Source organism: Asaia krungthepensis NRIC 0535, from assembly GCF_025995175.1.
GTDB lineage: Bacteria > Pseudomonadota > Alphaproteobacteria > Acetobacterales > Acetobacteraceae > Asaia > Asaia krungthepensis.
This window is the reverse complement of sequence record NZ_BAPV01000061.1, coordinates 57,672-288,357: the sequence shown is the minus strand read 5'-3', so window position 1 is coordinate 288,357 and position 230,686 is coordinate 57,672. Positions and strand designations below refer to the sequence as shown.

General features: G+C 60.5%; 170 protein-coding genes and 2 pseudogenes (1 of these 172 running past the window's edge). 86 read left to right on the top strand and 86 right to left on the bottom strand.

Going from position 1 to position 230,686, the window contains the following annotated elements; all coding sequences use genetic code 11:
- Window positions 1-13: 13 nt before the first annotated feature.
- Window positions 14-421, bottom strand: coding sequence for a VOC family protein (locus AA0535_RS15430; RefSeq protein ID WP_264817564.1), 408 nt, complete (start codon window positions 419-421; stop codon window positions 14-16).
- A 521-nt stretch (window positions 422-942) separates the two neighbouring features.
- Between AA0535_RS15430 and AA0535_RS15425 the strand changes: the two genes are divergently transcribed.
- Window positions 943-1,686 (top strand): hypothetical protein, encoded by a 744-nt coding sequence (locus tag AA0535_RS15425; RefSeq protein ID WP_264817563.1) that lies wholly within the window; start codon window positions 943-945, stop codon window positions 1,684-1,686.
- Window positions 1,687-1,813: 127 nt separating this feature from the next.
- Here AA0535_RS15425 and AA0535_RS15420 read toward each other — a convergent pair whose 3' ends face one another.
- The 3 genes from AA0535_RS15420 to AA0535_RS15410 all read right to left on the bottom strand — a co-directional run bounded on the left by AA0535_RS15420 (window position 1,814) and on the right by AA0535_RS15410 (window position 5,087).
- Window positions 1,814-3,079: a cytochrome-c peroxidase gene (locus AA0535_RS15420; protein ID WP_264817562.1), complete on the bottom strand. Its 1,266-nt coding sequence runs from the start codon at window positions 3,077-3,079 to the stop codon at window positions 1,814-1,816.
- Between the two features lie 64 nt (window positions 3,080-3,143).
- Window positions 3,144-4,826 carry a phospholipase C gene (locus AA0535_RS15415; RefSeq protein WP_264817561.1) on the bottom strand — a complete coding sequence of 561 codons (1,683 nt, stop codon included), beginning with the start codon at window positions 4,824-4,826 and terminating at the stop codon, window positions 3,144-3,146.
- A gap of 90 nt (window positions 4,827-4,916) precedes the next feature.
- The gene (locus tag AA0535_RS15410; protein ID WP_264817560.1) at window positions 4,917-5,087 is read right to left on the bottom strand and encodes a hypothetical protein; all 171 of its coding nucleotides are present in this window, start codon (window positions 5,085-5,087) and stop codon (window positions 4,917-4,919) included.
- 324 nt (window positions 5,088-5,411) lie between these two features.
- Between AA0535_RS15410 and AA0535_RS15405 the strand changes: the two genes are divergently transcribed.
- On the top strand, window positions 5,412-6,731 hold the full coding sequence (locus AA0535_RS15405) for a hypothetical protein (protein ID WP_264817559.1): 1,320 nt from the start codon (window positions 5,412-5,414) through the stop codon (window positions 6,729-6,731).
- Window positions 6,732-6,762: 31 nt separating this feature from the next.
- On the opposite strand, the gene AA0535_RS15400 is transcribed toward AA0535_RS15405, so the two are convergent.
- From AA0535_RS15400 to AA0535_RS15375, 6 genes are all read right to left on the bottom strand, one after another.
- The gene (locus tag AA0535_RS15400) at window positions 6,763-9,027 is read right to left on the bottom strand and encodes a TonB-dependent receptor family protein (protein ID WP_264817557.1); all 2,265 of its coding nucleotides are present in this window, start codon (window positions 9,025-9,027) and stop codon (window positions 6,763-6,765) included.
- A gap of 218 nt (window positions 9,028-9,245) precedes the next feature.
- Window positions 9,246-10,733 (bottom strand): MFS transporter, encoded by a 1,488-nt coding sequence (locus AA0535_RS15395; RefSeq protein WP_264817556.1) that lies wholly within the window; start codon window positions 10,731-10,733, stop codon window positions 9,246-9,248.
- Window positions 10,730-12,160 carry an FAD/NAD(P)-binding protein gene (locus AA0535_RS15390; protein WP_264817555.1) on the bottom strand — a complete coding sequence of 477 codons (1,431 nt, stop codon included), beginning with the start codon at window positions 12,158-12,160 and terminating at the stop codon, window positions 10,730-10,732. Before AA0535_RS15390 ends, AA0535_RS15395 begins: the two co-directional genes overlap by 4 nt.
- A complete protein-coding gene (ssuD, locus tag AA0535_RS15385) occupies window positions 12,160-13,413 on the bottom strand; it encodes an FMNH2-dependent alkanesulfonate monooxygenase (protein WP_264817553.1) in 1,254 nt (417 codons plus the stop codon). Before ssuD ends, AA0535_RS15390 begins: the two co-directional genes overlap by 1 nt.
- Window positions 13,410-14,810: an NtaA/DmoA family FMN-dependent monooxygenase gene (locus AA0535_RS15380; protein WP_373319363.1), complete on the bottom strand. Its 1,401-nt coding sequence runs from the start codon at window positions 14,808-14,810 to the stop codon at window positions 13,410-13,412. Before AA0535_RS15380 ends, ssuD begins: the two co-directional genes overlap by 4 nt.
- Before the next feature lie 80 nt (window positions 14,811-14,890).
- Window positions 14,891-16,084 (bottom strand): acyl-CoA dehydrogenase family protein, encoded by a 1,194-nt coding sequence (locus tag AA0535_RS15375; RefSeq protein ID WP_264817551.1) that lies wholly within the window; start codon window positions 16,082-16,084, stop codon window positions 14,891-14,893.
- A 275-nt stretch (window positions 16,085-16,359) separates the two neighbouring features.
- Here AA0535_RS15375 and AA0535_RS15370 point away from each other — a divergent pair, with 275 nt between their 5' ends.
- Both AA0535_RS15370 and AA0535_RS15365 read left to right on the top strand, forming a co-directional pair.
- The gene (locus tag AA0535_RS15370; RefSeq protein ID WP_264817652.1) at window positions 16,360-17,763 is read left to right on the top strand and encodes an aminotransferase-like domain-containing protein; all 1,404 of its coding nucleotides are present in this window, start codon (window positions 16,360-16,362) and stop codon (window positions 17,761-17,763) included.
- Window positions 17,764-18,085: 322 nt separating this feature from the next.
- Window positions 18,086-18,322, top strand: coding sequence for a hypothetical protein (locus AA0535_RS15365; protein ID WP_264817550.1), 237 nt, complete (start codon window positions 18,086-18,088; stop codon window positions 18,320-18,322).
- On the opposite strand, the gene AA0535_RS15360 is transcribed toward AA0535_RS15365, so the two are convergent.
- The 8 genes from AA0535_RS15360 to glgA form a co-directional block, all read right to left on the bottom strand.
- Window positions 18,301-19,422: a glycosyltransferase gene (locus tag AA0535_RS15360; RefSeq protein ID WP_264817549.1), complete on the bottom strand. Its 1,122-nt coding sequence runs from the start codon at window positions 19,420-19,422 to the stop codon at window positions 18,301-18,303. The genes AA0535_RS15365 and AA0535_RS15360 overlap by 22 nt on opposite strands.
- Window positions 19,423-19,430: 8 nt before the next feature.
- Entirely contained in the window at window positions 19,431-20,402 is a 972-nt protein-coding gene (locus AA0535_RS15355; protein ID WP_264817548.1) for a glycosyltransferase family 2 protein, read from the bottom strand.
- A complete protein-coding gene (locus AA0535_RS15350) occupies window positions 20,399-21,649 on the bottom strand; it encodes a hypothetical protein (protein WP_264817547.1) in 1,251 nt (416 codons plus the stop codon). Before AA0535_RS15350 ends, AA0535_RS15355 begins: the two co-directional genes overlap by 4 nt.
- Window positions 21,646-23,070, bottom strand: coding sequence for a glycosyltransferase (locus AA0535_RS15345; RefSeq protein WP_264817546.1), 1,425 nt, complete (start codon window positions 23,068-23,070; stop codon window positions 21,646-21,648). Before AA0535_RS15345 ends, AA0535_RS15350 begins: the two co-directional genes overlap by 4 nt.
- Before the next feature lie 218 nt (window positions 23,071-23,288).
- Window positions 23,289-25,925, bottom strand: a complete 2,637-nt coding sequence (gene treY / locus AA0535_RS15340; protein WP_264817545.1) for a malto-oligosyltrehalose synthase — start codon at window positions 25,923-25,925, stop codon at window positions 23,289-23,291.
- On the bottom strand, window positions 25,922-27,685 hold the full coding sequence (treZ, locus tag AA0535_RS15335) for a malto-oligosyltrehalose trehalohydrolase (RefSeq protein ID WP_264817544.1): 1,764 nt from the start codon (window positions 27,683-27,685) through the stop codon (window positions 25,922-25,924). The genes treY and treZ overlap by 4 nt, the downstream gene beginning before the upstream one ends.
- A gap of 23 nt (window positions 27,686-27,708) precedes the next feature.
- On the bottom strand, window positions 27,709-29,940 hold the full coding sequence (glgB, locus tag AA0535_RS15330; RefSeq protein ID WP_264817543.1) for a 1,4-alpha-glucan branching protein GlgB: 2,232 nt from the start codon (window positions 29,938-29,940) through the stop codon (window positions 27,709-27,711).
- A gap of 35 nt (window positions 29,941-29,975) precedes the next feature.
- Window positions 29,976-31,619 carry a glycogen synthase GlgA gene (gene glgA, locus AA0535_RS15325; RefSeq protein WP_264817542.1) on the bottom strand — a complete coding sequence of 548 codons (1,644 nt, stop codon included), beginning with the start codon at window positions 31,617-31,619 and terminating at the stop codon, window positions 29,976-29,978.
- Between the two features lie 201 nt (window positions 31,620-31,820).
- On the opposite strand from glgA, the gene glgX reads away from it, so the two are divergent.
- Window positions 31,821-33,953, top strand: a complete 2,133-nt coding sequence (glgX, locus tag AA0535_RS15320) for a glycogen debranching protein GlgX (protein WP_264817541.1) — start codon at window positions 31,821-31,823, stop codon at window positions 33,951-33,953.
- A 39-nt stretch (window positions 33,954-33,992) separates the two neighbouring features.
- On the opposite strand, the gene AA0535_RS15315 is transcribed toward glgX, so the two are convergent.
- Window positions 33,993-34,442 carry an Lrp/AsnC family transcriptional regulator gene (locus AA0535_RS15315; protein WP_264817651.1) on the bottom strand — a complete coding sequence of 150 codons (450 nt, stop codon included), beginning with the start codon at window positions 34,440-34,442 and terminating at the stop codon, window positions 33,993-33,995.
- Window positions 34,443-34,559: 117 nt separating this feature from the next.
- On the opposite strand from AA0535_RS15315, the gene AA0535_RS15310 reads away from it, so the two are divergent.
- A complete protein-coding gene (locus tag AA0535_RS15310) occupies window positions 34,560-36,017 on the top strand; it encodes an aminotransferase class V-fold PLP-dependent enzyme (RefSeq protein ID WP_264817540.1) in 1,458 nt (485 codons plus the stop codon).
- Window positions 36,018-36,056: 39 nt separating this feature from the next.
- On the opposite strand, the gene crcB is transcribed toward AA0535_RS15310, so the two are convergent.
- Together crcB and AA0535_RS15300 are read right to left on the bottom strand one after the other, a co-directional pair.
- A complete protein-coding gene (crcB, locus tag AA0535_RS15305; protein WP_264817539.1) occupies window positions 36,057-36,491 on the bottom strand; it encodes a fluoride efflux transporter CrcB in 435 nt (144 codons plus the stop codon).
- Between the two features lie 116 nt (window positions 36,492-36,607).
- On the bottom strand, window positions 36,608-38,311 hold the full coding sequence (locus AA0535_RS15300) for a glycoside hydrolase family 32 protein (protein ID WP_264817538.1): 1,704 nt from the start codon (window positions 38,309-38,311) through the stop codon (window positions 36,608-36,610).
- Between the two features lie 623 nt (window positions 38,312-38,934).
- Here AA0535_RS15300 and AA0535_RS15295 point away from each other — a divergent pair.
- The 7 genes from AA0535_RS15295 to AA0535_RS15265 all read left to right on the top strand — a co-directional run bounded on the left by AA0535_RS15295 (window position 38,935) and on the right by AA0535_RS15265 (window position 47,939).
- Window positions 38,935-41,160, top strand: coding sequence for a TonB-dependent receptor domain-containing protein (locus AA0535_RS15295; protein WP_264817650.1), 2,226 nt, complete (start codon window positions 38,935-38,937; stop codon window positions 41,158-41,160).
- Between the two features lie 274 nt (window positions 41,161-41,434).
- Window positions 41,435-42,472 (top strand): NAD(P)-dependent alcohol dehydrogenase, encoded by a 1,038-nt coding sequence (locus tag AA0535_RS15290; protein ID WP_264817537.1) that lies wholly within the window; start codon window positions 41,435-41,437, stop codon window positions 42,470-42,472.
- Window positions 42,473-42,498: 26 nt separating this feature from the next.
- Window positions 42,499-43,497 carry an AraC family transcriptional regulator gene (locus tag AA0535_RS15285; protein ID WP_264817536.1) on the top strand — a complete coding sequence of 333 codons (999 nt, stop codon included), beginning with the start codon at window positions 42,499-42,501 and terminating at the stop codon, window positions 43,495-43,497.
- A gap of 7 nt (window positions 43,498-43,504) precedes the next feature.
- Entirely contained in the window at window positions 43,505-44,275 is a 771-nt protein-coding gene (locus AA0535_RS15280) for an SDR family NAD(P)-dependent oxidoreductase (protein WP_264817535.1), read from the top strand.
- A gap of 131 nt (window positions 44,276-44,406) precedes the next feature.
- The gene (locus AA0535_RS15275) at window positions 44,407-45,330 is read left to right on the top strand and encodes a substrate-binding domain-containing protein (protein ID WP_264817533.1); all 924 of its coding nucleotides are present in this window, start codon (window positions 44,407-44,409) and stop codon (window positions 45,328-45,330) included.
- A gap of 91 nt (window positions 45,331-45,421) precedes the next feature.
- Window positions 45,422-46,996 carry a sugar ABC transporter ATP-binding protein gene (locus AA0535_RS15270; RefSeq protein ID WP_264817532.1) on the top strand — a complete coding sequence of 525 codons (1,575 nt, stop codon included), beginning with the start codon at window positions 45,422-45,424 and terminating at the stop codon, window positions 46,994-46,996.
- On the top strand, window positions 46,989-47,939 hold the full coding sequence (locus AA0535_RS15265) for an ABC transporter permease (protein ID WP_264817531.1): 951 nt from the start codon (window positions 46,989-46,991) through the stop codon (window positions 47,937-47,939). The genes AA0535_RS15270 and AA0535_RS15265 overlap by 8 nt, the downstream gene beginning before the upstream one ends.
- A 22-nt stretch (window positions 47,940-47,961) precedes the next feature.
- Here the strand turns inward: AA0535_RS15265 and AA0535_RS15260 are convergent, their stop codons facing one another.
- The gene (locus AA0535_RS15260) at window positions 47,962-49,230 is read right to left on the bottom strand and encodes a GTP-binding protein (RefSeq protein ID WP_264817530.1); all 1,269 of its coding nucleotides are present in this window, start codon (window positions 49,228-49,230) and stop codon (window positions 47,962-47,964) included.
- A gap of 57 nt (window positions 49,231-49,287) precedes the next feature.
- Between AA0535_RS15260 and AA0535_RS15255 the strand changes: the two genes are divergently transcribed.
- Entirely contained in the window at window positions 49,288-49,971 is a 684-nt protein-coding gene (locus AA0535_RS15255; RefSeq protein ID WP_264817529.1) for a DUF1826 domain-containing protein, read from the top strand.
- Complete coding sequence (locus tag AA0535_RS15250; protein ID WP_264817528.1) at window positions 49,958-50,632, top strand: hypothetical protein; 675 nt, start codon at window positions 49,958-49,960, stop codon at window positions 50,630-50,632. Before AA0535_RS15255 ends, AA0535_RS15250 begins: the two co-directional genes overlap by 14 nt.
- Before the next feature lie 18 nt (window positions 50,633-50,650).
- On the opposite strand, the gene AA0535_RS15245 is transcribed toward AA0535_RS15250, so the two are convergent.
- From AA0535_RS15245 to AA0535_RS15230, 4 genes are read right to left on the bottom strand one after another with little or no spacing between them, the layout of a single operon-like run.
- Window positions 50,651-52,300 carry a GMC family oxidoreductase gene (locus tag AA0535_RS15245; protein WP_264817527.1) on the bottom strand — a complete coding sequence of 550 codons (1,650 nt, stop codon included), beginning with the start codon at window positions 52,298-52,300 and terminating at the stop codon, window positions 50,651-50,653.
- Window positions 52,290-52,955: a gluconate 2-dehydrogenase subunit 3 family protein gene (locus tag AA0535_RS15240; protein WP_264817526.1), complete on the bottom strand. Its 666-nt coding sequence runs from the start codon at window positions 52,953-52,955 to the stop codon at window positions 52,290-52,292. The genes AA0535_RS15245 and AA0535_RS15240 overlap by 11 nt, the downstream gene beginning before the upstream one ends.
- Complete coding sequence (locus AA0535_RS15235; protein ID WP_264817525.1) at window positions 52,948-53,925, bottom strand: hypothetical protein; 978 nt, start codon at window positions 53,923-53,925, stop codon at window positions 52,948-52,950. The genes AA0535_RS15240 and AA0535_RS15235 overlap by 8 nt, the downstream gene beginning before the upstream one ends.
- On the bottom strand, window positions 53,926-55,713 hold the full coding sequence (locus AA0535_RS15230) for a thiamine pyrophosphate-requiring protein (RefSeq protein ID WP_264817649.1): 1,788 nt from the start codon (window positions 55,711-55,713) through the stop codon (window positions 53,926-53,928). It abuts the gene before it with no gap.
- A gap of 290 nt (window positions 55,714-56,003) precedes the next feature.
- Here AA0535_RS15230 and AA0535_RS15225 point away from each other — a divergent pair, with 290 nt between their 5' ends.
- The 3 genes from AA0535_RS15225 to AA0535_RS15215 all read left to right on the top strand — a co-directional run bounded on the left by AA0535_RS15225 (window position 56,004) and on the right by AA0535_RS15215 (window position 60,502).
- On the top strand, window positions 56,004-57,206 hold the full coding sequence (locus tag AA0535_RS15225; RefSeq protein WP_264817524.1) for an alpha-hydroxy acid oxidase: 1,203 nt from the start codon (window positions 56,004-56,006) through the stop codon (window positions 57,204-57,206).
- A 139-nt stretch (window positions 57,207-57,345) separates the two neighbouring features.
- Window positions 57,346-58,398: a catalase family protein gene (locus AA0535_RS15220; RefSeq protein WP_264817523.1), complete on the top strand. Its 1,053-nt coding sequence runs from the start codon at window positions 57,346-57,348 to the stop codon at window positions 58,396-58,398.
- A gap of 214 nt (window positions 58,399-58,612) precedes the next feature.
- The gene (locus AA0535_RS15215) at window positions 58,613-60,502 is read left to right on the top strand and encodes an OprO/OprP family phosphate-selective porin (protein WP_264817522.1); all 1,890 of its coding nucleotides are present in this window, start codon (window positions 58,613-58,615) and stop codon (window positions 60,500-60,502) included.
- Between the two features lie 243 nt (window positions 60,503-60,745).
- Here the strand turns inward: AA0535_RS15215 and AA0535_RS15210 are convergent, their stop codons facing one another.
- From AA0535_RS15210 to exbB, 7 genes are all read right to left on the bottom strand, one after another.
- A complete protein-coding gene (locus tag AA0535_RS15210; protein ID WP_264817521.1) occupies window positions 60,746-61,309 on the bottom strand; it encodes a PqiC family protein in 564 nt (187 codons plus the stop codon).
- The gene (locus AA0535_RS15205) at window positions 61,306-62,268 is read right to left on the bottom strand and encodes an MlaD family protein (RefSeq protein ID WP_264817519.1); all 963 of its coding nucleotides are present in this window, start codon (window positions 62,266-62,268) and stop codon (window positions 61,306-61,308) included. The genes AA0535_RS15210 and AA0535_RS15205 overlap by 4 nt, the downstream gene beginning before the upstream one ends.
- Entirely contained in the window at window positions 62,265-63,035 is a 771-nt protein-coding gene (locus AA0535_RS15200; RefSeq protein ID WP_264817518.1) for an ABC transporter ATP-binding protein, read from the bottom strand. The genes AA0535_RS15205 and AA0535_RS15200 overlap by 4 nt, the downstream gene beginning before the upstream one ends.
- A 3-nt stretch (window positions 63,036-63,038) precedes the next feature.
- A complete protein-coding gene (locus tag AA0535_RS15195; protein WP_264817516.1) occupies window positions 63,039-64,217 on the bottom strand; it encodes an MlaE family ABC transporter permease in 1,179 nt (392 codons plus the stop codon).
- A gap of 306 nt (window positions 64,218-64,523) precedes the next feature.
- On the bottom strand, window positions 64,524-65,408 hold the full coding sequence (locus tag AA0535_RS15190) for an energy transducer TonB (RefSeq protein WP_264817515.1): 885 nt from the start codon (window positions 65,406-65,408) through the stop codon (window positions 64,524-64,526).
- Window positions 65,405-65,839, bottom strand: coding sequence for a TonB system transport protein ExbD (gene exbD / locus AA0535_RS15185; RefSeq protein WP_127103241.1), 435 nt, complete (start codon window positions 65,837-65,839; stop codon window positions 65,405-65,407). Before exbD ends, AA0535_RS15190 begins: the two co-directional genes overlap by 4 nt.
- A gap of 2 nt (window positions 65,840-65,841) precedes the next feature.
- Window positions 65,842-66,594, bottom strand: a complete 753-nt coding sequence (gene exbB, locus AA0535_RS15180) for a tonB-system energizer ExbB (RefSeq protein WP_264817513.1) — start codon at window positions 66,592-66,594, stop codon at window positions 65,842-65,844.
- A gap of 137 nt (window positions 66,595-66,731) precedes the next feature.
- Between exbB and AA0535_RS15175 the strand changes: the two genes are divergently transcribed.
- The 7 genes from AA0535_RS15175 to AA0535_RS15145 all read left to right on the top strand — a co-directional run bounded on the left by AA0535_RS15175 (window position 66,732) and on the right by AA0535_RS15145 (window position 76,391).
- Window positions 66,732-67,415, top strand: a complete 684-nt coding sequence (locus tag AA0535_RS15175; RefSeq protein ID WP_264817512.1) for a Fe2+-dependent dioxygenase — start codon at window positions 66,732-66,734, stop codon at window positions 67,413-67,415.
- Window positions 67,416-67,878: 463 nt separating this feature from the next.
- Window positions 67,879-70,056 carry a TonB-dependent receptor gene (locus AA0535_RS15170; RefSeq protein ID WP_264817511.1) on the top strand — a complete coding sequence of 726 codons (2,178 nt, stop codon included), beginning with the start codon at window positions 67,879-67,881 and terminating at the stop codon, window positions 70,054-70,056.
- Window positions 70,056-71,465 carry an amidase gene (locus tag AA0535_RS15165; protein WP_264817510.1) on the top strand — a complete coding sequence of 470 codons (1,410 nt, stop codon included), beginning with the start codon at window positions 70,056-70,058 and terminating at the stop codon, window positions 71,463-71,465. Before AA0535_RS15170 ends, AA0535_RS15165 begins: the two co-directional genes overlap by 1 nt.
- A 23-nt stretch (window positions 71,466-71,488) precedes the next feature.
- Complete coding sequence (locus AA0535_RS15160; RefSeq protein WP_264817509.1) at window positions 71,489-71,671, top strand: hypothetical protein; 183 nt, start codon at window positions 71,489-71,491, stop codon at window positions 71,669-71,671.
- Window positions 71,668-73,047, top strand: coding sequence for an SLC5/6 family protein (locus AA0535_RS15155; protein ID WP_264817508.1), 1,380 nt, complete (start codon window positions 71,668-71,670; stop codon window positions 73,045-73,047). Before AA0535_RS15160 ends, AA0535_RS15155 begins: the two co-directional genes overlap by 4 nt.
- Before the next feature lie 356 nt (window positions 73,048-73,403).
- Window positions 73,404-75,236 (top strand): dihydroxyacetone kinase subunit DhaL, encoded by a 1,833-nt coding sequence (gene dhaL / locus AA0535_RS15150; RefSeq protein ID WP_264817507.1) that lies wholly within the window; start codon window positions 73,404-73,406, stop codon window positions 75,234-75,236.
- A gap of 27 nt (window positions 75,237-75,263) precedes the next feature.
- Window positions 75,264-76,391, top strand: a complete 1,128-nt coding sequence (locus AA0535_RS15145) for an MDR/zinc-dependent alcohol dehydrogenase-like family protein (RefSeq protein WP_127103249.1) — start codon at window positions 75,264-75,266, stop codon at window positions 76,389-76,391.
- Between the two features lie 72 nt (window positions 76,392-76,463).
- On the opposite strand, the gene AA0535_RS15140 is transcribed toward AA0535_RS15145, so the two are convergent.
- Window positions 76,464-77,306 (bottom strand): PhzF family phenazine biosynthesis protein, encoded by an 843-nt coding sequence (locus tag AA0535_RS15140; protein WP_264817505.1) that lies wholly within the window; start codon window positions 77,304-77,306, stop codon window positions 76,464-76,466.
- A 144-nt stretch (window positions 77,307-77,450) separates the two neighbouring features.
- On the opposite strand from AA0535_RS15140, the gene AA0535_RS15135 reads away from it, so the two are divergent.
- The 3 genes from AA0535_RS15135 to AA0535_RS15125 all read left to right on the top strand — a co-directional run bounded on the left by AA0535_RS15135 (window position 77,451) and on the right by AA0535_RS15125 (window position 82,186).
- On the top strand, window positions 77,451-78,800 hold the full coding sequence (locus AA0535_RS15135; RefSeq protein ID WP_264817503.1) for a carbohydrate porin: 1,350 nt from the start codon (window positions 77,451-77,453) through the stop codon (window positions 78,798-78,800).
- Window positions 78,801-79,091: 291 nt separating this feature from the next.
- Window positions 79,092-81,389: a TonB-dependent receptor gene (locus AA0535_RS15130; RefSeq protein ID WP_373319362.1), complete on the top strand. Its 2,298-nt coding sequence runs from the start codon at window positions 79,092-79,094 to the stop codon at window positions 81,387-81,389.
- 263 nt (window positions 81,390-81,652) lie between these two features.
- Window positions 81,653-82,186 carry a tetratricopeptide repeat protein gene (locus tag AA0535_RS15125; protein WP_264817502.1) on the top strand — a complete coding sequence of 178 codons (534 nt, stop codon included), beginning with the start codon at window positions 81,653-81,655 and terminating at the stop codon, window positions 82,184-82,186.
- Between the two features lie 75 nt (window positions 82,187-82,261).
- Here AA0535_RS15125 and AA0535_RS15120 read toward each other — a convergent pair whose 3' ends face one another.
- The 5 genes from AA0535_RS15120 to AA0535_RS15100 all read right to left on the bottom strand — a co-directional run bounded on the left by AA0535_RS15120 (window position 82,262) and on the right by AA0535_RS15100 (window position 88,240).
- Window positions 82,262-82,546, bottom strand: a complete 285-nt coding sequence (locus AA0535_RS15120; RefSeq protein WP_264817501.1) for a hypothetical protein — start codon at window positions 82,544-82,546, stop codon at window positions 82,262-82,264.
- Window positions 82,547-82,906: 360 nt separating this feature from the next.
- On the bottom strand, window positions 82,907-84,655 hold the full coding sequence (locus tag AA0535_RS15115; RefSeq protein WP_264817499.1) for an AMP-binding protein: 1,749 nt from the start codon (window positions 84,653-84,655) through the stop codon (window positions 82,907-82,909).
- 47 nt (window positions 84,656-84,702) lie between these two features.
- On the bottom strand, window positions 84,703-86,076 hold the full coding sequence (locus AA0535_RS15110) for an autotransporter strand-loop-strand O-heptosyltransferase (RefSeq protein WP_264817498.1): 1,374 nt from the start codon (window positions 86,074-86,076) through the stop codon (window positions 84,703-84,705).
- A gap of 1 nt (window position 86,077) precedes the next feature.
- The gene (locus tag AA0535_RS15105) at window positions 86,078-87,244 is read right to left on the bottom strand and encodes an autotransporter strand-loop-strand O-heptosyltransferase (RefSeq protein ID WP_264817496.1); all 1,167 of its coding nucleotides are present in this window, start codon (window positions 87,242-87,244) and stop codon (window positions 86,078-86,080) included.
- Between the two features lie 15 nt (window positions 87,245-87,259).
- Window positions 87,260-88,240 carry a glycosyltransferase family 4 protein gene (locus AA0535_RS15100; protein ID WP_264817495.1) on the bottom strand — a complete coding sequence of 327 codons (981 nt, stop codon included), beginning with the start codon at window positions 88,238-88,240 and terminating at the stop codon, window positions 87,260-87,262.
- 632 nt (window positions 88,241-88,872) lie between these two features.
- Between AA0535_RS15100 and AA0535_RS15095 the strand changes: the two genes are divergently transcribed.
- The 4 genes from AA0535_RS15095 to AA0535_RS15080 all read left to right on the top strand — a co-directional run bounded on the left by AA0535_RS15095 (window position 88,873) and on the right by AA0535_RS15080 (window position 101,810).
- On the top strand, window positions 88,873-91,122 hold the full coding sequence (locus AA0535_RS15095; RefSeq protein WP_264817494.1) for a Hint domain-containing protein: 2,250 nt from the start codon (window positions 88,873-88,875) through the stop codon (window positions 91,120-91,122).
- Window positions 91,123-91,609: 487 nt separating this feature from the next.
- Entirely contained in the window at window positions 91,610-93,823 is a 2,214-nt protein-coding gene (locus AA0535_RS15090; RefSeq protein WP_264817493.1) for a Hint domain-containing protein, read from the top strand.
- Window positions 93,824-93,910: 87 nt separating this feature from the next.
- Window positions 93,911-95,374, top strand: coding sequence for a class I adenylate-forming enzyme family protein (locus AA0535_RS15085; protein WP_264817492.1), 1,464 nt, complete (start codon window positions 93,911-93,913; stop codon window positions 95,372-95,374).
- Between the two features lie 88 nt (window positions 95,375-95,462).
- Window positions 95,463-101,810 (top strand): type I polyketide synthase, encoded by a 6,348-nt coding sequence (locus AA0535_RS15080; protein ID WP_264817491.1) that lies wholly within the window; start codon window positions 95,463-95,465, stop codon window positions 101,808-101,810.
- Window positions 101,811-101,921: 111 nt separating this feature from the next.
- Here the strand turns inward: AA0535_RS15080 and AA0535_RS15075 are convergent, their stop codons facing one another.
- A complete protein-coding gene (locus tag AA0535_RS15075) occupies window positions 101,922-103,184 on the bottom strand; it encodes an MFS transporter (protein ID WP_127103485.1) in 1,263 nt (420 codons plus the stop codon).
- A 672-nt stretch (window positions 103,185-103,856) separates the two neighbouring features.
- Between AA0535_RS15075 and hemA the strand changes: the two genes are divergently transcribed.
- Window positions 103,857-105,077, top strand: coding sequence for a 5-aminolevulinate synthase (gene hemA, locus AA0535_RS15070; RefSeq protein ID WP_264817490.1), 1,221 nt, complete (start codon window positions 103,857-103,859; stop codon window positions 105,075-105,077).
- A gap of 373 nt (window positions 105,078-105,450) precedes the next feature.
- Window positions 105,451-108,039, top strand: a complete 2,589-nt coding sequence (locus AA0535_RS15065) for a mechanosensitive ion channel family protein (RefSeq protein ID WP_264817489.1) — start codon at window positions 105,451-105,453, stop codon at window positions 108,037-108,039.
- Between the two features lie 257 nt (window positions 108,040-108,296).
- On the opposite strand, the gene AA0535_RS15060 is transcribed toward AA0535_RS15065, so the two are convergent.
- Both AA0535_RS15060 and AA0535_RS15055 read right to left on the bottom strand, forming a co-directional pair.
- Window positions 108,297-111,938 (bottom strand): PAS domain-containing protein, encoded by a 3,642-nt coding sequence (locus tag AA0535_RS15060; protein WP_264817487.1) that lies wholly within the window; start codon window positions 111,936-111,938, stop codon window positions 108,297-108,299.
- Between the two features lie 140 nt (window positions 111,939-112,078).
- Window positions 112,079-112,846 carry an SDR family NAD(P)-dependent oxidoreductase gene (locus AA0535_RS15055; RefSeq protein WP_127103489.1) on the bottom strand — a complete coding sequence of 256 codons (768 nt, stop codon included), beginning with the start codon at window positions 112,844-112,846 and terminating at the stop codon, window positions 112,079-112,081.
- A gap of 293 nt (window positions 112,847-113,139) precedes the next feature.
- Between AA0535_RS15055 and cysG the strand changes: the two genes are divergently transcribed.
- The 6 genes from cysG (at window position 113,140) to AA0535_RS15025 (ending at window position 123,578) form a co-directional block, all read left to right on the top strand.
- A complete protein-coding gene (gene cysG / locus AA0535_RS15050) occupies window positions 113,140-114,540 on the top strand; it encodes a siroheme synthase CysG (protein WP_264817485.1) in 1,401 nt (466 codons plus the stop codon).
- Between the two features lie 93 nt (window positions 114,541-114,633).
- Window positions 114,634-115,317 (top strand): phosphoadenylyl-sulfate reductase, encoded by a 684-nt coding sequence (locus AA0535_RS15045; RefSeq protein ID WP_264817484.1) that lies wholly within the window; start codon window positions 114,634-114,636, stop codon window positions 115,315-115,317.
- A gap of 62 nt (window positions 115,318-115,379) precedes the next feature.
- Window positions 115,380-116,174 (top strand): sulfate adenylyltransferase subunit CysD, encoded by a 795-nt coding sequence (gene cysD / locus AA0535_RS15040; RefSeq protein WP_023979512.1) that lies wholly within the window; start codon window positions 115,380-115,382, stop codon window positions 116,172-116,174.
- A 15-nt stretch (window positions 116,175-116,189) separates the two neighbouring features.
- Complete coding sequence (gene cysC, locus AA0535_RS15035; protein ID WP_373319356.1) at window positions 116,190-118,058, top strand: adenylyl-sulfate kinase; 1,869 nt, start codon at window positions 116,190-116,192, stop codon at window positions 118,056-118,058.
- A 688-nt stretch (window positions 118,059-118,746) separates the two neighbouring features.
- Entirely contained in the window at window positions 118,747-120,837 is a 2,091-nt protein-coding gene (locus AA0535_RS15030) for a Hint domain-containing protein (RefSeq protein ID WP_264817482.1), read from the top strand.
- Between the two features lie 383 nt (window positions 120,838-121,220).
- Window positions 121,221-123,578 (top strand): Hint domain-containing protein, encoded by a 2,358-nt coding sequence (locus AA0535_RS15025; RefSeq protein WP_264817480.1) that lies wholly within the window; start codon window positions 121,221-121,223, stop codon window positions 123,576-123,578.
- Between the two features lie 98 nt (window positions 123,579-123,676).
- On the opposite strand, the gene AA0535_RS15020 is transcribed toward AA0535_RS15025, so the two are convergent.
- The 3 genes from AA0535_RS15020 to AA0535_RS15010 form a co-directional block, all read right to left on the bottom strand.
- Complete coding sequence (locus AA0535_RS15020; RefSeq protein ID WP_264817479.1) at window positions 123,677-124,474, bottom strand: acid phosphatase; 798 nt, start codon at window positions 124,472-124,474, stop codon at window positions 123,677-123,679.
- Between the two features lie 217 nt (window positions 124,475-124,691).
- Window positions 124,692-125,063: an ArsR/SmtB family transcription factor gene (locus AA0535_RS15015; protein ID WP_264817478.1), complete on the bottom strand. Its 372-nt coding sequence runs from the start codon at window positions 125,061-125,063 to the stop codon at window positions 124,692-124,694.
- Window positions 125,060-125,698: a peroxiredoxin gene (locus AA0535_RS15010; RefSeq protein ID WP_264817476.1), complete on the bottom strand. Its 639-nt coding sequence runs from the start codon at window positions 125,696-125,698 to the stop codon at window positions 125,060-125,062. The genes AA0535_RS15015 and AA0535_RS15010 overlap by 4 nt, the downstream gene beginning before the upstream one ends.
- Window positions 125,699-125,806: 108 nt before the next feature.
- On the opposite strand from AA0535_RS15010, the gene AA0535_RS15005 reads away from it, so the two are divergent.
- The 4 genes from AA0535_RS15005 (at window position 125,807) to AA0535_RS14990 (ending at window position 129,818) form a co-directional block, all read left to right on the top strand.
- Complete coding sequence (locus AA0535_RS15005; protein WP_264817475.1) at window positions 125,807-126,733, top strand: MBL fold metallo-hydrolase; 927 nt, start codon at window positions 125,807-125,809, stop codon at window positions 126,731-126,733.
- Window positions 126,734-126,847: 114 nt separating this feature from the next.
- Window positions 126,848-128,449, top strand: a complete 1,602-nt coding sequence (locus AA0535_RS15000; RefSeq protein ID WP_264817474.1) for a bifunctional protein tyrosine phosphatase family protein/NAD(P)/FAD-dependent oxidoreductase — start codon at window positions 126,848-126,850, stop codon at window positions 128,447-128,449.
- Window positions 128,450-128,458: 9 nt separating this feature from the next.
- Window positions 128,459-129,274: a sulfite exporter TauE/SafE family protein gene (locus tag AA0535_RS14995; RefSeq protein ID WP_264817473.1), complete on the top strand. Its 816-nt coding sequence runs from the start codon at window positions 128,459-128,461 to the stop codon at window positions 129,272-129,274.
- A gap of 82 nt (window positions 129,275-129,356) precedes the next feature.
- Window positions 129,357-129,818, top strand: coding sequence for a GAF domain-containing protein (locus tag AA0535_RS14990; protein WP_264817472.1), 462 nt, complete (start codon window positions 129,357-129,359; stop codon window positions 129,816-129,818).
- Window positions 129,819-130,100: 282 nt separating this feature from the next.
- Here the strand turns inward: AA0535_RS14990 and AA0535_RS14985 are convergent, their stop codons facing one another.
- The 4 genes from AA0535_RS14985 to bdcA are packed head-to-tail and all read right to left on the bottom strand — an operon-like array spanning window position 130,101 to window position 132,984.
- On the bottom strand, window positions 130,101-130,961 hold the full coding sequence (locus AA0535_RS14985; protein ID WP_264817471.1) for an NAD(P)-dependent oxidoreductase: 861 nt from the start codon (window positions 130,959-130,961) through the stop codon (window positions 130,101-130,103).
- Entirely contained in the window at window positions 130,958-131,959 is a 1,002-nt protein-coding gene (locus AA0535_RS14980) for an alpha/beta hydrolase (protein ID WP_264817470.1), read from the bottom strand. The genes AA0535_RS14985 and AA0535_RS14980 overlap by 4 nt, the downstream gene beginning before the upstream one ends.
- Before the next feature lie 9 nt (window positions 131,960-131,968).
- Window positions 131,969-132,274: an EthD family reductase gene (locus AA0535_RS14975; protein ID WP_264817469.1), complete on the bottom strand. Its 306-nt coding sequence runs from the start codon at window positions 132,272-132,274 to the stop codon at window positions 131,969-131,971.
- A complete protein-coding gene (gene bdcA, locus AA0535_RS14970) occupies window positions 132,271-132,984 on the bottom strand; it encodes an SDR family oxidoreductase (protein WP_264817468.1) in 714 nt (237 codons plus the stop codon). Before bdcA ends, AA0535_RS14975 begins: the two co-directional genes overlap by 4 nt.
- Before the next feature lie 71 nt (window positions 132,985-133,055).
- Between bdcA and AA0535_RS14965 the strand changes: the two genes are divergently transcribed.
- Complete coding sequence (locus AA0535_RS14965; protein WP_264817466.1) at window positions 133,056-133,688, top strand: TetR/AcrR family transcriptional regulator; 633 nt, start codon at window positions 133,056-133,058, stop codon at window positions 133,686-133,688.
- Window positions 133,689-134,233: 545 nt separating this feature from the next.
- On the opposite strand, the gene AA0535_RS14960 is transcribed toward AA0535_RS14965, so the two are convergent.
- Window positions 134,234-135,007, bottom strand: coding sequence for a class I SAM-dependent methyltransferase (locus tag AA0535_RS14960; RefSeq protein WP_264817465.1), 774 nt, complete (start codon window positions 135,005-135,007; stop codon window positions 134,234-134,236).
- A gap of 89 nt (window positions 135,008-135,096) precedes the next feature.
- Between AA0535_RS14960 and AA0535_RS14955 the strand changes: the two genes are divergently transcribed.
- Window positions 135,097-135,945, top strand: coding sequence for an AraC family transcriptional regulator (locus AA0535_RS14955; protein WP_264817464.1), 849 nt, complete (start codon window positions 135,097-135,099; stop codon window positions 135,943-135,945).
- 100 nt (window positions 135,946-136,045) lie between these two features.
- Here AA0535_RS14955 and AA0535_RS14950 read toward each other — a convergent pair whose 3' ends face one another.
- The 3 genes from AA0535_RS14950 to AA0535_RS14940 form a co-directional block, all read right to left on the bottom strand.
- A complete protein-coding gene (locus tag AA0535_RS14950; protein ID WP_264817463.1) occupies window positions 136,046-137,152 on the bottom strand; it encodes a purine nucleoside permease in 1,107 nt (368 codons plus the stop codon).
- A gap of 14 nt (window positions 137,153-137,166) precedes the next feature.
- Window positions 137,167-138,678, bottom strand: coding sequence for an adenosine deaminase family protein (locus tag AA0535_RS14945; protein ID WP_264817462.1), 1,512 nt, complete (start codon window positions 138,676-138,678; stop codon window positions 137,167-137,169).
- 363 nt (window positions 138,679-139,041) lie between these two features.
- Entirely contained in the window at window positions 139,042-139,320 is a 279-nt protein-coding gene (locus tag AA0535_RS14940) for an HU family DNA-binding protein (RefSeq protein ID WP_025884597.1), read from the bottom strand.
- A gap of 188 nt (window positions 139,321-139,508) precedes the next feature.
- Between AA0535_RS14940 and xdhA the strand changes: the two genes are divergently transcribed.
- From xdhA to AA0535_RS14920, 4 genes are all read left to right on the top strand, one after another.
- Window positions 139,509-141,020, top strand: coding sequence for a xanthine dehydrogenase small subunit (xdhA, locus tag AA0535_RS14935; RefSeq protein WP_264817461.1), 1,512 nt, complete (start codon window positions 139,509-139,511; stop codon window positions 141,018-141,020).
- Between the two features lie 124 nt (window positions 141,021-141,144).
- Window positions 141,145-143,439, top strand: coding sequence for a xanthine dehydrogenase molybdopterin binding subunit (gene xdhB, locus AA0535_RS14930; protein ID WP_264817646.1), 2,295 nt, complete (start codon window positions 141,145-141,147; stop codon window positions 143,437-143,439).
- Window positions 143,440-143,477: 38 nt separating this feature from the next.
- Window positions 143,478-144,314 carry a xanthine dehydrogenase accessory protein XdhC gene (xdhC, locus tag AA0535_RS14925; protein WP_264817459.1) on the top strand — a complete coding sequence of 279 codons (837 nt, stop codon included), beginning with the start codon at window positions 143,478-143,480 and terminating at the stop codon, window positions 144,312-144,314.
- The gene (locus AA0535_RS14920; RefSeq protein ID WP_264817458.1) at window positions 144,311-144,988 is read left to right on the top strand and encodes an HAD family hydrolase; all 678 of its coding nucleotides are present in this window, start codon (window positions 144,311-144,313) and stop codon (window positions 144,986-144,988) included. Before xdhC ends, AA0535_RS14920 begins: the two co-directional genes overlap by 4 nt.
- Window positions 144,989-145,048: 60 nt before the next feature.
- Here AA0535_RS14920 and AA0535_RS14915 read toward each other — a convergent pair whose 3' ends face one another.
- The 4 genes from AA0535_RS14915 to AA0535_RS14900 all read right to left on the bottom strand — a co-directional run bounded on the left by AA0535_RS14915 (window position 145,049) and on the right by AA0535_RS14900 (window position 147,810).
- Complete coding sequence (locus AA0535_RS14915; RefSeq protein WP_264817456.1) at window positions 145,049-145,234, bottom strand: hypothetical protein; 186 nt, start codon at window positions 145,232-145,234, stop codon at window positions 145,049-145,051.
- Window positions 145,235-145,239: 5 nt separating this feature from the next.
- Complete coding sequence (gene feoB, locus AA0535_RS14910; protein ID WP_264817455.1) at window positions 145,240-147,102, bottom strand: ferrous iron transporter B; 1,863 nt, start codon at window positions 147,100-147,102, stop codon at window positions 145,240-145,242.
- A 7-nt stretch (window positions 147,103-147,109) separates the two neighbouring features.
- Complete coding sequence (locus AA0535_RS14905; RefSeq protein ID WP_264817454.1) at window positions 147,110-147,349, bottom strand: FeoA family protein; 240 nt, start codon at window positions 147,347-147,349, stop codon at window positions 147,110-147,112.
- A 167-nt stretch (window positions 147,350-147,516) separates the two neighbouring features.
- Window positions 147,517-147,810, bottom strand: a complete 294-nt coding sequence (locus AA0535_RS14900; protein ID WP_264817452.1) for a helix-hairpin-helix domain-containing protein — start codon at window positions 147,808-147,810, stop codon at window positions 147,517-147,519.
- Window positions 147,811-148,131: 321 nt separating this feature from the next.
- Between AA0535_RS14900 and AA0535_RS14895 the strand changes: the two genes are divergently transcribed.
- Together AA0535_RS14895 and ade are read left to right on the top strand one after the other, a co-directional pair.
- Complete coding sequence (locus AA0535_RS14895) at window positions 148,132-149,685, top strand: NAD(P)/FAD-dependent oxidoreductase (protein WP_264817450.1); 1,554 nt, start codon at window positions 148,132-148,134, stop codon at window positions 149,683-149,685.
- Window positions 149,686-149,798: 113 nt separating this feature from the next.
- Window positions 149,799-151,499 carry an adenine deaminase gene (gene ade / locus AA0535_RS14890; RefSeq protein WP_264817644.1) on the top strand — a complete coding sequence of 567 codons (1,701 nt, stop codon included), beginning with the start codon at window positions 149,799-149,801 and terminating at the stop codon, window positions 151,497-151,499.
- A 54-nt stretch (window positions 151,500-151,553) separates the two neighbouring features.
- Here ade and AA0535_RS14885 read toward each other — a convergent pair whose 3' ends face one another.
- From AA0535_RS14885 to AA0535_RS14870, 4 genes are all read right to left on the bottom strand, one after another.
- A complete protein-coding gene (locus tag AA0535_RS14885) occupies window positions 151,554-152,972 on the bottom strand; it encodes a carbohydrate porin (RefSeq protein ID WP_373319361.1) in 1,419 nt (472 codons plus the stop codon).
- Between the two features lie 260 nt (window positions 152,973-153,232).
- Complete coding sequence (gene nagA, locus AA0535_RS14880; protein WP_264817448.1) at window positions 153,233-154,351, bottom strand: N-acetylglucosamine-6-phosphate deacetylase; 1,119 nt, start codon at window positions 154,349-154,351, stop codon at window positions 153,233-153,235.
- A gap of 3 nt (window positions 154,352-154,354) precedes the next feature.
- Window positions 154,355-155,635, bottom strand: a complete 1,281-nt coding sequence (gene gluP, locus AA0535_RS14875; RefSeq protein ID WP_264817446.1) for a glucose/galactose MFS transporter — start codon at window positions 155,633-155,635, stop codon at window positions 154,355-154,357.
- 60 nt (window positions 155,636-155,695) lie between these two features.
- Window positions 155,696-156,541, bottom strand: a complete 846-nt coding sequence (locus AA0535_RS14870; protein WP_264817444.1) for an ROK family protein — start codon at window positions 156,539-156,541, stop codon at window positions 155,696-155,698.
- Between the two features lie 354 nt (window positions 156,542-156,895).
- Between AA0535_RS14870 and AA0535_RS14865 the strand changes: the two genes are divergently transcribed.
- The 3 genes from AA0535_RS14865 to AA0535_RS14855 all read left to right on the top strand — a co-directional run bounded on the left by AA0535_RS14865 (window position 156,896) and on the right by AA0535_RS14855 (window position 161,105).
- Window positions 156,896-158,032 carry an ROK family transcriptional regulator gene (locus tag AA0535_RS14865; protein WP_264817443.1) on the top strand — a complete coding sequence of 379 codons (1,137 nt, stop codon included), beginning with the start codon at window positions 156,896-156,898 and terminating at the stop codon, window positions 158,030-158,032.
- A gap of 122 nt (window positions 158,033-158,154) precedes the next feature.
- Window positions 158,155-158,895: a copper homeostasis protein CutC gene (locus tag AA0535_RS14860; protein WP_264817442.1), complete on the top strand. Its 741-nt coding sequence runs from the start codon at window positions 158,155-158,157 to the stop codon at window positions 158,893-158,895.
- A 17-nt stretch (window positions 158,896-158,912) separates the two neighbouring features.
- Entirely contained in the window at window positions 158,913-161,105 is a 2,193-nt protein-coding gene (locus AA0535_RS14855; protein WP_264817440.1) for a beta-N-acetylhexosaminidase, read from the top strand.
- Between the two features lie 51 nt (window positions 161,106-161,156).
- Here the strand turns inward: AA0535_RS14855 and nagB are convergent, their stop codons facing one another.
- The gene (gene nagB, locus AA0535_RS14850) at window positions 161,157-161,924 is read right to left on the bottom strand and encodes a glucosamine-6-phosphate deaminase (protein ID WP_264817439.1); all 768 of its coding nucleotides are present in this window, start codon (window positions 161,922-161,924) and stop codon (window positions 161,157-161,159) included.
- Window positions 161,925-162,312: 388 nt separating this feature from the next.
- Between nagB and AA0535_RS14845 the strand changes: the two genes are divergently transcribed.
- The 4 genes from AA0535_RS14845 to exaC all read left to right on the top strand — a co-directional run bounded on the left by AA0535_RS14845 (window position 162,313) and on the right by exaC (window position 168,432).
- The gene (locus tag AA0535_RS14845; RefSeq protein WP_264817438.1) at window positions 162,313-164,691 is read left to right on the top strand and encodes a TonB-dependent receptor; all 2,379 of its coding nucleotides are present in this window, start codon (window positions 162,313-162,315) and stop codon (window positions 164,689-164,691) included.
- A gap of 93 nt (window positions 164,692-164,784) precedes the next feature.
- The gene (locus AA0535_RS14840) at window positions 164,785-165,738 is read left to right on the top strand and encodes an N-acetylglucosamine kinase (RefSeq protein WP_264817437.1); all 954 of its coding nucleotides are present in this window, start codon (window positions 164,785-164,787) and stop codon (window positions 165,736-165,738) included.
- Between the two features lie 107 nt (window positions 165,739-165,845).
- The gene (locus tag AA0535_RS14835; RefSeq protein ID WP_264817436.1) at window positions 165,846-166,634 is read left to right on the top strand and encodes a deaminated glutathione amidase; all 789 of its coding nucleotides are present in this window, start codon (window positions 165,846-165,848) and stop codon (window positions 166,632-166,634) included.
- Window positions 166,635-166,926: 292 nt separating this feature from the next.
- Window positions 166,927-168,432, top strand: coding sequence for an acetaldehyde dehydrogenase ExaC (gene exaC / locus AA0535_RS14830; RefSeq protein ID WP_264817435.1), 1,506 nt, complete (start codon window positions 166,927-166,929; stop codon window positions 168,430-168,432).
- A 90-nt stretch (window positions 168,433-168,522) separates the two neighbouring features.
- Here exaC and AA0535_RS14825 read toward each other — a convergent pair whose 3' ends face one another.
- Complete coding sequence (locus AA0535_RS14825) at window positions 168,523-170,022, bottom strand: S10 family peptidase (RefSeq protein WP_264817434.1); 1,500 nt, start codon at window positions 170,020-170,022, stop codon at window positions 168,523-168,525.
- A gap of 597 nt (window positions 170,023-170,619) precedes the next feature.
- Between AA0535_RS14825 and AA0535_RS14820 the strand changes: the two genes are divergently transcribed.
- Window positions 170,620-172,287: an AIPR family protein gene (locus tag AA0535_RS14820; protein ID WP_264817433.1), complete on the top strand. Its 1,668-nt coding sequence runs from the start codon at window positions 170,620-170,622 to the stop codon at window positions 172,285-172,287.
- Between the two features lie 118 nt (window positions 172,288-172,405).
- On the opposite strand, the gene AA0535_RS14815 is transcribed toward AA0535_RS14820, so the two are convergent.
- From AA0535_RS14815 to AA0535_RS14800, 4 genes are all read right to left on the bottom strand, one after another.
- The gene (locus tag AA0535_RS14815; RefSeq protein WP_264817431.1) at window positions 172,406-173,809 is read right to left on the bottom strand and encodes a class II fumarate hydratase; all 1,404 of its coding nucleotides are present in this window, start codon (window positions 173,807-173,809) and stop codon (window positions 172,406-172,408) included.
- Window position 173,810: 1 nt separating this feature from the next.
- Window positions 173,811-175,463, bottom strand: coding sequence for an NAD-dependent malic enzyme (locus tag AA0535_RS14810; RefSeq protein ID WP_264817429.1), 1,653 nt, complete (start codon window positions 175,461-175,463; stop codon window positions 173,811-173,813).
- A 361-nt stretch (window positions 175,464-175,824) separates the two neighbouring features.
- Window positions 175,825-176,937, bottom strand: a complete 1,113-nt coding sequence (locus AA0535_RS14805) for a P1 family peptidase (protein WP_264817427.1) — start codon at window positions 176,935-176,937, stop codon at window positions 175,825-175,827.
- Window positions 176,938-177,179: 242 nt separating this feature from the next.
- Complete coding sequence (locus AA0535_RS14800) at window positions 177,180-178,313, bottom strand: type III PLP-dependent enzyme (RefSeq protein ID WP_264817425.1); 1,134 nt, start codon at window positions 178,311-178,313, stop codon at window positions 177,180-177,182.
- A 607-nt stretch (window positions 178,314-178,920) separates the two neighbouring features.
- Between AA0535_RS14800 and AA0535_RS14795 the strand changes: the two genes are divergently transcribed.
- On the top strand, window positions 178,921-179,937 hold the full coding sequence (locus AA0535_RS14795) for a YihY/virulence factor BrkB family protein (RefSeq protein ID WP_373319360.1): 1,017 nt from the start codon (window positions 178,921-178,923) through the stop codon (window positions 179,935-179,937).
- Between the two features lie 102 nt (window positions 179,938-180,039).
- Here the strand turns inward: AA0535_RS14795 and AA0535_RS14790 are convergent, their stop codons facing one another.
- Window positions 180,040-180,693 (bottom strand): septal ring lytic transglycosylase RlpA family protein, encoded by a 654-nt coding sequence (locus AA0535_RS14790; RefSeq protein ID WP_264817424.1) that lies wholly within the window; start codon window positions 180,691-180,693, stop codon window positions 180,040-180,042.
- A gap of 326 nt (window positions 180,694-181,019) precedes the next feature.
- Between AA0535_RS14790 and aroQ the strand changes: the two genes are divergently transcribed.
- Genes aroQ through AA0535_RS14770 form a run of 4 tightly spaced genes read left to right on the top strand, consistent with a single transcriptional unit; the run spans window position 181,020 to window position 183,895 of the window.
- Window positions 181,020-181,475: a type II 3-dehydroquinate dehydratase gene (aroQ, locus tag AA0535_RS14785; protein ID WP_023979560.1), complete on the top strand. Its 456-nt coding sequence runs from the start codon at window positions 181,020-181,022 to the stop codon at window positions 181,473-181,475.
- Entirely contained in the window at window positions 181,472-181,927 is a 456-nt protein-coding gene (locus tag AA0535_RS14780; protein ID WP_127102722.1) for an acetyl-CoA carboxylase biotin carboxyl carrier protein, read from the top strand. The genes aroQ and AA0535_RS14780 overlap by 4 nt, the downstream gene beginning before the upstream one ends.
- 26 nt (window positions 181,928-181,953) lie before the next feature.
- A complete protein-coding gene (accC, locus tag AA0535_RS14775; RefSeq protein WP_264817423.1) occupies window positions 181,954-183,300 on the top strand; it encodes an acetyl-CoA carboxylase biotin carboxylase subunit in 1,347 nt (448 codons plus the stop codon).
- A 25-nt stretch (window positions 183,301-183,325) separates the two neighbouring features.
- Complete coding sequence (locus AA0535_RS14770) at window positions 183,326-183,895, top strand: NIPSNAP family protein (protein ID WP_264817422.1); 570 nt, start codon at window positions 183,326-183,328, stop codon at window positions 183,893-183,895.
- A gap of 155 nt (window positions 183,896-184,050) precedes the next feature.
- Here AA0535_RS14770 and AA0535_RS14765 read toward each other — a convergent pair whose 3' ends face one another.
- The 3 genes from AA0535_RS14765 to ccmA all read right to left on the bottom strand — a co-directional run bounded on the left by AA0535_RS14765 (window position 184,051) and on the right by ccmA (window position 188,803).
- Window positions 184,051-187,344, bottom strand: a complete 3,294-nt coding sequence (locus tag AA0535_RS14765) for a S41 family peptidase (protein WP_264817421.1) — start codon at window positions 187,342-187,344, stop codon at window positions 184,051-184,053.
- Between the two features lie 155 nt (window positions 187,345-187,499).
- Entirely contained in the window at window positions 187,500-188,168 is a 669-nt protein-coding gene (gene ccmB / locus AA0535_RS14760) for a heme exporter protein CcmB (RefSeq protein ID WP_264817420.1), read from the bottom strand.
- The gene (gene ccmA, locus AA0535_RS14755) at window positions 188,168-188,803 is read right to left on the bottom strand and encodes a heme ABC exporter ATP-binding protein CcmA (protein WP_264817419.1); all 636 of its coding nucleotides are present in this window, start codon (window positions 188,801-188,803) and stop codon (window positions 188,168-188,170) included. The genes ccmB and ccmA overlap by 1 nt, the downstream gene beginning before the upstream one ends.
- A 132-nt stretch (window positions 188,804-188,935) precedes the next feature.
- Here ccmA and acnA point away from each other — a divergent pair, with 132 nt between their 5' ends.
- The 3 genes from acnA (at window position 188,936) to AA0535_RS14740 (ending at window position 193,987) form a co-directional block, all read left to right on the top strand.
- Window positions 188,936-191,629 (top strand): aconitate hydratase AcnA, encoded by a 2,694-nt coding sequence (gene acnA / locus AA0535_RS14750; protein WP_264817418.1) that lies wholly within the window; start codon window positions 188,936-188,938, stop codon window positions 191,627-191,629.
- A 70-nt stretch (window positions 191,630-191,699) separates the two neighbouring features.
- On the top strand, window positions 191,700-192,392 hold the full coding sequence (locus AA0535_RS14745) for an amino acid ABC transporter ATP-binding protein (RefSeq protein WP_264817642.1): 693 nt from the start codon (window positions 191,700-191,702) through the stop codon (window positions 192,390-192,392).
- Window positions 192,393-192,463: 71 nt separating this feature from the next.
- Entirely contained in the window at window positions 192,464-193,987 is a 1,524-nt protein-coding gene (locus AA0535_RS14740; RefSeq protein ID WP_373319359.1) for an ABC transporter substrate-binding protein/permease, read from the top strand.
- Between the two features lie 41 nt (window positions 193,988-194,028).
- Here the strand turns inward: AA0535_RS14740 and AA0535_RS14735 are convergent, their stop codons facing one another.
- From AA0535_RS14735 to AA0535_RS14715, 5 genes are all read right to left on the bottom strand, one after another.
- Window positions 194,029-194,208, bottom strand: coding sequence for a hypothetical protein (locus tag AA0535_RS14735; protein ID WP_264817415.1), 180 nt, complete (start codon window positions 194,206-194,208; stop codon window positions 194,029-194,031).
- A complete protein-coding gene (locus AA0535_RS14730; protein ID WP_264817413.1) occupies window positions 194,189-194,593 on the bottom strand; it encodes a DUF7010 family protein in 405 nt (134 codons plus the stop codon). Before AA0535_RS14730 ends, AA0535_RS14735 begins: the two co-directional genes overlap by 20 nt.
- Window positions 194,594-194,847: 254 nt before the next feature.
- Window positions 194,848-195,810 (bottom strand): hypothetical protein, encoded by a 963-nt coding sequence (locus AA0535_RS14725; RefSeq protein ID WP_264817411.1) that lies wholly within the window; start codon window positions 195,808-195,810, stop codon window positions 194,848-194,850.
- A 21-nt stretch (window positions 195,811-195,831) separates the two neighbouring features.
- On the bottom strand, window positions 195,832-197,100 hold the full coding sequence (locus AA0535_RS14720) for an AAA family ATPase (RefSeq protein WP_264817409.1): 1,269 nt from the start codon (window positions 197,098-197,100) through the stop codon (window positions 195,832-195,834).
- Window positions 197,097-197,732 carry a hypothetical protein gene (locus AA0535_RS14715; RefSeq protein WP_264817407.1) on the bottom strand — a complete coding sequence of 212 codons (636 nt, stop codon included), beginning with the start codon at window positions 197,730-197,732 and terminating at the stop codon, window positions 197,097-197,099. The genes AA0535_RS14720 and AA0535_RS14715 overlap by 4 nt, the downstream gene beginning before the upstream one ends.
- A 198-nt stretch (window positions 197,733-197,930) precedes the next feature.
- Here AA0535_RS14715 and rimP point away from each other — a divergent pair, with 198 nt between their 5' ends.
- The 11 genes and pseudogenes from rimP to AA0535_RS14665 all read left to right on the top strand — a co-directional run bounded on the left by rimP (window position 197,931) and on the right by AA0535_RS14665 (window position 211,293).
- A complete protein-coding gene (gene rimP / locus AA0535_RS14710) occupies window positions 197,931-198,557 on the top strand; it encodes a ribosome maturation factor RimP (RefSeq protein ID WP_264817406.1) in 627 nt (208 codons plus the stop codon).
- Between the two features lie 111 nt (window positions 198,558-198,668).
- On the top strand, window positions 198,669-200,213 hold the full coding sequence (gene nusA, locus AA0535_RS14705) for a transcription termination factor NusA (protein WP_264817405.1): 1,545 nt from the start codon (window positions 198,669-198,671) through the stop codon (window positions 200,211-200,213).
- Window positions 200,173-200,895, top strand: coding sequence for an RNA-binding protein (locus AA0535_RS14700; protein WP_373319358.1), 723 nt, complete (start codon window positions 200,173-200,175; stop codon window positions 200,893-200,895). Before nusA ends, AA0535_RS14700 begins: the two co-directional genes overlap by 41 nt.
- Window positions 200,892-201,330 (top strand): annotated as a pseudogene (locus AA0535_RS15855) (translation initiation factor IF-2 associated domain-containing protein); the annotation flags it as partial. The gene AA0535_RS14700 and the pseudogene AA0535_RS15855, both read left to right, overlap by 4 nt.
- A gap of 206 nt (window positions 201,331-201,536) precedes the next feature.
- A pseudogene (infB, locus tag AA0535_RS14695) lies at window positions 201,537-203,705 on the top strand (translation initiation factor IF-2); the annotation flags it as partial.
- Window positions 203,702-204,127, top strand: coding sequence for a 30S ribosome-binding factor RbfA (gene rbfA / locus AA0535_RS14690; RefSeq protein WP_127102738.1), 426 nt, complete (start codon window positions 203,702-203,704; stop codon window positions 204,125-204,127). The pseudogene infB and the gene rbfA, both read left to right, overlap by 4 nt.
- A gap of 15 nt (window positions 204,128-204,142) precedes the next feature.
- Window positions 204,143-205,096, top strand: coding sequence for a tRNA pseudouridine(55) synthase TruB (gene truB, locus AA0535_RS14685; RefSeq protein ID WP_264817403.1), 954 nt, complete (start codon window positions 204,143-204,145; stop codon window positions 205,094-205,096).
- Window positions 205,080-205,349, top strand: a complete 270-nt coding sequence (gene rpsO, locus AA0535_RS14680) for a 30S ribosomal protein S15 (RefSeq protein WP_127102740.1) — start codon at window positions 205,080-205,082, stop codon at window positions 205,347-205,349. The genes truB and rpsO overlap by 17 nt, the downstream gene beginning before the upstream one ends.
- 249 nt (window positions 205,350-205,598) lie before the next feature.
- On the top strand, window positions 205,599-207,752 hold the full coding sequence (gene pnp, locus AA0535_RS14675; RefSeq protein WP_127102902.1) for a polyribonucleotide nucleotidyltransferase: 2,154 nt from the start codon (window positions 205,599-205,601) through the stop codon (window positions 207,750-207,752).
- Between the two features lie 60 nt (window positions 207,753-207,812).
- The gene (locus tag AA0535_RS14670) at window positions 207,813-209,243 is read left to right on the top strand and encodes an NAD(P)H-dependent flavin oxidoreductase (protein ID WP_264817402.1); all 1,431 of its coding nucleotides are present in this window, start codon (window positions 207,813-207,815) and stop codon (window positions 209,241-209,243) included.
- A gap of 34 nt (window positions 209,244-209,277) precedes the next feature.
- Complete coding sequence (locus tag AA0535_RS14665; RefSeq protein ID WP_264817400.1) at window positions 209,278-211,293, top strand: FUSC family protein; 2,016 nt, start codon at window positions 209,278-209,280, stop codon at window positions 211,291-211,293.
- Here the strand turns inward: AA0535_RS14665 and AA0535_RS14660 are convergent.
- From AA0535_RS14660 to AA0535_RS14640, 5 genes are all read right to left on the bottom strand, one after another.
- Window positions 211,231-211,653, bottom strand: a complete 423-nt coding sequence (locus tag AA0535_RS14660) for a DUF1489 family protein (RefSeq protein WP_264817398.1) — start codon at window positions 211,651-211,653, stop codon at window positions 211,231-211,233. The two genes, AA0535_RS14665 and AA0535_RS14660, sit on opposite strands and share 63 nt — an antisense overlap.
- Before the next feature lie 3 nt (window positions 211,654-211,656).
- A complete protein-coding gene (locus AA0535_RS14655; RefSeq protein WP_264817397.1) occupies window positions 211,657-212,742 on the bottom strand; it encodes a nucleoside hydrolase in 1,086 nt (361 codons plus the stop codon).
- Window positions 212,743-213,065: 323 nt separating this feature from the next.
- Complete coding sequence (gene hemW / locus AA0535_RS14650) at window positions 213,066-214,223, bottom strand: radical SAM family heme chaperone HemW (protein ID WP_264817640.1); 1,158 nt, start codon at window positions 214,221-214,223, stop codon at window positions 213,066-213,068.
- The gene (locus AA0535_RS14645; protein WP_264817396.1) at window positions 214,220-216,208 is read right to left on the bottom strand and encodes a potassium transporter Kup; all 1,989 of its coding nucleotides are present in this window, start codon (window positions 216,206-216,208) and stop codon (window positions 214,220-214,222) included. The genes hemW and AA0535_RS14645 overlap by 4 nt, the downstream gene beginning before the upstream one ends.
- A gap of 161 nt (window positions 216,209-216,369) precedes the next feature.
- The gene (locus tag AA0535_RS14640) at window positions 216,370-217,041 is read right to left on the bottom strand and encodes a YggS family pyridoxal phosphate-dependent enzyme (protein WP_264817395.1); all 672 of its coding nucleotides are present in this window, start codon (window positions 217,039-217,041) and stop codon (window positions 216,370-216,372) included.
- A gap of 78 nt (window positions 217,042-217,119) precedes the next feature.
- Here AA0535_RS14640 and AA0535_RS14635 point away from each other — a divergent pair, with 78 nt between their 5' ends.
- The 4 genes from AA0535_RS14635 to AA0535_RS14620 are packed head-to-tail and all read left to right on the top strand — an operon-like array spanning window position 217,120 to window position 222,074.
- The gene (locus AA0535_RS14635) at window positions 217,120-218,382 is read left to right on the top strand and encodes an RsmB/NOP family class I SAM-dependent RNA methyltransferase (protein WP_264817394.1); all 1,263 of its coding nucleotides are present in this window, start codon (window positions 217,120-217,122) and stop codon (window positions 218,380-218,382) included.
- A gap of 33 nt (window positions 218,383-218,415) precedes the next feature.
- Window positions 218,416-219,090, top strand: coding sequence for a ribulose-phosphate 3-epimerase (gene rpe, locus AA0535_RS14630; RefSeq protein WP_264817392.1), 675 nt, complete (start codon window positions 218,416-218,418; stop codon window positions 219,088-219,090).
- Between the two features lie 27 nt (window positions 219,091-219,117).
- Entirely contained in the window at window positions 219,118-220,902 is a 1,785-nt protein-coding gene (locus tag AA0535_RS14625) for a heparinase II/III family protein (RefSeq protein WP_264817390.1), read from the top strand.
- Window positions 220,903-220,949: 47 nt separating this feature from the next.
- Window positions 220,950-222,074, top strand: coding sequence for a glycosyltransferase family 4 protein (locus AA0535_RS14620; protein ID WP_264817638.1), 1,125 nt, complete (start codon window positions 220,950-220,952; stop codon window positions 222,072-222,074).
- Here AA0535_RS14620 and AA0535_RS14615 read toward each other — a convergent pair.
- From AA0535_RS14615 to AA0535_RS14605, 3 genes are read right to left on the bottom strand one after another with little or no spacing between them, the layout of a single operon-like run.
- Window positions 222,056-222,670 (bottom strand): response regulator transcription factor, encoded by a 615-nt coding sequence (locus tag AA0535_RS14615; protein WP_264817389.1) that lies wholly within the window; start codon window positions 222,668-222,670, stop codon window positions 222,056-222,058. The two genes, AA0535_RS14620 and AA0535_RS14615, sit on opposite strands and share 19 nt — an antisense overlap.
- Window positions 222,667-223,746: a sensor histidine kinase gene (locus tag AA0535_RS14610; RefSeq protein ID WP_264817388.1), complete on the bottom strand. Its 1,080-nt coding sequence runs from the start codon at window positions 223,744-223,746 to the stop codon at window positions 222,667-222,669. Before AA0535_RS14610 ends, AA0535_RS14615 begins: the two co-directional genes overlap by 4 nt.
- Window positions 223,743-224,312 carry a hypothetical protein gene (locus tag AA0535_RS14605; RefSeq protein ID WP_264817387.1) on the bottom strand — a complete coding sequence of 190 codons (570 nt, stop codon included), beginning with the start codon at window positions 224,310-224,312 and terminating at the stop codon, window positions 223,743-223,745. Before AA0535_RS14605 ends, AA0535_RS14610 begins: the two co-directional genes overlap by 4 nt.
- 381 nt (window positions 224,313-224,693) lie before the next feature.
- Here AA0535_RS14605 and AA0535_RS14600 point away from each other — a divergent pair, with 381 nt between their 5' ends.
- Complete coding sequence (locus AA0535_RS14600) at window positions 224,694-226,019, top strand: hypothetical protein (RefSeq protein WP_264817385.1); 1,326 nt, start codon at window positions 224,694-224,696, stop codon at window positions 226,017-226,019.
- A gap of 470 nt (window positions 226,020-226,489) precedes the next feature.
- Here the strand turns inward: AA0535_RS14600 and tyrS are convergent, their stop codons facing one another.
- Together tyrS and AA0535_RS14590 are read right to left on the bottom strand one after the other, a co-directional pair.
- On the bottom strand, window positions 226,490-227,746 hold the full coding sequence (tyrS, locus tag AA0535_RS14595) for a tyrosine--tRNA ligase (RefSeq protein ID WP_264817384.1): 1,257 nt from the start codon (window positions 227,744-227,746) through the stop codon (window positions 226,490-226,492).
- A 302-nt stretch (window positions 227,747-228,048) separates the two neighbouring features.
- A complete protein-coding gene (locus AA0535_RS14590) occupies window positions 228,049-228,714 on the bottom strand; it encodes an alpha/beta hydrolase (protein WP_264817382.1) in 666 nt (221 codons plus the stop codon).
- Window positions 228,715-229,186: 472 nt separating this feature from the next.
- Here AA0535_RS14590 and AA0535_RS14585 point away from each other — a divergent pair, with 472 nt between their 5' ends.
- Both AA0535_RS14585 and AA0535_RS14580 read left to right on the top strand, forming a co-directional pair.
- The gene (locus AA0535_RS14585; protein WP_264817381.1) at window positions 229,187-230,275 is read left to right on the top strand and encodes a cysteine desulfurase family protein; all 1,089 of its coding nucleotides are present in this window, start codon (window positions 229,187-229,189) and stop codon (window positions 230,273-230,275) included.
- On the top strand, window positions 230,272-230,686 hold the 5' portion of the coding sequence (locus tag AA0535_RS14580; RefSeq protein ID WP_264817380.1) for a cysteine desulfurase family protein. The gene runs 734 nt beyond the window's last position; 415 of the gene's 1,149 nt are visible here — the first part of the coding sequence; its start codon is at window positions 230,272-230,274; the stop codon falls past the right edge of the window. Before AA0535_RS14585 ends, AA0535_RS14580 begins: the two co-directional genes overlap by 4 nt.

Genomic DNA, 230,686 nt, shown 5'->3' with positions numbered 1-230,686 from the left:
ACGGGCTCGCCGTCTACCGTACGACATCGCGGTAGGCTTCCTGAGGTCTGACGGGCGTGCGGGTTGTGACTTCCACGAAATAGCCTCCTCGGGCCCGGAAATAGAAAGCCCAGGCGCCATGGGTCTGACAGGGCGCTTCTACTTCCCAGCCATCGTCACACAGGCGTGCATGCAATGCCTCGACCTCCTCGCGCGTATCGCGGATGAAGCCGATGTGCAGGATGTCCGCCTCTTGCGGGTAAGCGAACCCCTCGAGCTTGCGGCTGAAATGGTTCACGATCAGCACGAGACCGTCATCGTCCTGAAGGATCGCCATTGTTGAGCCCCGCACAACGAGCGTCTGCAGGCCGAAATAGCGCTCGAACATGGCGCGGTCCGCTTCCGTGTCGTGGCTGTAGAGATTGATGTGATTGAGTTTCATGGTCGTGCCTTTGCCGTTGTTCAAACGGACACGAGCCGGTCTCGATGCGGACAGCGACGACCGACCACAAACGAAGCCAATCCTCGTTGTGTCCGGCCATGGCCAAGAGCGGGTTCAGTCGCTCAAGCGTGACTGTCTCCGGAGAGACCGCAGGTTATCACCATACCCGCATCGCTGTCTTTTCAGGCAAGGATCAATCTAGAGGTCAGGCAGGGCACGTCAAGTCTGCGGCATGGCGCGGGTCGACGCGTCGAAAGCCGCCACACAGGATATGCCTGACGGTCCCAGCCTGTGATCAAGGCCTCAGGGGGGCATACGCACTCGATTCCCTGCAGAATTCTCTGCAAGATGCCGTGTCAGTATCATAAGCGAAGCCCCTGCCTGTCGTGACTGACGACGCCTTTTATCGAGGGCGATTCAGGCAGATCGACGGTGCCATAGACCGATTTCACTGGAACCGGAGCGACAGACCATGCGTGATTCAGCCGGAGTTCTGAGAGGCCCATGACAAGGAGAGCCCCATGCCTGCACGACCTGCCCTGAGATCTGTCTTTTTTGGAGGGCTCATGATTGGCGGGTATTTCATCCTGCAGGCTCTCATGATCCTTCTGCACGAGTTCGCTCACAGCACAACGGCCTGGGTCCTCGGCTATACCTCCACGCCTATGACGGTGGTCTGGGGCAACCTGATCACAATGCAAGGCTGGGACGAGGGTGTTCCTTATGATGCCTTGTTTCACGGTCGTGGACATGTCGCCGAGGCGGCTATCGGTGCAGCGCCCTTGGCGATGCATTGCATTTTCGTGGTGGTCCTTACCCTGTGCCTCTGTCGGGTGAGAGCGGCGTCGCATCGGGTATCCTTCTTTGCCCTTTACTGGTTTCTGGTCCTCAATCTTGCCGAACTCGTCGCCTACCTCTGGATGCGTCCGTTCATCGCAACAGGGGATACGGGGCGCTTCAATCAGGGGATGGATTTCTCTCCATGGGGGCTTTTCCTCTTCGGGTCGGCGTTTCTCGTCTGTGCACTCTGGCTGTTGCACCGGCGGGGTCTGCCCGCCCTTGCGGAGGCCTTGAGCGGTTGGCGCCCTGCTCAGATTGCGGTCATCGTCGCAACGGGTTTCGTGCTGTTCCTCTGGGCTAGCGGACTGCGGTTTCTCGTGCTTTATCCGGACCCGCTATGGCGTGTCGGGCTGATCGGTCTGGTACTCTTCACACTATGGCTCGTCATCGAGGTGCCCAGAACAGCCCGACGCAGAGGAGGCTGATCAGCACTTCCCGGTCTTTGCGCTGGTCGCTATGTCTCGCGAAAGCCTGTCACGTGGACCATATCCCTCAACAGCGCACCACATACCCGGATCGTCGGTCCGGGAGGGCCCCCTGGTCTGACAGGGCTTATCGATCTGTCAGGGTACCCAGAAATGCTATGATCTTCTCCCGCTCATCGGGTGTCAAAGCGGGAGAGTGCCGGGGGCCGAAAGGAGCATCGGTCTTGTCGATATTCGCCCAGTAGCGGGGCGGGAGATCATCGTAAAGCGCCAGCGTTCCATCTGCCCGCCGTGGATAAAAGCGCTCAGGCTCGATATCGCGCAAGACGTAAAAATCCATCACCTGACGCAGCGAGGTGAAGACGCCGTTATGAAAAAAGACATGTCTGGTGGCGGCATTGCGCAATGACGGGGTGCGGAAGAAGCCGCAATAGGCAGCATCATGGCCAATATCGGCCCTACCTGCTGCGCAAAGCCCCAGATCGGGGCTCCCCGGCAGGGAAAGTTTCTGTCGAGGGGCGGCGAGCGCTTCATATTGATGGTCTGTGAAGAGTGGGGGGCGACCCTCGCCGTCCACGCCACTCAGATGACACGCGGCGCAATTGCCTTTCGAGGGATTGTTGAAAAGCGCCATTCCCTCAGCTTCCTCCGGGCTGAGACGCGCTTTTCCCTCCAGCCAGTCGTCATAGTGGCTGGAATAGGGATGGAAAGCCTTCGCCTCGATCTGGTAACGCGCAAGAGCGAACAAGGCCTCTGCTGTCAGCATCTTGTCCGAGGCGCCGGCTCCGATCAGACGAAACAGACTGGCGCTATAGGGCGCGTGGCGAAGGCGCTCTGCAACGAGATGCGGAGTGGCCGCCATCTCCCTTGGGTCGAAAAGCGGTCCTTCGGCCTGGCTTTGCAGCGTGTCGGCTCGGCCGTCCCAGAAGAGGCCTCCCTGAGGCACCATTGCCAGAGCAGAGGCCCCGGTATCGCTGGCGGACTTGACATTGCGAATGCCGGGTGGCGGTGGGGCAGGAGGCGCTGCTTCACTGGTGGCGTTGTCCGGTCCCACGCTGAAAGGAGGCTGGCGCTCCCTGTAGGTGAGCGAAGGAACCGCCCGTACGCCGAAGCGGTCCATGTTCTGGCCCCCCTGAGCAAAAACAAGCGCCGTGTCGGGTGCATAATGTGCGGCCGGGACATGGCAGGAAGCACAGGACAGCCTGCCTGACCCAGAGAGCTGGGTATCGAAAAAAAGCGCCTTGCCCAGCATTGCCATGGCAGAAAGCGGTGCCTCTTCGGGCCGGACCAGTCTGACCGGGCAGGGGTTACTGCCATCAATCCGGACCTGACAGGAATGAACCTGGGCGTGGCTGACCGATGGTCCCATGAGCCCGAGGAAGAGAACCGCCATGACCCGGCGGCTCATGGGATGGGAGTTGCCACGAGAAAGCAGGGACAGGGCGGGGTGCGCGTGTTCAGAAAGCGTTCGGCGCTTCACGCAGAACCGCCCCGTCCTTGGGTGCAAGATAGAGCGGCGTCGTATCGGGCGTCCTGGTGAAGTCGAACAGCCCGTCCATGTCACGCGCATCCTGATCGAAAGAACCTCCGCCAAGACGCATGCCATCGAGCCAGTTGTTTTCGATGAAACGCAGCACGGAACTCTGGGTCAGGAGCGTATGGTCGATGGCGTTCTGCCTCGCCCAGGGGGACAGAACCAGAAGCGGTGTGCGTGTGCCCGGTCCGCAACGGCCATTGACAGGTTTGCCCCTGAGCCCGACAGAGGCCGGTGCCTTGCCGCACTGCCCCGCCCCGTCGAGCTGATCTGCGGAGGCGTCATGCGAGCTATGCTGAACCGGTGTGAAGGCATGGTCGTACCAGCCATCCGAATCGTCATAGGCGATGATGATGGCGGTATCCTTCCATTCCGGGCGCGACTGGACGAAATTGACCAGCCGTACCACGCCTTCCTGCTCGTCGAGCGGGTTGGAATAGCCCGCATGAGCATCCTGGAAGGCGGGAAGTTTCAGAAAGGACACGGCAGGCATATGGCCGGACCGTGTGGCTGCCATGAAGTCTTCGAGGTCGTATTGGTGATTGGCCGGGTCTTTTGTCTTGCCATCCACGCCGAGCGTCTGACCGATGGCTTCAACACCTGACGGACGAAGATGTTTCGGGTTCGACGTGCTGGGGTAGTACTGGAACCAGTTGTGATGCGGGATATAATCCACCACGGTCTGGGCAACGACGGTTGAGTAGGTGGCGCGCTGGCATCCGGTCGTGCCATTGCGGTTATGGGTCGAGAGGTCGAACCCGGCCATGAAACCGCCCCAGCTCACGCCCTTAGCGTTCAGCAGGTCTCCGATATTGCGCCCCTCCATCCAGACCTGCTCACCGGGGATCGAGCAGACATCGCCTGTGGGGTCTATATCGTTGATCATGGTCATGCCGCCCTGACCGTCTCCAATGAAGGGAGAAACGATCTGCCGCGTCGAGGGCTTCTGGGATGAGGCGGTGATATGCAATCCGTTGGTCTGGCCAGACACGATTTCCAGCGCCCCCGGGGTCGAAGGGCCGTATGTGTCGGTATAGGCATTGTCGCTCATCGCGAAACGCTGGGCATAACGCCAGAGCGCCGTGACGGTATTGCCATCGAAATACCCCATGACCTGACCACGCGTGGCGAATGCGCCAACGCCACCGGGCGACCCTCTGCCCGTATGCAATGGGAACAGATCGGCCTTGCCGCCATTATAGGCCATCTGCTCGGCCGTATAGCCGTGGTTCTGGTCCGCCGTGCTCGCCTGAGTCCGGTCGAGCCGGAACGGGACGGAGGCGTCTGCGCCATTGGCGGGGTTGGTATTTGGATTGGTGACCAGCAGATTGGAGCGCAGCAGGGTATTGGCTGGGGGTGTTCCGAGTTTCGGCAGGAAGACCGGCTCTCCCTCCGGATTCGCCGCCTGAGGGTAGGTCGCGAAGTAATGGTCGAACGAAACATTCTCATCGAAGATCACGAGCACATGCTTGATGGGCGTTTTCGTCCGCAGGTCTGATGCGGAAAGTGTTTTCACCGGTTCAGGCGCTGCACGTGTTACGGCAGCCGGGCTGAGGCAGGTCAGGGTGAGAAGGGCAGCAGCAAGAGAGCGTATCGGACTAATCATGGTGTGGGGCGACAATACCTGTTCTGAAAGGGGAGCCGCAGCCCCTCTCGCCTGCGACACATGGCCCCAGGCGGAGGAGCCGCTTGGGGCTCAGGTCTGATCATCGTCGCGCAGCGTCTCTTCGTCCAGAGACATCAGCGCGCCGCGACGCGACTGAAAGGAAATCGTGGCCAGACGATGCTCGCGCCAGGCGGCGACGAGCGTCTGACGCCAGCGATCGGACGGGGCGTTGGACGTGTCATACTGAAGCTGAAGTTCCATTGACCTGCTCCTTTTTCCAGAAGAGTGCCGGGGTACGGCGCCTCGATAAAGGATTCATGCAAGGTGGTGTGTGACCGTTCCATGAATTCGCCCGGCCAGAGCGTTTGATCGCGACAAATGTTCCAGAAAGAAAGGGCAGAACAGGGGCTTGGCTCTGTTTTTTGATGTCCGACCTGCTCGGGCTGGTTCTCTGTCGGACAATGGGATTTTGGGGGCGGAATGCCACAATCACGTGACAGGGTTTCCACGCCTCTTGCCTGTTCGCACGGGCCGAGGAAATGCTGGCGTGAAACAAGGTGCGAGCAAGCACCGGGAGATAAACCTATGCCGTTGCCCTGCTATGATCGTCTGCCGCCCCTGAACGCGTTGGCGTCGGCATGTGAACCCTTTTCCTGGGGCTTGCCGAATGGAAGGTTCGGAGTGGTGAGAGGGCCCGAAGCGCAAGCCTTTATCGTCGCGCAGGGACTCGATATCGACCTTGCTGTACGGTCTCCTCTCGAGCGCAGGCTGATGGACACGTCTATCAGGCTCTGCGCCGGCGATCTGGCGCTGCCCGGGAAATTATGGGGGCCCAATGAGGTTTTGCCGCCACGCACTTACCCAAATCTCAGAGCCTCGATGGAGGAGATAAGCGCATATCTCCAAGTGCAACCCGCCACCGTTGCGGCGCTGGTCATTATAAATGATGCGGACCCTCTTCTCGCGCAGGCCTATCTGGATCTCACTGGCAAGAGTATTCCTGTTATCGATCTGCGAAAAATCGATCTGGAGTCGAAAATCATCGAAGCCCGTGAGGCCTTAGGCGCATTACTCGCTCAGAAACTTACCGCCGACGCCTATATTCCTCGGTTCCAGAGCATGGAAGAAGGGAGCTCAGGCATTCAGAACGAAAAGTCGAGCCGTTATTTCGGATCCCCCTTCATGCCGGAAACGATGGCGTGGCCAAATTGGCGCTGGGGAGAAAAGAGCGGACCTTATCTTTTCTACTGTCAATACCAGGTATCTGATCTCCCGGATCCGGTTCGCGCTTGTCTGCCTGAAGATGTCACTTCCTTCCTCGTTTTCGTCAATCCGATCATCGATGTCTGGCCCCATACGCCTGACAATCCGCCTTACAAGCTGCGTTTCGTTCGTGGTGGGGAGAAATGTGCACTGTACACTGCACCCTCATCCTCCGATCAAGAGGCGCCTCCAGGGCGTGACATTGCAAGGTTCTGTCGAACGAGAGATACGGGAAGCGCGAGAGAGTATTCCTCCCGTCCCGACGCAAGGCCAGAGTTTTTCGAGCTTGCGGACATGCCGTATAGCGTCATCGAACCCTTCTTCATGAGCCCTGAGGCTGAACGTCGGTTTGTTCTGGACGAGGTGGCGGGAAAAGTTCCGCCTGAATCTCCACTCCTGAGCTGGGAGGGAGACAAGTTCCTCGGAGAGCCCATATGGATTCAGAGTGCGGAATACCGTTCTAGCTGGGACGGGACACCGATGATTGCTTTTCTGCACATTTTTTATGACGGGGTGCCGGATCTCGATCTTCCGCCTGAAGCCCTGTCGCGGGATGGGGCCGGGATCATCTGGGTACCGAGGCGCTGGGTCAAAAACCGGACCTACGAATCCCAGGTCGAGATGACCTGGGACATGGGTTGAATTGCCTTCCATCCTTTCTCACAGACGGGTTTCAGTTAAAGCCCGCCGAGACACCGGCGAAGACGCCAAAGCCGTCGCCCGGCTGAAACACCGAGAGTTGCTTGCCTGCGGCGATATAGCCCGGCACGACAATCGAGGCGTAATGGGTGTTGGCGAGATTGTTGAAAGACAGGAAGACCTGACGATGCTTGTGCGGCCATTCATATCCGATGGTCGTGTTGAAGATATGGTAGGAGGGCGCGTAATAGGTGTCGTCATAGGAGCCGGAGACCTTGGACGAGACCTGTGTATTGAAATTGGCATAGAGCCCGTTCTTCAGGTCGAGCCGTATTTCCCCCTGATAGAAATGGGCCGGGATGCCGGGCAGGGCATTCTGGCCGAACACCGCGTCATGCTTGAAGTGAAAATCCTGCCAGGTATAGGACTGGCGCAGGCCGAGCTTGCCACCTGACCATTTGACGAGATCGGTTTCCAGCGAGGCCTCGACACCCTGATGCGTCGTCGGGCTGGCATTGGAATAGGTGGCCGCGCCGTAAAGCTGGGAGAGGGGCGTCATGACCGAGAGCAACTCGTTGCGTACGTCCGAATAGTAATAGGAGACGCTCCAGCGATTGTTTTTCCACTCTCCCCGTGTACCGGCTTCATAGGTCGTGGCGGTCTGGTTATCGAGCTTCACCCCCGAGGCATTGAGTCCCTGTGCCGGGCCGGAGGTGTAGAGCGCGCCTGACAGAAGCTGCCAGTCATTGGGCGGCTGGAAGCTGCGGCTGACATTGCCGTAAATCGAAACATGGGGCGAAATCACGTAGCGAAAGCCGCCACGTGGCGTAAAGCCAAGTCCCGAGGTGCCGACAGAGCTCTGCGTGGGATAGGTCACTTCGGTCGAACGCTGCACGAAATCGAGCGCACCGGCCGCCGTCAGCCAGAAATTATGGAAGAGCTCAAAATTGTTCCGGATATGAAAGTAATTATCGGTGCCGCCGTAATTCGAGTGGCGCAGAACGGTGCCGAAGGGGATTTTGGCATAAATGCCGGTATTGGTGCGTGAACGATTGGTCTGCCAGGCTTCCAGGTCGGTATAGGTATCGATGCCGAAAAGCGTCTCGCTCTTATGGCCCCACAGTCTGTCATCGCGACTGTAACGCAGCACGCCCGCGACCGTCTTGTAGCCCCAGCGCTGGGCCGTGGCCGTATTCTGGATATCGATCGGCGCATCCTGATAATCGAAACCGAGTTCGAGTTTGGAGCGGTCATCGATCCGGATCGTGGTCATGTCGCCATAGAATTTGCTGCCGGGCTGGATGCGATGACCATGCAGCGTGGCATAAAGCGCCTGAGCCTGTTTCGGGTTGGTCTCGATCTGGTCGCGGGTCAGATAGCCCGGATAGCCGTTCTGCGTCTGGCGATAGCGGAAGAAAAGGCGCGTCGAGACATTGTCGTTGAAGCGATAGCCGTAATTCGCGTTCACGCCGAAGCTGCTTGCGGCTGTCTGGGCCTGATAGCCGCCGCGATAGGATTTGGTGATGCTGATATAATAATCGGACTTGCCGATGACGGCGCCGGAGCTGATCTGCTGCTTGTTGTAATTGAAGCTGCCCGCCTCGACACGCGCCTGGAAATGATCTGCCGTATAGCCCGTCGGGGCCACGTAATTGATCGCACCCCCAAGCTGCAACCCACCGTAATCGAAGGCATTCGCTCCGCGCAGAACCTCGGTGTACTGAATGCCCAACGTCTCGAAAAGCTCATAGGGCGTGCCTGCCGGGGTGGTGACCGGCAATCCGTCGAACATCAGCAGAATACCGGAGCGGAAATAATTCGTGCCTGTCTGGATGCCCGAGCCACGGATGGACAAACGCAACCCGTCCCCGCCGCCGGAGCTCTGGGCGAACACGCCAGGCTGAAAGGCCAGCAGATCAGCATTGGTCAGATTGCGGCTACGCAAAACCTCTTTCGAATTGATGACCGAGACTCCACCCGGCACCGTATCGAGCTGACGTGCCGCGGCAGCAGCGGGGGAGAGGCGACGCTGTGAGACGGTGATGGATTCCGCCTTGCCTGCCAGATGCGAGGGGCGTTTGGGATGCGCGGCACCGGTACGGGGGGCTCCGACTTGGGTGTGTGCCGTGTCGTTTACAGGCTTTGTGGCGGCATAGGCCGGGGCGACCGACCCAAGGCCGCCCCCGGCCAGAAGGGCAAGAATGGAGGCGCTGGAAAGATGGCGTCGCGCAGAGACGAGGCCCGGCACAGGGCGAGACAGGGGGCGCAGGACGACGTCAGATCGGTGGCGATGTTTCATGGGGTCGATATCCGGAAGATGGGGTCGTGAGCGCGTGAAAAGGGGCGGAGAAGCCTGGTCGGTGAGTCGGTTTTGAGTGTTTGGGCGGGGATGGACATCGCATGGACGGGTGTAATGACTGCATGGGATCGTTCTTCATGAATTCACTCATTTTTGGTCGTTGAATACGGGCGGAGATCGGCCGTTCCCGGTCAGGGCGAGCCCTTTTCCCGGGAAGTTCAGCGCATGGGGTTGGAAGGGCAGAGCCGTTCAGGGGCCGACATACTGCGTGGTTCGGCGCGCACCCGGCGCAAGGCGGGATCGGCATCGGCGTCGTATCCGAAGACTTCCCATCTCAGGACAAGATGAAGAGCGATGCCAAAAACAGGCGCAATCAGGATGACCCAGAAGATCTGCGTCCCAAGGCTCGTATAGAGCCCCGGCAACGCCCACATGGTCAGCGTCCCGCCAAACCCTGCGATGAAATTGGTAAACCCGATGCCCGTCCCGCGCAGTTCTGTCGGGTAGCTCAGGGTTGGATAGACCATCTGCTGGCATCCCGGGCCAAAGCCCTGCGCGAACAGGAACAGGGCAAAACCGGTCATGACCAGCCAGATCCCGGCGACAGAATGTGGCGTGCCGATGACCGCCAGAAGGGCGATGCCTACAACCTGCATCGCGTACCCTGCCAGCGTAATCGGTCGCGAGCCGAAGCTCCGGGTCAGGCGCACGCCAAGCAACCCACCCGTCAGGGCAAAGACTAGATTGAGCAGGATCGAGACACTGAGCACCTCGGTCCGGTTCATGTGTAGCATGGTTGCGAGCAGACTGGGGGCGCCAAAGGCAATCGCGGCATAGGAGGTTGCACTGACCAGCTTCATGCCGATGATCAGTAGCGTGCGCGGCAGGAGTGGCCTGCGGAGCAGGGAGAAGGGGCTTGGAGGGGCCTCGGGTTCAGGAGCCACGGTGATATGAAGCACCGGATCGACCCCATGGGTGACGCGCAGGATGGCGGCGGCCTTTTCCAGATCGCCATGACGCGCGATCCAGAGCGGGGATTCGCTCATATAGCGGCTGCGTACCAGAATGATGATCAACGCCGGTACAGCGCCAAAGCCGAGCGAGGCGCGCCATAGCCAGTCAGGATGGCTGGCCGGGACCACCGCATTCAGCGCAAAGACCAGAAGGAAGCACGCGGATGAGGCCGCATACCAGGTCGGGCACCAGGCCGCGGCGCGCCCCGCCTTGCTGCCCTTGCCGGTGAGCTTGGAGAATTCCGAGAGAAACGCCATGGCGACGGGCAGATCCATCCCCACGCCGAACCCCATGGCGAAGCGGGCCAGAATCAGGATGCTGGCGGTAGGGGCCGCAGCGGCCACGAGGGCTGCGATCACGAAGCAGGCCATATCGGCCATGAACACCGCATAGCGTCCGATCCTGTCGGTCAGCCAACCGCCCGTGATGCTGCCCACGATGGTGCCGGCACTCATGGCGGCGGCGACCATCCCGGTTTGCGAGCCCGTCAGGCCGAAATGCTTTTGCACATCGCCAATGCCGTAGGAGAGGGTGGTCAGGTCGTAGGCATCGAGGAACACGCCCCCAAGAGCGAGCAGGACGATGATATTCGCATGTCCCTTGCCAGAGGGACCACGATTGACCAGGGCAGCAATATCCTCGGCAGAGCGGATGACAGGGCGCTCGGGCGGATGCGGGGGCAGGGCGCTCATGATCGAACCTCGTCGGGAACGCGCTGTTGCGCGGTGTTCAGTTCTGCGGCGAGCTGGCGCGCCACGGATTGGGCGTTCTCGGTCACTTCCGGCAGGCCCATCAACTCCCCGAACGTCCCGCGCGAGAGCGGCCCGGCGATCAGCAGGGGCGCTGTATCCTGAGCGGTTTCTCTGGCGGAGAGGGCGTGGTGATCGGGGGCGGTATGCAGCCCGAGACCGGTCGGGTCCGGGGCGATATGACCTTGCTCTGCCAGAGCGCGCAGGAACGGCGTGTTGTGGATGATACCTGCATGATCGGGACCGGTCGTATTGACCACATGATCGACAATGAGCGTCTCAGGCGCTTCCCCACGGAACTGAAGCGTTAAAGCGATCCCTTCAGGACCTGCCTTTGCCTCGATGACACGCGCCGCCCGGATAGACAGGCGCTTCGAGTCGAGGCGTCGTGTCAGGATCGCGTCGATCTGCGGGGCGATGCGAAAGCGGTGCACATCCCAGAAGGGGCGCAAATGGCGGATGAGCCTTTTGCGCTCGGCAAGATCGAGCGCCGTCCACAATCTACGGCCCTGTTTGCGTGTCGCATCGATGATCTCGTGCCAGGAAAGATCAGGATGGTCGCGCAAAGCCGCTCTGACAGTGCGCAACAGGCCCAGAGCCGTGGGCGCGGATGCGAGATGCAGGATATCCGAAAGCGCCGAGGCCTCCGCGGCATGGGCACGTGGACGCAGGCCGCGTCGCGAAACGGCAAGGATCGGCCCCTGATGGCCGCGGGCCTCAAGGCTCGCCACAATATCGGCCATGGTGAGCCCAGTACCGATAATCGCCACGCGATCCTGCGTTGCGATCCGTGCCAGGGCGTCGTCTCGCCAGGGATTGGCCACGACGCGTCCCTCCTGTGCCAGAGGGCGTAAGGCAGCGGGCAAGGCTGGGGCCGGATGGGTGAGGGCGATCACGACATGGGACGCGGTCAGGCCTCCCCCGTCGCTGAGGGTGAGAACCCAGTTCCCGTCATGTCGCATCACCCCCGTCACGGCGTCACGGTGATGGACGAGCCATCCTGCGTCCAGAAAAGGCGCGATGCGTGCGGTCAGATACTGACCGAATTGCGCCCGTGCCGGGTAGAGATCGCCCGAGGGCAGAAAGGCGTCCGGATCTGTCGCAGCAAGCGCATCGAGATCGAGCCAGGCACGAAAATCGCCGGGTACGGCTGTGTCGAGGCTCATTCGCGCGGCGGGCACATTGATGCGGTGCTGCGTATCGCGTGTGCCATAGGCCAGCCCCGCCCCAAGCTGCGCGCGCGGCTCGATGATCGCTACCGCACCTGCCCCGAGGTCGGGACGCTGGCGCAGCAGGTGAAACGCCACCATGGTGCCGGTCGCGCCGCCGCCGATAATCGCGACGGGATGATGAGGAAGCGTGTCGGACATTATGAGGCCGCTACCCGCCCGGGACGATGGCTGCCTGCAATCGTCTCGCCGAACGGTCCCATATTGCTGCTGGCCTTCTGTGCCCGCACCGGATGGGCTGTCGGCAGAAGTGGCAGCACCAGTTCGCCGAAGCGATAGGCTTCTTCCAGATGCGGATATCCTGAGAGGATGAAACTGTCGCATCCCGCGCTGCGATATTCGTCGATACGCTCGGCAATGGTGGCCGGGTCTCCCACCAGCGCCGTGCCGGCACCGCCGCGTACCAGCCCGACACCGGCCCAGAGGTTGGGGCTGATTTCCAGCTTGTCCCGTCGGCCGCCATGCAGGGCACTCATACGGGCCTGCCCGACGGAATCGAGCCGCGCGAAAACGGATTGCGCTTCCGAAATGGTGGCATCGTCGAGCTTGGAAATCAGCCGGTCGGCCTCGGCCCAGGCCTCCTGAGTGGTCTCGCGCGCAATCACATGAAAGCGTATGCCAAAGCTCACCTCGCGCCCGGTCTTTGCGGCGGCCTCGCGTACGCGGCTGATCTTTTCACGCACGAGAGCGGGAGGCTCGCCCCAGGTAAGATATTTGTCCACGCGCCGTGCCGCGATATCGATCCCGACATCGGAAGAGCCACCGAAATAGAGCGGAGGGCCGTTTTCCTGATGTGGCGGGAAGAGAAGGCGTCCATCGGCGATACGGAAATGGGGGCCTTCATGCTCGACGGTTTCGCCACGCAGCAAGCGGGAATAAATGTCGAGAAACTCGTCCGTAATCGCATAGCGCGTGGCGTGGTCATGAAACAGCCCGTCACCGCCATTCTCGCGCGGATCGCCGCCGGTCACGACATTGATCAGCAGACGCCCGTTCGAGAGCCGGTCGAGCGTCGAGGTCATGCGCGCGGCCAGGGTGGGGGATTGCAGCCCAGGGCGCACGGCCACGAGAAATTTCAGACGTCCCGTCGAGGTGATGAGCGAGGACGCCACCACCCATGAATCCTCGCAGCTCCGCCCTGTGGGCAGAAGGACGCCGTAATAGCCAAGCGAATCTGCCGCGCGCGCAATCTGCTGGAGATAGGGCAGGTCGACCGCGCGACCACCTTCGCTCGTCCCGAGATAGCGGCTATCGCCATGGGTTGGCAGGAACCAGAGCACGTTGATCTTTTCCGGCGCCAAGAGGGCCGCAGAACCGCCGAGGGACGAGACACCTTCGGGAGCATGGGCGATCGGGGAGGCGAAGGAAGACGCGAAGGAAGGCAGGCGGGTCATGGCAGGGCGCTTTCTTTCTGCACGGTCTGTTGCCGACCGCTTGACGCTGAATCAGTTGCGGGGAGGGGGGCGTTCTGGCCGGTCCCGGCAGGGCCGGGCCATGACGCAGGGGCGCTGCGATACAGGGCAGCGGGATGGGTGTCGGGCAACCGGTCGCGTCCCGTGAGCCGATGGCGCAGTGTCTCGCCCTGCACAGGGGCAGGGGGAAGCCTGCCGCGACGGCGCAGTTCCGGTGCGATCAGTGTGGCATAGTCATCGAGGGTTTCGTGGCTGTGATACTGGCGCAGATTGATGCCATCGATCCCGTCCTCATCGAGCCAGGTCTCGATGTCATCCGCAATCTGCTCGGGCGTACCCGCCCGGAAAAACCGCCCCTCATCGAAGCTGGCAATCTGGGCAAGGGCGGCACCGATTGTTTGCTCCGCACCGAAGCGACGGCCCATATTGCCCAGTGCGCGGCCGCTCTGTGCGAGAGCCTCACCCAGAGTCAGCGAGGGATCGAACTGGCGCAGATCGATCTCCGCCTGGGCATGAACCAGAGCGCCCTCAACGGAATAGAGCGCGCGATAACGGGCGAGCTTGGCCTGGGCCTCTTCCTCGGTATGTCCGGCAATCAACCCGGCCATCACGTAGAATTTCAGCTCGGCGGGGTCACGCCCCTGGGCGGCGGCTGCCTCGCGGGTACGGGCGATGGCACGACGCACTTCCTCCTGCGTCCTGCCGCCGATGAAAACGGCCTCGGCATGACGGGCGGCGGTTTTCAGGCCGCGTGGCGAGCCGGTCGCCTGAAACAGCACGGGGGTGCGCTGCGGTGTAGGCTGAACCAGATGGGGGCCTTCGACGCGAAAATGATCGCCATCATGATGGATGTGGCGCACGCGCTCGGGATCGGCGTAGCGGTCACCCTCGCGATCCTCGATGACCGCATCGTCTTCCCAGCTGCCTTCCCAGAGCTTGTAGAGCACTTCGAGATATTCATCCGCCCGGTCATAGCGGCTGTCATGCTCGAGTTCGCCATCGAGGCCGAAATTGCGCGCGGCATTGGGCAGATACGAGGTGACAACATTCCATCCCACCCGTCCCTCGGTCAGCAGATCGAGCGTGCTCATGCGCCGCGCGAAAGCGAAGGGCGGTTCATAGGTGGTCGAAAATGTGGCGGCAAAACCGAGCGTGGTGGTCACGGCTGCCATGGCGGGGATGAGCGAGAGCGGATCGAGATTGGGGATCTGAAGCCCCAGACGCAACGAGGCGTCCAGACCGCCGAAACGATCATAAATTCCGATCACATCGGCAAGAAAGATCGCGTCCATACCGGCCTGTTCGGCCTTGCGCGCCGTGTCGAGCCAGAACGCCATTTCACCGAAGCGTTGGCGGTTATTCCCCTCCTCGCGCCACATGCCGTGCACGATATGGCTCACACAGGCCATTTCAAACAGATTGACGTGCAGGGTCTTGCGGGGGGCGAGCGGGGAATGGGTCATGCGGCGTCTCCCTGTTGGTTGGCCTCGGCGAGGCGACGCAGCCCGTCACGATAGGGCGTCCATAGGCGTGTGCCGTTCAGGGCAACATCGCCAAGCTCGCGCTGGCGTTGGGCTGCTGGATTATGAGAGGCGAGGGTGCGGGCATTGCGCCAATGGCGGTCGAGCCTCAGCGTCTCGGAGGTGGCCGACGCCCCTCCGACCTCGAAGAGAAGGGTGGCCGCCTCGAGCGTCTGCTGGGCGATGATCTGCTGCGCCTTGAAGATCTCCTCCTGAGCGCGCTCGATGGCATCGTCGTCGTGATGGCCTGCAAGGAAGAGCGGCTCGATGGCCTCAAGCGCGCGCGCGCCTTGATCGGCCAGCACTGCAGTCGAATAGGCGAGAGAGGACAGACGCCCTACCACGCCCTGCACCACGGGATCATGTTTCTGCACTGATTTGCCGGGCACGCCGAAAACACGCTCGCGCGGTCGTACGAAAGCCAGCGCATCACGCAGCACGGCCTGGGCGATGCCAGCCAGAGTGGTGTTGTGGAATTGCTGGTAATAGGCGCCGAGAAAAGGCTGGCTGGGCGGCGTGTCGGCGGGGGCACGCTCGACGATCTGGGTGGGGGCGATAGCGACCTGCTCGAAGAGGGTCGTGCCACTGCCCGTCAGGCGCTGGCCGAACCCGTCCCAATCATCCACGCGTGTCACACCCGGTGCATCGGCAGGCACCAGTACGCGGACGCGGTCGCCCGCCAGACTGGCCCAGACGATGATCCAGTCGGCATAAAGCGTGCCGGTAGAGTAGTATTTACGTCCGTTCAGAACGAGACCGTTCGGTCCATCTGTCACCTCGGTGGTCACGCTGGTCTCGTTGCCACGCTCGGCCATGGCCGCACCGAAAATCCGGTTGTCGCGTATCAGACCGCGCCACCGCGCGGCGTCGGGCAAGCCTGCGCGGAGTGTTTCGACAAAGGCGAAATGCGCGCGAAAGATCTGCGGGATGTTGGAATCTGCGCTGGCAAGATCGCGTAACAACCGGAAGAACGCTGTCAGACTCAGCTCTTTGCCACCGTCATCGGCAGATAACCGCAGACGCCCGAAACCTGCCTCGGCAAGCGCCGATACGGCTTGGCTCGCAGGTGCTCGCTCACGGTCGCGCAGCACGGCTGACTCAGAGATAGCGCGAAATATATCTGTGAAATCCATGACCGATCTTCCTGCGTCAGATAAGGGCGTCCGGCTATTTCACGATAGCAAAACGTTATTGATGCAGAATAACAGAATATAATGCTGCCTCATGTCAACGATGAATCTCGTTAAAATATATAATCACTATACATGATAGTGTTTTATGAATTCGCTATGCTCCGTGAACCGCATGCCGGGCAGCGTATCGTCGGCCTCAATCGGCACCGTTTTCCGTTACGCTCAAGACAGGCTACAGAGGACGCCAATATGTCCGGAGCCGGGGGCGCAAGATGATGGCGGAGAACGCCTATCTGGATGAGTGGAAAACCGCGATTGGAAAAGATACAGGCGCGCTTTATCTCGCGATCGTGGAGGCTGTCGCGCGTTCCATACGCAAAGGCGCATTGCAGGAGGGAGAAAAACTGCCGCCTCAACGCATCATCGCGGCAAGGCTCGGCACGAATCTCAGCACGGTCACGCGCGCCATGGCGGAGGCACAGAAGCGCGGCTTGCTCGATGCCACGATCGGTCGGGGAACATTTGTCAGGATCAATGCCGGTGACGGCTCCTGGCGCCAGACCGAGGCAAGCGTCATCGACCTGACCATGAACTCGCCTCCGCTTCCCAGAGAGCCGTCCTTGCAGACTATGATCCAGGGCGAGATTGCTGCGATTTTCCGCCATCAGGATGCGCAATCTCTGATGTCCTATCGTGTGACAGGAGGAACGCAGCAGGACCGGCAACTGGGCGCGCAATGGCTTGCGCCCATGCTGGGGCGCAGACGGGCGAGCGACGTCCTGATCGTGCCCGGCGCACAGGTGGCGCTCTCTGCCATCATGAGCTCGTTGCTGCGCCCGGGAGAGGCGGTCATTACCGACCGCCTGACCTATCCGGGTATGAGATCGCTCGCGGCGCAATTCGGCTATGTTCTGCTCGGGGTGGAACAGGACAGTGAGGGGATGATCCCCGAGGCTCTGGATGCGCTGTGCGCCCGGCACAGACCGCGCGTATTATATTGCACGCCTACTCTGCAAAACCCCACTACCGCGACATGGTCCCTTGCCCGTCGTGAGGCGGTGCTGGCCATCGCCCGACGACATCAGGTGCAGATCGTGGAAGACGACCCGTATAGTCTGCTCCTTAAAGCGCCCCCTCCGGCGCTTGCGATGCTCGACCCGGCGCGTGTGATCTATGTGGCGACGCTCTCCAAGGTTCTCAGTCCAGGCCTGCGTACTGCCTATATCGTTCTGCCCGGTGCGGATGTGACGCGGCGCATCATGTCGGGCGTACGGGCAATCTGTCAGGCCAAGGCAGGTATACTCGACGCGCTCGTGTCCCGCTGGATAGAGACGGGTCTCGCGCAGCAATGTCTGCGCAGTATCAGGGACGAACTGGTCCAGCGGCACAACATCCTGCGTCAGATCATGGGTGAGCGTCTGCCAGAATCCGGTCCAAGTCCGCATGTCTGGCTCTCCCTCCCCGAGTGGTGGAGCAGCGCGGATTTCGTTGCTTTTGCCCGACGGCAAGGACTGGCACTCGTTCCCAGTTCGGTTTTCACGGTCAGTGGCGATCCCCCCGCCGGGGTTCGACTTGCCCTGGGAAGTGCGCCGGATCTGGAGCAGCTCCGCGACTCATTGGTGAACCTGCGTTCGGTCCTCGAATATCGCCCCGCTGCCGGGTTTTCAGATATCGTGTAACCCTACACTTCACGTTCGTTATCACGAAAAAGAGAGAAATTTATCGGGCTGAATCCGAGGGTTATCGGACGAGATCGACATTGTTTGGTCGGGACCAAAAAATTGTCTTGCTTAGTTTTTGCTGTTTTTGTGCCTCAGGATGCATCGCTCACATTGTATGCATTGTGAGGTCATACAATTTTTTGCATTCCTGGTCAGTTTCTACCATTTTCCCATCATGAACCCGCGCAGGACCCAATACCTGGGACGGGATACCAGGCAGGATCCAGGGGCCGTCCTCATCGAAGCTGTCGATGACGTGCCGTACAGTTGGAGTGAAGTAATGAGCGCAGAAATCGCCGCCACCTCCCTCGAGGCGCAGGAAGCTCAGGCTCAGCGCCGCCTGCGCTATCGCATGATTGCCATGGCTGTGGGCGTCCTGATGTTCCATGTCTGTCTTGCCTGGGCCGTCGCCGGAACCTCCGTCGATATGCAGGACCATTTTCACACCAATTACTGGGCGCTGGGCGGAACCCTGTTCTGGGCGCTTTACGCCGTTTACAATATGAGCGTTTCGTAGGGCTGGCTCATAGGCGCGAGGTGGTCCGATGCCGCCCGGACCCGCGCATAAAGCGCTTCATAAGCGTCGATCATGCGCTCCTGGCTGAAACAGGCCTCCACGCGCTTGCGTGGCACATCGCGGCCGATCTGCATGGCATCATGTGCCGCCTGTGCCAAGGCGTTTACATCGTTCGGGCGGGCATAACGACCAGCCTCTTCACCGATGATCTCGCGAGCCGCGCCCTGATCGAAACAGGCGATAGGCAGACCGCTCGCCATAGCCTCGACGGCGACGAGGCCAAAGGGTTCGTCCCAGCACGGTGTGAAGAACAACAGTCGGGCCTGACGCATGGCGCGCGACAGCGTGGTTCCGTCCGCCACGCCGCCATAGAGAATGCGCTCGTCCAGCCAGGGCTGGATTTCCTGGGCAAAATAGTCGCGATCTTCCAGATACCCGTAAAGGCGAAGGCCTAACCCGGCCTTTCTGGCGGCCTGTACCGCGTGATGAGGTCCCTTGTTGCGCGTGATACGCCCGCACCACAGGGCGTGTTCTTCATGCGGTAAGGTCTGTATGTCGTCGGGCGCGGGCCAGAGGTCGAGGTCGATACCATTATGAACCACCACGCTCTCAAGGGGCGGCGCAGCACCCCACCAGGACCAGTTCTGTCGTGCCGAGGTGACGGTCGCGATATGAGTGGCGCAAAGCGTGTCGCGTACAACACCATGGATCGCTTCGAAGGGGGGGACGTGAAGCGAAGTCACGCACGGCATATTCGTGCGATGCGCTTCCTGCATGATGAACCGATGCAGGCAGTTATTATGAACGACATCATAGCGCCCGGAGAAAATGCGATGTTTCGCAGCGCCGAAATGATGATCGAGCATGGTGTAGAGGTCTGGGTGGGGCGTGGTATTTTCCCATGGGTAGTCGCGGTCATAATGGACTGGCATGATAGGATCGATATCGAAACATGAGGCGCTGTCCCCGGCCGCAAAGAGCGTGACGTCATGCCCGCGCGCCATCAAGCCTTTCGCGAGATGATAGCTGTGCGCCTCCATCCCCCCCTTGAATGGCGGGGCGATTGGATGCCGCGGATGCGCAATGAGGGCGATCCGCAAGCCGGGCCTCATTCTGCGGCCACTGAAAGCGACGGCTCATTTGCGGGAAATGGTGCCTCTGCCGCAGCGGGAGCGTTATTGCGTCGTTCCTCCAGCAGGCGGATTGCCGAGGCCGTATTGGCATAGGGCTGATGGCTCTGCTGCCCGGTCAGGGCGAGATCGGCTGCATCGGGTGCGCGAAGGATGCGAATTTTCTGCCCGGCAGAATCGTCGATAAGCCCCATGAGCTTGAAGGCATGCAGCCAGTGGCCCATGGTGCGATATCCCCATTTCCGCTCGAAGAGCTCCGCATTGCGCACAACGCTCTCGAGATGATGGACGGGGGGCATGTGATGCGCATGATGCTGATGATACACCCGTGCCCCATTAACCCAGGCGAGTTCTCCTCCGTTCAGTGTGAAGCCCTTGGCATAATCCGTGTCCTCTCCACCATAGCCGGTATAGGACTCATCGAAGCCCCCGGACTGACGAAAGCTGCTGGCAGTGATGGCGAAGTTGAGTGACCAGAAGCAGCGGTAATCCGTGCAGGCCTCGACTCCGTAGGCAGGCGGACCGCGGCGATCGGAGTGCCGGGCGCAAACGGCTTCGAATGAGCTGTAGCTCCAGTCGCCTTCTGTCGCCCCTGCGGGCAGATACATGACCTCGCCCATCAGCAGACCATTGCATGTCTCGAGCGCATCCCGGTAATCGCGCAGGCAATGGGGCGCGGGGATGCAGTCGATATCCAGAAAGACAAGAACTTCTCCCTGGGCGGCAGCGGCAGCCTGATTGCGCGCGGCTGAGAGGCAGAGATCCTGACGGTTGATCAGGATCTGGCGCATCGGGAATGGCATGTCGGGCAGGTTGACATAGGGTTCGTCCTGCATGACCGCCACAATGAATTCATCCGGCCGAACGCTCTGGCGTGACAAACCATGCATCATGTTGATCAGATGGCTGGCGCGACCCTTTGCAAGGGTCAGAACCGAGATTGTGCTCATGAAGGATGTGTCTCCGTGGCGCCTCGTGCTGCGCCGGGGTCAGGATGAGAGGCAACAATGTCGGCGCTGGCGCCGGGGTGGGCAGAGGCATGGCCGGTCTCGGACGTCAGGCCTGCCTGCGCCGTATCGGGCGCAGATGCAGGGTGATGCTGGTCCCAGAGACGGCTGATCAGCGTCTCGATCCAGAGGGCCACACGTTCCGCAGGCCGGTCGTCAATGGCGGCGCGCTGCAATTGCGGATCATGGGTCGCATAGGTCTCGGCGAGCGCAGTTGTCCATGCCATGCCGGAGGCAGGGAGATGAGGCCGGGTGACCGCCATTCGCGCTGCCGCCAGACACTCGGCCTTACGGTGCTGCTCATCAAAATAGCGCCATTCCGGAACAGCCAGCCAGGGCTTCCCGGCAGCCAGGATCTGCTGACAGGTCGTATTCCCGGTGCTCGCAATGATGCAATCCGCTGCCGCAATGTAGTCTGGGGCATTATCGACCCAGCCGCGAATGGTCAGGTTGCCGGTTCCCGTTGCATGCCAGTCATGCTCCATGGCCCCGATCGTCACCCAGTGCGCGTCTGGCCTGTGCCGTGCCCCCACCGCTATCGGCGCGAGTGTGAAACCCGAACCGCCACCGCCCGACATGACGAGAATCATCTCACGCTCGGGATCGACCCCAATACGTCTTCTGGCGACTTCTTTTTCGGGCAGGACATCCGACTTGCCGAGGCCGCCAGCAAAGAAGATCTGTTTGCGCCGCGCACTGCTCCATTCCGGTTGAGCCAGATGCTCCGAGAACGGCGCGAGGAGACCGACAGCACCGTCATAGGCAGCCTGATGTCCTTCATCCTCGCGGTCGCCATGCTGCACGATCTTGATGTGGGGAACGCTGCATAATCTGCTGAGCTGGGCGATCTCAGCGGATACGTCACAGATCATCAGAGCAGGATCTGCCTGGGCAAACCACTGGGCGATCGCACCCATGGCCTGTCGGATACCGGGCCAGCCCACAGGGGCGCAATGCATGGTTCTGGGTGTCGGCAGATCGGCCATGCTAGCAGCTTCATCGCCGCGTGCCTCGAACAGGGACGGGATGGCACATATACTGACGTGGTCGGGCAGATCAGGGAAGAAATCGGGCCGCGCGCAAAAAATGACCACGGGCCGTGTGGCGGGCAGAGCGTGGATTATGGCGAGGCAACGCTCAGCATGGCCGCGACCCTGATGGTGCACGAAGTAGCCGATGGGACGGTTCATGCGCGCGCCTCCGTCAGACGGTCGGTGGTGGGCACGATGACCGGTGTCATGCCCATTTGCGATGAAGGGATGCCCCGTGCAGTGGAGATCAACTCCAGATTTGCTCCGGATCCGGAACTATATTCCGGCCTGTGTCGGCTTTCGATAAGTTGGCGATAGAAGGACACTGAATGAGCTGCATATTCTTGCCAACCCAGAGCGGGGGAGGAGTCATTGGCTGCATCGGCAAATTTCCGCCAGAGCGCAGGCGTGCCGAGCAAATGGCGGAGCGCCTGGGAGAGATCGGTAAGGGAATCGGGTGAAACCAGAAGCCCATGGCCAATCGACCGGATGATGTCGACGGGTCCCCCGCGATTGGTTGCGATGACAGGCAGCCCTACCGACGCGGCCTCAAGAAGGGTCAATCCGAACGGCTCGTGAAGCGCAGGGTTGACAAAAACGCCGCGCCCCTGGGCGGCAAGACGATAAAGTCCCGCCACATCCGCCGCGCGATGGGAAGGCGGAAGAGCGAAGCAATGATCGAGACCCCCTGAAGCCCTGATCTGCTTCAGTTCGGTCACCACCTCATGTTCCTCAGTGCCGGGCTGGAGGCCCTCGTGCTGTCCGCTGAGTATGACCAGATTGGCTCTTTCCTGCAGGTCCGGACTTTGCGCGTAACTGCGTGCAAGATGAGCGAGGTTCTTTTTGCGCACAGCGCGCGCGATGGCGAGGATGATCGGGCGATCAGGCTCTGCCAGATGCTCGGCCAGAAAGGCTCTTCCCTGTGATGCCTCAGCGGAGGCAAGAGTAGGGACCCCGGGTGTGATCAGCCGCAGGCTTCCGAGCCCGGAAGGAACCCCGTAACGCGGGATCTGCTTGTAGGCCTCATCCCGCGTCGAGACGATGATACCGTCCGAGGAGGCAATGGCCGTGCGTTCACGGCGGATGCGCTCACGCAGGGCAGGGCAGTCAGTGCCTCCAGCATCCAGTTTGTCGATACCCAGCGCATGAGGTGTGTAAATGACAGGGAGGTTGAGCGCCCGACCAAGATCCAGGCCGAGCGCAGCTGCATCGGAGAAATGAGTGTGGATGACATCGAATTGTCTATCCGGGAGGGTGGCGCAGGCATGAAGCGCGACAGCGAGCCCCGGCAAATCTGAAAGGGCCTCGTCTTTTTCGCGGTAGGGGGCATCCTGGGGGCCGATACGGAGGATCGTGACCTTGTCCGTAACAGGTTCGACCGCCTGATCATGGATAGACCCAAGAGATTCATTACGAAAACGTCTCGTAACGATTGTGACATGAGTGACATCAGGGCGCCTGGCCTGTGCCAGGGCGGCCTCGAGCACATACGCAATATGGCCGCCTGTATCGGGTGTGATGCCGTAGATAACGGGTGGAGCGCGGAGACAGCCGCCAAGGGCAATATGGAGGATATGCACGTGTCACCTCGCCTGTGGGGCGATGTAACGTTTTCGGGAGAGAACAGGTTTCTCGCTGAAAACTGCGCTCGTAGCGCAGGGGACAGGTTGTGTCCTGAAAGAGACGATCTGCTATCGACGGGAGAGTCTCGGACTCAGGGGAGGCCCAGAAAGAACGCCGTATCCCGGCCAGGATACGGCGTCCGTTTTCAATAACGTGCTTGCTCCGGGAAGGGCGCTCAGGCCCTGCGGATCAGGAAATCCAATGGCGCACGTCCTATCAGATATCCTAGAGAAAGCGGGCCTCCCTCATGATAAAAATCGTCGTGCAGTAGGCTCCTCCAACTGCCCTTGGCAGGAATGGTCGTCTCCCGCAGGGCCGCATGCGATACACGCAGGCCTTCATCGGGTGACAGCGACAAAGTCAGACGTGGAGCGATGACCAGACAGGCGCCGACAGGGCTTTCTCGCTCGAACGCCACGAAGTGCTCTGCCAAGGGTCCTTCCGGGATGAGGGGGAGGTAGACGCTGCTCTCGTAAAGCGCAGGCCTGTCCATCCTGTCCGTCAGAACGGTCTCGACGAGCGCTTGTTTGACCCGCCCGTCCTTCCAGTTTGCACAGGCTTCATCAAAAACTATGGCCTGCGCAAGCATGGCCTCGTGAGCCGGATAATCGACGGGGCGTCTGTTATCCGGATCGACCAGACTGAAATCCCAGCACTCCCGACCCTGATAAAGATCGGGAACCCCCGGACTGGTCATGCGCAGCAAAGCCTGTGACAGGCTGTTGAGCGCAGCGGCAGGACCGATTTTGGCCAGATAAGCCGCGATGGTCGGTTTGAAAGCGCCGCTCGCACATGAACGGGCGAAACTCAGACAGGCTTCTTCATAGGCTTCATCCGGGTTTGACCAGCTCGTGCGTTCCCCGGCCTCGCGCAATGCCTTGGTCAGATAGTCATCCAGACGTTCCGGATAAGCGGACCATTCGCTTTCATGAAGGGGCCATGACGAAATCAGCGTCTGAAAGATGAAATAGCGATCTGCGGCGACAGGAGAGGGGCCATGAGACGTTTTCTCGAGGTCGCTTTCCGTCTGCTGCGCCCAGGATCGGGCCGTATCGGGCCAGCGCGCGTCGGCCTCACTCAGGACCATCAATCTGGTGCGTCCGTCCTCGCCGCGTTTGTGGTCATGGGTCGCTGTGGTCAGGAGTGCCAGCGGATGGTGGGACAGACGCTCCTTGTTCATGGCATGAAAGGCGCTGGCAGGTGCGGCGAAGCGTGCCGGGCTACAACCGACATCGTTTCGCGACAGCAGACGGGCATAGCGATAGAACGCTGTGTCCTCCCCTGCTTTGGCGGTCAGGGGGGCAGTCAGATGTTCGAACCGCTCGAGAATTTCCTGACGCTCGGTGGTATCAATGCGTGCATCCGCCAAATACTGACAGATTTGATCCAGAACCTCGTGCTGCCAAGGCGGCAGGATCTGCGCGGCTTCATGACGTGCGCGGTCGATAGCCCTGAAATCAGCTCCTGAGTCACCCCCATCAGCAAAGTAGCTGCGATAGACAGGGAAGACCGTCAGAAGAGCGCGTAGAGCCGAGCCGATCGCCTGCCGTGTCAGATCACGACCTTGCGGGAACTCCTGCACAAGCAACGCCGTCAGGGCCGCGAATTCGCCTGTGAAAGAGGTATCCAGCTTTTCATGTCTGGCCACATGTTCCACAGTCTCGAAATCCGCACTGCCTATCTCCGACCAGAGCGCCGTGATCGGCTCCTCTCCCTTCGGATCGTGGAGGAGCAGATCGACCTGTTCGAGGAAATCGTAACCCGTTGTCCCGGTCACCGGCCATTCAAGAGGGAGGATCTCGTTTTTCTGCAGGATCTTCTCGATGAAGAACGGCGCCTGGCCTCGCAGTTCTGTTGGGCGCTCACGCTGAAGCGCATCCAGCCGCGCTCGCAGTCTCGAGCAGTATTCGGCTGGACGTGCTAGGCCATCTACGTGGTCGACACGCAGACCATCGATCAGCCCCTCCCGATAAAGCTCGAAGACAAGCCTGTGCGCGTCATCGAACACGTCCCGACGGTCCATACGCAGGGCGACGAGCGATGTGACGTCGAAGAAGCGACGCCAGTTGATCAGATCGCCCGCGACACGCCACCATGCCAGTCGGTAGTGCTGCTCGTCCAGTAGCGCGCTCATCCGGGCGCGACCGGATTTGGAATGTGGGTCGAGGAGGGTCGTCAGGCGGGAAAGCAGTGCCTTGCCGGGTTCGGAGTTGAGGAAGCCGGGATACAGAACCTGCCCGGACGGTGCGCGGATATCTGCCAGAAGGCGGGCTTCGCTCTCAGGCGAGAGCGGGTAGCGCTGCTCACCATAGGTAAGCTGCGCCGTATTGCTGGCGGAATCGAAATCCACCTTGAGGTCACCAGAGGTGAGGATGTCAGCCAGTGGGGCTCCTAGAAAAGGAAGGAGGACCCTTCCATGGAGGCTCGGCTCGGAGGGCGTCCAGTCAATGTCGAAATGCTGCGCGTAGGCACTCTTTTGCCCATGGCGCAGCACATCCATCCACCAGCGATTATCGGCGCCTAGCCCCATATGATTAGGGACAATATCCAGAATCAGCCCCATTCCCTCCTCACGGAGAGACGAGACCAGACGTCTCAGCCCCTCTATCCCGCCCCGATCCGGGTCGATCAGCTGGCAATCCACCGTGTCATAACCGTGCATCGAGCCCGGTGTGGAGGCGAGAAGCGGAGAGGCGTAAATATGACTGATGCCCAGTTTGCGAAAATAGGGAATCAGCGGGAGGGCATCATCGAAGGTGAATTCACGATGAAACTGCAGGCGCAGTGTGGCTGTCAGGGGCAGGGGGGTCATGCGTTCAACTCCAGTCCGGCCACGAGACTGCCCGGTGGCAGTTCCTCTACCGTCCTGCGCACGGCCGAGCTATAGAGCAGAGTTGCGGGCTCGGTGATCCGGCATGTTTCGTGATCGGAGAGATTGATCGCGATCGACAGGATGGAACCGTCAGTCAGCTTCCAGCGCGCGAGCACGGACTTGTCTCCAATGATCGTTGCGTCCAGGCTATGGGCCTCGGGCAGACGCGGAATAAGATGGCGTTTGCGCAGGGACAGGAGACTGCGCGTTCGGTCCAGCCAGATGCGTCCCTCGATTGTGGCTCGCGCCTCGCGGTCCGGGCGGGAATCGTCGAAGGTGGAAAGGGCATTCGGGTCAGGGATGGTCTTGCGCTTTTCGGGATCCTGAAATGCCGAGAACTTCGCAAATTCCTTGCGCCTTCCCTCTCTCACGGCATTGGCGAGTTCGTCGTGGAAATCGCAGAAAAACAGGAAGGGTGTCGTGCAGCCCCATTCCTCGCCCATGAACAGCATCGGAGTCATGGGACTGAGCAGCAGAAGGGCGTAGGCTGCGTGCAGTGCTTCTGGAGAGGCCAGCGAAATGAGGCGCTCGCCCAGCGCGCGGTTGCCTGTCTGATCATGGTTCTGCAGGAAGAGGATGAATTTCGAAGCGGGCAGATCGCCGCTTGGCATGCCGCGCTTCTTGCCTGAATAAGGATTGATCTCGCCCTGATAGGCAAAACCCTCATGCAGCACCCTTGCGAGGGTGGCTGTGGGGTTTTCGGCGAACATCTCGTAATAGCCCTCGGTTTCTCCGGTCAGCATGACGTGCAGGACATTGTGCCCGTCATCATTCCATTGCGCGGTGAAACCGTCGCGTAGGAGCTCTGCATCGTTGTTTTCGTTCTCGAGAATCAGATGCACATGGCGACCCGGTTCCACAGTCGCGACTACGCGCTCGCGCAGCTTGCCGAACCATGCGTGATCGGTGATGGCTGAAGCAGCATCGATGCGAACGCCATCGAAGCGGAATTCCATGAGCCAGTAGAGAACATTATCAATGAAGAAATCCGCGACCTGGGGACGGGCAAAAGCAATGCCGGTGCCCCAGGTGGAATTATTTTCGTGGTCGAAGAAATCCTCGGCATAGTCATGGAGGAAATTCCCGTCGGGCCCGAAATGATTATAGACCACGTCCAGGATGACCATCATGCCTTTGGCATGGGCAGCATCGATAAGGTGTTTCAGCGCGTCGGGATCGCCATAGGCCTGTGTCGGAGCATAGGGAAGGACGCCGTCATAACCCCAGTTACGCGTTCCGCCGAAACTGTTGACCGGCATGATCTCGATGGCGGTGATACCGAGAGCTGACAGCTCATCCAGGCGCTCACGGACCCCATCGAAACCGCCGAGCAATCCTGCATGAAGCTCATAGATCACAGCTTCTTCCCATGGGCGACCCTGCCATCGACGGCAATGCCATTCATAGGAGGTCGGATCGGTCACCACGCTCGGACCGTGGACGCCTTCAGGCTGACTGCGGCTCGCCGGGTCGGGAACGGCCTGTGCCTCGGAGATTCTGAAGCGGTAGCGTGCCCCGAAGGCGCAGTCTGCTGTCAGCGTGAAGACCCCTTCCGCGTCGCGGGTCATGGGGCGGGGCGGGGCATCCTCGATTTCGAGGCTGACCGTCTGGCAGGAGGGAGCCCAGAGCGCAAAACGGATCGTCCCGTCGCTCTGGGGAGTGGCACCGAAACGGGTCTGATAAAGATACGCTTTCTGCAACGGTGCCTCCTGTCGGGGGATGTTCAGCCGCGTCTCGGGACGAGATACAGCACGGCGAGAGGAGGAAGTGTCAGAACGAGCGAATGTTCCATACCATGCGCTGATTCTTGATCGGCATGACGGGGTTCCTCACGGGTCACGCCAGACCCGCCAAGTTCCCTGCGATCCGTATTGATGGCCTCGACCCATTCGCCCCCGAACGGGACGCCAATGCGGTAGTCATGGTGCACCACGGGGGTCATATTGCAGACCACAAGAACGGGTGCCGCGTCGGGTGCCTGGCGAAGCCAGGCGAACACCGTGTTTTCAGTATCATCGGCAATGACCCAGCGGAACCCGTCATGCTGATAGTCATGCGCGGAGAGCGCTGGCTCATTGCGGTAGATCGCGTTGAGCGCCTGCACCGTGTCATGCATACCGCGCCCGAGCGGGTCATTCAGACGATGCCAGGCAAGCTCGCGATCATTGTGCCATTCCTCCCATTGGGCGAACTCACCTCCCATGAAAAGCAGCTTCTTGCCGGGATAGGCCCACATAAGGGCGTAATAGGCCCTGAGATTGGCATGTCGGCGCCAGTCATCGCCCGGCATGCGCGATAACAGCGAACCCTTCCCATGCACCACCTCGTCATGGGAGAGCGGAAGGATGAAATGCTCGGTATAAGCGTAGATCATCCCGAAGGTGATGTCGGACCCATGATAGCGCCGCCAGAGGGGGTCGTGCTGCATGTAGCGCAGCGTGTCATGCATCCAGCCCATGTTCCATTTGAACCGGAATCCCAGCCCACCGACTTCCGACGGAGACGTGACGCCCGGCCAGGCTGTGGATTCCTCGGCAATCAGCGCGGCATCGTGGCAGTAGTCACGAATGATGCCCGAAAGTTCGCGCATGAAACTGACGGCCTCGAGATTTTCGCGGCCACCATAGATATTGGGGCACCATTCACCGTCCTTGCGGCTGTAGTCGCGATAAAGCATCGACGCGACCGCATCGACACGTAATCCGTCGATATGGAAATTGCGCAGCCAGTACAGCGCGCTACCGGTCAGGAAATTGCGCACTTCCGTCCGACCGAAATTATAGATCAGTGTGTGCCAGTCCTGATGATACCCTTCCTTGGGGTTGGAATGCTCATAAAGATGCGTGCCATCGAACATGGCCAGACCATGGGCATCGGCAGGGAAGTGCGCTGGCACCCAGTCCATGATCACGCCAAGTCCGGCCTGATGACACCGGTCAACGAAATGGGCAAATTCGGCAGGCGTGCCATGGCGCGATGTCGGGGCATACATGCTGAGCGGCTGATAGCCCCACGACCCCGAAAAAGGATATTCCGTGATCGGCATGAGCTCGATATGCGTGAAGCCAAGCTCAGTCACGTAAGGGATGAGCCTGTCGCCCAGATCGTTCCAGCTTACATAGCCGGTTGGACTGTTGATACGTTGCCATGAGGGGACATGCAGCTCGTAGATCGAGACAGGTGCTCCAAGCGCCTGGCGTTCGCCACGCCGGGCCATCCATTCATGATCGTGCCAGTCATGCTCGAGCGGCGGCGCGACGATCGACGCTGTGGCGGGAGGTAGTTCCGCATAGCGTGCATAGGGGTCGGCCTTGGCGGGCAGGATGACTCCGCCCGGTGCCATGATCTCGAACTTGTATCGTTCACCGGAACCGATACCGGGCACGAAGAGCTCCCAGATCCCTGCGCTGTGACGCAGGCGCATGCCATGGCGCCGCCCGTCCCAGATATTGAAGTCGCCAATGACCGATACGCGATGAGCATTGGGCGCCCATACGCTAAACCTCACACCGGAAATTCCATCGACCTCGCAGATATGGGCCCCCATAATCTTGTCGACGTCGCGATGATTCCCCTCGGAGAAGAGGTAAAGATCGAGATCGCCGATCAGTGTTCCGAAGCTGTAGGGGTCATGCGTTTCCTGCCAGCCATCCGCCCAGAGAATACGCAGGCTGTAACGCGGCGACGTCGCGGTGATCGACGCCGTGTAGATACCACGATCGTCGATGCGGTCCATCTTCTTCTCGAGGGGCGCCTTGTTCTTTCGCTCGGCAACCAGACACACCTCGACTGCGTCGGGGTAGAATACTCTGACGACCGTCCCGCGCCCCTCACGATGGCGGCCGAGATAGGAAAAGGGATCATGGGCGCGACCTTCGACAATCTCGTCGATAAGGGCTTGTTCCTGGGGCTTGATGGTCTTGACGGCAGGCGGCAACGTTTCAGTGTCGGTCATGGGGGACGGGGTCTCGCCTCAGGATGGGGGGCAGATCAGGAATTGGTACCGAAGCGGGGCAGGTCGGTGCGTCCCAGCCCCGGATTGCGTGGGCGGCTTTGAGGCATTCTGGCTGTGCGAGTGAATACCGTCCCGGGCGCATGAGGCTGGCCTATATCGCTGAGACGCGGCGCGATATCGCCGTCACCCACGATGCGCACCGGCGCGCGACCCGTCATCTCCAGCAGAAGCCGGGCGTAATGCGCTGCCTTTCCATGCCATGAGACATCATGAAGCGACCCGTTACGCTGCAACCGTGCCCATACGGATTTCTGGCGGAACAGTCTCTTCGCGTGTCTGATCGCCCGAAACAGGGCATCGCCCTGAGTCGGGGAGAACAGAATGCCATTGGCCACGCCTTCCTCGATGGCGGCAGCATTGGCATCGACGATGGTATCGGTCAGTCCGCCTACGCGTGCCGCGATCGGCACGGAGCCATAACGCAAGGCGTGAAGCTGTGTCAGGCCGCAAGGCTCGAAACGCGACGGAATGAGCGAGGCATCTACCGCGGAATGCAGACGATGACCCAGCACCTCGTCATAACGGAGATGGCAGACGAGATTCCGGGGATAGGCAAGTTGCAGGGCACGGAAGGACTGCATGATATCGTTGTCACCCACACCGACGACCGCAAGCTGGATATTCTCCTTGAACAGTCGTGGGGCGATCTCTGCCAGAATGTCGACACCCTTCTGGCGGGTCAAGCGACTCACGATGCCTAGCAGGAGAGCGTTGGGGTCCTGCGGCAGGCCGAATTCAGCCTGAAAAACGCGCTTGTTGGCACGGCGTCCGGCAATATCCCCGATTGCATAGGGAAAGATCACTGCCGGATCGGTCAGGGAGTTCCAGTCGTGCAGATCGATACCATTGAGGATCCCATGCAAATTGGCAGCGCGTGAGCTGAGAAGGCCCTCCAGCCCCATACCGTTTTCGGCTGTCTGGATTTCTTCGGCATAGGTGGGGGACACGGTGATCAGACGATCCGCGATCTGCAGACCGGCCTTGAGATACCCGACCTGACCGTAAAACTCGACGCCGTTCATGTCGAAGGCATGATCGGGAAGCCCGATCCGAGGCAGGAGCTCGCGCGGGAAGAGACCCTGGAAGGCCATGTTATGGATGACATGGGCTACGGGTGGGGCAGGCTGGTTGTCATAACGGAGATAGGCCGCCACCAGTCCCGCCTGCCAGTCATGGGTCATCACCACATCGGGGCACCAGCCCGGTATGCACCCCTGGGCAATGCTGGCAGCAACCCGTGACAGCACCGCAAAGCGCATGTCGTTGTCAGGCCAGTCGCGTCCGTCAGGACCGAGGTAAGGGCCGCCGGCACGGTCGTAGAGCTCGGGCACCTCGATGGCGTAAAGATGCTGCCCGTGAGCTGTGCCTTCCCACACCACCGCGCGGTAACCCAGTACGTCGTTGAAGACATAGGCTTCGACGCGCTGGGTCAGCGCGGCCATCACGGCGCGATAGCCAGGCAGCAATGTGCGTGTTCTCACGCCATGATGCCGCAAGGCCGTCGGGAGCGACGCCGCGACATCGCCAAGCCCGCCTGTTTTCACGAACGGGAACATCTCGGCGGAGACGGAGAGCAGTTGCAGATCTGTCGGAATCGCAACGATCTGGTTTGACGGCATGGGGAGCCTCGTTCGGGGGCGGGGATTCAAGAAAAAGCGGCGCATTTATGATGCTAATACTTATGAAACGTCGCGCACCTTAAATCGTTATCCGCTCGCGTTTATGTTATCCGCTTTTTCCCCCGCCGCGGCGTTAGGGCCCCGAACCCGGGTGCAGACGGGAAAATTGCCGGTCTAACGGGTCAGGATGGAAAGAAAACGATGAGTGATTCTTTTGCTAAACGCCTGAAGGAAGGAAGCCCTGCCGGACGGGGTGCCGTGTATGATGGAACGGGCGTCAATTTCGCCGTTTTCTCCGCCAATGCCGAGGCGGTCGAGATCTGTCTGTTCGACCAGAATGGTGAGCGCGAGACCGACCGGATCCGGCTGCCGGAATACACCGACCAGGTGTTCCATGGATGGGTGCCGGACCTGCGCCCCGGCCAGCTTTATGGCTACCGTGTCCACGGTCCCTACACCCCCGATGAGGGACATCGCTTCAACCCCAACAAGCTCCTGCTCGACCCCTATGCCCGTGAGCATTTTGGTGAGATCGAGTGGAACCCGGCCCTCTTTGGCTACCAGCTCGGCCACGCGGACAAGGATCTGAGCTTCGATGAGCGCGATAGCGCGCCCTTCATGCCCAAATGCGTGATCACCGACCCCGCAGCCCAGCATCTGCAGCCGCTCGGGACACCGTGGTCGGAAACGGTAGTCTATGAGACCCATGTCAGGGGCTACACGCTCAACCATCCTCGTGTTCCAAGGCGTCTGCGCGGCACATATGCGGGGCTCGCCAATCGTCATGTCATCGAGCATCTGAAGTCGCTTGGGGTGACCACCATCGAGTTGCTGCCGATCCAGAGCTTCGTCGCGGACGAGTATCTTGTCGACAAGGGTCTCACCAATTACTGGGGCTACAACACCATCGGCTTCTTCGCCCCCGATACGCGCTATGCCGCAGATCAGGACGATGCGCTCTCCGAGGTGCGCCGGATGGTCAGTGCCTATCACGAGGCGGGCATCGAGGTGATCATGGACGTTGTCTATAATCACACGGCTGAAGGCAACGAGCTGGGCCCGACCCTGTCCTTCAAGGGGCTGGATAACGCGACCTATTACAGGCTGATGCCGGACAATAAGAGATTCTATATTAATGATACTGGTACAGGGAACACGTTTAACCTGACAAAGACCGGGCCTATACAGTTTGTTGTCGACAGTCTGCGTTACTGGGCGAATGAAATCGGCGTCGATGGGTTCCGCTTTGATCTCGGCACTATCCTGGCCCGCGAACTCGATGGATTTGACAGTGAGTCCGGGTTCCTGCGCGTCTGCCAGCAGGACCCTACTCTCACCCATCTCAAGATGATTGCAGAACCCTGGGATATTGGACCCGGCGGCTATCAGGTCGGTCATTTCCCCCCTGGCTGGGCAGAGTGGAACGACAAATACCGTGATACGACGCGCGATTTCTGGCGTGGCGAGGCCAAGGCCGATGCTCTGGCGCCCCGCCTGCTCGGCAGTCCGGACATGTTCAACCATTCCGGTCGTCAGGCCTGGGCCAGCGTGAACTTCCTCACGGCCCATGACGGCTTCACCCTGTGGGATACGGTCTCTTACAACGAGAAGCACAATGAGGCGAATGGCGAGGACAATAAGGACGGCACCTCGGACAATCGCTCCTGCAATTACGGTGTGGAGGGGCCTACCGATGATGAGGAGATCAACGCGGTTCGCTGGCGCCAGTGCCGCAACATGCTCTCGACGCTGATTTTCTCGCAGGGAACGCCGATGATTCTGGCGGGCGACGAGTTCGGTCGCACCCAGGGGGGCAATAACAACGCCTATTGCCAGAACAACGACATTTCATGGGTCAATTGGAGCATCAGTGAGGAGGGAGCGCGGCTCTCCAAGTTCACGACCCGTCTTCTTGCCCTGCGTCGTCGTTTCCCGATCCTGCGCCGCGCCCGTTTTCTGACCGAGGCTTTCAATCCGGAGCTCGACGTCAAGGAACTGAGCTGGATCAGCGCCTCAGGTGGGGTGATGCAGCAGGATGAATGGTCGCTGGCCCAGTGCTTCGGGCTCATGCTCGATGGCCGCGCACAGCCGAGCGGTATCATGCGTCGTGGCGCCGATGCGACGCTGCTGCTCATTTTCAACAGCTGGCACGATGTTGTCGAGTTCACCCTGCCCAAGGCCGAAGGGGAGGAATGGAAGCTTCTGCTCGATACCAACCGCCCCGATGACGGTGCGGCACTGGAAGAAGAGCAGTTTGCGCAGGAGCAGGTCTACACTGTGACAGGCCGGTCGGTTCTGCTCTTTGAACTGATCACCAAGCCAGCCGGAAACTGATCGCATCGGGGAGCCGGAGAACCCCGGCTTCCCAGTCGTCTAGACAGGCATGTCCCGGTTGTTCGCGATGGCCTCCATCGAAAGATAGGAGGTCACCGTGTCCAGTTCGACCTTGCTGATCAGGGTCTGATAAATGCCATCGAAAGCATTCATGTCCCTGGCGACGATCTTCAGCATATAGTCGTAATCCCCCGCCAGACGATGGAAATCGACGATATGGGGAATGGAGAGTACGGCCTCCCGGAACTGGCTGAGCCATTCGCGGGAATGGAACCGCGTCCGCACCATCACGAAGACCGTGACCCCTAATCCCACGGCCTCTTGTGACAGTCTTATTGTCTCCCCCTCGATCACGCCGGCACTCCGCAGGGCATGCAGTCTGCGCCAGCAGGCGTTCTGCGAAAGGCCGATCTTCTCGGCGAGATCGCGCTGCGAAAGCGATGCGTTCTGTTGAAGGGCGCGTAGGAGTGCCTTGTCGATATGATCCATGAAACTCATAAAAACAGATCATTTGATAGAAAGATAGGCGCAATCACGGTGTTAATAGGGAAGGTTTCTCCGGTTTGATCGCTCTATCGTGGGGGACCCCATTCTGGAGCTGCCCCGATGTTCGATCCCGATACCTGCCTTGACGATTTCGCCCGTACGCTGAGTGGCGCTGGCGGTATCGAAGCGCTCCGCAAAGGGGTGATCGGTGAGGGTGTGGCAGTTCCAGGGCCGTTCGGCGATCACCCGCTGCTCTATGCCGACTATGTCGCCTCCGGGCGCGCGCTGCTCCAGGTCGAGAATTTCATGCTCACCCAGGTGCTGCCCTATTACGCCAATAGTCACACGCAGGCTTCCTATTGCGGGCGCATGATGACGCGCCTGCGCACTGCAGCCCGTGGCCAGATCGCCCGGCTTTGCAAGGCTCCTGCGGGGTATAGCGTGGTCTTCACCGGGTCAGGCGCTACGGCAGGGATCAATCGTCTCGTGAGCCTCATGGGGGTTGCCCAAAGCGTGGCAGAGGGGCGTAACCCCCTCGTGATCATCGGCCCCTATGAGCATCATTCCAACATCCTGCCATGGCGCGAGAGTGGAGCCGAGATCGTCGAGATCGAGGAAGGTCAGCAGGGCGGTCCCGATCTGGCTGTACTGGAGTCCGTGCTATCCGCGGCGGGGCGGGACCGGCTGGTTGTGGGGGCTTTTTCTGCGGCGTCGAATGTCACGGGGATACTGACCGATGTCGACGCGGTGACACGCCTGCTGAATGCCTATGGGGCGCGCTCTGTATGGGACTATGCCGGGGGTGGGCCGTATCTGGCCATCGATATGGCGGCGGGCACAGCGGCGCAGAAGGATGCCGTAGTGATTTCACCTCACAAGTTCCTGGGCGGACCGGGTGCCTCAGGCGTGATGATCGTTCGCGATGAGGCTGTCGCGATCACGCGCCCCAGCCTGCCGGGTGGAGGGACTGTACGCTTTGTCTCTCCCTGGGGACATGATTATTCCGACCGAGTAAGCGATCGTGAGGAGGCAGGTACCCCCAATGTGGTGGGCGACATCCGCGCAGCCCTCGCCTTCCTTGTGAAGGAAGCAATCGGGCAGGATTTCATGGATGCCCGCCATGCTGCCCTGCGTGAGCGTGCCCATGCCGCGTGGAGCAAGGTCCCGGAAATCGACCTGATCGGCGCGTCCCCCGCCATGCAGGCGCTGCCGATTTTCTCGATGCGTATCAGGGATTCCCAGCGTGGCGGCCATATTCACCAGCAGCTTTTCACGCGTCTCTTGTCCGATTGTTACGGCATTCAGGCGCGCGGCGGTTGCGCCTGTGCGGGGCCCTACGCCCATCGTCTGCTGTCAATCGATGCCCCCGCTTCGGATATCCTGCGTCGTGCCATTCTGTCTGGCCATGAAATCGACAAGCCGGGCTGGACACGCCTCAATTTCAGCGTGCTCATGAGCGATGAGAAGGTCGATCGCGTGATCGACGCGGTGACCGCTCTGGCGCGCCAGCCCTATCCGATGGCGGATTTCTATCGCTGCGACGAGCAGACGGCGCGCTTTGAGGCGCTCTCCGCCTGAATGCCGGACTGGGGCTGACCGGCGATGTCGGTTCAGGCCTCAGGCGTCTTCCTCAGTCTCATTCTGGGCAATCTGGAATGCAGCGGCATTGAGCTTCGATGCGGCGAGATGGCCAATTGATACCGCACCGACGCAGAGCACAGCGGAGAGCAGGATATTGGCCAGGGCGCGCCCCAGCGCATCGGCACGCAGCAGATCCAGGGTTTGCAGGCTGAAGGATGAGAAGGTGGTATAGCCACCGCAAATGCCCACCATCACAAAAAGGCGCATGTTCTCCGAGACCGGGAAACGGCCGTGGGTCAGCGTCAGCGTGCCGAAAAATCCGATCACGAACGAGCCGAGTGTGTTGATGGCGATGATCGTTCCCCAAGGCATGGCCCGACTATAGGGAGCGGTCGCAACCGACATCAGATAGCGGCCGAGCGTGCCGATTGCGCCGCCAAGCATCACGAGAAGGCAGGTGGTGAAAGACATCGGGGCAGGATACTCCTCTCAAGGGTTTCTGTGCCGCACTAACACAGCCCGGCAGGACGGGGCAGCGTCGAATGAGGGCGACAGGGAACAAAGGCTGATGGCCGGTTACCGCGTTCTTACAGAGCCGACTGACGCGCCATGGCCTTGCGAAGACGAAAGAGGCCGAGCGTGTCGATCGTGGCTCCGGCACCGGTTGCCTCGAGCTTGAGGAAACTCAGCGGATTGGCGGGGAAAACCAGCGCCGTCCCGACCGAGAGCCCGCCATTGGCGAAAACCTCGAGCGTGCAGGCATCGAGCACGAGCCTCACATCGAAATGCCGGTCATCGGGGTTGAGGGGCGTCGAGAATTGCCCGGTGAAGAAAGGCTGCTTGAAACCGTTCAGATCGGCGCGGTCGATCCAGAGCTGTCCGCTGAACGCATCGAAGCCAATGGTCAGGCTCTCCCCCATGTCATTGCCGAACACGATCACGAAGCGCCCGGTGCGCCCCTTGTCGCCCAGGGGGAGGTTCGGCGTCATCTGGTCGACGGTGGCGCTCAGGACAAGTTCGAGCGCAGTGCCCAGCGGCAATTGCACGGAGGCGCTCGCCCCGGCGGCGAGCCTTTTGCAGGTAAAGGCGAGAGGAGCTTCACGAAGGGTTTCCAGCCCTCGTGGCGCCTGGGCGAGGCGCAACCAGCCCGATGAGTCATGGCGAAGCGTCATGAGGCGCGGCAGTGTCATGCAACCGCGCCAGCTTTGTGTCGGGAGTTCCTGACAATATTGCCAGTTGCCCAGCCAGGCGATCGAAACGGCCTGATTGCCCGGCATGTTCTCGTAGACCTGCAGGGCATAGGCATCCTTCGCAAAATCTGTCAGGCCGATCACCGTGTCGTCCGGGGTGAAGTGGCTGCCGTCGAAACTGCCTACAAAATACTGGGTGATACTCCCGCCCGTCGGACCGCCCGGATTGACCGAGATGAACAGCACCCAGCGTGATCCACCCCCCTCGACGGGGATCTCGATCAGGTTCGGGCATTCATAATCCACGCCGAACAGACCTGAGGGGCCGAAATCGCTCAGATGCACCCAGTGCTGCAAGTCGATCGAGGCGTAGAAGGCAATCTGATGCAGCCTCGCCTTTGCCACCACCATGACCCATTGCCCGGTTGGCGTGTGAAAGAACACCTTGGGATCGCGGAATGAGTTGCTGCCGATGTCGAGCACCGGATTACGGGGGATATCCCTGAAGGTCCTGCCGTCATCCTCACTGATGGCGAGAAACTGCGTCTGCTTCTGGGGTGTCGCACGCGTATAGAGGGCAACGAGTCCCCCCTTGCCCTCGGGAAACAGACCCGAACTGTTATGTCCATCCAGAACGGCGCATCCTGTAAAGGCCTCGCCATCTTTTGTCTCGTTCAGCGCAATGGGCTGATCTTCCCAGACAAGCATGTCTTGGCTGGTTGCATGTCCCCAATGCACATGACCGGCATAGGGAGAGAAGGGGTCATACTGATAATAAAGGTGGTAGATGCCCTTGTCGTAAATCAACCCATTGGGATCGTTCAGAAAACCGCTCTCGGGCGAGAAATGGATCGTTGGGCGATAAAATGCATCGCTCTGCGTGCGGATCACGGGGCGCGATGTTGCGCCCGGCTGATCGGCGGGTGAGGGATGAGACGCGTTGGGTTCGCTCTTCCTCTCTCCCTCCGGCGCCCTGGGTGCGGATTGAGGGCCCGGTGCCGCCTGCGCCAGAGCCGCGCCCATCAACCCGCCCCCGGTGGCGGCAAGAGAGGCAAGCGCCCGGCGGCGGCTCAATCCGGGTAGGGCGGGGCGCTCGGTCATGGGAGTCCTTTGGTCTGATGCGGCAGGCAGTTCATACAAAGCTTGGAGCATAGGTCAGGGCGGCCGTGACACCAAACCCGGCAGCGGGCTGCATGCAGGAAAAGCAAGAAGTGACTGACGGGGCATTCCGGGACGCTCAATCAGCGAGATCGATAACGATATGTAACGAGTCTTGCGTTCACAGTTTGACACACATACCGTTATTGCAACGATAAAGCATCTGGCTTTGATCGTGTGACCTCAATTGCGGAAGGAACCTCATCATGCTTCGTGCAAAAAGGGAGGGGCGTTGCGCGGCGTCACGTATGGGGTTGGCCTGTGCCACGTCCCTCACGGGAATGGCCATGACCAGAATGGGAGCGGTGGGGTTGGGCATTGCGGGTCTGGCGATCACAGGCCTGACGGCAGCCGGACTGGCGCCTGCAGGGACGGGAATAAGCGGAACGGCGATTGCAGCCGAAGCCCCGGCTCCTGCCTCGCACAGAGCGGCGAAAGGGCGGCACCGCGCCGGGCGCTCAGTGCCGATCCGTCAACAAGGCCCTGTCGGCGTGGCGCGGCATTCTGGCACGACCACACGCCATTCACGGAGCGGTAATGCGCATATCGTGGATTCCCCTGAGTCGATGGTGATTTCGGCGCATCGTATTGCCTCGCACGGGGCAACAGAAATGGTGACGCGACAGACCATGGATCATTTCACAGCCGGGACAAGCCCGATGCAGATTCTGGCTCTGACGACACCGGGGGCCAATTTCGCCTCTGACGACGCGTTCGGGCTCGATACGCTGGCGAACACGCTGTATATCCGCGGCTTTAACCAGTCTCAGCTCGGCGTCTCCATGGACGGTATCCCGATGGGTGGGCAGGGCTTCCATAACTGGAACGGGCTGGGCGTAGACCAGATGGCGATTCAGGAAAACATCAGTTCCATGACGCTCACACAGGGTGCCGGAGCGGTGGAAATGCCCTCAGCCCAGACGCTGGGCGGCGCGATTACCTTCACGACCGACGACCCGCAGGACAAGGCAGGAGGCCGTATCAGCCAGACATTCGGCAGTTTCGACCTGTTTCGAACCTTCGCTCGTGCCGATAGCGGTATTCTCAATTCGACGGGAACGAAGTTCTACGCTTCCTATGCCCGCACGGCACAGGATCTGTGGAAAGGCTTTGGCGACCAGCAGGAGCACCAGGCCAATTTCAAGCTGGTGCAGCCCGTGGGCAGCCATGGAAAGATCACCGCGATCTTCGATTATTCGAATTTCGACCAGTATAACTTCATGAGCCTCACCAAGAATATGTGGCGATTGCTTGGGCGTAACACGACCTATCTCAAGCCCGATTACGCCAAGGCCAAGGAATATGCCTATTATGCGCAAAATGGCGGCATCCCACCGGGCCTGCCTGCCGGGATCACCAATGACGAGGTCGGCGATTTCGCCTATGACGGAACGCAGGAACAGCGAAATTATCTCTCGGCCCTGCGTGGAGATTTCGACCTTGCCGCGAATGTCACCTCCCATAGCGTGGCTTACGGTCATATCTCCAATGGCGTCTATCAGGGGACCAATCCGTTCCTGATCTCGCCTTCCTCGGGCACATTGATGGCCGATGAGGCAGGGCATCCCGATGTGCGCCGTCTCGGCCTGACGCAGAGTTTCGATATCAAGTTGCGTCGTCACACGATCCAGACCGGGTTGTGGTACGAAAATGACCGCTTCAATTACCCGATGCGCCTTTACGAGGATGGCGCAGATGCAGCCCATAATTCGAAAAGCAACTACTATGCCTATCAGGCAACGACCTGGTTTGCCGATTCCTTTAATACCAACACGTTCCAGTTCTATATCCAGGATGTCTGGCACCTGATGCGGGACATGACCCTCACGGGCGGGTTCAAGTCGCTCACGCAAACCACCCATGGCGGGACGAGCTTCGATCAGACTGCCGCGCTGGCGGATAGCTGGGGCACATATTACAGTCATCCGGCCTCAGGTAGTCTGACGGCCTCCAGCGCCTTCCTGCCGCACTTCAACTGGGACTGGCATTTCGGCGGCCATCACGAACTGTACTGGGACATCGCCGAGAACATGCGCGCCTATGATTTCGGCACGCAATCGGGATCGGGCAATCCCTGGGGCGGGCTCGGCTCGTCGAGCAATTCGGCGCAGTCTGTTTTCGACGCCGGCAAGGCCACGCTCAAGCCCGAGCGAACCTGGAATTATGTGGTGGGATATCGCTTCAATTCCGAATTTTTCAGCGGAAGTGCCGATTTCTATCACACTGATTATATCAATCGTCTTGCCGCAATCACCAGCGGGCCGACCAACAACATTTATGCGGCCTTCCTGAATGTCGGGCACGAAACCATGAATGGCGCAGACGTTCTCGGAGCCATCAGGCCAGTCAAAGGTCTGGAAATCACCAACAGTTTCAGCTGGAATAATGCGACCTATGAGGACTCTGCGCTTCCTTATAACGGTACGACCATCAGCATCAAGGGGAAGCACCAGGTCTATTACCCGAAGTTCATGTACAAGGCCAATCTGACCTATACATGGCATCATGCGAGTTTCAATTTCAATACGACTTACACAAGCCGCCGGGCCATGACCTACACCAATGACGAATACATCCCGTCATATTGGACCTCCAACCTGAACGCGAGTTATGATTTTGGCAGGGTCCTGTTCGCTCATGAAATGAAACTGTCTCTCGGCGTCACCAATCTGTTCAACAGCGATTATATCGGTGGCGTCTATGGGGCGGCCTCGGTTTCGGGAGATGATAACGCCAATCTTTTTGTCGCGGCACCCCGGGAGTTTTTTGGGACCATCGCCGCTCAATTCTGAAACGTCGAGCCTCGACTAGGCCCGGAACATCCGGCCTCACCCTTCGGGGCCGGGGCGGAATCCGGAATGGTGCGGAGGTGGAGGGGGAGCATCGCTGATCGGGGAAAGCGCTCAGGCAGCATGCCCCGATCACGGAGTGGTGTTCATATCACGCAAAAAATCATCAGTTTTTGTTAAGAACCGATCTATTTGATGAGATAGCCTCGTTATATCTAACAGCTCTGTCATGTTCCTGCATTCTGGGATCGTGACGGATCTTCGGAGGAATGACGAGATGGCGCAGGCACTGGTTCTGGAAGAGCGTGGCAAACTGTCCCTGCGGGAGATCGCGCTGGATGACACGCTCGGTCCCGATGATGTGCGTATCGCCATCCATACCGTCGGCATCTGCGGCAGCGATGTGCACTACTATACCCATGGCGCGATCGGCCCCTTCGTGGTGCGTGACCCCATGGTGCTGGGGCATGAGGCGTCAGGGGTGATCACGGCCATTGGCGAGCGCGTGACGACGCTGAAAATCGGCGATCGCGTCTGCATGGAGCCTGGTATTCCCGACCCGCTCTCTCGCGCTGCGCGTCTCGGGTACTACAATATCGATCCGGCCGTACGCTTCTGGGCGACGCCACCCGTGCATGGCTGCCTGACGCCATCGGTCGTGCATCCTGCCGCCTATACGTTCAGATTGCCCGAGAACGTGAGTTTCGCCGAAGGGGCCATGGTCGAGCCTCTGGCCGTGGGCGTCCATGCCTGCGTCAAGGCGAAGATCCAGCCGGGGGATGTCTGTCTCGTCACCGGGGCTGGTCCCATCGGCATCATGACAGCGCTTTCCGCCCTGGCCTCAGGGGCGAGCCAGGTCTTCATCAGCGATTTTTCTGCCCCCAAACTCGCGATAGCCGGGCGCTACGCCAATATCGTCCCGATCAATCTGGCCGAAACGAAACCCGCCGAGCGTATCGCCGCCCGATGCGGTGAGGGCTGGGGCGTGGATGTCACCTTCGAGGCGAGCGGGTTCGAAACTGCCTACCAGGACGCGCTGGATTGCACACGCCCCGGAGGGCGCCTCGTTCTGGTCGGTATGCCGCCCAGGAAGATCGCCTTCGATATCGTCGCGGCGCAGGCCAAGGAACTGAGCATCGAGACGATCTTTCGCTATGCCCATGTCTATGATCGCGCCATTGCGCTCATTGCCTCGGGAAGCATCGACCTCAAGCCCCTGATCTCGGGCAGCTTCCCGCTGAGCGAGGGTATCGCGGCCTTCGAGCGCGCTGCGGAAGGGCGGCCGGAAGACGTCAAACTCCAGATCACGCTCTGACTCCCTGCACAGACGAGGCACGTCTCATGTCGTTTCTCAATGGCATCTCCACGGGTCACACCCCCTCGGGTCAGAATGGTCGAGGCGCGCAGAACCCGGCTATTCTGGAGCTGATACCGGAGCAGAAGACCGGCAGCTTCCGCTGGCACCAGCATGATTATCCGGCAGCTATTGCCTGCTGGAATTACCATCCGGAATATGAGCTGCATCTGATCACGCAGGGTGCAGGCCGGGCGATGATCGGCGACCATATCGGCACGTTTGCGGTGGGTCAGCTTGTTCTCATCGGGCCGGACCTGCCCCATGCGTGGTTCACCCCCCTTTCCGAGGGGGAGGTTCTCCGGGGGCGTGACGTGGTGCTCCAGTTCAGTCAGGGCTGGATCGAGGGATTGATCGCGCTGTGCCCGGAGTTGTCCGGGCTGACGCGTATGCTTGCTGAGTCGGTCCACGGGCTCGAATTTACAGGGGGACAGGCTCTGGCCCATGCCGAGGCGCTTGTCGCGCTCGGGGCGCAAAGCCCCGGACAGAAGCTCGCTTCCTGCATCTCCCTGCTTTCTGCATTGTCGCAGTCGCCCTGGCGGCGTCTTTCCACCGGGCGCGATCGCAGTTTGCCGGGGGGAGCCGGGGTTTCCGGCGCGGCGCGCATCAACCGCCTGGTGCGTCAGCTCCTGACGACCGATCCTGCCACGATCCGGCATGAGACCATCGCCTCCTCCATCGGCATGACGCCCTCGGGATTCTCGCGCCAGTTCCGCGCGGTGACCGGGGAGACGTTCATGAGCTTCGTGCAGAAGCTGCGTATCGGCCATGCCTGTCATCTGCTCGCCACGACCCCCATGGCGGTGACCGATATCTGTCGTGAAGCAGGGTTCAGCAATCTCTCGAATTTCAATCGCGTGTTCCTGAGTTTGCGTGGCTGCACGCCGCGTCAGTTCCGCCAGCAATCGCACCTGATCACCGCGCCGCACTTCATGGTGCGTCCCCTTTCCCTCGGCGCTTCAGAGCGTCGCCTGCAGGAGGCATGAGCCTGTCATGACCGATCTCTCAACCCGTTTCTCGCTTCAGGGCAAGATTGCCGTCGTCACCGGGGCCTCGCGCGGGCTGGGCGTCACCATCTGCGAAACCTTGAGCGCCGCAGGGGCCGATATCGTCGCCATCGCGCGCGATGAAGCGCTCCTCGACGAGACGCGCGCCCTCGTCACCGCGCAGGGCCGGACCTGCCTCGCCATCGCCGCCGATCTGCTCGATGCCCAGGCCGCAGAGCAGGCTGCCGCACGCATACGCAGCGCAATCGGTGCGCCGACGATCCTCGTCAATAATGCGGGGATGAGCATACCGAAATCGCTCACCGAGCAGAGCGTCGAGGAATGGGATTCCATCCTCAATCTCAATCTGCGCGCCCCCTGGCTCATGGCGCGGGCGCTGGTGCCGGGGATGATCGATGCCGGGGGCGGCAAGATCATCAATATCAGCTCCATGGCCAGCAATGTGGCGCTGACCGATCATGGTCCCTATGTGGCCTCCAAGGCCGGTCTGAACGGCCTGACCAAGGTGATGACCGCCGAATGGGCGCCGCATAACATCCAGTCTAATGCCGTCTGTCCCACCGTGGTCTGGACGCCCATGGGCGAGCGCGTCTGGGGTGTGGGTGACAAGCTTCAGCGCTTTCTCGAGAAAATTCCCGCAGGTCGCGTCGCCACGCCTCAGGAAGTGGCCGATCTGGTGCTCTATCTCGCTACCCCTGCCTCGGGGATGATCAACGGGCAGGAGATCTTCGTCGATGGCGGCTATACCGCCATCTGACCCGACAGGACCGGGCGCTTCGACCGGCTGAAACCGGTCAGGAGGCCGTATCACCAGAGCCCATGCCCTGCATGACAAGGCATGGAAAACTGCACCGGGCAGGGAATGCCCTATTTCGATACGAGTTCAAAATGAACAAGTTGCTCAAGACGCTTCTCGCCACAACCCTCATCACCGGGTCTGCGCTCTCTCTGGCCCCCGGCAAGGCTTACGCCGCCGAGCTGCTCAAGATCGGCGTGTCCTTTCAGGAGATGAACAACCCCTATTTCGTGACCATGAAGGACGCGCTGCAGGATGCGGCCAAATCCATCGGGGCTACGCTGATCATCAGCGATGCCCATCATGACGTGTCCAAGCAGGTCAGCGATATCGAGGATATGGTGCAGCAGGGCGCGCAGATTGTCCTCATCAATCCGACAGATTCAGCGGGTGTCGCGTCCATCGTGAAGACCGTGCACGACAAGAATATCCCCATCGTCTCGGTCGATGCCCAGGCCAATGGCCCCATCGATGCCTTTGTGGGATCGAAGAATTACGATGCCGGGTTCAAGGCTTGCACCTATCTGGGCCAGACCATCACCAAGGGCGATGTCGGTATCATAGACGGTATTCCCGTGGTGCCGATCCTGGAGCGCGTGAAAGGATGCAAGGCCGCTCTGGCGAAGTTTCCAGGCATCAAGATCGTGAGCACGCAAAACGGCAAGCAGGAGCGCGATCAGGCCCTGACGGTGGCCGAGAACATGCTGCAGGCCAATCCCGACATGAAGGGCATTTTCAGCGTCAACGATAACGGCTCGCTGGGCGTGTTGTCGGCCATCGATTCAAGCGGGCATGACGTCAAGCTTGTGAGCGTGGATGGTGCGCCCGAGGCGATCAAGGCCATTGCCAAGCCGGGCTCGCATTTTATCGGCACGGCCGCGCAATTCCCGCGCCAGCAGATCCGCCTCGCTCTGGCCATGGCGCTGGCGAAATACTGGGGCGCAGTGCCGCCCGCCACCGTACCGGTGGATGTGGAGTTGGTCGACGCCAATGGGGCAAAGACCTTCAGCTGGTGAGCATCAAGCGGGGCTAAGCCCCCCTTTTTCTTCGATCCTGAACACCCATTCCTGAACACGTATTCCGGGGCGGCAAGGCATCATGACAGAAATGCAGTCTTCTTCTGCCCTGCCGCTCCTGAAGCTGCAGGGCATCACCAAGAGCTTTCCTGGCGTCAAAGCGCTCAAGGGCGTCTCCCTCGAACTCATGCGCGGTGAGATCCATGCGCTTCTGGGTGAAAACGGTGCCGGGAAATCGACCATCATCAAGATCATCGGCGGTATCCAGCGCCAGGATGAGGGCGAGATGGTGCTCGATGGCGAAACCTGCCATTTCACGAGCTATCGCGACGCCATCGCGCGCGGCATCGGCATCGTGTTTCAGGAATTCAGCCTGGTGCCCGATCTCGACGCGGTCGATAATATTTTTCTCGGCCGTGAAAGCCGCAATGCGCTCGGGCTGAGCCGCCGCGCGGCCATGGCGCGTCAAGCGGCTGGCCTGTTCGAGCGCATTGGTGTGCAGATCGACCTGAGCGTCCCGGTCGGGCGGCTGAGCGTTGCCGAACAGCAATTCGTGGAGATTGCCAAGGCGCTCTCGCTCGATGTGCGTATTCTGATCCTGGACGAGCCGACAGCGCCTCTGACGCCCAATGAGGCAGCGCTGCTCTTTCGTGTCATGCGGCAGCTGCGCGTTGAGGGCATCGGGATCATTTTCGTCTCGCATCATCTCGAGGAGATCTTCGAGATCTGCGACCGCATCACCATTCTGCGCGACGGGGCGAATGTCGGCCTGACCCCGGTTGCATCCTGCACCATGGATCATCTGGTCGAGATGATGGTCGGGCGGCGTATCGAGAACAGTTTCCCGCCCAAGGCCGATACGGCAGAGCGCAGTGTGTTGCTGACGGCACGACATCTGCGGAGCCGAAGCGATGCCGCCATGAGCGATTTCGATCTGCACGCGGGCGAAATTCTCGGTTTTGCAGGGCTGGTGGGCTCGGGCCGTACAGAAACCGCTCTTGCCCTGATAGGGGCGCTTCCCTGTCCAGGCAAGAATGTGACCATGCACGGACGTGACGTCACCCTGTCCGATCCGGCGGCGGCGCTGAAGGCGGGGATCGGCCTTCTGCCTGAAAACCGCAAGACGGAAGGACTGATCCTGCCATTCAGCATCCGCGACAATATCTCGATCAATAATCTTGCCCAGTATACGCGGCGCACAGGGCTGATCGACCGGCGCAAGGAGCGTGAAAAGACCGCTACCCTCATGCGCGCCTTGCAGGTCAAGGCCCCGGATGACGAGACGGCAACCGTCACGCTCAGCGGCGGCAACCAGCAAAAGGTGGTCATCGCGCGCTGGCTCAATCGTCGTTGCCCGATCCTGATCTTCGATGAACCGACGCGCGGCATCGATGTCGGGGCCAAAGCGGAAATCTATCGTCTGATGCGGGACCTGACCGGGGAGGGCTATGCGATCATCATGATCTCGTCAGAGCTGCCCGAAATCGTCGGGATGTGTGACCGCGTCGCTGTTTTTTATCGTGGCGCCATCTCGACCATTCTCGAAGGAGACGCGCTTAACGCCGAGGAGATCATGCGTCATGCCACATCAAGCGGTACGAAACCCGTCGGACCGGGATATGCCCCTCATCACCCCATCGGGCCAGGAGCGCCGCTCCATGCGTGACTCCCTCATGGCGCTGTCACGGCGCTCGACTGCGTTTCTGCCGGCCATGGGGCTCATCGTGGTTGTCATCGGCATGATGTTTCTCAACAGCCGGTTCCTGTCGCTGGGCAATCTGGAGAATATCGGTCGCCAGGTCTCGATCAACGCCATTATTTCGGTTGGCATGACATTCGCGATCCTGACCGGCGGCATCGATCTCTCGGTCGGCGCCACCATGGCGCTCACAGGCACGCTGACCGCCGGGCTGCTCGCCAGCGGTGTGTCGGGCGTCGTGGCCATCGTGGCGGGGATCGGGGCGGGCATGGTGTTCGGTCTCGGCAACGGGCTGTGCATTGCCGGTCTGCGTATGCCCCCCATTATCGTGACACTCGCCTCGATGAGCATCGCGCGCGGGCTGGGGCTGATCTACACCAATGGCTATCCGGTGACCGGGCTGCCTGACTGGTTCGGTTTTCTGGGGCGTGGCACCATTCTAGGGGTACAGACCCCTATCGTGATCATGGCGCTCACCTTCGTGGTGGCCTATGTGATGCTCGAGAAAATGCCGATCGGGCGGTATATCTTCGCCATTGGCGGCAATGAAGACGCCGTGCGCCTTTCGGGTATCGATGCGCGTCGCTACAAGGTCATCGTGTATCTTGTCAGCGGCGTGACGGCAGCCATTGCCGGTATCCTGCTCAGCTCGCGCCTGATGAGCGGCCAGCCCAATGCCGGTATGGGGTTCGAACTCGATGCTATTGCCGCCGTGGTGCTGGGCGGGACGGCGATTTCAGGTGGGCGCGGATCGATCATCGGCACGCTTATCGGAGCGCTGCTGTTGGGCGTGCTCAATAACGGGCTCAATCTGATGAATATCTCGCCCTATGTGCAGAATGTCATCAAGGGCGCGATCATCCTGCTCGCCATTTTCATCAGCCGCCAGACCCGTCCCGGCGCACGTTAGACGCGGGGAGAATGGTTTACGTCTATCCCCATGCGGGGAAAGGATCGGGCAGACCGGTATGGGCGCTGGGATCGAACACGCCATCTGTGCCCGGTGCGACAAGGCAGCTATCGAGGCGCAGGCGCAGGGCTGCTTCGTTCAGCCCCGCACCGATAAAGACGAGCTCCTGTCTGCGATCGCCATAGGTCTCGTCCCAATAGCCGTTGAGCGTGTCGCGCCATGCAGCATCCTCTGGCCAATCCTCCTGCGGGATGCTCGCCCACCAGCGCCCCGCGGCCTGATTGCGGGCCAGCGCGCCCGCAATACTCAGTTCTCCTACCCAGTCCGGCCGTGACGCCAGCCAGAAATACCCCTTGGCACGCACAAGGCCGGGCCATGATTCCTCTATGAAACGGGCGAAGGCGAGGGGCTCGAACGGGCGTCGCGCCCGATAGACAAAGCTCCTGACGCCATATTCCTCGGTTTCTGGCGCATGGCTCTCCGGGTGGTAGAGTTCCTGTGCCCATCGGGCATGACGATGGGCGCGATCAAAGTCGAAGAGGCCGGTATTGAGCAATCGCGCCAGATCGACGCGGCTCTCCGTCGTCTCGATCAGCACGGCGTCAGCGTTCAGGGCGCGGATGATGCGTCTTGCCGTCTGTTTCTGGCTCTCGGTCGCCGCATCGATCTTGTTGAGCAGAATCACGTCTGCAAACTCGATCTGATCGGTCAGCAGATCGACAAGAGCACGGCCATCATCCTCCCCGGCTGTTTCCCCCCGGTCACGCAGAAAATCGGTGGAGGAAAAATCAGCCAGCAGATTGGCGGCATCGACCAGAGTCACCATGGTGTCAAGGCGCGCGACATCGCTCAGACTGCGCCCGTCCTCGTCGCGAAATTCGAAGGTCGCGGCGATAGGGAGCGGCTCTGCAATGCCGGTGGACTCGATCAGCAGGTAATCGAAACTCTGCATGGCCGCGAGGCGACCGATCTCGGTAAGCAGATCGTCGCGCAAGGTGCAGCAGATACAGCCATTGGTCATCTCGACCAGCGTTTCCTGCGTCTGGCTCAATGCTCCGCCCCCGGACCGGATCAGGGCAGCATCGATATTCACCTCGCTCATGTCATTGACGATCACCGCAATACGCAGCCCGTCGCGGTTGTTCAGCAGGTGATTCATAAGCGTGGTCTTGCCCGCCCCCAGAAACCCGGACAGGATGGTCACGGGGAGGCGGGGATCACCTCGACCTGTGTTGTTCGGCAGCACTGCAGGAGCGGACTCATCGACTATGGGGGGCAGGGAAGAGGACATCTTGATCTCGGCTCTAAACATGTTATGTTATAACATAACGTAATGAGAGTTCCGACCGTGATCAAGTCCTGCCCGACCCGTCGCATTCTGGCCTTTCGCAGGCAGCCCCTCGATATCACCCTGCCTGTTGGCGATATGACAATCCTGCCGCTCGGGTTGACGCCAGTCGTTCGCAGCGAGGCGCAGCTTTACCTTTCCCAACGCCCGGGCCTGCTCGTCCTGAGGGGAGATCTCGCCTCTCTCGCTGCGGGGATACATGCCTGTCTGGGCGCGCAAACCCCGGCTCTGGCTGAGGATGTCCTGTCTCTCGCGCGGCTCTATGCCGATGTCACCCGTCGTGATGTGCTACGCATCCGGCTCGAGCAGGTGGTGACGGATAGCTGCCGCAAGTTCCACGTGGATCATCTCGCGCTCCGGCTGTTGCGCAGCTATGTCGGCCCGGGAGTCCAATGGACACGCGATGGCGGTGAGAAGGTGCATGACACGCCCCCCGAGGCGCTGGTCATTCTGGCGGGCACTGCACATCCGGAATGGTCTGAGCTTTGTACGGTACGTCACCGCTCGCCGCCCTTGAGCGCGGCGCAAAGACGCGCGGGCGGACGGCTCCTGCTGACCATAGACGAAACCGATCTCGGACCTGACGATCTTGGTACGGCAGACGGCACAGGAAACCCGCTTTCGCCCGAGCAGAGAGCCCTGTGGGATCTGGCCAATTGGGGGGATGGGCGTGTTCGCCATTGAAAGCTGGCCGGATCATGAGGGCATCGGGCTCGATGACCACGCCGCCGGGCTGACACCCATGGGGGCGACGCTCACCGCCGAGAGAGCGCCCGGCCCCTATGCTGCACGAGGCCGCTTCTTCCGAGAGAGAGCGAACGGCCCTCATGTGCGTGCCGGCGGGCTGGAAGATACGCTCGCCCATCTGCCGCGGCAGGATCTGGATATGGTCATCTGGGCGCGTACCCCGCCCGGAAGCTGGGCCGACGCCATGCGGTGTTTCTCGCCCCCCGGCCCGACGCTGCGGCTGAAGGGCACGATAGAGACCGTTTCGCAGGCCATACGGGACCTGCCTCAGGCGCGCGCCTATCCGGATTTCCTGATGGAAGATGTCGTGCAATCGGCGTCTCTGGCCGCCGCGCTCTCCGGGTCCAACCGGCTCAGTCTGAGCCTTGCCTGTGGCAGTGAGGTCGGCATACCGGAACCCGGAGGGCGCATGTCCTTGCTCTGTGCCTATGGCCATGACGCGGTCGGCTGGGAGTCCGGTCCGGCGCTGAGCGGGGGGCAGAGCACCGGATTTGCGCCTTTCAGCCTCGCTTTCATTCCCGGGAGGGAGGAAGCGCGCCTACATCTGTCGGTGGACCATTCGCGATGCGGCCCCGTGCTCTTTCTGCGTGTTGAGTAGAGGCACAGGGGCATAGGGTCAGAGGGTGATCTTGCCCTGACGATGGAGTGTCTGGATACGATCCGCCGTGCGGAGCGCAATGGCGGTAATAGTCAGGGAGGGGTTCACCCCCCCCGTTGTGGGGAAGATCGAGCCGTCGCAGATCCAGAGATTGGGCACGTCCCAGCTTCGGCAATCGGCATCGACAACCGAGCTCTCCGCAGAGAACCCCATGCGCGCCGTCCCGGCGAGATGGTTGGTGTCGTTTTCCTGACGCCAGATATCCTGTGCCCCCACGAGTTCGAGCGAACGCTGCATCTCGCCCAGCGCATGCTGGATCATCGTCTTGTCATTATCCTGCCAGCCATAGGTAATACGCGTGATGGGCAGGCCGTACTGGTCTTTCTCCTCGGCCAGAGTGACGCGGTTCTCCATGCTGGGCAGCATTTCCCCGACCATCTTGAGGCCGACCTGATGGTTGTAATCCATCATCTTCTGACGCAGTGCCTCGCCCCACAGCCCTCGCGAGGAGGACACCGCAGCCGACCATTCGAGCGGCAACGGCCCCTGGGCCATCCAGCAATACCCGCCAAAGAAATCCTTCTTGTCCTCGTAATTCCAGTGCTCGGTGATGGTGAGCGAAGGCGGTCCTTTGTTCCAGCGCACCATCTCCTTCATCCGGCCATAGACGGCCTGATTGGACTGCACCATAAGGTTGCGCCCCAGATAGCCCGAGCGATTGGCCAGCCCGTCGGGAAAGCGGTCTGTGGCTGAATTCAGCAGCAGGCGCGGGGTCTCGATGGCATAACCCGCTACGATGACCTGCTTCGCGCGCTGGAAGTGCCACTGCCCCTCGCGATGGTAATGCACCCCTGTCGCCAGCCCTTGGGCATTGGTTTCGATGCGCCCCACCATGGCGAGATCGCGTATCTCGGCCCCGGCCTTCAGGGCGCGGGGGATATAGGTCACGAGTTGGCTCTGCTTGGCATTGGTCGAGCATCCCACGCGGCAGAAACCGCGATAGACGCAGGAAGGGGAATCCCCCCTCGGTGCCGAGACCGTGGCGAGCGGGGTTTCGGACCATTGATACCCCATGGCTTCGGCACCGCGCGCCAGCCATTCCGCAGCTCCGCCGATCTCATGCGCCCGATAGGGATAGCGGGGGCGTTTGGGTCCCCAGGGGTAGGAAATTGGTCCTGCAATGGCGAGATCGCGCTCGGCCTTGTCGTAGTAGCGCCACATTTCGCGCCAATCGAGCGGCCAGTCCACAGCATAGCCGAGCTTGGTGCGCGACTGGAACCATTCGGGCCTAAAGCGCAGCGAAACCATGGCGAAATGCACGGTCGAGCCCCCAACCGCCTTACCGCTGTTATTGCTGCCCATCTTGATGGGGTTGGCGCCATCGATGAGGCGCTCGTCGGTCCAGTAGAGCTGGCTTTGGCTGGTTTCGTCCGAGGCAAAATCCTCAAGCGGCCTGAAATAGGCCCCGGCATCGAACCCGATCACCGAATAGCCCATCTCGGCCAGACGGGCGATCAGCGGGCCGCCACCCGCGCCGGTCCCGATGACGACAAAATCGACAGCCTCGTTCTGGCTGTACTCGCGCATGGGCACCCAGGCACCCTTACGGAACACATCGGGGGCACGGCCATTCAGCGCGCGAGGCGTGTGCAAGGGATTATCGGACATTACGGTTTTCCTTGCGCGTCTTTTCAACCGTTTCCGGTGTGGCCTCTATCGCCTCCCACGGGTCGCGGCGATCATTCTGCATACGCACATAGCCGCGCGGGCTGGCAGGACCGCCAAAGCCGATTTCGCTCCAGGCGGTAGGATGGGCGTAATAGGCGCCAAGAATGTCGGTCAGCACATGACCATTGAAAAAAAGCTGCATCTGCTCGGCGCTCCACCCCGCATGGCCGAGCCTGCCCGCACCGGCCTCGATCATCAGGGCTTCCTGCTCGGAGGGCGTGAGGGCATGAAAGCTCTGGTCATGGCGCGCCATCGCTTCAGCCTCGAAGACAGCGAGGCCGTTCTTCCAGGTCTCGCGCTGCGGAGGCAGGGCGGCATCACGAAAGCCGGGGCGTGTATCGCTGAGCAGTTTCTGGTCCACATAGGCGGCGAGTGGCACAGGCGGACGATAGGTGGGTTGCGGCATGACCCGATCGCACAGCGCGCTCAGTGTGCGCCATTCCAGCGCATTCAGAAATCGTGCCTCTCGCGGCACCGCAAGACGTGCGTCGATCACGCGCCGCGTGGCGTCGTTCCAGGAGGGGGTGAGGCGCTTGTCGAGCACGTCATAGCCCGGATAACGCTCATCGAGGGGGTTCGGAAGGGTGTCAGACATCGCTGTCATCCTCCATGAGGTCGAGCGCTGCCAGACCGGCCAGCGCCAGACCCGTAAAGGCGGGGGGTGCAGGAATGGGCGGCCCGTTGAGCAGGTTCTGCTGGATATTGCGCCAGCCATCCATGTCACGGCCCACGCCGATGGCATGAAAGACCGTGCCCGACACGCCCATGATGGCGGTGGCACGCAACCACCATCGGGTCAGGCGCCGGTCTGTACGGGCTGCGCCCAGTGAGGCATTGGTGAGCGCTGCCGCCGCGGCGGGTGGCATGGTCACAGGCAGTGCCATGAAGGGATCGTGGAAGCTGCCGCGAAAATGGAGCAATCCGGCCTCCGCGGTCGTGCCGACCATGCCCGCGCCTGAAACCGCCCCGATCACACGCCCGGCAGGCAGGCCGAAGAGGCGTGGCGTCTGTCCGATGGGCGTATCGCGTACGCGCTCCGAAAAAAAGCCGAGCAGCCCAGAGAGCCCGATCGCCATGGGCGCCCCCAGAGGTGCGCCATAGAATAGGTTCTGCCAGATAAATCGCCCTGGCTTCTGAACCACGTTCCATACATGAAAGCCCGTGCCGATCAGCCCCACGACACCGGTCAGCAGATAGACGCCGTCGCGAATCTTATGCGCAGCCGGGCTCTTGTCGAACGTGCCATGGGCCGAGACGGCGAGCGCCAGAGCCGAGGTGACGATGGGGGTGTACATCGCACGGTTTTCGAAATCGCCCCGGTAATGCTCGACCGCAGAGTCGAACAAAACACTGGCCGCCAACGTCCCGGCCGACCGGTTGAGGCGTCGTGCGGCGAGTGTCGCTTTTTCGGGGGAGGGGGGGGGCTCGCTGGCGCGTGGCGGCGTGGCGGGGTGTCGTGCCATGCGGCCGCCGCGTGTTGCGGCGGCAAAACAGGCTGCGGTGAGCGCGCCCGTCAGGCCAAGAGCCCAACCGGCCGCGCCACGCGGACCTTTATACCGCGCCACTCAGGATTTCTTTGTGGGCAGGAAGGTTGCCAGCATTTCCTTGGCGGAGCCACGGATTACGTCGAGCAACTCGGGCTCGGTGGGCAAGGAAGTGAGGAAGGCCTTGGCCTGTTGCAGGGTGATATGCGGTGGGAGCGGGGGGACATCCGGGTCGGTGCGGGCTTCGAGAATGACCGGGCGATCCGCGCTCAGCGCCTCGTCCCAAGCACCGGCGATCTGATCGGGGTGATCGACAAGAATGCCCTTGAGCTCCAGAAGCTCGGCATATTTGTGATAGGGGAAATCCGGAATAGACTGGGTGGCCGTCGTTTTGCCTTCACCGAGCTGGACGCGTTCCTCCCACGTGACCTGATTGAGGTCCCGGTTGTTGAGCACCAGAACGATCAGGCGCGGATTTTCCCACTGCTTCCAGTATTTGGAAATCGTGATCATCACGTTCAGGCCGTTCATCTGCATCGCCCCATCGCCCATACAGGCGATGACGGTGCGTTCCGGGAACGCCATCTTGGCGGCAACGGCATAGGGCGTGCCCGCCCCCAGCGAGGCCAGACCGCCGGAGAGCGACGCCTTCATCCCGCGACGGATTTTGAGATCACGGGCAAACCAGTTGGCAACCGAGCCGGAATCGGCGGTGATGATGGCGTTCTCGGGCAGACGCGGCGACATTTCCCAGAAGACACGCTGCGGATTGATCGGATTGGCATCCGTCATGGCGCGTGCCTCGAGCACCTTCCACCATGTGGCGACTTCCTTCTCGATCTTTTCGCGCCAGCTCCGCTCGGTCTTGCGCTGAAGAAGCGGGATCAGCGCGCGCAGCGTGGCAACGCTGTCGCCTTGCAGACAGACGTCCATAGGGTAGCGCAGAGACAGATTCGACGGGTTGATATCGATCTGCACGCCACGTGCCTGGCCCGGATCGGGCAGAAATTCGCTATAGGGATAGGCCGATCCGACCATCAGGAAGGTATCGCATTCCTTCATCAGATCCCATGACGGCTTGGTACCGAGGAGCCCGAGAGACCCCGTGACATAGGGCAGTTCGTCGGGGACAGCGGCCTTGCCGAGCAGCGCCTTGGCGATGCCCGCACCGAGCAGCTCGGCAATCTCGATCAGTTCATCCGTGGCATCGAGCGCGCCGGCGCCAGCGAGAATGGCGACTTTCTTGCCGGAGTTGAGGAGCGCGGCAGCGTCCTGCAGGCCGCGCATGTCGGGCACCTTGGCCGTGACGGTCTCGCCGATGCCGGTATGGGTATAGCCATGGGCGACAGGACCATCCTTGTAGGGGAGTTCCTGCAGATCATTGGGCACGATCACGATAGTCGGTGCCCGTTTGTCACGAGCGATACGCACGGCGCGATCGATCGCATGACGCATCTGCGACGGCTCGGTGACGGTCACGATATATTCCGAGCCGACATCCTTGCAGAGCGACTGAAGATCGACTTCCTGCTGGTAATTCGACCCCATGCAGGTACGGGCCTGCTGCCCCATGATCGCAACCACGCCCACATGATCGAGCTTGGCGTCATAGAGCCCGTTCAGCAGATGGATGGCGCCGGGACCGGAGGTGGCGAAACATAATCCGACCTGCCCCGTGAATTTGGCATGGGCCGAGGCCATGAAGGCGGCCATTTCCTCATGGCGAACCTGCACATATTCCACACGCCCTGCATCGATTTCGCGCTGAAGCGCCACATCGATGCCACCTGCGCCATCACCAGGATATCCGTAGGCGCGCTTGAGGCCCCATTCCTGGAGGCGTTTCCACATGAATTCGCTGACATTCATGGACATGGCATCGATGCTCCGGCGTTTGGCTGTGTGGCGGAGCAACGTCGCGTCAAGTGCGAATGTTCATCTACATACTTTGTAAAATTATTTTATATTCATGAACCGAAACGACCATTGCAAGGTTTTTCCGTATGTTAGGCGGTGCGAGGGCAATATCTGGTGAGGATCGATCATCCTCACATTAACGTGACGTCAGATCCGGCTGCCGAACGGGCAACGCTTGCCGTTTTGACTGAACAAGAACGGGGTAGCCCCGGGACCCCATGCCACCAGAGCGGAGTTTGACCATGTCCATGACGGCGAAAAGACGCCTCCAAGATATCTATCAGCTCACCGATTTCGAGAAGGCGGTGAAGCGTTATTTGCCCAAGGCCGTCTATGAATATGTACGCAACGGGGCGGGCTCCGAACTCAGCCTGAGACGTAACAGGGCCATTTTCCAACGCTATCTGTGGCGGCCCTACCGCCTGCGCGATGTCTCCTCACTCGATACGAAAATCAGGCTTTTTGGTGAGGAATACGACCAGCCCTTCGGCTTCGCGCCTACGGGTGGCGCCGCCATGACGCGCTATGATGCCGACCGTATCGAAGCGGCGGCGGCACGGCGACACAACCTCTTCTACGCGCTCTCGGCCAACTCGCTTACCCCGCTGGAAGAGATTATCCGCATCAACCCGCGCGCGTGGTTTGCAGCCTATCTGCCGAGCGATCTCGAGATCATCGATGGCATGATCGACCGTGTGCAGAGCGCGGGTTATCCCGTTCTGCTCATCACCTGCGACGTGCCGGTCCCCGCACAACGCATTGCCGAGACACGCGCCGGGTACTCCATGCCCATCCGGCCCAATCTGCGCGCCACTCTGGGGGGCATGACCCATCCCGGCTGGACCTTCGGCACGTTAGGACGAACCATCCTGCGCGACAAAAATCCGAAGATCGTCAATATCCGTCCCCAGGGCGGGCCGGGGCTGTTCTCCAACGAGATCGCCGCTGTGGGGGGATCGCCCCATTTCACCTGGGACCATATCCGTCATATCCGCGCGCGCTGGAAAGGCAAGCTCATCCTCAAAGGCATTCTGCGTCCTGAAGACGCGGAAGAGGCGGCGCGTATCGGTGCGGATGGGATCGGTATTTCGGATCACGGTGCACGTCTTCTGGACTCTACGGTTGCGCCTCTCGAGGTGCTTGGAGAAATCAAAAAGGCTGCAGGGTCGATGAGCGTGGTGATCGATAGCGGGTTCCGCTGCGGGGGTGATGTGCTGAAGGCCATGGCGCTCGGTGCGGATGCGGTCATGCTGGGCCGCCCTTTCCTTCAGGCCTGTGCGCTGGCCGGCGGGGCAGGGCTGGATAAGGCCGTATCCATTCTCAGCACAGAACTCTCTCGCGACCTCGCGCTTCTGGGGGTCACGGATCTCGGCGCGCTCGATACCGCGATGCTGAAGGATCTGGGCGACATGGCATTTGTCGAGCGCGCACCCGAACGGACCTGAGAAAACGCGCGGAAACTTCGTTCAGGGACCTGGGTTGAGAGGGCTGCCAAACTCCTCCCTCTCCGTCGGACGCCCCCTGATGAAGCCTCCTTTGCAATACTCTGAGTCGCTCGAGACACCGCGCCTGGAAGAACGAAATGTGCAAAAAGCATTGCTCCGGGTGTTCGCGCGCATCGTCAGGGCGACGCATCGCGATCTTGGACATGCGTCCCGTGGTGTCCATGCCAAAAGCCATGCGCTGCTCGAGGGCACGCTGACCATCCCGGCCAATCTGCCACCCGAACTGGCGCAGGGGCTTTTTGCGCAGAGCGCACGCTACCGCGTGACGGCGCGCCTCTCGGCCATTCCGGGCGATCCACTGCGTGATGCAGTATCCGGACCGCGCGGTTTCGCACTCAAGATCCACGATGTGCCGGGCACGCTCCTTCCTGATAATCAGGGGGTCGCGGTGCAGGACTTCCTGTTTGCCAATGGTACGGTTTTCGGTGCGCCCGACGCCGAAGGCTTTCTGAAAAACCTGCGCGTTCTGGCGCTGACCACGGACAGGGCAGAGGGGGCAAAGGCGGCCTTGTCACGTGTGCTGCGTGCCATACAGAAAACGCTCGCTCGCTTTGGAAGAGAAAGCGCCGCGCTCGACGCGCTCGGCGGATTCATTCCGACCCATCCTTTGGGGGACAGGTTCCATTCCCAGGTGCCGCTGCGTTACGGCGACCATGTCGCCAAGCTCGATCTCGTGCCGGAATCAGAGAGTTTCAAACGGCTGACGGGCACGCTCATCGCGATCGATCAGGAACCGACGGCCATCAGGCGCGCCGTCGCGCTGGATATGGCCCGCGAAGGCGGGCGTATGAGTCTGCGCGCTCAGCTCTGCCGCGATCTGCACGACCATCCCATCGAGACTGCGGCAACAGAGTGGAATGAGGCGACAAGCCCGTTTCACGTCGTGGCAAGCCTCGAATTTCCGCCCCAGACGAGCTGGAGCGAGGCAAAATCGCGCCAGATTGACGACAGGCTCAGTTTTTCGCCCTGGCATGGTCTGGCGGCCCACAGGCCCTTGGGGAACATCATGCGCGCACGCCGCGTGGCCTATCCGTTTTCAGCAGGGTTGCGGAGTAAGCTGAATGGCTGCCCGATGCGTTTCCTCCCTCTCTCGGAAGAAAAACCTGAAGCAGAGGGCGCAGCTTCTTCCTGAATGCAGCGAGCCGACTGGCCTGTTCTCGTCAGAGGCTCCGCACTTTCGCCCGACGGAAGGTTTTGGGAGAACCGGTCTGAGACAGTCTGGATGTTTGCGGATCACAATTCTCGGGAGGGTGGGTCGTTCTTTGTCATAAAACAGGCGGCCCAATGGGGAAGAGGCTCAGTTATAGCAGCGCGCACCATAGCTTAATTCAGAGTTCGGTCGATTTATGCGCGCGCGTTTACTGGTTCTTTCTCTGCTCCTTGGCAGCACGGCGATTCCTGTTTCTGCCCTGGCGGCAGGTCAGTCAGATGATATTGCGGCCCTGAGACGCGAAATGCTCGAGATGCGCGTGCAGATGCAGGGTCAGATCAGCGATCTGAGGCGCGAGCTCGTCAAAGAGCGCGCCATGAGGCGCAAGTTCGAACTGGCTCAAGCCAAACCGGTCCAAGTGACATCGGCGCCAGCCAAACCTGCCCGATCCGGCATTGCCCAGGGCGAAAACGCCGCGCCGGGTGGGAAAATCCTGCGAGCGCTGCCCTCTTCGGGCGCTTCGGCGGCTACGGCACTGGCAAGCAACAGCGCGATTCAGCAATCCTCGGCTTCGCCTTCCGGCACAGTCTCCTCCGGCGCGCCCCCCGTTCCTGCCTCCGCAGAAACGTCCATGGTGCAGGGCAAGGGGGCTGTCGAGGATGCATTGGTGCAGTTGGCGTCGTCTCCGATCATACGGCGCGCGGGGCGGCCTTCCAATCCACAGGTCGCTTATGACACGCACCTCATTCCGCCGCCCGATCACGGTCTGAACATGTCATTTGCCGATTTCCGTCGCGCGACCCGCTCGGCGGAAACCGTCGATATCGGGGGCATACGGATCGGCTTTCCGGCAGGTCGACCGACCATCGCATCCAGTGACGGGCTCTATGCCTTCTCGGTCGGGCTCGTCATGCATTTCGATATCGGGGGTTTTCCATCATCGGGCGGCGCGGCAGATGGGCAGACGGGTCGCTTCCCGAAAATGAACGAGAATGCGCGACGCCTGCGTCTGCCCCTGACATGGCGCTATGGCAATCTGCTCGCGAATCTCACGCCCGAATGGGGGCGCACGGTCGATGGCACGGCGGGGCTCTATGAAGCCAATATCGTCTATAGCGGCGTTCACAACTCCCAATTCACCTTCGGTTATTATCAGCCGCGCGTGACCATGCAGGACTCTGAATCCTCAAACGGGTTCATTCTCATGGAGCGCGCTTCGATTTCCGAAGTGGTGCGCCAGATTGCGGCGGGTGATGCCCGCATGAGTCTGGGTGGACGCACCCACCAGAATCGCTGGTATCTGGGTGCCTATCTGACCGGCCAGACCTATGGCGATCGGACAACCGATCCGACCCTCTCTGACAGCCATATCGGTGGCCTGTTGCGTGTAGCCGGGCGTCCGATTGCCACCAAGCTGGTCGATTTGCATCTTGGTGTGTCCAGCACAGCCTCATTCAAGCGTAACCAGACCTCCCAGGGGCGTGTTCTGGCCCTGACGGACCGACCGGAAACACGTCTGACCAATGAGCGTCTCGTCTCGACCGGCACGATTGCCGACATTGGAAAGGTCTGGGCAGCAGGGCCGGAAATCGCGTTGCGCTACGACAAGGCACTCATCCAGGCGGAATATTACCATATCGGCGTCACACGCGACGACGATGCACGTCGCAAGGGCCCCGCGCCCAATCTGGGGTTTGACGGCTATTACGTTGCGGGCAGCTATACGCTTTTCGGGCAGACGCGACGCTACAGCCCCAAGGATGCGGCGTTTTCCGCGCCTGCGCCCAAGGAAGATTTCGATCTCTGGAACAACCAGTGGGGTGCGCTTGAGCTGGTCGGCCGCTGGAGCGTGATGGATTTCAACAGCAATATTCTCAAGGATCAGCCCGCATCGGTCACCGGGGGTGTGCGCGGTGGGGTGCAGACCGTGTGGTCAGGCGGGCTCAACTGGTATCTAAACCGTCATTACCGCATTCAGCTCCAATACAGCCATATCGACGCCACGCGCGCGCAGACGGTCGGCACCGTCAACAGTAAGGGCCGGTCGATCAATTCCATCGGGAGTCGCATTCAGGCGGCGTTCTGAGGAAGCTCTCTCCCGGAAAGAGAGAGAAGTTCATGATCTGCCGAGTAGGCTCTTGGCCTCGGGGCGGAGGGGGTGTTCTCCGACCCGGGAGTTCCACCGGGATACAGAGCAGATCTTGTGCCGCGCCTGATTGCCTTCCCGTCATTCGGGAGAGAAAGCAGGGAGTATCTGCTCGCAGCGTTGCCCGATCCCAGGGCCATGCGCCGGCCCGGATGGGCCGGCCTGTCGGCTTGTCCCGTCGGTTCAGCCTGCCGACTCAGTGGCGATACGATCTGCCAGCTTCTCGAAAAGCTGACGCAGCAGGGCGGCCTTCTCCTGATCCGTTGCAACGCTGCCCTGTACGCTTTCCATGCTGCGTCCCTGACGGACAGGACGCGTTTCGTCGCGGGGCAGGCGTGTCCAGCTTGCCAGAACCACAGCCTTGCCATCGCTCGTCATATCCAGACGCTCCATGGTGATGCTGAGTCGTGAGTCGGGTGTCTCCACCGGCGCATAGGCGGTCACCATTGCCTGCGGCCAGTCCCGGGACAGGCGCGCGACAATCAGGTCGGTCGCCGACTGGGAGAGGCGGCTGGCCCAGCGACCATTGCTGCTGCGCAGAAGACGACTATCGTCGCGTACGAGAATATCCTGGGTGTCGAGATAATCCGGCATGACCACGCGCGGAACATAGACCACAGTTGCATTGCGCGGTGGTGTCGCGACTGGCCCCGCCACGGGCGCAAGCGTGTAGAACTGGACCGGTGCGGAAGCACAGGCAGAAAGCAGCCCCAGAGCGATCGCAGGAAAAAAATGGTGCAATCTCATTGGCGGCGTCCTGTCAGGAGAAGTTGCGGGTTGCGCTCGACGTCATTGGCGAAGCCGCGCAAGGCGGCTGCTGCCGAGGCGATGTCACGCAGGGCGGAGTCCAGATTGGCGCGATCCATCGAGCGCGGCGAGGTCATGCTTTGCAGGTTGGTCAGCGTCTTGTTGGCCGTGTCCATGGTGCTGCGGCTGTTCTGAAGCAGCAGATGCAGTTCCTGCCCGCGGGCGGAGAGCTGTTCGGTCCCGGTGCTGGCAAGGCGGTCGACGCTTTGCAGCGTATGGAGCAGTTGCGGCTGGAGCGTGGTGATCATCTGGTGCGCCGCATCCACTGTTTCACGGCTATGGTCGGATGTGGCCTGAACGCTATCAGCCAGGGCCGGCAGGCGCTGATCGAGCGTTTCGGCCAGATGATGGACGATCGCGAGCGTGGCCGAGGCATCGTCGCTGAGCTTGCGCAGAGGGAGATGAGTCAGGGTATTGGTGATGGCCTGGATAGAGGATTGGCGTGTCGGAATCTCGGTCACATCCGTCAGTTCGGGATGGAGCACGGCCGGGGTGCCGGGGGAGATATCGAGATCGATCTGCGAGGTGCCGGTCACGAAGCTCTTGAGGTTCATCTCGCCCCGAAGGCCATGATCGACCAGATCATGCAGGCTGGGCAGATGACCGTGTTTCTCACCAGCTACGAGGATATCGTCGCGTCTGAGTGTCACATAGACCGGGATATAGGCTTCACGGGTCTTGGGATCATACTCGATCGCGATTCGATCGACCGCGCCCACCTGGACACCCCGGAAATTGACCGGCGCCCCCACGGATAGCCCGTTGGTCGACCCCCGGAAAATCAGGACCGCCCGATCCATGTGGGTGAAAGGGTGAAAATTACCGAAAAAGACGAAGGCGCTGATCATGAGCGCCAGGCCTCCGAGAACGAACGCACCGACGAGGGCCTGTCTGTTCATGATGCGCTTCCTTCTTCATTGCGTTGCCTGTTCATGAAGGCATGAACCTGCGGGTCTGTACTGTTGTCGCGCAGATGACGCGGTGATCCGTGGGCGATGGGACGCTTCGTCAGCGCGTCGAGAAAAATTCCGTCATCGGCAATCGTGAACAGGCTCGGCAGCTCGTGGCTCACGATCACGATGGTGGCGCCAAGCCCGTCGCGCAAATTCAGGATCAGATCATCCAGCCGCGCCGAGGTGATGGGATCGAGTCCGGCAGAGGGTTCATCGAAGAACAGGATATCGGGGTCGAGGGCGAGAGCGCGTGCCAGTCCGGCGCGTTTGCGCATGCCGCCGCTGATTTCGGCTGGGGTCAAATCGATGGCATCCTGAAGGTCGACGAGCGCCAGCTTGAGTTCCACCAGACGTCTGATGGCGCGTGCGTCTAGCCTCGTGAACATCTGCAGTGGCAGAGCGACGTTCTCGCCCACTGTCATGGAGCTCCACAGCGCGCCGCTCTGGAACAGGACGCCGAAGCGATGATTGATCTCAGTGCGTTGGGCATCGGAGCCCGCCCAGTAATCCTGCATGCCCACATGAAAACTGCCGGATTTGGGGCGAAGAAGGCCGATCATGCTCTTGAGCAGCGTCGATTTGCCGCAGCCGGAGCCGCCCATCACAGCAAAGATGCTGCCTCGTCGCACGGAGAGATCGATGTCGGACTGGATGATTTTCGGCCCGAAGCCGAGCGTCACCCCCTGCATGGTCATGATCGGATCGTCACTCATGGATCAGATCCCCACGCTATTGGCGATAACGGCAAAGATGGCATCGAGCGCGATCACGCCGACAATGCCGATCACCACGGCACGGGTGGCCGCAATACCGACATCGGCCGCAGAACGCCCCGCCTTGAGGCCGATACGGCAGCTCGTGAGCCCGATAAACGCGCCGAAAACGATGCTCTTGATGAAGCCGAAAAAGAACTGGCTGATGCCGAATGCGATCACGGTCTGGTGGAAATAGCCGAGGCTCGTGATGTCGAGCATCGAAATGGCGACGACATAACCGCCCAGCATGCCGATCAGACAGCCGTAAAGATACAGAAACGGCATGGTGACGACGAGAGAAAGCACGGCAGGGAGGATGAGGTAAGAAGACACGGATATGCCGAAAACCTTCAGCGCATCGATTTCCTCATTACCCTGCATGGTCGAGATGCGCGCGGCATACGCGCCACCGGTGCGTCCTGCCATGATGATGGCGGTCATGACGGCCGCCATCTCACGCACCGTCGCAATCCCCACGAGGCTCGCCACATAGATGCCTGCGGCGAATTTCTGGAGCTGAACCGCGCCGACGAAGGCGAGAATGGCCCCGACAAGAAAATTGACCACGCCTACGATCAGCAGGGCGGAAGGGCCCGCATTGAACAGATCGCTCAGCAGGTCGCTGCTGCGTAGCCCCCCCTTGCGAAACAGGGAGCGATATCCGGCAAGGGTCGTCCGTCCTGCCAGACCGGCGACAATGCCGATCTCGGCCAGAACCGCTTCGGCCCGGATCCCAATCTTCTCCAGAAACGGCGTTCGGGTTCTGCGTGCAGGGATGACCGGTGCGGTCTGCTCAGGCAGCAGATCGAGCAATTGCTGCATGGGATGCGGAAGCGCCGCCATGTCGAAGCGTACTCTCGCTGCATCGCAGCCTCGACGGACATCCCAGAGAAAGGCGACGAGCCCGGTATCCCAATCGGTGATGCCCGATGTGTCGCAGCTTATCATGGTCGCCCCTGCTGCTGAAAGCTCCTTGTCCGACAAGGTCGGGAGGGCAGCATCGTGACTGCGCCATGAGCCGGTCAGCACGAGGCAGAGGGTCTTTTCCTGCAACACAGTCTGATACTGCGCTGCCCCGTTCAGGGCCTTGCCGCTCGACGATGTCGTGCCAGCGGGGGGAGGAGCCTCCGTCAGGACCATGGAAAACTCTCGGGATTCAATGCCATCATGCTGCGGCATTCTGATGGCTCGAGCCCCTGCTTGCAAGAACACGGCAGTCTTCGGGATCGGGTGTACGGCAAGTTGTGATCATATCATGCCAAGATGTGATCAACGCGATAATCGGTGCCTACATGACCGCCTGCTGCGAAGCTGCGGGCAGGAGGCGAGGGATTCCGAGAGACGTCCACGCGCCCCGTGTGTCCATTCCCGGCGCCCCCGTGCTCGGTGTCTTCATGTTCGAGGCCTGGATGCCCAGCGCTGCAGCGTCGTCTAGAGGCTGCGCTCCTAGCGTTCCTCCATATAGAACTCGACCGGCACGGTCAGGGTGAGCGTAGCACCGGTGATCGTATCGGGTGGACTGGGCAATGGCTCGGCGCGGCGCACAAGCGCCAGGGTTTCCTCATCCAGAAGCGCATAGCCGGTCGGGCGGACGAGCACCGCTGAAAGCACATGGCCTTTGCGATCCATGGTGAAGCGCAGCATCACGGTGCCTTCCTGATGCTCCGACTGCGCCTTGGCCGGATAGCGTTTGAAACGCTCCAGCCGTGCCAGCAGGGTGCCTTGCCAGCTCGCTTTCGCTGCCGAAGCCTCGCGTGTCGACGGTTCGCCCTTGGCGTTTGTAGCCGAAACGGTCGAAGGCGGCGCATCCGAGGGGGGCGGTGCCGTATCCGCCGTGGACTGGGTCGGTACGGGCGGCGGAAGATGCTTGGGCACAGGCGGCGAGGGCGTGACCTTGCGGCGCACGGGCTCGACCTTGATCTTTTTCGGAACTGGCACGGGGGGCAGCGGCGCGGGAGAGGGCGGTGCCATCACCTCGGGCGGCTTTTCGGGTGCAGGAGGCTCCGGCGTGGCGATCTGGGGCGGTCCGGGCGGCTTTTGCTCCGGCGGGCTTGGTACACTGGCGGGTTCAGGGGCGAGATCGATGGCAATGGCCGCGGGAGGCGGCGCGTAGGGCGGGGGCGTGGCGGGGCGCAACTGCGCCACCGCCCATAGCCCGAGCCCGGTTGCCACGATGATCGCCGCAGTGGAGCATCCGCCGACCCGACGCTGGCGTTGCGCCTCGATCTGCTGGTGACGCTGATAGACTGCGCGGAAGGAGAGGGACCCTTCCGACAGGGAAGGGCCGGGCAGCGCGGCGGGCAGGGGCGTGCGGAAATCCCTTGCGGTCACGGCGCGTCGCCCTCCTCCTGCCCCTGCAGGTTGACGAGCGCCACCTTGAGGAACCCCGCCTTGCGCAGGAGATCCATGGACTTCATCAGCGTCTCGTAATCCACTGTCTTGTCAGCGCGCAGAAAGATGCGCTCGTCCTTATGCCCGTTGGTGAGCGTCATCAGCTTCGCAGGCAGCGCATCATTGCTGATGTCTTCCTCGCCAAGAGCAAGGCTGTGATCAGCCTTGACGGTCACGAAAATCGGATTGGCAGGGCGTGGCGCTGGTTTCTCGGTCGATGAGGGCAAATCGACAGGAACGTTCACCGTGCTCAGCGGCGCCGTGACCATGAAGATCACGAGCAGCACCAGCATGACGTCGATGAGCGGCGTTACATTCAGCTCATGGGCATCGAGTGCCGTATCATCGGCATGGCGCATGCGCAGCGCCATGGTCAGCGTCCCGCCTGCTCGGCGCGCGGGGTGGCGAAGCGGAGTACCTGTCCGCCCCCACCCTGAACATGCAGTCGGCTGAGATCTCGGGAGACGAGGCGCAGGATGAGCGCCGTCAGGTCTCCTACCTGAGCCTTGCAGCCAAGGCACTGACGCGACAGGAAATTATAGATCACTACGGCGGGAATGGCAGCCACGAGCCCGAGCGCCGTGGCAAGCAGGGCTTCGGCAATGCCGGGGGCCACGACGGCCAGGCTGGTCGCCTTGGTGGCGGCAATGCCCGTGAAGGAGGTCATGATCCCCCAGACCGTCCCGAACAGACCGATAAAAGGTGCGGTTGCGCCGATTGTGGCCAGAATGCCCGTCCCCCTCATGAGGCGGCGGCCTTCTGCAGCTTCAAGGCGCTCGAGATGAAGCATGATGCGCTCCTTGAGCCCCTCTCGGTCTTCCAGCACGTCGGCCGAGCGCGTCCATTCATTCGAGGCGGCCAGAAGCAATGCCCTCACGATGCCGATATCGGGGCAGAGATCATGCGAGGCGGACAGGGTCGGCGCCTCTTCCAGCGTCAGTTCGGCCCGCGCGAGCGCACGCTGGACACGCATCACCTCGACCACCTTGGCGACGAAAACCGCCCAGCTGATGACGCAGGCGATGATGAGGAGCATCATGACGCAGCGCACGACAGGGCCTGCCCCCAGGAACATTTCCCATGGGGTGAAGGGAAGGGAGGCGAGATCGCCAGTGGGCGCAGCCATGGGGCTCTCCTGGTTTCGTCAGGGCTTCCGCCCCTAGGGCGTGACCTGTTCTTGTTACGGGGTGTAACCGTGGGCTTGAGATGTGTTAATCAGATTCATTCTCAATTACAAGAACTCGATTGCACAGGAGAGCGCGCATGCTGGTTCACATTCCCAATGTCCTGACGCCGGAAGAGCTGCGTCACTGCCGTGAAACGCTTGAACGCGCGGCGTGGCTGGACGGCAAGGTGACCGCCGGGCAGCAATCGGCCAAGGCCAAGCATAATCTGCAGGTTCCGCAGGATTCGGAAACCTCGCGCGCGCTTGGCGAGATCGTGCTGAGGGCACTCGGGCGTAATCCCGTTTTCAACAGTGCCGCATTGCCGTTGCGTGTGTTTCCGCCGCTCTTCAACCGCTATGATGTCGGGATGAAATTCGGCGCGCATGTGGATAATGCCATACGGCCGATCCCCGATAGCGGCTTCCGTATCCGGACCGATGTATCTTCCACCCTCTTCATTACCGGGCCGGAGGAATATGATGGGGGCGAACTGGTCGTTCAGGATACCTATGGCGAGCAGCGCGTGAAGCTGCCTGCCGGTGATATGGTGGTCTATCCTTCGACCAGTTTGCACAGTGTCAGTGAAGTGACGCGCGGTTCGCGCTGGGCGTCGTTTTTCTGGAGTCAGTCCATGGTGCGCGATGATACCAGACGCGCCCTGCTTTACGATTTCGACAGATCGATCATCGAGACCCGCAAGACCCTGCCCGATGATCATCCTGGCGTGCTGGGGCTGACCTCCACCTATCACAATCTGCTGCGGCAATGGGCCGAACTCTGAGCCGTGTGCTGACGGAGGTACCGAAGCCAGCCCTGTGCATTCTTCCGCCGGGCCTGCGAGGAACGCTGGGCCGGTTTTGCCAGCAGGGGTGGAGGGAACTCCATTGTCCGGTTGCTGGCCTATTCTCCCAAGACGCGGTTAGAACCTTCTGATGGTCAATGGATCACGGAAGGACCGGTCAGATCGCCTGCATTGCGTATTGTAACTCTGTTTTCCCCTGCCCTATCATTACGAAAACGAATCGTATTGGACGGAGGGAAGCGGCATGAGGCGTATCGGGCCCATTACGGCATATGGACCTCTGATTATCGCAGCCCTCGTCATGAAAGGGGGCGCTGCGCTTGCTTCTGTCCCCCCCGGTGTTTCTGACGGGAGCTCTGACACGCACGGCCCATCGCACTCCTCGCGAGCGTCCTCCTCCACGGCGCACCCTGTGCGGGTGACTCCCCCCGGGTCGCGCCCCGTGAGCGACCGGAAAGCGGCCTCGGCAGTTCGTCAGCCGGGTCTGGAACAGATCACCGTCACCTCCGAGCATCGACGGGAAAACCCGCAGAAGATTGCCACGTCGCTGAGTGTGATCAGCGGTAGGGAGCTGGCTGCGCGCAATGTGAATTCGGTGTTCGATCTGCAATATCTGACGCCCTCCTTGCAGGTGACGCCGCAATTCGGCTCCGGCCAGCCCGATTTCGAGATACGCGGTGTGGGTCACCAGGATTACGGTTCATCGAATGTGTCGCCGGTGGGCGTGACGATGGATGGGGTCGCGATACCCGTGCCCTGGGCCAGTAACGGCCTGATGTTCGATGTTGCCCGTGTCGAGGTGCTGCGCGGCCCTCAGGGCACGCTTTACGGACGCAACACCACGGGCGGTGCAATCAATTACGTGTTCAACCAGCCGACCGATCATCTGGCCGCCGGGGCCGACGTGCAGATCGGCTCCTTCAGTGCTCAGAAATACGATTTCTTCCTTTCAGGTCCGGTCACCGCTCATGTGCGCATGCGCCTCGCGGGTGAGAGCCAGCAGGGCGGCGCCTGGCAATATGACGGGGCGGGCGCCCATCTGGGCGCCACGGACCGCACGGCTCTGCGCTGGCTGACCGACATGCAGGTTACCGACAGGCTCAAGGCGGCGCTCGATCTGCATGGCAGCATCGACCGGTCCGATGGGGCGGGGCTGCACCTCTTTGCGCCGCAGACAACCCAAGCGGTCTATCGTCCGGGGGCACCGGTTTTCCCGCAGGATCATGAGCGCGATATCACGCGCTGGGGAACATCGACGAGCTTCGCGCGCCTGATAGGTATTTCACCCGGCGACAAGCCCTATCATCATATCGATACGGGCGGGACAAGCTTCAAACTCGATCAGAGCCTGTCCTTCGCGACGCTCAGTAACCTCGCGAGTTATGACGTGTCCTCGCGCCGGGAATATGACAATTTCGACGCCTCTGCTCTTGCTCTGGCCGATGTCGCGTTCAACAGCCGCGCCAATGTGTTTCAGGATGAGCTGCGTCTGGTCTCTACCCCCGGCAAGCGCCTCGACTGGGTCGCTGGTGTCTATTACGGCAATGAATATCTGGCCGATCAGTATTATTCCGGGTTTACCGATGCCACGGGCCTTGATCGTGGCGTCTTTTACAGCACCAAGGTCAACACGATCAGCGGGTTCGGTCAGGGTACCCTCAAGCTATTGCACCGATTGCGTCTGGTGGGCGGCGTGCGTGTCGAGCACGAATCACGCGATCTGCATGATTATCAGGCGTTCACCTACGATCTTGCTGGCAATGTGCTCAATCCCGGTAACCGGGTGGCGCGGCGCACGCTGGATTACACCCTTCCGTCATGGAAAGTGGCGCTTCATTATGATCTGGCGCCGCATGACCTGCTGTATGTTTCCGTCTCTCGCGGGATCAACTCAGGCGGCTACACGACCTATAACACGACCAATGCCCAGGCTTCCTCGAATCCTTATCAGCCCGAAAAGCTTCTGGCCTATGAGATCGGCAACAAGCTCGATATTCCTGCCGCCCATCTGCGCCTGAATGTCTCGGCCTTCTATTACGACTATCACGACCAGCAAGTGCTCTCTGCGGCGGTCAATAGTCAGACGGGTCTGATCGGGGCCATCGCCAATGCGCCGCGCTCCCATCTGGCGGGTGGTGAATTCGAGGCTGATTGGTCCCCGCTCAAGGGGCTCATGCTCACCCAGTCTGGCGGGTGGGCCGTCGGCCAGTTCGACAGATTTGACGCCGTCTATGCCGCGACGCGTGTCAATGGCGTGTTCGTGCCGGTCACGCAGAACAAGAAAGGGGTCTCGCTCCCCGCCCCGAAGCTCACCTTCAATGGCTCGGCGGTCTATCGCTGGCGCATGGGAGGCTATGAGGCGAGTCTGGGGCTCAATTACAGCCTGCGTTCGACCTATCGTTCCCTTTTCGGGTCCCTCTACGATGTGGCAGGCTACACGCTGTGGGGCGCAACGGCATCCTTTGCGCCGCATGATGGATGGTGGAGCCTGAGCGCGTTCGGCAATAATATCCTCGACAAGAAATATGACGTGACGCGCAATTTCTTCCTGACAGGAGATAACATCGCCCTGTCAGGCATGCCCGGTGTCTATGGTCTGCGTTTCGGAGCGCATTACTGATGCATGATCTCTCCATCGGCGCGCTGCGCGCAGGGTTCTCCGCGGGTAGTTTCACGCCGCGCGATGCGATCGAAGCCGTTCTGACCCGTATCGCGGCGTGGCAGGCGGCGACGCCCCCTCTGGGCGGGCTTTGGCATCTTGAGCCCGAGATGGCGAGACAGGAGGCCGATCTTTCCACAAAGCGCTGGCGTGATAACAGGCCTATAGGCGCGCTCGACGGGATTCCCGCGACGGTCAAGGAACTGATCGCAACCCAGGGCGTGGCTGTGCCTCAGGGCTCAGCCGCCACAACGCTCGTCCCGGCGAGAGCCGACTCACCGGTCGCGGCACGCCTGCGCGAGGCAGGCGCGCTGATTTTCGCGCGTACCACAGTGCCGGATATCGGAATGTTGTCGTCGGGCATATCCAGTTTTCATGAACTGACACGCAATCCGTGGAATCTGGCAGCCAATCCCGGCGGATCGAGCGCGGGCGCTGCTGCTGCAGCCGCTGCCGGATATGGGCCCGTCCATATCGGCACGGATATTGGTGGGTCGGTGCGTTTGCCCGCCGCCTGGACCGGGCTTATCGGGTTCAAGCCAAGCCAGGGGCGTATTCCCATCGATCCCTATTATCTCGGGCGATGCGCAGGGCCGATGGCGCGTTGCGTAGAGGATGCGGCCGAGATCATGGCGGTGATCACCCGGCCCGACCGACGCGATGCGACAAGCCTGCCCTATCAGGCGATCGACTGGGCACAGCCGATCACGGGTGTGGCCGGATTACGGATTGGCGTGATGATGGAGGCTGGATGCGGCATGGCGCTGGAAGCCCCGGTGGCGGAGGCCGTGGAACGGGCTGCGACGCTTTTTGAAGCGCATGGCGCGCGCCTTGTACCGGTGGGGCCTATTCTCGACCGTTCGCTGCTCGACGGATGCGATGTGTTCTGGCGTGCGCGCGCCTGGGGGGAGTTGAGCCGTCTTTCCCCCGAAGCGCGGGCGCGGGTTCTTCCCGCCATTCTCGCATGGGCACGAACCGGGGCGGAGGTCAGCGGTGTGGAAGCGGTGCGGGGCATGAGCGGGAGCTTTACCCTGCGGCAGAGAGGGGCGGCCCTGTTCGACGGGCTCGACGCGGTGATTTCGCCCGTAACGCCCAATGTTTCCTTTCCGGCGGAATGGTCTTCGCCGCTCGATGATCCGGCAAACAGGCCTTTCGAGCATATTGCCTATACCCTGCCCTGGAATTTTACCGAACAACCTGCCATCTGCCTGAATGCCGGGTTCGGCCCGGGTTTCGACGGCCGGACCATGCCGATCGGGGTGCAGATCGTGACCGATCGCTTCGAGGATCTGAAGGCGATGCAGCTTGCTCGCTGGTTCGAGCGTCATGGGGATGCTGCAATCACCTCCTGGCCGGAACCGGGCATGTGAGAGGGAGGATCAAGCGCCGCAATATGCCCCTGATCGTAGGACTGTTCCTGCCTTTCCTGCTCGTGCTCGGGCCTGTTCCGTTTCTCTATGGGGCTTCCTGGCGGCTGGAGGGCATTCCGGTCGCTGTGATCTGGCTCTTTATCTGTATTCCTCTTGTTGCGCTCTGCCTCCTGATCGCGTCGCGCCTGACGGATGAGGACGCATGATTGTATTCGGTTTCGGGCTCGTCATGCTCGCGGCACTCTGTCTCGCCCTGGTCTCGCGTCGGGGTCATCATGAGGCCGATCCGCGCGCCTTCTTTGCTGCCCATGGGCAGTTTGGTGTCGTGCTGTTCTTTCTGCTTTCGGTGGGGGAAACCTATTCGATCGGCTCGCTGCTCGGTTTCCCCGGTGGCATTGCTGCAACGGGGTCGATCGATATTGTGCTGTGGTTCGTGGGGTATATCCTGCTTGCCTTTCCGGTCGGGTTCTTTCTCTATCCGGCGCTCTGGCGGGCGGGGCGACGCAGCAGTGCCATTACCCTCCCCGATCTGGTGGGTGCCCATTACCGGAGCCGCGTCGCGGAGTCGCTGACCGGCCTTGTTCTGGTCATGCTGATGCTGCCCATGGGCACAATGCAGTTTGTCGGGCTCGCTGGCGTGCTGTCGCGTCTGGGGCTTGGCTTTTCGCCACTGGTCCTTGCGGGTTCCGCGGCCTTCATGGCGTTCCTGTTTGTCGCCATTGCGGGATTACGGGCGGCGGCGCTGATTTCTGTCCTCAAGGACACGCTCGTACTTCTGGCCATTCTTCTGGTGGCAGGGCTCACGCTCTGGCATTTTCCCGCCGAGCAGAGCCGAAGCCTTGCCGAGAGTCTGTCTTCCGGTGGGAGTTCAGCCGGTTCGGCCTGCGCCATGATCATGAGCACGATTATCGTGCAGGCCGTAGGGTTCTGCGTCGCCCCACAGGCGGTGGCCGCCATTTTTTCGGCGCGTAGCCCCGCCGTGATCCGTCGGGCGCAGATCTGGATGCCGCTTTACATGGCACTCTTTCCGTTGCTTTTCGTGGTGGCAGCCTACGGGCTGACCCATGCCGGTTTGGGCGGTACGCCGGATCAGATCTTCCTGGCTGTGACGAGCCGCAGTCTGCCTGGCTGGGTGGCGGGCATCGTCTATGGCGCGGTGGCCCTCACGGCTCTGGTCTGGCTGGGCTCCGTCTGCCTCAGCCTTGCGGCCATCGTCACACGCAATATCGTGCCCCATGTACCGCCTGCACAGCAGAAACGGGTGGGATTACTGGTTATTGCCACCTACCTGGTCTTCGCTGTTGTGACGGCCTCCATGCATCCGGTGCTGCTCGTCTCCCTCAACAAGCTCTTTTATGTCGGGCTGGTCCAGATGCTGCCCGGCGTGCTGGCCTGCGTGGCGGGCTGGCGCGTCGCGCCGCTTTTCTATCTTGGGGGGCTGGGGGCAGGGCTGGCGACGGGCTTCGGCCTCGCAGCCAGTCAGGCGAGTCTCGGCGGCCTCAATCCGAGTGTGCCAGCCCTGGCTGTCAATGCTCTTGTCCTGGCCCTGGGCTGGGGTTTCAGTCGCAGGATCCTGCGCTGAAATCGGATCTTGCCCCCTGACGAGGTCCTCCAGAGGGCGTTCGCGGCTGTGTTAAATCATGTCTGCGCTTCATGTGACGTGCACCATAACATTGTGACATGAAACTGAGCAGTCTCCCCAATGCCCCGGCAAGATAGCGCGGAGAGGGATGTCTGTCAGTAAGTCATTGCAAATACTTCATATTTCTCGGAATGGTGGGGTGTCAGGAAGCCGATTGGCCATTCAGGAGCATTTCAATCCTACATATTAGGTAACGAATATCACTCTCGTTAGTGTGATTTCGTTCAGAATGGCTGTTACGGTTATTGTTCTTGGGCACACAGGGTGTTTTCCCGGCACGCAGTATGGGGCCCATTATGGATCATTCAATCGTTCACGCAGCGCATACCGGCCATGGTGATGGCGCTTCGTCACAGTCTCCCGCAGCACGGCCCAAGCTGGACCGCATTTTCAACGATCCCGATGGCGTAGTCGAAGACGGCGTGCGCGGCGCGCTTCTTGCTCATCCGGATATCATCGTCGAGACGGCCAACCCGCGTGTCGTCAAGCGCGCCAAGACCACGGGCCGCCGCAAGGTCGGCGTGATCACGGGCGGCGGTTCGGGTCACGAGCCCGCCTTCCTCGGCTATGTCGGCACGGGCCTTCTGGACTCCGTTGCCATTGGCGAGATCTTCTCCTCCCCGACGGCTGTGAGCTTCCTCGACGCCATGAAGGAAGCCGATACCGGCGCCGGCGTGGCCTGTCTCTTCGGCAATTATGCCGGTGACACGATGAATGTCCGCATGGCAGCCCGTGACGCGCAGCAGGCAGGCATCAAGGTCGAGACGGTGGTCGCTACCGACGATGTCGCATCGGCCCCGGCCAGCGAAGCAGAGCGTCGTCGTGGCGTGGCTGGCGAGATCCTGATGTGGAAGGCTGCCGGCGCCCGCGCTGAAGAAGGCGCTTCGCTGGATGAGGTGATCGCCGTGGCCCGCAAGGCCATCGCCAATACCCGCTCCATCGGTGTCGGCCTCACGCCCTGCACCATCGTTGCCAACGGCCACCCGAATTTCTCGATCGAACTCGGCACCATGGAAGTCGGCATCGGCCATCATGGCGAGCCCGGCGTGTCCGTTCAGGAACTCGGCCGGTCGCGCGACATCGCCAAGCTGATGCTCGAGCATATCCTGCCCGACCTGCCTTTCACGAAGGGCGACCGCGTGACGGTGCTGCTTTCGGGTCTGGGTGCCACGCCGATCATCGAACTCTACGTGCTCTATGCCGATGTGGCCGATCTCCTGAAGGAGAAGGGCATTGAGGTGGCGCATCGTTTCGTCGGCAATCTCTTCACCTCGCTTGAGATGAAGGGTGCCACCCTGACGATCATGAAGACCGATGAAGAGCTGGACCGCCTGATGGCGGCTCCCGCCGAGTCCATCGGTCTGGTGCGCGTCGGCGCCGGTGCGGCACAGGTTCAGACTGCCGAGGCCCCGACCGCCACGGCCGAACCGGTCGAGGCGCTGGTCAAGACCGCGACGGGCGAGAAATACGTGCCCAAGAGCGGCATTCCCGTTGCCGAAACCACGAAGGTCATCCCGGCCCTGGTCGATGCCATCGTCAAGGCACGCGACTGGCTGAGCGAGATCGACGGCAAGATCGGCGATGGCGATCACGGCATCAACATGGCCAAGGGCTTCGCCCGCTGCGGTGACGCTCTGGGTGCCAATCCGCCGGTCATGGAAAAGGGTCTCGATGCCCTCTCCGACTCTCTGATGGCCGGTATCGGCGGCTCGATGGGCCCGCTCTACGGTCGTTTCTTCGAAGGCATGGCGATCCCGCTGCGCAATGTCGAGTTCCTCGACGGCAAGCTCTTCGCCCAGATGCTCGACGGGGCGCTGGCCGGGATCAACAGCCTTGGCAATGCCCGCGTGGGTGACAAGACCCTTGTCGATACGCTGCAGCCTTCGGTTGAAGCCTTCCACAAGGCGCTGGATGACGGCAAGTCGTTCGAGCAGGCCCTGATCGCGATGTCGGAAGCGGCAGAACGCGGTCGTGACTCCACGATCGATCTGGTGGCCCGTATCGGCCGCGCCAGCCGACTGGGCGAGCGGTCACGCGGCGTGCTCGATGCCGGTGCAACCTCCTGCTGCCTGATCCTGCAGACCATTGCAAAAGAACTTGAGGCCCCGGCGCGCAACCACAACGCCTGATCTGCCTCAATCCAGAAAGACAAGACCATGAACAAGATCGTCACACCTGATCTGGGCGCCCTGCAGAAAGAAGCAGCCAGCGTCGCTCTGCCGGAAAAAATGATGGCCGTCGTCGCCTACGAGCCCGGCGATTATCGCTGGGAAGAGGTGGATGTGCCCCGCGCCGGTCCCGATGACATCATCATCGAAGTCGAGACCGTCGGCATCTGCGCCGGTGACATCAAGTGCTTCCTGGGCGCCCCCTCCTTCTGGGGCGACAAGGAACAGCCCCGCTACGTCAAGCCGCCGATGATCCCGGGCCACGAGTTCATCGGGCGCGCCGTCGAGATCGGCGAGAACCTGCGCGGCCAGTACAAGATCGGTGACCGCCTGATCAGCGAGCAGATCGTCCCCTGCGACGATTGCCGTTACTGCAAGGGCGGGCAGTACTGGATGTGCGAACGTCACGACCTGTACGGCTTCCAGAACAACACGAACGGCGCCATGGCGAAGTATATGCGCTTCCCCAAGACGTCGCGCACCCACCGCGTTCCGGAAGACATGCCCGCCGAGGCGGCTGCCCTGATCGAGCCCTATGCCTGCTCCGTTCACGCTGTGAACCGTGCGAATATCCAGCTCGATGACGTGGTGGTTCTGGCCGGTGCCGGTACGCTGGGTCTGGGCATGGTGGGCGCTGCCCGCCTGAAGAACCCGAGCAAGCTGATCGTGCTCGACACCAAGCAGGACCGTCTGGATCTGGCGAAGAAGTTCGGCGCGGATATCGTGATGAACCCGCTGGAAGAAGACGTGGTGGCCAAGGTCAAGGAACTGACCGGTGGCTATGGCTGCGATGTGTATATCGAAGCAACGGGCCATCCCTCCAGCGTTCGTCAGGGTCTGCACATGATCCGCAAGCTCGGCCGCTTCGTCGAGTTCAGCGTGTTCGGCGATGAAGTGACCTGTGACTGGTCGATCATCTCCGATCGTAAGGAGCTGGACGTGCTCGGTGCCCATCTGGGTCCGTATTGCTACCCCTTCACCATCGCCGCCATTGCCGATGGACGTCTGCCGGTCGAGGGCGTGGTGACCCATTCCCTGCCGCTGGATCAGTGGAAGGAAGGCTTCGACCTGATGAAGAAGGGCGACAAGTCCATCAAGACGGTCCTCGTCCCGTAAGATCGGTTATCTCCGAGACGACCCTGTCTCTGCTTCGAAAGGCGGTTCCCAATGGGGCCGCCTTTCGTCGTTTCAGAGGGTGAGCGTTCCCGCGATACGGGGCGTGACGGTGCCACCCACCCAGATCGTCTCATCGTCCTTGCGGATAGAGACGCGCCCGTTGCGCCCTAGCGCCGTGCCCTGGCTCGCCAGATAGGTTTCGGGGGCCATAGCCTTGCCGATCATCCACTGCGCCATGGCGGCATTGAGACTGCCGGTTACCGGGTCCTCGAAACCCTGGTTCTGACCCACGAAGGCCCTGATCTCGAAAGCGGCGCCTGTTTCATCGCGGTCTTCCTGCCACGGCGCGACGATCCCGTAGAGATTATCGCCCATCTTCGACCAGTTCGGCGTGACGGCCAGCACATCGCGCCGCTCACGCAGGGCGAGGAGCTGCCAGGGCGGCCCGTTATCCCCCCAGGCGGCGTCGAGGATATCGTCCGGGGTCAGGCCGAGTGCGGCACAGGCCGTCTGGCGCTCCTCGGGCGTAAGGGCGCCGCTGCGCCGCTGCGGCGGCGCCGCAAAGGCGTAGCGTCCGGCCTCGACTTTGACCCGAACCAGCCCAACTCCGCATTCCTGCACGATCATGCCGTCATGAGTGTTGCCCGGAAGGGATGCCCAGACGAAAGCCGTGCCGAGTGTAGGATGCCCGGCGAAAGGGAGTTCACCGCCGGGAGTGAAGATGCGTACGCGGTATGAGGCCTCGGGGGTGGTGGGGCGCAACAGGAAGGTCGTCTCGCTCAGATTGGTCCAGTTCGCGATACGGGCCATCAGCGCGTCATCGAGCCCGTCGGCATCGAGAATCACCGCCAGAGGATTGCCGGCAAAGGGGGCAGCGGCAAAGACATCGACCTGCCGGAAGGGATGGTCGCTCATGATCGACCCTTTCAGGAAACGCGTAAGACGGATCACAAGCGTAACAGACAAAACATTGCTCGGGCCAGACAGGCCGAAAATCGCCACAAACCGCCGATTGAAACGACGGGCTGGAAAAGCGGCGATGAAGTCGGGAGAAGAGAAATGCGGCGCTGGGCAAGACACGGAGCGATGTTCGGGCTGGGTCTCGTCGCGGGGTATATCGGGCTGGTGCAGATGAGATTGGCTCATGCCGATTCCGGCACAGTTCTGACAAGCCTCGCTTCCCTGCGTGATCACGGCGTGATGCTTCACGTGCAGCATACCAATGAGATGCAGGCCATGATCAATGCCCCCACCCCGGATCAGGGATTGAAAAAAGGCGTCGGGAACGTTGGTATCGCGACCTATGGGGCTGATATCGACTGGGAGCGTCTGGCGGGTGCAGGCGGCATTTCGACCCATATCGTGCTGGCCAGCGGATATGGCAGCCCGACGAGTCATAAATTTGGCGACTACCTCACCCCCAGTCAGGCCACTTATGGTGGGGTGGGCAATGTGGTCATCCATCTGGTCTCTGCCTATGTCGAGAAATCCATGCTCTATGACCGGGTGAACGCGGCGGTGGGACGCATGACCTTCCTGTCCGATTTCTCGGCCAACCCGCTCTACTGCAATTTTATGAACGCCTCGTTCTGCGGTAATCCGAGAACCGCTGCCGATAACAAGGCGCATGCCGCTTTTCCCATGTCGAACTGGGCGACCCGAGCCCGTGTGCAGATCAGCGATGTTCTGACAGCGCAGGCGGGGGTATACCTGACCGAAACCGAGGCGATCTACACGCATCACCAGACGCGTACCGGCTTCAAGTTCAATGGGGCGACAATCGACGGCATGGCGCTACCGGTTGAACTGGCCTGGTCGCCGCGCTGGGGCGAAAAACGCGAGCTGCCCGGTCGGTACAAGCTCGGATTTGTCTATGATACGGCGCGGCATGACTCGCCTTTCCAGACGGGGAGCGGTCAAAGCCTCTATCTGACCGACGGGACGCCACGGCGCCTTAAGGGATCATGGTCCACATGGGTCATGGCGGATCAGATGGTCTGGCGCTTTCAGGGCAGGGGGCGGGATGCCGGCCTGACCGTACTGGGCGTGGCGTACTGGAATTCGCCCCGCACCCAGTTGCGCAAGGCGCAATATTCCCTCGGTTTTTTGATGCGCGGCATGATGAAGTCGCGCCCCGCGGACGCGATCGGGCTCAATGCGTCATGGGTGCAGGTTTCGCGCTCTGTCGTGCATGCTCAGCGTGAGGCGGTGCGTCGTCATGGCAAACTACCCCGACATGGGCGCTTCCCCCAGGATGGGGGTGGCGTCATCGAGGCCTTCTACCAGATGCATGTGTGGCGTGGGGTCTCCATCGCACCTGACCTCCAATATTACATCAATCCGGGGCTTCAGCCGGGACTGCGCAACCAGCTTTTGCTGGGGGTTAAAACGCATATCGAGTTCATCTGAATCCTGACTGCGGCATCTTGAACTGTGGCGGTGAGAGCACAGTTTTACTGCGAGTTAAGAAAGATTTTAAGAATCGTTTGCATCTCGGCGTTACATGGCAGAAACACGTCGCCGAAGACGGTGCGCCGTGATTCTGAGTATTCCTCCCGGGTGAGGAGGGATGCGACAGAATGATCCCAACGATGATCATGTTATGTCAAAACATTTCAGAGGTCATGCCGGATTGTCTTCGTGATCGAAAACGAATTTGTGGTGGATCATATGCCCGAAGACTGCGCGTTTCCCGGAGAGATGCAGAAGAAAAGCGAGCTTCACTCGAAGCTTTCCCCTGGATACTCAGGGAAACAGAAACGCCTTCTTCTTCTGGCGTTGACCGCCGGCATGGGGCTGGGTGCTGCTGAGGAAGCCGAGGCCCAGGAAACGACGGCTACAGGCACCCAGACTGCCGAGGGGCAATCCATCGCTCTTCCTGCCGTGCGTGTGCATGGCAAGGAGCAGATCAACACGCTCAACACCAACACGACGACCCTCGATATCGGCCGTATGCCGGATAATGTGCGTGAAACGCCCCAGACGGTCAGTGTCGTGCCCAAGCAGTTAATCGAAGAGCAGCGACTCTTCACCCTCGATCAGGCGCTGTCCAACGTTCCGGGCATCACCATGTCTGCGGGTGAGGGCAATGGTGGAATGAACGGCAACCAGTTCCGCATCCGCGGCCAGCAGGCACGCGGCGATATCTATGAGGACGGTCTGCGCGATTTCGGTAATTATGTGCGCGACGTTTACAACACAGAAAGCGTCGAGGTGGTGAAGGGACCGTCCGGCCAGTATTTCGGTGCAGGCAATGTAGGCGGCGTGATCAACCAGACGCTCAAGAAGGCGCATAGCGGCAATGCGTTCGGGGCCGATCAGTCCTTTGGCAGCGGCATGCAGTATCGCGGCTCAGCCGATGCCAATTACGAAATCAACGCCCATACCGCCCTGCGCGTTAACGGCATGTACAACAAGCAGATGGTGGCGGATCGGAACAATGTCCGCAGCGATCGCTATGGTGCTGCTGCCGACCTGGGTGTCGGGCTGGGAACCAAGAATACCTGGCATCTGAATTATCAGTGGCTCGGCAGCCGTGGTCGCCCCGATTACGGCGTGCCGATGATCCAGATCGGCAAGACCTATCGTCCGATCACGGAATATGGTCTGCCGCGCAACACCAATTATTCGCGCAATTTCGACCGCGACATGGGCAATGTGCACATGGTCACCTCGAAATTTGCCTCCGAACTGTCCAAGTGGCTGACGCTCTCGAACGATACGCGTTACTCGCATTACACGCGCAATTTTGCAGCGACGACCCCAGCCGCCTGCTCCGGGGCCTGCGCGACATCGTTCCTAGCGGGCGGCAATCCGACACTGGCCTACGGTGCCGGAGGCGGCATGGGCTACGATCAGGCCGGTTGGGGCGTACAGAACGTGACCATGGGTCATTCCAAGTTCCGGACCGGCTTCATGCATCACGATATTCGCGCTGGTGTGGACATCAACTACACCAAGGATGATCGCCTCTACGGCACCTGGATCAACCGTGTGAACAACCAGCAGATCCGAACGCCGCAATTCGAGTATCCGGGCACGATGCTGACCTTCCCGGCAACGGGCAGCCGTACGGCCGATTTCCGCGATCTCGGCCTGTTTCTGGCTGACAAGATCCATCTGACCAAGCAGATCTCGGTTTATGGCACAGTGCGCTGGGATGACTATCGCTCGACCTACTGGAGCGCAGCCCAGTCGGCGATCGGTGTGCAGAAGCAGAAATCGAACAAGTTCAGCCCGTCGGCCAGCCTGATGTATGAGCCGCTCGAGAACACGACCTTCTACTTCACCTTCTCGCAGTCCTATAAGCCGGTCGGCACGGATGTGTCCTCACTGACCATGAGCTCGACCGGCATTGGCGACGTGGCGGCGAATGGGCGCGATCTCAAGCCGCAGCGCAGCGACCTGTACGAACTGGGCGGTAAGGCCGATTTCTTCAACAAGCGCCTCGGCGTGACTGGCGCGATCTTCCAGATCGAGCAGAACAACTCCTTCACCTATGACGACGATGGCAACATCATCACCGGTTTCCAGGATGCGGGTTCCGGCCGTCGCATTCGTGGCCTTGAAGTCAGCGCCACCGGCAAGCTGACCCGTGACTGGGAGATCTATGGCTCCTATGCCTATATGGGCGGCAAAATCACGAACAGCGCCAATTACAGCGGCAATCGCGCACCACAGCTTCCGGCCAACAGCCTGTCGGTCTGGAGCACCTATGACGTGTCGCGTCTCGTCCTGAAGCCCAATAACGGCAAATTGCAGGCCGGTGGCGGTGTTCAGTACTCGTCGGGTTACTGGTCCAATGAAGGCCGTACCGGACGCATGCCAGATAACATGTCGCTCAACGGCATGATTTCCTACGATATCTCGCATTACCATGTGCAGTTCAACGCCAACAACCTGACCAACCATCGCAATTACGCCTCGGCATTCTCGACGTCGCGTACCGTGCCGCTTTCGGGCCGTACCTTCCTCGGCTCGGTCGGACTGCGCTTCTGATCCGATGATCCGGGCGGGGTTGTGGGGCTCCCGCCCTTCATATGCCTTTCCGTTCCGGGGTGATCCCTGTCCGGAATGGAGGCAGGGGGGGGAAGCAGCCTGATCGCCCTGTTCTGCCTCATGACGAAACCCTCCCGGGTCTCGTCATGAGGTGTTCCTGTTGAGAGTTCTCCTTATGGGTTTCGTTGCCTGATGGCGGCCATCTATCTCTCATGCGCTGTGGTACGCCTGTCGTAATGGGCGCGCCTGTCAGGCCCCCTCCTTTGGATGAGCGCCTCAAGGCCGGTCTCTATCTGGCGCAATGGCATCTCGACCAGGGCGCCATGCACGAGGCTTATCGCCTGTTTACCGAGGCGGCCCGTTCAGGGCACCCCGTCGCCTTGAACATGCTTGGCCGTGTTTTCGAGCGCGGCTGGGGTACGGCACGGGATGTGACACGCGCGCGGGAATTGTTCGAAGCAGCCTCTGAAGGCGGGGATGGCTGGGCATTCTACAATCTCGGTGATCTGTACCTTGTCGGAGAGGGCGTGCCGATCAACAGGGTGTGCGCCTGTCAGGCCTATATCGAGGCCGCACGCCGGGGCGTCGGTCAGGCGTTCAACATGCTGGGGCTGTTGCATGAGGAAGGCTTTGGTGACGTGCTGCCCAGCGTCACACATGCCCGAACCTATTTCGAGGCTGGGTCCGACTGCGGCGACGTATCGGCGCGCGCCAATCTCGCCCGATTGGGAGAGGCGATCCGATCATCCGATCGCCCAGAGGCTACGACAGGGCGGGAAATCGGAACGCGCCCATAATGCGATGCAGCACGAGACAGATAGCGTGATCGGGATGTACGGGGATTGTCCCTTATGTCCCGCCAGTCAGCCAGCTCAGTTGACCGAGGCTTCCTTGCGCTCACCCATGGCAAATGCCTTGAGAATGGACTCAGCCAGAAGTTTCGCGGCCTTCGGGGTAAGCCTGAGATGGGCGGTGGGGGCAATGACGATTTCATTGCCGTAAGGGCGTTCTGCGGCGAGTGTCACGGTGATAATTCCCCCGACATGGCCGTAAACGGGAACATTATCGGCGAAAATGATCGGTGCCGACTCAGCATTGAGTGAGGCGATTCCCTGCGCGATCTGGTTCAAGATCTTGTCTGAGGTATTATCTGCCATTTTGCAGAGTGCCTTTGATTATTGATAAAACGTCGCCGGATCGAACTGACGACGAGGATGTCACAAGGTCGATACCCCTACAAGCGTCGAGGTTCCGGTCAGTCGATTGACTGAGAAGCGCAGTACCGCTCCAGCGGTCATTAACGGACAGCGTGGTCAGGATACAAGGGGTATAACAGGCGATATCTACAATGTGAGCAGTGAAGACGGGTCCATGCGCGCATCGAAACAGTATCGCGTATTAAATTAACGCAATCATCATTCCTGATTATGAGAGCCAATACCGCACAAGGCGTCCAGCACATCTGTCCCGGCAGAATCAATCATGGCTCGTAGTCATAGCCGCTGCGCCGGGGATGATCAGATCATCCGCTCGATACCCGTTGCGACGGGCAGACAGGTGTCTCCCGAGGCGAGAATGGAGGATTTTTCATTCAGGATATTTTCGAGTGTCAGATCGGCCCTGATTTTGCCAGACGGCGTCCGGATCACATAGCCCTTGCGGACGACGTAGAAATCGAAGCGGGCAATTCGGTAGGTTTTCATGACCTCGCCCAGCGTCTCACGCATGGTAGCCAACGGGTCAGGGCTTCCGATTTCGATGATCAGGGTCGGCAGATCACGAACCGGCAGATCGGGCGGCACGACGATACAGAGCGCGCTATCAAGCGCCTGACTGAGCGCAAGGGCGATGTCGTTGGTGTAATAGACATTTCCCTCATACGTGAATTTTTCGCTCAGGCGACCGACATGGAACAATTCGCCCCGATACATGAAACCGAAATCCTGCGTGCGGAGGTAACGAATACCGTCCTTCGTCACGAAACAATGGGCATTGCGCAGGGGATTATTGAGATAGCCTGAGCTCACGCTTGGACTGTCGATCCAGATCTCACCGACATGACCCTCCGGCAGGGGGGTGCGTGCGTCGGGATCGACGATGATGACGCATTGATCTTCATGTGCCGTACCGCAACTGGCGAGTAGGGAAACGTCGTCGCCGTCCGCATCCGGGCGCGGAACGGCTTTCCCGTGGCTCAGAGCTGTACGGTCGAATGAGACGAGGTTGACGCCTGCCCCCTTGCGGCCTGAGGTGACAAGCAGCGCATTTTCGGCAAGGCCGTAACAGGGATAGAAAGAGGACGCTCTGAAGCCCTGCGGTGCAAAGCGTTGGCTGAACTTTCCCAGGGTGTCGGGGCTGATGTTTTCTGATCCGTTAAAGGCAACAGACCAGCGGGACAGATCCCAGCCCGAGGCAATTTCCTTTTCCGGCAGACGGGCGCAATAGCGATAGGCGAAGTCGGGGCCGCCAGAAATGGTCGCCCCGTAACGGCTGATGGCCGCCAGCCAGCGGGACGGCCTCTCGATAAATTTGTCCGGCGCCATGAAGTAGAAGGGATTGCCTGCTGCCAGAGCAGGCAGCACCGCACCGACCAGTCCCATATCATGGGTGAAAGGGAGCCAGCTTAACCCGGTATCGTTGTCCTGATACTGGAAAGAGATAAGCTGAGCATGGATGTTATGGCAGATATTGCGATGAGTCAGGCAGACCCCTTTGGGGTTTTCCGTGGAGCCTGACGTATATTGCACAAGAGCCAGATCTTCTGACTTGAGGGGCACAGGTTCGGCAGGCTTCGGGGCGCTCAGGGCGCTTTCCAGCGGGATCCATTTCACCTTGCTTGCGTCGCGCCCGGCCTGATGAAACAGGGTCAGCGTTTCGCGTTTTCCCAGTACCGCTCTGGCGTCACTGTCATGAAGGATAAAGGTGAAACGCTCCGTCGCCCCGATCGCACTCGGGTAAATGCCCGAAACAGGGACATGCCCTGCGTACAGACAGGCGAAGAACGCTACAATGTACTCAATGCCGTTTTCGAACAGCAGGACAATTCTGGCGGGAGCAGGCAGAATGCGGGTCAGATGCGCAGCGGCAAGACAGGCGCGGTCATGCAACTCGGCCGCGCTCAATGTCTCGGTAACGTTTTCACCATCACCGAGGAAGAGAAAGATCGAGCTCTCATGGCGGGTCAGACGCCTGAAATGCAGCAGATCGACAAGTGTTCTCTGTTTCCAGGCTTCGATGCCGACAAGAGCCTGTTCTTCTTCATACATGGGTCAGGACTCTCAGACCGTTGCGCAGGGGGGGCATGACAGGAATCTCACTGCTGCGCGCTTGATGCAAGCTGCCGATGAAGGGCGTCGCAATAGGCGATCACCTGCTCGGGCATAATCAGCTTGGTGCATTCGAAATGACGCGGCGTGTCCTGGTGGCGGGGGCAGAACAACATATTGCCGTGTTCGAAAGGGGTGCGCACATCGTGCCAGCAGCTGTTGCACACATGAGGATTGAACACGCGATAAGGCGTGTGGAACTCATTGGATGGGTGCGTAAATCCGCTGATCATCACCACCGGAGTGCCTGCAGCCCAGGCCAGCCATGAGAGACCGCTCGACAGCCCTATGAAAAACGATGCGTGTTTAAGCCAGTAGGCGCGCTCGATGAGCGGGCGATGGCCGGTTTCGTCACGAGCCCCATGGGGGATGTAGTTCCAGTGGTTACGATGCCCGGAGACAGATTCCTTGTCGATGCAGACGACCTCGTACCCAAGTCCCTTGAGGTGCTGGATGACGCTCGTCCAGCCATGCGGGTTATTCCAGTACTTGCACTGGCTGGAAGCCTGGGTCGCGATCACGACATAGGGCTTGTCCAGCGGTGGCTCGCTGACAGGCCACTGGTTCAGTCGCGGCGGAATTTCATGATCGTCGACGCCCAGAATATGCGCTGCGGTGCGATGCAGCCCCACAAGCCGGAAATCCGAAGGCTGCCAGTCATGCGCTTCATCCTGGAAAAACAGCCCGATATAATAAGTGGCATAAAACCGGGATCGCTCCGCCTCATAGTCCTCGAAGGTACAGCATCTGATCCCGGGATATTGGCCGGCAAACAGCTTTACGGCATCGGGGCTCATACCGATTGTCAGGTGGCAGCCGTGTTTCTCCTGAAACTTTACCGCATAGGAAAACCAACCGATGGCATCGCCCAGTGTCCCGCCAGGCAGAAGGATGGCCACATCCCGTGCGCCGCAGTCATAGTCATGGGACAGAACGAGCTGATCCGTCTCAAGGCAACGAACCTCGATGCGCGTCGGGATAAAATATTTTTTCGACCCGAGAATCATGCAGTTGCTCGCCTCGTCATTATAGAGGCAAACCGAGCGCTCGGTATCGGTGAGGGTGACCCGCCATCTTCCCGGTGGGATACTGACGCGCGTTCCGCCGTTAAAGTCGAAGGCAATGTTGTGGGCCGTCTGCTGCGTCGGGACGGGAGCAGGATCGGGGAAAGCGCCTTTGTCGGATGATCCTTTGGCTCTGTCAGCAGGTTTCACGAGAGGCTGGCTCGCGAAATCCTTGGTCTCCTGCGGGGTCTCCGTGACCGCCGAGCCAGGCTCAGTGACATCCTGTCTGGGCGAGGCTTCCCCGGAAGACGGATCGAAATTCAGGATTGAATCGATGATGGCGTCAATCTTGCTCATATCAGCCCTGGCCTCCGATATCGGCAATGACGCGATCAACGGTTCCGATAACCTGTTCCGGTGAGATCATCTTGGTACATTCGAAATCGCGCTCTGAGTCTCCATGGCGTGGACACCACATGTAATTGACGCGCTCAAATTCGATCGTCACGTCATTCGAGCAGCTATTGCAGACATTGCGGTTGATCACGCGATAAGGCGTTTCGAATTCGTTGAACGGCTCGGTAAAGCCGCTGATCATGACAACCGGGCATCCTGCGGCCCAGGCAAGCCATGACAACCCGCTGGATAATCCTACGAAAAAATCGGCATGGCGTAGCCATCGAGCGCGTTCACTCAGCGGGTGAGGGCCGGTCATGTCCTCGGCACCATGGGGAATATGGTGCCAGATGGTCCCGTTGCCCGCCACGCGATCACGGTCGATGCAGATGACACGATACCCCTTCTCCTTGAGATGGCTGACAAGCCTCTGCCAGCCTACGGGGTTATTCCAGTATTTGTTGTGCCCGGTAGCCTGTGTGGCAATACACACATAAGGCTCTTCGATCGGTCGACCGCCATCCGCGATCCTGATGGACGGAAGGCGTGCCTCTGGGGTAAGGCCGAGGATGTATGCTCCGGATACGGCCAGCCCAACCTGCCGGTAATCGGTGGGCTGATGATCACGATTGATGTCGTTGAAAAAGATCAGCACCTTGTAGCGTGCATAAAAGGGCCGCTCGAGAATAGCCCTATCTTCCGTGACGATCAGTCGCTCATCCTGATCCCGGAAGAGCTCTGCAAGCCCGGGACGCACCAGGCAATGGGCAATGCATTCGTGCTTGGCGGCAAAGGCCTGGACCTGGCCGATCCAGGCAAGATGATCGCCGATGCCGCCCAGATGCATCTCGATAAGAATTTCCCGACCGCGCAGATCGAGCGTGTGTTCGAGCACCGTGGTTCCGTTGCGGGAAATCTTGAGCGAGAACGGCACAAAATACTTTTTGGAGCTGCATACGAAACCGCTGCCCGTCCCCTGGGGGAAATCTCCCTGCGAGAAGAGCAGCGTATGGGTTCCAGTGTCCATGATCTCGGCATGCCAGTCTCCCGGCGGAAGGCTGATTCGGCACCCATCCTGGAAATCATACCGTATTCCGTCGGGGCCGGCCTGGCTCGGCATGCTGTCCATTGATATTGCCTTCAACTATACGGCGTCAGGAGACGTGCTGAAATGGGCGCAGATCTCGCCATAAACTTGCATAAGAGCGTTATAGGTGGCGCCCACCGAATAATGATGGGCGGTCTTTTCAGCCTCGTCGAGCATTCTGTCAATGCGGGGCGCCCCGTGACGCAGTTCGGATATAAGTCCCGACAAGCAATCGACAATCTCCTCACATTGTTCGGGCGAGAACCAGTGCCCGTTACGATGCGACGCATAATCCTTGCCACCCGTGCCATGAAAACCCACCAGTGCACAGCGGGAGGCCATGGCTTCCAGGGGGGTCAGAGGCATGGCCTCCTGACGGGAGAGCGCCAGGAAAATTGCTGCGTTGCCCATGGTCTGGGCGACCTCACGCTGAGACATGTTTTCGAGCATGAACCAGGGGATGTCGCGCGTTTCGGGATATTTAAGGTGAAGCATCGTGCGGATCAGATGAGCGAGGGATGAATTCCCGGCTTCTGCGGGCCATTTGCGCGGGTTGGTCGCGATCGAGAGCGTTTTGTTCCGGGGGTGGAATGTGGCTGTGTCGACGGAATTGGGGACGACGTGCACATTGCGCACCCTGAGCATGGAAGACAGGGATCGCGCTGTTTCCTCACCCGGTACGATGAAGTGGGAAAATCCCATATCCATCAGTTCCTGCCCGCCGATACCATAGCTATAGAGGTAGAACGGGTTCTGGCAGAACATGATCTTTTTGCCTGGGAAAGGCGTCTTTGCGATATCGAGCAGCATATCCACAAGGATTTCAGGAAAGACCAGTACGTCGCCCGGGGCGGCCGTAAAACTTCCGCAGATATCCAGCCTTTCGGAGATATCGAGCCAGTCTGGTCTGCCTGATGGCTGGAAGACTGAAACCTTATATCCCGATTTTGCCAGCATCTCCGCATGTTGATACGTGACCTTGACGCCCCCGGAAATAGCGCCCGCGTCGAAGGGATTGAGAAAAATGACTCTGTTCATGAATATCCTGCGCTGTCGAAAGCGAAAAAATACCGGCTCCTGATAGCATCAATCATCATGCGGAATCTGGCCTTAACCCGGCGGCGGAGATTATTTTTCAACTTCCGACTCCCTGTCGCAGCGACACTCTGAGGCACGCAATATAGCCGGCGCCGGGGAGTAATTGCGTGATTTTTGATGGACGTCCTGCAACGTAAGTCGACACGGGGCTACGCTATAGAATTCTCTGTGAAAATCTCCGCACCGACTGTCTCCGTCGGCTCATGCCTGGGATTCCCGTCGGGCCGCGCTGTGAAAACTGCAGCGACACTGATCTGACTTACGAGGAGCGACTGCAATGTTTTGTTATGCTTTAACGAAAAATGACAAATATATGCCGATCTATTAACATCTGTATTCACAATAGAACCCATATTGTCGTTTTATGCCAACAATGTGATGGTTAATACCAAACAATTACGTATTGCGGTTCCAGGGACTCTATGGCATTGATGTTTGCTAATAAGCAACACGAGTCGTCCAGATAAAGGCGGCGTGATGTAAATGCCCGGTCTAGCGAAGCGTGGCCAAGGTCTCTGTTGTAGGATCTGCGATAGAAGAGCGCGTCGAACCGGATAATTCGAGGATTTGAAATGACGATCACATCGAGTGGTTCGGCAATCGGCGCCCAGATTACCTATGCCGGAGGACGTTACTCGGTTCTCAGCGGCGCCACGCTTGCGGTGCAAGGCGCTGGGACAACTGTTTTCAACCCTATGGTCTCGGGCTTCGGTAACGGACCCGATAACTCAGGGTTCCTGCCCGGCCAGTCCGGTGGCACGAACTATCCTGCTGTGCTCGTCGCTTCCGCCGCCGGTGTTGCTTCCGGTGCAACAGTCGGGTTTGGTGGCGTTGTCATGGGGGCCAATGGCGGCACGGCAGTCGGTGGCACGGCCTTCGATAGTGGCTCCTTCGTTGGTGCCAATGGCGGTGTCGTCGATGGAGCAACGATCGGCTCCAATGGTGGCGTGATGGCCTCGATGGTCGCCGGGTATGGTGGCGGCGCGGGTATCGTGCGCAATGTTCACGTGCAGGCGGGGGGCTATGGTCTTGCGGGTGGTGGTTTCACCATCAAGGGGCAGCGATTTGAAGGCGGCGGTATCATCTCCGCCAGCAGATTCGATGTAGGCTCGACGGAAATCCTGACCTCTGCCGGAACTGACATCGGCAGCGTGATCGGGGGCACACAGATCGTGTCCTCGGCTGGCGTTGCCATGAAGTCGATCTTCAGTGCAGGGACGCAACAAATCTTCAGCGCGGGTCTGGCTAGTGGATCCATCGCTTCAGCAGGCGGTCGTATCGAGGTCTATTCGGGCGGCACGGGTGCGGCATTGATCATCGCCTCTGGGGGCAGCCTGCATGTCAACATGAACGGTCGTGTGAACGGCGTTCAGATTCAGGCTGCGGCAGCAGCTACAGCCGATCGGGCGGCGATCATCTCAGGCGCAACCATTGCAGGTGGTGGTACTCTGACCCTCAACTCCGGCGCGACCCTGTTCAATGGTGTCATCGCAGGCACCACGTCGAGTGGGGGTGTCGGCGGACTGCTGGTGCTGGAATCCGGGGCGGTCCTGAGCGGCGTGACAAGCATGGGATGGAAGAGCCGACTGGATATCGACAGCGTCCAATATACTTCGGGAGCCGAGATATATTACACAAACAACGACATGATGGTCCTCGACAAGGATGGCAATCTGCTTTGGGAAGGCCCTGTCGGCGGAGGGACGTCAGCTGGCTGGAATGATTTCCATCTTGAGCGGGATCCGGTCGATGGCAGCATGATTATCGTTTATGACAAATGCTTCCTCAAGGGGACAATGATCCGTACCCCCCGTGGCGAAGTGGCCGTCGAAAATCTCGAAGTCGGCGACCGCGTTCTCGCTTACGTGAATGGAGAGGAGGTTGCCCGCGACATCATCTGGGTCGGCCATCGCTCCACGAATGTACGCCAGGGGCTGTCTGACGACGAAGCCGGTTATCCCGTCCGTATCAAGCAGGGCGCGCTGTCTGAGAATGTTCCGCATCGGGATCTGCTGGTTACGCCTGAGCACGCGATGTTCATTGACGGGTCGTTTATCCCGGCGCGCATGCTCGTGAATGGTCGCAGCATCGTTTATGACCGGAACATCAAGCAGTTCGATTACTACCATATTGAAACCGATGAGCATTCCGTTCTGTGGTCCGAAGGCGCGCTCAGCGAGAGCTATCTCGATACCGGTGACCGCAACCTCTTCTCGCGCGGCAGCTCCGTTGTGCGCCTGCTGAATGCGCCGGCGCGGGACTGGGCGCTTCACGCTGCAGCACCGCTCCGTGTCGAGCGTGAATTTGTCGAACCGGTTTACGTAGCGCTTTCAGAACGGGCCGACGCGCTGGGTATGACCGCAGTGCATCCTGCGGCTGAGACGACGACAGATCCTGATCTGCATCTTGTCGATGATCGGGGCAACGAGATACGGGCGATCCGTGTCGTTAATCGTTCGCATCTCTTCATGCTTCCGACGAATGTCTCGGGATTGCGACTTGTGTCGAGAACAGCGAGACCTGTCGATATGATCGGATCCTTTGTCGATGATCGCCGTCATCTGGGCGTCATGGTCGGTGAGATCCAGATCTGGGAGGCGGGGCAGACCCGGTCGCTGGACGCGCATCTCACCAGCGAGACGCTGGCAGGCTGGACGAGCCCCGAAGCGGGTATTACAGGCCGCTGGACCTCGGGCAATGCCGAATTGCCGCCGATCGAAGTGCAGGCCGGAGGAACGGCGATGCTCTCGATCGAGATCGTCGCGGGCGGCCCTTATCCGGTTATGGACAAAAATAGCTCGCTCGAAGCGATCGCGGGCTGAGGGGAGTAAGGAGCTTCCTCGCACGGGCGTGAGGGGTCATGTGTTGATTGCCTCATGCCCAGACCTCTTCCTTCTGCTGCGGTAGAGGAGAATCCTTTTTGTGTGTTTTACTTGTGAACAATCTCGAGCCGGGAGTTAATTACATGATCTTCACGATTAATTTTCCCAGGGATCACGCTGTGGGCAATGGCGTTCAAGTTGGCCCACATCATGGAATAATTATTGCTGGTGAATGAGTTAAACTCGAAATGCAGATTTTGTTTGTAAAAAACAAATAAGATATAACAATATACTATAGTAAAAGCCTATATATCTCCGCGTTGATTGTCGGATTTTTCTATGTCAGGGGTCTGCTTGTTAAGTAATTGTGAACGGAAGCGCGGCATTTCTGACGGATCTCCCTGGCAATCGAGGACGTCTTCCCTGCGTCCGGGAATTGCCGCCCGTCAGTATGCCCGCGCCCGATCCCTGGCGAGGAGGCTGAGATATGGGTATTACCTCTACCGGTATGAGCGGGAATGCATCGATCACCCAGGTCGGGCCGATGTCCTATCGCGTTCTGAGTGGCGCGACGCTCATCACTACAGATAAAAATTACGCTACGACAAACGTGTATGTTGAGGGGCTCGGTGCCGGTGGGACGGATAATCCTGCCATGCTCATCGCCTCGGCAGCGTCGGTCGCCTATGGAGCAACCGCCGTCTCCGGCGGTGTGGTTCTGGCAGGGGGTAACGGTCAGGCGCTGGGCGGTACCGCCTATGAGAGTGGCGGCTTCGCCGCGATCAATGACGGTGTGGTCAGTGGCGTGACGGTCGGTAATCTCGGCGGCGTGCTGGCCAGCAAGATCGGCAAGTATAGCGGTGAACCGGGACTTGTACTTAACGCGCATGTGCAAGCGGGAGGTGTTGGTCTTGCCGGGGGTGGTTTCACGCTCAAGGGGCAAGCCTTCGCTGGTCCGGGCGTTATTTCAGGCAGCAAGTTCGATATTGGCTCCACCGAGGCCCTTGCGAGTGGCGGCACCGATATCGGAAGCATCGTCGGCGGTACCCAACTCGTGTCCGCTGGCGGATCGTCTGTGTCGACCATCTTCAGTGCAGGTACCCAGCTACTGGGCGACGGGGCCTTTGCCACGGACTGCGTCGCCTCGGCTGGCGGGCTGATTCACGTGGGCGGGGGGGCGCTCTCGCTGGATATGACGCTGGGTTCGGGTGGCAGCCTTCTGGCCGAGGCCGGTGCCAATCTCAATACACTGGCAATCCAGCAGGCTGCTGCCGCAACGCTCCTGAACGATGCCTACCTCATCAATGCCACTATCAATGCTGGTGGCACGATGACGGTCAATTCTGGCGCAACGCTGATCAACGCCGTCATTTCCGGTATCTGCGAGGACGATAATCTTCCTGGGGGACTGCTGATTGTTCAGTCAGGTGCCGTTCTCCAGAATATCACCGTTGGCTGGAAGGGTCGTATCGACATCGATACACTGAGCTGGAACGAGGGGCAGCGTATCGTATACAGCCACAACACGATCAGTATTGTTGACGTCAATGGGAATGTCTTGTGGCAGGGCGATGTTCACGGCACCAAAGGCAACGCATCGAGCGATTATCACTTGGAGCGTGATCCGGCCGATGGAAGCGCGATCATCGTTTATGACAAATGCTACCTGACGGGTACCCTGATCCGTACCGAGCGGGGTGAGATCGCGGTAGAGGACCTTGTGGTCGGCGATCGTGTCGCGGCCCTCGTCGATGGCGATGTGGTAATGCGGGAGATCGTATGGCTTGGTCATCGGTCGAGCATTGTTCGTACCTGGCTTGAAGATGACGAGGCCGGTTACCCTGTCCGTATCCTCCGCAATGCGCTGGGTGAGAATGTGCCGTCCAAGGATCTTCTTGTGACGCCAGAGCATGCCATGTATCTCAACGGCGCTTTCGTACCGGCACGTATGCTGGTTAACGGCCGAAGCATCGCCTATGATCGCAGCATCACCCATTTCGATTATTATCATATCGAAACAGACAAGCATTCGATCATCTGGGCGGATGGCGCGCTCAGCGAAAGCTATCTCGATACGGGTGATCGCAGGCGTTTTGCCCAACCCGGAGCGGTTGTTCATCTGATCAATGCGCCGGAGGCCACCTGGGAGGGCGATGGCGCAGCGCCGTTGCGTGTGGATCGCGGTTTCGTGGAGCCTCTTCACGCGTCGCTTTCGCATCGTGCGGCCTCGCTCAATCTGGGAAGCCAGATTGCAGCGCCTGAAATTACCGAGGATCCTGACCTGCATCTGGTTGATGACAGGGGACGCATCATGCGCCGTATGCGTATGGTCAATCGATCGAGCGTGTTCATGGTGCCGCCCGATGCCCGACGCGTCCGGATCGTTTCCCGCGTGTCGAGACCGATGGATGTGATCGGCCCGTTCCATGACGATCGCCGTCATCTTGGCGTTCTGGTTGGTGATATCCAGATTTGGGAAGCGGACCAGACACGTCATCTTGCAAGTCATCTTCGTGATGAAACACTTGAAGGCTGGTCAAATATTGAGGATGGTCGTCAACGCTGGACAACGGGTTCCGCGTTGCTCGACTTGAGCGATCGCAAATCAGACGCAGTCTGTATTGTCGCGATCGAAGTTCTGGCCGGGGGGCCATACCTCGCCCAGTCTCCGGTACCACTTCGAGGGGCTCAGGTAGGCTGAGCGCCAAGGTTCAATTGGGTCATTCATTATTCATGACCCGGGGCGGCCGGATGGGCCGCCCTCTTTATCGTCAGGGATCGTGTTTTTATGTTCCATGTCATGGCTCTGCGTCACGCCAAGCAGAACCCTCATTCCCTGGCATTCGACAGTCTCGCGCAGGACTGGACTTTCGGGCAGCTTGAACGCGACGTCAGGGCAGTCACTCAGGCTCTCCGAAAACTCGAAGAGGCCGATCCGAGGCTTGTCGGGATTCATTGCGGTAATCTGTACTGGCACTGGGTACTTGTACTTTCCCTTGCTTCATTGGGACTCGCCAGTGCCTCCCTGCCTGAGAGCTCGGACCCTTCCTTCCTGCGCGACGTCCAGCTACTCGAGCCTGATATCATTATTTCCATCGGCGGGTTATCCCTTCAGGACGTTCAGGTTCTTGAAATCAATGAGGCCTGGCTTTCACGCGTGCGCCAGATAGAAGCGCGTCCGGTCAATCTGGCTAATAATCCTGATGCCGTGTGCCGATATGCAATCGCGGCGGGCACGGATATCGAGCGCAAGGTCCTGGCGATGACGTTCCGCCAGGCTGAGATGGCGATCATGCATATGGTCATGCAGGATCAGTCTTTTGGCGCGATCGCGGCATCGCATCCTCATATCCTGTCGACTATCGGGGTCATCTCCCTGACAGGTTTCGTTGTCGGATGCAGTGGCCTCTGCAGCGGTGCCCCGCTTAATTTTGTCAGCCACACCGATATCGGCATTCTTATTGCGCGGAAGATCCCGACCGTGGCCGTGGTAACCCCGGGTCATCTGGCTCATATCATCGAAGTCCTGCCGCCAGGCATGAGGCCGCTCGACACGTTGCGGCTTATCGTCACGGGTGGCAGGCTCAATCATGTTCTGCGCGACAAGGCGCTGGCAAAGCTGACCCCGCATCTGATTTCTGCCTACGGGACGGATGAGTGCGGTGCTCTCGCCCTCGGCCACGCGTCTAGCTTTGAAACGGACGACACGGTTGGCACTGTGCTACCATGGGTCACGCTTCAGGTTGTGGATGCGCAGGATGTTCCGCTCGCTGCCGGTCAGGAGGGGATTATCCGCATCAGGAGTTCGGGCCTGCTTGCCGGGTATGCAGATGGCGAGACAGATCGCGCGCGCCGTTTTGAGAAAGGGTGGTTCTACCCGGGTGATCGTGGGAGCATGGCTGATGACGGCGTGGTCCGCGTTATTGGTCGTGTCGATGACCTGGTCTCGATCGGTGGGGAAAAATTCGATCTGGGTGTGATCGACGATATCGGCCGCGATATTCTGGGACAAAGTCAGCTTGGGAGTTTTCTCTCTCTGGATGCGTCCGGGCGCAATCGCATCAATATTGCGCTTGCATCTTCCTCGGGTTTCGATGGCGAGCGTCTCGCTCAGGCCTTGCGGGCATTTTATCCGACACTTCCCCCCGTACGGGTGATGTCGGTCGATCATGTCCCGTGGTCGCTCGATGGCCGGGTAGACCGCGACAGGCTTGCCGCCGCGTTCGACCGCGCAGAACCGCTTCCGACCTGAAGCATGTGAGGCAGAGGTGCCTCGTCTCGGAAAGGGCAGGGCCATCAGGCCGTCTGCGATCATATAGTTGTAGGGTTTCAGTCTTATCATGTCGCGCAACAAAACGTCTGATATCGCCATCATCGGGATCGGGTGCCGTCTGGCCCCCAATATCACCAATGTTGACGAGCTCTGGTCTTTCCTGTGCGCGGAGGGTGAGGCTGTTACCGATATCCCCGAGGAGCGCTGGAGCCTCAAGCGCTTCTATGCCGAGGAAATCGAGGCCCCCTCGAAGACCTATATGCGCCGGGGCAGTTTCCTTAAGCGCAACATCCATGAGTTCGAGCCGCTTTTTTTCGGTATATCACCGCGAGAGGCCCAGATCCTCGACCCCCAGCAGAAATTGCTGCTCGAGGTGACCTGGGAGGCGATGGAGTCGGCGCGTATCCTGCCCGCCCGTCTGGCCGGGCAGAAGACCGGGGTATTCATCGGCATATTCGCTGTCGATGCCCATGCTCATACTTCGAGCCCTTATAATCTGCCGACGGTGCGCGATCATTTTGCTGCAACGGCGACGCCTTCGACGATGCTCTCTGCGCGACTGGCCCATGTTTTCGATTTCCAGGGACCGTGCATGTCCATCGACACGGCCTGTTCGTCCTCGCTTGTTGCGCTGCATCAGGCCTGTCGCAGCCTGAATGACGGGGATACCGATATTGCCGTGACCGGCGGTGTGAGCCTCATGATCTCACCGCAAACCTCCATATTCATGTCCAAGGGACATTTCATCGCCCGCGATGGTCGCTCGAAAAGCTTCGACGCTGCAGCCGATGGCTATGGGCGCGGCGAGGGAAGCGTCGTGTTCGTGCTCAAGCGACTGGAAGATGCCGAACGCGATGGCGATACGATTCATGCCATTGTCAGCGCGACCGGTGTCAATTCTGATGGGCGCACGCAGTTCCTGACCTCGCCGGATGCAGGCGCCCAATCGCGGCTGATGACAGAGGTGCTCGAGAAGGCCCAGGTGGACCCTCGAGAGGTCGCCTATGTCGAAACCCATGGCACGGGTACGCCAGCGGGCGATCCCATCGAGACCTACGCGCTTTCCCAATCCATCGCCCAGTTCAAAAAAGACAAGCTGGTGATCGGCGCGATCAAGGCCAATCTCGGCCATACAGAGGCGGCAGCCGGTGTACTCGGCACCCTCAAGGCTGCGCTTTGCCTGCGTCATCAGGAAGTGCCGCCCCAACCCGGCCTCAAAAACATCAATCCCTCCATTCACCTCGACGAATGGAATCTCGATATTGTCCGTGGCGAAACGCGTTCCCTGTCGGGAAAGAAGCCGGCGCGTTATGCCGGGGTCAATTCCTTTGGTTACGGTGGCACGAATGCCATCGCGCTTCTGCGACGCCCCGAGGACAAAGCCCCCTCGCGCCGAAAGAAGACGATAGCCCGTCGGTTGAACGGAAAGATTCCGTTCCTCCTGACAGCTTTTTCCAAGACATCCCTGCCGCTCATGGCAGCCGCCTATCGAGACCGTCTGGACGCCGAGGCGCCTCCTGCGCTGGCGGACCTCGCTTACAGCCTGGCGACGTCGCGCACATTGTTCCGTCACCGCCTTCTGGTCATGGCGCAGGATGAACAGGATCTGGCAGCCAAGCTCGATGCGTATCTGCAGGATCAGCGTGCCCCCGACATGGTGCAGGCCAGTGTCGAGGCACAATCGGGCAAGGGCATCGTCTTCGTCTATTCGGGTGTCGGGCCGCAATGGTGGGGCATGGGGCGTTATCTGCTCAGGGAGGCACCGAAGGAGGTTCTGGCCAAGGCCAAGGCCTGCGACGCCCTGTTCCGCAAGCTCTCCGGCTATTCCATCTGCGAGGAAATCCTGCGCGAGGAATCCGACAGTCGGATCGACAGGACAGCCATCCTCCAGCCTGCCATTTTCGTCATCCAGATTCTGGTGACGGAATATCTCGCTCAGCAGGGAATTTTCCCTGATGCGGTGCTCGGTCACAGCATGGGCGAGGTAGCAGCAGCCTATGTGTCGGGCAGCCTCAGTCTCGAAGACGCCGTGACGGTCATTTATTACCGCAGTCGCCTGCAGGGCACGCTGGACGGCACGGGGCGCATGCTGGCGGTTGGGCTATCGGCTGAGGCGGCGCAGGAACTCATCACGCAGGAAGCCCCCGAACTTTGCGTAGCGGCGGTGAATGCGCCCGCAACCTGCACACTGGCGGGTCCGGAAACCGCCATACGCGCCCTTGCCGCCGTGCTCACCCAGAAGGGCCTGTTCAACAGGGTCCTGAACGTGGATGTCCCGTTCCACAGCCCTGTGATGGATCGTATCGAAACCGATCTCAAGGAGGCTCTGGCTGGGCTCAGCCCCGACCCGGCTGTGACGCCGTTCTATTCGACGGTTTACGGCAGTCTTGCCGGTGAAAGCCATCGCGCAGATTCCCATTACTGGTTCAGTAATGCCCGTCAGCCTGTGCTTTTCGCCTCGGCAGTCGAGGCCTGCCTCGCCGACGGATTCACCCAGTTCGTCGAAATCGGGCCGCATCCTGTTATCGGTCGCGCCCTGAAATCGGTTGCGGACAAGCAGCAGGCGAAGCTGAGTGTCATCAGCACGCTCAACAGACAGGAAAGCGAGGCGAAATGCCTCGAAAATGCGGTCGCCAACATCATCCTGCATACGGCGCGCCTGGACTGGCAGAGCATCACCGGTGGCGTATTGATCGATCTGCCGAGCTATCGCTGGTCCCGTGAGGAATTCCGGGTGGAAAACGAGCGCGAGCATCGGTTCCGGCACGGTGGCTCGGGCCATCCTCTGATCGGCTTCGGGGCCATGACGCCGGGCAAGTCCTTCGTGGTCGATCTGACCGAGCTGGGCGTGCCTTGGCTCAAGGATCACTGCATCGATAATGTCGTGTTGCTCCCCGCGGCCGGATTTATCGAATCCGCACTCGCTGTCGGCCATGAGATCGAGGGGCAGAGCGGCGTCGTACTCGAGAATTTCGAAATTCTGGCGCCTCTCGTCGTGCAGACCGGCGATAATCCGATCCTGCATCTCGATTACGACGAGAGCCGCAAGGCGCTGCGTTTCCACAGCGCAAAGGAAGAGTTCTCGGAGATGTGGATCGACCACGGCAAGGTCGATATTCTCTCGTCAACGCCCTGGCCCATGCCGGTGATGGACCGGGATGAGGCACAGGCCTGGCTCGACAAGGGCGCACAGGGCAGCGTTCTGTATGACCGCATCCGTACCTCCGGCTTTCACTACGGGCCACGTTTCCAGACGCTGCAGCGTCTCGCTGTGCAGGATAATGTGGCCTATGCGCATGTGGCCCTGACCGAGGCAGAACGGGACGAGGGCGCAAACTACTACCTGCATCCCACGCTGCTCGACGGCGCCATGCATGCCATGATCGGTCTGGTGCCTGAAAGCTATGCCGATCATATGTATGTGCCGGTCGGCTTCGAGAGACTGAGCTGTTACGGTAAGGGAACGACGGAATGTCTCGTTCGTGCCGAAATCACGTCCATCAGCAAAAGTCAGATCGAAGCGTCGCTGCGCCTCTACACGATGGCGGGTATGCCCGTTGCCGAGGTCAAGGGCCTGCGTTTCGCTGAGGTGCCGCGTGCCCACAAGGAGGCCGCCGGCAGTGTCGAAACCCAGGAATATGTCACCAAATGGATCGAGTCCGAGGCATCGATCCTTTTCGCCGAGCCCAAGACGCTCCTTCTGGCAGGTCACAAGAGTGCTGGTCAGAAGAAACTCGCGGCCCTGCTCGAAGAAAACGGCGTCACGATCCTGATGCCGCCGCGCTCGGGCGACATCACGGCCGCTGCGATAGGTCTGGAGCCTGGCCTTACGCTCGATGCCATTGTTTACATGGCCGGGCCGGACCCGGATTCCGATTTCGACACCCTGATCGGGCAGATGACGACACTGGTCAAGTTTGGCGGCAGGCTTGGATTCGAGAGTTCCGACAAGCAGCCGCGCTTCATCTATGTCTCCGAAAACGCGACGTTCTTTGACCCGGAAGATCTCCTACCGCAGAAATCGAAGGTGCGAACCGATGGCGCTGCCCTTGTCGGTTTCTTCAAGGGGCTCGTTGACGAAAAGCCGGAATTCCGGGGCAAGGTGATCGATGTCGCCACGCTCTCGGGCACGGAGGCGGTGACGGCGCTCGCAGCCGAGATTCTGAATGAGGATAGCGAGGCTGAAGTCGCGCTGCGCGACGGGCGACGCTTTGCGCCGCGCTTCGTTCCTGTCGATGGTCAGCCGGACAGAAGGCTGTCGGATCTGCCGGGCTCACCGGGCATCAAGCTTCAGAAAAGCCGCACCGGTACGCTGGACGGTCTGCATTACAGGGCTTTCGATGTGCGCGAACCCGGTCGGGGCGAGATCACCGTACGGGTGCTGGCGACGTCGCTGAACTTCAAGGACATGCTCAAAGGCATCTCGGTCCTGCCGGAAAAATTCCTGCTCGATACCTATCACACCACGGAAATGGGCATGGAGTGCTGTTTCGAGGTTGTGGCCGTTGGCAAGGGTGTCAAGAATTTCCAGGTCGGCAAGCGGTATCTGACCTGTCATCCAGGGTGCTTCACCTCGCATATGACGATCCCGGTCAAGGGCTTCCGCGTGATGGCCCTGGATCTGTTCGAGACGGCGGGGCGCCCGCTGACCGTGGCAGAAGCCACGGGCCTGCCTATTGCCATCGCCACGGCCTTGTATTGCCTGCATGACCTGGCACGGCTGAAAAAGGGCGAGATCCTGCTCGTGCATTCCGCCGCAGGCGGTGTGGGTCTGGCCGCGATCGAAATCGCCAAGATCATCGGCGCGCGCATCTTTGCCACGGCCAGCAATGACGAGAAACGCCAGATCCTGCTCGATCGCGGCTGCGAGGCCGTGTGGGATTCACGCAGCCTGGCTTTCTATGACGGCATTCTGGAAGTCACGGGCGGCAAGGGCGTGGACGTCGTGCTCAACAGTTCCCCCGGCGAAATCCAGGCGCATAGCCTGGCGCTGCTGTGCAACACAGGGCGCTTCGTCGAGATTGGCAAGAAGGATATCTGGGAAAAGCGCGATCTCTCGCAGTTCAGCTTCAACGGGAACGTGTCATTCCACAGCTTCGATCTAGACCTGATGATGGCGCAGGACCATCGTAAGGCCGTGGCGATTTTCGACCGCATTCCGTATCTGTCGCGCAAGTTCGATACGGTCGTGCTGCCGCACAAGGTCTATCCGGCCTCCGAGGTGCGTGACGCCTTCAAGCACATGTCGTCGTCCAGACATATCGGCAAGATTCTCGTGTCTTACGAGGACCTGTCGAATGTGCGGGCCCAGCGACAGCCGGTGCGTCCAGTCGATCCGGCCGGGGCTTACCTGATCACGGGGGGGCAGGGCGGCCTCGGACTGGCGACCGCGGCATGGCTGGTGGCCAGCGGGGCAAGGCATGTGCACCTGATGGGACGCAGTGTTCGCCGCGATCAGGTGACAATTGATGCGATCAAGGCCCTCAAGAAATCCGGGGCGCGCGTCACTCTCCACTATGGTGACGTCGCGATCTATGACGATGTGGCGCGTATCAAGGCAGCCATTCTCGAGGCCGGGCAGCCCCTCAAGGGCGTGTTCCACGCGGCGGGTATCCTCGATGACCGGCTGATCTCGAAATTCTCGGAAGAGAGCCTGCGCAATGTGCTCAAGCCGAAGCTGCTCGGCGGGCGTCATCTGGATCTGCTGACGCGAGACTGCCCGCTTGACTACTTCGTGCTCTATTCCTCGATTGTCACCGTGACGGGAAATATCGGCCAAAGCAGCTATCTCGCGGCCAATGCTTCCCTTGACGCCCTGGCCAGTGCCCGTCGCAAGGAAGGCTATCCCGCCGTTTCCGTGCAATGGGGGCCGATTGCAGAGGTCGGCATGCTCGCCCAGGAGGGCAGCGTGGTGCAGTTCTTCGAGAATGCGGGCTTCCGCCTGCTCCCCGCAGAGGAGGCGCTCTCTTTCCTGCCCGACCTCATCAATCGTGACCGCGACAACGTTGCGGCCATGGCGATCGATTGGGAGACCTGCTTCGCGCATCACGGCGCTATCGAACGTAATCCGAAATTCGGACTGATCCGCCGTGAGAAGAGCATCAAGAACACATCCGCCCAGAAGCTCGCCCATCTCCAGAGCCTGAGCCCGGAGGAGCGTTACGAGTTTGTGCTGGATAATGTGAAATCGATCCTTGGAACGGTGCTCAAGCTTGAACCGGACAGCATCGATCCAGGTGCCCGACCGAACGAGCTGGGGGTGGACTCGCTTGCCGGGGTCGAGATCCAGACCGCGATCAAGACCGAGTTCAATGTCGAGATCTCGCTGCTCGTTCTGTCGCGTAACGAGCCGATCCGGGAAATTGCCCGCAACGTCCTGCGACAGATCAGCCTGAACGCCATGGCGGCAAGCTGAGACGCTTCAGGGCATTCCGGTGCCCTGAGCGACCGGATGGAAATCAAAGAAAGAGAGCCGAGGGCGACTAGCTCCCGGCTCTCTTTGTATTGGTCGCGTGATGGAAGACGGTCATTCCGTCTCCATTGTTTCTCCTGGGAGTTCGTCGGGTTCGGCCCAGGCAATCAACCCGACCACCACGCTCGAAGCGACAACAAAGATCTGTGCCGAGAGCGGCAGCCCCAGATTACGCCCGCAGACAGGCACGAGCTTGCCTGCCAGACCCTGGCCGAGCGAACCGATGGCGTAGCTCAGCCCCATGCCGAAGCTGCGCGTGTCCGACGGAAAACGCTTGGCAAGGTAATGGGGTACCAGCGCAAATACCCCCGAGGCGGCGAGTCCCATGATGACGGCAGAAAGCAGCAGGATCGGGTAGGAATTGCTGCTGAGGAATGGGTAGATCGTGAGAACGACTACGATGAGCGTGCCGATGATGACACGCAGATCGCCAAACCGGCTCGCGAGAGCGCCGCAGGAAAGCTTGCCGACCAGCGACCCGATGCAGAAGCACCCGATGGGCCAGAATACGAGGGCCGGGGTCAGGTGATGCACGTTGCGCAGGATCGTCGGGTAAAGGCTGTAGATGGCAGCCTTCTGGAACTCGAGGAAGGACATCAGCGCGATGGCCTGTATGGCGGCGAGCGTGAGCACGAATTTTGCCTTGGCGGCCGGGGGGGCGCCGTTCGTCCCGCGCAGTTGTTCCTGCTTGAGCAACCAGACCGGGCTTTCCTTCACCCCCCAGCGGATGAACAAGGCCAGCAGGGCGGGCGCGAGCCCGATGAAGAAGAGCAGCCGCCAGGAATAATGGGGCAGGATGAGCGCCTGCGCCGCGGTCGCGGCGAGAAAGCCGAGTTCATATCCAGACATCATAATGGCCGAGGCCATGGCGCGGCTCTTGCCGGGCACGCTTTCCATGAGCAAGGCAGCCGAGGCCGTCCATTCCCCACCAAACCCGATTCCGAAAAGAAACTGGATGACGATCAGGCTGATGAGCCCGTTCGACATGCCGGTGGCGGCAGAAAAGATGCCAAACCACAGAACCCCCATGAGGAAGGCCAGGCGCCTGCCATAGCGGTCAGCCAGCCAGCCCCAGCCCGTATTTCCTACAGCGCGTCCGAGACTCTGGGCCAGGAGGACGGTGCCCATGGCGCTGATCGTGACCCCGAAATCATGGGAGATGTCCGGCAGGGTAAGCAACAGGGCCGTCTGGTCGAACGCATCGAGGAACCACCCCAGAAATGCTGCGACCGTGACCCGCCAGTAGGGTTTGAGCGCGACGAGCGGGGGATAGGTCAGAATCTGTGACACATAGGAAGGGCGGGCGGAGGCCGACATGGTCTCGTCCTTGAACTGGAAAGAAAAAGGGGGAGGAACACTATAGCGCGGTGATTCAGGACTGGTTCACTCCCTATTCTGCCGTGAGATGGCGGTGAAGGCGAGTCCCGTTTTCCTGCGACCTCCATGCCACAGGGGGAGAGGCGCATGCGCCGCTTCAGGAACCCTCTCGCCCATAAGCGCCGAGGCGTTCAGGGGTGAGCGCGGGAGGGTGGCTTCGCGCGGGCATCGTTTGCTTTGCTCATCCACATAGGTACCCGTTGCGCGTCCCGGAATTTCGGCTGGGAATCTGTTGGAGGAGGGAGGCGAACAGGCCGCCATGTTGCCCGATCGTCGCGCCTGCAGGAGGGGTTTGCCCGGCTATGCACGGTTCATCGTTATACACGGAGCATGACCCGGCATCCGCATTTATGAAATTTCGGGGTACCAAGATCGCGTCATGCTCTCGAGCAGCGCAGAAGCAATCGCAAGGGCCTGGTATGAGCGCCATCGGATCTGTCCTTCAGGCAACGCCGTATTGTGTTCAACGCGGGGCTACCGGGCAAAGAGGCCGTTGCGGGAGGAAATCAGGGAAGACGGCAGAATATCACCCGGCCCATGAAGTGAGTTTAACTTGCCCCGGAACGCTGTTAGCTGCTCTGCGCTATGGACCGAGAAGAGGAAAGAAACGAGATGGCGCAAGTGGATACGTTCTATGACCGGTATTTCCAGACGGCTCTGGACGGGCTCAAGGCCGATGGCAGCTATCGGCATTTTGCCGAACTCGAGCGCCATGCCGGTCAGTTTCCGCATGCCTATCATCACGGTCTGGGCCGTGACATCACGGTCTGGTGCTCCAATGACTACCTCGCCATGGGCCAGCACCCCGATGTTCTAAAGGCCATGCATGAGAGCCTCGCCCGCAGCGGCGCTGGTGCTGGCGGCACACGCAATATTTCGGGGACGAACCACGAGCATGTGGCGCTGGAGCGCGAGCTTGCCGATCTGCATGGCAAGGAAGCGGCGCTGCTATTCAATTCGGGCTATCTGTCCAACTGGGCCACGCTCGGCACCATTGCTGCGCGGCTCAAGGGCTGCGTCGTGCTTTCAGACGCCGCCAATCATGCATCGATGATCGAGGGCATACGTCATTCCCGCGCCGAGAAGATGATCTTCCGTCATAATGACGTGGCCGACCTTGAAGAGAAGCTGAAGGCGCTACCGCTCGAGACGCCCAAGATCGTCGCTTTCGAGTCCGTCTACTCGATGGATGGTGATATTGCGCCGATCGAAGAGATCTGCGACCTGGCCGATCGCTACAATGCGCTCACCTATCTGGATGAGGTACATGCTGTCGGACTCTATGGGCACCAGGGCGGGGGTGTTGCTGAGGAGCGCGGCATCGCCCATCGTCTCTCGGTGATCGAGGGCACGCTGGGCAAGGGGTTTGGCGTGGTCGGTGGCTATATCACCGGCAGTGCAGCCCTGTGCGATTTCGTGCGTTCCTTCGCCTCCGGTTTCATTTTCTCGACCGCTCTCCCGCCCATGGTGGCCGCTGGCGCGTTGGCGAGCATTCGTCATCTGCGCCAGAGTCAGGAGGAGCGGAACGCGCATCGTCAGGCCGTTGCCTGGCTGCGCGAGAGCCTCGATGATGCTGGTATTCCGCATCTGGCCAATCCCTCGCATATCGTGCCCGTTATGGTGGGGGATGCGACGCGCTGCCGAGCCCTTTCGGACGCGCTGCTTCAGCGCTTCGGTCATTACATTCAGCCCATCAACTACCCGACTGTCCCCCGTGGAACAGAGCGTCTGCGTATCACGCCGGGTCCGCTCCACAGCAAGGCGGATATCGATTCTCTGGTCGGGGCTCTGGCTGTTCTGTGGCGTGAGCACAGGCTTGCCAACGCCGCCTGACCGGGCTCTCAAGGGCCGCGTCATGATCGGGTGAGCACGGGCGTTACCCTCTGATCTGCCCGTCAGCTCCGAGGGCACCAAGTCTGTGCCCCATACCCGATGCTATGAGTATGGGTAGGTATCCAGCCCGCCCGATGTCGACTGCCCCTTAGATGCAGGTTGCGGCCATATTGGGCTGAGGGGGCCGCCCGCGATCCGCGCTGGCCACCTCGCTCTTGTCACGCGGGCCTGTTTCCAGCGAATGGTCCGCCCACCCGTCGCGCCTCTTGTGAACCGCTGCATGTCGGTCCTGCCCACCCTTAAACTGTTTCCCATGTGAGGGTAGAAAGCAGGGCCTCATCTTCCAATTATTCCGTCTTCAAGGATGCGCCTGATGCTGTCCCCTTCTCGAGCGCCCGGTCTGTGCGCCCGGTTTCCGACACTTATGACAAGCCTGTCCGCAGTGCTGATTTGTGCCATGCTGGTGTTCGGAGTGCAGGGCGCGTGGGCGCAGAGTGCGGCACCGGAATCAGCTGCGCCGAAGATTACAGCGGATCAGGCGCGCCAATTGGCCTCGGTTCTCAATGACGAAGGCAAGCGCCGCGAATTCCTCACCACGCTTCAGAACCTCACCCAGGCACAGCAGGCGACAGGAGGGAAAGCCTCACCGGAAAAAACAGGGCCCCAGCTCAAGCCTGACGGACTGGGCGCGGAACTGCTCGGGAGCGCTTCCGACTGGACCCATGCCGCAAGTGTACAGGCGCATAGCTTGTTGCGCACGGTGGTGGATGTACGCGCCATTGGCCCTTGGTGGCGCCATATGCGCAACAACCCTGCTGACCGGCAAGAATCGCTCAAGCTCCTGACACGCGCGCTCATTCTCGCTGTCGTCAGTAGTTGTCTGTTTTACGCGCTACGGTTCCTGTTGCGCGGGGTTCGCGGACGGGTGGAAGCACTGGCGCGCGTCAAGGGGCGCACGGCTCTGGCCAAGGAGCTGGATGACCGACAGGCCGCTCAGGACGCCGCAGATGAGGCTGCCCAAGGCGCAGCAAGCCAGGAAACGGCGAACGAAACTCTGTCCAGCCACAACGAGTTCGAGACAGCACCGGAACCCCGTGAAACAGAGGAGGGGCTCGATAAGGAGCGCCTGTCGCGACTGCGTCATCAAGGCGCTCTGGCCCGCCTCACGCTGGTGCTCAAGCGGCTGCCCTATAGTTTCCTGTGCCTGTTGCTGGACTGCGTACCGGTGCTGGTTGTGCCGTTCATCGCCCTTCTCATCGTAGTGGTCGATCCCGCTGCCGACGAGTACACGACGGCGCTTCTGCGCGCGCTCAGCCTGACCGCGCTGATCTCGGCCGGGCTGATTATCGCGATACGCGCCATTCTAGCCCCGAAGCGCCCCTGGCTGCGTCTCGCCATGTTCTCCGATTCCGCCGCCGTCTTCCTGTTCGACTGGCTGCGTCTTCTGGTCATGACGACGGGCATCTCGGCGGCGGCGTTCGAAACGCTGGATGATTGCGGTCTGCCCGATCGGGTCAATGAGGCGCTTCTCAAGATCCTGACCCTCGTGTTGCATCTGATGGTCGCGGTCATGATCCTGCGCAGTCGGCCGCGCGTCATGCGCTTTTGCGATCGTGGCGACCGGCGCGGGGCAGGGGCCAATCTGCTGCATTTCTTCGGACGGACCTGGTGGGTCGTCGCCCTGTTCTTCGATATGGGGCTCTGGCTCGTCTGGGCAGCCGAGATCCATCATGGTTATGCCGCGATCTGGAAGCTGTTCCTGCGCAGCGCGCTTGCGCTTGTGATCATGCGTTGCGTCAGCATCGTCCTGTATGGCGTACTTGAGCGCGTCTTCCGCAAGGCGCCCGGCTGGGTCACGCTGAGCGAGGACGCCCAGACGCGCTTCACACGGTATTATGCCCCGGCCCAGCGCGTGACATCGATCATTATCATCGCGCTCACCGTGCTGGCTCTCGCCAGCGCCTGGGGCGCGCCCATCAAGGCGCTCTTCGGGGTCGGCGGACTTGGCTACAGGTTGATCTCGTCCTCCATGACCGTGCTGATCGCGTGCCTGCTTGGCATCGTGGTCTGGGAGGCCAGCAATGTCATGCTGGAGCGTTATGCCCGCAAGGTTGGTGGGCTCGATGACGGGGCGGCCCGCGTCGCGCGCGTGCGCACCCTTCAGCCCATGATCCGTATCGTGCTGATGGTGGTGCTCGTCGCGGTCATTGGCCTGACGATTCTGAGCGAGATCGGGGTCAATGTGGCGCCGCTTCTGGCTGGGGCCTCCATCTTCGGCGTAGCACTCGGCTTTGGCTCCCAGAAGCTCGTTCAGGACTTCATCAACGGTATCTTCCTGCTCATGGAAAATGCCCTGACCGTGGGCGATGCCGTCACGCTGAACGGGACTTATGGCGTGGTCGAGCATCTCTCGCTTCGAACCGTTCATGTGCGTGCCAATGACGGATCGATGAACATCTTTCCGTTCAGCTCGCTCGGTCAGATCATCAACTACAATCGCGATTTCGCCCGAGCCATCATCGTGGCGGAAGTGGGCTATGAAACCGATACCGATGAGGTTGTGTCTGTCATCAATGATATCACCGCGGAGATGCGCGCCGACGACAACTTCAAGAACCTCATCATCGATGATTTCCAGATGTGGGGGGTCGATGCCTTGAACCAGACCTCGGTCACGGTGCGCGGCACATTGCCCACCATCACCTCAGGGCGCTGGCCCGTGCAGCGTGAATTCTATCGTCGTCTCAAAAAGACCTTCGAGGCGCGCGGTATCCATCTGCCTTATCCGACACGTTTCGTGGAAGTGACGGGTCTGGCCGGGGCTCAGCTCGATCTGGGTGGAAAGGCGTTGCACCCGGTACAGACGGACACCTTGCCTGCCGATGCCCCCCGTCAGTCTGTGAATAGGGAAAGGGACGGTCAGGTGAAGCAGGAACCGGGTCGGGCGTCGGAGTCTTCCTGACCCGGAGCGATCCTCACCAGTTGCCGCGGTTTTTCGGGTCATTCCCTCAGGTATGGCCCCTTGAAGGACCGTGATTGCTGTAGGTCTGGCCTTGGTATGGGAGCTGTGCGGCGGGGCGCGCCGTCGCAAACAACGTCGCGCTTGTTCTCCAACATGGTCCCGGGCTGAGGCTCTGTCATCGTCCTGGACGCGAGTTGCAAAGGCCGCGGGTGCGCGCCCGAGGTGAAACGGTCTCGCCGGGTCGGCGAAGCGAGGACTCAGGGGTTGCGCAAGGCGTTGCGGAGTTTTTCGTCCAGCATGGCGGTGGTGAACGGCTTGGGCAGGATATGGATCTTCTCGTTTCGCACGCTACGATCGAAGATGGCCTGCTCGGCGTAGCCTGTGATGAAAAGCACCGAAAGGCCGGGTCGAAGGCTGAGCGCCGCATCGGCAAGCTGTCGGCCATTGAGGCCGCCCGGCAACCCGACATCCGTGATCAGCACATCGAAAAGCCTTTCGCGGTCATTCAGGAGCGCAAGCGCAGCGGTGCCATCGCTGGCCTCCTGAACGATGGCCCCCCAATCTTCAAGGGTCTCGCGCATGGTGAAGCGCAGTGTTTCCTCGTCATCGACCAGAAGCACCCGCAGATGGGTCAGGACATCGCCCCCGCGCTGGGCAGGGACGATTTCCGACGCCACCGGAAGTGAAGCGGCGTGGCTCGGCAGCCAGATATGGACCGAGGTCCCTGACCCGGGGGTCGAGGTGATGCTGACCCTGCCGCCCGACTGACGCGCAAATCCGTAGATCATGCTCAGCCCGAGCCCCGTGCCTTTTCCAAGGGGCTTGGTCGTGAAGAACGGATCGAAAGCCCGCGCCATCACATCGGCGCTCATGCCCACGCCGGTATCGGTCACGGAAAGCACCTGATACATGCCCGGTCGTAATCCCCATTCCTCCGCCTGAAGCAGACCGAGCGTGCAGCGTGAGGTGATGATCTGCATGTGGCCACCCTCGGGCATGGCGTCACGCGCATTGATCGAGAGATTGAGCAGGGCGTTTTCAAGCTGGTTCGTGTCGACAAGCGCCGGACCGATGGTCTCGTCCAGACAGAGCTCGAGAACGACTGACGGACCGACCGTACCGCTGATGAGGTCTTCCAGTCCGACGATCAGGGCGTTGATATCGGCAGGCTGCGGGTCGAGCGTCTGGCGGCGCGAAAAGGCAAGAAGTCGGTGTGTCAGCGCGGCCGCCCTGTCTGTCGCGCCCTGTGCGGCCATGATGTAGCGATCGAGTCCCTCCGTGCGTCCTTGCTCGATGCGACGCGACAGCAGCGATAATGCACCTCCGATACCCGCAAGGATATTATTGAAATCATGCGCCAGACCGCCTGTAAGCTGGCCAACGGCTTCCATTTTCTGCGACTGACGGAGCTGGTCCTCAAGGGCTATCCGGTCGGTCACGTCGCGCCCGATCAGATAGATGTCATCGCCTTCGATCGAGCCGGACCAGTTGAAGGTGTGCCATTCGCCGTCCTGATGCAGGAAGCGCAGATCGACTCCATGATCCAGCCTGCCCTCGCGCAGGAGGGAGAGCGCCTCGGTTGCGCGCGCCGTATCGTTGGGATGGACCAGATTCTCGGCCTTGTTGCCTATCCAGTCGCGTGCCTTGTCGCCAAAGCAGCTCATCCAGCTCGGGTTCAGATAGCGAAGCCTGCCGTCGCGATCGGTCAGCGCCAGCAGGTCGGCGCTTATCGCCCAGAGACGATCTCGCTCACGTGTCCGGCGCAGAACCTGCTCCTCGAGCGTCTCGTTCATGCGACGCAGGGCTTCCTGCGCGCGGACCTGCCTCAGGGCGGCCCAGCTTCGATCCGAGACTGTCCTGACAAAGGACAGGGTGATCTCATCCCAGCAATGCGGATGCGCGAAATGCACCAGGGCGACCGCCTGGAGCACGCCGTTTTCCATGATCGGGACGTTGAGCAGCGCGCAGATCTCGAGCGGGGCAAAGAGCTCTGCCTGATCGGCTGTCAGCGGGTTGGTGCGCACATCGTCAATGGCCACCACCTCGCCCCGTTTCAGGAGATCGATGTAGGAACCAAAGGCACGGAAAGCGTAGATACCGGAGACATCGGGATAGGAAGTGTCGCGCCGCCAGCTGTCATTGACCAGAGCCAGTTCGCGTTCCTGATCGACATCTGCAAAACCTGAGCGATCCGCCTCAATGGTCACGCCCAGCGTACGGGCGGTGAGGGAGAGGATTTCCGCCTCGCTTGAGAGCGAGCGCAGTTCATCGCCGAAGGTGACCAGCGCCTCACGCTTGAGAGTCTGACGTTTCGGGGCGTCGATATCGAGCAGGATGCCGGGGAAATGGCTGATCTGTCCGTTCTGGTCCCAACTGCACGATCCGTTGGCCTCAATCCACCGGCTGGTGCGCGTACCATCATCTCGCAGGCGGAACTCGCATCTGAAAGGCGCGCGCTCGCGCAAGGCCTTGTCGAGAGCGTCGCTCACGATCGGGCGATCCTCCTCGGTGATACAGTCAAGCAGGGCCTCGAGACTGACCCCGTCAGCGAGAGCGGATGGAGACAGATGCAGTGTCTGGGCCATGCGCAGATCGCCCGTGACCCGCTCCCTTTTCGCGTCCCAGAGCCACATTCCAACAATCGTGCCCGCCGCCAGGGCCAGTTCGAGCCGCTCATGCTCCTGATTGGCCACTGTCATGTCACGGGAGATGCCCAGAATACGCTCGGGCATACCATCGGGTGCGAGAATGGGTGTGACCACCACATCCCACAGGCGTTTGCGTCCGTCGCTCGACTCGACATATTCTTGAAAATGGCTGGTCAGCCCCGCACGCGCCGAAGCAATGGCATCGAGCGATAGCCTGCGTCCACGCTCCTGCCATACATCCGGCCAGAAAACGCCGAGCATGTCTGCGGGCGAGCAAAGATCGAGCACGAGAACGGCACCGTGATTAACGAAGGTGATCGTGCCGTCGAGATCGAGGATCTTCACGCAGTCATTGGCGCTGACCAGCATCGAGTTGATGAATGCCTGACTGGTGCGTAGCGCGGTATATTCGTCATGATCGCGGCTGATGACGGTGCCGGTACAGCCCTGAGCATGGGGCTGCGCGCTGATATGGACCGGTCTGGGCAGACCTCGGGCATCGTGGAACACTACTCCTGTCTGACCCGCCTGGATGAGCCATTGCACAGGGTCGAGATCGGGACTTCCCCTGTGACTCTCGCGCAACCGGGAAAGGAACACGGGCCACTCGATACCCTGACGCAGAGCCTCCGCATCGAGCCCGCACAATGCCGCCATGCGTGGATCGCCCGTCAGCCTGCGTGTCTGATCGTTCCAGAGCAGAAAGCCGAGCTCTGCCTTCTCGCTCTGGGATGGAAGCGGGTTTTCCGGTTGGATAGCCTCGCTTTTTTCCAGAGACATCTGGTTCTGGCGGAGAGCCGGTACGGTCGGGAGGGTTTGGGCATTTGAGGCGGAGGGCGAGAGGGCATCTGGTCCTGCGCCGAGCGAGACATAAGCAAGTGTCTCCAGCAGATGGGCATGGGCCTCGATGATACGGTGGTCACGTTCCGACAGTTGAGCTTCGCGTGTTTCAACGGCAATCACACCCAGAAGGGGCGAGCCGAGGGTGAAGAACAGCCAGCCAGCCAGGATGGAGTGGTTCGCATGAGGGGGAGCCTGAGCCCAGTCATGGTCGGGCCATAAACCGAGATCGGGCAGGTCCCTGCGCGCGGGCTCGGCATGACGCGCCCGTTTTCCACTCACAAGTAGAAGCGAAATCTCGTTCTGCGGGAATGTCTCGCGAAGTGCCTGCAGGGCGTGAGGGGGGAACCGGATTTCCAGAGGCTCCGTTTCCCGTGTAGTCTCCGGGCCAGAACGCTCCCGCACTTGCATGTTGAACGCCCCCCGGCATGTCAGGCAGCCGGCCCATCAGGGCTGGCCAGGCGTCTCAGGCACTATTGAGTGAGCCCGCTCTATCCCTGAAGTTCATAGCGCCTGAAGCGTGAATGCGTAAACAGTCAATTAAGAGCGGCCTAGACCGATGCCGTCAAACCTCCGTCAACCATCAGAATATGGCCATTCACGAAGCTCGATGCCTCCGAGGAGAGGAACACCGCTGCCCCCACAAGTTCACTCGCCTTGCCCCAGCGTGCGGCCGGTGTGCGCTTGCACAGCCATGAGGAAAATTCGGGATCGGCCACGAGCGCCGCATTCATCTCTGTCTCGAAATAGCCAGGGGCCAGACCGTTAATCTGCAATCCATGGCGTGCCCAATCCGTTGCCATGCCCTTGGTCAGCATCTTCACGGCACCCTTCGTGGCGGTATAAGGCGCAATTCCCGGGCGGGCGAGCTCACTCTGGACCGAGCAGATATTGACGATCTTGCCGCTCTGACGCGCGATCATGCCGCGCGAAACAGCCTGAGCCACGAAAAACACCGCATTCAGGTTTGTCGAGATCAGCCTGTCCCATTCCGCACGCGGGAACTGATCGAGCGGCGCGCGGGACTGGATGCCCGCGTTATTGATCAGGATATCGATCGGGCCTTCCTTCTCGATGGCCTCGACACCCGCGAGAACCTGATCCTGATCGGTGACGTCGAACACGCTGCCACGGGTCGCGATCCCTTCGGCCTCCAGCCGTGCACGGGCTGAGTCGAGATGGGCGGCATTGCGGCCGTTGAGAATGATCTCGGCGCCAAAGCTGCCCAGGCCCTGAGCCAGCGTGAAGCCGATACCGCGCGAGGCGCCGGTGATCAGCGCGCGCTTGCCATGAAGCGAAAACAGGGAGGGGTCGGACATTGAGACTTCCTTCAGCGCGTGAACGGGGACGAAGAGCGCCAGGAAGTTCTCTCCCTCATCCAGGGAAGTCTCCGGGGGCGGCTCATATGCTGGGCATGCTAACAGGCTGATCACACCTGCCCAGCCGACATTTTCGTGTGGTTTCTTACAAGCGCGCCTCGCGGCGACGGGCCTCGCCATCATGAAACCTCGCCGAGCACCCGATCAGGGCGTTCTTGGCAGGATTACCGCAGAGTCGTCTCCGGTAAGGCTCGGATCTTGGCGCAGCACTGCGTACACGCCATACAGAAGGCATGACTCAGGAAGCGACCTATCTCCCCATTGCCTTGCGCCTTGACGATGCGCGTGCCCTTGTTGTGGGGGGCGGGCAGGTCGCGGGCAACAAGCTGCGCCTGCTGCTGGAACGCTGTCCCGATATCACGGTCTGCGGCGTTTTGAGCGATCCGGAGATCCTGCAGGCTGTCGAGACAGGCCGCATCCGTCACGACATCCGCCCGCTCGATCTCACTCTGATTCGCACTCTTCTTCCTGCCATGCGCCTCGTTTTCGCCGCGACCGAGGATGAAAAGTTCAACCGAGAGGTCGCGGCAGAGGCGCGCAAGGCCGGGGTGAATATCTGCGTGGTCGATGATCCTGCGCCCTCCACCTTCATCACCCCGGCGATCATCGACCGCACACCCGTGCAGATTGCGATCTCGACCAATGGTGCGGCACCGGTGCTTGCCCGCCGCCTGCGGACACAGATCGAAGCGCTCCTGCCGGACGGGCTGTCCCGTCTGGCGCGCTTCATGCAGGCCCAGCGCGGCTGGATACGCAAGGCCCAGCCCGACACACAGATTCGTCGTCGTGCCTGGGAGGACTTTGTCGATGGGATCGGGGCCGAGCGTGCCCTGCGCGGTGAGGATGAGGCGGCACGGGCGAGTCTCGAGGCAACGCTGAGGGGTGTGCCCAGAGAGGGTGAGGTCTGGCTTGTAGGGGCAGGGCCGGGCGATCCTGATCTGCTGACGCTGGCCGCACTGCGTCTCATGCAGAATGCAGATACCGTGCTTTATGACCAGCTCGTGCCGGCGGCGATCATGGACCGTGTGCGGCGTGATGCCGAACGCGTTTTTGTAGGCAAGAAGCGCAGCAACCATTCCCTGCCACAGGATGGCATCAACGAGGAACTGATCCGTCGCGCGAAAGCAGGGGAGCGCGTGCTGCGCCTGAAAGGCGGCGACCCCTTCATCTTCGGCCGTGGCGGTGAGGAAATGGAGGCGCTTGTCGACGCCGGGATTACGGTGCGTGTCATTCCCGGTATCACGGCGGCGAGCGGGTGCGGCGCGGCGGCGGGTATTCCACTCACGCATCGTGACTGCGCACAAAGCTGCGTGTTCGTGACCGGCCATGCACGGGCTGATGGCACGCTCAATCTCGACTGGCCGAGCCTCGCCAAGAAAGGCCAGACCCTGGCCATCTATATGGGCCTCGCCCCCATGGCGGATCTGTGTGCCCAGCTACAGGCCCATGGACTGCCGCCCGACTGGCCTGCTGCGGTGATCGAGCATGGGACACGTTATGACCAGCGTGTGCATGTGGCAACGCTTGCCACGCTGCCCGCGTTGATCCTCGAGCGTCGCGTTGTGAGCCCCGCTTTGACGCTGGTCGGTGAGGTGGTGACGCATCGCCGTTCAATTCACCATCAAGAAACGTGAAGTTCGTAGATTACCCATTGCACGTTGGGGTTCGAGGTATTATGTCGAGGCTCACGGCGCAATAAGCGATTTTCTAGTGTGGATTATCCAGTCATGGCCCTGACGCAGGCAGAACGGCAGATCCTCGAACAGACCCCGGAAGCCTCCATTTTGGAACGCTCCATGGAGTTGCTTGCCGGTCGCATGGCACTGGTCTCGTCCTTCGGTGCAGAATCTGCGCTACTCTTGGCGATGATCGCGGATATCGACACCGATTTTCCGATCTTCTTTCTCGATACACGGCGTCATTTCCCGGAGACTCTGGCCTATCGCGATACGCTGATCAATCATCTCGGCCTGACGGGTGTGATCAATATTGCGCCCACCGCCGAGGCCCTGCAGGACCGCGACCCGCAGGATATGCTGGCTGATTTCGACCCCGATGCCTGTTGTGCGCTGCGCAAGGTCGAACCCATGGACGCAGCATTGAACGATTACGATGCGTGGATAACGGGGCGCAAACGCGGCCAGGCAGCCACACGCGCGGCGATGAAGCTGGTTGAGCCGCTCGAAGACGGGCGCGCCAAGATCAATCCCCTCGCGTCGTGGACACGCGAGCGCATTGACGCGGAAATGACTCGCCGCGCCTTGCCGCGTCACCCCCTGACAAGTCTCGGCTTCGCCTCCATCGGCTGTGCGCCCTGCACGCGCGCCGTCGCCGAAGGCGAAGACCCCAGAGCCGGACGCTGGGCCGGACAGACCAAAACCGAATGCGGCATTCACCTGCCTGCGCGATAACGGAGCATAAAATGAGTTTGGTGCCCCCCAGCCCAGCTACCACCCTGGCCACCCCGCGCGCCATGGACGATCTCGACCAGCTCGAGGCGCAGAGCATCTTCATTCTGCGTGAGGCCTATCGCAAGCTGCGTCCGCTCTCCCTGCTCTGGTCTCTGGGCAAGGACAGCAATGTCATGGTCTGGCTGGCGCGCAAGGCTTTCATGGGGCGTGTGCCGTTTCCGGTCATGCATGTCGATACGGGCAAAAAATTCCCCGAAATGTATGCGTTCCGCGAGGAATACACCAAGAAGTGGAATCTCGATCTGATGCTTGGCGACTGCCCGCCGGTCGAGGAGATCGATCCCTCGCTCCCGCCTGCGGCGCGCTCTGCCGCGCGCAAGACCGCCGGACTGGCGAGTCTGATCGAGAAGCACAAGCTGCGTGGTGTGATTGCCGGTATCCGTCGTGACGAGCAGGCGACACGCGCCAAGGAACGTGTGTTCAGCCCGCGTGGTGCCGGGCATCGCTGGGACGTACGCAACCAGCCGCCCGAATTCTGGGACCAGTACGCCACGCCCTATGAGGACGGCATGCATATCCGTGTGCATCCGCTGCTCTCATGGCGTGAGATCGATATCTGGCGCTATATCGAGCGCGAGAACATTCCACTGGTTGATCTGTATTTCGCCAAAAACGGCAAGCGCTATCGCTCGCTGGGCGATCAGGACATCACGAGCCCCATCGACAGCAATGCCTCGACCTTGGCCGAGGTAATTGCCGAGCTCGAGAACAGCAAGACCTCCGAGCGCGCCGGTCGCGCCATGGATCATGAATCCGAAGACGCTTTCGAGCGTCTGCGCGTTGCGGGCTATCTCTGAGTTATGGGCGATAACATGACAACCAATGACCTTCCCGCCTCGCTGCGCGCGGCTGCTACCCCCATCGTGATCGTGGGCCATGTCGACCATGGCAAATCGACCCTGATCGGTCGTCTGCTCTATGACACGGATAGTCTGCAGGACGGCAAGCTGGCCCAGATCGTCGAGAGCAGCCGCAAGCGCGGTCTGGCTGTGGAGTGGAGCTTCCTGCTCGACTCGCTTCAGATCGAACGCGACCAGGGCGTGACGGTCGATTCCACGCGCATCCCCTTCCATCTGGGCGGGCGTGAATTCGTCATTGTCGACGCACCGGGCCACCGCCAGTTTCTGCGCAACATGATCACGGGCGCTGCCGATGCGGAGGCCGCCGTCCTGGTGGTGGACGCGCTTGAAGGCGCACAGGAACAGACGCGCCGCCATGCCATGTTGCTGCGTCTCATCGGCATTCGCCATGTGATCGTGCTGCTCAACAAATCCGATCTGCTCGATTTCGATCAGGCCAGGATTGGCCAGGCTGAAGCCGATGTGCGCGACCTGCTTGGCCGCCTGGAAATCACGGTTGAGGCATTCGTGCCGGCTTCTGCGCGTGATGGCGATAATATCGCCACACGCTCAGAGCGTGCGCCCTGGTATACCGGCCCGACGCTGGTTGAGGCGCTGGCTTCCGTGCCCGCTCCGGCGTCGCGCCTTGCGCTCGATTTCCGCATGCCTGTCCAGGATGTCTATCGCTTCGATGACGTGCGCTATGTCGCAGGGCGTATCGAGCGCGGTGTCATCCGTGCAGGCGACCGGATCATGATCGGCTCGCAGGGGCAGCAGGCGACCGTGGCAGAGATCTGCCGCTGGCATGCGCCGGAAAATCCGGTGGCGGGAGCCGGAGAGTCGATCGCCCTGCGCCTTGAACCCGATCTGGTGCCTGATCGTGGCGATCTGCTCTTTCCGGCGCAGGAGACGGGCACGGCCCCTATTCGCACTGCGCGCCTGCGTACGCGGCTGTTCTGGCTGCGTGGAGAGCCGCTGCGCGTTGGCGAGAGCTTCACCCTGCGTCTGGCAACGGCCGAACATGACGTCACGGTCGCCTCGATCGACGCCGTGGTAAATCTTGACGATCTGACCCTGTCGCCCGGCGATGAGGTGCCGCCTGACGGCTTCGCCGAGATCACGCTCGTGGCGTCCCATGCCATTCTCTTCGACCCGTTCTCGCCCGGTTACAGCGATGGCAGGGGTGTGCTGGTCGATCGTTTCCAGCGCATCGTAGGCGGTGCGCCGCTGCTCGGCGCGGCAGAACTGCCAGATGGCGCCCATGCCATTCATCCGACGGCCAGCAGGGTCAGCTTGGGCCAGCGTCGCGCGCTGCATGGTCATGATGGTGGCGTCTTCTGGCTCACAGGCCTGCCCGGCTCGGGCAAGAGCACCATCGCCCGTGCGGTGGAGAGCGAACTTGTCGCAGAGGGACTGCGCACGACTGTACTCGATGGCGATACGCTGCGTGCCGGTCTGTGCAGCGATCTCGGCTTCTCTCCCGAGGATCGTCGAGAGAATATCCGCCGCACCGCACACGTGGCGCGCCTTCTCGCTGAAAGCGGTCAGGCCGTGATCGTCGCGCTCGTTTCGCCCCTGATCGAGGATCGTGCCCTTGCAGCCCAGATCATCGGCGAGGGATTCCACGAGGTGCATGTGGATACGGCTCTTGCGATATGTGAGACACGCGATCCGAAGGGACTCTACGCTGCCGCGCGTGCGGGCCGTATACAGGACTTCACAGGCGTAAGCGCGCCCTATGAGGCGCCGCAGGCTCCTGCACTGCGTCTCGAAACAGATGGTGCGCTTGCAGGGACGGTTTCCGGCTTCAGGGAATTCATCGAGGCAAAGCTCAAGCACTGAGACTGTCTGGCAGCAATCGTGTTCAAAAAGGGCGGCCCTCTCAAGGCCGCCCTTTTTCATTGTCGCGGCCCGCGCTCAGACACGGTCGTCGAGCGCAGATACCGCCCTGAGCCGTGAATTCGGGAGGATGAGTTCCTGGCGCGAGAGCTCTCTATGCCAGTGTCGATCCCTCCTTTGCCTGCGACAGGAGCATCGCGAAGCTTGGAAACATGCTGTGTCAAAGGCCTCTCTTTCATACCTGAAAGCTGCAGGTTTCGTGGAACATGGCGGCGTTCCTCGCGCGCAGGAGGAGCGATGCAATGCAAAGCCGAGCATAACTCATGATTTTATCATCAGATGTGCCTGGTAATTATTTGAATAACTGAACCAATATAATAATTTGATAAATAGAACCCTGCAGACGGTCCGTAAAAATGTGCAGTAGATATATCATATCCGCAGGTTCCGAAGATCGCTGGGTCACTCTGGAACATGCGGGCAGTGTCGAGGTCCATTCCCTGTATCCCGGAGTAATCAATTGATCATTGCTGGCAAAGAGCAGTCCCCCATTCAATACGGGCAGGGCGACATATCATCTGTGATTGCTCCCGGAGGAGCCTCGATCCAAGGTAGTTTCGCGCCGGTGTTGCGGACGCTCGATCAAGATCGGATCAGTGGGAACTGGTCTGCCGTATCAAGCGCCGAAGGCATGGTTTACGTGAGCGGCAGCGTGACCCTCACGGGGCTTGTGAAGTTTGGGCGCCCGACAGAACTCACCATCACACAGGGAGCGGTCGTCTCGGCCCTTGATGTGACGTCGTTTCCCGAGGATCCGAACGTCACCGGGGGAGGCATGTTCGAGGTTATCGTCGGATCGGGCGGGCTGCTTGCTTCGGCTCATCTCGACCGGTCATCCGTCTCGATCCTGAGCGGAGGACGGAGCGAGGGCAACAGCCTCGAGGCGACGCAGGTGCTTGTCTATTCGGGCGGTTTTTCATCGGGGGACGTGCTGTCGGACGTCGACGATATTAGGTCTACGATGCATGTTCGTTCAGGGGGGCTTGCCAAAGATCTCCTCCTCGATGCCAGATCGGACGCCCTCATGGATATCGGCGCCGCTCTCGATGGGGCCTCGGTTGGCTCCGGCTGCACACTGCAGATTCAGCCAGAGGTTCAGACAAATAATCTCGCGCTGGCCCCCGGCGCGACTCTCTGGAGCGATTCACCATTTGGCGGCGAAATCACTATCCCGGATCGGCCCGAATTGCCGTCGATCTTCGATCTGAGCGATGCTCTCGTGTGGAGCGCGGTTATCGATGAAGCAGGGCGGACCTATTTCAGCGATGGAGAGCGGGCCATCTGGTCAGAGCCACCCACAATCGAGGCTGGAGCGTCGCTCGTCGTAACGCGTGGCGCCGTTATCTCCGGCCTGGTGGGAGAGTCGCTCATGATCACAGTAGAGGATGGAGGCATCCTATGTGACTCTTACCTCTCCAAAGGGTTGGTCCAAATCCAGTCTGGTGGCGCATCGCTGAACACCATCTATGCCGGCGCTGAGTTGCATGTTGGGACGCTGGGCCGCTCCACCAACGATCTTTTCATGGGATCCGATGCGGATGGGCGCGCATTTCTGACGGTCATGAGTGGCGGGGTAGCAGACCATCCAGTCATTGTCTGCTCGGGGTCGCTCATAGCGCAACCCGGCGGTGTCGTCATTGCCCCGAAGAGCGGTGAAGACTCATTTGTGTCCATCGAAGAGCTGGGTGAAGAGGCCTGTTTCCTCGCGGGGTGTCTTCTTTTGACAAGCCATGGAGAAAGGGCGGTCGAAACGCTGGCTCCCGGTGACAGCCTTGTTTGCCTGGACAAGGGCACGCGTATCCTGCGGACAATCGAACGCGTTGTAAGACGTCATGTGCTGATACGTGCAGCCATGGAAGCCGATCTGGCCGGATATCCCGTGCGCATTCGCAGGGGCGCCTTCAGCGCCGGAGTGCCGCACAAAGATCTGCTTGTCACGGCCGAGCATTGTTTCCTCTTCGGGGGTCGCTTTGTGCCGGTGCGAATGCTCGTCAATGGGGCGAGCATTGATTATGACCGAAGCTTCAAGCGCTATCATTATTACCACGTAGAGCTTGAGCGCCACTCTGTCATTCTCGCGAATGGGGCAGAGACGGAGAGTTATCTTGCTCCAGCCGAGAGGCCAGGTATCTCCGGGTTGCGGTTGCTGAAGGCTAGTGAGGGGTGTCAAAACCATCGTGAACTTGCAGCGCCTCTCGAGACCTCGGTCGCTTTCGTCCAGCCTCTGCATCAGGCGCTATCTGCGCGCGCTGCAAGCGGGAATTGTTATGCCCCTCGACCGGAGATCGCGACCACTTCCGATCCCGGACTGACATTGCGCGACCATTGCGGTAACGCGCTGGAGGTGCTGGAGCGGGTGGATAACAGGGTCACATTCCTGGTCCCCCCTGGCGCGACCCGTCTGTGGCTGTGCTCCCGGCGTTTCCGCCCTTGCGATGCGGTTGGACCGTATGTGGATGATCGACGTGAACTCGGTCTGTTGGTCGGGGAAATATGCCATCACGGTTCCGCCCTGGATCATGTTTGCAACGCCCACCTGACCCCGGTTTCCATCGAAGGGTGGCATGGTTTTGAGACAGAAACTGGCCGGTGGACGACCGGGCGCGCCTTGATTGAGCTGAAGCCCCTCGGGGGGGAGCGTGTTACCTCACTCACGATCGAAATCCTGCAAACAGGGCGATATCGCGCAGACGTCGATCAGGTGCCGGATATGGCGGCGTGATCGCCGCGATGATCCCCGTTTGAGGCAGCGTTCCCGATCACCTGAAAGGCTTGTTACGATGGTTCCTTACCAAGCCTAAGCCGCATTTCGAGGTCCGGAGTCTCAGCGTGTCTGAGACTTGCGGATTCTTTTGCGTTTCGAGATATGGGGGGGAAAGTATATCTCGGTTTTACGAATGAAAACATGATTACATCATATTCTGTATTGATAGAAAATCCTCTATTTCGGATTTATATTGATATTACTGATGTCACCTAATAAACTACTCATCTCGTGGCATCTGCAAGAATAGAATTCGCCCATGATTTCGCCTCCGCCGGGCAGAGGCAGGTGTATTGTCTGAGGAAGCCGCAGCCTGTTTCGCACAGATAGGGACAGTGGTCATGAGCGAAGTTGTTATGCCAGGCGCTTGCGCCGTCGATACTGGACGAGGCAATCTGGAGCGCGATGCCTCTGGACTGTCTCAAGGGGGCGATACGTCCGAAAATGCCAATATAATCCCGTCGATCAGCACAGCGGCGGAGGCTCGCGGGGAACAGTCGATATTACTTACCAAGTCCAATGATGAGGATTGGGCCGGTTCTCAGAACACCCAGAGCGCTCCGGCGGAAACAGGCGGCATTGCAGGGGCAGCCTCGATCCCTTCCGGGAGTACAGCCCTGCCAGAAAGCATGGGGGCGGTTCGGGTGTCTGCCGATAGCCCGACAGCAAGTACTGAAGACCCGAACAGCCCCTGGATGTCGTCCCTTGTCGATTGTGCGATATCTGGCACATATCTCACCCTCTATGACTCTTACATCAGCAATGTCAGCATTCAGCAGGGTCTGATGTCCGTGCATGGCGGTGAAATCCACGACAGTTTTTCATTTGGATCCGCGCGCATATCTCTTGAAGAGGGTGCCTATGGAAATGGGCTGACCGCCAAAAGCGGTGGGGATATCGCCCTCTCAGGCGGATCGACGGCGGAAAATCTCACGATCGAGCCAGGCGGTCTCGTTTATGTTGAGACAGGGTGCACAATTTCGAAAGTGGAATGTGCCTCGGGGGGGCATGTCGGCATTGCTGCGGGGACGATGGTCTCGGCTTTGACAATCATGGCAGGAGCCAGATTCTACACCGATGCGGAGCTCGGCCATCCTGTTGCGAGGTTCGATCGAGATTTGACCGATGAGCTGGCTGATGCGCCGACTGGCCAGTGGACAGCTTCACGCGACGACGACGGGCTGACCTATTTCACGAGCGGTTTTGTGACGACCCGGGAGATTTCGTCGTTCAACGGTATCGGCTGGACACGATTGATCGTTTCAAATGGGGCGACTGTTTCGGGAATCGTCGCGCGTGGACTGGATGTCTTTGTCAAAAGCGGAGGCACATTGATCAGCTCCTACATCCAGAAATATCCCGAAAACAATTTCTACGGCGGGGGTGTCTATCTGGATGATGGTGCCGTCTCGGTCGGCAATATCTATATGGCAGCTGATGTCGAGGTGAGGTCCGGGGCATCTTCGACCGACGACTCCTTTTGCGGGAATGTGCCCGGGACAGTCAGCGTCATGACCGGGGCGGTCTGTATCCGCCCCAATATCGGGCGAGGGACCGACTTCAATGTCATGAGCGGTGCCACCCTCACCGATCCATCCCAGCAGGCCAATGCCCGAATGAGAATAGAAGTGCTCGCTGAGACCTTGTACATTGACAAGATCGAGGCCTGCTTTCTGGCCGGAACGCTCATGCTGACTGACGATGGAGAGGTCCGTGTCGAGACCCTTGCGGGAGGAGATCGCCTTGTTTGCATCGAGCACGGTGAGCGGGTGGTGCGTGAGGTCGTTCGCGTTATCCGGCGCACTGCACATGTTCGGCTGGGTCTACCGGACGATCTGGCAGGGTATCCTGTCCGTATCCGTTCGAATGCCTTCGATGAGAATCTGCCCTCTCGCGACCTTCTCGTGACGAGTGAGCACTGTTTCCTCTTCGAGGGACGCTTCGTGCCCGTGCGTATGCTCGTGAATGGAACGAGTGTCGCGTATGATCGCAGTTTCAGGACCTATGACTATCATCACGTCGAGCTGGCCAATCATGCAATCATCTTTGCCAACGGGGTAGAAACAGAGTCTTATCTGGACACGAGTGAAAGGTCGTCACGCCTGCGAAATGGTCGTATCAGCGGCGAGGTACATGCGGCGCGTAGCTGGACGACGGATGCTGCCGCCCCCCTGGACACAGCGCGAGGCTTTGTCGAACCGCTTTTTCAGGCTCTTGCGCAACGTGCTTCTGCGTTGGGTCTTGGATCCTGCGAAAACTCAGGGGGCGTCACAAGCGATCCTGCACTCGTTCTGTATGATCACGCCGGACGTCGCTGTCCCATTCTGTCCCAGTCGCCAGAGGGCGCGACATTCAGCATACCGGCTGGAATACCCCATGTCTGGCTTTGTTCGCGTACCGTCCGTGCCTGTGACGGGATTGGGGCGTTTGTGGATGATCGGCGCGCTCTCGGCGTTCTGATCGGCCAGATGCGGTGTTCCGGGACACAGGGCGAAATGCTGACCAACCCTCATCTCAGCCAACCGCTCATCGAGGGGTGGGATGCTCTTGAGGCAGGTCACTGTCGATGGACCAAGGGGCAGGCATTCATCTCTCTGGCTGGTTTCTCGAGCGCCGGAGACATGACCCTGAGTATCGAGATTCTCGGGGGTGGACCTTATCGCCTGGATGAAACTAAGGTGCCTGATCTAGCAGCCTGATGGCTGCGTGGACGGTCAGGCAGGAATCCTTTCTGTTCTCTACCCCAGGTTTTCGTACCGGGCAGGTGAGGCAGGCTCCCGCCCGAATGGAGTTTTTCTCAGTCTTCCGAGAAAGGCGAGTGAGCGGCAGCGTCCGCTTCCAGGGCGCAACGCTCTGCGTCCGGGCGGAGGCCCGCCGCTTGCAGGGCAAGCAGTTCCTCACGCGCCTGTGGCATGAGCGCACGGATCGTGGGGTTTTCAAGCGTGGCGACGGCAAAAGCGCCTGCCGCCTGATAGCCAGCGGCGACATCCGAGGCCCAGTGAACGCCACAAACGATGCGGCTTTCCCCGATGACGCGCCCACGCTGAAGAAGCTCTGCACTGCGTTCAGGCAACAGGGCCGACAGCACGAGCGCCGTGGAGTACCCGGCAATTGTATGACCCGAGGGGTAGGAAGGGCTTTTGCGCAGGTTGCTCTCGCGGGAGACGCAGATCGGCTGGTCATTGCCGATGAAGGGGCGGAGGCGCTTCCAGTAGTGTTTCTCTTCAGAGGTGCGGCCTGTTTCCGCATTGGCCATGAGAGTCAGGATCTGCTCGAGGTGCGGAGCCTTGTCGAGTGCGATCATGAAGCCTGCAGCACAGGAAAAACCGCGGAGCAGGGGAGCCGGACGAAGATCGGCGTCGCTTTGTGCCAATTTCCATCGCGGCGTGTCCTTGAGCGCGCGCGTTGCGGCGAAAATCCGGTCGTCATTAGCCTGTGATGCGGGTGTTGCAGGCGGTGCGGCCAGAGAAAGCCGCTCATCAGGGAGGGCCGAGGAGACGAGCGATGCCGACGGTGCTGTCGTGCAACTGGCTACAAGACTGGTGAGCATGATCGCCCAGATTGAGCGGGTGCGCATGGCAGGCTGATTTGTCATGGGATCCGGTTCACAGGGATGGCAGGGACGGGACCATGGCACGGGAAAGGGTCAACGGGCAGGGGGAAGCGCGCCGGTCCAGATTAACTCGATGCAATGTCGTTATGAACCAATGCGGTCAGTCGCCTGCACCCAGAGCTGTTTCAGCGCCATCGAAGATACGGTGACCGCTCGACTGGGGGGATATGAAGGCCGGGAATTCCCGAATGCCTTGCTTTCAGTCAGGTAGAATCGACGCGAAATGCGCGCCCCCACGTGCCGGGAAGCGAATGGCTGACGGATTTGCATTCTGCGGGAGGGCCGGATCCAGCAGGGTCAGGATGATGATCGCTCGTGCCCGTTCCGATCCCGACGCAAAATCGTAGCTGACTTCGCGCGCCACACGCGTGGAGGCAATGAGGCCTGCCCGTCGCAACTCACCCAGTTGCTGGGACAGGGCCGGTTGCCCGATACCGGTCACGCGCTCGATGGCCGAAACACTGCATGGTCCCTGAACGAGCAATGTCAGGATAGCCAGGCGCTGTGACTGACCGTAAAGGCGCAGCCTCTCGATCAGCGCATCCTGTGAAGCACGATCGGACCCGCTCACGAGATGAAATCCTCTTCCAGATCGTGATACCAGACATGTCCGTCATCGGATTTCATGCCCTCGAGCGTCTGCGGGGGTGGCCGGAACAATCTTTCTCCTGCGTCCCAGCCCTCAGGTGTGAGGGCATCGCCTTTCATGGCGCGTTGCAGCGCCTGTACGGTGCGCAGGATTTCCGCAACGGATCGACCGACGCTGAGAGGATAGGTCAGGATCGACTGGATCGTGCCATCGGGGGCGATGATGAATGTCGAGCGCACGGTGCTGCTGTCCTGCGCGTTTGCGTCAAGCATGCCGTAGGCGCGTGCAATAGCCATGGACGGGTCTTCGATGATCGGAAAACCGATTTCCACCCCCAGATCACGCCTTATCGCCTCGATCCAGCCGAAATGAGAGGGCAGGCTGTCCACGGAAAGACCGATCAGTCGGCAATCCAGCGCATCGAACCGGGGCTGCGCCTTCGCGAATGCGATGAACTCGCTGGTGCAGACCGGCGTGAAATCGGCGGGGTGAGAGAACAGGACGACCCAGTGCCCACGAAGCGTGCTCAGTATGAGTTCACCCCGGGTCGTTCTGGCCCGAAAGTTGGGTGCGGTCATGCCAAGACGGAGCGGGGGTGTCTGTGATGGATCATCCATGAACGATCTTCCAGGATAGTGCGTCATTCTTGACGTGGGGCTTTATCACAATTACACAGAATGAGAAATAACACATTCGAGAAATATGAAAGTTCGGGAGTGAGCATTATGGTCGACTCTCCTCTTGCGAAAGCCACAGCCCTGATCGATGCCACGCGAGCCGATCGGGCACCCCTGCCTGTCATACGCAGTTTCTTTGACGAGACGACGTTTACGGCATCGCATGTGGTGCATGATCCTGCCACGCGTGAGGCAGCGATCATCGACAGCGTTCTGGATTACGATCCTGCCTCAGGCCGAACCAATGCGACCAGTGCTCAGGCTATTCTCGATTACATAAAAAGCGAAAATCTTACCGTCGTGTGGCAGCTCGAAACCCATGCCCATGCGGATCATCTCTCCGCAGCGCCGTGGTTGCAGGAGCATCTGGGCGGCAAGCTCGCCATAGGGGCCGAGATTACCCATGTGCAGGAGGTCTTCGGCAAGATCTTCAACGCAGGGACGCGCTTTGCGCGCGACGGGTCCCAGTTCGATCATCTGTTCAAGGATGGCGATGTCTTTCACATCGGCACGATCAAGGCCATCGCCCTGCATGTCCCGGGACACACCCCGGCCGATATGGCTTTTGTCATCGGGGATGCCGCTTTCATCGGCGATACGCTGTTCATGCCCGATTTCGGGACGGCGCGGGCCGATTTCCCGGGTGGAGATGCACGACAGCTCTACCAGTCCATACGCCGCCTCCTCTCTCTGCCACGCGAGACGCGGCTTTTCCTGTGTCATGACTACAAGGCGCCGGGGCGCGATCATTATGCGTGGGAGACGACAATCGGCGCCCAGCGTGATCGCAACCTCCATGTGCATGACGGTGTCAGTGAGGATGAGTTTGTGAGCATGCGCACGAAACGTGATGCGACATTGTCACTGCCCAACCTCATCATGCCGTCAGTCCAGATCAATATGCGTGGCGGGCGTCTGCCGGAACCCGAGGAAAACGGCACGCGCTATATCAAGATACCCCTCGACACGCTCTGACCTCCAGGGACCGCGACCAGTGGGCTCATAATGCCTCCGGCGCGAAACCAGCCAGCAAGCGGTCGAGAGCCGTGCGCCGGTTCGATGATAGTCTGACGACAGAAAGGTACGCTCATGTCCCTTCGCTTCCTGACGGCCCATTTCGCCGTCTCGCCCCAGATCCGGGCGGAAGACCTGCCCGCGCTCAAGGAGCAGGGCTTCACCGGTATCATCTCGACCCGCCCGGATGGCGAGGAAAAGGATCAGCCCGGCGTGGCCGATCTGGGTGTGGCCGCCGAGAAATGCGGGCTCGCCTTTGCCTATATTCCGGTGCGTATGGGCGCGACACCCGACGCCCATAGCGTGTCGGTCATGCGCCGCACCCTGTCGGAAATGATCGGGCCGGATCATACGGGCAAGGTTCTGGCTTATTGCCGCTCGGGCCGTCGCGCGTCGGATCTGTTCGAGCTGGCCTCCACCCAGCCGGAAGAGACCGCGCCGAAATCCCAGCGCTACGATGTGGTGGTGGTGGGCGGCGGCGCGGGTGGTCTGGCCTGCGCGGCCAGTCTGTTGCGACGCAGGCCGGAATTGCTGGTGGCCGTCATCGAGCCTTCGACCGAGCATTATTATCAGCCTGGCTGGACCCTGGTGGGGGGCGGCGTGTTTCAGGCGGCTCAGACGAAGCGTTCGGAAGTCGGGCTTATTCCTGCGCGCGCCAACTGGATCCGTCAGGCAGTCACGGGCTTTCAGCCGGATCAGAATCAGGTCGAATTGGGCGACGGCAGCGTGGTGCATTACGAGGCACTGGTGGTCGCAACAGGCCTCAAGCTCGACTGGGCGGCCATTCCGGGTCTGACCGAGACGCTGGGCAAGAACGGCGTCACCTCGAATTACCGCTATGATCTGGCTCCCTATACCTGGGAGCTGGTGAACAAGCTGGAAGAGGGGACCGCCCTCTTTACCCAGCCGCCCATGCCCATCAAATGCGCCGGCGCACCGCAGAAGGCGATGTATCTCTCCTGCGATGCCTGGCGTCGACGCGGTGTACTGGGTCGTGTCCAGGTGGGTTTTGATACGGCGACACCCAGTCTTTTCGGCGTCGCGGATTTCGTGCCGGCACTCATGGACTACATCAAGGGCTACAGTATCGATCTGCATCTCAAATCCCGCCTCGTGGCAGTGGATGGCGAGAAGAAAATCGCAACGTTCGAGCGTGTGACCGAAACCGGCACGGAGCGCGTCGAGCGTGCTTTTGATATGCTGCATGTGGTGCCACCCCAGACGGCGCCGGATGTCATTCGCACGTCACCTCTTGCTGGTCAGGACGGCTTCGTGTCGGTGCATCCCGATACGATGCAGCATATGCAATTTGCGAATGTCTTCGCCGTGGGCGACGTGGCCGGGACGAGCAATGCCAAAACGGCAGCAGCCGCGCGCAAGCAGGCCCCAGTGGTGGTTGAAAATCTGATTGCGCAGCTTTCGGGGCGCAAGCTCGAGGCAGCTTATGACGGTTATGGCGGCTGCCCACTGACGGTCGAGCGTGGCAGGATCGTGCTGGCCGAATTCGGCTATGGCGGCAAGCTGCTTCCGACCCTGCCGAGCTGGATTCTGGACGGCAAGAAACCAACCCGTCTGGCCTGGTTCCTCAAGGAAAAAATTATGCCCCTCCTGTATTGGGAGTTCATGCTCAAGGGGCGTGAGTTCCTCGTGCGCCCGGGAAAGAAGAGCGAGGGCTGAGCCTCTCTCATGGTTGCGTCCTCTCTCACGCCTGACCTGGTTCTGTCAGGCGGCATCCTGTCGGCCCAGATTGTGCCCGCTCTGGCCTCAGGCAGTCTGGTCGGGCTTGTTCTGGGGCTTATCGGCGGCGGCGGGTCGATTCTGGCGGTTCCGTTGCTCATCTATCTGGTGGGGGTACGCAACCCCCATGTCGCCATCGGCACGAGTGCCTTCGCCGTTGCCATCAATGCATTGGCGGGGCTCGTGACCCATGCGCGAGAACACACTGTCAAATGGCGGTGCGCCGGTTTTTTTGCGCCCGCCGGGATGATCGGCGCGGCGTTGGGCGCGCATCTGGGCAAGGCGATGGATGGTCAGCGCCTCTTGCTTCTCTTTGCGGCTCTGATGGTTCTTGTGGGTATTGCCATGATCCGTGGACGCCATGATCAGGGCATACCCGGGGCGGCCTGCAACCGGGACAATGTCTGGAAGGTCGGGCTGTTCGGCCTGTGCACAGGCGGGCTGTCCGGGTTCTTCGGCATCGGGGGCGGATTTCTGATCGTGCCCGCCCTGATGGCGGCCACCCATATGCCGGTGCTGAATGCGGTCGGGACGTCTCTTGTTGCCGTCGCGGCGTTCGGGGTCACGACAGCGGCAAGCTATGCCCTCTCGGGTCTGGTCGACTGGTCACTGGCATTATGGTTCATTCTTGGCGGTGTCGCCGGGTGCGTGATCGGCACGAGGCTGGCGCGCGCGATGGGGCAGGGATCGGGCGCAACATTGAAGCTGGTCTTTGCAGCCCTTATCTTTATCGTCGCGGGGTATATCGTCTTCAAGACGGTATGACAGGTTGCGGTCACGGTGCCGGATCTGGGAGCCCCCGCCCCTAGAGGCCCCGTGAATCTCAAGACCAGAAAGTGACCGTGCAATGAGCGCCCCTGACCTGAAACTGACCCAGGCCGATATTCTTTCCTCAGTCGAGGGGCTCGTGGCCGCAGAGAGCGATCTCATTGCCAACATGGCCAATGTCGCGGCCGTTCTTTTCGAGGCTCTACCGCGTATCAATTGGGCAGGGTTCTACCTTATGAGAGAGGGTGAACTCGTGCTCGGCCCGTTTCAGGGGCGTGTGGCCTGCACGCGCATTTCATTGGGGCGTGGGGTGTGCGGTACGGCTGCAGCCGAGAAGCGTATCCAGCGGATCGATGACGTCCATAGCTTCCCCGGGCATATTGCCTGCGATGCGGCGTCGGCGTCGGAAATCGTCCTGCCTCTGGTCAAGGACGACATTTTGCTGGGTGTGCTGGATATCGACAGCCCCGAACCCGCCAGGTTCGGAGAGGCCGAGCAGGCCCTTCTGGAGCAGGTCGTCTCCTTTCTCCTCAAATCCTGAGATTTCGGTGAGGGTTTCCAAAGGGCGACGGCCCTTTGGCAGGGAATGGGGCAGTGCCCCATGACCAACCCGACCACGCTCTTCGTCGCTGCGGGGTATGGTTCCATTCATGGGCGGACGAAAAGGCGCCTTACTCAGGAGGCGGGCAGGGAAGGTTCCTCACTAGGGGACAATCTGTCCGTCATCCTCTCATTCACTTGGTCCGCGCAACGTCGATCCTCCTGGGATCGCGACCCTTACGCCTGACCCCCGCCCATGCCTGTTCCAGGGGGCGGAAGCGTCTCAATGATTCTCCTCCGCTTCTCCGAGCGTCTGAGCCGCGATGATGGACCAGTCCTTGTCTCCATGTCCGGCGGCGATAGCCTCTCCCATCCGTTCGAAGACCGCTGCCAGCATTGGCAGTTCATGCCCTGCTGCGGCGCCTGCCTCTGTCGCTAATCTCAGATCCTTCAGGCCAAGGCTGGCCCGGAAGCCGGGTTCATAAACCCGTTTCGCAATATTCCCTGAATAGACCTGATAGGATCTGCTGCCGAACAACGTGTTGAGAATCAGGTCGAAAAATGCCTCACGCGAGACACCGCTGGCCTCGGTCAGCACGACAGCCTCGGCCATCGCCTCGATGGCCATGGTAATCATCATATTGCAGGCGATCTTGGCCGCGTAAGCTCCGGAGGGATCTTCCCCCATTGGCCAGACACGCTTCCCTAGAACCGCAAATACGGGCGAGAGCCTGTCCAGATGGACAGCATTGCCAGCCGCAAGGATCTGCAATGCGCCTTCTGCCGCAACATCGGGCCTGCCAAGGACAGGGCTCGCTACGAAGGCCATTCCATATCGGGCGTGAAGCTCTGTCAGTTCGTGTGCAAATGCGACCGATATCGTGGACATGACGACATGGATCGCACCCGAGGGGGCGCGTGACACCAGACCCGGATCGACGATCACCGAGCGGATGGCTGCATCATCCGACAGGAGTGTCAGAACGACATCGGCGTTGAACGCCTCCTCCGGAGTCTGCAACGCGGCGACGCCTTCGACCGTGCGTCCAGAGCGCGTCCAGGCGCGAACTTCATGGCCGTCATGCACCAGATGGGTGGCGACGGCGCGACCCATCGCACCAAGGCCGATCAGGGCAATTTTCATGCCGACACCTCTGTGTTCGGCGCAAGCCAGGCCAGCACAGGAGCCAGCGCTGCGTCGGAGTTTTTTTCGTAGATCAGCCCATGCCCGTTACCATGCACCCCATGGTCCGGGAGATGCATTACTGTGGCAGAGGCCCCCGCGGCATTGAGGAATGCGGCGGTCGGCGGGCTTGCCGCTGCAAACGCGCTGGCCTCGGCGGTGACGATCAGGATCGGCTTCCCGGCCAGAGACGGTAGGCGATAGGTTCCGGGCTCTGATGCATGCAGCATTGTCGCATCCTGCATAGGCGGTTCGAAGGCGAGCGGCGCTGCGGCGATGCCCCAGGTCATCGGACCGATATTAGGGATGGTTGCGAAGGGCGGTCCCATCGGCTCGATGGCGATGATGCCCTGTACGAGATCGGGCCTTCTATCGGCGACGAGCCAGCCATCCGGGCCCGAGGCTGAATGTGTCAGCAGGATCGCAGGACCGATCCTGTCCAGAAGCGCCGCGATCCGGTCGGCGTCCATCGTCTGGGAGGCGCAGAGATCAGCGGGCAACGGCCCGTAGCCTGCAACGAATGCGTCGAGCGCGCCCTCATCATCCGCGTCAAACGGCCATTGCGTATGGCGCGGGTCGGAGCCGGGAAAATAGATCTGACGCGCAGCTTCATAGGAAAATGGCGGTCCCATCGCACCGGTGATTTCCGTATGCAAAGGAGAGCGCCCATGTCCCGGCCGGTCGATCACGAGGGCAACGTAGCCTGCCTCGACCAGACGCTGAGCCCACCCCGGCCGACCATCAGGCGTGTCGAACCACTCCGTGCCCTGAAATCCGCCTCCATGCATCAGGATGATCGGATAGGGGTGAATGACATGTTCGGGTGCCTCCCACTCCACATACATGGGCGCGCGCTGATAGCTTCGCCCGGATTGGATCACGCGCTCGCCCGGGATCCAGAAATGGCCCCGACGAACACAGCGCAGTGGCGCATGCGACCATGGTTTCTCATCACTCATGTCATGTCCTCAGAGAGGGATTGCGCGCAGGCGATTGGGTTGGAGATCAGTAAACCGGGGGATATCGGCCATGACGGCTGAAGCCTCGGGACTGCCGAATGCGCGCTCTATGCTTGACGCATCGACGAAGCGACATTCGCACAGGGCAATTGTCCCGGGATTATCCTGCGCCGGATAAAAGGCGGCGAGCGACACGAGCCCATGGGGCGTGAAGGCGTTGCTCACCAGAGGCAGGTGATGCGCGCCATAATACTCCCGGTCGAAACGATCGGCTGGGGTGCCGCGATAGAACACATAGAGCACTGCTTCGCTCATGCGCCGAAGCCGCCATCGATCGTATGCATGGCGCCCGTTATCCCGCGCGCAAATGGACCTGCGAGATAGGCGACCAGATGGGCTACGTCCTCTGCGGTGCCGTGGCGCTTGAGCGCCATTTCGTCATGCATTGCTTGTGCGAGGAGGCCATCATCGGGGTTCATATCCGTGTTCGTTGGCCCGGGCTGCACCACGTTCACCGTGATGTCGCGCGCGCCAAGATCCCGGGCGAGACCGCGCGCAAGGCCCTGCAATGCCGATTTGCTCATCCCATACGCCGTGATCCCCTCGAATGGCATACGATCCCCGTGCACCGAGCCGATCAGGATGATCCGTCCGCCCCTCTTCATCTGCCGCGCCGCCTCGACGGAGGCGAAATACGGGCCGCGGATATTCACGTCGATCAGATGGTCGACGGAATCGGGCTTCAGGGTCAGTGGATCGCCCGGCAACAGGACGGCGGAATTATAAACGAGAACATCAAGCGGCCCTGTATCCTGCAACAGGGTGATCGTTGCATCACGGTCCGAGGCATCGCTGCGGATGGCCCGTGCGCCGGTTCGGACCGCGACCGCGTCTGCCGCTTCCTGCGAGCCCGACCAGGTGAACGAGACGTCGTCGCCTTCCGCCGCAAACCTCCCGACGATCGCGGCCCCGATCCCTCGACTGCCGCCGATGATCAGGATTTTCCGTGCTGTCGAACCTGACATGAGGCGCTCCTTGAATTTATTGATCGAACGCTACATAATTCGTGCAGGACTATCGTCAAGGGGTTTTTTGAGTGACCGATCAATTATCATCGAAGGCCGCACGAGGTCGTCCCCGCCGGTTCGACCCGCAAGAGGCTCTCTCCGCTGGGCGCACGCTGTTCCACATGCATGGCTATGAGGCGCTGGGCATTGCGGCCATCACTGAGGCACTCGGTATCAGACCGGCCAGCTTCTACGCCGCCTTTGGCAGCAAGGCCGCCTATTTCGAGAGGATCGCTGAGGCCTATGCCGCTGAGATCTTGCCTCTCGACATCTTCTTTCGCGACGACCGTCCGGTCATTGACAGTATTGCCGAATTGCTGGGCGACGCTTCGCGTACCTACACGGCCTGTAGCGATCGGGCCGGGTGCCTGATCCTTGAGGCCTTACGAGCGGATCAAAGCGATGAGGGGAGAGGCATCGCCCTGCGTATCGCCCGGGCTCGTCGTGAAAAGCTCGAGGCCCTGATCGCCCGTACGGTGCCAGAGGCAGCGCCGGTGGCAACCGATGTCCTGAGCGTGACGATGGCTGGCATGTCGGCTGCCGCCCGTGATGGTGCGAGCTGCTCAAGCCTGGAACAGGTCGCGGCGGTTGTCATGGTCGGGCTGCGCTCACTCATTGAGGGGAATATTCAGACGAGGGGGCTTCAAAGCCACAAGCCGTGACCGAAACACCCTCTCGGTCACACAGGTTTGTCACGCAGGCATGCCGGATCACATGGTTGAGCGGCGAGGCTTGTTCGTCACCGCATGCCGGTAGGTGTGCCTTCCTTCTCTGACACAGCCGATCATATGACCCGTAGCCCCCTTTTCCGTGCACTGGCTTGATGCCTGGCACCGCGCCTGCCAACGGGGTATCGATCATGGCAAACTCAGGGACGCGTCCGTCAGCCGCTGGTCCGACCCACGGCCACGCGAGGACCCTCAAAGCGCCTATCGATACTGCAGCGCGGCCATGCACGGACCTTATTCCTGCAGGGCACCCTGCTGGCGTAGGTCATTGCGGTTCGGGCAGACGATCGCGCTCCTCTGGAAGGGGGCGATATATCGAAGTGAGGCGTTTGAGAGAGGGTGCCAGACGCGCCATAAGCAGGTCCGGCAGTCGACACAGATCAACCCAATGCTTGTTTCCTCCCGGCGCCTCTTTTGAGGTGCCCATGCCGAAACAACAAGGCTCGAACCTCAGGGCCCGAACTCTGTTTCCCTAGGCTTCAGGGCAGCGCAGGTTTCTCCCATGCGACGATCGACAGGGGGAAAGTAAAGCGAATGACGTCATCGATCTCGCTGGCGCTCATGCCAGACCTGTCCTGACCGCTCGCGATCTCCTCTCTGAAAAACGCGGTCAGAGCCAACAGATCTTCCGGTGCCACCTGATCAGTCAGTCGTGATTCCAGGCGGTACTGATGAACCATCAAAGGCGATAGCCCCGCCTCGCGGCCAAGGGCTTCGAGCTCAGCCAGGGTCAGCGCGCGGGTATGAGAGGCATCACGCAGTTTCTCGGCTTCGTCATAGCGCTCCCGACATTCGGGCGTGGGGGTCGCGTCAATCACGATCACCCGCCCACCGGGACGACAGACCCGAACCATCTCCTCCAGGCAGAGCGCCGGGGCTTCCATGTGATGGAAACTGTAGCGCGTCACGACACGATGGAATGCGCCGTCAGCAAAGGGCAGGGAACGTGCATTGCCAATCTGGAAGGAGGCAGTCGTGCCGGTTTGCCGGGCACGCTGTCGGGCCTGGTCGATCATGGCGGGTGTGAGATCGATGCCGGTCACGACCCCGCCTTCTGTTGCCAGAGCACAGGCGACAATCCCGGGGCCGCACGCCACATCGAGCACGCTCATCCCCGGTTCAATAGCGCAGGCGGCTATCGTGCGCGCCATGCTCTCTGCCTCGGCATGGAGAGGGAGCGCAGCAAACGGGGAGGCCCAGCGCGTGAACTGGTCGATTACCCGCGTGTCATGAGGGGAGACCGCATCGATCATGATTATTCCTTTCCTTACCCGGGCAGGCTACGTCAGGGGGCAATGGCCGACTAACGATATGCGGTCATAAAATAGCGGGGAACGGCCAGATGAAGATCCTGACAGATGAGGAGACCCGAGACATTCTGGTCGAGAGCGGACTGGATGCGCCGCGCAATGCGGCTTTTGCCCTGCGCAAGGTGACGGAGCCGGTGGCGTATGGCTGGCATGAGCATCCGTACCACCAGATCATCTATGCACGGAAAGGCACGACCCAGGTCGAGGGGCAGGAGGGGGTGCATCTTCTGCCTGCGGGGCATGCTGTGTGGATATCGGCCCATGTCCCGCACAGGACGATGATCCGCGATGTCGATGGCGTTTCGCTTTTTTTCAGGGTGTCTCCGGGGGATGGGAAGCTCCGGAAGATCGAAATTTTTCCCGTCACGCCCGTGCTGCGCGAGATGGTGTTCTATGCCTTGCGCTGGCCTGAAGGCGAAAGGGAGGAATGCCCGATCGCCGCGAGTTTTTTCAGGACCTTGCTGCTGCTGGTGCAGGAGAAGTGCGACGCGATCCGCGCCGGTAATTTTGTCCTGCCCCGGGCGCGTCATCCGGGACTCGTCAGAGCCATGGATGCAGCGCGCGCCGATCCCGGCACGGTCGGACTGGAAGCAGTTTTGCGGGTGGCAGGGATGTCGGAACGCAGCTTTCGAAGGCATTTCCGGCGGGAAACCGGCATGAGCTGGCAGCACTGGATCACGCAGGCGCGGTTGTTTCACGCAGCAGTCCTGCTCGGTCAGGGAGAAAGGGTGACGCATGTCGCGGCTGAAGTCGGCTACGCGTCCATGAGTGCCTTCGCCAGAGCGTTCTCTCAGGTCATCGGCGTTGCCCCGCTGCAGTATCAGAAGCGAAGCCGGGGTATGGATGAAGAGCCGCCTCCGGGAAGAGGCGAATTATCCTGACGCCCGGACCAGCCAATTTCGCTTGATTCAGGTCCGGGATGGGGTTTCCAAAGGGCTACGCCCTTTCACATAGCCCACATCCAGAACTCTCCTGTTCGGCTTATTTCCCTGCAGAGGGAATCGTGTTCTCGTAGCGGTCCCAATGGGTGGCAAGTTCACGCACGACGACGCTGCCGATCTGATAGGCGGCGTTTACCGAGGGGATGAATGCTGAATAGCCCTTCTCATTCGCTTCATCCGAAAGAAGCTGCGCGGCGGTCTGACCCGGGGGCGGCATGTCGAAATTGCTCGCGGTGCGCAGGAGCAGGGCGCGATCGGGATCGACGCGTCCGGCCTTGGCCTGGAGCGCTAGGGCCTGACAGAAAGCGATATCCTCTTCGGCAGTCGTGGCCATGACGCCCTTGTTATCGGTCCAGTAGCGCACCCAGCGTTCGGCCCAGCGGTTCATGAGCTTGCCAACCCAGAAGGTTTCTCCCGAGATCGTATCGCCGATCATGACAGAGGGGGGCTTCTGGGCGGGGGCATAGCCGCGATAGCGGGCGCGGCTCTGTTTCATGCCATCGCTGTCGGGCAGGGAAATCGATCTGGTGAGGCCATAGGCCCAGTTCGTGAGGCCGGGATTGAGCGTGTAGACCATGTCGCCCGACAGCGAGTGCAAGGGCGGGCGGGGCGACTGATCGGGGCGGCTGCCCTGTACGGGTGTAAAGCCATCCGGCCAGTCTTTCGGGATTTCACGCGGGTCGATCAGATGTGCAAGGCCGCCATTGATCACACGGGGGGCCCACACGGCAGAGCCGATCGTCCCGAAATTGGGATCGATCCCGGCAATTCCGGCGAGGACGAAATAGCTGTGACGCAGGTCGAAGCGAGGGTCGAGAATGAGCGCAGTCATGGCAGAGGCCATGTGCTGCGGCCCTTCACCCGAAGCGATGGCGAGGACCTGCAACTCCGGGTTGTAGTGCATCACCTCGTGATCGGTGCCGGGTGCGGGCAGCGTCTGGCTCAGGGGAAGCTTCTCAATCCAGTTCTGATACTCGCCCGGAGTGTCGCCCGTGTCCTTGCCAATCTCGAACGTGGTGACAACCACGACGCGAACAGGAATTTTGGCGGGGCTGGATTCGGCGGCGGCAGGGAGAGAAAAAGCGGGCGCGACGAGCGCCGTGCCGCAAAGGGAGAGGGCCGAGAGGGCAAGTAGGCGCTTGAGCATCGGGCGGAGGGTCCTCACTGGAAAAGGGGCTCGTGGCTGACGGTGTTTTCAAAAGCAGCGAAGTTCTGCTCGAGCTGAAGCTGAAGGCGGGCCTTCTGGCTTTTTTTCAGAAAATCCGCACAGGCAAAGCTCTGCGGTGCCTTGCAGAGTGTGGTCACATGATCTCCGTCCCAGAGCGATGTACCGGGGATGAAGGCATAGGTCAGACTGTTGCGGGACAGGGTTTTCAGATCGGCATAGCTCAGCGATGTGGTGGTCAGCGCCTTGAGGTAGTCCTCGGTCAGATTGCTTCGCGATACGCCTTCGTCATCGGTTGAAAGCACGACGGGTACATGGGCGCGGCGATAGAGACTGAGGGGATGCTCCGCGCCGCTTACCCCCAGGATCTGGGCATTGCTGACCAGATTGACTTCGACCGCGATACGACGCTGCGCCATCTCGTTGAGAAGCCGTATGGCGTCTTTCTCCCAGATGATATCCACGCCGTGGCCGATGCGCTCGGCACCCGCAATCTCGACCGCGTCGCGGATGTGGCTCTGTAGCCCGCTGGCGGGAACAAGGGAGGGAGTCAGCTCGCCTGCATGGAGGCTGAGCCGGACATCGGGGTAGAGCGCGCCCAGCTTGGCGAACATCTGCATGTGCAGTTCATAATCGGCCATGGCGGTACTGTTGTCTTCGGGGGCGACGAAATTGAGCCCGACAAAGCGCGGATCTTCATGAGCCAGAGCATACCCCGCATCGAGCTGGGCGAAGACCTGAGCCGGGGTCATCGTGCGGATGGCCTGGAACAGATACCGCACCGTCACCGAGCACCCGGGATGTGCGGCAGGGGTATCGCATTGCAGGATGTCGCGGGCCTGATGCTCCATGTCGTCCGTATCGCGTCTGGCTTCAGCCACCAGACGGGGACGCTCGTCCTTCAAGGCCTGATGCGCGGCATCAAGGTCGAGATCATGCAGGGGGTGCTGATCGCCCGTCTTGACCATGCTTCCCAGAGCCGGAGAGATCATCAGTTCGAGATAGACCACGTGATCGGCGGCAGCCTGATCGCGTGCCTGGGCGAGCATCTCGCCCTGATGGGCTCCGAGCACGGGGGCGAAACGTCCAAAACTCGAGAAAAAGTGATCGTGACCGGAGTGATCGGCGGGTGTCGGAACGAAATCATGCATCGACAAGGAATCGATCATGACCGCGCGGGCGTCGTCACGCGCATGCAGCTGGGCGGCGGGAATATCGCCGGGTGTGGCCAGACGACACTTGGTGGGCAGGATGCGTCCCTGCGAAAGCGAGACGCATAATCCGTCTTCTGAGGCCCATTCGAGAAAGCTCTCGGCTGAGATGGCCCCTGCAAGATGGTTATGAAGATCCCCACCCTTGGGGAAATTGCGCATGAACAGGGTCATGCGCGCTGGGTCGCTCCGCAGATGATCGAAGATGCGGGCCGTCGCCTGTCCCTCCGGCGTTTCGGCCTGGGCGGAGAAAAGCGGAATAGCGAGGGCGAGGGCGGGCAGAAGGCGGGGCAACATGCCGCGAAACGTGACGAAACCTGTTTGCTTTTGCAAGCGGGCGGGCGAGAGCCGGGAACGTTTTTTAACGGAAGTGGCGCCGCATGAGGGCGGGGCGATGCGTGAACGGCGCAAGCATCGGCGACGAGTTCGAGCCGTGTGGGCGGGATCGCCGTGTATCCGCTCGGGAAGATGGCCGTGCCGGGAGATTTTCGGATGAGGCGGGATCATATTCCCATGCGCAGGGGCATGGAGCGGCCTCGGGGCGGACAGATGGTCCGAAGGGAGAGGCACCTGACCGCTACGCTGGGGCAGAAGTCAGGGCATCCCTTGAAATTCCATGGCGCTGGGAGGTCCCGCACGCACCATGGCGTTTCGATCGGCTTACTTGCCGGCCAGAGCGTCCTTGACGTTCTTGGCGGGGGAGTAGCTGAGCTTCTTGGACGCAGCGATTTCGATCGTTTCGCCGGTCTTGGGGTTGCGGCCCTGGCGAGCAGCGGTGGAACGCACCTGGAACTTGCCGAAGCCCGGGATCGACACTTCGTCGCCCTTGGTGGCGGCGTCGATGATGCTGGCCCAGACGGTGTCGAGGGCGGTCTTGGCGTCGGCCTTGGTGCCACCGGTGGCGGCGGCGATGCGGTCGATCAGATCAGTGGACTTCATGGTGATCCTCTTGCGTTTGAAATGGCCGTGGAGCCTTAGGCGCAGTTCGAAGCGATAACAAGGCAGGAAATGCAATATTCCTGATTGTTCTCTGCCGTCGAATCTCCCAATCATACAAGAGTTTCCGGAAATGGCGAAGGGGCCACCCCCATTCATTCAACCAGTTTCCATCATGCGGGGGGTCATTCATGCGCGAGACAATACGCTTCTTTCTGGGGGACCGCCTCGTCACGCTCGATGATGTTGCGCCTGATCGGACCCTGCTGGACTGGTTGCGTCATGAGGGGCGCACCGGCACCAAGGAGGGCTGTAACGAAGGGGATTGCGGCGCGTGCATGGTGATCGTGGCGCGACGTCGCTCCAGTAGCGAAATCTCTGGCGCGGAAGGGGAAGCGAGCCGTGGACGCGCCATGCCATCCGGGGTGAGCCTGCGCGCGGTCAATGCCTGTATCCAGCTTCTGCCCATGCTCGATGGCGCGGCAGTTTTTACCATTGAGGATGTCGGCTCGGCAGAGGCATTGCACCCGGTCCAGCAGGCCATGATTGCTCTCAATGGCGCGCAATGCGGCTTCTGCACGCCGGGATTTGTGATGTCGATGGTGGCGTATCGCAATGCCGATACCCGTTCGGATGACGATGCCGCGATCGATTCCGCTCTTGCGGGCAATCTGTGTCGCTGCACCGGCTACGCGCCCATCGTAAGGGCCATGAAGCAGGCGCTTGCGGCACCGGATTCAAGCTTTGAAGAGCGTATCCGCACACTGGACGATCGGCTGGCGGCGCTTGAGGACAGGGCAGATGTTGAAATCGAGACCGCACAGGGCAACGTGTTCCTGCCAGCCTCGGCGGAGTCTCTGGCGCATTGGCTCGTGGCATATCCCCAGACGCTCATCGTCGCCGGGGCGACGGATGTTGGGCTGTGGGTGACCAAGGCGATGCGCTCCCTGCCGCGTGTGGCCTTCATCGGGCAGTGCGCCGATCTCGCGACGATCGAAGAGACAGAGGATGGGCTGCGTATCGGGGCAGCGGTCACCTATGAGGCTGCGCGTGCAGCACTGGCGCGTATCCTGCCCGATTTCGGCGTCCTGATCGGTCGTATCGGCTCGACGCCGATACGCAACAGCGCCACGCTCTGCGGCAATATCGCCAATGGTTCGCCTATTGGCGATGGCCCGCCAGCCCTGATTGCGGCCGGAGCGACGCTCCATCTGCGTCGGGGTGAAACACGGCGGAGTCTGCCTCTGGAGCAGTATTTCCTCGCCTATGGGAAGCAGGATCGTCGGGAAGGAGAGTTTGTCGAGGCCGTGAGTGTACCTCGTCAGAAGGAGGAGACATTCTACCGCAGCTACAAGATCTCCAAGCGCTTCGACCAGGATATCTCCGCGGTTCTCGCGGCCTTTGCCCTTTGCCGCGATGACTCCGGGCGGATCACCGAGGCGCGTCTCGCCTTTGGCGGTATGGCGGCGACACCGTGTCGTGCGCCCAGAGCCGAGCAGGCGCTGCTGGGTCAACTCTGGAACGAGACGACGCTCGAAGCCGCCCGAGATGCCCTAGCCGAGGATTTCACGCCTCTGAGCGATATGCGGGCCAGTGCCTGGTATCGTCAGACAGTGGCTGCCAATCTGCTGACGCGATTTTATGAGGAAAGCCAGGGGGAAACCATGCGCCTCGCCAAGGCTGGGAGCCTCACCCATGTCTGACCGCACGGACACGCCTGAAGGCACCGAGGCCCTCCTGACCCGAACGCAAAGCGCAGGCAACGGGCCGGGCAACCCAGAAGTGGCGGCTGACGCCTCAGCGTCCAAGGCTGGGAAAATCCCATTCATGAAGCATGAGAGTGCAATGCTGCATGTGACCGGGCGCGCGCTCTATATTGACGACATGCCTGAGCCCAAGGGCTTGTTGCACGTCGTGCCGGGGCTCAGCGCAAAGCCGCATGCGCGTCTGGTCTCGATCGATCTCGATGCGGTGCGCGCCCTGCCCGGTGTGGTCCGGGTGATCACTGCTCAGGACATCCCGGGTGAGAATCAGACGAGCCCCGTTCATGCCCATGATGAGCCGCTTCTTGCGACCGATCTCGTGCAGCATGTCGGCCAGCCGATCTTTGCCGTTGTGGCGACCGAGCGCGCAATTGCCCGGCGTGCCGTGCGTCTGGCGCGTATCGTTTATGAGGAACTCCCGGCGGTTCTCGATATCGACTCTGCCCTCGAGAATGGCGGCGCGCTGGTATGGCGCCCCCTCACCATGGAGCGTGGCGCAGTAGAACCCGCGCTCGAGGCCGCGCCGCGTCGCCTCAAGGGACGCGTGACCATAGGCGGGCAGGAGCATTTCTACCTGGAGGGTCAGGTCGCCATGGCCCAGCCTGGCGAGGCGGGGGAGATGCGTGTCTGGTCCTCCACCCAGCATCCTTCCGAAACGCAGCATCTTGTCGCGAGCGTGCTGGGTCGCCCGCATCATCTCGTCACGACCGAGATCAGGCGTATGGGGGGCGGCTTTGGCGGCAAGGAGTCCCAGGCCAATGGATGTGCCTGTCTTGCGGCGCTCGCGGCAGAATTGACCGGTCAGGCCGCCAAGATGCGCCTCGATCGTGACGATGACATGGTCATCACCGGCAAGCGTCATGATTTCAGGGTTGATTATGAGGTGGGCTTTACCGACCAGGGCGATATCCTTGCCGTAGACATGCAACTTGCGGCGCGTTGCGGCTGGTCGGCCGATCTCTCGGGTCCGGTGACCGATCGCGCCCTGTTTCACGCCGATAACGCCTATTTCTACCCCGATGTGCGGTTTCGTTCTCTCGCCCTGAAGACCAACACCCAGTCCAATACGGCCTTTCGTGGTTTTGGCGGCCCTCAGGGGATTGTGGCGGCAGAGCGTGTCATCGAGGAAATCGCTTTCGCGACCGGGCGAGATCCGCTCGATATCCGTCTGCGCAATGTGTATGGCACAGGCACACGGGACGTGACGCCCTATCACATGGTGGTTGAGGATTCGATCAGCGATCTCGTCATGACCCAGTTGGCCGAACGCTGCGCGTACCGCGCCCGGCGCGACGCGCTGCGTGCGTTCAACGCGACCAGCCGCAGCCTGCGTAAGGGCATTGCGCTCACGCCGGTCAAGTTCGGTATCTCGTTTACCGCAACCCATTATAATCAGGCGGGTGCCCTGGTTCATGTCTATACCGACGGTTCGGTACAAGTGAATCACGGCGGCACGGAAATGGGTCAGGGTCTGCACACGAAGATGGTGCAGATCGTGATGAGCGAGTTTGGTCTCGATGCGCAGAATGTGCGTATCACGGCGACTACAACCGGCAAGGTGCCCAATACCTCGGCCACCGCTGCGTCATCGGGGGCCGATCTGAACGGTATGGCGGTGCTCGACGCGGTCAGTCAGATCAAGGCACGGATGGTGACCTTCGCTGCCGAGAAATGGCAGGTCACGCCAGAGGCGATCCGTTTCACCCCGGAAGGGGTACGCATCGGCGAGAGCCTCGTGCCGTTCCGCGATCTGGTCTGGCAGGTCTATTTCGCCCGTATCTCGCTCTCGGCCAGCGGGTTTTACAAGACGCCCAAGATCTCCTGGGATGCGGCGACCGGGCGCGGCCGACCCTTTTATTACTTCGCCTATGGTGCAGCCTGCGCTGAGGTCACCCTGGATCTGCTGACCGGCGAAAACACCATCGACCGGGTCGATATCCTGCACGATGCAGGGCAATCCCTGAATGCGGATATCGATATCGGCCAGATCGAGGGGGCCTTCGTTCAGGGTGCAGGCTGGCTCACTACCGAGGAACTGGTCTGGGACAAGGAGGGCAGGCTGCGTACCCATGCCCCGAGCACGTACAAGATTCCCGCCTGCTCCGACCGCCCTGCCATTTTCAACGTGACCCTGCTCGAAGATGCCCCCAATCGCGAGGCGACAATCTACCGCTCCAAGGCGGTCGGAGAGCCGCCTCTCGTTCACGGCGTGGCCGTGTTGCACGCATTATCCGATGCCATCGCCAGTCTGGACGGGTACCGGCATTGCCCGGGGCTCGACGCCCCGGCAACCCCTGAACGGCTGTTGCGCACGATCATGCAGGTTCAGGCCCGCGCCGCGCAGGGAGAGCCCTCCTGATCGACCTCGACCTGGTCCGAAGCTGGCAAGGCTCGGCCGTGGCCGTGCTGCGCGTGGTGGTGGCCGAGACGAGAGGCTCGACACCTCGCGAAACGGGCGCCTTCATGCTCGTGACTGAAACCGCCCAGACCGGCACGATCGGGGGCGGAGATCTGGAATGCCAGTGTCTGGAACATGCCCGCCTGATCCTGAGGGGAGAGGCGATGCGCGAGGATCGTCGCTTCATTCTGGGGCCTGAATCGGGGCAGTGTTGCGGCGGTGTTGCTCTGATCCGGTATGAGCCTGTCTTCGATCTCGATGAGGAACTGCGCCGACTTGAGCAACGTCGTCTCGATTGGCCGACACTGAGTGTTTTCGGCGCAGGGCATGTGGGACGTGCTCTGGTCAGGGCGGCAGCGCTCCTGCCCCTGTCACTCCGCTGGATCGACCCGAGGCCGGAGGAGTTCGGTCCGGTGCCCGAAGGCGTCACGATACAGGTCAGCACAGCGTGGGAGAGCGAGATTGCCTCATTGCGTCCGGGGGACGGCGTTCTGGTCATGACACCGAGCCATGCTCTGGATGCGCTGATCACCGCGGCAGCGCTTGAGCGGGGCGATCTGGCCTATGTCGGGTTAATCGGCTCACAGACTAAGAGACGGCGTTTCGAGTCCGGGTTCAGAGAGATCGGCCTTGCCCAGAGCCGGATCGATGCTCTGGTCTGTCCGATCGGAGATCACGGCCTGCGCGACAAGCGACCAGAGATCATCGCGGCTCTTGTGGCGGCCGAATTGGCCACGCGATTGGTGCCGCGCGTTGATCATGGCAGACAGACAAGCAACAGCAATGGCTTGCAGCGAGATGCGGCTCGAGCAATGGATCAAGGAGAAACACGATGACAGGACCTGGGCCCATCAAGGGAATTCTGTTCGATATGGATGGCGTGTTGCTCGATAGCGAGACCCTGTCTCTCGAGGCGTTCGTCAGCGCGGCGCGTGAACTGGGGCATGATATGCCTCTCGATTTCGCCCGGCAGATGATCGGTTTGCCCGGTGATGCCTGTGCGAAGCTGGTGACGGATACCTATGGTCCCGATATCGATCTGGGTCGCCTGTTCCGGACCCAGGATGTGCATATGCACAAGCTGGTGGAGGCAGGCGGTCTGGTCATGAAGGAGGGGGTGGTCCCCCTGCTCGATTATCTCGACGCACGCGGCTTGCCACGTGCCATCGCGACCTCATCAGGACGGGCCCGTACCGAGACCCATCTGCGCCATGTCGGTATCTATGATCGCTTCGATACGATCATCACGCGGGATGATGTCAGCCGCGGCAAGCCCGATCCCGAACCCTACCTCAAAGCGGCACAGGCGATCGGCGTCGAGCCCGCATTCTGCCTGGCGATCGAGGATTCCCATAATGGCGCGCGCGCTGCCCATGCCGCTGGGATCAGGGTGATTGTGGTGCCCGATCTGATGGCGCCCAATGAAGAGATCATCGGCAAGGCGCATGAGATCATGGAAGACCTGCATCAGGTGCGTGATTTCATCGAGCGTGCGGACCACGCCGTCTGACACTTGCCGAAGCTCTTGCCGGAGCGCGCGGTCGTTACCCCGCGCTCCTATCGGCTGGTATCAGTGGCAGCCGCCGCCCTTGCAGCCCGAGCAACCGTTGCAACCCTTCTTTGCCCCTGAGGCAGGAAGGGCCTTGGCGAGGCCAAGCCGCGCCTTGATCGAAGCCGCATGGGCCGGGAACAGCCTGTTCAGCCAGAACAGGAGGGCAATGGTCACAAGGGCGATGACGATAAGACTCTGCATCATGGCGATCATCCGGTCAGGGCGCGTGTCACATGATAGGTAAGAAAGGCCGCGGCATAAGCAAGGCCGAAGAGATAGGCCGCAGCTCCCAGAACCACTTTGAGCGAGCGGGTTTCGCGACGCATGACTGCAAGAGTCGAGATGCATTGCGGCGCGTACACATACCAGGCCAGCAGTGCAAAGGCGGTTGCCATGCTCCAATGCGCGCTGAGAAGCGGCATAAGCTGGTTCGCGGCATTGTCATCCGAGGCTCCCAGCGCATAGACCGTAGCCAATGCGCTGACGGCAACCTCGCGTGCGGCCAGCCCGGGAATGAGCGAGACGCAGATCTGCCAGTTGAAGCCCAGCGGCGCAAAGATGGGCAACATGAAATGGCCGATATGGCCAGCCAGACTGTAATCGATTGCGGCGCCCGTTGCATTGGCTGGCGGTGACGGAAAGCTGGAAAGTGCCCAGAGGAGCACATTGAGCGAGACAATGATCGTGCCGACGCGCGACAGGAACATGACGGCCCGCTGCCAGAGCCCCAACGCCACGCTTTTCAGATTGGGGGTGCGGTAGGGAGGCAGTTCGAGCATCAGGGGATGCTCGTCTGATGCAACGCCACGCGTCATGAGCCGGGCTGCGATGATGCCGCTGACAATCGCAACCAGATACAGCCCGAACAGGGCCAGCCCCTGGAGCCCAAGAAAGCCGAGCACGGTGCGATGGGGCACGAAAGCCGCGATCAGCAGCGTGTAGACGGGAAGCCGCGCCGAGCACGTCATGAGCGGTGCGATCAGGATCGTCACCAGCCGGTCGCGGGGATTCTGGATCGTGCGCGCTGCCATGATGCCTGGAATGGCGCAGGCAAAGCTCGAGAGCAGCGGAATGAAGGAGCGCCCGCTCAACCCTGCAAGCGCCATGATCCTGTCGAGCAGGAAGGCTGCGCGGGGCAGGTACCCTGTTTCCTCCAGGGTGAGGATCCACAGGAACAGGATCAGGATCTGGGGCAGGAAGACGATGACCGTTCCTGCGCCCGCGATCACGCCGTCGGCCAGAAGGCTACGCAGCAGCCCCGGAGGAAGCGGAGAGACGACGATCTGCCCGAGCGAGGCGATGCCCGCCTCCAGCGCGTCCATGATGGGCTGGGCCCAGGCGAAGACCGTCTGGAACATGAAGAAGAGAACGACCAGAAGGATGATCGGGCCCCAGACCGGATGGAGGAACCAGCGATCAAGGCGGTCCGCCATGCGGTCGCCCCTGAGCGTGCCTTCATTGGTGAAGCGGGTGATGAGCTTGCCGACTTCGCCATGGACGTCCAGATCGGTCTTTAAAGCGGGCGGCGGCAGGAATTCAGGCTGATCGAGCGCGTTCAGCAGATTGGCAATACCGCTCTTGCGCAGGCTGATGGCGGGGATGATAGGCAGGCCAAGCGCTGCGGCAAGGCCCGGCACGTCAATGGTGAGCCCGAGGCGTGCGGCCTCGTCCATCATGTTGAGCACCACGATCATGGGGCGGCCGAGCTGCATGAGTTCAAGCAGGAAGCGCAGATGCAGCCGCAGATTGCTGGCCGAGACAACACAGATGATCAGATCCGGCTGCTTTTCGACCGGATGATGCCCCATGCACACGTCACGTGTGACGTCTTCATCCGGGCTTGTGGCACTCAGGCTGTAGGCGCCGGGCAGGTCGAGCAGGCGAATGGCTCTGCCATTGGGGGTTGTGAGATACCCCTCCTTGCGCTCGACTGTGACGCCCGCATAGTTCGCGACCTTCTGGCGGCTGCCTGTCAGCTGGTTGAACAGCGAGGTCTTGCCGCAATTGGGATTGCCCACAAGGGCGGCGCGCAAGGGTCTGGTGGCCGTCTCCGGCAGTGTGACGGCGTCCATATCCAGATCAGAGATCGTGTTTGAGCGTGATACGCGAGGCCTCACCACGGCGAAGGGCAAAACAGGTCGAGCCAAGCCGAACGGCAATGGGGTCATGGCCCACGGGGCCTGTTGCCACGATTTCGACCGGGGCGCCCGGAATGAACCCCAACTCGCCCAGTCGCGTCGCGATCGGATCATCGACCATACGCGCCACGACCTGGCTGATGACCGCGTGCGCGCCTTTGGGCAGGGTGTCGAGTGTCATGAGGAAAGCCCATCTATAGCCGGAAAATGGCGTTCCGTGAGAACGCTTCTCAATTGCCTAGATAGTCCTTCATGTTTTCTTAGGGAAGGGGGCGGGGGTGAAATCCTTTGTGACAGAACCCGGTCATGGGCAGGCGGCCGTTCCATTATGAGGTCTCGCCGGGTTTCTCACGGCTGATGAGAGGAAAGGATCTGGGGGGGCGAACTCTCCTTCCGCGCAATCGTGATGGCCGTTGCGATGGCATCGCGCGCGCGGGGGCTGTTTCGCCAGCAACGTGATCCGAGATGTGCCGCGATGCGCAGGCATATATCTTCCGACTCATGGTGGGAGAGGGCGGATAGAGAAACGATACCAATCTGCTCAAGACGCAGGATGACCGTGGGACCGATATGCTTTCCCCGCAGGAGTAGCAGTCTCTCGTTTACGCTGAATTGCGGCGTGAATGGTGTGTTACTGCTCACGATGAAACTCGCCTTTACATGAAAAGCCCATGAGAATGCAGGAGAAAAGGAAGAAGGGGACGACATTCCCCGCGAAATTGATGCTCTCGAGCGGCTTGCAAAGGAAGATTCCTGACATGCAAGCGTAAAACAATACGCTGAGAGAATAATTTGGCGATGATCGTGCAATACAGGAGCGGTGTTGTCGATTATATCAATGTGTTGTGACGTTGATTTGATGTTGATTAACGGTGTCCGGTCAATTAGGTACCCATAATCCGACCCGAGCGCCAATTTAACGCTTGCGCATCGTATTCACCTCAAAAATCGAGTAGTTGTGTCTTGTCTGAACACGCACCGCACCTTGTCCATGATGTCCTGATCGTTGGCGCAGGATTGGCTGGCCTCACACTGGCCAAGCAACTGCTCGATGCCGATCCGACCCTGCAGATCTGTATCGCGCATAATCGCCGGTTTCCGTACCCCGAACGCATTCACAAGGTTGGAGAATCGACGGTCGAGATTGGTGCCTATTATCTGTCTGAAATCGTCGGGTGCAAATACCATCTGGAATTCGATCATCTGCGCAAGATGGGGCTGCGCTTCATCCAGACGCTGAATGGCACGGGTGATTCTCCCTATCGTGAGATCGGGCTCGGGGTTTATCCGCATCAGCCCACCTATCAGATAGATCGTGGCAAGCTCGAGAACCACCTGCGTGATGAACTCGGCGAGCGTATCACTCTGGTCGAGAACAGCCGGGTGCTCGATATCGAGAAAAACGGGGAGGTTCACGACGTCTCGGTGCGCGATCATGAGGGCGCGGTTACGAAGCGCGCGGCAAGATGGGTAGTCGACGCCTCGGGGCGCGGTCGCGTCCTGATGAAAAAATTCGGCCTGCAGCAGCCTGCGCGCGTCAATCACTCCGCTGTCTGGTTCCGGGTCGCGGGCAAGGTGGACATCAACGAGTTTCTGAGTTCGACCGACGAGGCCAATCCATTCGGTAATGCCCGCGAGAGGGCGAGGAGCACTACCCATCTGATCGGGCGGGGCTACTGGGTCTGGATCATTCCCATTAGCGAGCAGACGACGAGCATCGGTATCGTGTTCGATAACACGATACATAAATTGTCCGAGATGAGCTCCCATCCCCTCGCCGTCGACTGGCTGAACCGGCAAGAGCCTCGTTTCCAGGCCTACATGGAAAGCAAGGCATTCGAGGTGATCGACTTCGTGATGCTGCGCAACTACTCGTATCTGTCCTCGCGGTTCCTGTCTGCCGATGGCTGGGCGCTGACCGGCGAAGCGGCGGGTTTCATCGATCCGATGTATTCGAACGGTACCGACATGATCGGTCTCGCCAACACCATGATCACGACTGCAATTACGAAGCCGGGCGGCCGTGACATGATCAGCCGCATGAACAGCGTCATGGCAGAGGCCTATGCCGGTTTCGATGACACGCATCATGCGTCTTACGCCGGGTTCGATAACTGGAACTACGTTTTCGTGAAAACGAACTGGGATGCTGTTTTCTACTTCATGTTCATGTGTGTGTTGTTCATGAACGACAAATTCAGCGATATGGACTTCATCGAGTCAATCCACGGCGAGATTTCGGCCTTCTACAAGCTGCATCACAGGGTCATGGAACATCTGCGTCAGCCCGGTGCCGTGTCCGATGATTACGTGCTCTCTGACTTCATCAGTCTCGTCGGGTCGATCCAGGATTACGCCAACCGCTCTATCTTCCTCAAAGACAAGTCCGATGAGGCCGTGCGGGCTTTGCTCGAAAAGAACATGAAGATCCTGCAGGAGCTGGCGGGATCCATCATTGAAACCCGGACATTCGATGACCGGTTCTTCAACATGGCCAAGCAACTCGACGCTGCATAAGGCAGCCTGCTCCGATAGCGGAATGCGCCCATTTCAACATAGGCACGATCCTATATAGTGAGACGCTCTTCGGGGGCCGAAGCCAGTCGGCCTCCCTCATGCGGGAGCGAATGATGCGTCATGAAATCGAGCGGCGAGTGCGTCAGGGTGCCGGATCGGAGCCCGCCGATCTGGTCATACGCAATGTCAGGCTGTTCGATCTGGTCACGGGCGCTCTCCTGCCCACCGATATTGCGATCACCGGTGATCGTGTGGTCGGCATACTCGATCGCTACGAGGGTGTCCGTGAGATTGACGGAGAGGGACGTATTGCGGTGCCGGGGTTCATCGACACCCATCTCCATGTTGAGTCTTCTCTCATCACCCCGTTCGAGTTCGATCGGTGTGTTCTGCCTCATGGCGTAACGACAGCGATCTGTGACCCGCATGAGATGGCCAACGTGCTTGGCACCGGTGCTTTCGATTATTTTCTCGACTGCGCCACCCGAACGGTGATGGATCTGAGGGTCAATCTGTCGAGTTGCGTACCGGCGACACCGCTGGAAACCTCAGGAGCCATTCTCGATGCGGCTGCGCTCGAGGCCTATCGTACCCACCCGAAGGTGATCGGTCTTGCCGAGTTCATGAACTTCCCCGGGGTGCTCGGCTGCCAGTCCGACTGCATGGAAAAGCTTACCGCTTTTGCCGGGGGGCATATCGACGGACATGCGCCGCTCCTGCGCGGACGGGCGCTGAACGGATATCTCGCAGCGGGTATCCTCACCGATCATGAGGCGACCCTCGCTGACGAAGCACTCGAAAAGATCCGCAAGGGCATCACCATTCTTATCCGGGAGGGATCGGTCTGCAAGGATCTGGCAGCACTTGCCCCGTTGCTGACCCCTGAGACATCGCAGTTTTTCGCGTTCTGCACCGATGACCGGAATCCGATGGAAATCGCCCATGAGGGGCATATCGATTTCTTGATCCGCAAGGCCATCGCGCTGGGTGTGGCCCCTCTGGCCGCTTATCGTGCGGCCTCCCTGTCAGCCGCACGTGCCTTTGGCCTGCGTGATCGGGGGCAGATAGCTCCGGGTCAACGTGCCGATATCGTGCTGCTCGATGACCTCGAAACCTGTCAGGTCGCGCAGGTCTTTTCGGCGGGGCGTCAGGTCGATGACGCCCTGTTCGACGCGAGGCACACGATCGAGCCTTCCGGATACGGCAGCGTCAAACTGGCGAAACCCGTCACTGCCGGTGATCTGGCCATCGCCGGGAGCGGCACAGATCGGGCCGTGATTGGGATCGTGCCCGGTCAAATCATCACCAGCTTCCTGCGGCATGATCTCCCCGTATCCGGGGGGCAGGTTCTGCCCGATGCCGGGCAGGATATTGCCAAGATCTGTGTGATTGCCCGCCACGGCAAGAACGGCAATATCGGCCGCGGCTTCGTCAAGGGTTTCGGGCTCGCAACGGGTGCGCTGGCGTCATCGGTGGGGCATGACAGCCATAATATCTGCGTTGTCGGGATGAATGATGATGATATGGCGCTGGCCGTTGCGCGTCTCGCCATACTGGGCGGCGGATTCGTTGCGGTTCGGGAGGGGGAGGTGGTGGCCGAACTCAGCCTTCCTCTCGCCGGCCTCATGAGTGACCGTTCGTTCGAGCAGGTGCGGGTCGATCTTGAAGCGTTGCGGTGTGCCGTGGGGGCGATGGGCGGAACGCTTGAGGAGCCATTCCTGCAGCTGGCGTTCCTGCCTCTCCCGGTTATTCCGCATCTCAAGATAACGGATATGGGCCTTATCGATGTCGATACGATGACACTCGTCAACTGAGCAGACGCCCGGAAGGAGGCGGGTGCTTCCGCCTTCCCCGGGTGCCGTCAGGACTCAGAAGTTCGTGGTAAACTGCCCACCCAGAACGGCGGCGTCCTTGAACGTCGTGGTCGCGCCGGGATGCTGGAGGTACTGAAAATCGAACTGGAGAGAGGTCGCCCGCGCGAGGTGGACGCTGTAGAATGCCTCGTAGACCTGTTCCCAGTTCTGGACCCCGTAGACTGTGCCCCACTGATTCGAGACGAAGGGCAGCCCGAGAGCCAGCGACGATTCCTGCTGCAAACGTACCGAGCGACTCATGTTCATATGCTGGAACATGATGCCGATCTGGTCGAGTGGACGATGCCACGGCGTGCCGCTTTGCAGCAGGCCGATCCATTCATGGTCGCGCATGGCCACGACATTGCCCTGCGCATAACCGACACCGCCAATGACGATCAGACCATCAGCCAGCCCCTTGCCGCTGCGCATGAGCATCTGATCGAACATGAACCAGCTCGACCACATGCCGGACTGGCGCCGGGCACCAAGGCCACTGGCCTGATAGGAGCCGCCATACCGGTCTTCATAGAGATGCGGATAACGCGAGTTGTCGTAGTAAAAGCCGACCTTGTAGTGACCGAGGAGCTTGTCCTTGCCGAAAGCCGGATCCCATCCCGTTTCGAACTGCGAGCTGAGCTTGCCCAGGCCATCCTGCGCAAGAGCCCAGCCCGATATGCCGCCATTGAAAGAATGTGGGCTCACCGCGAAAAGTCCCCCCATGATATAGGTGCGCTCTGTGGGGCGCACACGCAGTACGGCACCGATATTGGCAGAGGGCCAGTCGCGCCCGCCGGGAGCATATTTGCCGGGTGCAAAATTGCCGCAGACGCTCACATTCATGAAATTACAAGCGAGCGCGTCGAAATCGAAAAACGTGCCTGTCGGGATCACACCGGCTGACAGGATGACACGGTCATGCAGGAACGTCTTGTCGGCATACATCGAGACAAGATGGGCCACCACATTGCCGCGTGCGCCATAGATCTGCTCGGGATTGGAAACATAATCCCCCAGCGAATAGCTGAAGTTGCGTCCGTGTCCGTTCACCACGAGCATATGGGTCCAGAACCCTTTGATCCCCGCCAGCTTCTGCCAGTCGATATCGAGCCCGGCTGCGACCTGCCCCGCGAACACATTGTCCCGTGTACGACCGCCCGTGATGTTGCCCATATATTCCTCGTTAAGGGCAATGTTCAGGAAGATGCCGCGCTTTTGCATCCAGCTCTGCGCCCCGCCCCAATCGCCCAGGAGATGCGGGTTGCCATAGAGCGAGGGGACGAGGGGGCCGATGGGCACTGCGCCCTGTCCGGCAATCGGGAAACCCATCGCAACGTAATCATCCGTCTCGATTGTCTTGGCTGTCTGGGCCTGCGCTCTCGCTTCTGGCGCACAAAGCGCAGCGACGGCGAATGCCATCGAGAGCACTCGCATAAGGGAACAACGTTTGCGGGCGTTGACAGGAGGGGAAATCTGCAAGGACGGGGCCGAGGGCTTGGGGGAGAGGGGTAAAATCGTGCTGGTTCTGCTCATCACTCTGGCCGGGTTGTTTTGACGCTGCTCGAGGGCTGTTTGTCTTATGGACACGGCATTAACAGAAAGACACAATAGAGCAACACCAGAGGCGACTACAAAAAAACGTGTGATACTGTTACATTGTCATGATAACGTTGCGATGTCTCTGTGATTTTGGTCTAGGAAGTATGGGTCTTGCGCCCACCGACCCACACTTCCCGGACGCACAGATCAGCGTCCAGAACGACGAAATCTGCGAGTTTGCCGGTTTCCAGACTTCCTCTGTCTGTGAGGCCGAGATAGCGGGCAGCGTTCGAGCTGACCAGATGGCTCGCTTCGGGCAGGGAGGCGCCATGCGTGACAGCGTTGCGCAATGCCTGATCAAGGGTCAACACGCTTCCGGCCAGAGAGCCACTGGGAAGGCGCACTACCCCGTCACTGATCAGTACGTCCTGCCCGCCCAGGGAGCTCGGGCCGTCAGGCAGACCTGCGCCGCGCATGGCGTCGGTCACGAATAAAAGCCTGTCGGGCATCATGCGTGAGGCGAGGTGAAAGCTCGCAGGATGAACATGATGCGTATCGAAGATCATCTCCGCATAGCTTTCATCATGGCACATCAGGGCAGTAAGAGGTCCGGGGTTGCGCCCTTCGATTGGAGACATGGCATTGAACAGATGGGTGCCACCTGCCACGCCGCCCCTCGCTGCGCAGATACGACACAGGGCGGCGTGGGTTGTTTCATAATTGGCGACGGTATGGCCGATGCTCACACGCACCCCAGCCTCGGCAAAGCGGACCATGGCGGTATCGGCATGCGGTATTTCCGGTGCCAGCGTCACGACACGAACGCACCCTATCGCAAGGATATCGTCGAGTTTTTCTGGCTCCGGGGCGATTGTGAACGGAGGTTGGGCGCCGAGTTTGTGCGGGCTGACAAAGGGCCCTTCCAGATGTGCTCCGTGAATACGTGGCCCGTTTTCGCTTGGGGCCGCCATGACCTCGGCAACAGCGCGCAGCGCGTAGAGCACATCGTGCCACGGGCGGGTGATGGTTGTGGGCAAAATGGTGGTCGTGCCATGACGCATATGGAAATAGGCCAGGGTATGGATGGCCTCGACACCATCCATCGTATCCGCATCGTCGCCGCCATGAACATGCCCGTCTATGAAGCCGGGCAGAATGAAACGATCGGGGGGCGCTTCGCAGGCTGTGATCGTTTCGATGTGGGTATTGAACCCGATCGTCCCCGAAAGAATGCGATCAGTCAGAACGATCTGTCCGCTCAGTACTTCACTCACGTATCATTCCCCGTTGCTGAGCCCGACACGACCGTAACGCCGGGCATAGGCCAGAATAATCAGATAGGCCGGTATGACGATCATGGCGAACATGCCCTGAAACCCGAAGACCGGTTTGAGCCACACGTAAAACTGCGGGACCACGGCACCCCCACTATAGGACATCACCATGATGGCGGAGGCCATGGCGGTCATGTGCCCGGCGCCGCGTATCGCAATCGGAAATATCGTCGGCATGATCATGGCATTCGTAACGCCCAGAAGCGCCACGCAGAACACCGAATTATAGCCCTGCGTCAAAACTGCCAGAACGGTCAGAACACAGCCGACCAGACAGGAGAGTTGGATATAGACCTCCTGCTTGATGAAGCGCGGAACGATCACAAAGCCCATGATATAGCCGATAAGCATGCCGGTCAGGGTGAGCGCCGTGAAGAATTTGGTCTCGTCGAGCGGCAGCCCGAAACTCTGCCCATAGGTGCCGATGGCGTCACCGGCCATGACTTCGATACCGACATAGAGGAACATGGCGATAAAGCCGAACACAAGATGCGGCTTGAAGAACCGTCGATCCGACCCCTCGCCCGACAGGATGGGCGTCGCCTCCAGATTGGGCAGGGGGGCAAACGCCACGATGATTGCGATGACCACCAGCAATCCGGCCATGCCCAGATAAGGAGCGTAAAGCGCCTGAACGAAATTGTTCAACAAAGCTTCTCGCACCGCCGGATCGGTTGCCGACTGGGCCTTCTCGGCGACGGCGCCGATATTGCGCATGACGAGAAGCCCGAGCACGATCGGGGCCAGGATGCCCGCTGTCTTGTTGCAGATTCCCATGATCGAAATGCGCTGGGCGGCACGATCTGCCGGCCCCAGAAGGCTGACCAGAGGATTGATCACGACCTGCATCAACGAGATGCCTGCACCGAGGATCAGAAGTCCGGTCAGCGCCCCCGGATAGATTCGCCAGGCGACGAACTGGCCGAATACCGCCACGCCCAGTGCAGAAACGAGCACGGAGAGCGTTAGACCCGTCTTGAGTCCGAGCCTCTGGGCGATGAGCGATGTAGGAATGGAAAACAGGAAAAAGGAAAAATAGAACGCCATCGGAATGAAAAACGCACTGAACTCGCTGAGCGAGAACGCCACGCGCACGAAAGAAATCAGAGGGCCATTCAGCCAGGTCACGAAACCCATGGCAAAGAAAATCAGTGCGGCGATTGCGAGCGCACCATATCCATAAGAGCCAACCAGTCTGTCCTGGGGGGAGGGGACCTTGGTCATTTCGGGGAAATTCCTCACGGGAACGGTGAATTTGTTATTTCAGAAAATGAACTATGCGGATTATAGGTAAGACGCGCCAATCAGGCCAGCATCATTTGCAAGTTTCGCTTTCACAATAATCGGAGTAGCGCTGCGTCGCAGGATTTTCTGCCGGAGGGCCGTGTCGAGTGCCGTTGCGACGCCGGGCGCCATGCCCAGACCACCGCCGAGAGGAAGGCGACTTGCTCCCGTCACATTGACGATCAGAGCAAGAGCGTCGGACACGATTGAGATATGATCTGTCATCGTATCGACGGCATGAGACTCTCCCTGATGCCAAGCGCTAATAATCTCGGGTGCGGAAAGGGCAGATCCGTGCTGCCAGAGATAGAGCCGTTCGAGACCCTGCCCCCCGGCAATTGTGTCCAGGCAACCCTTACATCCGCAGCCGCAGCGCAGAAAAGGGAACCGGGTATCGCTCTCCCTCAGGAAACGACCATGCCCCCATTCCCCCGCGAGGCCTTGCGCGCCTCTTGCAAGCTGCCCATTCAATATGAGCCCGCCCCCGACGCCGGTGCCGAGGATGACTCCGAAAACATGATCATGCCCCGCCGCGGCGCCTGTGCGAGCCTCTGCCAGAGCAAAGCAGTCAGCGTCATTAGCAATGCGAACCGTCCGACCGAGACGTCCACAGAGGAGGGTCGCGAGGTCTGTTCGATCGAGGCATGGAATATTTGCGGCATGGCATTCCCCGGTTTCAGGATCCTGCAGGCCTGCCAGAGCAATGTGGAGCGGAAGTTCCGGCACCCCCAGACGCTCAACCAAGGTAACGATAGCGTTCGTGAATTGAGAGAGGGAGTCGCGTGGCGTTGCTGTCTCGATCCGATCGAGGATGAGGCGATGATCTCTTATGTGGGCGAGACGCATCGTAGACCCGCCGATATCGGCGCAAAGACAATCGCTTGGCAGGACACTGATCTCCGACTGTTTCTATAATATTTCAAATTATATTATTGGAGACAGGACACGATATCCTGTCTGTCTAGTTGTCTTGGTGAGTCAAAATCTACCGTGATATGCCGATTCCATCATCGTTTACTTGCATGAAATACCTAAACGACAAATCATTTGATGTAAGTTCTGGACAGGAATGCCGGGATATCGCTACTATGAAACCTGACTTCGGGACCAACTTCCATCTGCAACGTTGAGAGAGAAGGTAGCTTCGCTCATTTTGCAATCGTACAGGCGCATCATTTAATTTAGCAAATGAAATAATCAATGTTCTCGACAGGTCACCACCGTATCCTGAGCGTGCTCAGTCGCTCCGGACCGCAAAGTCGCACTGATCTTGCGCGCATACTCAATCTCAGCAAGGCGAGTGTGACTGCGCTTGTGCGAGAGTTGATTGAGCAGAACATCCTGGATGAGCGCGAGAGAGTTTTCGGCTTCGGTCGCCCGGCTATCATGCTCGGGCTTCGGCAGGACGCCGCGAGCTTCATCGGAATCTCCTTGCAGGCCGACCCGGTGCAGATTGTGCTGACCGATCCCCACGGGCGCCTGCATGCCAGGATGAGCCTGCCGCTGGAAACCGATGTTGCGGCCTGTCTCGATCTTATGGCCAATGCTGTCCGCCAGATCCTTGAGGATGCCCCGACGGGGATCGGCGCCATTGCCGGGATCGGTGTCGTGATTGCCGGCATCGTCGCGTCTGATAGTCAGACCTGTCTCGCTTCTGCAACACTTGGCTGGCACGAGGTGGATATCGGCAAACGCCTCTCCGCCATGACGGGTCTGCCGGTATTCGTCGAAAATGACGCGAATGCCCTGATCGTGGCCGAACAGCTTTTCGGCAATTCGGGCGATCTGGATAATTTCAGTCTCGTTTTCGTCAGTGAGGGTATCGGTGGAGCCCATATCGTCAATGGCCGCCTTCACCGGGGGCGTCACGGCGGAGCGGGGGAAATATCCCATTCTCCCATTGCTATTGATGGAGAGGCACTGCCCTGTCGCTGCGGCAACAGGGGGTGTCTCGAAACCCTGGCAGCCCTGCCCGCAATTTTGGGCGCTGCCAGACGATCGAACCTTCCTGACGATATTGCTCGGATCGATGAACTCGCAACGGATGGTCATCCGGAAGCACTGGCTATCCTGCATCGCGCAGGCACCGCTCTGGGTGTCTCATTGTCGCAGATTATCCAGCTTGTCGATCCAGCGCGTATCGTCGTCAAACTCGATCCGCATCTGGTCGAGAGCGTATTTGCTCGGGCGCTCAGGCAGGCGGTTGAGGCGCATGTGCTGCGACGCGACCGCTACGTGACCGAATTGCTTCTTGCACCTCTCTACCCGGGTGATTTCGCCACAGGCGCGGCCAGTCTTGCGGCGCAGCATTTTCTTTTCGGCAATACGTCTCTTTAGGCTGCGCGGGCGGGTTTCCGGCGGAGGATTCAGCGTCACCAATCCACTTTCACCGGCGGAGCGGAGGGCGCCCCTGGGGGCACGGCAATAATCCTGCCTCTGGAAAAAAAGGAAAATGCACGGTGACGGATACCGACCTCGAGATATGTGTCGTTAACCATGCGGGACTGCTGGCCGCCCAACAGGATGGCGTGGCTCGTATAGAGTTGTGCGCAGCTCTGTCTCTCGGGGGGCTCACGCCTTCAATGGGGCTTATCACCGCAGCTCGTCGGTCGCGTGTGCCTGTGTACGTCATGATCCGGCCGCGCGGGGGCAATTTTATCTTCTCGCCAGCAGAAGTCACCCAGATGCTGGATGATATCGCCGTCGTTCGCGATGCTGGTCTTGCTGGCGTCGTGCTCGGGGCCATGACGCCAGCAGGGGCGCTCGACATGGATGTGCTTCGCATTCTGACCGCTTCATGCGGGCCGTTGCGGATGCAACTTCACAGGGTGTTCGATCTGATCGCCGATCCTTTTGCGGCGCTCGAACAGGCCATCGATCTTGGTTTCGAGCGTATCCTGACCTCCGGGCAGGCGATCCGGGCGAGTGAGGGAACTGCCTGCCTGCAGGCATTGCGTCGAAGGGCAGGGGAACGTATCGGCATCATGGCAGGAAGTGGCGTGCGAGCGGAAAATGTTGCCCATATCATGCAGCTCACGGGGGTGAATTCGTTTCATGCCTCTTGCCGTGAGCCCGGAGCAGTGCAGGATGAGCGACTGGATCATTTCGGATTCGCAGCGGAACACGCAGCGATATCCATTGCGGCGATCATCCGGTTGCACGAGGCGATATGCTCTGCGGCAAGAGAGAACCCGCTCTGAAAAGAGGATTAGGCCTTATGTTCCTGCCCAAGATTATGGTGCGCTCCAGCGTGGCGCTGGTTGCGCTACTGGCGGGCTGCGCCGTAGCTCCTCTCGCTCAGGCAGGTGCCCTGACGCCGGCTTTCATGCCCCAACCCGCGCAGGTCTTGCTGAGCGGGGAATTGATACCGCTGGCTTCCCTGCCTCAAGTCAACTGGCAGCATGCGCCTTCCTCACTCCTGAAAAAGGCAGTGTCGCGTTTTGAGGCGCGTCTTGCTGCCGTGGGCGTCTCCTCCGGCAAGGGCAAGGCGCTTCCCCTGACGATCAGGGTCGGACGGGATCCTGCCTATCTCACGCTCGATGCGCGTGAAGGCTACAGGCTCGATGTCTCACCCAAGGGGATTATGCTCGATGCCGATGGGCCGGCGGGCGTCATTTATGGTCTCGCCACCCTCTTGCAGATGATCGACACCCATGGCGCACAACCTGCGCTGGTGCAGGCTCACATCGTTGATGCGCCACGGTTCAAATGGCGCGGCCTGATGTTCGACGTCTCTCGGCATTTCCAGTCGACCGACACGATCAAGCGCCAGCTGGATGCCATGGAGCTTACCAAGCTCAACGTCATGCACTGGCATCTCAGCGACGGGACGGGATTTCGCGTCGAGAGCAAGCGTCTGCCGCGTTTGCAGGAGCTAGGCGGGCATAGCCGGTATTACACGCAGGATCAGGTTCGCGAGATCATTGCCTATGCTGCTGACCGTGGCATTCGTATCGTCCCGGAATTCGACGTGCCGGGGCATACGCTCTCGATATTGACCGCTTATCCGGACCTCGCAGCACAACAGCCTGTGCCGACAACGCAGGACTGGCGGCAGGATTGCGATGTGGCATCCAGCAATGGCGAAACCACAACGCATTGTACGAAGCACCCCAATCTCAATACACCGGCCATGGACCCCACCAGTCCGAAGGTGCTGGCGTTTGCACGCATTCTTTTTGCAGAAATGGCCGGTCTGTTTCCTGATCGTTATTTTCATACTGGCGGCGACGAGGTGGTGGCCAGTCAGTGGAACAATAATCCCGAGATCGTTGCCTATATGAAGGCGCATGGATTCAAGGATGCCCCGGCCCTTCAGGCTGCCTTCACGGCAGAGATCGAGAAGATCCTGGCTGCGGATGGAAAGATCATGATGGGCTGGGACGAGGTGAGTGAGGCCCCTATCCCGAAAAATGTCGTTGTGGAGGCGTGGCGCGGGTCGAAATGGGTCGGCACCGCCACGCGTGTGGGCCACCCGGTCGTTGTGTCGTCGGGTTACTATCTCGATCTGCTCAACCCCTCGACTCAGCATTATGCGGTCGATCCGTTCGACACGCGTGCCGATGGACTGGCGCCCAACCCGCCCGGCCGCAAGCCCAGACCGCTGGACGATGCTTTCACGCTCGATCCTAATGCACCGCCGCTCGACGAGGCACAGAAGAAGCTTGTTCTCGGCGGCGAAGCACCCTTGTGGACTGAAGTCGTATCGGACGAGATGGTGGATTCCCGCCTCTGGCCGCGTTCTGCGGCTCTGGCAGAGCGCTACTGGTCGGCGCAATCCGTCACGGACCCTGTTTCCCTCGCGCATCGCCTGCCTGTCGTCACGAATACGCTCGAAGCATACGGCCTGAGGGCGAGTGACCATCAGGCACGGATGATCGCCAGCCTGACCCCCGAGAATATTACGCCGCTGACGCAGCTTGTGGCCGTGACGGTGCCTGTGCGCAATTATGCGATCAATCGCCTCGCGGGGCAGAAGGGCGATATCATCCTGACATCGCCGGCAGCTATCGCGTCGCCAGACAGTTTCGAGGCCAACGAATTCAACGAGATGGCAGCCCGTTATGCCGGGGGTGACCGTGGCACGGCTCCAGTGCTGCAGGAGAAACTGGCGCGCTATGCGGGCAATGACCACGCCTTCCAGCAACTCGCCGGCCATCCCGAGATTGACGAGGTGAAGCCGATCTCGGCCCAGCTCGCCGCGCTCTCGATGCTGGGTCTTGAGGCATTGCAGACAGCACAGCGCGATCGGGCTTGGCACGATCATGCATCGCAGCTTCTGGCGGAACAGGACGCGGCCTGGAGTGCGAGCGCCGATCACGAGGCGTCCAACCATACCGCTCAACCGGCGGGAGGATTGCTTATCGCCATCGTGCCGGGGATCAAGGCTCTCGTTTCAACGGTTCACTGAATAATCCGGGCTCCGGGTCAATCACCCGGAGCCTGACAATATGCCTGTTTTTCAGGCAGCGCGATAATCCGCTTTGGCCCTCGTCGCTTCACTCAGACCTGACGCGCTTGCCTTGTCCAGAATGACCGTGCATCGCGCATGGAGCCTGATTGCCGAGGCACTCACCTGCGGGCCAACCTCACCTTCGAGAGCCTTGGCCACAATATCTGCCTTGGCCGTGCCAAGCGCGAGCAGCAGCAAGTGACGAGCCTCGAGAATGGTCCCCACGCCCATGGTGAGAGCCTGATGCGGCACCTGGGCGGGATCTCCCCCGAACATCGAGGCATTCTGCTCACGCGTCTTGTCGTTGAGCGTGACACAGCGTGTTCGCGTATCGAAAGGGGAGGGCGGTTCGTTAAATCCGATATGACCCGTATCGCCGATCCCCAGAAGCTGGAGATCGATGCCCCCTGCGCGGCTTATGGCGGCCTCATAGGCGGTGCATTCGGCATCCAGATCCTGCCCCATGCCATCAGGGAGGTGCACGGAAGCGGGGTCAATATTCACATGCCGGAACAGCAGGTCGTGCATGTAATAATGATAGGACCGTGGATCGTCCTGGCTCAGTCCGACATATTCGTCGAGGTTGAATGTGGATGTCGTCGAGAAATCGAGCCCGTCTCGCTCGTGTAGTGCGGCGAGATGACCGTACACTCCCTCCATTGTTCTGCCGGTCGCTAGGCCAAGAACGGGATGACGGCTCGAGGTCATATGCGAGGCGATCTCGCTGGCGGCGAGACGCAGGGCGATATCCGGGTCGGGCATGATGATAAGGCGCATGGGACGGCACGATCCTTTTATGTGCGGTAGGGGAAAATACCGCTCGAACACTCGATTCTCCCCTCTCTAAAAACTTCCCCTTAGTTTATCGAGATAAATTAAAGAATCATGCTTCTTTGGACACCGAAACGTGACGGGAAAAGGCTCAAACAGCTCAAAAATCGGCAATTTCACAAAAAATACTTATTTTTCCGAATAAACTATTGCAGCCCTAAAACTTGCCGTCTAACGTTTTGAAAGCGGACGGAACGATACGGAGAAGGAATAAAAATCCTGTCGTTCGCACGCCTCATATTCCTTTGACGAATTCTTCCGGCGGGAGTTGACCATGCGCCATGTGAGACGCGATCTTCTTCTTTTCTGTTCCGCAATCGCAATGAATTGCTCAATGTGGACTCCTGCCGCCAAGGCAGCCACAACCGATCAGAAAACACATAAACAGTCGCCCGCCCGGCATAAGGCTGCGAGTGCGACCGAGGGCTCCGTACTGGGACCCAACCCGCAGGCCGAGGAGATTTCGGTCAAAGCGGCAGGGCGTCATGCCGATGGCACCAGCAATACGACCCCGGGCGGCGGGCTGATGCCCAAACAGACGGCGCCACGCTCCCAGAGCGGTGTGACGCGTGACTTCATCGCCAAGCAGGCACCCACCGGCAATATCTCCTCGATGATCGCCAATTTGCCTGGCGTGGTTTATGCCAATCAGAGCCCTCTTGCGACGGCAGGTGACAACATCACCATGCGCGGCATGAACCAGAGCCAGATTGGCTATCTCTTCGAAGGGGCGCCGCTTGCCGACCCGATCAATTATGAGCCTTACACGGCCATGCTGGTCGATACCGAAAATCTTGGATCGGTGACGGTGTCGCAAGGCTCGCCGGACCTGAATGCCCCCACATTCAACGCGGTAGGCGGGCAGATTTCAGCCACCGCAATGAACCCGTCCCATAAATACGGGGGCTTCATCAATCTGATGGGCGGCAACAAGAGCGCGAACAAGGAATTCCTGCGTCTCGATACGGGCGATATTGGCCGTACCGGTATCCGCGGTTTTGTCTCCTTCTCCCATCAGTCCAATAATAACTGGCGCGGTCCCGGTGGGCTGAAGCGTTATCACGTCGACGCGAAATTCGTGAAGGAATGGGGCGATAACAACTCCATCACGGCGATTTTCGGCTTCAACAAGCAGGAGCAGACGCCATTTCGTTCGCCAACTGCGGCCCAGTGGAAGCAATGGGGAGAGGGGCTGACCTACAGCGATCACTACACCCCCGGCGATGCAAGCTACTACAAGCTCCAATTGAGCAATCTCAATTCCGAGGACGTCGTGGTGCCCATGCATTTCACCTTGGCGCGGGGGCTGAAGCTGAGCGTGACGCCCTATTACGTGCATCAGTTTGGCCCTGCGGTCGGGGGTGAGAATATTCCCGCATCCGGCGGGACATTCGGCACGCAGGTCTATGGCAATCTGAACCAGCCCTATGTCACCAACGGAAAGATCACCACGGTCGCGGTTGATCCCTGGAACCAGAAGGTCGGCGCGGTCAATACCTCACTGGACTGGACATCGGGGCATAATACCCTCTCGGGCGGTTACTGGTATTCCTATGCCAGCCATGAGGAGCATTCGACGTTTTCAACGGTCGATTTCTCCGGCAAGGCTGCCAATTCCTACGGGGATTACGGTATCCGCGTTCCGGGTGGTGCGCTGCTGAGCGGTTACAACCTGAATTTCATGCAGCAGATCAATGCGCTTTTCATCGCCGACACGCTCAAGCTGCTGAATGACAAGCTGACGCTCAGCGCCGGGTTCCGTACGGTCATGGTGTCGCGTCAGGGTACAAATGACGTTCCGGGCGCCGATCCCTACAAGACCGTGCGTAATTATTTTGCGCCCCTGCCGCAGCTCGCTGTCAGTTACGCCCTGACAAGCAAGGATCAGATCTACATCAATGGAACGACCTCTTTCCGTGCGCCCGCCTCAGTGCAGGCCTACAGCCAGATTTTCGACCCGAATTCGGTCGGGGCAACATCGCAGCCGGGCAGTCTGAAGGGTGAATACGGCATCGGTGAGGAAATCGGTTATCGCCATAATGGGACGCTGATCCATTTCCAGGTGTCGGCTTTCAATATGAACCTCACCAATCATCAGGTCAGCTCCACATCCTATATTCCCGGCACGAACACGCTTATTTCGATGCCTATCAATGTGGGCGGAGAGACTATACGCGGTATCCAAGGCGAATTCGGGCTCAAGCCGTGGCATCATGTCAGCCCCTATGTGTCTGCGCAGTATCTGCACGCGACCACCGATAATAACCTGCCGGTTTCGGCCACTAATGCCGCAGGGCAATCGGTAATCGATTATCTGCCGACGGCGGGCAAGACCATGGTGGCGACGCCGCATGTCACGGCCTCTGTGGGACTGGCCTATGACGATAACAAGCAGTTTTTCGGCAATTTCAGTCTGCGTTATATCAGTTCGCAGTTCTCGACTTTCATGAACGACCAGCGCATGCCGGGTTATGTCGTGTCAGACATCACGCTCGGCTATCGACTGCCCCATGTGCCGCATCTGAACGGGCCGAAAATCCAGCTCAATCTGGTGAATATCGGCAATAACATCTATCGTTCGGCACCGGCGAGCTTCGTTACCAGCGCGCAGTCGCGTACCGGTATCTATGGAAACCAGACCAAGGCGGGGTCGCCCATCTATCTGGTGGGTGGTAATTTTGCGGCGCTTGTCTCGCTGTCTACGGGGCTTTGACGTCGTGACAGCCTGAGACGGTATGGACTTGACTCCTTATTGGCGCCCGGGGAATGTCCGGGCGCGTTTCAATGGTCTGAAGACGGGAACCACGTGCAGAAAACCGACATAGTCGCCGTCGATGGCGGCGGCACGAAAACACTCCTCCTGCGCGTCAGGCCGGATGCCACGATTGCGGTCATGCGCAAGGCCGGAGGATCGAACCCCTTTGACGTGCCGGAATGGCGTGAGGTGATTACCGCGCTCTATGCCGGACAGGACGAATATTGCTGTGCCGCTGCATTCGGCATGGCGGGGTTCGGCGAGAGCGGCCGGTTGAGTGGCGAACTCGCACAGGCGCTTTCCGCCACCTGTTCCGCGCCCCATGTGATTCATAATGACGTGGATATGGCCTGTCGGGGGGCCTTCCTGAATGGTCCGGGCATATTGCTTCTTTCCGGTACGGGGTCGATGGCCTGGGGGCTCGATGCCAGTGGCCGGACCGGGCGCGTTGGAGGCTGGGGCAGTCTTTTCGGCGATGAGGGAAGCGCGTACTGGATTGGGCGTTGCGCCTTGTCGCGTCTGGCTCAATCCCTGGACGGGCGCATGCCCGATCGTGACGGCTTCGTAGCGCGTTTCGCAGCGCAGCAGGGCTGGCCGACCACGCCGGAAGCTTGTGGTGCCGCGCTTCAGGAATGGTATGCGAATCTGATCGAGCCCCGTCCGGTTGTCGCGGCGCTTGCCGCCGACATCGGCAGGCTGGCGGCTGAGGGGTGTGCTGTATCGGTTGCAATCTTCGAGGACGCCGCCAGTCATCTGGCCCGCCATATTCACGCCTTGCGCGACCGGATGGGCGCCCCCGATCTGGCCTGGAGCTATGCGGGTGGGACGATGCGCAGCGAGATACTGCGCGAGGCCGTTTCGCGTCAGTGTGGCTTGCCGTGCGAGCCGGGGCTTCCGCCGATCGGCGGGGCTGTTCTCGTTGCGGCGGCCAAGGCCGGCTGGAATACGGATGCGTCATTCGTCGCGAGACTCTCCAGCACGCTTGCCGAGGCCGGGCTGAACTGAGGCTTCACACTCGGCGGGGGCATCATAGAACCCAAGCGCGGTTTGCGGTGGCGTTGCATGGATCTGTCCCCTAGGCTCAGGCCTTTACGAGCCTCGCGGGGACGATCATGCGCATAGCTCTCGGACAATTCGCCGTTTCCCCATCTTGGGCGGAAAATCTCGCCATTGCGCGTGACATGGCTGACAAGGCGCGTGAGGCAGGTGCCGCGCTGCTGGTTTTGCCGGAAGGTATTGCCGCACGCGATCCTGCGGATCCGGACCATGTACTGCGCACGGCCCAGCCTCTCGACGGGCCTTTTGCGACGGGGCTTCTGCAGGCAAGCCGGGGGATCACGCTGGTCTTTTGTGTGAACGTGCCGGACGGGGAAGGACGATTTTTCAATACGCTGGTTGTGATGCGTGACGGGATCATTCTGCACGCCTATCGCAAGCTCCATCTCTACGATGCGTTTTCGATGCAGGAATCCCGGCTTATCGCTCCGGGTCACGATCTGCCCCCGGTGCTGACGATCGGGGGTGTGAAGATCGGGGTCATGACCTGCTATGATGTGCGTTTTCCGGAAATGGCGCGTTATCTGGCGCTCTCGGGAGCGGAGATGATTGCGGTACCCGCCGCCTGGCTGCGTGGGCCGGGCAAGGAGCGCCATTGGGAGATCATGCTGGCCGCGCGGGCGCTTGAGAACACGTGCTACGTGCTCGGTGCGGGGGAATGCGGCAAACAGAATATCGGCAACAGCATGATGATCGACCCGCTCGGTGTGGTCATGGCGGCCAGAGGGGCTACGCCCGGACTGGTTTTCGGGGAGTTCGACCGGGATCACCTCCGTGCTGTCAGGGAGGCGCTGCCCGTGCTTGAAAACCGCCGCTTTGCGCCGCCCGTGCTCGCTGGCTCCTGACGCCGCCGGATGGAAGAGACTCGGGCCGCCTGCGCAGGCCTTTCTGCCTGACGCTCCGGGGCGCTCTGTCAGATCCTGCCTGTATGCGCCTGTCTCTTGGGAGCGTCACGAAGCGGTGACCTCGCGCGGGGTTGAGTGCCCCTGAACCGGGAAACGTGTTTCTCTCAGACCGGATGTGAAAGGTCACATAATTCCTGTCGCCTTCACACGTGATTTGGGTCTGGCGGCACAATGCCCGTAGCCATCTGGCTGTGTGAGGAGAGGTGCCGCCTATCAGAGAAGGGTTGGTATCATGACGGGTTCGAAGGCAGCACCTCCTTTTCGCGAGCGCTATGGCAATTTCATTGGCGGGAAGTGGCGTGAGCCGGTTGCCGGGCAATATGTCGATAATCATTCCCCCGTCGATGGGCGGGTGCTGTGTCAGGTCCCGCATTCTACCCCCGCCGATATCGAACTGGCCCTGGATGCTGCTCATGAGGCGCGTGAGGCCTGGGGCAGGACCTCGGTGGCCGATCGTGCATTGCTTCTGCTCAAGGCAGCGGATCGCATGGAGGCCAACCTCGACCTGATTGCGCGTGCCGAGACGTGGGATAATGGCAAGCCCATCCGCGAAACGCTGAATGCCGATATCCCGCTTGCCATCGATCATTTTCGCTATTTTGCCGGCTGTATCCGCGCGCAGGAGGGAAGCCTTGGCGAGATCAATGACAGCACGGTAGCCTATCACTTTCATGAGCCTCTGGGTGTGGTCGCGCAGATCATCCCGTGGAATTTCCCGATCCTGATGGCGGCCTGGAAGCTCGCCCCCGCACTTGCTGCCGGGAATTGCGTGGTCATGAAGCCGGCCCAGACAACGCCCGCCAGTATTCTGGTCGTGCTCGACATCATCGGCGATCTGTTTCCGCCCGGCGTGCTGAATATCGTCAATGGCACAGGTCACGATGTGGGAGATGCGCTGGCCAAGAGCCCGCGCATTGCCAAGGTGGCCTTTACCGGCTCGACCGGCGTGGGCAAGACCATCGCCCATGCAGCCGCCGAAAGCCTGATTCCGGCAACGCTGGAACTGGGCGGCAAGTCCCCCAATATCTTCTTCGCCGATGTGATGGACCGCGATGACGGGTTCCTCGACAAGGCGATCGAAGGGTTCGCCATGTTCGCGCTCAATCAGGGGCAGATCTGTTCCTGCCCGAGCCGCGCTCTGGTGCATGAGTCCATCTATGAGCGCTTCATGGAAAAGGTGTTGCCGCGTGTGCGCGCCATCAAGCAGGGAGATCCGCTCGATCCGGCAACGATGATGGGGGCTCAGAACTCACAGATGCAGCAGGACAAAATCCTGTCCTATATTGCCATCGGCAAGGAGGAGGGCGCGCAGCTTTTGACAGGCGGTCACGAGGCTAAGTTGGGGAGCGATCTGAAGGACGGCTTCTACATCGAGCCGACCGTGTTTCGCGGCAATAACAAGATGCGGATTTTCCAGGAGGAGATTTTTGGCCCTGTTCTGGCGGTGACGACCTTCAAGACCGAGGAAGAAGCGCTGGCCATCGCCAATGATACGGAATTCGGTCTGGGTGCGGGCGTATGGAGCCGCGACGCCAATATCTGCTACCGCATGGGGCGCGGTATTCAGGCGGGACGTGTGTGGATCAATTGCTACCACGCCTATCCCGCCCATGCGGCCTTCGGCGGCTACAAGAAATCTGGCATTGGCCGCGAGACGCACAAGATGCTGCTCGACCACTACCAGCAGACAAAAAACCTGCTTGTCAGCTACAGCGAGACGAAACTCGGTTTCTTCTGAAACGGGAGGGAAGGGGCTTTCGCCCCTTTCCGGGGTGCGGGGTAACACCCCGCCAAGGCACGGGGCATACAAACCCCGTGCTCGACCGTCTTACTTCGACGTGTCGTTATAAAATGCCGAAACGTCACGCGTGAGCGCAGCGCGGCTGGCGGGGCGGGTGTAGAGCATATGGCCGCCTTCATAGAGGTGCAGCGCAATACGATCGGCCCCGACCGGGATATGGTCCTTGGTCCAGCGCGTGGTGCCGAACGGGCAGGCCATGTCGAAATAGCCATTGGCAATGAAGATATGCAGGCTGGGGTCGAGCGCCAGCATCTTGCGCAGGATACCGACCTGATCGGTCAGCTGTGAGCCGGAGCTGGTGAATTTCCAGGCGCCGTTCACTTCCATGCTCAGCAGATCATAGGTGAGGTCGGTCTTGTAGCCGAGTTCATTGGCCAGATAGCCGCTATAGGCATTGCCATAGGCGCGACCGAAGCCGGACAGCGTCATTTCCGGGCTCTGACCGTTCTCGATGCCATCGGCGTACGGGTCAGGGATCGACTGGGTGAAGTCGTAAATGCCGTACAGGCGGCCATCGCGGCTGCGCACATCATGGGCGAATGGGTTGGGCTCACCCATTTCCTTGGTGATGACATCCACCGGCAGGCCGGTGCGGGCGGCGAGATCGGTATAGAATTTCTTCGCGTCATCGCCCTTGGGTGGGGCATTGGCGATGGTGGTCAGATACGGGCCGAGCGCATAGTGATAGGCTTCATCCACCGCCTGCGGTGTTAGTTTGCCGGTTTGCGACAGATGCGAGGCAATGAAGGTGGGCAGCGCCATGGCCGAGGCCATCGGGTTGTTCGTGTTGTCCAGAAACTGCATCTGGATGGCGGGTGAGATCATCACGATGCCATTCACGATAAGATTCTGCTGCTGCTGCAATGCATCGGCCACCTGTGCCGAGCGAATGCCGCCATAGCTCTCGCCCACCAGATAATGCGGCGAGCCCTGACGCCCGTTTTCACCAACCCAGAGCGTAATGGCCTTGGCGAAAGCCTCGCCATCCTTGGTCACGCTATAAAATTGCTCGGCGGCCTTTTTCGGGTCGGTCGGCTGCGAATACCCCGTGCCCACGGCATCGATGAATACCATGTCGGTGGCGGGCAGCCAGCTATCCGGGTTGTCGGCCAGATGGGCGCGCGCGCCATCTTCCGGATGATCCGCCGGGAATTGCAGCACGCGCGGACCCGCCGCACCGAGATTCAGATAGGCCGTGCCTGCGCCGGGGCCGCCATTGAAGAAGAACGACACCGGGCGCGTCTGGGCATTCGCCCCGTCCTTGGTATAGGCCACGTAGAAAACCTTGGCGGAGGGTTTACCCTCCTTGTCACGCAGCGTGACCGTGCCCGCATGGGCGGTATAGGCAATGCTCTGCCCGCCTGCGGTCAGATGATGCTTGGTGATGGAATCCGCAGGCAGCAGCGCCGCCAATCCCTCCTTCGGCGCCTCGCTCTTGGCGGGCTCAGCCGCATGAGCGGCGGGAAGAAGGGGCAGGGCGAAGCAGGCCGAAGCCAGCAACGCCGCAACAAGAGTCTTGCGAGACATGCAAAGTCCTTTCAAGTTTGGAACAGTATAACAATCTCGGAAGGGGGGGATAGATACGAAATGAGGGACGAGAGAATGAAATCGTATTACTGCAATGGGCGGGGAAACTTGCGTGTCTAGACAGGCCATATGACCTAGGTGACTGTCGTAATATTTTGATTTACATCATGGGGCACCACTGTGCGCAAGTTTCTGTAAAATATAGTGACACGAGAGCGATTTAAAGGGTCGGAATACAATATAGAATAGAATACATTATTGTAAATGCGAGGCTCTTCTTGAGAATAACAATAATAAACACCTTGAATATACGCATTCAGTGTGCCAACATATCATAAAGCAAATGTGAAATCATCTTGAATTTATTACTAACGGATATCAGATTTCATACGATACCAAACTTGTGTCGATATTGTGGAGAATGCTGCAGATCGTAGGGAGCAATTTGCAGAGTGAAGCGCATATTTTTCTATTTATGATAAGATTAATTAAACATCTGAATGTCATATGTTCTCAATTTTTTGAAAATACGAAATTTTGTCTTCACATCAAGTCAAAATGACGTTCTATTGACGATGCAACATACGGAGCGAAGACATGTCAGAAGAAGATCGGCAGCAGTCGCAAATTATTTCAGAGCAGATTTCCGGGCGATTACATCAAATTTTCGACGATCTTATCGTGGTGAACCGGCAAGGCGGAATGGATGATCAGGCCATTGAACAGCGTTTTCTGACCCGCGCATATGCGGCGTTGGCACTACTGAATTTGTCAGATGCGAACGTGTCCGATTCAGCAGGGTCTATCACCGATGGGGGGGAGGATGACGGTATAGATGCAATTTATGTCAGTGAGTCCCATAAGAAAATATATTTAGTGCAGTCGAAATGGCTGAGGAATACCAGGAAAGGTGTAGAGCTTTCGGAATTTACGCGCTTCAGGGATGGTGTGAAAAGGGTAATAAATTTAGTATGGGATGAAAAAAATAGAAACTTACATAATCACCGTGAAAAAATAGAGAAAAATCTACGGGATATAGACACGGAAATCGTTATAATATTTTGCCATAATAGCGAGATGACACTCTCGGACGATATTATTAGAGCTAAGGACGAGTACCTCCAGGAGGTCAACAGGTATGGTGAGCTTGCGCGCTTTGAGCAATTTACTCTCCGAGAAGCTCGTGAGACGGCGCGTTCACGTACTCGCCCTGAAAATATTAATCTTACATTAATGCTTAGAAACTGGGGTATCATCGAGAAGCCATACAGATCAGTCTACGGTGCGATTGCTGCAACTGAAGTCGTGTCATGGTTCGAGAAGAATCGAGATAAATTATTTGCTGAAAATCTCAGGTTCGGTATCGAGAAGTCTGATGTCAACGATGGGATTAGGCAGACGGCCAGTGATGATCCTTTAAGTTTTTGGTATTTTAATAACGGTATAACCGCAATATGTGAAGATGTGCAGAAGCAGCCGGTTGGCGCAAATAATACAGATAGCGGCGTATTCGACGTTAATAAGATTAGCATTATCAATGGAGCTCAAACAGTCTCATCTTTGGCACGAGCAAAGAATGAGGGGGCAAATTTAGATGATATATTCGTTCACCTGAGGATAATTTCACTCGCGGGGACACCTGAGAACTTTGCTACGGACGTAACAACAGCAAACAACACGCAGAACGATCTGAGTCCTATCGATTTTGTAGCTGCTGATCCTAATCAAGATAGGATTCGTAGGGAGGCCAACCAACTGGGATTGGTCTACACCTATCGTCGGGGGGATAAAGATCCTAGCGTTGATGAAGGTTTCACGGTACGAGAAGCGACCGTCGCGGCAGCTTGTGCATCGGGAGAGCTTCGTCTCGCCGTTTCAGCGAAGCGATATATTAGTGGTTTGTGGGAAAACACCAAAAAAGAGCCCTATACTAAGCTCTTTAATGAAGATACCTCCGCGGAGAGGCTGTGGAGGATAGTACAGATAAGTCGAGCAGTAGATGCTGCGTTAGAAGAGATGATTAAATCTCTCGAGGGGAGGGCGAGGCTCGTAGCGGTGCACGCAAACCGATTTATCTTGTTCAGTGTGTTCGAAGACTTAGGTGCAGATATGGGTGGTGACAATCTTCTGGGCACCATCTCACATACGGTCGAGAGGAAGGTCGCCTCCCTATTTGAACTGGTAGAAAGGATTTTTCCGGATAGTTATCCTGGGAATTTATTCAAAAATCTTGAGAAGCAAGAGGAAATATTCCGTAAGATGTGAAGCTGAATCTGGTATTTAACATGCCTTACCTTGATGCTGATAATTCAGTGCAAATCATCTGCGGGATGAAAGGGGCCTCCGCCCCTTTCCGGGGGGTGGGGCAGAGCCCCGCTTACCCTTACTTTCCCTTCAAATTCGGTGCCAGCATGGTGCGCGGGTCGACCAGGCGGTCGAAATCGGCTTCGCTGACCGCGTTCAGAGCCAGAGCGGCTTCCTTCAGCGTGCAGTCATGATCCATGGCGTGATGCGCGACCTTTGAGGCTGTGTCGTAGCCGATTGTGGGGGCGAGGGCCGTTACCAGCATGACGGACTCTGCCACATAGCGCTCGATGCGGGCGAGGTTCGGGGTGGTGCCTTCAATCAGGAAGGTGCGAAAGTTCTCGCTGCCGTCATGCAGCAGGGTGATGCTCTGCATGATGTTCTGGATGATGAGCGGCTTGTAGACGTTCATTTCCAGTAGGCCACCGGCGCCGCCGAACCCAACCGCCACGTCATTAGCCATCACCTGCACGGCCAGCATGGCCAGCGCTTCGGCCTGGGTCGGGTTGACCTTGCCGGGCATGATGGACGAGCCGGGCTCGTTTTCCGGCAGGTGCAGCTCGGCAAAACCGGCGCGCGGGCCGCAGGAAAGCAGGCGGATATCGTTGGCGATCTTGTAAAGTGCGCCTGCCGTGGTGCGCAGCGCGCCAGAGAAATGCACGAGCGCATCATGCGCGCCTTGCAGGGCGAACTTGTTTTCACCGCTGATGAAGGCGGCATCGCTCAGGCGGGCAATTTCGGCGCAGGCGCGACCGGCAAAGGGGGCATCGGTGTTGATGCCGGTGCCAAGCGCGGTGCCGCCAAGGGCGAGGGGGTAGAGACCCTTCTCGGCTTCCTGAATACGGGCGATGTTCTCGCGCAGCATTCCCGCATAGCCGTGGAATTCCTGACCCAGCGTGACCGGCACGGCATCCTGCATATGGGTGCGGCCAATCTTGACGATATCCTTCCACTCTTCGGCCTTGGCCTCAATGGATTCCGCCAGACGGGTCAGGGCCGGGATCAGCCTGCGACGGCTGCCGAGCACGACCGCCACATGCATGGCGGTGGGGAAATTGTCGTTGGAGGACTGAGACATGTTGACGTGGTCATTGGGATGAACCGGGCGCTTGCTGCCCAGCGCCTCGCCGGAAAGCTGGCAGGCGCGGTTCGAAATGACCTCGTTGATGTTCATGTTGAACTGCGTGCCTGAGCCGGTCATCCAGACATGAAGCGGGAACATGTCGGCATGCTGACCGGCCAGGATTTCATCGCAGACTGTGGTGATCAGCTTGTATTGGGTCTCGCCCAGACGGCCGCTCTGATGGTTGGCGCTCGCACAGGCGCGCTTGACGATGGCATAGGCCTCGATCATCTCGCGCGGCATCAGCTCGCGGCCGATGCTGAAATAATGAAGAGAGCGCTGCGTTTGCGCGCCCCAGAGCTTGTCGGCCTGAATTTCGATTTCGCCGAGGCCGTCGCTCTCGATCCGTGTATCGCTCATGTCAGATCTTCTCATAAGTACAATAATCGGGCGTCCAGACGATGGACTGGATGCGGTGATGCAGTTCATCGTCGCTGAACGCATGACATACGCCATCTTCGCGCGCCTGTCTGGCCGCGGCTTCCGCCACGGCAAGGGCGACCTTGCGCAATTGCGTGACCGGAGGCAGCAGATTGCCATCCGGGTTGCTGCGCAGCGGTGAAAGCGAAGCGAGGCCACGGGCCGCGGCCATGAACATGGAGTCCGTCACGCGGGTTGCACCGGTGGCAAGCAGGCAGAGCCCGAGCCCAGGGAAGATATAGGCGTTGTTGGTCTGGTCCACGCGATGGGTGCGGCCCTTCAGGTCCAGCGGCGGAAAGGGGCTGCCGGTGCTGACCAGAGCACGTTCATCCGACCAGGTCATGATGTCTTCGGGCGTGGCCTCGGAATGCGAGGTGGGGTTGGAGAGCGGGAAGATGATCGGACGCTTGCAGTTTTTGGCCATCTCCCGCACGATTTTCTCGCTGAAAAGTCCCTTCACGCCGGAAACGCCAATCAGGATGCTGGCCTTCGTTTCGCTAATGACCGTCTCGAAATCGGGTGAACGATCTCCCCAGTCCTTGCGGGCAAACAGCGCCTGTCCGTCATTCAGCCCGTCGCGCCCGTCGAGCAGGAGCCCGTCCTGATCGAGCATGTAGAAGCGGGCCAGAGCGTCTTCCTCGCTCGCGCCTTCATCGAGCATGACCTGAAGCAGCAGCTTGGCAATGCCCACACCCGCAGAGCCCGCGCCGAGCATGACGATGGTCTCGTCCTTCAGCTTGCCGTCATGCGCGGCATTGGCGCTCAGAATAGCGGCAGTGGTAACGGCCGCCGTACCCTGGATGTCGTCATTGAAGGTGCAGAGCCGGTCGCGATAGCGATCGAGAATGGGGGCGGCATTGGCGCCGCTGAAATCTTCCCAGTGCAGGGCCACATGGGGCCAGCGTGTCTGAACGGCGGTGACGAAGCGCTCGATGAAGGCGTCGTATTCGGCACCGCGTATGCGTTCGTGACGCCAGCCAATATAGGCCGGGTTTTGCAGCAGGTCCTGGTTATTGGTGCCGGTATCGAGCACGATCGGCAGGGTCTGATCGGGTGAGATCCCTGCGCAGGTGGTGTAGAGTGAGAGCTTGCCGATGGGGATACCCATGCCACCCGCCCCCTGATCGCCCAGGCCGAGGATACGCTCGCCGTCCGTCACCACAATCACGCGCACATCGTCATAGGCGGGATTGCTGAGCACGTCCTCCATCGAGTCGCGCTCGGGATAGCTGAGGAAGAGCCCACGCGGGCGACGCCAGATTTCCGAAAAACGCTGACAGGCCTCGCCTACGGTCGGTGTGTAAACCAGAGGCAGCATGGCCTCGATCTTGCGGGTCAGCAGGGCGTAGAACAGCGTCTCGTTCGTATCCTGCAATTCGCGCAGATGCACATGGCGCGCAAAAGGTGAGGGGAGGGCGTCGAGGAATTTCAGCGCTGCCTCAACCTGCTGGTCGAGGGTTTGCACGGCTCGTGGCAGAAGGCCGTGGAGTTCGAACGCGTCGCGCTCTTCCGGGGTGAAAGCAAGCCCCTTGTTGAGGAAAGGATGGTTGAGCAGATCCTGCCCGCTCAGGGCAACGGATAGCGACTTGTTCATGAACGGTCTCCTGGCACTGTGGCACACGCGGTTTCGCCAGTCATCGCGGGCGAGGAGTGAACCACAAGCGCCCCCGGCTTGCGAGCCCCGTTGACCCCAACGTGATCGCCCCCGCCTCACCGGACAGGGGCGGGACGCCGAGGCTGGGGCCTGAAGTCTACGCGCGCGATATGGGTTTCGGGAATGTCCGTTTTCCCTGAGGCGCAGGTCTGGAACGATGCCTGCAGGACGGTGACTCGAGGCTCAGGGAGCCGCCTGCCCCCGCGGCCTCCCGAACTGGCACGGGATAGCGAGGCAATCGGATCATACCGGCCCATTTGTCTGCCACCGAGGCCCGCGCAGTATCATGCGGGGGAGAATTTCAGGGCGAGTCTTTCAGGCTCGACCACAAGGTGGCCTTCATGCCGGGTGGCTGGGTGGCCAGATAGACGCCACGCGCCACAGCACGCGACAGGACGTCAGCGGCCACACTGCCCAGATGCGCCACAAGCAGCGCGCGTCCTTCGGCCGCGACAGATTTTCTTCCCGTGGCCAGGGCGAAAACCGTGTCTCCGTCAAACGGCGAGTGAATAGGGTGAATGGCGCGAGCCAGCCCATCCTGTGCCATCATGGCAATGCGTTTGAGCTCTTCCTGCGTCAGCTCCGCATCGGTGGCGATACAGGCGAGAGTCGTGTTGGCGCGCGGCCCGGGATCCAGCTTCGTGCCGGTCCAGTCATCCGGCGCGACTCTGGCAGTCGAGACGCCCAAGCCCCCGAATTCCTGCCCCTGTTCGAACGGGGCCGCCCAGAATCGCCGGTCATGGGGCGGGGTCACAGCGCCAAGACTATTCGTGGCCACGATCGCACCCACGGTATACCCCTCGGGTGTAACCCACGAGGCGGAGCCGATCCCCCCTTTCAGACGTCCGGCCATGGCGCCGTATCCGGCGCCAGCCGTGCCCAGGGTGACATTCGTTGCAGCGTGGCTCACAGCCTCCATGCCAAGCGCATGATAAGGGGGTGTTTCGCCCCACTTCTTGTCGCCACCATTATCGAGGTCATAGAGAATGGCCGCCGGAACGATGGGAGAGGGTGGAACATCTTTCTGGCTGCGCATGGCAAAACCCCTGCCTCTGGCCCCCAGCCATGCCGCAACGCCATCGGCGGCCGCCAGCCCGTAAACCGACCCACCTGAAAGGGTGAGGGCATCGATGCGATGCACCAGGTTCCAGCCATTCAGCGCATCAGTTTCACGCGTCCCCGGTCCACCGCCCCGCACATCCACGGCGCAGGGGCAGGGCATATCGGGCAGGATGACGGTCACGCCCGTGCGAACCCGGCTGTCCTGCGCCTGCCCCACGCGCAGTCCGCCCACATCGGTCAGACTGTTCGATTCGCCAACCCGTCCCTTCGATGCGGCAAAAACAGATGGAGAACTTGCGCTCCATGCCGCACCGGCAATCAGGCTTGAGCGGAGAAAGGAGCGACGAAGCATGAGGCATCCAGTCTGACGGGGGAATGATGCCGGCAGCATGGCATAATCGTCTGCGGTGAGGGAGGGGCGGCGCAACCATAGTGCAGACCGTGACGCCCAAGCCTGAGACGGGGCTCTCCAAAGCAAAAAGCGCCCGGTCCTGTTCAGGGGACCGGACGCTTCAGGTAGCTTGTGGCAATTTCGGAAGGGAGGGGGCTCATCACCCGGCAAGGGGACGAAAGATGAGCGGCCCCGATCCGGGTTCAGATATAGTGTTCGCCCAGCGGGGCAAAACCATTGAACCCTGTCGAGCAATAGGTGGTGACATAGGCACCGGTGGTGAGGATCTCGATGCGATCGCCCGAATTCAGCGCATAGGGAAGCTGAACGCGGTTCTTTTCATACATGATGTCGACACCGTCGCAGCTCGGACCGGCCACGACTGTCTCGCCCGTGGGCAGACCGTCATGCGGGGTGCGGAAACGATAGCGAATGGCCTCGCCTTCGGTCTCGGCCAGGCCGCCGAAGCGACCGATATCGAGATAGACCCAGCGCGGATCGCTCTCCTTGCCGCCGCGACGGCTCACCAGAACGACCTCGGTCGAAACCACGCCGGCTTCGGCCACCATGAAGCGGCCAGGTTCGATCAGCATCTGCGGCAGGGCATTGCCAAAATGCTCGGTCATGGCGCGACCGATGGCGAGTCCGAACTGTTCGATTTCGGGGATGTCATCGCGATAGCGCACGGGGAAGCCGCCGCCGAGATTGACCATCTTGAGATCGATTCCCGCTGCCGAGAGATCGGTGAACAGCATGGCCACCTTGGCGATCGCTGCCTCATAGGCCGTGGTGCTGGTCTGCTGGCTGCCCACATGAAAGGACAGACCATAGGGCTCGAGACCCAGCTCGACCGACTTCAGCAGCAAGTCCTTTGCATGAGACACGGTGGTGCCGAACTTGCGCGACAGGGGCCAGTCAGCGCCCTCATTCTCAACCGCAAGGCGGCAGAAAACGCGCGAGCCAGGAGCATGCTCGGCCAGCTTGGCCAGTTCTTCCTCGCTGTCGAACACGAAAAGGTCGACGCCGAGGCCGAAAGCCTCACGGATGGACGAGACTTTCTTGACCGTGTTGCCGAACGAAATCTGGCTGGCCTGTGCGCCGGCCGCCAGGCACTGATGGATCTCGCCGATGGAGGCGGCGTCGAAGGACGAGCCGAGACGGACCAGGCGCTCCAGAATCGGCGCGGCAGGATTGGCTTTCACGGCGTAATAGATGTGAGCAAGGGGCAGGGCGTCACGCAGGGCGTGGTAGCGCTCTTCCACATGGTCGACATCGACGACGAGGCAGGGGGTTGCCGGCTGCTGCTCGGCAAGATAGCGGACGATTTTCGGAGTCATGAGTCACTCCTCCCGAAATCCGCCCGAAGCTGCACGGGCGGGTTTGTTGCGAAACGGTCGAACGGACCGGCGATCAGGACGAGGCTGGTTGCTCGAAAATGAGCAGGATCAGCCCGATTGCCAGAACGCTTGACGTCGTTGCGTAACCTACAGAGGGCCAGTGGCACGTGCGTTGCTGCGTGGGGCGCATATGGGACCAAACCCCCCCTGTTGCAACTAAAAAATTGACGGTGATTTTTTTTTCTTCGCATGGGGCAAAGTTGTCGCCCTGTAACGCAATATGCCGTGCAACGTTTCAAGGCTTTGGGCGTCATGATGGGGCAATGTGTCTTCCCGATTGCGGGAAGCGCAGGCAATAGAGACAGCGTCCAGCCCAAAACCGCTGATGCTCCGGCATGGAGCATTAGTGGGCAAAGGATGAGAGAGGCAGCGCGCCACGGTCTTCACCCGTGTGGTCGCAAGCAAGGAGATTTTTGTGGACGAGTTCCCGACATCGAATAGTCAGGCCCTGAGAACAGCCGTTGAATCAGGTGGTGCCGTCGATGCGTCGGGACCCCGCGAGGTCGCGTCTGATCGCGCCGTGGAGACCCAAGCAGGCGAGGAAGCCATGGGGCGTGAGGCACCGGGTACCGGTGCGCGCAGTCCTATCCACATGCCGCTTGGCGGGTGGAAACTCGTATTGCGCCAGACATTCAGCAATCTTGGATCGAGTCAGACCAGCCTGTCGGCAGCGGGGTGCGCCTTCTACGCCACGCTCTCTCTCTTCCCGGCGATCTCGTCGCTCATTTCGCTTTATGGCCTGATTTTCGATCTGCAGACGGTCGAGCCCCAGCTCAATGTGCTGCGTAATCTGCTTCCGGCAACGGCCTTCGAACTGATCGCCTCGCAGATCCACACGCTTATTGCCCAGCCCCATGCATCTTTGACGGTTGGCCTTATTTTCTCGACCACGATCGCGCTGTGGTCAGCCTCGGCCAGCACAAAATCGGTCCTCTCCGCACTGAACCTGGCCTATGACGTGCTCGAGACACGCGGCTTCTTCCGGTTCCAATTTCTGGCGCTGGGCGTGACCTTCGGGGCAGTGGTCGGGGCGTGCATGACCCTGGCTCTCATGGTCGCTTTCCCGGCGCTTGTGGATTATATGCCGGATCTGCTCAACCGTTTCGGTCTGCGCAACCTGCCGCCCGAGATCCTGTATCTCACGGATTATCTGATGAGCTACAGCACGCGTTATATCGTGCATTTCGGTGCGCCCGCCTTGATGCTGCTCTTCGTGTTCGCAGCAGTGACCCTGCTTTTCCGTTACGGCCCCTGCAGGGACAAGCCCGACTGGCGCTGGATCGTGCCGGGATCGCTGGTCGCGACGCTGCTCTGGGTCCTGACCTCGCTCGCTTTCTCTTACTACGTCAGTCATTTTGCCAGTTACGGCTCGACTTATGGGCCCTTGGGAGCCGTCGCAGCAATCATGATGTGGTTCTTCGTGGGGACCTATGTGGTGCTGTTCGGTGCAGAACTGAATGCCGGCCTCGAGGACCGCATGAAGGGTTTCAATCCCAAGGTTCCCGGGGTCACGCGTGTCCAGGAAGGGAGCGAACCCGTCGTGGTTGCCCATTCAGAAAGCTGATACCGACGGAGCGGGGCGCAATAGAAAGGGCGTGAGACCATTGGCCCACGCCCTTTTTCAGCTTATCTCGCGGAGAGATGCCCACATTGACGGCCGCTCGTTTTACTTGTGGTGGTGGCTTCGATGCGTCGTGGCAGCCCTGGATGAGTGAGGCTTGACTACCGGAGTGACGGCATCGAGCGCCTGCTCGTTCGTGTCTTCAGCTTCAGCCTCGGCGACTTCGAGCGGCTGATCTTCCTGAATCGGAGCACCGGATGGAATCGGCGCGAGCTTCACATGGGCCGTGCCACTGCCCAGCATACCGAGTTCGGCCGCAGCGGCATGCGACAGATCGATGATACGGCTGTTGAAGGGGCCGCGGTCATTGACGGTCACGATCACGGATTTGCCCGTGTCTTCATTCTGGACAAGGACTTTGGAGCCCATTGGCAGGGTAGGATGCGCCGCTGTCAGCGCCTGGCCGTCGAGCCGTTCACCACTGCTGGTACGATGTCCGGCCAGCCTGCGTCCGTACCAGCTCGCCACGCCGTGTTCCGACCAGGCCAGAACATTATGGCTGGCGAGAGCAATGCGATGGGCGCGCTTGGCGAGGGCAAGCCGTACCGATGAAGCCCATGGCGCATGGTCCGCGGTGGGTTCTGTCAGGACCGTTGTCTGGGAGGAAGCCTGCGCGGCAGCGGCCGCGTGAGCGCCGTGCTTCGGTGCGAATGCCGTGCAAAGCAGAGCCAGACCTCCGATTCGGGCGCGGAGACGCATCTTGCATCGTTCCGTGGAACTGAATGTCAGTTTTCTGCTTCTAGATGATATCACGACAGCTTGCAGCCTTTTGCCCAGTTACTCCGAACGAACGAATGCCCCGACAATCCGGGACGGCGAACGACGTGTGTATCACAGCCCGCCTCGATTGCGAAATCGTGATGCCAGAGCCCTGGAAACCTGGCGTCTGGTGCCCGCTATCGCGACCTGTGGCGGCCTCGTGAGAAACAAAAAACCCGAGAAACGAGGCAGGAATGAGGCGTAATCCTGCAACGTCCTGCGGGAAGGCTTTTACGGCCCAAGCGAAAGTGCTACGGGCTCCTTTCATGATTCGCCCGATGATTGCCGTGCTGAACGGCCCCAACCTCAACATGCTCGGAATGCGCCAGCCGGAAATATACGGCCATGCGACACTGGACGACCTTGAACAGGTCTGCATTCAGGCCGCCGAGCAGCTCGATGTCGCCATCGATTTTCGCCAGACGAATATCGAGGGGGAACTGGTTTCCTGGATCCAGGAATGCCGGGGTAGGGCGCGTGGTATCGTGATCAATCCGGCGGCCTATGGTCACACATCCATCGCATTGCTCGATGCGCTGCTTGCTACGGGCCTGCCGACGGTGGAGGTTCACATCTCCAATATCCATCGCCGCGATGCCTTTCGCCATCACACCTATACCTCCCAGGCCGCTATTGGCGTAATCTGCGGGTTTGGGGTGCGTGGCTACGCCATGGCATTGCGTGCACTCTATGACATGATTGAAGACGAGGACGAACGATGAGCCGTATGCTCGTGGACGCGGATGCCATCCGGGCATTGGCCGATATTCTGACTGAAACCGGACTGACCGAGATCGAGGTCGCGGAAAAGGACAGTCGCATTCGTGTGGCGCGCAATGCTGGCGGCCAGGTGGTTCATGCCGTTGGTCCAGCGCCTGCCGCTGCGGCGCCTGTTGCCGCACCTGCTCCGGCAGCTGCCCCGGTCGATGCCGCCAACCATCCTGGCGCTGTCAACAGCCCGATGGTCGGCATTGCCTATCTGGCACCCGATCCGTCGGCTCCTCCCTTCGTGCAGGAAGGCCAAGCCGTGACGGCCGGTCAGACCCTGATGCTGATCGAGGCGATGAAGACCTTCAATCAGATCAAGGCGCCGCGCGGCGGCACTCTGAAGCGGCTTCTGGTTTCCAGCGGTGACCCGGTTGAATTCGGCGAAGCACTCGCCATCATCGAATAAGCATTACTGACTGAGTCTGGAACCCGATGTTTTCCAAGATCCTGATCGCCAATCGCGGCGAAATCGCGCTTCGCATCCTGCGCGCCTGCCGTGAACTGGGCATAGCGACGGTTGCCGTGCATTCAACGGCCGATGCCGATGCCATGCATGTCCGACTGGCGGATGAGGCGGTCTGCATCGGGCCGCCCTCGTCACGTGAGTCCTATCTGAATGTGGCGGCCATTCTCTCGGCCGCGACAATCACCGGGGCTGAAGCCATCCATCCCGGCTATGGCTTCCTATCCGAGAATGCCGATTTTGCCGAAACAGTCGAGGAGCACGGCTTCGTGTTCATCGGCCCGACCGCCCATCATATCCGCACGATGGGTGACAAGATCATGGCCAAGACCACCATGCGTGAGCTTGGTGTGCCCCTCGTGCCGGGTTCGGATGGTGCCTTGCGCGATCTGGCTGCGGCACGCGAAGTCGCCGCCAAGGTCGGCTATCCGGTGCTGATCAAGGCTGCCGCTGGCGGCGGCGGCCGTGGCATGAAGGTGGCACAGACCGAGGACGAGATCGAGGAAGCCTGGTCGGTCGCCCGTACCGAGGCCCGCGCGGCATTCGGGAATGACGAGGTCTATCTCGAGAAATATCTCGACAAGCCGCGTCATATCGAGCTGCAGATCATGGCCGATACGCATGGCAATGTCGTGCATTTCGGCGAGCGTGACTGTTCTCTGCAGCGTCGTCACCAGAAGCTTCTGGAAGAAGCGGGATCGCCTGTTCTCTCGGCTGAAGAGCGCGATGCGATCGGGGCGACTGCCACGGCGGCGCTTAAGAAGATGGGCTATCGCAACGCCGGTACGCTGGAATTCCTGTATCAGGACGGCCAGTTCTGCTTCATCGAGATGAACACGCGTCTTCAGGTCGAGCATCCCGTGACCGAAATGGTGTGCGATGTTGATCTGGTCCGTGAGCAGATCCGCGTGGCAGCCGGTCAGGCGCTCGGCTACGAACAGTCGGACATCACCTTCAGCGGTCATGCCATCGAATGCCGTATCAATGCGGAAGATCCTGAAACCTTCATGCCGAATCCCGGCACGATCAAGGTCTTCCATGCACCGGGTGGTCTGGGTGTGCGTATCGACAGCGCCATCTATGCCGGGTATCGCGTTCCGCCCTATTACGACAGCATGATCGCCAAGTTGATCGTCCACGCCCCGACACGCGCCGAGGCAATTGCACGCATGATGCGGGCTCTGGATGAATGCGTGGTGGATGGGGTGAAGACGGTCATTCCGCTGCACCGCAAGATCCTGGCCGATCCGCAGTTCCAGAAGGGTGACTACACGATCCACTGGCTCGAGAAATTCGTCGATTCACTCAAAAAATAAGAACAGCAGACAAGGAAAAGTCCCGATGTCGGTAAGCGTAGAAACCTTCGTTCTCACCTGCCGCTCGGGCAGTGTCCCTGCGATCGTGGGGGCACTCGAAGCGCCCCTCGTCGGTCGTGCCGGGTTTCTCGGGTGCTGGACGACCGAACTCGGGTCGCTCAACGAGGTCGTCGTTCTTTTCAGCGAAACCCCGAAAGATATCGTATGGCCCGGTCAGGAAAGCGGGATCGAGCGCATGGATCGTCAGCGCTGGACGCTGATCGGCGGGACGCAGCCCTCGCCCGGGACCTTCGGCGGTTCCTATGAGTGGCGCGTCTATGACATCCGTCCTGGCCGCGAAGCCGAGGTAACGGCCCTGATGGAAGGGGCGCTCCCGGCGCGGAACGTTGTTTCCCCTGCCTATCTGGTAATGACCTCGGATGAGGGGCCGTCTCGACTGGCCCATGCATGGCCTTATGCCGATCTTGCGGATCGCGCCGCCAAACGTAAACAGGCCGTTGAGACCGGGGCCTGGCCGCCCAAAGGTATCCTGCCGCTCCTTGGCACCATGAAGAGCGCTATCCTGGTACCAGTGGCTTACTCTCCAAGCTGCTGAACAGGCGGAGCAGGGCTTCTCCGCAGCCCTGCGAAAGAACCTTGCCCTTTTGTGCCCCGGGATGAGGGGGAGAGGGCATCATTTATCTCGAATGGCGGTGTCCCGAATCGCCCGCTTCAAGAAACCATCGCCCACACTCGATCGCCTCGGCTTGTTCAGTGGGGTCTTGCCTCAGCCGTGTTGTTGAACGGTTCAGGGGCCATGGGGGCGATTGGATGTTGCTCGAGAAACGCGTTCAGCGTCTCCAGCGCCTTGTCGAGCTGCTGGTCCTGCCCGTTGAACGTCGCGACAGGCATGTTGTCGACCGTGATATCCGGCTCGACACCATGATTTTCGACCAGCCAGTGACCGTGCATATCGAAATAAGGACGCTCCGCCGTACGGGGCAGGCCCTTATCGGCAAGCCGGTCATTATCGGACAGCCAGACACCGGCACCGGCTGTGCGTGTGCCGATAAGGGGCCCGAGGCCAAGCGATTTCGCGCCTTGTGAGAAGGTCTCCCCATCGGAATAGGTGAAAGCGTCGCACAGGAAGACGAGATGTCCGCGAAAGCTTTGCTGCATGTTCCCCTGTGGGGCCTTGCCGTGATCGGACCAGAACATCCAGACCTTGCGAAGCAGTTCCGAGAGTACCCAGGAATCGATATTGCCGCCGAGATTGCGGCGCACATCGATCACAAGACCGTCTTTCTCGGTCTGGCTGAAGAAATCGCGTGTGAAACGGGCAATATCATCCTTGCCCATGGCCCGCAGATGCACGTAGCCAATACGCCCATGGCTCGAATTGGCGACGTAGCGCGCGCGATCATTCTCCCAGGCCTGGAGCCTCAGCGAGGCATCCTGCTTCGCCCCTATGGCCGTGGTGACGATCTGGAACTGGCGATCCTTGCGCTTGAGAGTGAGCAGAACCTGATGATTGGCCTGATTCGCGAGAAGGGCTGACAGGTCGGGCTGATCGGTCAGGCTCTGGCCGTTCACTGCGGTGATCAGGTCACCGGGGCGGGCATCGACATCGGGAGCCGCAAGGGGAGAACGGTCATCCGGAAGGTCCGGATCTCCTTGATAGATGCGATCAATCAGAAACCCGCCGGGCTGTCGGGTCAGGTGGGCACCCAGGCTTGCAATCAGAACGGTGTTGTCACGCTGCGTGGTCTCGGCTGCGCGAAGCTGCGAGTGCAGGGCGTTGAGCTCTCCCATCATCTGGCCGAGCAGATCGTCAAGATCGGAGCGGTCCCCCACACGCGACAGGAGCGGTCGATAGCGCTCGCGAACCGCGTTCCAGTCCACGCCGTGCAGGGCTGGATCGTAGAAGTGATCGCGATGCAGGCGCCATGCGTCGGTAAACATGTCCTGCCACTCGGCACCCGGATCGACACGCAGGCGAAAGCCGTCGAGCGATACGGTGGTCTTGTTGCTGCTGACCCCATTCAGTGAGGCCCCGGCGGGGACAAGCTGGATCTTGGGGCGAGCATCTTCCTTTCCCGAGACGATCATGAGCGTCTTGCCATCAGGGGTCAGGGCAATGTCGCGCAGACCGGTGGCAAAGTCGGTGGGTTTGATCTCGCCCGGCTCGATCCTGATGGCGCGCAGCGTCAGATCGTCGTCCTTGCCCGCAGGCTGTTCGGGCTTGTGGGACAGCACGTAAAGCATGTCTGGCCCGACCGCGATCTTGCTGAATGTCCCGGCTTGCAGCGGGAGCTGATAAAGGCGGTTCGGCAGGTTCTCGGCATCGAGAACGGCAGCAGGCTTCTTGCCCGCCGATTTGCCTGGGGCGTCATTGGCCTTCGGAGGTGCAGGCGGCACGAGCTCGGTCACCGGCGCGAAGGGGAAATGCGCGTCCTTCTGGAGTGCAAGCGCGAAAACGCCTGTGCGATCATTGAAGACTGGAGCCGGGGCGCGGTCGCCCCATGGGCTGCGATTGCTCAGGCTGAAATGCCTGTCCGAGAGAAACCACAGGAAATGCCCGTCAGGACTGAAACTCGGCGCATAGGATTCATAGTCCGGGGTGGTGGCCCAGAGCGTGGCGCCGGTATCGAGGGCATAGAGCGCGATCTGACGACGGATATTCTCTCCTCGCGCCCTGACGAAGGCCAGAACGCGCCCGTCATGCGACCATGTCACGGAGTCATAGTCGCTTTGTCCATCCAGACGGGCGTCATCGATCAGTTTGTCGGTATGGGTAGCGAGGTCGTGCAGGAAAAGATGACCTGACAGATCGGTATGGGCGATATGGGTGCCATCTGGTGAGACCCAGAGGCCGGTAGGCTCCCCCTTGGTACCATGGGTGAGCTGCGTTCCATCGCTTCCACCAGCGGCAGGAAATGCCCAAAGCTCGGACTCCCCGCCCTTGTCACTGAAAGCGTAAAGCGTCTTTCCATCGGGGGACAGCGCGGCATGACGCAGGCGCGTTGTTGGCGCAGTGGCCAGGATGACGCGGCGCAGCGGTCCCGGTGCAGCCAGAACCGCATGTCCCCTTATCGTCATCACCACCTGCTTGCCGCTGGGAGCCAGCGTGATTCCCGTCAGGAAAGGGTAGGGGTTATCCAGCCAGAGGGGGCGACGCGCAGCGCGGTCGCTCGCCATCTCGACGGGTATGAGGGTTTCGGTGCCGGTCTCCAGATCCAAGTGATAGAGGTCTGCCCCAAGCTGATAAACAATGTCATGGCCGCTCAGGCTGGCCTCTCCCACGCCGAGATCGTCATGGTGGGTGAGGGCATGACCATCCGTGCCGTCCAGCGCATAGCTCCAGAGATTATTGCGTCCGTCACGATCGCTGACGACAATCAGCCTGTCCTTCCAGAGCATCGGGCGGCGCATATTCACATCTGTCGGGCCAATGCGCTCGGCCTCGACGCCACCCTTGAGCTTGTACCGCCAGAGTTGCGCCATTGCGCCGCCGCGATAGAGCCGCAGATGATCATGGCTCACAGCCGTGCCGAAGCGCACGAAATAGATCCACTGCCCGTCCGGGCTCAGCGCGGCATCATTGGCGTCTGCCAGAGGATAGACCCGGCGCGTCCCGCTGACAGGATGGATAGCGACAACGATGCGGCTCAGCCCCGGCCCGGTTGGCGGAGCGGTGCTGTAGAGAATGCCCGCCTTGCGATCCCAGCCAATGGGCGTGACGCTCTGGTTCTCATAGGTCACCCGCTTGGGCGTGCCCCCTTCGATGGGCATCACGTAGAGTTCTGTGGGTCCGTCGTAATTGGCGAGAAAGGCGACCTGCTTGCCATCGGGGGAGAGAATGGGATGGGGGTCGGTGCCGATCGGTGCGGTCAGGCGGCTGGCTGTCCCACCTTGCAGCCCGACACTCCAGACGGATTGTTCCGCATCGAATACCATCTGGGTGCCGGAAAGGGCCGGGTCGCGCAGATAGCCCGGTGCAGCCTTCGCGGTCATGGGGGCAATTGCCAGAAGGGCAACACTGGCGAGAAGGGGGGATAAACGCATGGGCACCTTCCGGTTGAGACGGGATACTCGTTAGAGAACGGAGAGTGAGCAAAAGACAAGTCCGCCTGCAAGGCAGGACGGTCAGGGCTCAGGGAGGAGTGAGAGGCTCCTGTGGGTGGCGCCTTGCAGCCGGTGCAGCCCCCATGAAGAGAACCTCACGCACTGGCGGCCCTGAGCCCTGCTCCTGCGGCAAGCGGACATAGGGGCAGGGCGAGGGCAAGGAATGCCCCAAGGAAGTCAAGCTCAGTGGCATAGCTTCGCCCATTTGCTGCGGCATCCGCTGCCGCCGCGCCGAAAATGAGGATCGGGGTCGCCAGCGGGAGAACGAGCAGAGGCAACAGCACACCCCCACGCCGCGCCCCCAGGACCAGCCCCGCTGCCATACCGCCAAGGAGAGAGAGAAGAAGCGTCCCCAGTGTCAGCCCTGCAAGGAGCGGGACTATATGGTCCGGGCTGCCGCCCAGCATCAGCGTGAGCGGAACCGCCGCGATCAGTAGCGGCAAGCCGGTAGTAAGCCAATGAGCCATCATCTTGGCCAGGGCGAGCAAGCCGGGGGGAAGGCCGAGCATCAGCAGCTGGTCGAGCGCCCCGTCCTCGATTTCAGAGCCGAAGAGCCGGTCCAGAGGGAGCAGGCTGGCCAACAGGGCGCAGACCCAGATCACGCCCGGGGCAAGGCGATGCAGCAGCGTTGGGGAGGGGCCGAGCGCGAGTGGAAACAGACTGGCGCACAGAAGGAAGAAGAGCAGGGCCGCGAGCGTATCGGCTCCGTGACGCAAGGCCAGACGCAATTCGCGTCTCACCAGGGCAATGAAAGCGCCGGGCATCAGAGGCCGCTTTCGGGTGCAGCGAGGGAAAGGGAACGTGTGTCCGTAAGAGGCAGGGGCACATGAGTGGTCGCCACGATCATCCCCCCCGAGGCACGATGCGCCGCCATGAGGGCGCCGAGAGAGGCGATCGCACGCTGATCGAGGCCGAGGCTCGGTTCATCGAGCAGCCATAATCTTGCGCGGCGCAGCAGAATGCGCGCCAGAGCGCCACGCCTTTTCTGGCCGGCAGAAAGCAGCCGCGCGGGGAGATCGGCAAGATCGAGCAAGTCGAGCGCGTCAAGCGCGGCCTCCAGGTCGCCTCTGAACAGCCGGGCCTCAAGAGCCAGATTCTCACGCAGGGTCAGTCCCGGTTTGAGCGCATCCGCATGGCCAAGATAGGCAATGTCCAGAGCCTGCTCGGGGTCGCGCCTGTCATGGCCGCCGATTGTCAGGGTTCCCCCCTGCATGGGGCAGAGCCCGGCCAGCACGCGAAGCAGCGTGGATTTGCCGGAGCCGTTCGGCCCCGTCAGCAGCAGGGCCTCACCGGCAGAGAGCGACAAGCTCGTTCCATCCAGAACAAGGCGCAAACCGCGAATCACGGTTGCGTCATGCAGGACGAGCCAGGGCGCAAGAGGCGAGGGAAAACCTGACATTGTGCGGAAATAACATCTTCCTGAGAGAGTTTCATTCGACTCTGTGCGAATAACGGTCGAGACTGTATAGAAGGGCCAGCCCGCAAGGGCCAGTTGACAAGACAGCCAGTTGACAAGGCAGGAGGACAAGCCATGAGAACCGTTGGACGGGATTCCCTGGGCGTGATGCGGGATCTGGAGGTTGATGGCCGGAAGTACCGCATATTTTCCCTGCCTGAGGCGGCGAGCAAGCTGGGCAATCTGTCCCGCCTGCCGGTCAGCCTCAAGGTCCTGCTCGAAAACGTGCTCCGTTTCGAAGACGGGCTGAGCTACCGCACGGAGGATGCGCAGGCCATTGTCGACTGGACCGCGAAGGGCCACTCGGATCAGGAAGTGCCGTTCAAACCGGCGCGTATCCTCATGCAGGATTTCACGGGCGTTCCCGCCGTGGTCGATCTCGCCGCCATGCGCGACGGCATCATTGCCCTCGATGGCGACCCGGAGAAGGTGAACCCGCTGGTGCCGGTCGATCTCGTGATCGATCACTCGGTCATGGTCGATGTGGCGGGCAGTGCCGATGCGCTGGAGCGCAATGTCGAGATCGAGTTCGAGCGTAATGGCGAGCGTTACGCTTTCCTGCGCTGGGGCCAGGGCGCGTTCGAGAACTTCCGCGTCGTGCCGCCGGGTGCCGGTATCTGCCACCAGGTGAACCTCGAATATCTGGCGCAGGCCGTCTGGACCGGGACGGTCGATGGCAAGGACTATGCCTATCCGGATACGCTCTATGGCACGGACAGCCACACCACTATGGTGAATGGCATGGGCGTGCTGGGCTGGGGCGTGGGCGGCATCGAGGCCGAGGCCGCGATGCTCGGCCAGCCGATCGCCATGCTGATCCCGGATGTGATCGGTGTGCGTCTGGACGGCATGCTGCCTGAAGGTGCCACCGCGACCGATCTCGTGCTGACCATTACCGAAATGCTGCGCGCCGAAGGTGTGGTGGGCAAGTTCGTGGAATTCTTCGGTCCTGCCCTCGATCATCTGCCGGTGGCCGATCGTTCGACCATCGCGAACATGGCGCCGGAATATGGTGCGACCTGCGGGTTCTTCCCGGTCGATGCACTGACGCTGGACTATCTGCACCAGACGGGCCGCGACGAGCACCGCATCCGCCTGACCGAGGCCTATCTGCGGGCCCAGGGCATGTTCCGCGATGCCGACACCCCCGAGCCCGTGTTCTCGAAGGTGCTGTCGCTCGATCTCTCGACCATCATTCCCTCGCTCGCAGGCCCCAAGCGTCCGCAGGACCGCGTCGCGCTGACCAATGCGACTTCGGCTTTCGAGGAAGCCCTGACCACCACGCTGGGCGTGAAGCCCGATGACGTACGCAAACGCGCCATCGTGGCCGGTTCGGATTACGATATCGGTCATGGCGATGTGGTGATTGCGGCCATCACCTCCTGCACCAACACCTCCAATCCGGCCGTTCTCGTGGCGGCCGGTCTTGTGGCGCGCAAGGCGCGTGCGCTTGGTCTCAAGCCCAAGCCCTGGGTGAAGACATCGCTGGCGCCCGGCTCGCAGGTGGTAACGGATTATCTCGACAAGGCCGGACTTAGCGCCGATCTCGATGCACTTGGCTTCGAGACGGTCGGTTATGGCTGCACGACCTGCATTGGCAACTCAGGCCCCATCGCCCAACCGATCGTGGATGCGATCGAGGGCAATGGTCTGGTGGCCACCTCGGTGCTTTCAGGAAACCGTAACTTCGAAGGGCGCATCTCGCCCAACGTACGCGCCAATTACCTCGCAAGCCCGCCGCTCGTAGTAGCCTATGCCCTTCTCGGCACGCTGCGCAAGGATATCACGAAAGAGCCGCTTGGCATCTCGACAGATGGCAAGGAAATCTTCCTGCGCGATATCTGGCCGAGCAATGAAGAAATCGCAGCCCTTATCAAGTCCTCCGTCACACGTGAGAGCTTTGTCGAGCGTTATGGCAGCATCTCGAAGGGGACGAAGCAGTGGCAGGCTCTGGCCGTGGCCAGCGATGCCCGCACCTTCGCCTGGTCGGATAGCTCGACCTACATCCAGAAGCCGCCCTATTTCGAGGGGCTGACGAAGGAGCCGGGCGAAACGCATGACATCGAGAATGCCCGCATCCTCGCGCTGCTGGGCGATAACATCACCACCGACCATATCTCTCCGGCAGGCGCCATCAAGCCGTCTTCACCGGCGGGCAAGTTCCTGAGCGAGCATCAGGTGTCGGTTGGGGACTACAACTCCTACGGGTCACGCCGTGGCAATGACCGCGTGATGGTGCGTGGCACCTTTGCCAATATCCGTATCCGCAACGAGATGCTGCCTGGTGTCGAAGGTGGCATGTCGAAATATCTGCCCGACGGGACCGTCGCATCGATCTATGACGTCGCGCATCGCTACCAGCAGGATGGCACGCCTCTAGTCGTGATTGGCGGGCGTGAATACGGCATGGGTTCATCGCGTGACTGGGCGGCGAAGGGCACGAATCTGCTGGGCATCAAGGCGGTTATCGCCGAGAGTTTCGAGCGTATTCATCGCTCCAATCTCGTGGGCATGGGCGTTCTGCCTCTGACCTTCCGTGAGGGGACGACACGCAAGACGTTGGGGCTGGATGGCACCGAAACGATCTCGCTGGGTGGGCTCGAATCCATCACGCCGCGCATGACCGTACCCATGACCATCACCCGCGCCAGCGGCGAAACCGAGCAGGTCGAGCTTCTTTGCCGCATCGATACGCTTGATGAAGTCGCCTATTACAGGCATGGAGGGATTCTCCCTTATGTCCTGCGCGGGATGACCGAAACTGACTGATCACGCCGAGACCGTTCTCGACGCCAGAAACATCACCAAGAGCTTCGAGCGACATGTCGTGCTTCACGACATGTCGCTTTGCGTGAAGCGCGGTGACCTGATTTCCATCATCGGCCCTTCGGGCTGCGGCAAATCGACCTTTCTACGTTGTCTGAATTTCCTTGAAATCCCGGATTCCGGAACGATCCGCATTCGTGATGTCGAGATCGACAAGCTTGACGGCCAGAACTGGAACCGCGCGCAGGAGCGCCGTGCTCACAAATTGCGCGCCCATGTGGGTATGGTTTTCCAGTCCTTCAATCTCTTCCCGCATCGCACTGTGCTCGACAATGTCATGATGGCACCGCGCGCGGTCAAGAATGCCTCTCCCTCAGAAATCGAGCCTCTTGCACGCAGTCTCCTCGCCAAGGTGGGGTTGGAAGGCCTGGCGGCCCGCTATCCTGCAACCCTCTCCGGTGGACAGCAGCAGCGCGCCGCCATTGCGCGTGCTCTGGCAATGAAACCGGCCGTGATGCTTTACGACGAACCCACATCGGCGCTGGATCCCGAACTGGCTGAAGAAGTACTGCAGGTCATGAGGCGTCTGGATGAAGAGGGGATGACGCAGATTGTGGTGACCCATGACATGCGTTTTGCCCGTGCCGCGTCCGATCGCGTGCTGTATGTCGAAGGGGGCAGGATTATCGAATCCGGAGATCCCGAGGAGTTGTTCGCAGCGCCCGAGGACCAGAGGACACGTCGTTTTCTGAGGTCCCTTCTGTGATCGCCCGTCTCCGGTCCGGCGCCCGCCAATCCAGCACTCCCGGTTTTCGGTCCGCTCTCTCCCTGCTCGTTGTGGCTTTGGCGCTTCTGCTCCCCGTCGGGCGATCCTTCGCGGCGCCTGCCGGGCAGCCCTCGCCCCCAAGTGCTGCGACAACGCATGAGGTGAGCTGGGCGTCGGATGGCGAGGCCAATGTGCCTTACGTTTTCCATGATCCAGCCGACACGAACCATCTTGAAGGGTTCGAGTTCGACATGGTGCAGGAAATTGCCCGTCGCCTCGGGCGCTCTGCGCGCTTCGTGCAGAATGACTGGGACGGGCTGATCCCCGGGCTCCAGCGCGGCATGTACGACATGGTGGTCGATGGCATCGAGATGACGCCCGATCATGTGCAGGCGGCCCTGTTCTCCCGGCCCTATTACGTGACCGGCGACCGTATTGTGGTGCGACGCGACCGTCAGGATCTGAACAGCTTTTCCTCCCTCCGCGGCCATGTGGTCGGGACGATCAAGGAGACGCTGGCTGAGCGCCTGTTGCAGCAGGAATCGAGCATCAGCGTACGCTCCTATGAGGAAGAGACATATGCCTTTTCCGATCTGCGTAACGGACGCCTGGATGCGCTGCTCTTGGATGGTCCGATCGCGCTCTACTATGCGGGGGTGACGGATGATCTGGTGATTGTAGGCGATCCGATCGGCCAGACCCGCTACGGCATTGCGTTCCGTCAGGGTAATCTCGCCCTTCATGATGCGGTCGACCGCGTTCTGGGTGACATGATGCAGGATGGCACCCTGCAGGAGATTCTGGGTCGCTGGAATCTGTGGACGCCTGAAATGGCGCAGATGACCGGCGATCATACGCAGCGTCATGTAGAGCCTACTCAATGGCTGCGTTATCGTGACGCGATGCGCAGCCAGACCGGCTGGATGGGGCTGCTGCATCGCTATGTAGGCTTTCTGCCTATCATCGGTGAAGCTGCCGGATTGACTCTGATTGTCTCCGCGCTTGCCATGGTGTTGGCGGTCAGTCTTGGGCTGGTCCTTGCCCTTGGGCGCCATTACGGACCCGCCCCTGTGCGCTGGGGAAGCGGTTTCTACATCGAGATCATCCGTGGAACCCCTCTGCTGATCCAGGTTCTTTTCATCTTCTATGGTCTGCCCGGACTGGGGATAAAGCTCTCTCCGTTCTTTGCCGGTGTCCTTGCGCTGGGGTTGAACTACGCGGCCTATGAGGCGGAAAACTATCGCGCTGGGCTCTCCTCCGTACCGAGGGGGCAAATGGAAGCCGCTATCGCATTGAACATGACCCATGGTCAGGCATTGCGGCTTGTGATCATCCCGCAGGCTTTCCGCACCGTGTTGCCAGTCATGACCAATGACTTCATCGCGCTGCTCAAGGATTCCTCGCTCGTGAGCGTCATCACCCTCACAGAGCTGACCAAGACCTATATCCGCCTGTCATCAACCTATTACGACTATATTGGAACCGGACTGCTTGTCGGGGCGGCCTATCTGCTGCTCGGTCTGCCGTTCGTCCGTTTCGCGCGCTATGTCGAGCGCAGGCTGGGGAAAAGCATCATGCGTTCGGAGCATCACTGAACAACAATGTTACAAACACAGCAGGCTGAGCGGTTATCGCCTCAGCCTGCATCGCGTGGCCTTTTTATCTTCACGATGGCATAAAGATAGGAGATCGTGACAGCACCCGCGATGGTCGCCCCCCTCAGACCGAACGGTGCCAGCAGATAGGCAGTGTAGCAAAGCACGGCCCGCAGAATGAAATGGACAAGACCTGCAGGGTCATCGGCCCCCCCAGCCATGAGGCACCCAGACAAGGCCCGAAAAGATCGCGATCCTAAGCATGAGCAGGACCGGATCTCGCGCCTCGATGGCAGCAAGAGGGGCGAAGGGGATCAAAAGCCCGGTCACGGTGATGAATTGCATGAAAAGCCGTGTGATGGGGGTGTTGCTGGCATCTCTTCGCAGCCCCGGCGCTTCGGTTATCCGGTCGATAAATAGCGCCAGAGGCAGCGGAAGGGCGGCCGCCACGAAGGGGGTAAAGTAGGGAAGCTGTGCTTCCATGATCATGGCGGTCACACTCAGAGCCGCCCAGCATATCAGCCCGCTAATCGGCATTGATGCCGTGCAACTGGCAAGGTAATCGCGACGCAGGTCGGCCAGTTTCTCTCTCGATGTTGCAGTCATAGGCGGGTTCCCCTTCGCGGGGCACAGAATGACAGAGAAAGATAGATATCAATACTGCCTATATCTCAAAATCTCGGATCGAATGCTTCGATTGTATGAGAAAGCGAATCCGAATTTTTCCGTGATCGAGGCCGCGAGAGGCAGGAGCTCAGGCCCTGAATGATATACCGCTCCCCGGCCGCATGGGACCGGGTCAGGGGCGGTCCATACCCCGCCGGCCTGATTGAGGCCGCGTTCTTGGGGGGGAGGGGACGTTATTCCGGGGCAGCGGGGTCGCGCGCGAGGGCCGGGTCGGGCGCTGCATTGACGTAATCCTGGGTCATGCCTTGACGTAGCGTCGGCACCCAGCCAGCAAACCAGCGATCGACGGCGCGGACGAAGTCCAGCGCGGGCTGGGACCGGACAATCAAGCGCTTGTCCCAATAAGGCAGCGGCGCGCGCAGGACGACCGTGCCTTTCTGTGTGGGGGCAAGCAGCATCGTGACATTGGTCGAGCCTTTGACACGGTCATTCACACCCGCGCTGTTAAGCCAGCTCGCAACGATGAACACGGAAGGCATAGGAAAGCCGAGTGCGCTCAGACGCTTGAAAGCAAGCTGGATGAGCGGATCCGATGAGATGGCGGTATTGGGGCCCATATAGGCCGCCGTGATGTAAGAGCACTCCGTCTTGCCGTCGGGATGATCTGCGAAGATGGTCGAGTGATAATTCCGGTCGTCATGGCAATGATTATAGGCATCCTCGATGACCGCGCGGGGCACGTCCTGATTGGTCGTGCTCGCGATGATAACACCGGTCACGACGCCCCTGTCCGTGCGCGCCAGAACATTGAGCGAAATTGCGCCATTCATTCCGTACTGCCCGCTCAGCACGGGATGCCACACGCCTGCGGGCAGAGGCAGAGTATGGCCTGCAAAGGGGAGGAGGCCTGTTATAGCGGTCGCAATATCCGGGGTGATGAAACGGTCCGGGTCCGACAGATCGGGACCCGCACCGCCTGAACCGTCCGGGCTAGCGGAGGCGCTATCAGAGCTCGGCTCCTTCGGGGCGTTGCCGCCAAAGGACGGCAGATGGCGCGTCAGTGCATGGGTCCACCCCATATGACGTGTCACGAAGGGCGTGGGGAAGAGCAGCCCCAGTATGAGAAACAGGCCGAAGCAATAGAGAAAAAAGCGCCAGGCAGGTGCCCGACGCCAGAGGCGCGAAGCGGCGGACATCAGCAGGATACTTCGCGGCAATCAGGGCGTGAGACGGGCATTGAGCGTTTGTTTCTCGTCGGCAATTTCGGCCACCACCCCGCTTTCCGTCATGACCAGTCGGACCAGCTTGGCCCCGTTCTGACGCGCGAGAATGAGGCTCTCACTAACCATATCCTCGATCGATCTGACAAGGTCGCGCGCCGAGGCCCCCGTACCAAGTTTTTGCTGGCGTTGCAGAAGCTGGAACAGAAGATGGGCATCGATGCCGCCGGCCTCCACATTCAGCCCGTATCCCTTGATCATGGCTTCGATCTCCAGCGCGGCCACGCGGGCCAGATCAAGGCCATGCAGGCGACGGAACACGAAGATGCGGTCGAGACGGTTCAGCACCTCGGGGGCGAAGCCCGCCTTGCGCAGCGCCTCGGTCGACTCTGCTCGCATGCGCTCCGGATCGTCAGGCAGGCGGTCCGCAATCTCGGTGAGTTCCTCCGTAGCGATGTTGGAGGTCAGCATGAAGATGGCGCGCGTGGTTGAGATCTGGGCTCCCGTCGAGGCCTCCGTAACATGGCCATCATTCCAGGCGGTCAGAAACTTCTTGAAGACGTCGGGATGGGCCTTCTCGATTTCATCCAGCAGCACCACCGCATCGGGTTTTTCCTGCAGACCACCCGTGAGCTTGCCGAAGGTGTCCGAGCCCACATAGCCCTTGGGTGAGCCGAAAAGCTGCGTTGCAGCATGGGGGCTCGACATCTGTGTCATGTCGAAATGCAGCAAGGGCCGCTCCATCTGCCGGGCGATCTGCTTGGCCAGATAGGTTTTGCCCGTACCCGGCGGCCCGGCCATGAGAAAGATGCCAACGGGCTTGTTACGCACATGCAGGGCCAGGCGACGACGAAGCTGTTGCGCAATGTCCTCGCAAACCTGGTCCTGCCCGATCACCCGGGCGCGCAGGGAAGCGGCGAGTTCCTCGGCGTCAAGGGTGGTTTCTCTCTGCTCCTGCGCCATCAGGGCCTCAAGCATATCGCGATTGGTCAGTCTGGCCAATGAGTCCATGAGAATATTCCTCCTCCTGCGAAGGCCTTTGCGGATCAGTCTGTCTGAGTGAGTTTCGAACAGCATGCCGGCGAGAACCGTGAGCGCGGAGAGTCCTGCCAGGGGCATGTAGGAATCGCGCGCCCAGGAGAGGAAACGCATCACCATGCCGCCCGAGAGATGCAGCGCTACGGCCGCCTGAATGCTCGCCAAGATCAGGAAAACGACCATCATGACAGGCATGAGACGGTTCAGAGCGGGAAGCAGGGCTTTCATTGCGCAACGACGTCCAGGGTGACCAGCTCTGAAGAGCCGAGGGTTGGGAGGGTGTACATCCCGTAGACAGTCAACACCCCCGTCGCAAGCGTGTTCCCCGCGATCATATGGGCCGGGCTGATCGTCACCTCACCCGCACGAAAGATGGGAAGGGTAACGGCCTTGAGGTTCTCGCTGAGCGTGACGAATTGGGAAAAACCGCCCGCATCTATCCTCACCGTGCCTCCGATGCGGCCATCGATTTCCGCAATGGGCATCTGCACCAGTGAGACTTCGCGCCGTTTCACCGCGGCCAGGATGCGGGCCTGATCCGTCTTGCTATAGCCCGAATGAGCCAGCGCGGTGAGGCTGCGATCGGCCGGAATGACGGGAAGGCTCGCCCCCAGATGGGGCGAAGCGCTCTTCGCCGGAGCCTCGGCTGGGGACGAGCCCGTATCTTTCGCTACCGGCGGCAAGTTGGGAGTGCCGGAGGGCGCATTCCCGCCCGCATAATGCAGCGCAGCCAGGCCGGAGATGACGATGCCCGTCAGCACCACGAGGCCCGGCAGGTGCGAGGCGCGGCGGCTCGGGGCATGGGCGCCATCGGGGCTCGCCTTGAGGAGCTCGGGCTGAGGCTGTGCGTCGTCTCTCATATTGCCGGACGATGGCAGGGCATAGCCCCCGGTCGCAACCGTTGCGAATCTCCAATAATGTAAGAGTAAGTAACGGGTGTGACTCGCCGGTAAAGAACGTCGAGTCTTGCATCTGGCCGGACATTGGCCTACACAGTCGGTATTCCTTTCATCTTTCGTCTTATCGGGGGGTGGCCTTGACCGGCCGCCTTTTTTGTCTTGGCCATAGAAATTCCCAGCCTGAACGGTCTTGAAGCGCGCATCGCTCAGCAGATCGAGCCGACCCTGACCGACCTCGGTTACGAGCTCGTGCGCCTGAGCGTGCTGGGTCGCGAGACGCCTACCATCCAGATTATGGCGGATCGCGCTGATGGGTCGCTCATCGGCATCGAGGATTGCGAGCAGATCAGCCATGCCGTCGGTGCTGTGCTGGATGTGGACGACCCGATTCCCGGCGCCTGGACGCTTGAGGTTTCTTCGGCCGGGATTGATCGCCCCCTGACGCGCCTCAAGGACTGGGACCGCTTTGCTGGTCACCTTGTGAAGGCCGAGCTCGATCTGCCTCTTAATGGGCGCAAGCGTTTCTCCGGTATCATCACCGGTACGCGTGAGAATTCTGCCGTGATCCGTCTGGATGACGGCGAGGAAGCCGTTCTTCCAGTCGATACCATTCGCAAGGCGCGTCTTGTCCTGACCGATGCCCTGATCGAGGCCAGTGCCGCCATGCTGGGCATTGCGTCCGAGGAAGAAGGGGCAGAAGAAGAGGAAGCGCCGCGTCGTAAGACGCCAAAGCTCAACCCTGCCAAGCCGGGCAAGGGGACGAAGCCTGGACGTAAGACACACTGATCTGGTGTGCCGCATTCCGGTACACCCGTGACTGAACATAACGAGTTTACCGCTTATTCCGTTTCTGCTGGTCTGCGCGGCATCGCGCTCCGTATTTGAGGATTTCGTCTGATGGACACCTCCGTTACCCGTCCTGAGCTGCTTCTGGTAGCTGACGCTGTTTCGCGTGAAAAAAACATCGATCGTGAAGAAGTGCTGGAGGCGATGGAGCAGGCCATCCAGAAGGCCGGGCGCGCCAAATATGGCCATGAGAAGGACATCCGTGCGACGATCGATCGTCGTTCCGGCGAGGTGCGTCTCTCGCGCTGGACCGAAGTGGTCGAGACGGTTGAGAATGAGGATACCCAGATCCCGCTCGCCATTGCTGTGAAATTTCAGCCCGAAATCAAGCTCGGCGAGCATCTGGTCGATCCTCTGCCGCCCATCGATTTCGGGCGTATCGCAGCCCAGACCGCCAAGCAGGTCATTGTGCAGCGTGTTCGTGAATACGAGCGCAAGAAGCAATATAACGAGTTTAAGGATCGCGTGGGCGAGATCGTCAATGGCACGGTCAAGCGCACGGAATACGGCAACCTCATGGTCGAGATCGGCCATACCGAGGCGCTGCTGCGTCGTGACGAGCTGATCCCGCGCGAGTCCTTCCGCAATTCCGATCGTGTGCGCGCCTATATCTATGACGTGCGTGACGAGACGCGTGGCCCACAGATTTTCCTGAGCCGTACCCATCCCGCCTTCCTGGCCAAGTTGTTCGCACAGGAGGTGCCGGAAATCTATGACGGCATCATCGAGATCAAGGCTGTTGCCCGTGATCCGGGATCGCGCGCCAAGATGGCCGTTGTGTCCAAGGACGCCTCTATCGATCCGGTGGGTGCCTGCGTCGGTATGCGCGGCTCCCGTGTGCAGGCGGTTGTGGCCGAGCTGCAGGGCGAGAAGATCGACATCATTCCCTGGAGCCCGCAGGCTGCTACCTTCGTGGTGAACGCTCTGGCCCCTGCGGAAGTGACCAAGGTGGTGATGGACGAGGAGGCTGGCCGCGTGGAAGTGGTTGTTCCGAACGAACAGCTCTCCCTGGCAATCGGTCGTCGCGGCCAGAACGTGCGTCTGGCGAGCCAGCTCACGCGCTGGGACATCGATATCCTGACCGAGGCCGAAGAATCGGAGCGTCGTCAGGAAGAGTTCCGCAAGCGCACCCAGCTCTTCGTCGATGCGCTTGATGTCGATGACGTGATCGCGGGTCTGCTTGTCACAGAGGGCTTCCACACCATCGAGGAACTGGCCTATGCCGATCCCGATGAGCTTCATGCAATCGAAGGTTTCGACGAGAGCGTGGCAGAAGAGCTGATGCGCCGCGCTGAGGAATTCCTCGTGGCCAAAGAGCAGGAGCTGGATGACAAGCGCCGTGGTCTTGGAGTCGAGGATTCGATTGCCGAGCTGGGCGTCTTCACCAATGCCATGCTGGTCACACTTGGCGAGAAGGGTGTGAAAACCCTCGACGATCTGGCCGATCTGGCAGGCGATGAGCTTGTCGAAATGCTGGGCAGTGACAATATAGATGAAGACGCTGCCAATGAGATCATCATGGCAGCACGTGCCCACTGGTTCGATGGTGAGCAGAGTGATGAAGCCCCCGAGGAAGGGGAGGCTTCCGACGTCTGAGTTCCACGAAACACACGCACCGAGTCCCGACTCCGAAACCGAGCTTGATCTGATCGAACTCGATGATGAGAAGGGGCCGCAGCGACGCTGCATCGTGACCCGCAAGAGCGGGAACCCTGATGGTATGCTGCGTTTTGTCATTGCCCCTGATGGCACGGTCGTTCCTGATCTGGCAGCAAAACTGCCAGGGCGGGGAATCTGGTTGAGCGCCAACCGGGATGTGCTAGAAACCGCGCGGACGCGTCATCTGTTTTCCAGAGCAGCGCGTCATCCGGTAAAGGTGCCTGAGGATATTGCGCAGGTACTGGTTTCAGGAATAGAAGCGCGGCTGGTGCAGGGCCTGGGGCTCGCGCGCCGGGCCGGTCAGGCTCTCTGTGGGTTTGTTAAGTGTCGCGAATGGATTGCCGCCCACAAGGCGGGGCTGGTGATCCAGGGATCGGGCGGAAGCCCGGATGAGTTGCGGCGTCTGATATCGGGAAACAACAAGCTTCCGGTACTGACGTTACCGGCCCAGATGCTCGCGACGGCATTCGGGCGGGAACATGCGGTCTATGTTGTGATAGCGCCCGGGGCGCTGGCGCAGCGTCTGATGGCTGAGCATGAACGATTTTTGGGGCTGACCGATGGGTTGGTTCCTGAGCCGCACAAGGGGCGGCTCGGACGGGAACAGGCAGGTATATGAGCGAAGGCAACGAACGGAACCAGGGCACTCAGGCTCAGGGCGGTCAGACAGATGGCCAGAATGTCCAGGATCAGGGCGCCCAGGCTCAGGGTGACCAGGGTAAGGGACGTCTGTCCCTGCGTCCGGGCGGGCGCATGGAACTCGGGCGGACAGTAGACGCAGGCTCTGTGCGTCAGAGCTTCAGCCATGGCCGCTCGAAAGTGGTCCAGGTGGAAGTGCGCAAGAAGCGCGAGACGACTGAGCGTAAGGACGGCCGCGGTGCAGCGGGCGGCCGTGGCGGTCGCGCAGGTGCAGGTCGCGCCCTGACCCCGGCCGAACTCGCGATCCGCCAGCGTGTGCTTGAAGAGCAGCGCAAGGAAGCAGCCCGCGAGGCCGCGCGCCTCGAAGAAGAAAAAATTCGCATTCTCTCCGCCGCTGAAGAAGCCAAGCGTGAAGAGGAGGCCCGTGCTGAGGCTGCGGCCCGTGAGGTCGAGGCAATCCGCGAAGCGGAAGAGCACGAAAAGCAGATGGCTGCCGCCGCCGAGGACCAGGCAAAGCAGGAAGCGCTGGAAGAACAGCGCAAGGCCCGTGCTGCCGAGCGCGAGCGTGAAGAGGCTGCACGTCGTGCACCGCTTGAGGCAAGCGATGCCGCGCGTCGTACCGGCGGTGTTCAGCTCGCCGCTCCAATGGAACGTCTGCGTCCGCTCGCCGAGCGTGCCGTCATGGCGCCTCGCCCTGTCACGCCAAAGCCTGCGCCCGCTGCTGCCGGCGCTGGTGCTGCCGCACCGCGCAACGAGACGCTGCATCTGCGTCGTGGTGGTGCCGGAACGGGAACCGAGACCGAGGATGACCGTCGCGCAGGTCCGCGCCGTGCTCCGGCCGCACCGCCGCGTCGTGGTGCACCTGCTGCCCCGAAGAAGACCGGTGACTCCCGTCGTTCCGGCCGCATCGACGTGCGCGCCGCAATCGAGGGGGATGACGACAAGACGCGTTCGCTCGCCTCGGTTCGCCGTCAGCGCGATCGTGAGCGCCGCCAGGCTGAGCTCGAGCGCCTGCGCGCCGATCAGGTTCGCGTGGTGCGTGACGTGATCCTGCCGGAATCCATCACGGTCGCTGAACTTGCCAACCGTATGGCGCTGCGTCAGGCTGAAGTGGTCAAGGCCCTCATGAAGATGGGTGTGATGGCTACTGCCACACAGCTTATCGATGCCGACACGGCCGAGCTGGTCATCAGCGAATTCGGCCATCGTGTCCGCCGCGTTGCCGAAAGCGACGTTGAGCTGGGTATCGAGGGTGTGGAAGATCGCGAGGAAGATCTCGTGACACGCGCTCCGGTCGTGACCGTCATGGGTCATGTCGACCACGGCAAGACCTCGCTGCTTGACGCGCTGCGCACCACGGATGTGGCCGCGGGCGAAGCCGGCGGCATCACCCAGCATATCGGTGCCTATCAGGTGACCGTGCCCAGCGGTGCGAAGATCACCTTCGTCGACACGCCGGGTCACGAAGCCTTCACGTCGATGCGCGCTCGTGGTGCTTCGGTCACCGACGTGGTCGTGCTCGTGGTGGCTGCCGATGACGGCGTGATGCCGCAGACGATCGAGGCCATCAAGCATGCCAAAGCTGCCGATGCCCCGATCATCGTGGCGATCAACAAGATGGACAAGCCGGGCGCCAACCCCGACCGTGTGCGTCAGGCTCTGCTGAGCCACGAGATTGTGGTCGAAGCCCTTGGTGGCGACGTGCAGGATGTCGAGGTTTCGGCCCTCAAGCGCACCGGTCTGGACAAGCTGGAAGAGGCTATTCTGCTCCAGGCGGAAGTCCTCGATCTCAAGGCTAACCCGAACCGTGTTGCCGAGGGCTCGGTTATCGAGAGCCGTCTGGATCGCGGTCGCGGTCCGGTGGCGACGGTGCTGGTCCAGAAGGGCACGCTCAACCGCTCCGACATCGTCGTGGCGGGCGCCGAATGGGGCCGTGTCCGCGCCATGCTGGATGACAAGGGACGCCAGCTCAAGGACGCCGGTCCGTCCATGCCGGTCGAGCTTCTGGGTATTACGGGTGTTCCCGGTGCCGGCGAGCCTTTTGTGGTCGTCGAGAACGAGAACCGTGCCCGCGAGATCTGCGAGTTCCGTCAGCGCAAGCAGAAGGACAAGATGGCAGCAGGCCGTGCCGCAGCGCGTGGCACGCTCGACCAGATGCTGGCCCGTATCCAGGCGGGCGAGCAGAAGGAAGTCGCGCTTCTCATCAAGGCCGATGTGCAGGGCTCTGCTGAAGCCATCGAGGCATCGGTGCTCAAGCTCGAGCATGAAGAGGTTCGCATTCGCGTGCTGAACGCCTCGGTCGGCCAGATCACCGAGAGCGACATTCAGCTGGCCAAGGCATCGAACGCCATCATCGTGGCCTTCAATGTCCGCGCTACCACGCAAGCCCGTGAAATGGCCCAGCGTGAGGATGTGGATATCCGCTACTACTCGATCATCTATCAGGTGACCGACGACGTGGAGCAGCTGGTCAAGGGCAAGGTCGCGCCGAAGCATCGCGAGAAGTTCCTCGGTTACGCCGAGATCCGTCAGGTCTTCAACATCACGAAGGTTGGCAAGGTCGCGGGTTGCTATGTCACCGAGGGTGTGGTCAAGCGTGGCTGTGGCGTGCGTCTGCTGCGTGACAACGTGGTGATCCATGAAGGCGATCTGAGCCAGCTCAAGCGCTTCAAGGACGACGTCAAGGAAGTTGCACGCAACTATGAGTGCGGTCTCTCCTTCGCCGGCTACAACGACCTGCGCGAAGGCGACATGGTCGAGTGCTTCGAGATGGAAGTCATCCCTGCATGAGGGGTTCGCGTTCCAAGGTGCCGGGCTTTTCAGGGCCCGGTGACGCGGGTGGCCCGTCACAGCGTCAGTTGAGAATGTCTGAAGAGGTCCGCCGCGTCCTCTCGGATCTCTTCACCCGCACCGAGTTCCGTGACCCCGAGCTCGCCGGTGTGCATGTGACGGTCACTGAAGTGCGTATCTCCCCCGATTTCCGCCACGCGACAGCTTTCGTCAGCCGTCTGGGGCGCAGCGATATCGAGGAGGTTCTGCCCGCGCTCAAGCGTGTTGCGCCGTTCCTGCGTACAGGTCTTTCCAAGACCCTGCGTTCGCGCATCGTGCCGGAAATTCATTTCCAGCCCGATACCGCGCTCGAACATGCGATGGACATGGATGCGCTGATGCGCACGCCGGAAGTTCGTCGCGATCTCGATTCCGAAGACTGAGCGGAGCGACCCGTCATGGGACGCAAGAAAGGGCAGGAGATCGACGGCTGGCTGGTCGTCGACAAGGACCTGCATATCGGCTCGACCGATGTGGTGAACAAGGCGCGTCGCCTGTTCGATGCCAGGAAGGCCGGACATGGCGGTACGTTGGACCCTCTGGCGACAGGGATTCTCCCGGTCGCCTTCGGTCAGGCCACGAAGACAATTCCTTATATCATGGATGCGACGAAGCGTTATCGCTTCACGCTGTTCCTCGGTGAATCCCGAACGACGGATGACCGTGAAGGAGAGGTGGTGCTGACAAGCGACCACCGCCCGAGCGATGAGGAATTGCGCGCAGCCTTGCCCGCGCTCACCGGCGACATCATGCAGGTGCCCCCCGTTTACTCGGCGCTGAAAGTCGATGGCGCGCGCAGCTACGACCTTGCGCGGGCGGGGCGACCGCCCGAACTGCCCCCGCGCCCGGCGCGCGTGGATTTCATCACCCTGGTCGATCGACCCGATCGCGATCACGCTGTTTTCGAGGTTCAGTCGGGCAAGGGGGTCTATATGCGCAGTCTGGCCCGCGACATTGCACTGGCCTGTGGCACTGTCGGCCATATCGCCGTTCTGCGTCGGACCAAATGCGGTCCGTTTGATGAGACCCATGCGATAACACTGGACAAGCTGGTTCAAAATGACGACAAGGCCGATGCACTTTCAGCGCTTCTGCGCCCGGTCTCGACCGCGCTGGCCGACATCCCGGCTCTGGCCGTGACCGACGCGGAAGCACAGGCCTTGCGCTATGGACAGAGCCTCGCTTTGTCCGATCGTGCGGATCTGATGCTGACAGCGCAGGATGGTGACGTCCTGCAAGCCCAGGAGGGGGGGTGTCTTGTCGGTTTGTGCCGCGTCCTTGAGGGACGGTTGAAGCCGATACGGATATTCGAGTCGTTTAAATACGGAGACAGAGATGTCGATTACAGCTGAACGCCGCACGGCGCTGATCGAAGAATACAAGACCAATCCGACCGACACCGGGTCGCCGGAAGTCCAGGTTGCTCTGCTGAGCGAGCGCATCGTCAATCTGACGGGCCATCTGCAGACGCATAAGAAGGACTTCCACTCCCGCCGTGGTCTTCTGATGCTCGTTGGCCAGCGTCGTGGCCTGCTTGACTACCTCAAGCGCAAGGATCAGGGCCGCTACCAGACCCTTATCGAGCGTCTCGGCCTGCGCCGCTAATCACGTTCGGGCGGAGGGTCAAGCCTCCGCCGCCTCCCGTTGCCATTCTGGCGACGGGACTACAGGCTGCGTCACTGGACGCTGAAGCTGGAGACAGAACCGGCCTTCGGCGTTTCAGGCCACATGGTGACAAGCCGGTCCGATCCCGGCCATCCTTGCCATGCCGTCCGAAACGCTGCCAGCCAGTCAGGGCCCGTTCCCTCCGGATCATCGCACCTCGTGCCAAAGCCCCCTATTCAGGACAGAATGATGTTCAATTACTTCCGCAAGGAAATCGACTGGGCCGGACGCCCGCTCATTCTCGAAACCGGCAAGATCGCCCGCCAGGCCGATGGTGCGGTCGTCGCGACTTACGGCGATACTGTCGTGCTTTGCACGGCCGTGGGCGCCAAGTCGGTCAAGCCGGGACAAGACTTCTTCCCCATGACCGTCAACTATCAGGAAAAGGCCTATGCAGCTGGCCGTATTCCCGGTGGTTTCTTCAAGCGTGAGGGCCGTCCTTCCGAAAGCGAGACGCTGATCTCGCGTCTGATCGACCGTCCCATCCGCCCGCTCTTCCCGGAAAATTTCCGCAATGAAGTGCAGGTCACGGCGACCGTTCTCAGCCATGACATGGAAAATGACCCGGCTCTGGTCGCTCTGATCGGTTGTTCGGCTGCGCTCACCCTGTCTGGTATCCCGTTCTACGGCCCTGTGGGCGTGGCGCGCGTTGCGCGCATCAATGACCAGCTCGTCATCAACCCGACCATTGCCGAGATGAAAGAGAGCGCGCTCGATCTCGTCGTTGCAGGGACAAGCGAAGGCGTGCTGATGGTTGAATCCGAAGCCTCCGAGCTTTCGGAAGAGATCATGCTCGAAGCCGTGACCGCCGGTCATGCTGCTTTCCAGCCCGTGATCGACGCGATCATCGATCTGGCCGAGCACGCAGCCAAGCAGCCCTGGGACCTCGAAGGCCCCACCAAGGAGCAGATCGCCCTGCGCAAGCGCGTAGAGAAGATCGGCACCAAGCTGATGGCCGACGCCTATAAGGAAAAGGCCAAGCAGGCTCGTTACGAGAAGATCGCAACCGCCAAGGCGCGCATCATCGAAGGTCTGGTCGAGGAAGGCCTGGACGTCGATATGGCGAAGCCGATGCTCAAGGAGCTCGAGGCCCAGGTCGTTCGTGGCGCCATCCTGAAGACCGGCATTCGTATCGATGGCCGTGACACCAAGACGGTACGCCCGATTGTGTCCGAGGTCGGCATCCTGCCGCGCGCCCATGGTTCTGCGCTGTTCACCCGTGGCGAGACGCAGGCTCTGGTCGTGGCCACGCTTGGCACCACGCAGGATGAGCAGATCATCGACGCGCTCGAGGGCGAATACCGCTCGAACTTCATGCTGCATTACAACTTCCCGCCCTACTCGGTCGGTGAGTGTGGTCGCATGGGCAGCCCGGGTCGTCGCGAGATCGGTCATGGCAAGCTGGCATGGCGTGCACTCCACCCGCTGCTGCCGGGCAAGGATCGCTTCCCCTACACCGTGCGTATCGTGTCTGAGATCACCGAAAGCAACGGGTCGTCTTCGATGGCAACCGTTTGCGGTTCGTCGCTCGCGCTGATGGATGCCGGTGTACCGTTGCCGCGCCCGGTTGCCGGCATCGCCATGGGGCTGATCAAGGAAGACCGTGGCTACGCCGTGCTGTCCGACATTCTCGGTGACGAAGATCACCTTGGGGACATGGACTTCAAGGTAGCGGGTACGGAATCCGGCATCACCGCGCTCCAGATGGACATCAAGATCACCTCGATCACGCCGGAAATTATGAAGGTGGCGCTCGAGCAGGCCCGTGACGGCCGTATCCACATCCTCGGCGAGATGGCGAAGGCCCTCGATGAGGGTCGTGAAGGTGTGTCGCGCAATGCGCCGAAGATCACCACGATGAGCATCGCCAAGGAAAAGATCCGCGACGTGATCGGTTCGGGCGGCAAGGTCATCCGCGAGATCGTCGAGTTCTCCGGCGCCAAGGTCGATATCAATGATGAAGGCGTGATCACCATCGCTGCTTCGAATGACGAGCAGGCCCAGAAGGCTATCGCGCGCATCGAAGGCATTGTGGCGGAGCCGGAAATTGGCCGCATCTATGACGGCAAGGTGGTCAAGACGGCCGATTTCGGCGCGTTCGTGAATTTCCTTGGTCCGCGTGACGGTCTGGTGCACATCTCCGAGCTGACCGATGGGCGCGTGGCCAAGACCACCGACGTCGTCAAGCAGGGTGATGCCGTAAAGGTGAAGGTCGTCGGCTTCGACGATCGCGGTAAGGTCAAGCTGTCGATGCGTGTTGTCGACCAGCAGAGCGGCGCCGATATCTCGGAAAGCGTCGGTGCGAAGCCGGCCCGTCCGTCCAGGCAGCGTGACGCTGACTGATCTACCGTTTCAGGAGGAAGGCCCCCGTGGCCCTTCCTCCTTCGGAGTACAACATAGATTATGATGTCGATTGATACCGTCCGTATGGCTGGCCGGGATGTCCTTCCCCTCGTTGAGGGCGGGAAGGGCGTTTCGGTATCGACTGGTATTTCCGCCGGCCATTGGGCCGCTGCCGGTGGCGTCGGGACGGTTTCTGCCGTCAACGCCGACAGTTATGACGCAGATGGCAACCGCATTCCGCAGACCTATTCAGGCCGCACGCGGCGCGAACGGCATGAAGAGCTGATTCGCTACGCCATCGATGGCGGTATCACCCAGGTGCGTATAGCCCGCGAGATCGCGGGCAAGAATGGCATGATCAATGCCAATCTGCTCTGGGAAATGGGCGGTGCGGAGCAGGTCATCGAGGGTATCCTCGAAGGCGCCCCCGGCATGATCGATGGTCTCACCTGCGGTGCAGGCATGCCCTATCGCCTGTCGGAGATCGCGGCGCGCCACAACGTCCATTACTACCCAATTGTCTCCTCCGCACGCGCCTTCAATGCGCTGTGGAAGCGGGCTTATCACAAGACAGCCGAGCTCCTCGGTGCCGTGGTTTATGAGGACCCCTGGCGCGCGGGTGGCCATAACGGCCTCTCGAACACGGAAAATCCGCTCAAGCCGGAAGATCCCTATCCGCGTGTTGCCGCTCTGCGCAAGGCGATGAACCAGTTCGGTCTCGAGAGCGTGCCCATCATCATGGCGGGTGGCGTCTGGTGGCTCGAGGAATGGGCGCATTGGTTCAACAACCCCGAGATCGGGCCGATCGTGTTCCAGTTCGGCACACGTCCGCTCCTGACTCAGGAGAGCCCTATTCCCGATGCGTGGAAGCGCCGTCTGCGCCGCCTGCATGAAGGGGATGTGTATCTTAATCGCTTTTCACCCACCGGGTTCTATTCATCGGCGGTGAATAACAGCTTCATGCTGAACCTGCGCGGTCGCTCGGAGCGTCAGGTGGCCTATAGCAGCGAGCCCGTGGGTGAGCATGATACGGCCCATGGGATCGGCGCGCGCAAGCGTGAGGTCTGGATGACAGCGACCGATCGCGAGCATGTTCTGGCCTGGGAGGCCGCGGGCTACACCGAAGCCATGCGCACCCCGGACTCCACGCTCGTCTTCGTCACGCCTGAGGAAAGTCGCATCATCGTGGCCGATCAGGTGGCCTGTATGGGCTGTCTGTCGGAGTGCCGCTTCTCCAACTGGAGCCAGCGCGGGCCGAATTATACTAACGGTGCGAAATCCGATCCGCGCTCCTTCTGCATCCAGAAGAGCCTGCAGGATATCGCCCATGCGGATGACAGTCTCGGTATCGAGGCCGCTGATACGCTGGTCGATAATAACCTGATGTTCGGCGGGACCAATGCATGGCGTTTCGGTTCCGATCCGTTCTATGCTGAGGGCTTCACACCGACTGTCCGGCAGCTTGTCGAGCAGATCATGACGGGGCGCTGAAAGCCCCGTTCCACAAAGGGAGCGCTGCGGCATCATGAAGGGGATTTCCCGGGTTTCTTCCTCTCGCCCCTTCGCCGCGCTTCTCACGACCTCCACCAATCATCTCGCCCGCTACGCCATAACGCTGAGCCCTGAGCAGCTCAGCCTGTATGAGGGCGGCCGCGCCGCTGTGGTCACGGCGCTAGCGCTCACCCCGTCGCTCTTCTTCGATCAGCCTTTGCTTGCCTGGATCGCTTTTGCCTGTTTCTGGGCCTGCCTGATCGATCCGGGCGGGCCGGATCGCGAGCGGTTTCAGGTTCTGGGTGGATTTACCCTGGCCGGGACGGTTCTCGTCTTCACGGTCTCGGCCCTGAGCGTGTTCGGGGCCTATGTCACGGTGCCGATGGTCGCGCTCATCGGTCTGGGCTGTGGTCTCGCACGGGTCTTCTCACCGGCTGTCATGCAGCTCTGGGCGCTGGCAGGGTGTGCCGCCGTTGCCGCTACGGGCTTTCCGGCATCGCCTGCGCAGGCACTATTCATCGCCGGATTGTTCTTTGCCGGGGGTGCACTGGCCACTCTGTTCTGCCTGGTTCTCTGGCGCCAGCAGCCCTATGGTCCGGCGCGCCGCAGCCTTTCCGCAACCTATTATATTCTCGATCTGATGGCGCGTGAACTCGCAGCCGGGCGGCTGCGGGAGACTGTGCATCGTCAGGCTGCTCGCAACGCGATCGAGCGCGCGCGCCTGCTTTTGGTGATGCTCGATGCACGTCACGGCAATCTGCGGCTCAGACGCCGCATGGAGGCAGCCCTTGCGACGGCCGAGCGTGTTTTTACCGCGCTGCTCGCTCTCGAGCATGTGGCGGAGGCAGGTCCTTTGGCGCCAGAGTTGCGCGCACTGCTCCAGCGCCTCGGCACCGCCTGTCATGAATGCATGCGACAAGCCGCACGGCCCGAGCCCGATTTCCGGATACTGGGTCAACTTGCCCGCACGCTCGACCGTGAGTCGCGCATGGGGGGCGTGGTCAATGCGGGGCCCATCCTCGCCTGTGCCGAGGCCTTCACGCGCATGATCGGTGCATTTGCGCGGCGCCATCAGCAGGAGGAGACAACGCGCGAAGGGCCCCGTCTCACGCTTACCCCTGCCATATGGCGTCACGCCTGGCGTCTTTCTCTCGCTCTCACCCTGACACAGCTTGTCTGCCTGTATGGCGGAGAGGGATTTTCCTATTGGGCGCTGATTGCAGCCCTCCTGGTCATGCAGCCTGCGGGAAACGTCACGCTTGTCCGGAGCATGGAGCGCGTGATCGGCAGCGTGGGAGGCTCTCTCATGGCGGCGCTCTGTGCGCTCATCCTGCCTGGGAAGGCCGCACTCCTTGTTGTGGCGGTGTTCATGTCGCTCGCCGCCATCGCCACGCGCGCCGTCAATTACACCATGCTGGTGTTCTTTCTGACCGGGCTTGTCGTGGTCATTGCCGAGGCCTTGATGCCGGGCGGGGGCATCATCTGGGCGCGGGTGCTCGATAATCTGATCGGCAGTGGCATTGCGCTCTTTTGCGTGCTCATTCTCTGGCCCGATCGCGGCAATGCCGATCGGGATCATCTCCTGCGGCGCGCCATGGAGGCACATTGTCGCTATGCCGGGCTCGTTCTGTCAGGGGATGTTCGCCCACAGGATACGGACAAGGCCCAGAGGGAGGCGGGGATGACGAGTATCGCGGCCGAGTTTTCCCAAGGAGGTTTGCCCCTTTTCGGTGGACTGGTCACGCAGCTGCGCGAGCGCGAGGGCTTCAGGACACAGGAGACATTGAGAGCGCTGAGGCGGCTGAGCGGCGAGATCACGCTTTATCGCTTCGACATGCAGAACGGGTTGCGAGAACCCGACCCGCAGGAGGCCGCCCGCTTCGGGCAGTGGTGCGAGGCGCTGCGCAATGGGGGGGAGTTGTCTGCCATAACAAATGCCCTCGGCGACGAGGCGCTTGTGATCCGCCTCGGCAAGCGTCGTGGCTGTTCAGATGAGGCAGAGTTCGGACAGGCTGCGGCGCAGAGCAGGGGGGAGAGCCTCAAGGCCTGACACGGCGGCAGAGCCGCCGAGATCGCCCGGCGCGTCCTCGGACTTCAGATAACGCCAACCCTGGAAGGGGCGCATGGCTCTTGGCTGGACGGGAATGATCTCGTCATTGACGAGTATATGGGTGCCGAGCTGGCCGTCCGGCCGGGTGAAGGGCCTGAACCCCATGATGGGCTGGCGGCACAGGACCAGCCCCCCCATGACACGATAGAGCGAGCCCTGACCCGCAATCTCGTCTGCCTGTTTTGGCATGGTCCGGGTACGGATGACGCCATATCCGTCAATGCGCGCGCCGCGCTGCATCCAGGCGGCGAGTTCATCGAGCGTGGTGCAGCCCACCACGAGTTTGATCATGTTCAGCAAGAGTCAGTGTTTTCCCTCGAAACCCTGCGCCCACCCGGCATAAAGCTTTTTGAAACGATCGACATCGATGGCCTGGACGATACGCACCTTGCGTACGCCCATCGCCTTGGGGGCGAGGCTGTCCGGCCAGACATAAGCGTGGCCATAGCCGATACCCTTGCCTGTCTCGACGTCCATATACGCATCCTGCGCCTTGGTGATCAGGCTCGGCTCGGCGGCAACGGCGCTCGTGACTTCGTCCCACATCGCCAGAGGCACGTAGTATTTCACGAGGTACTCCGTGACCGGGCTCTTATGGGCCCTGGCGATGGCTCCAACCTCGTCTTTCGTCAGCATGACGTCATTCGAGACATTTGCGATTGATGTGATCCGCGACCATGGCGCGGTCAGGGTAATATGCGCGGCCTCGGGATCGAAGATCAGGTTGAAATCCGATCCATTATCCGCGTTACCCGTCACGGACATCATCGACAGATCGAGATAGCCCCCCATGAAGATGAGTTGCTTTGCCGTGCTGGCAAAGCTGGGATCGAGCCGGATGGCCAGTGCCAGATTGGTCATCGGGCCGGCTTCGATGATCGTCACCTGATGGGGATGGGCATGGACCTGCTGGATCATGAACAAAGCAGCGGGTACGCCCTGCGGCTGCAAGCTAGGCTTGCCGTCCGGCGTGTCAGCGACGGCGGGCTGAGTGTCGGGTGTCTTTTCCATCGAGCCGAGGCCGCCCCATGCCCCTTTCCAAGGCAGGGTACCGAATTGCTGCTCCCGGAGACGGGTGAGCGCGACCGTATTGATCAAAGGTTGCGTTGCGCCGTCATAGACAGGCACCTCACGATGGCCGGAAATTTCCAGAAAGCGGCGGATACGGGCACTCTCGGCATTTTCCCAGTCATCTCCGGCTACAACCGTCAGTCCAAGGACTTTCAGCTTCGGATTGTTCAGCAATGGCAGCACAGACTGGATATTCGAGCCGCCCGGGCCGAGATAATCGTTATCGGCGATAACGAGTTCGGGTCCGGCATTGGCCTGAGCCGCATGCGACCCGATGGTGAGGGCGGCGAGCGCCAGGCTGGCAAGGAAACGACGCATGGAAGGCTCTTACTCCGGAAAGGCGGGTTGGTTCCCGCCAAACACATACTGGTAGGATTGCGGAGGGCTGAAAAGATCGCCCGGGCTCACGACATCACAAAAGACCTGAATTTTCCGCCAAAAGGGCGCCGGACCCCTCAAGCGGAAAATTCCGTTAAAGGGTCAACTTGAGCGCAAAGCCTCCGCGCGTAAGAAGAACGCTCGAAAGGTATAGGGCAGGCTCAGACGGACCGGGTGCAAGCGGGCCCTGATCGCCGGCTCATCTGTCTATGTTTTGCCGGGCTGTCGTCCTGCCTGTCTGAGTTCCACCCAGGCCAGGCTCCTCAGAGGACCAGAGCGCCCAAAAGGGCCTCCAGCCGGACACGCCCTTCATCCGTAGCGATCAAGCGAGTGTCATCCAGAGTGAGGTAGCCCTCCTCACGGGCGGCCTCGAGAATGAATAAATCGACGCTCTCAGATAGAGTTCGCCCCGTGCGCGTTGTGAACCAGTTGAGGTCGATCCCCTCACGCAGGCGCAGTCCCATCAGCAGGGCCTCACGGGCGCGTTCCTCGCCTGAGAGCGGAGTTTCCTCTGTTGAGCCACTGCCGCGTTGTTCCACGCGTTCCGCCCAGATCTCGGGCGCACGGTGGCGGCGTGTGGCGAGCAATGTGTTGTCCAACGTGAGTCTTCCATGCGCTCCCGGGCCGATGCCGATATAATCCTGATAGCGCCAATAGGTCAGGTTGTGACGGCTCTCGGCACCCACGCGCGCATAATTCGAGATCTCGTAGTCGCGCATCCCAAATTCCCCGGCTATCTCCGCGGTCTTCTCGTAAAGACGCGCCGCATCGTCCTCTTCCGGGAGAACGAAGCGACCCTGACGATACAGGGATTCGAATTTCGTCCCTTGCTCGATGGTGAGCTGGTAGAGCGAGAGATGATCCGAGGCTAGGGCGAGCGCCGCGCGCAGTTCGGTCTCCCAAGCACTCAGGCTTTGTCCGGGGCGCGCATAGATCAGATCGAAAGAAAGGCGCGGGAAAAGCGTGCGCGCTGTTTCCAGAGCCTGAATCGCCTGGGATGCCGAATGCTCGCGGCCCAGGAAACGCAGGGAGTCTTCCTCCAGACTCTGGATGCCGAGCGAGATCCGGTTGACCCCGGCCTCGGCAAAGGCGGCAAGCTTTGCTCTTTCCACGCTGGTCGGGTTGGCTTCAAGCGTGATTTCAAGATCGGGAGAAACGTCGAAATGACGTCTCGCGTCCTCGATCAGCTGCGCGACGGTCTCGGGGCGCATGAGCGAGGGGGTTCCCCCGCCAAAAAAGATCGAGCGCAGACTGCGCCGCCCTATGCGCGCGGCATCATGGGCGAGTTCCTGACGCAGGGTAGCCGTGAAGCGCTCGTGGGGAATGACGTCGCGAACATGGGAATTGAAATCGCAATACGGACATTTGGCCAAACAGAACGGCCAGTGCACGTAGAGAGAAAGCGGAGGCGCAGCGCTCAGATCGCAATCCTCACGCCCAGCTCGACCACGCGGTCCGGCGGGATACGGAAGAATTCGGTGCTCGGCACGGCATTACGTACCATCACCAGGAAGAGCCACATACGCCAGATCGAGAGTTTTGGCAGGGTCGACCTCACGACCAGTTCGCGTGACACGAAATAGGACGCCTGGATCGCGTCGAACTCGACCCCTGCCGCATTCAGCTCCTCAAGTGCCTTCGGAAGGTTGGGCATCTCCATGAAGCCGTAGCGGACGACAACGCGATGAATATTCGGTGCGAGCTCCTGGACCATCGCACGATGGCCGCGCTCGGCCTCGGGCTGGTCGAGGTTCTGGACGGTCACGAACAGGACGTGGTCGTGCAGCACCTTGTTATGCTTGAGGTTGTGCAGCAGGCATGTCGGCACTGTGTCGGGATTGGCTGTCAGGAATACCGCCATGCCAGGCACGCGAACGGTGCGCGACTGCGGCAATCTGGCCAGGAATGACGCCATGGGCAGGGAGTCTGCGAGCTGGCGCGCCCGTATCAGGCTGCGTCCCCGGGCCCAGGTGGTCATGAGAATGGTGGCCGACACGCCGATGGCAAGCGGCACCCAACCCCCATCGGGAATTTTCAGCACATTCGCCGCAAAGAACGTGCCGTCACTGAGCAGGAAGAATCCGAAGACCAGACCCGCAAGCGGCGCGCTCCAGTTGAAGACGCGACGGAACACGACCATGGCCAGAACGGCGGTGCACATGAAGGTGCCGGTAACGGCAATGCCATAAGCTGCCGCCAGCGCCGACGAAGAGCGGAAGGAGAGCACCAGCAGGATCGAGCCGAGTGCCAGCACCCAGTTGAAGACGGGCAGGTAGATCTGCGCCTCTTCTTCGGCATTCGTATGGGTGATCCTCATGCGCGGCAGGTAACCGAGCTGGATGAGCTGGCGGCAGAGGGAGAACCCCCCTGAAATACCCGCCTGGCTTGCAATCACGGTGGCCATGGTGGCCAGAAGCAGAAGTGGGATCTGCGCCCAGCCCGGAGCAAGGTGATAGAACGGATTTTGCAGCGCCGCAGGATTGCGGAGCAGCAATGCTCCCTGACCCAGATAATTCAGCGTCAGCGAGGGTAGGACGAAAAACAGCCACGCATAGCGAATGGGAGCGCGGCCGAAATGCCCCATATCGGCGTAGAGCGCCTCCGCCCCTGTCACGGACAGCACAACGGAACCCAGCGCGATGAAGGCGAGCCAGCCGTGATAGAGCACGAATTGCGCCGCGTAATAGGGTGACAGCGCCATGAGGATGCCTGGCGTCTGCATGATGGAATGAATGCCCATCACGGCAAGCGTCAGGAACCAGATCATCATGATCGGGCCGAAGGCGCGGCCGATCTTGCCCGTACCGAGTGCCTGGGCGCTGAACAGCGCGATCAGAATGATGATCGCCACAGGGATGATGATATGCGAGGCAGAAGGGACCGAAACCTCGATGCCCTCAATGGCCGAAAGCACGGAAACGGCAGGGGTAATGATGCCATCGCCGAAGAAGAGGCAGGCGCCCCCGATACCGACAATGCCGAAGAACCAGCGATACTGGGGCGATTTGCACACGCGCTGCGCCAGAGACATCAGCGCGATGATCCCACCCTCGCCATCATGGTCGGCACGCATGACGAGCATGACATATTTGATCGTGACGACCAGCATCAAAGCCCAGAAGATCAGGCTTTCAATGCCCATGATCTCCCAGCTTTCCGCCGGATGGCGAATGGAGCCGACAATCTGCACCGAGGCCTGAAAGGCATAGAGCGGGCTCGTGCCGATATCGCCATAGACGACCCCCAGCACGCCCAGCAGACCGGCCAGACCGACCGGTGCCTTCTTGTGCAGGTCTTCAGCCGCACCGAACTCACGGATCGAGCCCTGTCCGGCGGTCGCCGTCTTGGCAGCCGGGGCTGCTGCGGCGTTGGTCGAACCTGGCTGACCGTCAGGCCTGTCTGTCATTTCTGTTCCAACTCATGGCAAGCGGCAGGGATGGGCGCCGGTGACAGGCGCAGCTTCAGGCCTCTCACGCGGCACACATAGTTGTGAGTGATCACTGACATAAACTTTGCCATACGATCATTACTCGCGTGACCGCAAGCATCGCATAGCTGAAATCAGAATCAGGGGCGATGACCGAATATGGCAGTGCCCACCCGCACCAGAGTGGCGCCGTGCGCTATGGCCGTCTCGAAGTCGGCTGACATTCCCATGGAGCACTCCATTAATTTATGGTCATGCGCGAGCCCGGCGAGAAAGGCGAAATGCGGCGCAGGGTCTTCGTCCTCCGGTGGAATGCACATGACGCCCTGCAACGCCTCACCAAAACGGGCCTTGCACAGAGCGATGAACGCTCCGGCTTCCTCCCGTGCTACGCCGGACTTCTGGGGTTCATCGCCCGTATTGATCTGAACGAACAGATTAGGAAGGCGCTCCAGCTTGTCTGCAGCCCGTGAAAGCGCATCAACCAGGGCAGGGCGATCGACTGACTCGATGACGTCTGCCAGTCGACAGGCCTCCTGCGCCTTGTTGGTTTGCAATCCGCCGATGATATGCAGACGCAGATCGGGCCAGCGCTCGCGCAAAGTGGGGAATTTCTCTTTCGCTTCCTGAACGCGGTTCTCCCCGAAAAGCCGTTGACCCGCTTCCAGTGCCTGCTCGATTGCGGCTGCCGGGTGGAACTTGCTGACCGCAACCAGTTTCACGCTCTCCGGAAGGCGTCCGGCCGCCGCACTGGCCTGTGTGATCCGGGTACGAATCTGGTCCAGGCGGGAAGAAAGCGTGTCATCTGACATGGCCGGTTCCATAACTTGTTGTGGTTCGAGTGCGAGAAGGGGTAGCGCGGCGCTTCGCGAAATGCCATTGGCAAGGCAATGTCCAAAGCACCTTCTCAGATTCCCGCCGATCCGACACGCGATCTGGCCTTCGATATTCTCTGCGGTGTCGTCGAGCATCGACGCATGCTGGAGACGACGCTCGACCGCAGCACGTTGACCGATCCACGCGATCGCGCCAGTGCGCATCGGCTCGCCGCGACCGTTCTGCGACACATGGGTAGCATGACCGAACTGCTCCAGCCGCTGCTGCGGCGTGAGCCCCCGACGCCGGTGCGCTGCGCCCTGCTTATGGGCGTGGCGCAGCTGCGTCATCTTGAGACCCCGCCTCATGCAGCGGTCGGTACGATTGTCTCGCTGTTGCGCCGCCGAGGACTGGCGCCCTTTGCCGGTCTGGCCAATGCCGTGCTGCGTCGGGTCGCACGTGATGGCGACGAACTGGCTGAAGGTCTGGACGCAGATCGGCTGGACGTGCCGGCCTGGCTCTGGACGGCCTGGGGACACAGGGCGCGCGATATCGCCGCTGGCCTGCATCGTGAGGCGCCGATCGACCTGACGCTGCGCCCGGGTGCCACCGCGCCCGAAGGCGGCGAGACCCTGTCCAATGGCAGTGTGCGTTTTGCGCCGGGTACGCGGGTGACCGAGTTGGAGGGATTCGATCAGGGGGCGTTCTGGGTGCAGGACGCTGCCGCCACCATGCCGGCGCGACTGCTGGGTATCCAGCCCGGCCAGAGCGTGATCGATCTCTGCGCAGCGCCGGGCGGCAAGACGGCGCAGCTGGCGGTGGCCGGGGCTAAGGTGATTGCGGTCGAGCGCGAGGAAACGCGTGCAAAGCGTCTGAAACAGAATCTGGAACGCCTCGAACTCAAGGCGAGTGTCGTGGTGGCGGATGCTCTCGTCTGGCAGCCGGAGGACAAGGTCGATGCCGTTCTGCTGGATGCGCCCTGCTCAGCCACAGGCACGCTCCGCCGTCATCCGGACGTGCTCTGGGTCAAGCGCCCGCGCGATGTTCTGGCGCTCGCCAAGGACCAGGACAAGCTGATCGATGCGGCTGGCGCCATGCTCAAACCGGGCGGCGTGATGCTCTATGCCGTCTGCTCGCTTCAGGATGAGGAAGGTCCCCAGCGCGTGGCTGCGGCACTCAAGCGCGGCTGGGCGCTCGAGCCATTCACGGCGGAAGAGCTTGCCGCCATGCCGGAAGCCCTCACGAAACAGGGAACATTCCGCACGCATCCCGGCATGTGGGCCGAACGTGGTGGCATGGATGGATTTTTTGCGGCAAGGCTGCGCAAGACCAGCTGAAACAGATCGGCTCACCAGAGAAAAGGTAGGACTATGCCCCAGTTGAAGACGCCCCTGATTGCACCGAGCATTCTCAGCGCCGATTTCGCGCGGATGGGTGAGGAAATCGAGGCCGTGGTGCGCGATGGGGCCGACTGGCTGCATCTCGATGTGATGGACGGGCATTTCGTCCCCAACATGACTTTCGGCCCGGGCATGGTGGCGGCTTTGCGCAACCGGACGGACAAGCCTTTCGATGTTCACCTGATGATCGATCCGGCGGATGCCTTTATTGAGGCTTTTGCGAAGGCAGGGGCCGACCATATCCATGTGCATGTGGAGAACAACCCGCATGTGCACCGGACGCTGCAGCATATCCGCGCTCTGGGCAAGAAGCCCGGCATTGCCATTTGCCCCGGCACGCCCCCTGAGGCGCTCGACTATCTGCTTGATCTCGTGGACATCATTCTGGTCATGACGGTCAACCCGGGTTTCGGCGGTCAGAAATTCCTCGAAAGCCAGGTGCCCAAGATCCGCAAGCTTCGCCAGATGGCCGATGCCACGGGTCGTGATATCCGTATTGGGGTCGATGGCGGTATCGATCTCGCCACAGCCCCCCTCGCGACGGGTGCCGGTGCGGATATGATGGTCGCAGGGACTTCCATCTACGGCCAAGACGACTATGCTGCAGCGATCACATCTCTGAGACAGGCGGGGAGCCTGTCCTGATCATCTGACCAAGGGGATCCTACCGGCATGTTCGGACGCTGGGCGCGTGAAGCTCGTCTTTCATTTGCCCGGCTTCCATCAAGCGTGCCGGGTATTGCCCGCGCGCCCGATCGCCCTGTTCATGCCATACGCGATATCTGGCCGGGTAACCCGGATCATGGCGCGCGTCTTGTCAGTGGAATTGCACGGTTCGAGGGGCGGAATATTCCGCTTCGGGCGCATGACTGGGAATATGCCGATCTCGCCGGGCCGGTGCGCGACTGGCTGCAGGGCTTCACCTGGTTGCGCGATCTGCGTGCTCTGGGCAGCGATGAGGCGCGACTCTATGCACGATCCATCGTCGCGAGCTGGCTCGACCAGCCCCCGATCGATCCGCTCGTCCTCAATGCTCCGGCAGCGGGAGCGCGTCTGGCCTCATGGCTGGGTCATTTCGACTTCTACGGCGCCTCCGCCAGTGAGGCTTTTCGCCAGAGCGTGATGGACCGTATTCTGGTCGAGGGCCGGCTGATCTCGATCATGCTGCCCTTGCCGGAACAGGGCTGGAAGAATTTCACCGCGCTCAAGGGATTGCTGGCCGTCGCTGTGGCCATTCCTTCCCAGACCGGATTTCTGCATCGCTTTCATCGTTTTCTCGAACAGGAGCTCGACCGTCAGATCCTGCCGGATGGCACGATGCGCGAGCGCAGCCCGCAGGCCCAGATGGAAGTGGCGCGCGAGCTGGCCGAAATCAGCGTTTTCATGCGTATGGCTCAGCTCGAGCCATCGGAACGTGTGCAGGGGGCCTTGGCCCGTGTCTGCCCTGTTCTGCGTGCGCTGCGCCATGGCGATGGCGGCCTGGCGTTGTTCAATGGCAGCAAGGAGCAGGATGATCGTCAGATCGATCGGATCATCCAGTATGGTGCACGCCAGAGATTGCTCGCCCCTGCCATGCCGGATGGCGGATTCTGGCGCATTGGAGCAGGCAAGGCTTTGCTTTTCGTCGATGGTGCCGGGCCTCCCGCCGCGCCCTACGACAGTCACGCTCATGCAGGCCCCCTCTCGCTGGAGTTCTCGCATGGGCGTCAGCGTCTTTTCGTCAATTGCGGCGCGGCGGTTGCGGGACCGTGGAAGCGCGCCCTGCGGGAGACAGCGGCCCACTCATCGGTTGTGATCGATAATATCTCAAGCTGCGACATGGCGCCCTCAGGGGGAATCAGCCGCAGTCCTGCCCAGGTGACGCTGACCCATCAGACACAGGACGGGGCTCATTGGCTCGATGGTCAGCATAATGGCTGGTACCCTGGACTGGGCGCGACATGGCGTCGGCGTCTTTATCTCGGGCCGACAGGTGAGGACCTGCGCGGGGAGGAATGCATCGATGGCGAGCGTCGGGTCGAGTTTGCCCTGCGTTTTCACCTGCATCCCAGTATTCAGGCGGAACTTGCCCCCGATGCAGACGAGATCCTGATGCATGCGGGGGGAATGATCTGGCGGTTCCGGCAGGAAGGCGGCGCGCTCTCGCTCGAGAAAAGCGTTTATGCAGGGGGGGAGAAGCCAGTCGCGAGCCACCAGATCGTCGTTCGTCCCCTGAGGCCTCGCCTCTCGGAGGGGCAGACGCCGCGCCACCCTGAGGCTGAAGAGGGGCAGAGTTCGCAGAATCCTGGTGACGACCCACCTATGGCATCGGCCGAAGGCGATCAGATCTCCCCTCCCACCCCGGAGGAGAAGGTCCCTGAGCCGGCGGACGTGAAGGATGGCGATGTAGCGAACCGGGAAGAGGCTTCCTCACCGCGACAGGTCATTCAGTGGGTCATGGAGCGCGTGCCGGAATGAAAAAGCGTCTCCGGACAAGACGGAAAGGGGCCCCGATAGAGGGCAAGATGCGCGTTCTCGAAATCACGAATGTCGATTTCGCCATGCGTCAGTTTATTCACCCGATCATGCGCGCCCTGCGCGATGCGGGGCATGAGGTCGAAGGGGGCTGCGCCGAGGGGCCTCATCTGGCGACGCTGCGCAACGATGGCTTCGTGGTTCATGGTCTGCCCATGGCCCGCTCCTTTTCCCCTTTGGCCCAGATCAGGGCACTTCGCGCGCTGATACGCCTGATTAGGCGCTTGCGCCCGGACCTCGTTCACGGGCATATGCCGATCAGCGGTTTTCTGGCGCGGGTGGCGGCATGGTGGTGCGATGTGCCGTGCATTGCCTATACCTGCCACGGTTATCTCTTCAATCAACCGGGGTCGCGCAGGCGCCGCGTCCTCTCCTTCCTGCTCGAATGGGCAGCGGGGCAGATCACCGACCGCTACATGACCGTTTCGAAGGCTGAGGCACGCGATGCGCGGCGTCTGCGCATCCATCCCTGGCCCCACGCGGTCGGAAATGGACGCGACCCCGCACTCTATCGACCGGATGGTGAGCTTCGTCGCAAGACCAGGAACGAACTGGGGATCACGGATGAGCAGGTCGTCATCATCGCCGTTTCCCGCATCGTGCGGCACAAGGGCTATCCTGAATTGCTGCGCGCGATGGAGAACGTGCCCCAGGCCATATTGATGGTGGTCGGAGAGCGGCTTGCGTCGGATCATGGCGACCGGATGGAGCATGAATTTGCGCGTGCTTCCTTGATTTTGGGCGATCGGTTGCGTCTGCTCGGTTATCGCGACGACACGGCATCGCTCCTCGCTGCCGCGGACATCTTCACCCTGCCGAGTCATTTTGAGGGGCTGCCGATGTCGGTCATCGAGGCCATGCTGACCGGTCTGCCGGTTGTGGCGACCGACATATGCGGGCCGAATGAGCAGGTGATTCACGGGGAAACCGGATTTCTTGTGCCGCCGGGACTGGCCGCGCCTCTTGCAGAGGCCCTGACGCAACTTGTGCATAACCCGTCGCTACGCGCGGCGCAGGGAGAAGCAGGGCGTATGCGTGCTTGTGAGCTTTATGACGAAGGAGTCGTGCTCTCGCGTGTCGTCAGTATTCTGACGGATCAGAGCCAACCGTTCTGACGCGCAATACGGCTTGCCTCGACACGGTTCCTCGCGCCGATTTTCTGGATGATATCCGAAAAGCAGTTGCGAAGCGTTCCCGGGGAAAGGTCGAACAGACTTGCGATCTGCTCGCTTGATCGCCCGGACTCGACCATGCGCAGAATGGCCCTGTCGCGCGGGTTGAGCGGGTCCTGCGCGGCATCCCAGACCTGCTGGGCCAGAAGCGGATCGATGGCACGTCCACCCCGTCCGATATTGCGCAGCGCATCGCTCAGCTGCGCAACCGGCGCATCCTTGAGCAGATAGCCGCGCACGCCTGCATTGAGTGCGCGCTTCAGATAGCCAGCGCGGGCGAAAGTGGTGACGATGACCACGACCGTATGCGCCCGCATGGCATGAAGGGTCTCAGCGAGTTCGATCCCCCCCATTTCAGGCATCTCGATATCGGTGAGCAGGATATCGGGACGATGGGCGCGGACGAGGGTGAGCGCTTCACTGCCATCACGGGCTGTGCCCACGATGTCGAAATCCGGCTCGAGAGACAGCAGCGCGGCGAAAGCCTCGAGAAGCATGACCTGATCTTCAGCCAGAACGAGGCGCAGCTTCTGCCTCATGATGCCTCTCCAAGCGTGATTACGAGCGAAGTGCCTTCCGGATGACGGTTGATGAGCAAGGTGCCATCGACCTGAGCCAGACGCGCGCGCATTCCCTTTATACCATTCCCTTCCCGGAATGATAAGGGAATTCCGCCATGCGCCGTCGAGGCAGATTGATCCGCAATCTCGAGCTGAGCTTCACCCGTGGCGAGTCTCAGGAAGCGAATTATGCACCGGTCGGCGTTTGCATGACGCAGGATGTTCGTCAGGCCCTCGCGTATGATCAGGGCCAGCACCGCATCATGCACGGCTGGCATGAGGCGGGTCTCTCCAGAAACGGCAACTTCCAGTCCCGCGTCACGCAATGCCTCAACACCCGATGCAAGTTCCTGCTCGAGACTCGTGACACGCATGGCTGAGACGGCAAGCCGAGTTTCTGCCAGAGCCTGCCGTGCGCGGTCGCCGATCTCCTCGAGTTCCCTGACGGCATTCTCTGGCGCGTGGGGGAGATGACGCCGCCCCAGTTCGGATTTGAGAGCGATCACAGTCAGCGACTGGCCGAGTGTATCATGCAGATCCCGCGCGAAGCGTTCGCGCTCGGCGATCAAAGTCAGGGCCCTGATTTCGTCCTGCGCGCGGCCCAGAGCCTGATTTTGGCGGTGAAGGTCCATGGACAAGGACATTGTGGTGAACGTTCCCGCCGCTACGATCAGGGTGATCAGGCAGCCAATCACATTGTGGTCGAGTGTCAGGGCCAGGAGAATGCAGACAGCCAGAACGAGGGCGAGCAACGCGACTGCCCGGCGGCGATTATCGATGGCACCGCATGTGGCGGCCGCCGAAATGAAGAACACTCCCCAATATCCGCCGAACGGGATAAGCACGATCCCGATAAGGGCATAGATAATGACCCTCCATTCAATCGGTGGGGCGAGGCGGCCGGGCAGGAGGGGCAGGGTGATGAAAACTGCACTGCCGATTATGAATGCGATCACAGCGGTGAACGTCGCGCCATGGGCGAGCCAGGGCATGGGGTAGAGAAGCAGGTATATGGCAAAGCTGGCTCGACGAAGGGCGGTGCTCTGAATCCTCATGGTGTTTCCCCCGCGGTGGCAACGCGGGTCTTGCCGGATGAGGCGGGGGAGTGACCCCAGAGGCGTGCGGCTGCGCCGAGCCAGAGGCTCGTGGCAGTGCCCAATCCAGCCAGGATGAGATGGAGAGGTGGCGGGAACATAAGGGCAAAGAGCGTGACGACCAGGATGGCAAGCCCCGTGATACCATGAACCGGTTCCGCCATGGCGCGTCCGAGCGGGATATAGGAAGCGCCGATTACAAGGCCGAACACGACCAGCATCAGGTCCGGGCGGTGGAGTACCGACAGCGTCATCCCCGCAAGAAACAAGAGAAGGACACGCAGGCGTTTGACCCGTTGTGCCAGCGCCCGATCGATAATGATTTCGGGTCGCCCCTGAGAGAGGTCGCGGGCTAGAAACCCCCAGATGAGCGGCGCCGAGATGACCATAATAATCGTCAGATCGAGTGGAAATGCCCAGCCGAGCCCCCTCAGGCCGCGCAAACCCCAAAGGGCGGCAAAAGCAAGGCCAGTCAGATCGGTAAGGGCGTAGCGCCATAGAGCGCGGTGTTGGGGAAGCGAAGACATGGGCTCTCTCCTGCTGCAGGTGCCTTCGCATGATGTGCGCTGCGATGGCGCGGGCACAGTGTGCCATGTCACTTCCTGCGCATGACTCAAGATTACCGGGCAAGCAGGTTTTGCCCCAGGGGTATGGTACCCGGGGGAAATTATCGATCATCCCAAAATCTGTCAGGAACCTCCTGAAAAAGCGGAAGATGGTCCGAGATTTCGTTTCGAAGTCATAATGCCATGTGAGGAGGGTCATATAATAGACAGAAATATTTCACGACAATGCGTCAAAAACATTGGATAAATTGTTGAATATTGAAGAATATAATGAAAATATTATCATTTTCCATGCGGCACACAAAAGTGCCTGGATGAAAAACCATTTTCTACGGAAGTAAAATGACCACTCACGTCCTTTTCGATAGCGACGATATCGTTGTTCATTATCAGGAGGGCAGCAGGGAGTTCATCCTCGTAACATTCATCGGCATCGGGCATGAGGCGAATGCCGGGGCGACCTATTTTGGCAAACCCGTTGTGGAGGCGGATAATATCGCCTGTCTTGGCGTCACCACCAGGAAGCGGAACTGGTATTATTCCAACAACATGCACACCGCCCTGCGGGTCATGCAGCGCGTCATGGCAGAATACGAAAAGACGGTAACGATCGGTCTCTCTGCAGGAGCCTATGCCGCGATCAAATATGCCGGAATGCTTGGCTCGGAACGTACTCTGGCCCTCGGGCCGCAATGGACCATCGATGATCAGGAAGGGGAAGTCATTCCCGAATGGGCTGCCTTATGCGAGCCTTCCATGCGCGGGATGGGGGTGAAGCCCGGTGATCTGCATGGCGAGATTTACGCCTTGTTCGACCGGCATCATCGGAGTGATACGGCAACTGTCGGACGATTGCTCGATTACGCGACGGGCCATGAGCGCGCGCAGCTCCTGCCCGTCAACGTGCCCAGTGCAGGACATATCGTGTTCGAGAGCCTCAAGGGCAGCAACAACCTGCGCGAGCTCATTGCGATTCTTGTGTCAAAAGATGAGGCTACAATCTGCGCGGATAATCTGAGGCGAGCCACGTCCCGAATGCGGCGGAGTAACACGACCAATCTCTATAACCGTATTGCCAATGGCTACACGCGATTTCCGAAACTTGTTTACGATATGCTGGTGAGTCAGGGTTTCCGTGAGCGCTTCAACTACCGGGACGTGCTGCGTGACGAGACATTGTTGTTCAGGATCTGTGCGCAGCTCGGAAGGAACGGCTATATGGCTCAGGCACAGATCCTGCTGCGCTCCCTGATCAGCTATTACGCGACTGGCGAGTTTCGTCCGGGCGGGGCAGATCATCTGGTGATGGGAACGCCGGTGATGCTCGATCATCGAGGCAGAACGCTTGGTTACTCGTCCCGTCACCGTCATTTCACCAGCTCGAATATTGTCTGGATGGAAGGGGACGCGACGCCGGTCAGCCTCGTGCATATCGATCATAAGGCTTATCCCTGCGTCACGATCTGCGGCAGGAAGTTCTTCCTCGATCGCGAAGGCGATCAGATCCGGGCTCTGGCCAGCCCGGGTGGTCTGCATGCGGAATGCCGTGGTGCCACCTGCGGCATACGCGACGTCGAGGATCGTTACCTGACCGTGGTGGGAGACAGGGAGATGACGTGGTCGACCCAGCAGCATTCCTTCGAGACGTTTTCCGTCGTTACGGTTTGACCCTCGACCAGTCATCGGGCTCGGCGCGGCGTCTGTCTACGGGTCTTGATCGTATGGGCGAAGAGAGATGAGAATAATGCCGAGGCGGCAAGGCGCGTTGTCACGAGTGGGGCGGGCCGGAGGTCGCTGAACGGGGCAAGGTGGCCTTGTGTCCGCTCCGTGATAGGGTGGGGCGGTCCCTGCACTCCTATGAATCTTCACGACCTCGCGTACGAGCCCCACTCTGTAGGGCTCCAACGGGCACAGTCGATCGGGTCATGGTCTCAGTCCGCGTTCAGGTAACGAACAAGTGGTTACCTTGGGGCTTCTGGCTGCACCGGACGAGGCGATCTTCGTGTTTTAGCAGGGCGCTAGGGATTGCCGGGACAGGCATTTCGCCGAACCAGCCGCTCGCGATGATGGAGGGATGGCCTGGGTAGCGTGGCAGGCCCCCTCGCCCGTCACGCTACCCAGGCGGCACTACAATCCGCTCAGACCGGGCGCAGAAGCAGGTGACGCTTCTTGCCCGATGAGAGTTTGAGAACCCCCTCAACGAGATCGTCGGTTCCGATAATCCGGTTTTCATCCTGGATCGGCCGGTCGTTTAACCGGGCGCCGCCGCCACGAATCAGGCGACGTGCCTCGCTGTTCGTGGCAGCAAGGCCCGATTCGCCAAAAAGGCGAAAAGCCGGGATGCCTGCCTCCAGATCAGCACGAGCCAGATCGCGGGATGGCAGATCGGCTGCAAGGCTCCCCGTTTCAAACGCCTGTCGTGCGGTCTCCGCTGCGGCGAGAGCGGCTTCACGGCCGTGACAGATGGCAGTGGCCTCGGTAGCAAGGATTTTCTTTGCCTCGTTAATCTCGGCACCTTCCAGCGCGCCCAGTCGATCGCATTCCTCTACAGGCAGATCGGTAAAGAACTTGAGGAACCTCCCGACATCGGCGTCCTCGGTATTGCGCCAGAACTGCCAGTATTCGAAGACAGGCAGTTTTTCGGCGCTCACCCAGGTGGCTCCCTTTGCCGACTTGCCCATCTTGACGCCGGAAGCGGTGGTAACGAGCGGGGTAGTCAAGCCAAAAACCTGCTTGCCATCTGTCCGCCGTGCCAGATCGATCCCTGCCACGATGTTACCCCACTGATCGGAGCCTCCCATCTGCAGGACGGCACCATGGCGACGATTCAACTCGCGGAAATCATAGGACTGGAGGATGGAGTAATTGAACTCCAGAAAGGTCAGTCCCTGTTCACGATCCAGACGCTGCTTCACGCTGTCGAAAGACAGCATGCGGCTGATGGAGAAATGGACACCCACATCCTGGAGCAGTTCAATATAGGAGAGGTGGTCCAGCCAGTTGGCATTATTCACCAGCATGGCATCGCTGGCGCCTGTGCCAAAGCTCAGGAACTGGCGCAGGCTGATCTCGATCCCGGACAGGTTATGCGCAAGCTTCTCGGGGCTCATCAGGGCGCGTGCCTCGTCGCGAAAGGACGGATCGCCGATCTTGGCAGTGCCGCCCCCCATGAGCGCGATCGGGCGATGGCCGTGTTTCTGCATCAGGCGCAGCATCATGATCGAGAGCGCATTGCCCACATGCAGCGAGTCCGCAGTGGGGTCGAAGCCGATATAGCCTGTCACAGTGCCTGCCAGCATCGCCTCATCAAGGGCGGCCAGGTCGGTACACTGGAAAATATAGCCCCGAGCGTCAGCCTCTTTCAGGAAGGGACTTTTCAGCACGTATTCAGCCATATCGGTTTCATCCACTCAAATCGGGTTGGCTCGGCGTGAGATCACGCTTTGGGCAAAACCCCGTCGCATCGAATTGACCCACGCATGCTTCCTTGAAGCCAGCTGGGCGCATAGGGAGTTGACTGCCGTTCGGTTCCTCGCGGCAGGGGGCGTGCTCTAGCATGAAATTGGGGGAAAGCCGACCTGTCGCCGAAGGCGCACACCAATAATTCCGCCCAGGCTAACAAAAAAGGCGGGGAAAGCCCCCGCCTTTTTAGAATTCCGTCTGGCCCGGCTCCGATCCGGGAGGCCGGGATCGTCTCTTAGTCGGCGGCAATCGCAAGAACGCGACGATTACGCATGACCGTCACGTGATCTTCCAGAGCAAACGCCACCTTCTCGGCTTCGCTGGCGAAAATATGGTTGGCACCTTCGAAGACACGGTAATCGACTTCCACGTTCTTCTGGGTGTTCAGTTTGTCCACCAGCTTGCGAATGCCGGGCTCGGGGGCCATGTCATCCTTGTCGCCCGCAATCATGAGACCGCCACAAGGGCAGGGGGCGAGAAAGCCGAAATCATAGTCATTGGCGGGGGGCGCAACGCTGATCCAGCCACTGATTTCAGGGCGACGCATGAGCAACTGCATCCCCACAAAGGCCCCGAAGGAGTATCCGGCAATCCACAGCTCGTTCGAGTTCGGATTGACCATCTGCATCCAGTCGAGCGCTGCGGCTGCATCGGAGATCTCGCCGATACCGCCGTCATAGCGTCCCTGTGACCGTCCAACGCCACGCGAGTTGTAACGCATGACAGAGAAACCCATTTTTTCGAACGACCGGTACATCGTATAGGTGATGCGGTTGTTCATGGTGCCGCCATGGAGCGGATGCGGGTGCAGGACCAGGGCGAGCGGCGCATTGGGCTCGTCGGAATGGTGGTAGCGACCCTCCAACCGGCCGTCAGGGCCGGCGAACATGACTTCTGGCATCAAAATGCTTCCGAATTGGCCTCCTGCTGGCGAAACGCTGCCGCAGGAGAGACTTGTTTTTATTGGGAAATCAGACCTGTCCCCTTATCAGGGAGATGCGGAATGTCAGACAATCCGGCAGGGTCAGGTCAGGAAGAACGGCGAGGAAGCGTCAGCCGTGTCGCACCGTGCGCGCTGGTATGGGGGGAGCGGCTGGTCGAGTGTGAAAACCACGAAGGGATTCGACAGGCGTTGAAACGCACATGAACTGGCTCCTCGACGATGAGAGGATATCGAGTGGATACCCCCTGACGCGGCGCGGGCTCGGTCGGACTGCCTGCAGGGCCTCCCCGAACGGGGGCACCACGCCATCATTGGCGCAGTGTATAACGAGGCTGATGGACAAAATTCCACAGAAATCGTCAGCGGGCATCATTTCCCGATTCTGCGGTTTTGACTTGCACTCCCCCGGATCACGCCGATTTATAGGTGTATGACGGTATATCTCGACGCTAATGCTACCGAAATTCTGCGTGATGAAGGCCTCGCGGCTGTGCTGGAAGCCGTGCAACTGGTGGGCAATCCCTCGTCGGTGCATGGCCCCGGACGTCAGGCGCGACGGGCGCTCGAAGAGGCGAGGGATCGTGTGGGACAGTATTGGGGTGCGGGACCGGAGCAGGTCGTCTTCACTTCAGGCGGGACGGAAGCCAATCTCCTTGCCATTCATGCTTTCAGCGCGGGGAGGCGTATTCTTGTCGGTGCCACCGAGCACGATGCGGTGCGCATGGCAGCGGGAGACACATCTGTCCTTCCGGTGAGGCCCGATGGACAACTCTGCCTTGACAGCCTTCAGGCCATACTTGCTGTCGCTCCACCGGCGCTGGTCTGTGTGATGGCAGCCAATAACGAGACGGGTATCCTGCATCCCCTCGACGAAATCAGGAAGATATGCGCCCACCATGGTGCGTTGCTGCATGTCGACGCCGTGCAGCTCGCCGGGCGAATAGCTTTCCGCGTGGATGGACTGACCAGCATGGCGATTTCGGGTCATAAAGCGGGGGCGATCAAGGGCGCAGGCGCTCTTGTTCTCGGTGCGGAAGGGCATGTGACCCCGATGATTCGCGGCGGCGGCCAGGAACGCGGACGTCGTGGTGGAACGCAGGCCCTGCCCGCCATCATGAGCATGGCCGCTGCCTTCGCGGCAGCGCGGGCGCAGGACTGGTCGCGTATTGCGGCCCTCCGCGACCGGATCGATGAGGCTGCCCTGGCCTGTGGGGCGCGTGTAAGCGGAGATCGGCTGGCCCCCCGATTGCCGAACACCACATCGCTCGTCCTGTGGGGCGTCTCGGCCCAGACCCAGTTGATGATGCTCGATCTGGCCGGATACGCTGTCTCGACAGGATCGGCTTGCTCATCCGGCAAGGTCGCGGCCTCTCATGTGCTCGAAGCGATGGGGCTGGGCGATGCGGCCGCCAATGCCATACGCGTTTCCCTGCCCTGGAATGCCACCGATGCCGAAATCGACGGATTTATCGTCGCCTATCAGGCTATGGCTGCCCGGCTCGGAAAGAATGCAGCATGATCTACCTCGATAATCAGGCAACGACGCGTTGCGATCCGGATGTTCTGGCGAAAATGCTCCCCTGGTTCAGCGAGGATTACGGCAATCCGCATAGTGAAGGCCATGCGGCTGGCCATCGCGCAGCCGAGGCTGTGGAAACCGCTCGGGAAGAAGTGGCCGCGCTGATCGGCGCAATGCCACGTGAGGTCGTTTTCACCTCCGGCGCGACCGAGGCCAATAATCTGGCGATCAAGGGGGCGGCGCGCTTTCTGGCGCGGCAGGACAGCCCGAGGAAGCGCCTGATCACCGTAGCGACCGAGCATAAATGCGTCCTCGAATCGGTACGGGATCTGGCGAATGAAGGGTTCGAACCCGTCATCCTGCCCGTCTCGTCCAGCGGACTCCTCGACCAGGCGCATCTCGCGAAAGCCC

Bases quoted from the DNA above. Each gene is read 5' to 3' on its own strand.
- AA0535_RS15430 (WP_264817564.1), bottom strand. From the start codon at position 421: ATGAAACTCAATCACATCAATCTCTACAGCCACGACACGGAAGCGGAC.
- AA0535_RS15425 (WP_264817563.1), top strand. From the start codon at position 943: ATGCCTGCACGACCTGCCCTGAGATCTGTCTTTTTTGGAGGGCTCATG.
- AA0535_RS15420 (WP_264817562.1), bottom strand. From the start codon at position 3,079: ATGGCGGTTCTCTTCCTCGGGCTCATGGGACCATCGGTCAGCCACGCC.
- AA0535_RS15415 (WP_264817561.1), bottom strand. From the start codon at position 4,826: ATGATTAGTCCGATACGCTCTCTTGCTGCTGCCCTTCTCACCCTGACC.
- AA0535_RS15410 (WP_264817560.1), bottom strand. From the start codon at position 5,087: ATGGAACTTCAGCTTCAGTATGACACGTCCAACGCCCCGTCCGATCGC.
- AA0535_RS15405 (WP_264817559.1), top strand. From the start codon at position 5,412: ATGCCGTTGCCCTGCTATGATCGTCTGCCGCCCCTGAACGCGTTGGCG.
- AA0535_RS15400 (WP_264817557.1), bottom strand. From the start codon at position 9,027: ATGAAACATCGCCACCGATCTGACGTCGTCCTGCGCCCCCTGTCTCGC.
- AA0535_RS15395 (WP_264817556.1), bottom strand. From the start codon at position 10,733: ATGAGCGCCCTGCCCCCGCATCCGCCCGAGCGCCCTGTCATCCGCTCT.
- AA0535_RS15390 (WP_264817555.1), bottom strand. From the start codon at position 12,160: ATGTCCGACACGCTTCCTCATCATCCCGTCGCGATTATCGGCGGCGGC.
- ssuD (WP_264817553.1), bottom strand. From the start codon at position 13,413: ATGACCCGCCTGCCTTCCTTCGCGTCTTCCTTCGCCTCCCCGATCGCC.
- AA0535_RS15380 (WP_373319363.1), bottom strand. From the start codon at position 14,810: ATGTGGCGCGAGGAGGGGAATAACCGCCAACGCTTCGGTGAAATGGCG.
- AA0535_RS15375 (WP_264817551.1), bottom strand. From the start codon at position 16,084: ATGGATTTCACAGATATATTTCGCGCTATCTCTGAGTCAGCCGTGCTG.
- AA0535_RS15370 (WP_264817652.1), top strand. From the start codon at position 16,360: ATGGCGGAGAACGCCTATCTGGATGAGTGGAAAACCGCGATTGGAAAA.
- AA0535_RS15365 (WP_264817550.1), top strand. From the start codon at position 18,086: ATGAGCGCAGAAATCGCCGCCACCTCCCTCGAGGCGCAGGAAGCTCAG.
- AA0535_RS15355 (WP_264817548.1), bottom strand. From the start codon at position 20,402: ATGAGCACAATCTCGGTTCTGACCCTTGCAAAGGGTCGCGCCAGCCAT.
- AA0535_RS15350 (WP_264817547.1), bottom strand. From the start codon at position 21,649: ATGAACCGTCCCATCGGCTACTTCGTGCACCATCAGGGTCGCGGCCAT.
- treY (WP_264817545.1), bottom strand. From the start codon at position 25,925: ATGACCCCCCTGCCCCTGACAGCCACACTGCGCCTGCAGTTTCATCGT.
- glgB (WP_264817543.1), bottom strand. From the start codon at position 29,940: ATGACCGACACTGAAACGTTGCCGCCTGCCGTCAAGACCATCAAGCCC.
- glgA (WP_264817542.1), bottom strand. From the start codon at position 31,619: ATGCCGTCAAACCAGATCGTTGCGATTCCGACAGATCTGCAACTGCTC.
- glgX (WP_264817541.1), top strand. From the start codon at position 31,821: ATGAGTGATTCTTTTGCTAAACGCCTGAAGGAAGGAAGCCCTGCCGGA.
- AA0535_RS15315 (WP_264817651.1), bottom strand. From the start codon at position 34,442: ATGGATCATATCGACAAGGCACTCCTACGCGCCCTTCAACAGAACGCA.
- AA0535_RS15310 (WP_264817540.1), top strand. From the start codon at position 34,560: ATGTTCGATCCCGATACCTGCCTTGACGATTTCGCCCGTACGCTGAGT.
- crcB (WP_264817539.1), bottom strand. From the start codon at position 36,491: ATGTCTTTCACCACCTGCCTTCTCGTGATGCTTGGCGGCGCAATCGGC.
- AA0535_RS15300 (WP_264817538.1), bottom strand. From the start codon at position 38,311: ATGACCGAGCGCCCCGCCCTACCCGGATTGAGCCGCCGCCGGGCGCTT.
- AA0535_RS15295 (WP_264817650.1), top strand. From the start codon at position 38,935: ATGGTGATTTCGGCGCATCGTATTGCCTCGCACGGGGCAACAGAAATG.
- AA0535_RS15290 (WP_264817537.1), top strand. From the start codon at position 41,435: ATGGCGCAGGCACTGGTTCTGGAAGAGCGTGGCAAACTGTCCCTGCGG.
- AA0535_RS15285 (WP_264817536.1), top strand. From the start codon at position 42,499: ATGTCGTTTCTCAATGGCATCTCCACGGGTCACACCCCCTCGGGTCAG.
- AA0535_RS15280 (WP_264817535.1), top strand. From the start codon at position 43,505: ATGACCGATCTCTCAACCCGTTTCTCGCTTCAGGGCAAGATTGCCGTC.
- AA0535_RS15275 (WP_264817533.1), top strand. From the start codon at position 44,407: ATGAACAAGTTGCTCAAGACGCTTCTCGCCACAACCCTCATCACCGGG.
- AA0535_RS15270 (WP_264817532.1), top strand. From the start codon at position 45,422: ATGCAGTCTTCTTCTGCCCTGCCGCTCCTGAAGCTGCAGGGCATCACC.
- AA0535_RS15265 (WP_264817531.1), top strand. From the start codon at position 46,989: ATGCGTGACTCCCTCATGGCGCTGTCACGGCGCTCGACTGCGTTTCTG.
- AA0535_RS15260 (WP_264817530.1), bottom strand. From the start codon at position 49,230: ATGTCCTCTTCCCTGCCCCCCATAGTCGATGAGTCCGCTCCTGCAGTG.
- AA0535_RS15245 (WP_264817527.1), bottom strand. From the start codon at position 52,300: ATGTCCGATAATCCCTTGCACACGCCTCGCGCGCTGAATGGCCGTGCC.
- AA0535_RS15240 (WP_264817526.1), bottom strand. From the start codon at position 52,955: ATGTCTGACACCCTTCCGAACCCCCTCGATGAGCGTTATCCGGGCTAT.
- AA0535_RS15230 (WP_264817649.1), bottom strand. From the start codon at position 55,713: ATGAATGTCAGCGAATTCATGTGGAAACGCCTCCAGGAATGGGGCCTC.
- AA0535_RS15225 (WP_264817524.1), top strand. From the start codon at position 56,004: ATGTCCATGACGGCGAAAAGACGCCTCCAAGATATCTATCAGCTCACC.
- AA0535_RS15215 (WP_264817522.1), top strand. From the start codon at position 58,613: ATGCGCGCGCGTTTACTGGTTCTTTCTCTGCTCCTTGGCAGCACGGCG.
- AA0535_RS15210 (WP_264817521.1), bottom strand. From the start codon at position 61,309: ATGAGATTGCACCATTTTTTTCCTGCGATCGCTCTGGGGCTGCTTTCT.
- AA0535_RS15205 (WP_264817519.1), bottom strand. From the start codon at position 62,268: ATGAACAGACAGGCCCTCGTCGGTGCGTTCGTTCTCGGAGGCCTGGCG.
- AA0535_RS15200 (WP_264817518.1), bottom strand. From the start codon at position 63,035: ATGAGTGACGATCCGATCATGACCATGCAGGGGGTGACGCTCGGCTTC.
- AA0535_RS15195 (WP_264817516.1), bottom strand. From the start codon at position 64,217: ATGGTCCTGACGGAGGCTCCTCCCCCCGCTGGCACGACATCGTCGAGC.
- exbD (WP_127103241.1), bottom strand. From the start codon at position 65,839: ATGGCGCTGCGCATGCGCCATGCCGATGATACGGCACTCGATGCCCAT.
- exbB (WP_264817513.1), bottom strand. From the start codon at position 66,594: ATGGCTGCGCCCACTGGCGATCTCGCCTCCCTTCCCTTCACCCCATGG.
- AA0535_RS15175 (WP_264817512.1), top strand. From the start codon at position 66,732: ATGCTGGTTCACATTCCCAATGTCCTGACGCCGGAAGAGCTGCGTCAC.
- AA0535_RS15165 (WP_264817510.1), top strand. From the start codon at position 70,056: ATGCATGATCTCTCCATCGGCGCGCTGCGCGCAGGGTTCTCCGCGGGT.
- AA0535_RS15160 (WP_264817509.1), top strand. From the start codon at position 71,489: ATGCCCCTGATCGTAGGACTGTTCCTGCCTTTCCTGCTCGTGCTCGGG.
- AA0535_RS15155 (WP_264817508.1), top strand. From the start codon at position 71,668: ATGATTGTATTCGGTTTCGGGCTCGTCATGCTCGCGGCACTCTGTCTC.
- dhaL (WP_264817507.1), top strand. From the start codon at position 73,404: ATGGATCATTCAATCGTTCACGCAGCGCATACCGGCCATGGTGATGGC.
- AA0535_RS15145 (WP_127103249.1), top strand. From the start codon at position 75,264: ATGAACAAGATCGTCACACCTGATCTGGGCGCCCTGCAGAAAGAAGCA.
- AA0535_RS15140 (WP_264817505.1), bottom strand. From the start codon at position 77,306: ATGAGCGACCATCCCTTCCGGCAGGTCGATGTCTTTGCCGCTGCCCCC.
- AA0535_RS15135 (WP_264817503.1), top strand. From the start codon at position 77,451: ATGCGGCGCTGGGCAAGACACGGAGCGATGTTCGGGCTGGGTCTCGTC.
- AA0535_RS15130 (WP_373319362.1), top strand. From the start codon at position 79,092: ATGCAGAAGAAAAGCGAGCTTCACTCGAAGCTTTCCCCTGGATACTCA.
- AA0535_RS15120 (WP_264817501.1), bottom strand. From the start codon at position 82,546: ATGGCAGATAATACCTCAGACAAGATCTTGAACCAGATCGCGCAGGGA.
- AA0535_RS15115 (WP_264817499.1), bottom strand. From the start codon at position 84,655: ATGTATGAAGAAGAACAGGCTCTTGTCGGCATCGAAGCCTGGAAACAG.
- AA0535_RS15110 (WP_264817498.1), bottom strand. From the start codon at position 86,076: ATGAGCAAGATTGACGCCATCATCGATTCAATCCTGAATTTCGATCCG.
- AA0535_RS15105 (WP_264817496.1), bottom strand. From the start codon at position 87,244: ATGGACAGCATGCCGAGCCAGGCCGGCCCCGACGGAATACGGTATGAT.
- AA0535_RS15100 (WP_264817495.1), bottom strand. From the start codon at position 88,240: ATGAACAGAGTCATTTTTCTCAATCCCTTCGACGCGGGCGCTATTTCC.
- AA0535_RS15095 (WP_264817494.1), top strand. From the start codon at position 88,873: ATGACGATCACATCGAGTGGTTCGGCAATCGGCGCCCAGATTACCTAT.
- AA0535_RS15090 (WP_264817493.1), top strand. From the start codon at position 91,610: ATGGGTATTACCTCTACCGGTATGAGCGGGAATGCATCGATCACCCAG.
- AA0535_RS15085 (WP_264817492.1), top strand. From the start codon at position 93,911: ATGTTCCATGTCATGGCTCTGCGTCACGCCAAGCAGAACCCTCATTCC.
- AA0535_RS15080 (WP_264817491.1), top strand. From the start codon at position 95,463: ATGTCGCGCAACAAAACGTCTGATATCGCCATCATCGGGATCGGGTGC.
- AA0535_RS15075 (WP_127103485.1), bottom strand. From the start codon at position 103,184: ATGTCGGCCTCCGCCCGCCCTTCCTATGTGTCACAGATTCTGACCTAT.
- hemA (WP_264817490.1), top strand. From the start codon at position 103,857: ATGGCGCAAGTGGATACGTTCTATGACCGGTATTTCCAGACGGCTCTG.
- AA0535_RS15065 (WP_264817489.1), top strand. From the start codon at position 105,451: ATGCTGTCCCCTTCTCGAGCGCCCGGTCTGTGCGCCCGGTTTCCGACA.
- AA0535_RS15060 (WP_264817487.1), bottom strand. From the start codon at position 111,938: ATGCAAGTGCGGGAGCGTTCTGGCCCGGAGACTACACGGGAAACGGAG.
- AA0535_RS15055 (WP_127103489.1), bottom strand. From the start codon at position 112,846: ATGTCCGACCCCTCCCTGTTTTCGCTTCATGGCAAGCGCGCGCTGATC.
- cysG (WP_264817485.1), top strand. From the start codon at position 113,140: ATGACTCAGGAAGCGACCTATCTCCCCATTGCCTTGCGCCTTGACGAT.
- AA0535_RS15045 (WP_264817484.1), top strand. From the start codon at position 114,634: ATGGCCCTGACGCAGGCAGAACGGCAGATCCTCGAACAGACCCCGGAA.
- cysD (WP_023979512.1), top strand. From the start codon at position 115,380: ATGGACGATCTCGACCAGCTCGAGGCGCAGAGCATCTTCATTCTGCGT.
- cysC (WP_373319356.1), top strand. From the start codon at position 116,190: ATGACAACCAATGACCTTCCCGCCTCGCTGCGCGCGGCTGCTACCCCC.
- AA0535_RS15030 (WP_264817482.1), top strand. From the start codon at position 118,747: ATGGTTTACGTGAGCGGCAGCGTGACCCTCACGGGGCTTGTGAAGTTT.
- AA0535_RS15025 (WP_264817480.1), top strand. From the start codon at position 121,221: ATGAGCGAAGTTGTTATGCCAGGCGCTTGCGCCGTCGATACTGGACGA.
- AA0535_RS15020 (WP_264817479.1), bottom strand. From the start codon at position 124,474: ATGACAAATCAGCCTGCCATGCGCACCCGCTCAATCTGGGCGATCATG.
- AA0535_RS15010 (WP_264817476.1), bottom strand. From the start codon at position 125,698: ATGGATGATCCATCACAGACACCCCCGCTCCGTCTTGGCATGACCGCA.
- AA0535_RS15005 (WP_264817475.1), top strand. From the start codon at position 125,807: ATGGTCGACTCTCCTCTTGCGAAAGCCACAGCCCTGATCGATGCCACG.
- AA0535_RS15000 (WP_264817474.1), top strand. From the start codon at position 126,848: ATGTCCCTTCGCTTCCTGACGGCCCATTTCGCCGTCTCGCCCCAGATC.
- AA0535_RS14995 (WP_264817473.1), top strand. From the start codon at position 128,459: ATGGTTGCGTCCTCTCTCACGCCTGACCTGGTTCTGTCAGGCGGCATC.
- AA0535_RS14990 (WP_264817472.1), top strand. From the start codon at position 129,357: ATGAGCGCCCCTGACCTGAAACTGACCCAGGCCGATATTCTTTCCTCA.
- AA0535_RS14985 (WP_264817471.1), bottom strand. From the start codon at position 130,961: ATGAAAATTGCCCTGATCGGCCTTGGTGCGATGGGTCGCGCCGTCGCC.
- AA0535_RS14980 (WP_264817470.1), bottom strand. From the start codon at position 131,959: ATGAGTGATGAGAAACCATGGTCGCATGCGCCACTGCGCTGTGTTCGT.
- AA0535_RS14975 (WP_264817469.1), bottom strand. From the start codon at position 132,274: ATGAGCGAAGCAGTGCTCTATGTGTTCTATCGCGGCACCCCAGCCGAT.
- bdcA (WP_264817468.1), bottom strand. From the start codon at position 132,984: ATGTCAGGTTCGACAGCACGGAAAATCCTGATCATCGGCGGCAGTCGA.
- AA0535_RS14960 (WP_264817465.1), bottom strand. From the start codon at position 135,007: ATGATCGATGCGGTCTCCCCTCATGACACGCGGGTAATCGACCAGTTC.
- AA0535_RS14955 (WP_264817464.1), top strand. From the start codon at position 135,097: ATGAAGATCCTGACAGATGAGGAGACCCGAGACATTCTGGTCGAGAGC.
- AA0535_RS14950 (WP_264817463.1), bottom strand. From the start codon at position 137,152: ATGCTCAAGCGCCTACTTGCCCTCTCGGCCCTCTCCCTTTGCGGCACG.
- AA0535_RS14945 (WP_264817462.1), bottom strand. From the start codon at position 138,678: ATGTTGCCCCGCCTTCTGCCCGCCCTCGCCCTCGCTATTCCGCTTTTC.
- AA0535_RS14940 (WP_025884597.1), bottom strand. From the start codon at position 139,320: ATGAAGTCCACTGATCTGATCGACCGCATCGCCGCCGCCACCGGTGGC.
- xdhA (WP_264817461.1), top strand. From the start codon at position 139,509: ATGCGCGAGACAATACGCTTCTTTCTGGGGGACCGCCTCGTCACGCTC.
- xdhB (WP_264817646.1), top strand. From the start codon at position 141,145: ATGAAGCATGAGAGTGCAATGCTGCATGTGACCGGGCGCGCGCTCTAT.
- AA0535_RS14920 (WP_264817458.1), top strand. From the start codon at position 144,311: ATGACAGGACCTGGGCCCATCAAGGGAATTCTGTTCGATATGGATGGC.
- AA0535_RS14915 (WP_264817456.1), bottom strand. From the start codon at position 145,234: ATGATGCAGAGTCTTATCGTCATCGCCCTTGTGACCATTGCCCTCCTG.
- feoB (WP_264817455.1), bottom strand. From the start codon at position 147,102: ATGGACGCCGTCACACTGCCGGAGACGGCCACCAGACCCTTGCGCGCC.
- AA0535_RS14905 (WP_264817454.1), bottom strand. From the start codon at position 147,349: ATGACACTCGACACCCTGCCCAAAGGCGCGCACGCGGTCATCAGCCAG.
- ade (WP_264817644.1), top strand. From the start codon at position 149,799: ATGCGTCATGAAATCGAGCGGCGAGTGCGTCAGGGTGCCGGATCGGAG.
- AA0535_RS14885 (WP_373319361.1), bottom strand. From the start codon at position 152,972: ATGCGAGTGCTCTCGATGGCATTCGCCGTCGCTGCGCTTTGTGCGCCA.
- gluP (WP_264817446.1), bottom strand. From the start codon at position 155,635: ATGACCAAGGTCCCCTCCCCCCAGGACAGACTGGTTGGCTCTTATGGA.
- AA0535_RS14870 (WP_264817444.1), bottom strand. From the start codon at position 156,541: ATGCGTCTCGCCCACATAAGAGATCATCGCCTCATCCTCGATCGGATC.
- AA0535_RS14865 (WP_264817443.1), top strand. From the start codon at position 156,896: ATGTTCTCGACAGGTCACCACCGTATCCTGAGCGTGCTCAGTCGCTCC.
- AA0535_RS14855 (WP_264817440.1), top strand. From the start codon at position 158,913: ATGTTCCTGCCCAAGATTATGGTGCGCTCCAGCGTGGCGCTGGTTGCG.
- nagB (WP_264817439.1), bottom strand. From the start codon at position 161,924: ATGCGCCTTATCATCATGCCCGACCCGGATATCGCCCTGCGTCTCGCC.
- AA0535_RS14845 (WP_264817438.1), top strand. From the start codon at position 162,313: ATGTGGACTCCTGCCGCCAAGGCAGCCACAACCGATCAGAAAACACAT.
- AA0535_RS14835 (WP_264817436.1), top strand. From the start codon at position 165,846: ATGCGCATAGCTCTCGGACAATTCGCCGTTTCCCCATCTTGGGCGGAA.
- exaC (WP_264817435.1), top strand. From the start codon at position 166,927: ATGACGGGTTCGAAGGCAGCACCTCCTTTTCGCGAGCGCTATGGCAAT.
- AA0535_RS14825 (WP_264817434.1), bottom strand. From the start codon at position 170,022: ATGTCTCGCAAGACTCTTGTTGCGGCGTTGCTGGCTTCGGCCTGCTTC.
- AA0535_RS14820 (WP_264817433.1), top strand. From the start codon at position 170,620: ATGTCAGAAGAAGATCGGCAGCAGTCGCAAATTATTTCAGAGCAGATT.
- AA0535_RS14815 (WP_264817431.1), bottom strand. From the start codon at position 173,809: ATGAGCGATACACGGATCGAGAGCGACGGCCTCGGCGAAATCGAAATT.
- AA0535_RS14810 (WP_264817429.1), bottom strand. From the start codon at position 175,463: ATGAACAAGTCGCTATCCGTTGCCCTGAGCGGGCAGGATCTGCTCAAC.
- AA0535_RS14805 (WP_264817427.1), bottom strand. From the start codon at position 176,937: ATGCTTCGTCGCTCCTTTCTCCGCTCAAGCCTGATTGCCGGTGCGGCA.
- AA0535_RS14800 (WP_264817425.1), bottom strand. From the start codon at position 178,313: ATGACTCCGAAAATCGTCCGCTATCTTGCCGAGCAGCAGCCGGCAACC.
- AA0535_RS14795 (WP_373319360.1), top strand. From the start codon at position 178,921: ATGGGGCGTGAGGCACCGGGTACCGGTGCGCGCAGTCCTATCCACATG.
- AA0535_RS14790 (WP_264817424.1), bottom strand. From the start codon at position 180,693: ATGCGTCTCCGCGCCCGAATCGGAGGTCTGGCTCTGCTTTGCACGGCA.
- aroQ (WP_023979560.1), top strand. From the start codon at position 181,020: ATGATTCGCCCGATGATTGCCGTGCTGAACGGCCCCAACCTCAACATG.
- AA0535_RS14780 (WP_127102722.1), top strand. From the start codon at position 181,472: ATGAGCCGTATGCTCGTGGACGCGGATGCCATCCGGGCATTGGCCGAT.
- accC (WP_264817423.1), top strand. From the start codon at position 181,954: ATGTTTTCCAAGATCCTGATCGCCAATCGCGGCGAAATCGCGCTTCGC.
- AA0535_RS14770 (WP_264817422.1), top strand. From the start codon at position 183,326: ATGTCGGTAAGCGTAGAAACCTTCGTTCTCACCTGCCGCTCGGGCAGT.
- AA0535_RS14765 (WP_264817421.1), bottom strand. From the start codon at position 187,344: ATGCGTTTATCCCCCCTTCTCGCCAGTGTTGCCCTTCTGGCAATTGCC.
- ccmB (WP_264817420.1), bottom strand. From the start codon at position 188,168: ATGCCCGGCGCTTTCATTGCCCTGGTGAGACGCGAATTGCGTCTGGCC.
- ccmA (WP_264817419.1), bottom strand. From the start codon at position 188,803: ATGTCAGGTTTTCCCTCGCCTCTTGCGCCCTGGCTCGTCCTGCATGAC.
- acnA (WP_264817418.1), top strand. From the start codon at position 188,936: ATGAGAACCGTTGGACGGGATTCCCTGGGCGTGATGCGGGATCTGGAG.
- AA0535_RS14745 (WP_264817642.1), top strand. From the start codon at position 191,700: ATGTCGCTTTGCGTGAAGCGCGGTGACCTGATTTCCATCATCGGCCCT.
- AA0535_RS14735 (WP_264817415.1), bottom strand. From the start codon at position 194,208: ATGGCTGGGGGGGCCGATGACCCTGCAGGTCTTGTCCATTTCATTCTG.
- AA0535_RS14730 (WP_264817413.1), bottom strand. From the start codon at position 194,593: ATGACTGCAACATCGAGAGAGAAACTGGCCGACCTGCGTCGCGATTAC.
- AA0535_RS14725 (WP_264817411.1), bottom strand. From the start codon at position 195,810: ATGTCCGCCGCTTCGCGCCTCTGGCGTCGGGCACCTGCCTGGCGCTTT.
- AA0535_RS14720 (WP_264817409.1), bottom strand. From the start codon at position 197,100: ATGAAAGCCCTGCTTCCCGCTCTGAACCGTCTCATGCCTGTCATGATG.
- AA0535_RS14715 (WP_264817407.1), bottom strand. From the start codon at position 197,732: ATGAGAGACGACGCACAGCCTCAGCCCGAGCTCCTCAAGGCGAGCCCC.
- nusA (WP_264817405.1), top strand. From the start codon at position 198,669: ATGGACACCTCCGTTACCCGTCCTGAGCTGCTTCTGGTAGCTGACGCT.
- rbfA (WP_127102738.1), top strand. From the start codon at position 203,702: ATGAGGGGTTCGCGTTCCAAGGTGCCGGGCTTTTCAGGGCCCGGTGAC.
- truB (WP_264817403.1), top strand. From the start codon at position 204,143: ATGGGACGCAAGAAAGGGCAGGAGATCGACGGCTGGCTGGTCGTCGAC.
- rpsO (WP_127102740.1), top strand. From the start codon at position 205,080: ATGTCGATTACAGCTGAACGCCGCACGGCGCTGATCGAAGAATACAAG.
- pnp (WP_127102902.1), top strand. From the start codon at position 205,599: ATGTTCAATTACTTCCGCAAGGAAATCGACTGGGCCGGACGCCCGCTC.
- AA0535_RS14670 (WP_264817402.1), top strand. From the start codon at position 207,813: ATGATGTCGATTGATACCGTCCGTATGGCTGGCCGGGATGTCCTTCCC.
- AA0535_RS14665 (WP_264817400.1), top strand. From the start codon at position 209,278: ATGAAGGGGATTTCCCGGGTTTCTTCCTCTCGCCCCTTCGCCGCGCTT.
- AA0535_RS14655 (WP_264817397.1), bottom strand. From the start codon at position 212,742: ATGCGTCGTTTCCTTGCCAGCCTGGCGCTCGCCGCCCTCACCATCGGG.
- AA0535_RS14645 (WP_264817396.1), bottom strand. From the start codon at position 216,208: ATGACAGACAGGCCTGACGGTCAGCCAGGTTCGACCAACGCCGCAGCA.
- AA0535_RS14640 (WP_264817395.1), bottom strand. From the start codon at position 217,041: ATGTCAGATGACACGCTTTCTTCCCGCCTGGACCAGATTCGTACCCGG.
- AA0535_RS14635 (WP_264817394.1), top strand. From the start codon at position 217,120: ATGTCCAAAGCACCTTCTCAGATTCCCGCCGATCCGACACGCGATCTG.
- rpe (WP_264817392.1), top strand. From the start codon at position 218,416: ATGCCCCAGTTGAAGACGCCCCTGATTGCACCGAGCATTCTCAGCGCC.
- AA0535_RS14625 (WP_264817390.1), top strand. From the start codon at position 219,118: ATGTTCGGACGCTGGGCGCGTGAAGCTCGTCTTTCATTTGCCCGGCTT.
- AA0535_RS14620 (WP_264817638.1), top strand. From the start codon at position 220,950: ATGCGCGTTCTCGAAATCACGAATGTCGATTTCGCCATGCGTCAGTTT.
- AA0535_RS14615 (WP_264817389.1), bottom strand. From the start codon at position 222,670: ATGAGGCAGAAGCTGCGCCTCGTTCTGGCTGAAGATCAGGTCATGCTT.
- AA0535_RS14610 (WP_264817388.1), bottom strand. From the start codon at position 223,746: ATGAGGATTCAGAGCACCGCCCTTCGTCGAGCCAGCTTTGCCATATAC.
- AA0535_RS14605 (WP_264817387.1), bottom strand. From the start codon at position 224,312: ATGTCTTCGCTTCCCCAACACCGCGCTCTATGGCGCTACGCCCTTACC.
- AA0535_RS14600 (WP_264817385.1), top strand. From the start codon at position 224,694: ATGACCACTCACGTCCTTTTCGATAGCGACGATATCGTTGTTCATTAT.
- tyrS (WP_264817384.1), bottom strand. From the start codon at position 227,746: ATGGCTGAATACGTGCTGAAAAGTCCCTTCCTGAAAGAGGCTGACGCT.
- AA0535_RS14590 (WP_264817382.1), bottom strand. From the start codon at position 228,714: ATGCCAGAAGTCATGTTCGCCGGCCCTGACGGCCGGTTGGAGGGTCGC.
- AA0535_RS14585 (WP_264817381.1), top strand. From the start codon at position 229,187: ATGACGGTATATCTCGACGCTAATGCTACCGAAATTCTGCGTGATGAA.